This is a genomic window from Embleya sp. NPDC056575 (assembly GCF_042793325.1).
GTDB lineage: Bacteria > Actinomycetota > Actinomycetes > Streptomycetales > Streptomycetaceae > Embleya.
Genome location: NZ_JBHTVA010000001.1, coordinates 57,103 through 273,482, shown reverse-complemented (window position 1 = coordinate 273,482; position 216,380 = coordinate 57,103). Strand labels below are relative to the sequence as shown.

The following is a 216,380-nucleotide window of genomic DNA, read 5'->3' as shown; positions in this document are numbered from 1 at the left end:
GGGCGCGTGGGGGCGGTTTGGGGTTGGGGGGGGGTGTTGGCGGGGTCGGCGGGTTCTCCCGGTTACCCCCCGGGGGTGGGGCGGTCCTCCCCCCCCCCCCGACCCCGGGGCTCAGGAGCCGGGGACGCCGCCGATCGCGGGCGGCGTCGGCGGGTTGCCCTCGACGACCGTGCCGAGCGTCTGCTTCCAGACCGTCTGCCACGAACCGTCCTGGCCGATCTTGCGCAGCCAGTCGTTGACGAACGTCTTGAACGCGGCGTCGTCCTTCTTCAGGCCGATGCCGTACGGGTCGGAGGTGAACGGCTCGCCCACGACGGTGGTGTCGGGGTTCTGCTTCACGTCGGCCACCAGCAACGCCTGGTCCTGCACGTACGCGTCCCCCCGGCCCTGGCGCAGCGCCGTCACGCACTCGGGGTCGCTGCCGAAGGTGACCACCTTCGCGTCCGGCGCGACCTGCTTGATCGCGGCGATCGCGGGCGTGTTGGCGCCGGCGATCACGGTCTTGCCGTTCAGGTCGGCGGGCGTCTTGATCCCGCTCGCGCCCTTCTTGGTCAGGATGGCCTGGCCGGAGGAGTAGTACGGGCCCGCGAAGGCGACCTGCTCGGCCCGCTTCGGGGTGATCGTGTACGTCTGGAAGACCACGTCGACGGTGCCGTTCTGCAGCAGCGCCTCACGGGTCTCGGTGGCCGAACTGACGATCTTCACCTCGGGCTTGCCGATGATGTACTTGGCCAGCAGTCGGCCCATCTCGGCGTCGAACCCGTCGGTCTTGCCGGATATCGGGTTGAGCTGCGACCACAGCGGCGCGTCCTGGGAGCCGCCGACGATCAGGTAGCCGCGCTCCTTGATCTTGGCCATCGTGGAGCCGGGCAGGATCGCGGCGTCGGGCGCGCCCTCGGCCTTCTTGGCGACGTCCTCGCCGGCCGGCTTGCCGCCGGGGACGGCGTCGGACGAGGAGTCGCTGGAACAGGCGGCCAGCACGCTCAGGGACAACGCGGCCAAAACGGCCGGAACGGCGGTACGCAGCCGACGCGATGACGCGCCGGAGCGCGGGCGACGCAGGGGGAAGCCGGACATCGGGGCCTTCCTTTGCAGCTAGGCGGGGGTACAGGGGGGACGGGACGGACGGGCCCGAAGGAGCGCGGGCGTCAGTGGCTGAGCACCTTGGACAGGAAGTCGCGGGCGCGGTCGGTGGCGGGGGCGGTGAAGAAGGTGTCGGGCGTGCCGACTTCGACGATCTGACCGTCCGCCATGAACACGACGCGGTCGGCGGCCCGGCGGGCGAAGCCCATCTCGTGCGTGACCACGACCATGGTCATGCCCTCGCGGGCCAGGTCGACCATGACGTCCAGGACCTCGTTGACCATCTCCGGGTCGAGTGCGCTGGTCGGTTCGTCGAACAACATCACCTTGGGCTGCATGGCCAGCGCCCGGGCGATGGCGGCCCGCTGCTGCTGACCGCCGGAGAGCTGGGCCGGGTAGTGGTCGGCCTTGTCGGCGATGCCGACCCGGTCCAGCAACTCCCGGGCCCGGCGCTCCGCGTCGGCGGCGGACAGACCCTTGACCCGGGTCGGGCCGAGGGTGACGTTCTGTAGCACGGTCTTGTGCGCGAACAGGTTGAACTGCTGGAAGACCATGCCCACCTCGGTGCGCAGCCGGGCCAAGGCCCGACCCTCGGCGGGCAGTTCCTCGCCGTCCAGCAGGACCACGCCCGAGTCGACGTTCTCCAGCCGGTTCAGGCAACGGCACAGCGTCGATTTGCCCGCGCCCGACGGGCCGATCAGTACGACGACTTCGCCGGCCGCGACGGTCAGGTCCACGTCGGTCAGCACGCGGACCGCGCCGAACGACTTGTTGATGGCCCGCGCCTCGACCATGGGCGTCACTACGGCGGAAGAAGGCGACGCGGGCTTCATCAACGCTCCATCTTTGTTCGGAATCGAAGTTTCAGGTGACAGTAGAAGCGAAATTCGAATAAAGTCAATGCCTTGCTGGTTATTACGGGGTGTGCTATTCCTGTCACTGCCGTACCGCAGCAGGTGTGCCTCGAACGGGAGTGGAACGTTGGGTGGAAGCGCGGGTGACCTGGTGCGACTGGTGGCCAAGGGGCACGGTCGATCCCGGGCGGAACTCGCCCGGTTGAGCGGCATGGCACCGTCGAGCGTGTCGCTGCGCGTCGAGGAGCTGATAGAGGCCGGCCTGCTCCGCGAGGACGGCGAGGGCGCCTCCCGAGGCGGGCGCCGACCCCGACAGTTGCGCCTGCACGAGAACGCGGGCGTCGTGGTCGCCGTCGACGTCGGCACCCACCACGTGCGCATGGCGGTGCTCGACCTGGCCGGCCGGGTGCTCCTGGAACACGAACTCCCGGGCGAGATCGCCGAAGGCCCCGAGCGGGTGATCGAACGACTCCTGGACAACCTGCGCATGACGCTGCGTCAGGCCGAGGTCGAGCACCTGCCGCTGCTCGGCGTCGGCATCGGCATGCCCGGACCCGTCGACCCCGGCGAGGCCAAGGTGGTCGCCCCGTCCCGGATGCCCGGCTGGAACGACTTCCCGATCGGCCGCCGGATGAGCGAACTGCTCGGCGTACGCGTGGTGGTGGAGAACGACGCCAATCTGATGGCGGTCGGCGAACACCGCTACGGCTGGCCGGACCGGGACAACCTGATGGCGGTCAAGGCCGGCACCGGCATCGGCTGCGGCATCATCGTCTCCGGCCGACTGCATCGCGGACGCGGCGCCGCCGGCGACATCAGCCACGTCCCCGTACACGTGCCCGAGCCGGTCACCTGCTCGTGCGGCCACTCCGACTGCCTGGAGGCGCACGCCAGCGGCGCGGCGCTGCGCCGCATACTGCGCGCGCAGGGCATCGAGGTCACCTCCTCGCGCCATCTGGTCGAACTGGTCAACGACGGCGTGCCGGAGGCGACCACGCTGGTCCGCAACGCGGGCCGGCTGGCCGGGCAGGTGCTCGTCCCGCTGGTGAACTTCTTCAACCCCGACGTGCTCGTCCTGGGCGGCGGCCTGTCCGCCGCCGAGCCGTTCGTGGCCGCCGTACGCGGGGCGATCTACGAGCGCTGCCTCCCGCTGGCCACCCGCGACCTGGAGATCGCCACGGCGGTCACCGGCCGGGACGCGTGCATGCTCGGCGCCGGCAGTCTGGTCCTGGACGAGGTGCTCGCGAGCGAGTGGGTGGACGACACACTGGCGGCGCGCTGACCCTGACGCCGGCCCTGGCCCCGGCCCCGACTCCGGCCCCGGCCCCGACTCCGGCCCCGGCCCCGACTCCGGCCCTGGCCCCGACTCCGGTCCTGGAACGGATCTTCTCAACCTCTGGATATAGAGCTACTGTGGCGTCCGTCAATTCCACGCCATATATAGACGGTGTCGAGGAGGTCCGCGTCATGGGCTACCAGGTGAGTACCGTCGATCCGGCGCGCACCGCGCTGATCGTCGTCGACGTCCAGCACGACTTCATCTCCCCCGGCGCGCCGCTGGAATCGCCCGCCGGGCGCGCCATGTTGCCCACCCTCGCCGGCCTGCTCGACCTGTGTCGCAAGGCCGGGATCATGGTCGTCTACACCGCCCACGTACACCGCGCCGACGGCTCCGACCGGGGGCGCTACGGCGACCTGTACCCGCCGATCGCGTCGGGCGAGGCGCTGGTCGACGGCACGCCCGGGAGCGAGATCCACCCCGACGTGGCACCCGCCGAGGGCGAGGTGGTGGTCAAGAAGCACCGCTACAGCGGATTCCACGGCACCGACCTGGACATGCTGCTGCGCGGTCGGGGCATCACCACGGTCGCGGTGACCGGCGTGACCACCGAGGACTGCGTGCACGCCACCGCCCGGGACGCGATGTTCCGCGACTACTGGACGCTGGTGATCGCCGACGCCTGCGCCACCTACGACCATCCCGACCTGGGCTGGGGTGCGATGTCGGCCGAGGAGGTGCACCGCGCGGCGCTGGTGGTGCTGGCCCAGTCCACGGCCGACGTGGTCACCTCGGGGCAGTTCGCCGAACGGGTGCGCGAGGCGGGCGCGTAGGCCCTCTCGGGGTGCTGTGATTTAAAAGTTGCGCAAGTATGCAACTATCGGAGCTTCGTGCGCGTTCCCCTCTGCGACCGCACATCTCCGAAAGGAATGCACCAGATGGTGTTCAACCGTGTTCTCGATGCCATCGGCGTGGGTGCCCCCGACGTACGGACGACGTTGTCGACGCCCGTGACCCGGCCCGGCGGAACCCTCCGGGGCCGGGTCACCCTCGTCGGCGGCAGCCGCCCGGCCGAGGTCGACGGGGTGACGTTGTCCCTGGTCCTGTCGACGGCCGCCGGCATCGGGCGTCCCGCCGGCGCGGGCGAAGGCCCCATCCCGTTCGCCGACGCCGTGGTGAGCGGCCCGCTGCGGCTGGCCGCGCGGGAGGAGCGGGAGTTGCCGTTCTCGTTCCCGGTGCCCTGGGCGGCGCCGTTCACCACCATCGCGGGGCAACGTCTGGCGAACCCGGCGGTGGGGCTGCGCACGCTGATGGTCCTGGACGGTCGTCGCCGACGGCACGCCGTCGACGCGGTCGACATCGACCCGCTTCCGGTGCAACAGCGGGTCTTGGAGGCCGCGTCGGCGCTCGGCTTCACCTTCAAGGACGCCGATCCGACGATGGGTCGGTTCGGCGCCGAGCAGGACCTGCCGTTTCGCCAGGAGGTCGCGTTCCACGCCGCCCCGCGCTACGCCGACAGGTGCGGGGAGGTGGCGTTGTCCTTCTGCTCCACCCCGAACGCCACCCACGTCTCGGTGCGCGTGGGCCCACGCGGCGAAACGTTCGGCCCGGGCCCGGGCCTGGGCGTCGACACCGGCACCCGCCTCGACCACACCGACCTGAGCAAGGACCTCGCGGGCACCGTGGACACCTGGATCCGGCGCGCCGTCGAGGAGTACGCGGCGCGTACTCCGCACGGCGGTTCGTCGTACGACGCGATGCGGCCGAGCCCGTGGGTGAACACCGGCGTCGGGGAGGGATCGCGGGCCCGCGCGCACGGCGGCGGCTCCGGCCCGGGTGGGATGGTCGGCGGCATGGTGACCGGCGCGGCGGCGGGCTTCCTCGGCGGCATGCTCGCGGAGGAGGTCTTCGGCGACGACGACGATGACTGAGCCCTGAGTCCTGAGCCCTGAGCCGACGCCGGCCTCGGCGGCCGACTCCCGGACGCGCCGGCCCCGCACGCCCCGGCAAACGATGGCGCGGGCGGCGTGTCCGAAGTCCTTCGAACCCTCGGTTGATAGCGGCCCGACTCGATCATGGTTCGACAGGAGACGAGAACCCGGGATCTGAATGTCGCATTAAAGAATCATCCGATTACAGGTTGTGCTGAGATCCTCGGGATGGGGTACCTATCGACGTGCTTGACGGGCACCTCAGGCGCGTCGGCACAGACTGGGGGCGGACATGATCAGGGTTCTCTTGGTGCACGACACGGAGTTGATGAGATCGGCGCTGACCGCGCTGCTCGATCGGGAGGAGGACATCGAGGTGGTCGCCGAGAGTTGGGAGAGCGCTCCCGACCGGGCCCGCGCCCAACGTCCGCACGTATGCGTGGTGGACGTGGACTGTCCCGGCGCATCCCGTCTACCGAGTCGCCCCGTCGACCGGGACTGCGCGTTACTGGTGCTGGCCACCACCGCGCGGCCGGGCAGCCTGCGCCGGGCGGCGGAGGCCAAGGCGCTGGGCTTCGTGGACAAGGACGCTCAACCGTTGCAACTGCCGCGTGCGATAAGACTCATGGCCACGGGCCGCCGCTACGTGGACGGTACGCTCGCGCTCGACCTGCTGCGCGCCGCGACCGCACCGCTGACCCCCCGCGAACTGGGGGTGCTCTCGCTCGCCGCGAAGGGTGCCTCGGCGCAGGAGATCGCCCGCAGCCTGCGGCTGAGCATCGGGACGGTACGGAACTACATGTGCGCGATCACCCGCAAGACCGGTGCCCGCAACCGGATCGACGCGATTCGCATCTCGCGCGACGCCGGGTGGGTCTAGCGCGTGTCTTCGAACTCCCGCCGGGCTCCGCGACGTCTCCTCCGGCGGAGCTTGACGGGGCCACGCCTCCCGGCCCGCACTCCACCGCCCCGGAGCCCGGACGGCCGATCAGATGCGTTCCGCGTGCCAGTGGCCGACCAGGTCGCGGTACAGCGGTGACCGGTCCAGGAGTTCCCGATGCGTCCCGCACACCGCGTGCACCCCGTCCAGCACCAGGATCCGGTCGGCCCGATGCGCCGAACTGATCCGGTGAGCCACCACGATCAGCGTCCCGGGCCGTTCGGCGAAGGCCCGTTCGGCCCGATCCTCCGCCGCCGGATCGAGATGGCAGGTGGCCTCGTCCAGGAGAACCAGGGGCGCGGGTGACAGGTGCGCCCGGCCGAGCGCGAGCAACTGGCGCTCGCCCTGGGACAGGGAGGCGGGGTCCACCGGTGCGTCGAAGCCGCCCAGTCGGTGGATCAGGGGCAGCAGACCGACTTCGGCCGCGGTCGCGGTCAGCGCGGCGGACGACGCGCCGTCCGGGCACAGGTACAGCAGGTTCTCCCGGACGCTGCCGGTGAACACGTACGCCTGCTGCGGGATGAGCACGCGTCGGCGAGAGGGTTCGGCGGCGATCGGCGCGACCGCTCGCCCCGCCACCCGGATCTCGCCCCGGTCCGGTTCGAGCAGGCCGGCGATCAGCCCGGTCAGCGTCGACTTGCCGATCCCGCTGGGGCCGACCACCACGAGGTGCTCGCCGGGTTCGACGGTCAGGTCCAGGTCGCGCAGGACCGGCTGGGCGTTCGGGCCGTACGCGAAGGTCAGCCCGCGTATCTCGACCCGGGCGGGGGCGCCGCGCTCGGCCGAGGCGCTGTCCCTCGCCTCGACAACCGGGCCGCCGCGTGCGGCACTTGGCGGCCGGGAGGTCAGTCGATCGAGCACCACCAGCAACCGCGTCCCCGCCGCGCCGAGTGCGTTCATCAGGGTGCGCAGGGCCGGCAGCAGGGCCTGGGTCAGGTAGGTCAGCGCGCCCAGCAGGGCTCCGGCGGTCAACCCCTGCCGCAACAACCAGGGTGCGGTGACCAGGAGCAGCAACACCGGCAACTGCCCGGCCACGCCCAGCGCGACGGTACGGGCCGCGGCCCACCGGGCCAGGACCCGCGCCGCCCGGGCCTCGGCCTCGATCAGGGCATGTGTTCGTGCCGCGACCGACTGCCCGGCGCCTGCCGCCACTATGTCGCGCAGCCCCTCGGCGACCGCGCCGAGCTGCGTCGACAACGCCTCGTCGGCATCGAGGAACACCCGCTGCCGGGCCGCCATCGGCGCCAGCGTGGCCAGGAACAACACCAGGCCGAGCACCAGCGGAGGCAGCACCACGATCAGCAACTCCGGCGCCAGCGCGCCGAGTCCCAGCAGCACGCCGAGCACGGTGAAAACGAACGAGCGCGCCACCAGGACCAGTCCGGCGAAGCTGTCCCGGGCGAGTTCGGTCTGATTGGTCAACCGCGACACCACCGCGCCGTCCGCCGCGCGCGACGGGGCCTCGATCGCCTCGGTCAGGGCCCGGTCGGCCACCCGGCGGATCAGCCCGTCGCGCAACGGCTCGACCAGGTCCGCCAGTCCGCGAAACACCCCGCCGGTGGCCGCCCCGCCGCAGATCACCGCCACCGCCGCGACCGCCAGCCAGGCGAGGCCGGTATCGGTGTGACCGGCCAGGAAACCGTGGTCGAGCGCCATCGCCACGCCGTAGCCGCCGAGGAAGGTCTGCGCCGATTCCAGGAGGGACCACGCGCCGAGGCGGACCAGCACCCGCCTGCGTCGGGCCAGGAAACGCCGGGCCAGGGCGGGCACCCCGGAACGCTCCTGGGTCACCTGCCCTCCCGGGTCGAATGCCCGTCCCCGGTCGGGCCATAATCCGATGTCCCGGTCGGGCCATACTTCGATGTCCCGGTCGAGTCCCGGTTCGAACCGGGACTCGGCGACGCGTCGTGCGCCTCGGCGACGACGAACACCGCCCGGTAGTCCGCTTCTTCCCACAACCGCTCGTGTGTTCCGACCGCGCGCACCCGGCCCGCCTCCAGCCAGGCGACCAGATCGGCCCGGGCCGCCGAGGACACCCGGTGGGCGATCAGCAGCCGGGTACCCGCGCGGACGTCGTGGACCAACGCCCGATCCACCCGCAGTTCGGTGACGCTGTCCAGGCTGGAGGTCGCGTCGTCCAGCACCAGCAACCGCCCCGCGTGCGCGAACGCGCGGGCCAGGCCCAGGCGTTGCAGTTCGCCGCCGGACAACGGCGCGCTCGCGCGCGGTGCGGCGTACCCGCCGGGCAGTAGTCGGATGAAGGTGTCCGCGCCGGCCGCCGCGGCGGCGGCCTCGATCCCGGCGGGCCGCGGTCGGTAGGGCCCGAAGGCGATGCCGTCGGCGATCGTCTCGCCGAACAGGGCGGGCCGTTCGAACGCGTAGCCGACCTCGCGGCGCAACCGCGCCGGGTCGATCTCGGTCAGCGGCACCCCGTCGAGCAGCACCACGCCCGCGTCCACGTCGCACAACCGCCCGGCGACCGCGGCGAGCGTCGACTTGCCCGCGCCGGAGCGTCCGACCACGGCCATCGTGGCGCCGCCGGGCACGACCAGATCCACGCCGCGCAACACCGGTTCGCCGCCCCGGATTACGGTGACTCCGCACAGTTCGAGCCGCCCGGGACCGTACGCCGGCAACACTCGGGTGCCATGCCGCATCGGCGGGATCGCGAGCAGTTCGGCGGTGCGCCGCGCGGCCGAACGGCTGCGCACCAGCGCGTCGAGGCTGCCGACCGCCACGCCCAGCCCGGCGGCGAGCGCGGTGTAGCGAGAGGCGGCGAGCAGTTCGCCCACGGTCAGGTGCCCGCCGGCCAGCCGTACCCCGCCGACCGCGAGCACCGCCGTGCTCAGCAGCGGGACCAGGATGCCCGCGCCCGCCATGGCTCGCCCGTACACCTGCCACATCCGTCGCCCCTGCGCGTTCAGCCGGGGCAACGGGGCGAGGATCCGGCCGAGTTCGCGGGCCGTGCCGTCGGCTGCGGCGATGCTGCGGGCGCCGCCCAGGGCCTCGACCAGCCGGGTGGCGATCTCGCCCTGGGCCTTCTGGTAGCCGGACACGCTCTCCGAGGAACCGCGGGCGAAGGCACGCAACAACCAGACCAGCAGCGGGACACCGGCCAGGAACACCGCGAGCAGCCACGGGTCGATCACGCCCAGTGCGACCAGACCGCCGATCGGGACGAACAACGCGGCCAGGCCGGCGGCGGCGGTGGTCGGCGCGGTGCTCGCCTCGGCCACGTTGCCGGTGAGTCGGGTGACCAGGTCGCCCGGTGCGTGTTCGCCGGCCCGGTGCGGGGCGAGCGAGAGCAGGTGGTCCACGCCGAGTCGGCGCAACCAGGCGGCACTTCGGGCGGTGACGACCCCGCCGAGCAGGGCCTCCAGGGCGGTGCAGACGATCTCGGCGACGATCAGCACCGCGCACAGGACGACCGCGCCGCGCAGACCGTCGGTGTCGTCGAGCAGCAGGTCGAGGGTGTGGCCCAGGACGGCCGGGAGCATGATCGCGACGCCGGCGGCCACCACGCTGCACAGGAAGACGGCCGCGGTGCGGCCCGGGCTGTGGCGCACGGCGCCGGCCAGCAGATGGGCGGTCCCGGGGGGCGCGGCCGATGCGCCGTCGGGGGTGCGGTCCGTGGCGGCCATGCCGGCGCGGTTCCTCGCTTTCTTCGCGGGGGTGTGGGAGTGCGGGGGGTTCGGGGGGTACCGCACGAATAGCGGTCCCGGGCGGAATGCCGCCGCCCGGGACCGCTGTCGACTCGTCCTGGCTACCTCGGGGTGCTCAGAGGCATGCTCGAAGGCGTGCTCGGAGCCTCCCGAAGAGAGGCAGAGGTCAGTGGCACTGAAGCAGGCTCAGGCTGCTGTTGCCGCAGAGCAGGAGGCTCACGTTGCTGTCGCCGCCGTGGCCGCCGCCGCCGAGCTCGGTCTCCTCCGCCGCCATCGTCTGCAGGTCGAGAAGCGCCATTGTGATCATTCCTCTCAGTAGTGGAACGGGATGGTGCCGCGGCCCGCCCGACGGGTGGGCCGATTCTGCCTCGGTCCGTGAAGAACGGACCGGCTTCAGGGCCGCCGAGGCGGCGCGAGGAAGGGCAGGTGCACGGGATGGTCGTGCAGGGAGCTGCCCAGTGCGAGCAGGCAACCGGCGGTGCCGGTGCCCAGGTCCATGGAGAGCCGCATCATCTGGTCCCCGGCGAAGGCGAGTTCGCCCCGGTAGGGGATCGCACCCCAGGAGAGCGTGTCGGTCAGCCGGCGCAGGTCGGCGGCACGTGTGTCGGGTGTGCGGGGTTCATCGGGTGTGTGGTGTTCGTCGGCGGCGGTGCGGCTCAGGTGCAGGATCATCCCCGCGGTGCCCCGGAACAGGCCGGGGTGGGCGTAGAACCGGGCCCGGGCGGCGCGGGCGATCTCCAGCCGGGCGGCGGCGAATTGCTCGTCGGGCCGGTGCGCGAGGTAGTCGTCGAGGACCATGGCGATGCCGACGCTGCCGGCACCGAGGTAGGGCATCGTACGGCGGCCCTCGTTCACGTGCAGGGCGCCGCCGATGGCGACCACACAGCGGGCCAGGTCACTGCGCAGCGCGTCCGCGGCGGCGTCCAACAGGCCCGGGTCGCCCAGTCGTTCGTACAGACGCAGGAAGAGGAGGGCGCCGCCGGTGGCGCCGTACAGGAGGCCGGCTCGGGTCGACGGGGGGCCGGTGCGGATCCGATCGGCGACCTGTTCGGCCCAGGCCAACGCCCGGTCGTGCAGGGCGTGTTCGCCGGTGGTGCGGGCGAGGTCGTCCAGCGCGAGGCCGAGTCCGGCCAGTCCGCTGTGCAGGTCCACGCCGAGGCCGTGCCGGTTCTGACCCAGGATCAGATCGACCAGGTCCAGGGCGCGATCGCGGTGACCCAGGCGCTCCATCATCCAGGCCACGCCGGACAGGCCGTCGTAGAAGCCGGGTGGGTTGCCGGCGGGCGGGTTCTTGGTCGCGCGCAGCAGCCATTCCTCGCCCGCCGGGTGGCGTTCGGCGCCGGTCTCGGCCAGCGCGTACAGCACGCCGGCGGCTCCGGAGCCGAGGCACGCCCCGCCGCCCGGGACGGCGAACTGGGCGATGTCGCCCGGGTAGCAGCGGTCCTCGCGGTCGGGGGTGGCGGACAGGGTGATCGCCCGGGCCATCGAGTCGCGGCTGCGCGGCCAGTCGGCGAGGGCTACGGGGAGGTAGCCGTCGGAGGGGGAGGCGGCCGGCGAACTGTCGGGGGTGGTGGTCCCCGCCCGGTTCGGCTCGGGGGTCGGGGCGTTCGCGCGGGCGTGTTCGGGCTTGGGGATGTCGGCGCGGGCGTGCTCGGGGGGCGTACCGGATTCCCGCTCGGGAGGCGTACCGGATTCGTGTTCGGACGCCGGGTCGTACCCGCGCAGGATCTCCTCGACCGCCGGGTCCAGCCAGCCGGCCGGGATCGGGAACTCCGCGAGCGCGACTTGGGCCAGGTGCCGGGCCTTGTTCCGGTCCACCGCGAACAGGCTGGTGAGCGGCAGGAACAGGGCGATCCGCAGGCAGGCGAGCGCGTAGCGGTCGATGTCGAAGCCGCGTCGGTCGGCGGGCGCCACGAATCCGGGGCTGGCGACCACCTGACGGCGCGTGTCGTCGTCGATGGCGGCGGTCTCGAAGTCGAGGAGTGTGACCGACTGTTCGTCCTCGGGGATCATGATGTTGAACAGATGCAGGTCGTTGAAGACCACGCCCCGCGCGTGGATCGCCTCGACGGCGTCGGCCACGAGGCCGTAGATCCGCATGGCCCACGCGGTGTAGTCGGCCAGGCGCTCCGGCGTGGGGTCCGTCTCGATCAGCGGGTGGCGGAGTGCGAAGAGGGTGTTCAAAGGGCGGCCGTCGACGAACTCCAGGACCAGAAACCGGTGATCGCCGAGGGTGAACCAGTCGCGCACCTCGGGCGTGCAGGCCAGTCCGCTCAGCCGGCGCAGCGCGTCGCGCTCGCGTTCGAGGCGGGTGACCGCGTCCGCGCCGTCGGCGCCCAGTCCGGCGTGCGGACGGGCCTCCTTGAGCACGACCTGCTCGTCGGTGCGCGGATCCCGGCCCAGGTAGACCCCGCCGCCGTTGGAGAAGTGCAGCGCGCGCTCGATCCGGTACGGGAGTTCGCCGACCGTGGTCGCGGCGCGCGCGGCCAGGTGGGGCTCCAGGAACGCGGGCAGGTCCAGCCACGGCGGTACCTGGAACGTCGGTTCGCGCCGATCCGGGACGAGCGTGCCGGTGTCGTCCTCGATCGCCGGACACAACTCGCCCCGCGCGTCGCGGCAGTTGCGCTCGGTGAAGCTGCCGTAGCGCAGGAACACCGGCCCCTCGCCCCAGCGCAGATCGCTCAGGATGTACGGCCCCGGCTCGCCGGCCAGACGGGCGGACAGTTCTTCCGCGACCACGCGACACTGCTCGTCGTCGGCGGGGTAGACGGTGACGAACTTGCCGCTGGCCGCGCGGTCGGTGTACTTGCCGTTGCGGTTGTGCAGCAGATACGGGCTCGGCATGCACTTGAACGCGATGCCGCGCGGGATGCAGTAGTCCCAGACGACGGTCAACACCCGCTCGGCGTTGGCGTGTACGGCGGAGATGTGGATCTTCCAGCCCTGCTCCGGCAGTTCGCACGGATCGGGCCGGAACGCGAGCCAGTCACCGGAGGGATTGCGCAGCCAGCCTTCGGGGAGTTCGCGACTCAGCGTGGCGTAGTGCGTGGCCAGGCCGGCGTCGTCCGCGCGGAGCCGATACGGCGCGTCGTAGAACAGCCGATCGGCGTCGCAGAAGACCGCGTATCCCTGATTCATCGCACTCCTATTCCGTCCGGAGGGCCGGGTGCCAACCGGAACACTGCCGGCGCCCCGAGACCGCCGAAAGTCGCATTCGTCATCAATGCGGAGTGAGGAATTCACGGGCGGGGGTGTGATGAATTAATGGACAAATCGGGCGATCTGCTGGATAGGTGGGGGTGATGTGCAAGCGGCTGGGCTGGGCGGCGCACGCGGGTCTCGGGCAGCTACCGGCGAGTAGGCGTCCGGGTGGGAGTGGGGGTGGGGTGGAATGCGGCGACGGTCGGGGTGGGGGCCGCGACGGTGGTGGCGGAACCGCGATGGTGACGGTGGGGATGCGGTGATGGTGCTGCGGTGCGGTGCGGTGCGGTGCGCTGTGGCGCTGTGGTTCGGCGGTTGGGCAGCCGGGGCGTTACCGCGAACCGGGGCATCGTCCGGGGCCGAGTCGAGTCCGCGGGGGCCTTCCCGGGTGGGTCGGGCGTTTGCGGCGGAGGTTGCGTCTTGGTCGGGCGGTGCCGGTGCGGGGCTGGTCGGAGTCGCCGGGTTGGTCGCCGCCGGCGTGCGGGGCTCCGGGACTTGGGGCTCGCGGCGCGACCCGAGCTTTGCTCGGCGGAAAACCGGCCGGCAGCGGCGCGGAGGGAGGGCGCTCGGGTCGGGTCCGCCGGCGAGCCTTCCCGGGCGGGCCGGGTGTTCCCGGCGTGCGTTGCGCTTGGGGTTGCGGCTGGTGTGGGGCGGGTCGGAGTCGCCGAGTGGGCCGCCGCCGGGGTAGGGGGCTCCATGACCCGAAATGACCCGAAGCCCGCGACGAGACGGGCGCGTTGGTCGGCGAAACCGGCCGGCGGCGGGGGCAGGGTGAAGGGTCGGGTCGGGTCCGCCGGGGTGTCTTCCCGGGTGGGTCGGGTGTTTTCGGGGTGCGTTGCGCTTGTGGTTGCGGTGGCTGGTGTGGGGATGGTCGGAGTCGCCCGGTGGGCCGCCGCCGGCGTGTGGGACTCCGGGGCTTGGGGCTGGTGGCGAGGCGGGTGTGTTGCTCGGCGGAATCCGGCCGGCGGTGGCGGGGAGGGTGGGTGGTGCGGTTGCCCCCGCCGGGGGCCCTTCCGGGTGGGTCGGGCGGTTGCGGCGGGGGGTGCGTCTTGGCTGGGTGGGGCCGGGTTTGGGTGGCCCGTGTGTGTGGGGCTTTTTGGGGTTGGAACGGGCCGCGTGGGGTGGCGGGTCAGTGGGTGGTGGGGGTGAATCTGACCGGGGTGCCCGGGGTTGCTTGGGCGGCGGCGGATAGGTGTTCCTCGGGGACGACGCCGATCACCGGGTAGCCGCCGGTGACCGGATGGTCGGCCAGGAACAGGACCGGGCGGCCGTCGGGCGGGACCTGTACCGCGCCCAGCACCATGCCCTCGCTGGGGAGTTCGTCGGTGCGTGCCCAGGTCAGGGCGGGGCCGTCGGTGCGTAGTCCGATTCGGTTGCTTGCCGAGGCCACGGTGTAGCGGGCGGCGCCGAGGGAGTTTCGGGCGGTGTCGGTGAACCAGTCCTGCCGGGGGCCGAGTACCAGGGGGAGTACCAGTTCGGTGGGCGGGCCCGATCGGCGGTGGACGTCCGCGCCCGGTGGGGTGGGCCCGGTGGGCTCGCCGAGTGGGAGCAGGTCGCCGTCGGCGAGTGGGGGCGGCCCGAGTCCCGACAGCAGGTCGGTGGATCGGCTGCCCAGGATCGGCTCGACCGCCACGCCGCCGGCGAGTGCCACGTACGTGCGCAGGCCGGCGGTGGCCGGGCCGACCTCGAGGACGGCGCCGGCCGGCACTCGGATCGCCGCACCCCACGCGACGGGGCGACCGGCGACGCGGACCGGGCAGGGTGCGCCGACCACCGCGGCCACGGTGGTTCGGCGCACCCGCACGGCGGTGCCCGTCAGAGTGGTCTCCAGGGTTGCCGCCTCGGGGGGATTGCCGACCAGGCGATTGGCGAGGCGGTGGGCCGGCTGATCGAGTGCGCCCGAGCGTGGCACTCCCAGGTGCGCGAAGCCGATTCGGCCCAGGTCCTGGACGGTGGTGAGCGCGCCGGCCCGAATCACCTCGACCGTGCGTGATGCGTCACCCACGTGGGTGACCCCAGGCCCCTCCGACCCCCGATCGCGCCGCGTCGCCTCACCCCGGGCCGCCTCCCGCCGGCGAGCCTCGCCCCGACCCGCCTCGCCCCGGCGCGGCTTGTCCCGCTCCGCCCGCCCGGCCTCGGCTCCGCCCACGCCGCCGCGTCCCGTGCTCACGGCCCCACCGCCACGAAGCGGACGCGGACACCGGGCACGAACAGGGCGGCCGGCTCACGGCCGGCGTCCCACAGGACCGCGTCGGTGCTGCCGACCAGTTGCCAGCCGCCGGGCGACGAGCGCGGATATACGCCCGCGTACTCCCCGGCGAAGCCCACCGAGCCGACCGGGACCGCGGTGCGCGGGGTCGCCCGGCGGGGCAGGTGATAGCGCTCGGGCAGGCCCGTCAGATAGCCGAAACCGGGCGCGAAGCCGCAGAACGCCACCCGGAAGGTGATCGCCCCGACGATCTCGGGGATGCGCTCGACCGGCTCGCGCCACAGTTCGGCGATCTCGGCCAGGTCCGGCCCGTCGTAGCGGACCGCGATCTCGATGTGCTCGCCCGCCTCCGGCGACAGCGGCGGGATGCGCCAGCCCGTGACGTCCGCGGCCAGGGCGGCGGGGTCCGCGAGCCCGTCGAGCAGGACGGTGCGGGCCGCCGGGACGATCTCCCGGACGGCCGGCAGCGTACCCGCCGCGCGCCGGCGCAGCAGTTCGGCGTGCAGTGCCTCGGCCCGGTCGGCCGTGTCCACCTCCAGGAGCAGTGCGTGTCGGCCCACCGGCAGGGTCCTCACGCGAACGGCTCCAGGGACACATCGGCGGCCAGCAGCGCGCGGCGGACCCGCAGCGCCGACTCGGCCGCGCCCGGGGTGTCGCCGTGCAGGCACAGCGACCGGGCCGAGACGGCGACCCGCTCTCCAGTGATGGCGACGACGGCGCCCTCACGCGCCATCGTCAACGAGCGGGCCACGACCCGGTCGCCGTCGTGAACGACGGCACCGGGTTCCGCGCGCGGCACCAGGGTGCCCCGCGCGGTGTATGCGCGGTCCGCGAACGCCTCGGGTACACAAGGCAGTTCGGCGGACTCGGCGGCTTCGAGCAGGCGCGAGCCGGGCAGTCCCAGGACCGGCAACGCGCCGCCGGCCAGGAGTACGCCGGCCACCACCGCGCCGGCCTGGTCGGCATCCCACACGGTGCGGTTGTACAGCGCCCCGTGCGGCTTGACATAGGACACGCGCGAACCGGCGGCGCGCGCGAACACCTCCAACGCGCCGATCTGGTACGCGACTTCGGCGGCCAGTTCGGCGGCGGGCACATCCATCGCCCGGCGCCCGAAGCCGGCCAGGTCGCGGTAGGAGACCTGCGCGCCGATCCGCACACCGCGCTCGGCGGCCAGCTCGCAGACCCGGCGCATGGTCACCGGATCCCCGGCATGGAAGCCGCACGCGACGTTGGCGCTGGTGACCACGGAGAGCAACGCCTCGTCGTCGGTGAGCTGCCACCGTCCGAAGCCCTCGCCGAGATCGGCGTTGAGGTCGATCACGACGGAGCCCGAGTCCGAGCCCGCACCCGTCGGGGCCGCGTCGGCGTTCACACTCATGCGCCGTCCATTCGCATAGCGGTGCAGATCATCTCGCACGCGTCGTCGAGATACCGGTCCAGAACCACCGCCGCGCCGTCGAAGTCGCCGCCCGCGAGCAGGTCCACGATCTCCCGGTTGCGCCGCAGAAACGGTTCGTGCAGCGCTCTCGCCGAGGGCATGGCCAAGAAGGCCAGGCGTAGTTCGGCGATCAGGCGGGTCATGTACTCGTCGAGCCGCGGACTGCCCGCGAGCGCCACCAGGGCCCGGTGGAAACGCAGGTCGGCGGTGCCCACCTCGGCCCAGTCGCCCACCTCGGCCGCCGCCTCGCCGCCCGCGACCGCGGCGTGCAGGGCCGCGATCCGCTCCGGCGCCGCCGTACAGACCGCCCGCAGGCCGGTGCCTTCGAGGGCGCGTCGGACCGCGTAGATGTCGGTGACGTCGTCGGGGTCGAGCATCCGGACGAAGACGCCCCGGTTCATCTCGTGCACCACCAGGCGATTGTCGACCAGCGTGCGAAACGCCTCGCGCAGCGTGTTGCGGGAGACGCCGAGGGCGGCGCCCAGGGCCTGTTCGGAGAGTCGGGTGCCGGGTGGCAGGGCGCCCTCGGCGATCCGATCCCGCAACACCTCCGCTACGCGCTGCGCGGTGCCGGCGCGACCGAGGAGGTCGCGGTCGGCGGCCAGACGGCTGAGTGTATCGTCGCCGGAAGTCCGGGCAAGGTCGACATCTTGGGTCATACGGTGGAGTCCCCCAGAGTGCGACGAGCGGTGCGGGAGGAGTACACCAATTTCCCGCGCCGTTCACAAGGTCTTGTGGGATTGTTCAACAATAGCCTAGCCTCCTCGGCACCTCCTCGTCCCCACTGTTCGAGGACCCGAGCGTGGAAGGCTGCGCAATGATTGTGCTCCTCGGCGTCCTACTGGTGATCGTAGGGTTCGCCACCCGACGCAACCCCCTGCTGGTGGTCGGTGTCTCCGGTGTGGCCACCGGCCTGCTGGGCGACCTGTCGCCGCGTGAAGTGCTGGCCGCCTTCGGCAACGGCTTCGCGTCCAGTCGCGGCGTGACGATCTTCGCCATCACCCTGCCCGTCATCGGGCTCCTGGAACGCAACGGCCTCCAGGAACAGGCCCGTACGCTGATCGCGCGCTTCGGCAAGTTGACCACCGGCCGCTTCCTCGTGCTCTACCTGGGACTGCGCCAAATCACCGCCGCCGTGGGTCTGGTCAGCCTGGGCGGCCCGGCCCAGACGGTGCGCCCGCTCGTGGTGCCGATGGCCGAGGGCGCCGCCGAGCGCAGCCACGGCCCGCTGCCCGAGAAGACGCGCGAGAAGATCCGCTCGCACTCGGCGGGCGCGGACAACGTCGGCCTGTTCTTCGGTGAGGACTGCTTCCTGGCGGTCGGTTCCATCCTGTTGATCACGGGCTTCGTGAACACCACCTACCACCAGCACATCGAGCCGCTGCACGTGGCGCTGTGGGCGATCCCCACCGCCGTCTTCGCGTTCCTCATCCACGGTGCCCGTCTGCTGCGCCTGGACCGTACGTTGGCCCGCGACTTCGCCGCGGCGCCGGCCGGTGCGGGTGCCGTCCCCGCCATGGCGTCCGCCGTCGACTCCGCCGCCGAGGGGAAGCTCAAGTGATCAAGGTCGAATGGTTCTTCTGGCTGGTCGGCGCCGTCTTCCTGGTGATGGCCGCGCAGATGCTGGTGGATCGCAGCAATCCCAAGCGCTTCGGCAGCGCCGCGTTCTGGGGCCTGCTCGGCGCGGGTTTCATCTACAGCACGCGGGTCGTGGAGAAGACCTCCCCGGCCGAACCGCTGGGCGTGGCCGTGCTGGTGATGGTCTGTCTGGCCGGCTTCGGCTTCACCGGCAAGGGCACCGTGCCCACCACCAGCGGTGAGCAGCGGGTCGCCATCGCGTCCCGGCTCGGCAGCCGCATCTTCATCCCGGCACTGACCATCCCGGTGGTGGCGATGGTGTGCGCGGTGTTCGTGAAAAAGTGGCACATCGGCACCGAACCGGTGCTGCAGAAGGGCAGCGAGACCATCCTCGGGCTCGGCGTCGGCGCGATCGTCGCGCTCGTCGTGGGCATGCTGGTGGTCCGCGAGAAGCGGATCAGCGTGCCCGTGCACGAGGGCCGGTCGATGCTGGAGGCGATGGGCTGGGCCCTGCTGCTGCCCCAACTGCTGGCCACGCTCGGCTCGATCTTCCAGGTGTCGGGCGTCGGCAAGCAGGTCGGCGTGATCACCTCGAAGGTGCTGCCGGACGGCAAGATCTACGTCGCGGTGATCGTGTACTGCCTGGGCATGTTCCTGTTCACGATGATCATGGGCAACGCCTTCGCCGCCTTCCCGGTGATGACCGCGGCGATCGGCTGGCCGGTGCTGGTGGTCGAGGGCGGCGGCGACCCGGCCGTGGTGCTCGCGCTCGGGATGCTCGCCGGCTTCTGCGGCACGCTGTGCACACCGATGGCGGCCAACTTCAACATCGTGCCCGCGGCGTTGCTCGGGCTCAAGGACCAATACGGGCCGATCAAGGCGCAGTTGCCGACGGCGGGTGCGTTGCTCGTGGTCAACATCGGCATCATGTCGGCCTTCGCGTTCTGACCTCGCGTTTCGAGGCTTCGGGTTCCGGCCTGGTGTTTCGTTCTCGCGTTTTGTTCTCGTGTTCCGATCGGGCGCTTTCGTCACCCGCTTTGCTCCGCCGCTTCAGGAGGCATCACCGATGACCCGCGTACTCCTCACCGGATTCGACACCTTCGCCGGCGAGGCGAGCAATCCCTCGTGGGAGGCGGTGCGACTGGTGGCGGCGGAGCCCGGGACTGCGACGGACCTGGAGGTGACGGCGGTCCGGTTGTCCTGTGTATATGGGACCGCGCTCGACGAACTGCGGTCCGCCGTGGCGCGGGTCGACCCGGATCTGGTGGTGTGCGTGGGCCAGGCCGGCGGCCGGCCGGACGTCACGGTGGAGCGGATCGCGATCAACGTCGACGACGCCCGCATCCCGGACAACGCCGGCCGGCAGCCGATCGACGTACCCATCGTCGAGACCGGGCCCGCCGCCTACTTCGCCGGCCTGCCGATCAAGGCGTGCGTCGCGGCGGCGCGTGCGGTGGGTGTACCGGCGTCGGTGTCCTCGACGGCGGGCACCTTCGTCTGCAACCACGTGTTCTACGGCCTGATGCACCTGATCGCCACCGAACGGCCCACCACCCGGGGCGGCTTCGTACATGTCCCCTTCGCCTCCGAGCAGGTGGCCGACCGCGCCGTCGCCTCGCTCCCGCTGCCCGCCATCGCCGACGCGCTGCGGGCGATCGTGACCACCGCCGCCACCCGTACCACCGACATCACCGCCCAGGGCGGAAGCACCCACTGAGGCTTCCGGCCCCGAGCCGTCGCGGCGTCATCCCGCACACGGGGGTGGGACGCCGTCGCGACGGCTCGGGCGGGCACGCTCGCGGGTCACCCGTTCGGGTAAGCGGGCGCGGAAATGTGTCTCCGGTTCGTCGGGGCCGTGTGGGCGGGGAAACCGGGAATCCCATGCTTACGGAGCGTGGCTGTTCGACTCTGTTTCGGGTGATTTCGGCGTGCGCGAGGGTATCCGCCCGGCTTACCTGGAAGTCGCGAGCACGGCTGTCCCAGCGGTAGGTCGCTATCGCGTCCGCGCTCGCCGGAGGTTCCATCATGCGTTCGATCCACAGGCTGCTCGGTCCGCCGCTGCTCGGCGCGAGTCTCGCCCTGGCCGCCCCGGCACTCGCCTACGCCGCACCCGCCTCGTCCCAGAGCAATCCGGCGGAGTGCGCGAAGGCGGTCGCCGCCGCCGCGAAGGCGCAACTGGCGTACGACGCGGCCGTCGCCGACTACGGCAAGGACACCGCCACGGCCGCCGGCCGGCCCGACAAGTCCCACCAGGACCAACTCGAACGTGCCAAGAACGAGATGACCACCACCGCCTCGAACGCCACCAAGCAGTGCCCGGAAGCCAAGGCCGCAGACGCCCCCAAGGGTGCGGATAGCAAGGCCGCCGACGGCAAGGCCGCCGACACCAAGGCCGCCGACACCAAGGCCGCCGACGGAAAGGGCGCGGACGGCAAGGGCGCGGACGGCAAGCCCGAGTCGGCGCACGGCAACGCCCCCGGCCACGAGGAGGCCCACGCCGCAGCCCCCTCGGGCAGCATGCACACCGGCGCGGGCGGTACGTCCGACGGATCCGGCGACACCGACACCAACGCCGACGTCGCCCTCGGCGCAGGCCTGTTCGCCGCCGGCGCGGGCCTGATCGTGCTGCACCGCCGCCGCAACGCGGGCAACCCCTGACCCCCACGCACCAGGTGCCCGCGCCGCCCGACCCACATCGGCGACGCGGGCACTCGGACGGCCGTACAGCGGCGGGCGGGGGCGCGACCGGGCGACGGCGCGGCACGTATTCGTGCCATCGATGGTGTTTCGCACGCTTGCCGCCGAGGGCCCGCGCCACCGGCGATGTCTTGCCCATTCGACTCGGCGGGCGTGCGCCGCGCCCCGTCGACCGTGTGCCGCTTCCTCGCGTCAGTGAGGTCGGCGCCACCACCGGCCGCGTGTGACGTCGTGTATCACCAGCAGCCCCGGGTCGATGTCGACCCACCTCGATCGCAGTGGCGGGAGGTTCGGTGGAGTCGGAGGCCGTTGCCGAGGAGCCTGTGGCGAAGCGGGGGATCGGGCCGGTCGGGGCGGGGGTGGTGGCGATATGTCTGGGGGTCGCGCTGCTCGTCAACGGCACCGGGACTCCGGGGCCGCCGCCGCAGCCCGGTGTCGCGGACGTGTACCCGGACGAGGCCCGACCCGCGCTGCGAGATCCGCCGCCGCTCGCCCCGCTGCCCGCCGCTCCGCCGACCCGCGTGCGGATCCCGGCCATCGGCGTGGACGCCCCGCTGACCGGCCTGGACCTGGAGACCGGCGGCAGGCTCGCGGCACCGCCGACCGACGAGCCCAACCTCGCGGGCTGGTATCGAAAGGGCACGCCGCCCGGCTCCGGCGGCACCGCGATCGTGGCCGGACACGTGGACACCGACCAGGGTCCGGCCGTCTTCTACCACCTCGGGGCGCTGCATCGCGGCAACACGGTCGAGGTCGATCGCGCCGACGGCGGCACCGCGGTCTTCACGATCGACGCGATCGAGGTCTACCGCGCCGAGCACTTCCCCGACCGACGGGTCTACGGCGCCACCAAGACAGCGGAACTCCGCCTGATCACCTGCGGCGGCGGCTTCGACCAAACCACGCGGCGCTACATGGGCAACGTAGTCGCCTTCGCCCACCTCACCAGCCACCACACATAACCCCCGACGGGAGGAGACCACACCGGCCGACGGAGCGCCGCCCGGTGCTCACTCGCGGCGGTGACCTTCGGCCCGGCCGCGCTTGAGGACGAGTTGGCGGCACGTTGGTGGGCAACGGCTGGGGTCCGCTTTGGGGACGATCACCTTCGGCCCGGCCGCGCTTGAGATCCGGCGGGCCGCAGGTGGGTGGGCGACGGCTGTGGGTTCGTTCGTAGTGTGAGTGCCATCGGTGCGGCCGGCGTTCGAGGCCGATCGGTTGTCGGGTGGCGTATGGGCGTTCGAGTCCAATTGGACCGACCGATTCCACGGCGCCCCGACGGCGGGTGGGCCGTCGGGGCGTTGTGGTGCTGGATCGTGCGGGTGCGGGAGGTCAGTGGGCCGCCGCTGCGCAGGCGGGGGCGGGCCCGGCCGACGCCGGTTGGGCTTCGCCGCCTTCCGGGCTCGCGGCCTCGGCGGCGACTGCCCCGGCGTCCACGGCCCCCATGCCCTTGCCCTGCGCGTCCACGATGCCGCCCGCCCCCGTCGCCTTCGGCCCCTGGGCGCTTGCCCTCGTTGTCGGCCCTCGCGCTCGCGGCCACGGTGCCGACCGCCCCTGCGGTCACGCTCCCCTCGCTCTGGGCGCCTTCGGCCACGGTGCCCATTGCGCTGGCGGTCACAGCCCCCATGCCTTGGGCCGCAGAGCCCATGGCCTTGACGCTTTCGGCCACAGCGCCCATGGCTTTCACACTTTCGCCCACGGCGCCCACGGTCCCCCGTGACCGCTGCTCCCTCGCCCTCGCTTTCGGCCTCCGCCTCCGGAGAGACGAGGGGGCATGGCAGTCGACGAAAAGCCGATCGAATCCGTATGGACGCGGCCGCGTCGCCAATGCGAGCAGCTGAGCCGGGAGTAGATCGTGGTCGAGGCGGTGTGGCTGCTCGTACCGAGGGGCTGGAGGCGCTGAGCATGCGGCGCCTGGGTACCCGCTTGGGCGCGGGGGCCACCTCGCTGTACCGGGCGCGTGGCCAACAAGGACGAGCTGAGCGAGCTGGTCGTCGACGAGGTCTACGGCGAGTTGACCGTGCCGGATCCGGGCGATCCGGCGAACCGGCGTGCCGCGAAAGGGAGTTGCGCGTACAGCGTGCGCGCGATGATCTCGCCCGCAGCGGTCGGACCGAACAGGAATCGATGGAGGGCCTGTAACCCAGCGCCGAGGAGGCGATGCGCGACCACCCCCGGGTCCGGGAGCGCCAGTCGGCGACGCGCGGCAGGGATCCCGGGCAACTGCGTGAGGCGAACTTCGACTACGGCCTCCGGCGCATGCCGGACGGCCTGGCGCTCCGCCTCGAACATCTCGCAACCGGCTGATGCACAAGGGAGTTCGCGGCGGCCGGTGAACCCGCAGCGCCGGATTTCGGGCCCGTCGGGGCGGGTGCCGGAGCCGCCGGTGGGTGGCGGACGGGGGTCGGGTTCCGGCGGCTATCCTGGCCGCTCCGGCCTCCGGTCGAGCGGGCCGGGAATCGTACTCCTGGTCGCTCGGCCGGTCTGGGGAACGCCTTGTCGTCGTTACCGTCGTCGGCGGACATCAAGTCCGAGCAGATCGCCGCGGAGATCCGCGACGCGATCCGGCTCGGCACACTCCAACGCGGGACGTTGTACTCCGCGCGGGAGTTGGGTGAGCGGTTCGGTGCCTCCCGGACGCCGGTACGGGAGGCCCTGCTCAAACTGGCGGACCTGGGACTGGTCCGGATCGAACGCAACCGCGGCGCGCGCGTGCTCGGCCCGGACGGGCGCGGCGTGGTCGAACTGTGCAGCCTGCGCGTGTTGTTGGAGCCGCCGGCGTGCCGCAGCGCCGCGGCGGTGATGACCACCCGCGACGACGAGGAACTGGCCGCCCAACTGGCGATCATGGCCGCGCACCCCGACGCCGGCCCCGAGTATTTCGCCGCCGACGAGAAGCTGCACGACGTGATCCTGCGGGCCGGCGGAAACCGGCGACTGGCCAAGTTCGTCGGCGAGTTGCGCCAGACGCTGGCGCTGGACGGGCGGCTCAGCGTACCCAGGTACCAGTCGGTGGACACCGCCCTCCGGGAGCACGCCGACATTGTCGAGGCGCTGCGCCGGCGCGACGGGGTGGCCGCGGAGCGCGCGATGCGCGAACACGTGGTGCGCTCGGGGGAGTTGCTGGTGGCCAATACCGGCGAGGACAGCTGGGGCCTGGTCGCGGAGTGGCGCCGCTGGGTGGGAATCGCGGGGACGATGGGCGAGCGCCCGCTGTCCTGACCGGGGGTGTGCCCCCGGCTCGGTCTTCGTCGACCGCATCTCCGCATCCGATCCGCGCCTGCCGGTCGGCGGGGTCGACGCCCTGACAAGGGACGTCGACCCCGCCGCCGCCCCCGGGTCAGTCCCCCCAGTGCGAGCTCTTGACGTCGACGAAGATCGGGTTGCTGTAGAACCAGATGTCGCGCCACGGGTCGCCGTCGTTGTTCGGGTGCTGGATCGGGCCCGCCGGGTCGACGCCCGCGCCGAACGGGCCGACGCCGTGCCGGTTGCCGTCGCTGCCCCGGAGCCGGACGTAGTACGGCTTGTTCCGGCGCGGCAGTTGCACCTTCAGGGTGTAGGTGCCGGTACGGCCGGCCACGTCGATGCGCTTGGTCACCCGGGCGTCGGGGGCCTGCCAGGCGTCGGCGTCGCGGGACTTGCCGGTGACCGTGCCGGTGATCACGTCGACGTGGGCCAGGGTCGGCACCACGCCGTGATAGTTGGGCCGGCTGGCGGTGGTGATCCGGATGTAGAGCGTGGCGCCCCGGTTCGCCGCCAGCGGCAACCGGCCGCCCAGGGTGACCGGTTCGCTGCGGCCGTTGTCCGCGACCATCCACACGTCGAGGCCGTCGAGCAGCTGGCCGTGGTCGACCCATACGCGCCCGGCGCGCAGGCCGTTCATCACGTCGCGGTAGCCGAACCGCTCCACGCCCACGTGGGTGCGGCTGAACTGCCCCGGCCAGAAGTCGCTGCCGGGCTGCGGGACACCGGTGTCCTTGGGCAGCGGCTTCGAGCCGAGGTCGTCGAAGCCCTTGCCGGGCGGGTAGTCGCCGTCGGCGTAGGTGTCGAACATGGTGCGGTGGTTGTCCGAGTTCGAGGTGACCGACCACAGCCGGCCCTCGGACAGCAGCGCGTCCCACATGCCGCCGACCGTCGCGGTCATCCAGTCGAAGCCGCCGAACGTGCGGTAGCTCTCGATCGGGTAGCGCGGCCAGCTCTGCGGCGACGGCGCGTTCTGGTATTCGCCGCGCTGGAAGGTGCCCGGACCCGACTGGCCCTCGCGATACTTCACCCACGCCGGGTCGGCGTTGGCCTGTGAGCCGGGCGCGCCCTCGAAGCCGAGGAAGATCGACGGGTCGGCGTCGTGCCAGGCGCGCAGCTCGTGCGGGGAGACGATGCCGAGCCGGCTGGGGTGGTTGGCCAGCACCAGGACGTCTTCGACGAAGCCCTCGCGGCGGCGCTGTCCGAGCCAGCGGATCGCCTCCACCGCCTTGGCCTCGTTGGCGGGGGTCTTGGGGTCGCCCACCGCGCCCACGTCGAACTTGTTCAGCTTGGCGTCGAAGGTCAGCTCGAACTGGCGCAGCAGCTCCACCTCGTTGCGGCCCGGCGCGACCATGATGGTGGCGTGCTCGGCGGCGGGGACGTACCACTCCAGGCCCTGGAAGATCAGCACCCGCGGGTTTTCCTGACGGGCCTTGAGGATCTCCGCGTGCTCGCGCTCCGCGCCGCCGGCGTTGGCGTGGCCGAAGTTGGCGTGCTCGGTGTAGACGATCCAGTCCAGGCCGAACTGCCGCCCCTGCGCCGCCGACTGGGCGAAGCCGTACTTGGCGTCGTGGCTGTAGACGGTGTGCACGTGGTGGTCGCCCACGAGGTAGACGTACTTGCTCGGCGGGCCGTCCTGGCCCGGGCGCGAACTCGCCTGGACCGCGTCGTCGGACTCGGCCGCCGCCGCCACGCCCGCGCCGGTCATACCGAGCGCCGAGGCACCCAGGAATCCGGCCCCGAACAGCCCGGCTCGACCGATCAGTCCTCGGCGCGACACCCCCTGCGCGTCGAGTCGGTCCTCGGCCACCTCCGGGTCGGCCCACTCGGGCAGCTGCGGTAGGGGCCGATCGGCCGGAAGCGAGTGGTCCTCGGTCGCCATGTGGGTTCCTTGCGCTCGGGGGAGGGGCGAATACCGGCCAGACGCTATGAGGCAAAGGTGGCGCGCGGGCGAAGCGCAGACCTTGATCACATGACGGGCGGGATGATCTTTTGGGGCGCGCGGGAGCGGAGGAGCCATTCGACCACGATCAGGTTGGGCACCCAGCACAGAAAGGGAACGAACGTGTACGCACGGTCGAAGTCGCCCGTCAGCGACACCAGCAGGATCAGCCACAGGCGCAGCGTCACCGCCGCGTAGGTGAATGCGAAGGCCCGGTGCATCCAGCGGCGATGCCGGGCCGGATCGCCGCGCCGGATCGCCCACAACCCCAAGCCGGCACAGCCCACCCACAACACCGCGAGCATGCCGAAGCCGGCGGTGCCCACCGCGCCCGCGTGGTTCATCGGCGCGAGCACCAGGCCGGCGACCCCGCCCACGGCGATGCACAGCAGGACCAGCCGGCCGCAGGCCCGGTGCAGGCGGGGCGCGCGCAGCCGTATTCGGCTCGCGAGCTGGGCGGGGGACAGCAGCAGGGCGAGGCCGGCGGCCACGATGTGCGTGTAGAAGAAGGCCTGCTGCCACTTCGGCCGGTACGCGTAGTTGCCCGCTATGTCGGCGTCGTCGCGGGCGAGGGCGACCAGGGACTCGGTCAGGTAGGGCAGCGGGGCGAACACGGCGATCGCCAGGGCGCTCAACGCGAGCCACCACACGCCCACGGTGCGGCGTCGGGTGGGGTGGGGGCGGCGCGCGGGGGTGGTGGTCGTGGTCATGTCGGGGCGTCCTTTCGCGGCATGTCACCACGCTAGGAAGCGGAGGGGTTCGCGCTCGCCCCCCTGGAACGGGGAATCCCCTCCCTCGTGCGAGGGAGATCGTTCTCCGCCGTGCGGGGGTGGACCGGGGTGGGGCGGGCCGGTGCAGGATGGGGCATGCGCACTTCCGACGTTTGGCTCACGTCGGCGTTCGTGGCGGGCGCGGTCGCGGTGACCGTGCTCGCCCCCGCCGACCCGCCCTACCGGGGGCTGGACGCGGTCGGTCTGAGCCTCGCGGTCGGGTCCACGCTGTGTCTGTTCCCGCGCCGGGTCGCGCCGGTGGGGGTGGTGGTCGCCACGTCGTTGCTCGTGGTGGTCAACGCGGCGGCCGGCTATTCCACCACGGTCACCCAGTGGCCGGTGTGGATCTCGCTGTTCACCCTGTTCTCGCTGCGCGGGACCACCGCCCGGGTGACGGGCGTGGCCGTGATGCTCGCCGCGGTGGGCGGTTACTTCGTGGTCGACCGGGCGCCGATCGGGCCCACCGACGTGTTCAACGTGACGGTGTGCTTTTTGGTGGCGATGGTCGCGGGCGACGCCGCGCGCAGCCGGCGGGCCGCGGCGGTCGCCGAGCACGCCCGGGTCCGGGCCGAGGAGCGCACCGAGCTGGCCCGCGAACTGCACGACTCGATCGGGCACGCCGTCAACGTGATGGTGATGCAGGCCGGGGTCGGGCGCCGGGTGTTCGCCGACGACCCGACCTTCGCCCGGGAGGCGCTGGGCAACATCGAGAGCGTCGGGCGCGACGCGCTGGGGGAGCTGGACCGGCTGGTCCGGGTGATGCACGCCGACCGGCCGACCACCGACCTGTCCGCGCTGGTCGACCGGGTCCGGGCCGCGGGCCGCGAACTGCGGCTGACCACGGAGGAGATACAGGTGGGCGCCACGGTCGCGCAGGCGCTGCACCGGATCGTCCAGGAGGCGCTGACCAACGCCCTGCGGCACACCGACAGCGGCCGGATCGACGTCGAACTGGCCCAGGTCGACGACACCGTGGTGCTCGAAGTGGTCAACGAGGGCCGCCAGTTGCGGGTGGGCCGGCCCGGGCGCGGGCTGGTCAACATGCGCGAGCGGGCCCGGTCGGTCGGCGGAGAGGTGGAGGCCGGCCCGGTGCCGGCGGGCTTTCGGGTACGGGCGACGCTGCCGGCGCAGGTGCGTCCGTGATCCGGGTGCTGCTGGCCGACGACGACGCGCTGGTCCGGAGCGGATTGAAGGCGCTGCTGCGGGCCGAGCCCGGGATCACCGTGGTGGGGGAGGCGGCCGACGGCGCCGAGGCGGTGCGGGCCGCGCTGGAACATCGGCCCGACGTGGTGGTGATGGACATCCGGATGCCGGTCCGCGACGGCGTCTCCGCCACCCGGGACCTGATGGCCGTGCCGGATCGGCCGCGCGTCCTGGTGCTCACCACGTTCGACCTGGACGAGGTGGTCGACGACGCGATCGCGGCCGGCGCCGACGGCTTCCTGCTCAAGCGGGCCACGCCGGAGGAACTGATCGCCGGGATCCACGCGGTCGCGGCCGGCGACGCGGTGGTCTCACCGGCGGTCGCCCGCCGCCTCTTCGCCTCGCACGCCGCGCGCATCGGCCCCGACCACATGCGCGCGGGCCGCCTCACCGACCGCGAGGCCGACGTACTGCGCGCGATGGCCCGCGGCCAGTCCAACACCGAAATCGCCCGCACACTGCACCTGTCGGTGGAAACAGTGAAAACCCACGTCAAACACATCCTCGCCAAACTCGACGTCCGCGATCGAACCCAAGCCGTCGTCTGGTCCTACCGCACAGGCTTCGCCTACCGAAGCGACCCACCACCCGGGGCCTGAACGACACGGGCGGCGGGGGGTGGGGGCGGGAGCGGGAGCGGGTGGGTCCGCGAGGCTGGGTGATTTGGGGTCGGTCGGCGTCGCGGGGTGGGCTGCCGCCGCCGGCGTCCGGGGCTTCGAGCCACAGGGCTTTTGGCGATGCGGGTGTGCCCCTTGGCGAAATCCGGCCGGTAGCGGCGGGGGCGGGTGGGTGGTCGGGTCGTGTCCTCCGGCCGGCCTTTCCGGGGTGGGTCGGGCGTTCCCGGCGGGCGCTGCGCTTTGGGCTGCGGGGTGGCTGGTCCGGGGCTGGTCAGAGTCGATGGTGGGCCGCCGCCGGCGTGCGGGGCTCCAAGACCGCAAGCTCCCGACGAGGCGGGTGTATTGCTTACCGAAATCCGGCCAGCAGTGGGAGCAGGGGGCGCGCTCGGGTCGAGCCCTCCGGCCGACCTTCCCGAGAGAGCCGGGCGTTCCCGGCCGGCGTTGCGCTTTGGGCTGCGGGGTGGCTGGTCCGGGGCTGGTCAGAGTCGGTGGTGGGCCGCCGCCAGCGTGCGGGGCTTCAAGACCGCAAGCTCCCGACGAGACGAGCGCGTTGGTCACCGAAAACCGACCGGCAGCGGCGGGGGTGGGGTGGGTGGTCGGGTCGAGTCTCCGGCCGACCTTCCCGAGTGGGCCGGTCGCTCCAGGCCGGCGCTGCGCTTTGGGCTGCGGGATGGCCGGTCCGGGGCTGATCAGAGTCGATGGTGAGCCGCCGCCAGCGTGCGGGGCTCCAAGATCCGAAGCCCCCGACGAGACGAGCGCGTTGGTCACCGAAAACCGACCGGCAGCGGCGGAGCGGGTGAATGGTCAGGTTGAGTCTGCCAGGGGCCTTCGCGGGTGGGTTGGGGTGTCTCGGGGGCGTTTGGGGCGGGGTTGGGGTTCGGAACCGGATCTCGGTGGGTGGTTGTGGGCTTCGAGCTTCGGTGACCTGCGGTTTTGTGGGGTCGGGGTGGAACGTCGGGTAGCGAGTGCCGGTTTCGTGTGCTTCGACCCTCTCGATGCCGGTGTGGAGGCCGAAACCGCACAGTCGTAGCCGACTTCAGGCGCTGCGACCTCACAGAGGCCGTCGAAGAGACCGAAAGTGCCCAGTGGGAGCCGAAGCCGGATCCCGAGGCACTCGAAACGGTCTCCGCCTACGCTGACCTGCGGTTTTCCTTCGAAATGAGCCTTCGGCACCCCACGCAATCCGGGTTCGTGAACCTTCGTCACCCACATGCCACCGCTGGCCGGGAACGCCCGACCCAGTCGGGAAGGCCAGCCGGAGGACTTGACCCGAGCGCACTCCCCGCCCCCGCTGCCGGTCGGTTTTCGGTGAGCAATGCGCTCGTCTCGTCGGGAGCCCTGGGTCTTGGAGCCCCGCACGCTGGCGGCGGCTCACCATCGACTCTGACCGGTCCCGGACCGGCCATCCCGCAGCCCAAAGCGCAGCGCCGGCCTGGAGCGACCGGCCCTCTTGGGAAGGTCGGCCGGAGGACTCGACCCGACCACCCACCCCGCCCCCACTGCCGGTCGGTTTTCGATGAGCAACGCATCCGTCTCGTCGGGAGCCCCGGGTCTTGGAGCCCCGCACGCTGGCGGCGGCCCACCATCGACTCTGACCGGCCCCGGACCGGCCACCCCGTAACCCAAAGCGCAGCGCCGGCCGGGAACGCCCGACCCATTCAAGAAGGCCAGCCGGAGGACTCGACTCGAGCGCCCCCTGCTCCCGCTGCTGGCCGGTTTTCGATGACCAACGCGCTCGTCTCGTCGGGGGCTTCGGGCGTCGGAGCCCCGCACGCTGGCGGCGACCCACCATCGACTCTGATCAGCCCCGGACCGGCCACCCCGTAACCCAAAGCGCAGCGCCGGCCGGGAACGCCCGGCCCAGTCGGGAAGGTCGGCCGGAGGACTTGACCGGAGCACGCTCCCCGCCCTCACTGCCGGCCGGTTTTCGGTGAGCAATGCACCCGCCTCGTCGGGGGCTTCGGGTCTTGGAGTCCCGCACGCCGGCGGCGGCCCACCATCGACTCAGACCGGCCCCGGACCGGCCACCCCGCAGCCCAAAGCGCAGCGCCGGCCGGGAACGCCCGGCCCAGTCGGGAAGGTCGGCCGGAGGAGACGACCCGACCACCCACCCCGCCCCCACTGCCGGCCGGGTTTCGGTGAGCAATGCGCTCGTCTCGTCGGGGCTTCGGGTCTTGGAGCCCCGCACGCTGGCGGCGGCTCACCATCGACTCTGACCGGCCCGGACCGGCCACTCCGCAGCCCAAAGCGCAGCGCGGGCCTGGAGCGCCCGGCCCTCTCGGGAGGGTCGGCCGGAGACTCGACCGGACCACCCACCCCACCCCCGCCGCCGCTGGTCGGTTTTCGCCGAGCAACGCACCCGTCTCGTCGGGAGCCCCGGGTCTTGGAGCCCCGCACGCCGGCGGCGGCCCACCATCGACTCAGACCAGCCCCGGACCGGCCACCCCGCAGCCCAAAGCGCGACGTGTGCCGGGAGCGCCCGGCCCAGTCGGGAAGGTCGGCCGGAGACTCGACCCGACCACCCACCCCACCCCCGCCGCTGCCGGTCGGTTTTCGCCGAGCAACGCACCCGTCTCGTCGGGAGCCCCGGGTCTTGGAGCCCCGCACGCCGGCGGCGGCCCATCACCGCCCTGACCAGCCCCGCACCGGCCGCCCGCAGCGCATGCCGGCCCGCACCGGCCGCCCGCAGCGCATGCCGGAGCGTCCCGATCCCCCGGGAGCGTCCCCTGCGCCGGTGGTGACCCACCCCCGGGCAGCGCCCCGCCCGCCATCCGGGGCGGGGTCCCGGGGCGGGGTCCCGGGTCCCGGGTGGCGGGCGGGGGTGGGGCTTTCTCCTTCGTTACCGGCCTTCGGTCGGTGGCTTTGGGGCGTTGGTCAGGCCGCGGTTGTTCCCGTGGGGATTTCGGGGGTCAGGTGGGGTGGGACCCTTGTGTAGGAGTGGAATTCCATTGTGTAGCTTGCTCGGCCGGACGTGCGGCTGCGTAGGTCGCCTACGTAGCCGAACATTTCGGCGAGTGGGACCAGTGCGGTGATCACCTTTGCGCCGGAGCGGTCGGTCAGGGCCTCGACCTGGCCGCGTCTGGCGTTGAGGTTGCCGATGACATCGCCCAAGTGGTCCTCGGGTGTGGTCACCTCCACCGCCATCACCGGTTCGAGCAGGGTTGGGCGGGCCAGGCGGGCGGCCTCCTTGAAGGCCAGTGAGCCGGCGATGCGGAAGGCCGTTTCGGATGAGTCGATCTCGTGGAACGCGCCGTCGAGCAGGGTTACCCGCAGGCCGGTGAGCGGGTAGCCCGCGAGGACCCCGAGTTCCATCGCCGCCTGGCAGCCCGCGTCCACCGAGGGAATGAACTCCTTCGGGACGCGGCCGCCGACGACCTTGTCGACGAACTCGTAGCCGTCTCCCTCCAATGGTTCGATGGCGATGCGGACCTTGGCGAACTGGCCCTTGCCGCCGTTTTGTTTGCGGTACGTGTAGTCGTGTCCGGGCACCGGCGCGCTCACCGTTTCGCGGTAGGCGACTCGCGGTCGGCCCACCGAGGCGGCCACGTCGAACTCCAGTCGCATACGGTCGACCAGCACCTCCAGGTGCAGTTCGCCCATGCCGGAGACGATGGTCTGCCCGCTCTCCCGGTCGGTCTTGACCCGGAAGGACGGGTCCTCCTCGGCCAGTCGTTGGATCGCGACGCCCAGCCGCTCCTGGTCGGCCCGGGACGCGGGTTCGATGGCCACCTCGATCACCGGGACCGGGAAGTCCATCGATTCCAGCACCACCGGGTTCGCCGGATCGCACAGGGTTTCGCCGGTGGTGGTCCGGCGCAGCCCCATCACCGCGACGATGTCGCCCGCGCCCACGGCGGCGATCTCCTCTCGTTTGTCGGCGTGCATGCGGTAGATCTTGCCCACACGTTCGGTGCGGCCCTTGATCGAGTTCTGTACCTGGTCGCCGGCGGTCAGGCTGCCGGAGTACAGCCGCAGGAACGTCAGCCTGCCCAGATGCGGATCACTCGCGATCTTGAACGCCAGCGCCGCGAGCGGCTGTTCGGTCGACGGCGTGCGTACGACGGCCGTCTCCGGCGCGCCGACCGCGTGGCCCTGGATCGCCCCCACGTCCAGGGGCGACGGCAGGTAGCGCGCCACGGCGTCGAGCAGCGGCTGAACCCCCTTGTTCCGGAAGGCGGTTCCGCACAGGACGGGGGTGACGGTGGGACCGTCGCCGCGACCGGAGGCGATGGTGATCCGCCGGATCGCGGCGTGCAGTTGTGCCTCGGTGGGTTCGGTGCCTGCCAGGTACGCCTCCATCATCGCGTCGTCGTGCTCGGCGACCGTCTCGAGGAGCCGTTCGCGCCATCTGCGGGCGTCCGCGAGGTACGCGGCCGGGATGTCGACGTCGTCGTACGCCTCGCCGAGTCCGGTGTCCGCGGACCAGATCAGGGCGCGCATCCGGACCAGGTCGACCACCCCGCGAAAGTCCGCCTCGGCGCCGATCGGCACCTGCACGACCATGGCCACCGCGCCCAGTCGTTCGCTGATCATCTCGACGCAGCGATGGAACTCGGCGCCGGTGCGGTCGAGTTTGTTGACGAAGCAGATTCGGGGTACGCGGTAGCGGTCGGCCTGGCGCCACACCGTCTCGGACTGCGGCTCGACGCCCGCGACGCCGTCGAACACGGTGACCGCGCCGTCGAGTACGCGCAGGCAACGTTCGACCTCGATGGTGAAGTCGACGTGTCCCGGCGTGTCGATGAGGTTGATCCGGTGTGCGACGCCGTCGAGCGTCCAGTCGCAGGAGATCGCGGCGGAGGTGATGGTGATGCCGCGATCGCGCTCCTGGGGCATCCAGTCGGTGGTCGTCGCGCCGTCGTGTACCTCGCCGATCTTGTACGAGACGCCCGTGTAGAACAGGATCCGCTCGGTGGTGGTGGTCTTGCCCGCGTCGATGTGGGCCATGATCCCGATGTTGCGGACGGTGGCGAGGTCGAGGTGGCGTGCGGTTCTGGTCATGACGGCCTGAAGCCCTCTCTCATATCTCATACGAAGGGGTGGGACGGGTGGTGCCGAATCCGGGCAGCACACGGCGATCCGTCGACTCCGTACGGGTGTTCGCACACCACGCGCGGGGCAGCGGAGAGCACCGGTGGGCACACCGGGGATGGATGGCGAACGGCCGCCGGGGCCGGTCGAGTTGCGACCGGGCACACCCCATCGACCCATGGGCGCAGCGCGCGCGGGGTTCGACGACACCGGGCAGGCCGAAGGAGGGCGGCATGGCGGTACGCCGAACCGGTGCGGCGCGAGGGCGCGGCATCGGCGGATCGGTGGGGATCGGCGTGTGACGGGCGGAGCCGAAACGGATCGGACTCGGCGCGCGGCGGCGGCCTTTGGGTCGGCTCGGGGCGGCGGTGATACGGCCGCGCGTCGGCGGGTGGGCCGACGGTCGCCGGCCAACCTACTACCTACGGCCGGGACCGTTTCCGGTCACGACACAAACGACGCGACGACACGACGACGCAACCACCTACAACCAGCGCAACAGCGCAACAGCGCGAAGGTGCAGCCATACGATGACGCGACAACGCAACGACTCGTCAACGCGCCAACACGACCACGCGCTACGGCGCAGAACGCGGCTCAGCCGCGAGGCGACCCGGAGCGATCGGGCCAACGGCCCTTCCACGGCTCCCGGTTCGACGTCGGATGGGCGCTCCGCGGTCGGGTGCCGAACGCGTGGCGTCGCGCACCGATTCGCTTGAACGTGACATCCATGCGCCCACCGTAGATCACGAACTCGCTCGCGGTCACCCGGATTTTTGGCGCCCGGTTCAGACCAGGTCGCGCATCCGCCGGATCGGGCTCGCGCCCAATACGATCGGGGTCAGCAGCGCGACACCGAACATCGTGCCCAGCGCGCCCCGGTTGCCCAGCCACGTGGCGGCCAGCCCCGCGGTCAGCGCCCCGAACGGGATCGCGCCCCAGGACACGAAGCGGACGGTGGCCATCACCTGAGGCAGCAACTCCGACGGCGTCACGGTCTGCCGGTGGGTGCGGGTGATGATGCTCATCATCACGACGGCGGTGCCGAACGCGGCGTTGGCCGCGGCGAAGACGAGCAGCCCGAGCCCGGCGCCTGCGAACGGTATGCAGCCGACCGCGACGGGCGTCAGCAGCCCGGCCCCGATCAGCGTCCGGGCGCCGCCGAAGCGGGCGACCAGGCGCGTGGCCAGCGCGGCGCCGATCAGGCTGCCGACACCCTCGGTCGCGATCAGAACGCCCACCAGCGCGGTCGGCGCGTGCAACGTGCGCACGAGCAGGGCCGGGACGAGCGCCATCAACGCCCCGCAGACGAAGTTCACGGCCGTCACCGCCGTGACGCACGGCCCGATCGCCGGATGCCGGCGCACGTAGCGCAGGCCCTCGGCCATCCGCGCCCGCAACGAGGGGCCACCGTCCGAGGGCGCCTGCCGGGCCGGGCGGGGCAACGTGCGCAGCAGCACCGCGGAGAGCAGGTAGCTGACCGCGTCCACCAGCAACCCGCTCGCCGCGCCGCACAGTTGCACCAGCACACCGGCCAGCGACGGGCCGCCGAGCTGGGTGGCGGCGACCGAGCCGGAGGTGAGGCTGTTGCGGGACGTCAGCTCCTCCTTGCTCACGATCGACGGCAGCAGCGTCGAGTTGCCCACGTCGAACACCACGCTCGCCAGGCCGACCACGAACGCGACCACCACCAACTGCCACAGGACCAGTACGTCCAGCGCCCAGGCGATCGGGACGGAGGCGATCGCGACCGCGCGCACCACGTCCATCGCTACCTGGGTCCCGCGCAGCGGGAGGCGCTGCACGATCACCCCGGCGGGCAACCCGATCAGGATCCAGGCGGTGTACTGCGCGGCGGTGATCAAACCGACCTGAAGACTCGTCGCGTGCAGGCCGCGAAGCGCGATCAGCGGCAGGGCGACGGCGGTGATCGCGTCCCCCGTGTGACTGATCGTCAGCGCGGCCCAGTAGCGCCGGAACGCACCACCCCCACCGACCGCACCACCCCCACCGACCGGCCCGCTCTCGCGATCCGACCCGCCCGGCGCCACACCGCTCACCGCGCCCGCCCCGCCGCCCGACCCCGCCAACCCCGTCGCATCCACTTCGCCTGACATCCGCACCCCCGTTCCCCGCAGCCACCAAGTGAGTAACCAATGGAAACTCACTATAGTGAGCGCAACGACGCGGGCAAGACGAGGTGACATGCGATATACCGATCTGGCGGACGCCGACTGCGCCATCACCCAGGCGCTCGGCGTCGTCGGCGACTGGTGGACCCTGCTGCTCGTGCGCGATGTGGCGGCGGGCGTACACCAGTTCGGCGCGCTCCACGAACAGGTCGGGATCAGCCGCAAGGTGCTGGCCCAGCGGCTCAAGGCCCTGGTCGAGCACGGCGTGCTGGAGAAGCGGCTCTATCACCCGCACCCGCCGCGCTACGAGTACCACCTCACCGACGCCGGGCGCGGCCTGCTCCCGGTCCTGGTCGCGCTGCAGAACTGGGGTACGCGGTTCGTCCTCGGCGACGGCACGCTGACCGCCACCGGCGAGGCCGACTCGGCCGAGGCCCGTCAGGCGCACGCCCTGGTCGGCACGAAACTGCCCGCGCTCACTCTGCGCCCCGCCACCGCGTCCGAGGCCACCGCCGCCGCCACTGCCACCACCGCCGAGCGCGTCGACCCGATCGCCGACACCCCGTGGACGGTCCTGTACTGCTTCCCCGGCGCCTACGCCCCCGGCGTCCAGGGGCATCCCCCCGGCTGGGACCACATCCCCGGCGCCCCCGGCTGCACGCTGGAATCCGCCACGTACCGCGACCGCATCACCGAATTCACCGCCCGCGGTGCCACCGTGCTCGGCGTCAGCACCCAACGCCCCGACCAATTGGCCGCGTTCGCCGCGCACGCGAACATCCCGTTTCCGCTCCTGTCCGACGCCGACCTCGAACTGGCCGCCGCACTACGCCTGCCCACGTTCCGGGCCGCGGGTGTAGACCGCCTCAAGCGGCTCACCCTGCTCCTCGACGACACGCGCACCGTGCGCGGCGTCCTGTACCCGCTCCCCGACCCGGCCGGCTCGGTCGCCGACGCGCTGGCCCTGATCGACGCCCGAACCCGCCCCGCCTCCGCCGCCGGGTAGCAGACACCGGCGCCATCCCACCCGCAACCACCGCCGACACCCGCGGCCCGGTTGTACTGCCCAAACAGGACGTGTCGGCCCGACCGACCCCCGGCCCACCGCCGAGGACTCCTTCACCGAATTCGTGAAGTGGTGCGCGGGCGGCATCGACCCGCGCACCCGACCGAACGGGCGCGGCACACCGAGGCGATCCGCCCCCGCTACAACCCCATCCGGCTCACCCGCGCGGACAGTTCCGCCGCCGTGGCGCGGACCGCCGTCGCATAGTGCGGCACCTGCTCGTCGGGGATGCGGTGGGACAGCGCGGCGATGCTGACCGCCGCGACGATCGCGCCGTCCTCGCGATGTACGGGGGCGCCGATGCCGAGCAGGTCCGGGTCGAACTCGCCGCGGGCCACCGCGTAGCCCCGGGCCCGGATCCCGGCCAGGCGCACCCGCAGTTCGTCCGGGTGGGTGATGGTCGCGTCGGTGAAGCGCGGCAGCGGGCGGGCCAGTACCCGTTCGATGTCGGCGTCGGGCGCCCACGCCAGCAGGGTCAGTGCGGCGGCGCCGGCGTTGACCGGGAACACCTGGCCGCGCTCATAGGACAGGCGCAACGTGTGGAGCGCCTCCTCGCGCTCCAGACACACCACCGAATCGCCCGTACGCCGGGTCAGCAGCACCGGCTGGCCGACCGCGAGCGCCAGTTCGCGCATCACCGGGCGGGCCAACTCGGACAGCCCGACCCCCTTGCGCGCCAGCCGGGCCAGGTCGAGCACCCGCGGCCCGAGTCGAAAGCCGACACCGCCGTCGTTCTCCTCCAGGAACCCGTTGGCGGTCAGGCTCTGCAGGTAGCGGTAAGCGGTGGACCGGGCCACTCCCAGATGCCCCGCGACCTGCGACGCGGTCAGCGCGAGCCGGTCGTCGCGGAACAGCAGCAGGATGTCCAGGGCGCGGTCGGCCGTGGAGTTGCGCCCACGATGGCCCGACCCGTGGTCGGCGTCCCGGGGGGTGGTTCCTGGCATCCGGGAACGCTATCAGGGGCCGCCGACAAGGGCCGGGGACGGCCGCCGGCACCCGATCCGGGCCACGCGGCGAGGGGTCTGGAACGGCCGCCCGCAGCCGCGCGCTCACGCCGGGCCGGACAGCAGCAGTTCCGCCCAGATCGTCTTGCCGTCGGTGGTGTAGCGGGTGCCCCAGCGCTGGGTGAACTGTGCGACCAGGAACAACCCGCGCCCGCCCTCGTCGGTGGTCCGCGCGTGCCGCAACCGGGGCGTGGTGCTGGTCGCGTCGGACACCTCGCAGATCAGCGTGGCGTCACGGATCAGCCGCAGCCGGATCGGCCCGGAGGCGTAGCGGATGGCGTTGGTGACCAGCTCGCTGACCACCAGTTCGGTGGTGAAGGCGATCTCGTCCAGCCCCCATTCGGCGAGCTGCCGGCCCGCCAGGGTGCGGGCCTCGGCGACGAAGGCGGGGTCGGCCGGGAGGTCCCAGGACACCACCTTCGAGGAGTCCAGCTTGCGGGTACGAGCGATCAGCAGCGCCACGTCGTCCTGCGGCGGGTTCTGCGGCAGGATGTCGAGCACCGACCGGCACAACTCGTCCAGCGGCCGGTCGGGGTCGGCCAGCGAGGCGCGCAGCCGGTCCATCCCGGACTCGACGTCACGATCGCGCCCCTCGACCAGGCCGTCGGTGTAGAGCACGAGCAGGCTGCCCTCGGGCAGTTCCAGTTCGGCCGCCTCGAACGGCAGTCCGCCCAGCCCGAGCGGCGGCCCGGTGGGCAGGTCCGGGAACTCCACCGTGCCGTCGGGGTGGACCAGCGCGGGCGGCGGATGCCCGGCACGGGCCATCGTGCACAGCCGGCTCACCGGGTCGTAGACCGCGTACAGGCAGCTCGCGCCCAGCGCGGTGGTGTCCACACCGCCCTCGCCGGTGCCCTCCTCGTCGACGAAGCGGATCACCAGGTCGTCCAGGTGGGCGAGCAGTTCGTCGGGGGACATGTCCAGGTCGGCCAGGGTGTGTACGGACGCGCGCAGCCGGCCCATGGTCGCCGCCGCGTGCATGCCGTGCCCGGCCACGTCGCCGACCACGAGCGCGACGCGCGCGCCGGACAGCGGGATCACGTCGAACCAGTCGCCGCCGACCCCGGCCCGGTCGTCGGCGGGCAGGTAGCGGCTGGCCACCTCGACCGCGGTCTGCCGGGGCAGTCCGTGCGGGAGCAGGCTGCGCTGCAGGGCCAGTGCGGCGGTGTGTTCGTGGGTGAAGCGGCGAGCGTTGTCGATGGACACCGCGGCGCGGGAGACGAACTCCTCGGCGAGGATCAGGTCGTCGCTCTCGAACGGGTCGGGGGTGTCGCGGCGGAAGAAGTGCGTCACGCCGAGGATCGTGCCGCGGGCCCGGATCGGTACGACCATCATCGAGTGCAGGCCGACCCGGCGGGTGCGGTCCGTGGAGACGCGGTCCTCGGCGAGCCACGGCAGGAGGTCCGGGTCCAGGAGCGGTTCCAGTACGGCCTTGCCGTCGACCAGGCAGCGGGCGCCGGGGGAGTTGCGGGCCACGGGGGCGCGTTCGCCGATCCGGGCGATCGACTCGACGAGGTCGTCGTCCGCGCCGTTGTGCCGGCCCTCGCGCACCGAGCGCTGGCCGACCCGGATCAGGTCGGGGTTGGCCCGGCGGACCGGGCCGGGCTCGGGGTCGACGCCGCGGAGCACCGGTTCGAGCAGGTCCACCGCGACGAAGTCGGCCAGGTCGGGGACGGCGACATCGGCCAGCTCCTGCGCGGTGCGCGCCACGTCCAGGGTGGTGCCGATCCGGGCGCCGATGTCGCTCAGCAGGGCCAACCGTTGCCGGGCACGCCATCGGTCGGTGACGTCGATGACGAGGTAGCAGACCCCGGCCGGGCGCCCTTCGCCGTCCTCGAGGCGGAAGAACGAGGTCGAGTAGGCGTGCACGTGTTCCGGGTCGCCGGCGGTGCGGCCCTGGTACTCGTGGTCGATCAGCGGCACCCCGGTCGCCAGGACCTCGCGCATCCGCGCCTCGATGTGCTCCGCCGGGAGCCCGGGCAACATCTCGCTGAGCCGCCGGCCCAGGCGTTTCTCGCGCGGGATGCCGCCCCGCTCCTCGAGCTGGTCGTTGATCCACACGCAGCGCAGGTCACGATCGACCACCGCCATGCCGATGGGGGCCCGGTTGAGCAGGTGGTCGAGGAGCGCCCGGTCCGCGCCCCAGGGCACGGCGGACGAGGCCTCGCCGGCGTCGTCGGCACCGGCGGTGTGCGGTGTGCCCATCAAGCCCTCCTGTCCTCCTCATTCCATGGTCGCGCGTTTGCCGCTCAGCGCAGATCGGCGACGGGTCCCGTGCTCGGGGCGGGTCGGGCGTTCGGGGCGGGGCCGGTGACCGGGGCGGGCCCGGCGCCTGCGGCGGGTCCCGCGTTCGGGACGGACCCCATGCCCGGGATCGGTCGCAGCCGGCGGGTCAGCAGTACGGCCACGTCGTCGGCCCGCTCGGTCAGCCGGCCCGCGTCGCGCACCATGCGGTCGGCGACGTCGGAGAGGGTGGTGTCGGCGGCGTGTGAGAGGGAGGCGCGCATGCGGTCGATGCCCCGGTCCAGGTCCACGCCCACCTCCTCGACGAGGCCGTCGGTGTACAGCGCCAGGACCGAACCGGGCTCCAGGGCCATTCGGGTCACCGGGTATTCGGCGGCCCGGTCCACCCCGAGCAGCGGGCCGCCGGGCAGTTCGACCACCCGGGTACGGCCGTCGGCACCGCGCAGCAGCGGCGGTGGATGCCCGGCCCGGACCGCGTCGGCCCGCCCGCTCTCCGGGTCCAGTTCGATGTAGCAGCAGCTGGCGAACAGGCCGGGATCCAGATCGGCGAGCAGCCGATTGGTACAGCTCACCACCTCGTCGGGCCGCTGCCCCCCGGTGGCGAACGCCCGTACCGCGCTCCGCAGTTGGCCCATGGTGCCGGCCGCGGCCACGCTGTGCCCCTCGACGTCGCCGATCACCAGGCCCACCGAGCGGCCGGTGTCGATCACGTCGTACCAGTCGCCGCCGATCTCCATGCCCTGGGTGCCGGGCAGGTAGCGGGCCACCACCTCCAGGTTCGCCAGCGTCGGCAGCCGGTGCGGGAGCAGTGCGTGTTGCAGACCCCGGGCAAGGGCGAATTCCGCGTCGTAGAGCCGGGCCCGCTCCAGGGCCTGGGCGATCAGGCCGCTCAGCGCGGTGAGCACCGAGCGCTCCTCGGGGGTGAACGTGTGCCGCCGGTCGAAGCCGAGGATGCAGCTGCCGACCGCCCGGTCGGAGGCGATCAGCGGCAGGAAGGCCCATGCGGACATCTCGTCCAGCGGGATCCCGGGATACGCCGCGGTCAGCTCCTCCGCCGACTCGATGAAGATCGGTACGCCCCGGGTCAGCGCCTCCACGCCGGGCAGCGCCGCGTCCAGCGGGACGCCCTCGAAACGGTCCAGGAAGCCCTCGGGGTAGCCGCTTTCCAGGGCCAAGAAGAAACGTTTGTCGCGGACCACGTAGATGGCCAGCTCCCGGCCGCCGAACGCGGGCAGGATCTGGTCGGCGACCACCTCGCACACCTCGCCGACGGACACCGCCTCGGTGAGCGCGCCGGCCATCTGGAGCACGTGGTAGATCGCGCCGAGCCGGGGCGGGGCGGCCTCGGTCTCCGGCGCTCCGGTCGGGCGGGCGGCCTCGGCGCCGTCCGCCGCCTCGCTCGCGCCGGGTGGCGGGGCGACCGGGACCACCTTGCCGGTCAGGCCGTACGGGTCGGGGTAGAGCGAGAACGCCAGCCAGCGGTCGCGCGGGGTGCGGGCCAGGAACGAGCCGGGTTGCTGGGAGAGCATCGCGGCCCGGTAGCGGTCCTCGTACGCCGGGTCGGCGAGCCACGGCAGCGCGTCCCAGGGGGCGCGGCCGAGTACGTCCTCCAGGCGCACCCCGAGCAGGTCGGCCAGGTTGCGGCTGGCGTAGGTGACCCGGCCCTCGCCGTCGAGCGAGAAGACGCCGTCGCGCAGCCGCTCCACGGCTTCCGCGGCGGCGGCCCCGGTGCCGAGGTCCAGGACGGCGCCGACCAGGTGCCGGGCCCGGCCGCCGCTCTCGTCCTCGGGGATGCGCCCCCACACCTCCAGCGGCCGGTGCGTGCCGTCGGGGCCGGCCACCTGGAGGCGCCAGGCCAGTACCCGGCCGGTCTCCACCGCCCGATGCGCGGCCTCGCGGAACTCGCGCCCGCCGCCGGAGACCACCCGGGCGGCCAGCGTGGCCGCGCGGCGGTCGAAGTCGGCCGGGGCGATGCCGAACAACTCGCACAGTTCCTCGTCGGCGTCGAAGTCGCCGGTGGTCACGTTCCAGTCGAACAGGCCCACCCGGATCAGCGGGAAGGTGTCGGTGGGCAGCAGGGTCACCGTCGGCGGACCGTCGTAGGCGATGTCGGTGCCGGGTCCGCTGCGGGCGCTCAGGGCGTTGCCGAGCCGTTTGGCCGCCGCGCGCAGGCGGCGCCTTCGGGCGGCCGGCAGCCCGCGCCCGGGGGAGGCGGGCCACATCAGCGCGACCACGCCGAACGTCTCGCCGCCGTTGCCGTTGCCGCGACCGCGGCCGCGGATCGGGGCCGAGGCGGACGCGTAGGCGTACGGCATGCCGAGCGCCAGCTGCGGGAAGCGCCGCATGGTGTCGCCGTCGTCGGCCAGGAACACGATGCGGCCGGTGCGGTACGCCTCCGGCGCGGGCAGCGCGCCCGTGACCGGGACCCGGCTCCACGGGCCGAGCAGGGACACGGCCAGGCCCGCGACCTTGGCGAGGACCAGCGAGCGGCGGTCGGGCGAGCGCAGATAGACCACTCCGGCGTAGGCCCCGGTGGCCCGCACCGCCGCGTCCAGGCAATTGGAGCAGTCGGCCAGAATCCCCTCGACGTGGTCGTCACGATCGGCGCCGCTCCGCATCACGGGCGGGGGGAGGGGCCCGGCATCGGCCCCGGGACCGCTTCCGCTCATCGGCGCCTCCCTCGTCCCACGATTCCCGCCGACACCGGACCTCGACCTCGTCCGGTCCGGTGCGGCGACCACGCCGCCGGTTGCGCGCACATAGTCTCGGAGTACGCCTGCCCGGAATCAATGTCAAACGGGCAAATCACACCAAGCGAACAAACCCCAACTCCACCGGCAACCGACCCCGCCCCACCCCAAGCCGGACCACCGCCCCCACCCAGACCACACCCACTCCCACCGGCCACCGGATCCAGCTCGGCCCTGCCCGGCGGCTACCCGGTCCCGTTGGGCTCCGGGTGTTGGGTTGGGGTGGGGCTGGGGGTTGTGGGGGTGTTGGGTTGTTCGGGTGAAAACGGGGCTGGGCTGGGCGTGTCGATGTGGGGGGTGTGGGTGCCGGCGGCACCGTCGGAATGTCCCATCTTCAGGTGATCCGACCAATGTCGTTCGCCCTCATCGTGGAGCGCCCATCGTGATGCCATCCCTACGCAGTTCGACCACCCGTCTCCGGCGGCCGACCGTCGCGGCGATCGCGCTGGGCGCCGCCGTGTTCGCCGGCGCCGGCCCGGCGTACGCGTTGCCTCTGGCACCGGGGGACAACGGTGACGTCAAGGTGCACATGAGCACCACCCCGCCGACCGACCAGCGGGACGAGACCAAGGTCTGCCTGTTCAATCTGGCGGCGTTCAACTTCGACACCGTGCAGCAGGTCACCTACACGATCGCCGCGCAGCCGCCCAAGGCCGACGGCCCCGTCCTCGGGGGTTCGATCACCCTGGTCGACGGCACCGGGCACACCGGGACCCTCACCCTGCCCAACGGCCAGTACAAGCTCGTGTGGACCTTCGCGGGCGAGAACGGGGCGGGCAAGCAGAAGGTCTTCAAGGTCGACTGCCCGCCGGGGACGACCGGCGGCGTCACCACGGCCGGCAGCACCGGCGGACGTCCGGCCGGCAGCGTCAACGCCGGTGGCGGCGGCGGTGCCTCGACGTTCGACGCGGGCGAGGTGACCGTCGGCGCGGTGGTGGCCGGTGCCGCCCTCGCCGGCTTCGGGATCCACCTCGTCCGTCGTCGCCGGGCCACGGGCGATGGCACGTCCTGACACACGGTCGGCGCACCGTACCCGTCGCTCCGGCCCACTGGCGGCCGGAGCGACCGCGCTGGCGCTGATCACCGGATTGTGGCTGGTGTACCACGGTTGGGGGGACGGCGGCGTCGAACGGCCGCCGGCTCCCGTCGCGGACGTGGCCGCCGTCCCGCACGCCCGGGTGCCCGCCGACGGGCCGCGCCGGGTGGACGCCCCACCACTGCCGGAGTCGGTGCCGGTCAGGATGCGGATCCCGGCGATCGGCGTGAACGCGCCGATGGGCACGCTCGGCACCGGTTCGGACCGCCGACTGGCCACCCCGCCGGTGGGCAACAGGAATCTGGTCGGCTGGTATCGCGACGGGGTCGCGCCGGGGGCTCGCGGCAACGCGGTCACGGTCGGTCACGCGGACACCCGCTCCGGCCCGGCCGTGTTCTTCAAGCTCGGCCTGCTGCGCATCGGCGACCGGATCGAGGTCCAGCGCCGGGACCGCAAGACGGCGGTGTTCAGCATCGACGCGGTCCGGTCCTACCCGAAGGACGCCTTCCCGGACGACGTCGTCTACGGCGCCACCGACGCCGCCGAGCTACGCGTGATCACCTGCGGCGGCCACTACGACAAACGCACCGGATACGCCGCGAACGTCGTGGTGTTCGCGCATCTGACCGCCACTCGATAGCCCCTGGTGGCTCCCCGACAACCCCCGACAACCCCCGACAGTCCCGATGGCCCCCGCAGTGACCCGCACTCACGCCCCCGTGAGGCGGGATCGAGACCGGGCCGGGTCGTGGGCTCAGGTGCCGGCCTTGCGGAACCAGGACAGGGTTTCGGCGATCGCCGTTGCGTGAGGGGTCGGGGGGAGGGGGCCGAAGGTGTCGGTGAAGCTTGTGGAGTCGACGATGAAGGGGCGGTCGCGTTGGTACCAGGTTTCGCCCAAGGCGCGCACCGTCGGGTTCACCAGGCCGAGTAGGCGCTGGGCGGTGTGGCTCACCGCCGCCGACTTGCCGGGGCGGCCCGATTCGGTGAACAGCAGGTCGAGGAACTGCTTGCCCGTCAGCGGTTCGGCCGTCGGTACGTGCCAGGCCCGGCCGTCGGCCCGGGCGTCCTCGCCGAGCATCGCCAGGCCCTTGGCGAAGTCGGGCAGGTAGCTGAGCGAGTGCGGCTGGTCCGGCGAGCCCACCCACCGCACCACCTTGCCCCGCACCGCGGCGCCGAACACCGTGTCGCCCACCGTGCTGTTCACCCCGCGCGGCCCGAAGTAGTCGGAGGCCCGCCCGATCGCCACCCGCAGTTCGCCGGCCTCGTGCGCGGACAGCAACGACCGTGCCATCGCGGCCCGCACCCGCCCCTTGGGGTTCTCCGCGGCGTAGGGCAGGTCCTCCGTCATCGCGCCGCTCACCGGCCCGTACATGTAGAGGTTGTCGGCGAACACCAGCTTGGCCCCGGCCGCCGCCGTGCCCCGACGGATCGCGTCGGTCAGCGGCGGGAACTCGCTCACCCAGGCCGTATAGGCCGGCGCCGCGCAGTGGTACACCACCGCGGCCCCGGCGCACGCGGCGGTCGCGCCGTCGGGCGTGGTGACATCGCCGCGCACCACCTCGACGCCCTCGGGCACGGTGAGCCCGCCGTTGCGGTTGACGGCCCGGATCCGCCGGCCGCGAGCGTGCAGTTCGTCGACGAGTGTGGCGCCGACGGCACCGCCGGCGCCGAGGACCACGTGCAGTTCGGACGCGGTGGACATGTGGACTCCCGAGAGTGGCCCCGACTCGGCGGCGGACGACCCGTCCCGGCGAGGGTGACTTTGATTACAGTGTTATGTAACAGCGTTGCGTTACAGTTGTCAACATGGGACGGCCACGTACGCGCGATTGGGACGAGCTGCGTCGCGCATTGATCGACGCCGCCGGTCGACTGCTCGCCACCGAGGGTCCACAGGCGCTCAGCACCCGGCGGGTCGCCCACGAGGTGGGCACCTCGACGACCGCCGTCTACAACCTCTTCGAGGACAAGGCGGGCCTGCTGCGCGCGATGTTCCTGGACGGCTTCGCGGCGCTGGAGGAGCGGTTCGCCCGGGTGCCGGTGGACGGCGACCCCGAGGCCGACCTGCTGGCCCTGGGCCACGCCTACCGCGCCGCGGCCCGGGCAAATCCGCACCGCTACGACCTGATGTTCGGCCGACCGATCGCCGAGTTCCGCCCCGACGAGGCGGACTCGGCCCGGATCGGCGGCACCCACGACACGCTGCTGCGCGCGGTCGCGCGCTGTGTGGACGCCGGCCGGTTCGGGCCCGCCGACCCGGCGGACATCGCCGCCCACATGAGCGCCCTCGTCCACGGGTTGGCCAGTCTGGAACTGCGCGGCGCGCTGGGCGACGAGGAGTGCGCCGACCGCCGCTGGCGCCTGGCCCTGGAGGCCGCGTGTCGCGGCCACCACCCCGAGCCGGCCGGTTAGGAGGGTCGACCGGACCGACGCCGAATAATCCGGTCGCCGTTGTCGGTGGGCTTGCCTACGCTCGTCCCATTACCACGCGACCTCACCTCGGGGGAACCCTCATGAGCATGCCGAATTACACCCAGGACCCGCTGGTGCGCCTCGACCGCCACCAAATCGAGTTCACCACCTACCCCGGCGACCACCACGCACTCGGTTTCGTCGCCACACGCGCCAGGTGCTCGTGCGGTACCTGGGAGTCCAACCGCCCCTGGGCGCGCGCCGATCACCTGCGGGCGTTCGGCCGGCACATGGGCGACGTCCAGGTCATCGCGCACACCGTGCCCAGGGAGTACGAGCGCCTGGCCGTGGTGCCGTTGCGCTGCGTGGACGCCGAGCACGCCGCCGCCGTGGTCCGCGAGTGGCCGGAGCCACAGGACGCCGAACACGGCCTGTTCCGACGCGAGGAAACCATCTACATCGCCTACGGGGACAGCGAGTTCCCCTGCTCCGTCGCGGTCTGGGCGCACCTGCGCGGACACGTGAGCGATGTCTACGCCGGACGCATGTTGCGCGATGTGGCCTGACCCGCCTCCGAGGCCGGCCCCCCACCCGGTTCCGCGACCTGCCGATAGGCTGCACGACATGCGTTGACGCCTGCCCGCGCCCCGGGCACCCCCGTGACTCCTTCGGACCCGCACGACACCGGATCTCACGAAGGAGACAACCGAAATGACCACGTCCACACCCCTCGACGTCCCCGACGCGTTCACCGCGGCACACGGCGGTACCGCCGCCGGTCGAGCCTGGATCGCCGCACTGCCGACCCTGGCCGCCGACGTCGTGGACCGCTGGTCCCTGCGTCCGGACGGCCCCGTCGCCCACGGCATGGCCGCCGTCGTGCTCCCGGTGACCCGTGCCGACGGTACGCCCGCCGTACTGCGGCTCCAGCAGGTCGCCGAGGACAACGCCGGCGTCGTGCCCGGCCTGCGGGCCTGGCGGGGCGGCGGCATCGTGCGCCTGCTCGACCACGACCCGGACACCGACGCCCAACTCCTCGAACGTCTCGACGCGACGCGCACGTTGGCCGCGCTGCCCGACGACGCCGTCGCCACGCAGACCCTCGCCGAGCTGATGGCCCGCCTGGTCGCGGTGCCGGCGCCCGCCGGGATGCGCCGACTGGCCGACATCGCCGCGGCCATGCTCGACGACACCCCCCGCGCGGTGGCGGCGCTGGCCGACCCGACCGAACGCCGGCTCGTGCGCACCTGCGCCTCGGCCGTGGCCGAACTCGTCGACGAACCCGGCGATCGCCTGCTGCACTGGGACCTGCACTACGACAACGTCCTGGCCGGCGAGCGCGAGCCGTGGCTGGCCATCGACCCCGAACCGCTGGCTGGCGACCCGGGCTTCGACCTGTGGCCCGCCCTGGACAGCCGCCTGACCGAGGCCGGCGCGACGGGCGACGTGGCCCGCACGGTGTATCGCCGCTTCGACCGACTCACCGAGGTGGTCGGCCTGGACCGACAACGCGCCGTCGGCTGGACCCTCGGCCGGATCCTGCAGAACGCGCTGTGGGACGTCGAGGACGGCAACACCGCCCTCGACCCCGCCCAGGTCGCACTCGCCGAGGCCCTGCTGCGCCGTTAAGCCGTGTCCTTCGCGCGGAACGGGCCGTCCAGGGCCGCCCACTGCAGCAGCATGATGGTCTTGGCGTCCACGATCCGGCCGTCCCGGATCATCGCCAACGCCTCGGTGAACGGCAGTTCCACGGTGTCGATGTCCTCGCCCTCGGCGGCGATCCCGCCGCCGAGGCCGGCGGCCGTGCCGGGGCCGTACGGGGCGGCGAAGAAGTGCACCCGCTCGGTGACCGAACCCGGGCTCATGTAGACGTCGAAGACGTGTTCGGGCGTACCGACGACGTGTCCGGTCTCCTCGGCCGCCTCGCGGCGGATGGCCTCCTCGGGGGCGTCGCCGTCGAGGAGGCCGGCGGCGGTCTCGATCAGGAAGCCGTCCGGATGCTCGTTGACGTAGGCGGGCAGCCGGAACTGGCGGGTCAGCAGCACCGTGCGCTGCTCCCCGTCGTAGAGCAGGATGGTGGCGCCGTCGCCCCGGTCGTAGTTCTCGCGCTGCTCGCGGCTCCAGTGACCGTCGGCATGTCGGTAGTCGAAGGTGGTCTTGCGCAGCACATACCAGTCGCAGGACAACACCTCCACGTCGTGGATCCGCACCCTCGGGTTGCGGGTGAGGTCGCGGCCGTAGCGGTCGAGGCCGGTGCGACCGCGCCGGTCGGGGGTGTCGATGCCGTCGGTCATCGGGTGACCTTTCGTCTCGTGCGGTGGAGTGAGGCGAGGCGGGGCGTGGCGAGGTGGATCCGGGTGGGTCGGGTCGGGGTGCCAGGATGCCGGCCGGGCTTCGGGAGACGTGCGGTGGCATTCGGTGGCGAGGGGTTGCCGGGGGCCTGTCTATAGTCGTTAGTGAGATGACTGACTCGGTGCAGAAGAAGAGCCGGAGCCGGGCCGACGGCAGGCCCGGAAAGCGGGAGCGGTTGGTCGCGGCGACCGCGTTGGTCGTGTATCGGCAGGGGGTCGAGCGGACCACGCTGGCCGACATCGCCGCCGAGGCCGACGTGCCGGTGGGCAACGTCTACTACTACTTCCGGACCAAGGACCAACTCGTCGAGGCCGCCGTCGGCGACCACGAGCGGCGGCTGCGCGAACTGATCGCGGCTCTGGCCGAACTGCCCACTCCGCGCGAGCGGTTGCGTGCCCTGGTCGAGGGCTGGGTGGGGGAGCGCGACCTCGCGGTGCGGTACGGGTGTCCGTTCGGCACGCTGGTGTCGGAGCTGGACAAGCGCGAGGACGAACCGGCTCGGCTCGCCGCCGACGTCATGCGGCTGCTGCTGGACTGGGCCGGGGAACAGTTCCGGGCGATGGGGCGCGGGGACGACGCGCGCGAGCTGGCGATGTCCCTGGTCGGCGCGTACCAGGGCATGTCGTTGCTGACCAACACGCTCCGGGATCCGGAGATCATGGTCGTGCAGGGCGCGCGGCTGCTGGAGTGGATCGACGGGTTGGACGCGGGGTAGGGGTGGCGACAAAAAGTTTCGCCGGTCGTGTCGATCCGGCCGTCTCTCGTTCGTCGTCTTGGTGTGCGGCAGGCCGGCCCGGGTTGCCGGGCGGGACACCATCGGACAAAACCGGAGTCGGACCATGAAATACATGTTGTTGATCCACAGCGGTGCGGTCGACGCGGAGGGCGGGGCCCCCGAGTGCGGCGTCGAGGAGTGGATGGCCTACGACAAGGAAGTCAAGGACGCGGGCATCTTCGTGTCCGGGGAGTCGTTGGCGGACCTGGTCACCGCGACCACGGTGCGGGTCGGCGAGGCCGGTGAGCGGACCGTGACCGACGGGCCGTTCGCGGAGTCCCGGGAGGTGCTGGGCGGGTTCTACGTGATCGACGTGCCCGATCTGGACGTCGCGCTGGACTGGGCCGCGCGTTGCCCCGGGGCGCGGGGCAGCGGCGCGATGGTGGTCCGGCCGATCGCCGACTTCTCGGTCTGACCGCGATGGACGAGCGAGCCGCCGGCCCCGACGATTCGGGGAGGGCGGGCGTGGACGCCTCGGTGGAATCGGTGTTCCGCGAGGAGCGGGGCCGGTTGCTCGCCTCCCTCGCGCGCCGCTTCGGTGATCTGGACCTGGCCGAGGAGGTCGCCTCGGAGGCGATCGAGGCCGCGCTGGTGCACTGGCCGGTCGACGGCGTACCGACGCGCCCCGGCGCCTGGTTGTTGACCACCGCGCGGCGACGGGCGGTGGACCGGCTGCGTCGGGACCGGACGTACGCCGCGCGGCTGGCCGTGTTGCAGGTGGAGGCGGACCGGGCCGATCCGGCGCCCTCGGCCGACGCCGACGGCGAGTTGCCCGACGAGCGCCTCCAACTGTTCTTCACCTGCGCGCATCCCGCCCTGCCCGCCGAGGACCGCGGGGCGCTGACCCTGCGCTGCCTCGCCGGGCTGACCACACCCGAGGTGGCCCGCGCGTACCTGGTGCCGACCGCGACCATGGCCCAGCGCATCGTCCGGGCGAAGAAGAAGATCCGCGAGGCCCGCATCCCGTTCCGGGTGCCCGGCGTCGACGAGTTGCCGGCCCGGTTGCCGGGTGTGCTCCAAGTGCTCTACTCGATCTTCACCGAGGGGTACGCGGCCAGCTCGGGGCCGACGTTGCAGCGGTCGGACCTCGCGGAGGAGGCGATCCGGCTGGCCCGGATCCTGCGCCTGCTGCTGCCCGCCGAACGGGAGCCGGCCGGGCTGCTCGGGTTGATGTTGCTGATCCACGCGCGCCGCGCGGCGCGGGTCGACGCGGCCGGGGCACTGGTGTTGTTGGCCGATCAGGACCGGGGGCGGTGGGACCGGGCGATGATCGAGGAGGGCCGGGAACTGGTCCGGGTGGCGCTGACGGGTGGGCCGCCCGGGAGGTACGGGGTGCAGGCGGCGATCGCCGCGCTGCACGACGAGGCGGCGGACCTGACCACGACCGACTGGCCGCAGGTGGTGGCGCTGTACGACGTGTTGTTCGCGCTCACGCCGTCGCCGATCGTGGCGCTGAACCGGGCGGTGGCGGTGGCGATGCGGGACGGGCCGGAAGCGGGGCTGGCGCTGCTGGACGCGCTGGCGGACGAGCCGAGGTTGCGGGGGCATCATCCGTATCCGGCGGCGCGGGCGGAGCTGTTGTACCGGTGCGGGCGGTTCGCCGAGGCGGCGGTGGCCTATCGGGAGGCGTTGGAGCAGGTGGGCACGGATCCGGAACGGGCGCATCTGTTGCGGGGGCTGGCGGCGGCGGAGGCCGGTTCGCGGGACGGGTGAGGGTCGTCGGCGCGGCTCGGGCGGGTGGCGGCGGGGCCGGCGGGATCATGGAGGCGCGGTCGGCGTCGGCCGTCCCGGGCGGATATCGCCCCGGGTGGTCGTGGCGAGGGGTGCGGGCGTGGAGGATCGGGCCGAGCGGCTTGCGCGGGTGGCACGGGGCTGGGACGAGGCCGCGGAGGGGTACGAGTCCTACTTCGTGCCCCGATTCGCGCCGTGGGTACGGGCGGCGGTGACCGCGGTCGGGTCGTTGCCGGACGGGCCGATCCTGGTGCCGTGTTGTGGCACGTTTCCCGAACTCGAACTGCTGACCGAGGACTTCGACGACCGGGAGATCGTCGGTATCGACCTCTCCCCGGGCATGGTGCGACTGGCTCGGGAACGGGTGGCCGGCCGGCCCGGCGTCACGGTCGTCGAAGGCGACGCCTCGACCCTGGACGCGCGGTGGTCGGGCCGGTGTGCGGCGATCGTGTCGGTGTTCGGGCTCCAGCAGTTGCCCGAGCCGGATCACGCGCTCGCATCGTGGGTCGGGGCGCTGCGTCCGGGCGGTCGGCTCGCGGTGGTCTTCTGGCCGGACGGGATCGAGGAGACCGGCCCGTTCGCGCTGCTCGGCGAGGTGATCCGGGCCCGGATGCCGGCGTCCGACCGCTCCTGGGAGGGACGCCTCCTCGCCGCGATCACGGGCCGGGGCGCGACCATCGAGCGGGACGTGGACCTGGTGTACCCGATGTCCCACCCGGACGCGGCGGCCTTCTTCGACGCGTTCACCCGCTCCGGTCCGCTGCGCGCGCTGACCCTGGCCCGGGGCGAGGCGTTCATGGCCGCGCTGCGCGAGGAGTTCCTGCGTCGGGCCGTGGCGGGGGAATGGCATCACGAGCCGCGGGCGCGGATGTTGGTGGCGCGTCGCTGAGCGGGCTTCGGGTCGGTGGAAGTGAATGCGGTGTTGCCCGGCCCGCGGTCAGTCCTCGGTGTCGCCGAGGAATTCCATGCCGTCGAGGACCGTCACCACGACGACGACCATGACGCCGCGCAGGACGCCGTACTCGATGAGCAGGCCCGGTGCCACCATCGCCTGGCGGGTGTCGTCGTCGGGGCCGATCGGGGCGGACGCCTTGGTGTACGGGTCGCGGGCGAGCACCTGGAGGGCCTTGGTGAGCTGTGCGCGGCGCTCGGGCGGCAGCGAGTCGCGGACGGCGGCGGCCGTCTCCGTGTACTCCACGCGGTACGGGCCGCTCGGATGAGCCTTCACGGTGCCCCCCTCCGTTGGCGTTCCGTTCCTGAGGGGACCGTAGCCGCCGGCCGACGCGCTGACCAGAGCGGGGCGGGGGCGGGTGGGCGGCTCCGGTCAGCCCTCGGGCGCCTCGGGGCGGTGCGGGCGGCCGCGGCGGCGGTACTGCTGGACGCCCTTGCGGTCGCGGACGGCGAGACCCCCGGCGCGGAGATCGTCCAGGGCCTGCTCCGCCGCACCGGGGTGCTTGTCGGTCAGGGCGCGCTTGCGGGCGCGCAGCAGGGCGTGCGCGGTTTCCTCCAGATCGGGGGTGCCGTCGACCCAGGGGGTGAAGTCCGCCTCGCGCGGGTCGGTCGTACCGCGCCAGGGATAGTCGAAGCGGGCGAAGGCGTCGCGCAGGTGTCCGGCGGACAGGTCGCCGGCGCGGACCCGGATCAGTTCGGTCTCGGCGGCGTCGAGGGCGACCAGGTCCCGGCCGTCGGTGAACACGGCGTCGATCCGGTCCCGGCGCACCTGGAGGCCGGCGCCGTCCACGTGGATCGCGATGTGGTCGGCGGTCACCGTCACCACGGGGCTCTCCCGGTATGCGACGGCCGCCATCCAGGCGCCGATCGCGGCGCCGAGCAGGGTCAGCGCCGGTACCGCCCACACCGTCGGCAGGCGCGCGGCCAGACGCAGCGGGGCGGGGGCCGAGCCGGTCAGGTCCAACAGGGCGCGTGCGAGCGGGCCCACCCCGAACCCCGCGCCGAAGCCGAGCAGGGCGGCGCCGACACCGATCAGCCACAACCACACCTGGGGCATCCGGATCGTGACGGCTTGTTTGTCGACCGCTGTCGCGTCCATGGTCTTACTTCGTCTCGCTTTCTCGTGTGTTGTTCGTCGGGTCGGGATTCGACTCCGGGGCCAGGTAGCGGGCAACGGTGCGGCGCAGGGCCGGTGTCGCGTCGCGGTCGGGATGGGCGCCCAGGTAGACCGCGTCGACCAGGCTCCGGATCCAGCCGGCCGTCTCGGCCGGGTCGAGCGCGCCGTCGATGCTGCCGTCGGCGATGCCGCGGGTGATCAGGCCGACCAGGCCCTCCTGGATCACGGCCTCGGTGCGGGCGATCACCTCGACCAGCTCGGGATCCCGGTCGATCTGGCGCAGCAGTTCGACGAGGATGCCGGCCGCGTGCGGGTCCCGGGCGTCGGCGGCGAGGTCGGTGACCAGGTCGACGATCGCTTCCGCCGGGTGCGCGGCGCCGGCGTGGCGGTCCACCAGCGTGCGCGAGAGGGGCAGGTCGCGTGCGAAGACGGCCCGGAAGACGGCGCGTTTGTCGGGAAAGTAGTAGAAGACGCTCGCCGCGCTCATCCCGGCGGCCCGGGCGATGTCGGCCACGGTGGTCGCCTCGAACCCCTGCTCCGCGAAGCGCGCCGCGGCGGCGACGGCGATCGTTTCGCGTCGCCGGGCGACTCGTTCGGGGTCCGTGGTGCGGGCCACGGGATCGCCGCCTTTCCATGACTGATCGGTCAGTCAAAGAATAGCATCGGTGTTGCTTTCGGCGTCTGCGAGCTCGGATTCGGAGTTGGTTTTGAACTCGGACTCGGACTCGGATTCGGATTCGGATTCGGTTTCGGCGAGGTAGTCCTCGTAGACGCCGATCTTGTAGCCGATCAGGTCCATGCACTGGTGCAGTTGGGCGATCTGGCCGGCGATTCGGGTCTTGTGCTCGCGGAGGATGGCCAGGCGTTCGCGTTCGGTTCCCTCGCCGGCGCGGGCCAGTTCGGTGTAGTGGCGGATGGCCGGGATGGGCATGCCGGAGCCGCGCAGGACGATGCACATGTTCAGCCAGGCGATGTCGTGTTCGGCGTAGCGGCGGCGTCCGCCCGGGCCGCGCCGGACCGGGTTGGCCAGGATGCCCTCGCGTTCGTAGAAGCGCAGGGTGTCGATGGTCAGGCCGGTACGGGCGGCGACCTCGCCGATGCTCAGGTCGCCGGTGGTGTCCGGGGCGTCGTCGTCCGGGTGCTCGGCCGGCCGGTCGTCCGTGGGGCTGTTTTCGGGGGTCTCCGTCACGTGCCTCAGGATGGGGCTTGACCTGGAGTCGGGTCCAGCTCATAGATTGCCGAGCACCGGAGCGGGCCTCGCGCCGGCCCGCCGAGGGGCGGGTCGGGCCGTACGAGTGTGCCCGCCACCGGGTATCACCGGCAGTCGGGGGACCCCGGCCGGGAACCCAGGAACAAGGAGCACGACCATGCGATACCGCCCGCTCGGCCGCACCGGGATGCACGTCAGCGTGCAGGCGCTCGGCACGATGATGTTCGGCGCGGTGGGCAACCCCGATCACGACGACTGCGTCCGGATCGTGCACGCCGCGCTGGACCGGGGCGTCAACTTCGTGGACACGGCCGACATGTACTCGGCCGGCGAGAGCGAGGAGATCGTCGGCAAGGCGCTGCGCGGTCGCCGCGACGACGTGGTGCTGGCCACCAAGGGGCACTTCCCGATGGGCGAGGGCGTCAATCGTGGCGGAAACTCGCGGCGTTGGATCCTGACCGCGGTCGAGGACAGCCTGCGTCGGCTCGGGACGGACCGCATCGACCTGTACCAGATCCACCGCCCCGACGACTCGACCGACATCGAGGAGACCCTGGCCGTCCTGACCGATCTGGTCCGGCAGGGCAAGATCCGGGCGTTCGGCTGCTCGACGTTCCCGGCCGAGGACGTGGTGGAGGCGTATCACGTGGCGGAGCGGCGCGGGCTGTACCGGTTCCGGACCGAGCAGCCGCCGTATTCGATCCTGGCCCGGGGCATCGAGGCGTCGCTGCTCCCGGTGTGCGAGCGGTTGGGCATGGGCGTACTGACCTGGGGCCCGCTGGCCTCCGGGTTCCTCACCGGCCGCTATCGCAAGGACGCGCCGATCGACCTGACCTCGGGTCGGGCCCGGCTCAACCCCGGGCGGTTCGATCCGACCCTGCCGGTGAACGTCACCAAGCTCGACGTCGTCGAGCGACTGGTCGAGCTGGCCGGGGAGATCGGCTGCACGCTGCCGGAGTTGGCGGTGGCGTTCCCGACCGCGCACCCGGCGGTGACCTCGGTCGTCATCGGGCCGCGCACCATGGAGCAGGCGATGGCGGCGATCGAGGGCGCCTCGCTGGTGCTGGACGACGCGACGCTGGACCGGATCGACGAGATCGTGCCGCCGGGGACGAACGTCTACCACCCGGACGGCGCGTGGACCCATCCGGCGGTGGCCCGCAGTGCGCTGCGGCGACGGACGGTGGCGGAGCGGGCGGCGGGGTGAGGCGTGTCGGCGCCGAACTCGCTCTTTTTCGGTGCCGAACCCCCGTTCTCTTCGGTGTCGGACCCGCTCTCCTCGGGAACTTCCCCGGCCTCCCGCCCGACTGACTCCCCGGGTCCGCCTTCGCGGGCCGCCTGACGGTACTTCCGGGGAGCGAATCTGTGCGGGCGAGCAAGGTGTGCGGCGTGGCCGCCGTGGTGGCGTTGTTCGTGGCGGGGTGTGGCGGTGACTCCGACAAGACGGCCGAGGTGGGGTCGGGGGCGTCCGCCTCGGCGGCACGGTCGGGCGACGCCGGGTCGGCCGGCTTCCCGGTGAAGGTGACCGACTGCGCCGGGGCCGTGACGACGTTCACCGCGCCGCCGAAGAAGGTGGTCACCAGCAATGCGTCCAGCCTGGAGATGATGTTCCGGCTCGGCGCGGGCGATCGTGTGGTGGGTACCGGTTTCCCGCCGGGCAAGGGCACCATGCCGGCACCGTTCGCCGCGCAGGCCGAACGGGTCGAGGTGCTCGGCGACATGGTCATCCCCAAGGAACGACTGCTCGCCTCGGGCGCCGACTTGTACATCGACACCTTCGCCGACATGAGCGGCATGGGGGCGATGGGCTCCGGGCCGTCGCCGAAGGAGTTCGCGGCGGCCGGGATCAAGCACATCTACCTCAAGTCCACCGCGTGCGCGAGCAAACGTGCGGGTGCGCAGGAGGATCTGGCCGAGGTCGAGGCCGACATCCGGCAACTCGGCGCGGTCACCGGCACTTCGGCCCGGGCGGAGGAACTGATCGCGGGCATGCGGCAGACCGTCGGCACGGTTCGCGGCGCGCTCGCCGGTGTGCCGCAGGACCGGCGCCCGACGTACTTCTTCTTCGACTTCGACGCCGGGACCAAGCAGCCCATCGCGGTCTGCGGCAGGCAGGTCGCCAACGCGGTGATCACCCAGGCGGGCGCGCGCAACGTGTTCGCCGACTGCGCCGGTGACTTCAAGCCCGTGTCCTGGGAGGACGTGGTCGGGAGGAACCCGGAGTGGATCCAGCTGGGCGTGCGGGACAAGGGCAGCGCGGAGGCCAACGCGAAGGCGTTCGACGAGGCGGAACGTTTCCTGCGCACATTCGATGCGACGAAGGGGCTGTCGGCGGTCAGGGACGGGAAGTTCGTCCGGGTCGGGTCGGAGCGGACGACGATCGCGGGGGTGCGGAACGCGGACACGGTGCGGGAGATCGCGGGCCGGATTCATCCGGATCTGGTCAAGCCGGGGGCGGGGGCCGGGCCCGGGACGGCTGCCCCTTCGGCTTCGGCTCCCGCTTCCGCGCCGGTTGCGGGGTAGGCGCGGGTGCGTTCGGTGTCCGAGCTGCGCAGCCGCCGTCGTGCGGGCGAGGGTGTCGTTTCGGCGGGAGCCGCCGATGTCGCCGGCTCCGGCCGTGCGGGTGATTCGGCCGGTCCGGCGCGTACGGCCCGTACGGCGTGGGTCGTTGCGGTGCTGGCGGTGTTGCTGGTCGTCGCGTTGACGTCGGCGGTGTCGTTCGGGTCGGTGGACATCCCGATCGGCGAGGTGTGGTCGGTGGTCGGGCGGCGGTTGCGGGGTGAGCCGCCGCAGGCCGGTACGCGGGACCTGATCGTGTGGCAACTGCGGCTGCCACGAGCCCTGTTGGCCGCCGTGGTGGGCGCGGGGCTGGGCCTGGTCGGCACCGCCGTGCAGGCCCTGGTGCGCAATCCGTTGGCCGATCCGTACCTGCTCGGCATCTCCTCCGGCGCCTCGCTGGGCGCGATCGCGGTGATTGTGCTCGGGGCGGGCACGGGCGGTGTACTCGGCTGGGGCCTGTCCGCGTCGGCCTTCGCCGGCGCGCTGGCGGCCTTCGCGCTGGTGTGGGTGCTGGCCCGGCGCGGTGGCGGATTCTCCCCGCTGCGCCTGGTGTTGGCCGGGATCGGGGTGGGCCAGTTCCTGTCCGGGTTCACCAGCTTCCTGGTCCTGCAGGCGGGCGACGAACAGCAGACGCGCGGCGTGCTGTTCTGGCTGATGGGCAGTCTGAGCGGCGCCCAGTGGGAGCAGTTGGCGCTGCCGACGGCCGCCGTCGGATTCGGCCTGATCGTGCTCCAGGCCCGCGCCCGCGCGTTGAACGCGCTCCTGATGGGCGACGAGACGGCCGCCGGGCTGGGTGTGGACGTGGCCCGGCTGCGGCGCGAACTGTTCGCGGTGACCAGCGTGTTGACCGGCGTGCTGGTCTCGGTGTCGGGGGCGATCGGCTTCGTCGGGCTGATGGTCCCGCACGTGTGCCGGTTGCTGATCGGCGGTGACCATCGTCGGTTGTTGCCGGTGTCGGCGCTGTTCGGCGCGGTGTTGCTGGTCGCGGTCGACACCCTGGCCCGAACCGCGATCAGCACCCAGGAGTTGCCGATCGGCGTGGTCACGGCCGTGATCGGCGCACCGGTGCTGCTGCTCCTGCTCGATCGACGGTTGGAGACCCGATGAGTGGTGGGGCGACGGCCGCCGCCGACGACGCGACGCGGATCACGGTCGAGGACCTGCGGGTCGTGCTGGCCGGGCGCGACATCCTGGCCGGCGTCGAACTGATCGCCGCCGCCGGGGAGATCACCGGCCTGGTCGGACCCAACGGGAGCGGAAAATCCACCCTGCTGCGCACGGTCTACCGCCACCTGAAGCCGCAGGGCGGCCGGGTTCTCCTGGGCGAGCGCGACCTGCGGTCGATGAGCCCGGCCGCGGCGGCCCGGCACGTGGCGGCGCTGCCGCAGGAGCGGGAGAGCGACTTCGAGTTCACGGTGCGCGAGGTGGTCGCGATGGGCCGCACCCCGTACCAGAAGGCGTTCGCGGGGGACAGCGCCGCCGACCGCGCGGCGGTACTGATCGCGCTGGTGCAAACCGGTGTGGAGGAGCACCAGGGCCGCCGGTTCGCCACCCTGTCCGGCGGTGAACGCCAACGGGTGCTGCTGGCACGGGCGTTGGCCCAGGAGCCGGATGTCCTGGTCCTGGACGAACCGACCAACCACCTGGACGTACGCCATCAGGTCGAACTCCTCACCCTCCTCCGGGCCCAGGACCGCACGACGCTGATCGCCCTGCACGACCTCAACGCGGCGGCCTCGGTCTGCGACCGCCTGCACGTGCTGCACGAGGGCCGGGTCCGCGCGTCGGGCACCCCGAGGGAGGTGTTGACCCCGGCCCTGCTGGCCGAGGTCTTCGGCATCAGGGCGGCCGTTGTGGACCACCCCTTGACGGGTGACCTCCTGATCGCCGTCGACCACCGGACCACGGCCCCGCCGGCGGCGATGGTGGTCGAATCACCCGGCCTGCGCGGGTGACACCGGGGTGGGGGTGATGTGCAGGTGGGCCGGGCCGTTGACCAGGAGGGAGGGGACCGGGGGCGGGGGGAGGTCCGGGTGGGTCAGTGCCAGGTGGGGCAGGCGGTCGAACAGCGTGGTCAGGGCCACTTCGGCTTCCAGACGGGCCAGGTGGGCGCCCAGGCAGTAGTGCGGGCCGTGGCCGAAGGCCAGGTGGGACTTGTCGGCGCGGGTGGGGTCGAAGGTGTCGGGGGCGTTCGGATGCACGGCGGGGTCCCGGCCGGCGGCGGCGAAGCCGATGATGATCGGGTCGCCCCGGGGGATGGTGACTCCCTCGCCCAGGTCGATGTCCTCGATCGCGTAGCGCATGGGGAGGAACATGACCGGGCCGTTGTGGCGCAGGGTTTCCTCGACGATGTCGTCCCAGTCGATGGTCTTCGCCCGGAGCCGGTCCAGGTGTTCGGGGTGGGAGAGCAGCGAGTACAGGGCGCTGGTGATCAGGTTCACCGAGGTTTCGTAGCCGGCGCCGAGCATCAGGAAGAGCGAGTCGAGCAGTTCCTGACGAACGGGTGGGGTCGTGCCGGTGGTGGCGCCGGCGGTCCGGTCCCGTGTTGTGGCCAGGAGGTCGGTGGTCACGTCGAGGCCGGGGTTTTGTTGCTTGTGGTCCAGCAACTCGTTCAATCTGGCCTGGAGTTCGACCTGGTAGGCGATCGCCGTGGCGGCGTCGGCCGCGGTGTCCAGGATCGCGTCGATCGCGGCACCGAGGGTGCGGCGCATGGGGTCGGGCACGCCCAGCAGATCGCAGATGACCGTCATGGTCAGCGGCAAAGACAACGTGCGGCGGATGTCGACGCTTTCCCCGGGCGGGACCGCGGCGATGGCGTCGACCAGGCGATCCGCGGTCGCCTGGACCTGTGGCCGCATACGTTGCACGCGGCGCGGCGCGAACGACGGGGCGACGTGGGCGCGTCGGCGACGATGGTCCTCGCCGTATCTGTTGACGAAGCCCTGCTGCAGCGCGACCGGGGCGAGTGGCCATCCGGCGGGTATGTCGGCGAGTCCCGGCCAGTGTCGACGGAAGTCGCGGGAGACTCGGGGGTCGAGCGTCAGCGCCTGGATGACGCTGTGCCGGGTGACGGCCCAGGCTTTCACGCCGCCCGGGAGTTCGATCAGCACGGCCGGGCCCCGCGCGCGCAGCGCGGCGGCGTCCGCGTGTGCGGCTCGGGCGGTGGGATCGAGAACGGGGCATCGATGAACGGGCTCTGCCGACATGCCTGGGTCCCTTCGCGGTGAACGTCCGGGATCACCGCCGGGCCGAGTGGCGCGTGGCGAGGCGGGGTTCGCGAAGCGGAGTTCGCCAAGCACACCGAATCCCCCCGGCGGTGCGTTCCTCTCTCTTCTACGCCTCACGGCGAGGTATGACAACCGCGCGAAGGCATCGCATCGGTGCGAAACCGGCGGGAGGGCGGCGAGCGGGGGTGGCCGGGAATCAGGTGAGGGTCGGGATCGCGCCGCCGTCGGCGTGGGTGAGGGTGACGCCCGGCAGGGAACGGGACCAGCGGTCGGTGCACTTGGCGAGGTCGGCGGCGGTGGGCGGGCCGGCGCCGAGGCCGATGGCGTAGCGGGTGCCGGCGTCGAAGGGGCGGGGCCAGGCGTGGGCGTCCCGGACGCCGGCCTCCTCCAGGAGCTTGAGCAACGAGCGCACACGGCCCCGGAGTCGCCCGGTCGTCGCGGCGAACTCGTCGGGAGAGCAGGGGAGTACGGTCAGGACCAGCCAGGCCGCGTGGCGGCGGTGCAGCGGGGGTGGTTCGGTCGCCTCGGACCACGGGTCGGTGCCGTCGGACTCCGCGGCGGTCAGGATCTCCCACGCGCGGTACAGCTCGTCGGTCAGGAGGTCGCGGCCGCCGGAGGCCACCTGTTCGGTGCAGGAGCGCACCGGGTGACTCGGTGTCAGGATCGACATCGGTGCTTCGGCGCCGGCGGTGGTGGTCGGTTCCGGGTGGATGCCGCGGTGGGAGAGGCTTACCGGGGTGCGCCAGTCCCATGCGGCCCAGCCGGCGAAGAAGTCTCGGAGCAGGTCGCCCTCGGTGGCGTCGGGTGCGGCGTCGATGGTGGTTCGGGCGGCGAGTATCGACCAGGCCACGCCCGGGAGTCCGCCGAAGGGGGCGCAGTCCAGGCCGCGTGCGCGCGCCCAGGCTTTGACCTGCCGGGACAGTGCGGCGAACCTCGCGTGTGCCGCGCCGACCGCGCTCAGGACGGCGTCGGCGTCGGTGACCGCGCTCAGCGCGACGGCGGCCGGTTCGGCGAGTTCGGCGCGGCGGTCCACCGCGTCGGCGGGCGGGATTCGTCCGGTGCCGACCAGTACGAGGTCGGTGGTCATGTCGTGGACGCTCAGGCGCAGTCCGGGCACGCGGGCGCCGATCACGGGACGGATGCCGACGGCCTCGGGCAGGGCGGTGGCGACCCGGGCCGCCACCTCGCCGAGGTCGACCGTGCCGGGCAGGGCCAGGACGAGGTCCAGGTCCGCGTCGGGGGCGGCGCAGCCCATCCGCCGGGAGCCGACCACGGACACCACGCCCTCGTCCAACGCCCCCGCGATGCGGCGAGCGATCCGCCGTGCGTGCGCGTCCCGTTCCGGGCCGGTGGGCAGGGACGGCCCGTGTGTGTCGGCTTTGTGGCCCGGGTGTTCCGGTAGCCACCTCAGGGTTCCGGTGCCCAGGGTCAGGACGGCCCTGGGTCGCATCGGCTCGTTGCCACGGCGGGAGAGGAGGACCAGGGTGTCGACCCGGGCGGATGTCGGGCTCAGGCGGGCCGCGCACGTGGCCGCCGTCTGCTGGGGGTCGGCGCTGCGGCCCAGGGTCAGGTGCGGTGTGTAGGGCCTGCCGTGCGCGTGGCAGTTGGGGAAGTGGCGGGCGAAGGCCCGGTGGAGACGCGCCCACGCGTCCTCGTCGGCCGCCGCCGGGTCGAGCCAGACGGTGGCGTCCTCGCGGTGGCCGAAGGTGTGTACGCCGGACAACTCCGCGACGAACGGGGCGACGTGCGCCGCCGCGGCGGTGAGCAGCGGGGCGGCGCGGATGAAGGCGTCCTCCGGGACGAAGCCGAAGAGGATGTTGACGTGCGGCGGCCAGCGGTCCACCTGCGGGTCGTGGGTGCGGCGGAGGGCCTGGAGGTCCGGCCACAGGTGCTTCGGGGGCAGCCAGGCCAGTGCGGTGCGTGCCGTCGGGGCCGCGTCGAGGACGGCGGTGCGGGTATCGACGCCGGTCACGAGGTCGGCCTGGACGCCGAAGTGGTCGGAGATGTACAGGCCGTCGGGGTCGGCCTCGTCGCCTTGGAGCACCGCCGCTTCGGTGCGCCAGGTGCCCGTGCGGAGCAGGATTCGGTCCAGGCGTGCGGCGCGGCCGGTGCGGGAGCCGATGGCCGCGAGCGGGTTGACGCCCGGGTCGAAGGTGGGTGTGTGGTCGTCGGGGCCGTGTACGCGCGTCCACGCGTCGGTCAGCCCGAGCGCGGCGGCGGGGCCGGTCGGGCCCGCGGTGCCGTCGTTGAAGTCGCCGACCACGACCAGGTCGTCCGGTACGCCCGCGAACCCGTCGGCGAGCGCGGCGAGTTCGACGCGGCGGCGGCCGGGGCCGTCCTGGGCGTGGTCGCTGGTCAGGTGGGTGACGGCGACGACCAGCGGTGTGGCGCCGGTGTCCACGGTGATCGCCGCCACGGCCTTGAACGGGCCCAGTACGTGCCGTGCGGCCTCGCGCACCGGCAGTCGGCTGAGCAGTACCAGTCCGCTGTCGGCGATGTCCCGGCCGGCGGGATCGGTGTCCATCGTGTACGCCGCGCGCAGCCACGGCTCGGCGGTGAGCAGCGCGATCAGGTCGGGTTCGACCTCCTGGAGCGCGATCACGTCCGCGTCGGCCGCCGCCAGCGCGGTGAGCAGGCGCGGTCGGCGCCGGGCGGTGTCGATGCGGTCGGCGTCGTAGCGGTCCCAGAGGGTGTTCCAGGTCAGCACGCGGATTCGGGCCGCGGCGGATGCGGCCGAGGCCGCGGGTGTGGCCGCGGTTCCGGCCGTGGGCGCGGGCGCGGGCAGCCAGCGGCCCTTGGCCGGGTCGAACGTGTACGGTTCGCGTGCGGTGAAGAAGGGTGCGCGCAGGCGGCGCGGGTCGTGTGCGCGGCCGACGGTGCAGGTGTCGATCCGGTCCACCCGTTCGGCCCGGTCCCACACCACCTCGCCGTCGGCCTCGATGCGCAACACCCGATGCCACGGGATGTCCCCGCCGGGGACGAACGCGGGCAGCGCGACGCGTTTCGGCTCGGCGCCGCGCCGGCTGACCGCCAGGACGAAGCGGGCCGGGTCGAATCGGGGATCCCAGCGCACCCGGTGGTAGATCTCCTCGCTGGTACGCATCACGCCTCCTCCGCGTCCAGGGAGCCGGCGACGTCCTCGACGGTGCCGCCGGCACCGATGTACCGGGTCCGGCTCGCCTGTCCGGGGTAGGGCGGGGCGAACCGGCGTCCCTGCGCGGCGAGTACGGCCGGCGGGACCGGGTGTTCGCGCGTGGCGTTGCGAGCGGTCAGCTCGTCCTCGCCGACCAGCACGATGGTGTGTGTGGTCAGCGCGTTGCGGCGGTGCGCGATGGCGGACACCGCGGTCCGTTGAGGGCCGGTGAGCGAGGTGGCGTCCCAGACCACCGTACCCCCCGCGGCGAGCGCGGCGTCGAGGCGATCCAGGCCCTCGCGCAACACGTCGCCGTTGGCCCGCTGGTCGGCCCGGGCGCCGCGGGCCTCGCGCAGGTCGTCGAGGGCGATGTGGGCGGCGACGTCGGGGAGTCGGCGGGCGTAGGTGCTCTTGCCGCTGCCCGAGCGGCCGATCAGGTGCACCAGCCGGGGGAAGTCCCCGGACCAGTGCCGGCGGGTCGCCTCGGGCGGCATGGTCCAGCCCTTGGCGTGGGCGTCGCGCAGTTCGGCCCAGCAGCGGTCGGCGACGTCCGGCGGCAGGTCGGCGAACGCGGCGCGGGCTCGGGCGCGCAGCGGCGCCAGGGGGGCTTCGTCGGTGAGGCCGGCGTCGGCGGCGAGCAGGGCCGACCACTCGACCCGCTCGTATTGCGCGGCGGCGTCCGCCCGGGCGGTGTCGGGGTCGGCCCCGGCGGCCGCCACGGCGCCGGCGACCGCGTGCAACACGCCCAGGTCGGCGGCGACCGCCAACCTGGCCAGCCCGCGCGGGCGTTCGTCGTCCGGGAACGGGCGGCGCAGCAGGGCCTGGAGACCGACCAGGTCGGCGATCCGGCGGGCCGCGGGCATGCCGAGCGCCGATGCCGATTCGGCGGCGAGCGCGGCGCGGGGTTCGGTGTGCAGGGCGGCGGCGAGTACGCCGGTCAGTCGGGCGTCGCCCGAGCGGCCCAGGACGTCGACGCGGGCGCAGGCGTCGGCTGCCAACTCGACGGTGGCGGGGGTGGGTTCGTCCCGCCCCAGGAGGCGGAGCAGGGCGACGAGGTCGGGTTCGGCGCCGGAACGCACGTCCCAGAGCGCGGCGTTCGGGCCGAGGCCGTTGGGGGTCACGGCGGCGTGCATCCAGTGTGTGTCGGTCTGCACGTGGCCGCGGCGCACCCATTTGGCCACCCGCCGGCCGAACTCCGCGCCGGGGAAACCCTCGACGGAGCGTACGACGAAGCCCTCCTGCCGTGCGGGGTCGAGCCGGATCGCGCGCAACGCGCGTTCGTCGAACACGCCGCGCCACAACACCGGCGGGGTCGGTACGCCCAGGCGGCGCAGGAAACGGGTGCTCTCGTCCCAGCCCAGGCAGTCGTCGCCGGCCCAGACCGAGAACCCGTAGAACCAACTCGCCAGCGTGTCGTAGCCGATCGAGTGGCGCGCGTACATGTTCTCCCCGCACACCCGCCACCCGGCCGGGATCCGTGCGCCGATCCGGCCCTGGAGTCCCTTGACCCAGGTGCGGGAGGGGTGGTGCCGCGAGTCGAGCGAGCGCGCGTGCAGCCCGTCGGAGTAGAGCGTGGTGTTCTCGCCGTCGAGCTTCTCGGTGACCACGACCTCGAGGCCGCGGAGCGCCGACAGATCGCCCGACCGGATGTCGTCGGCGCCGGCGCCCGGGGACCAGGGGACGTGCGGGGTGCGGGGATAGTGCGTACGCATGTCCCCTCCGCTCCCGATCCCCGCGCCCGATCCGGTCCCGAGCCTTGCGGGAGCCTCGGTCACTGTAGGAGGCGGTGCGGGGTGGGGCCATCGAATTTCGGCCGGGTGGAGGCGGACGGTACGGGGCACGGGGCGCCGGGGCGTGGGGCTGACGGCTTACGGCTTTCCGACCGATGTGAGGAGCTTTTCGGATTCGGAGATCGCGGCGGCTGCGGTCTTGCCTCGGTGTTGGGACATGACCGCACCGATGATCAGGTGCTTGCGACCGTTGAGTTGGCGCTCGGCGGCGAAGACCAGGTTGGCGCCGGCGGGGGTGGTGAAGCCGGTCTTTCCGGCTACCACGCCGTCCCGGCCCAGGAGGGAGTTCCCGTTGGGCTTGGTGGCTCGGGCGGAGTCGGTGTAGGAGGGGACGCCGGCGATCGAGGCGAAGCCCGGGTCGCGCATGGCCGCGCCGAACAGCTTGACCTGGTCGGCGGCGGTGCTCACGGTGGCGGGGTCGTAGCCGCTGGGGTCGGTGTACGTCGTGTTCGTCATGCCCAACTCGCGGGCGGTGCGGTTCATTCGGGCCACGAACGCCGCGTCGCCGCCGTCGACCCAGCGGGCGATCTCGTGGGCGATGTTGTTCGCCGACACCACCATCAGCGCCTCCAGGGCCCGGCGTTGGGTGAAGGTCTCGCCCGCCGTGATCGGGGTCAGGCTCTCCGAGCGACGCAGCCGGTCGGCGGAGCGGGCGGCCTCTTCGGCGGAGATGGTGAAGGACGGTCCCGAGCTGCCGGCCGCGAGCGGCTTGGCCTTGAGGAAGACGTACGCCGTCATCACCTTGGCCACGCTCGCGGTCGGCGTCGGCTTGGCGGTGCCGGAGGTGAGCGGCGTGCGGGCGCCGTCCACGGACAGCGCCGCCTGGCCGTCCTTGGGCCAATCGGGTTGGAGCGTGAGGTTGCCGTCGGTGGCGGAGACGGTCGCGGTCACCGGCGCGGTACGCGTGGCCGGCCCGGAATCGTCCGCACAACCGGCGACCAGCGCGAGCAACGCCCCGACGACCAGCGCGGCCGGACCTCGCAACGACCGACGCCGACCGGAGAGAGCGGCGCGGCGCTCGGCGGAGGCGCGACGGTGGGCTCCGGCGCCGTCGGCGGCCGGATCGGCGAGGGGGGCCGAGACGAGGGTGGCGGTGCCCGGGACCGACGTGGGAGCCGAACGCGCGACGTGGTCGGTGACACGGGTGGCGGTGCCCGGGACCGGGACGGGCCCGAAGCCCCCGGCTCGATGGGCCCTGCTGTCGTCGGGCGCGTCGGCGGCGGCTTTCGTTGTCTGCGGGGTGGTCGCCTGCGTGGTGGCGACGTCGTGAGGCTTCATGGGATCGACCATGGCGACCTCGGATGACCGCATTCGGCCGGGAACAAGACCGTTGTGTCACAACCCGTGCGATCGGCCGGTGGAGCGGGATTCGGGGCACGGGGCTGTTCGATACTGACCCAATGGTTCGTGTGCTCTTGATCGAAGACGACCCCGCCGTGGCCGAGGGGCTGGCCCTCGGGCTGCGCCGGCAGGGCTACACCGCCCAGGTGCGGCACAGCGGCGAGGAGGGACTGGCCGGGGTGGCCGAATTCGATCCCGACCTCGTCGTGCTGGACGTGATGTTGCCCGGCATGGACGGCTTCGAGGTGTGCCGGCGGATCCGGCGGGCCGGCACGCTGCCGGTGATCATGTTGACCGCGCGCGACGAGGACATGGACATCGTGGTGGGTCTGGAAGCCGGCGCCGACGACTACGTGGTCAAGCCCGTGCAGTCCCGGGTCCTGGAGGCGCGGATCCGCGCGGTACTGCGGCGCGCCGACTCGGCCACGCCCGCCGGTCGCCGGGAGGTGCACGGCGACCTGACCCTGGACCGCACCGCGCTGACCGTGTCCAAGGCCGGCCGGCCGATCCCCCTCGCTCCCTCCGAACTGCGACTGCTGCTGGCGCTGTCCGCCGCCCCCGGCCGGGTGTTCAGCCGGGGCCAACTGCTCGAAGCGGTATGGGAACACCCGTTCCTGGGCGACAGCCGCCTGGTGGACGCGTGTGTCAAACGGCTGCGGATCAAGATCGAGGACGCGGAGCGACCCGCCCGATACATCCAGACCGTGCGCGGCTTCGGCTATCGGTTCGGCCCGCTGTGATTGGGTCGGATGCCGTGCTGCGCGGGCTGCGCGCCACGCCGCGCGCGGTACTGCGCCGGCTGCGCGGCCTGCGGGTGCGGCTGGCGGCGGCCTGTCTGCTGGTGGCCATGTTCGCCGCCCTGACGACGGCCGCGCTGACCTACCGTGAGGCCCGCGGCGCGATGTTGCAACGGGCCCAGGACTCGACCGTGCACTCGGTACGCGACCGGGTCCAGACCGTCGCGCGGTTGACGCCGTACCCGCCCGACCAGGCCGCGCTGGAGCGGATCGCCGCGCTCGTGGACCCCCGCACCCGCACCGACCACTGGGCGGTGGCGGTCGGATACCGGGACCTGTGGGCGACGACCACCCGCGACTTCGGTCCGAGCCAGATCCCCACCGAACTGCGGGACACCGTCTCCGGGCGCACCGCGACCGCCTTCCAACGGGTGCACCGCAACGGACGGGTGCTGCTCGCGGTCGGTGTGCCGATCGCCTTCAGCGGCACGGGCCGGACCACCGCCTCCGGGGTGGAGGTCTACGTGATGACCCCGATGCAGACCCAGGTACAGGAGGAGGCCGCCCTGGTCCGCGCCGCGCGCAACGGCGCCATCCCCGCGGTGCTGGCCGCGCTGGTCCTGGCGCTGATCGTCGCGGGCGGCGTGCTGCGCCCGGTCCGAGCCCTGCAGCGGGCCACCCGGCGACTGGCCCGGGGCCGCCTGGACACCCGCCTCCAGGTCAAGGGTGGTGACGAACTCGCCGAACTGGCACAGGACTTCAACCACACCGCAGCGGCGCTGGAGGAACACGACGCGCGGCTGCGCAGACTGGAGGCGCGGGCCCGAGCGTTTGCCGCGGACGTCTCGCACGAACTGCGCACCCCGCTGGCCGCGATGACCGCGGTGACCGACGTACTGGACGAGGACGCCGCGGCCGAGCACCTGGACCCCGACACGGCCGCGGCGCTGCGGCTGATCTCCTCCGAGACCGGCAAGCTCACCCGGCTGGTCGACGACCTGATGGAGATCTCCCGCTTCGACGCGCGCGCCGCCGCGCTGCACGTCGACGAGTTGGACATGGCGGAGGCGGTCCGCCGCTGCCTGGCCGCGCGGGGATGGCGGGACGCGGTGACGACCCGGCTGCCGGAGGGGATCCGGGCCGAGGTCGACCCGCGGCGGCTGGACGTGGTGGTGGCCAACCTGGTCGGCAACGCGCTGCGCCACGGCGCGCCGCCGGTGGAGGTGGCGCTGGCGGCCGAGCGGCGCGACGACGGCGACTGGGTCGTACTCACCGTCGCCGACCGGGGTCCCGGACTCGCCGCGGAAACCCTGGATCGGGTCTTCGAGCGTTTCTTCAAGGCCGATGCGGCGCGCACCCGTTCGTCCGGCAGCGGCCTGGGCATGGCGATCACGCTGGAGAACGTCCGGCTGCACGACGGACTCATCCGGGCGACGAACCGCCCCGACGGAGGTGCGGAGTTCACGGTGGAACTGCCTCGCCATGCCCGCGTCGGCACCGAAGGCCGGGAGGACGGATGAGGGTGCGGCCGCTGCGGGTGCGGATGGGGACGCGGATGGGGACGAAGCGCGGGAACGGGGTCGCCCGACTGCGACTGCCGTTCCTGGCGGCGGTGTTGCTCGCGGTCGGGGCCGGCTGCGGGATTCCGGCCACCGGCGCGATCGAGGCGGGTCAGCCGGCCGACGGCATCATTCCGCCCGCCGACGCGAACCATCCGAGTGGGGTGTACGTGTACATGGTCGACGCCCACCGGGTCGTCCCCGAGCTGCGCACCTCGTCCGGCGGCGACAGTCCGCAGGCCGCGATCGACCTGCTGCTCGCGGGGCCGACACGCGAGGAGACGCTGACGGGTGTGAGTACGGCGATCCCGGCGGGGGTCGGCCCCGCGCGGGTGACGGTGGTCGAGAGCGGCACGCTCCGGGTGGAGCTGGCCGGTGCCAGTCCGCTCGGCGAGACCGCGCTGGAGCAGGTGATCTGTACCGCCGCGACGGCCGGCAGCCGCAACCTCCCCGGCGGCGGCTCGGGCACGGTCTCGGTGATCACCCCCGTCCAGCGCGCCGAGAACCGGGCCTGCCCGACGTCGCTCGTCGGTAGCTCCGGCGGCTCCGAGAGCGTGCTCCCGCCTCGTCGGCCCGGTTCGGGGCCGGAGACGGCCGAGCAGGTGGCCCCCGGGCGCCTTCCGCCTGTGCCGCCGGCCGGCTGATCGAAGGGGGCGTGGTGGGGCTGCGGGGGTAGGCAGTGCTGACTCGAGGTGAGAATCAATGCGCGTAGATCTATGGGGGTCGAAGAAAATAGGAGTAGGCTCCGAAATCGGAGCCGACTCTGAAAAGAGTGTCCGCTCTCAAGGTGAGTCGAGCCTCGACGAGGGAGCGGCGCATGGGCGCGACGGGAACGGTGGGCGAGGCGGGGGCGGCGACGGCAGGCGCGGTCGGTGTCGGGCGGCGCAGGTGGTGGGCGTTGGCCGCGTTGAGCCTGGCCATGTCGGCGGTGGGGCTGGATGGCACCGTGCTGAGTGTGGCCCTGCCGAGGTTGGCGGGGGATCTGGAGGCGACGGCGTCGGATTTGCAGTGGTTCTCGTCCTCGTACCTGCTGTTCCTGGCGGCGGCGATGTTGCCGATGGGCCTGCTCGGCGATCGGCTGGGGCACAAGCGGGTGTTGGTCGCCTCGCTGTCGTTGTTCGCGCTGTCGTCGGCGGGGTGTGCGTACGCCACGACGCCCGGGTGGTTCATCGCGGCGCGTGCGGTGCTCGGGGTGGCCGGCGCGGGGATCGTGGTGATGGCGTTGTCTGCGTTGACCGTGTTGTTCCCGGTGGACGAGCGGCCGCGGGCCGTGGGGGTGTGGTCGGCGGCGAACTTCCTCGAGCTGCCGCTGGGTCCGCTGCTCGGCGGGTGGATGCTGACGCATCTGTGGTGGGGGTGGGTGTTCCTGATCAACGTGCCGGTCGCGTTGGTGGGTGTGGTGGTGGTGTCGATATTGGTTCCGGGGGCCGGGTCGCGGGCCGCGCCGGAGTCGGAGGCCACTGTGGGGCGTCGGTCGCGGTCGGATCCGGTCGGGGTGTTGTCGTCCACCGGGGGATTGGTGTGTGTGACGCTCGGGTTGATTCGGGCGGGGGAGTACGGCTGGGACGACGTGTGGGCCTGGGGGTCGATCGGCGGCGGCCTGGTGCTGCTCGCCGCGTTCGGGCGATACGAGCATCGGCTCGGGCGCCGGCCCGGTGGGAAACCCCTGCTGGATCCGCGGGTGTTCGCATCGAGGTCGTACACGTGGGGTGTGGTGCTGATCGGTATCGCGGTGTTCGCGAACATCGGGGTGTTGTTCACGATGCCGCAGTACTTCCAGGCGGTGCGGGGCACGGACGCGATGGGTTCGGGAACGCGGTTGTTGCCGATCATCGGCGGGTTGGTGATCGGGGCGGTGCCGGCGGATCGGGTGGCCCGGGTATTGGGGGTCAAGGTCGCGGTGGCGATCGGGTTCGTGCTGATGGCGGCGGGGCTGCTGATGGGCGGGGCGACGGGTGTGGGGTCGAGCACGTGGTTCGTCGCGTTGTGGATGGGGCTGAGCGGGGCGGGGATGGGGCTGGCGATGGCGACGTCGACATCCGCGGCCCTGTCGGAGGTGTCGGAGGGGCGCAGCGGGGTGGAGGCCGCGGTGTTGCAGGCGGTGAACAAGGTGGGTGCGCCGTTCGGTTCGGCGATTTTGGGCAGTGTGGCGCTGACCGGGTATCGGGATCGGCTGCGGGCGCCGGATCTGTCCGCCGCCGACCTGCACACCGCCCGTTCCGGGGTGTTCGGCGGCGCGGAGGTCGCGGGCAGGGTCGGCTCGGCGCCGATGTCGGCCTCGGTGCGAGGGGCGTTCGTGCACGGGATGGATCTGGCCCTGCTCGTGTCGGGCGGCGTCGCGGTGCTCGGGTTGATCGTCGCGCTCGTGTTCATGCCGGGGGCGGGGCGGCGGGGTGGCGGGGCCTGGTGGAGGCGACGCGGCGTGGCCGATCCGGTGTCGGGATCCCAACCGGTCGGCGTGGACGGATGATTGGCCGCCCCGGGTCGAGTAGGGGGCGCTCGGACCCGGGGTAAGGGCCGGGTCAGGGGTTCCCCCGGTCGTGGTCGGGTTCATACGCTGGCCGAGCCAACCGGTTGACCGCCGGGTCGTCGTGCCCAGCGACGGCCCGGCAAGCCACGACCGGAGCGCGGGGGGTCGCGTCGGCCGCCGGAGGGGGTCCGGAAGCGCCGTACGCGCCGGGTCACCGTACGCACCGGATCATCGTCCGCGCACACCCGTCGACTCGGCGGGGGTTCGCGGACGCGCGGTCCGGGGCCATCGCCGAAGGGAGCCGCGCCATGCGTGTGTCGCGCCGGGACGAGGTCGAGGGGTCTGCCGGGGCCGAAGGGTTTGCGGGGGGTGGGGTGCCCGCCGAGGCCGAAGTCCTCGCCGGGGACGAGGGGTTCGCCGAGGTCGCGGCGGGGCTGATCGCCCGGCACTGGGGAGGGGCCGCCGCCGCGCCGACGGGGGATCTGGATCGGCTGTGGGAAATGGGTGCCGGGCACGGCTGGTTCGACCTCGGGCGTGAGGACGATCTCGCCGCCTCGATCACCCTGGCCCGGGTGCTCGGTCGGGCCGCGTGTCCGTTGCCGGTGTCCGCGGGATTCGTCGCGGCACGGTTGTTCGCCGAACATGTCGGGCTGGCCACGGCGATCGGCGACGGCGGCGTCCGGGTGGCGACGGCGTTGCCGGGTGATCCGGGGATGCCGGGGGCCGGTTGCCTGGTCGAGGCGGGCGATGTCGCCAGCCACGTGCTGCGACTGCCGCCCGGTGGCGGGCAGATGGGGCTGCATCGGATCGAGGCGGTCGACCCGGTCGAGGACTTGGCGGTGCCGGGGTGGACCCGGGCCCGCCTCGGTTCGGCGCTGGCCTACCTCGACCTTTCCGCCGCCGAGGCCGATCGTGCGGTGACGGTGCTGCGGCTCGGCTGGGCCGCGCGGGCGCTCGGCGCCGCGGAACGTGTGGCGGGGGCGGCGCTCGCGCACGCCAGGGTGCGAACTCGGGCCGGCGAACCGGTGGGTGCGTTCGCCGCGGTGCGGCAGCGGGCCGATCGTATGGAACTGGGTGCGGGCGATCTGTTGATCGCCGACGCGGTGCGGCGCTATGCGGAGGGCGCGGGGGATTGGGCGATCGCCGCCGAGCTGGCCGTCGCGCAGATCCGGCGGATCGCGCCGCGGGTACGGTTCGGCGCGCACCATGAGCCGGCCGTGGCCGGCTGCTCCGACGAACACGAGACGCCGTGGTTGTTCCATCGGGTACGGGCGGACCTGGCCTGCCTGCGCGCATTCGCGGCGCCCGGCGGGGACGCGGCGGATCGGCTGCTGGAGGAGACCCCGGGCGGCGACCCCGCGGCGGGCGCCGCCGTGCACGGGGCAGGTGTTCGTACGTCCGCCCTGCCGGACCCGTGGCTGGGTCCGGACGGCGAGGCCGTGCGGGAGGCGTGCCGAAAGGTGGCCTCGGGGCGGTGGGGGGCGACGGCGTCGGCGGCGGGGCCGGGATCCGAGGGGGTGCCGGACACGGGATCGGGATCGGAGCGGGAACCGGAGGCGGAGTCGGAATCGGAATCGGAATCGGAATCGGAGCCGCAATCGACTTCGAGGCGGGAGACGGGGTCGGGGCCGAGGTCGCAGCCGAGGCCGGAGGCCGCGAACGCGGTGGCGTACTCGTCGGGTTCGGCAGCGCCGTCGCCGTTGCCCGCCTCCGCGTCCGCCTCGGACGCACCCGCCGTGCCCGCGTCCGCTTCGGGTGTGTCCGACTCGGCTGCGGCCGTTTCCGGGCGGGGCGCTGCCGTGCGGTCTGATTTCGGGCGGGTCGCCGCGGCCTGCTTCCCTGCCTCGCCGGAGGGTGACGGGGTTGATGATCCCCACGTCGTGGCCGAGGCCGCCGGCCATGGGTGGTTGGCGCTCGGATGGTCGGGGGCGCACGGCGGCGGCGGGGGGACTGCCGCCGAGCGGTTCGCGCTTCGGCAGGAGGTCTGCCGGCTTCGGCTGCCGATCCTGAACGCGCTGACCACCGCGACGGTGTTCGGCCCGGCGATCGCGCGGTACGGCTCGGCGGAGCAGCGGGCGCGGCTGTTGCCGGCGTTGCGCGAGGGCACGATCCGGATCGCGTTGGGATACCGGTGGTCCCAGGCCGACTTCGATCCGGCCGCGGTGCGGGCGAGTGCGGTCCGTACCGGTGCCGGCGAGCGGGACGACTGGATCCTCACCGGCGCGCGGATATGGACGGCCGACGCACATCGCGCCGACCGGATGTGGCTGGTGGCCCGTACCGACGCCGACGTCGAGTCGCCGCGTGCCGGGCTCACCGTCTTTCTGGTGCCCACCGACGCGCCGGGTGTACTGCTGCGACCGCATCGTTCGCCGGCGGGCGAGAGCGGGTGCATCGTATTGCTCGACGAGGTCCGGGTGTCGGACTCGGCCAGGATCGGTGCCGTGGGCGGTGGTTGGGCGCCGGTCGCCGAGACGTTCGCCGCCGAGCCGATCCTGCTCGGCGACGTCGCGGCCACGTTGCATCGTCGCCTGACGGACCTGATCGGACTGCTGCGTGCGGGTGCCGGGACGCGGCCCGTGGCGGGTGCCCGGGGGTCCGCGGCCCGAGCCGCGGTGGCCGAACTGGCCGTGCGGACCCAGGCGGTGCGGCTCCTGGCCACCGCGGCGGCGGTACCCGCGCCGGGCGACCGGGCGGAGCATCCGCGTCTGCACGCCTCGGCGGCTCGGGTACTCGGCGCCGAGCTGGCCGCCGACTTCGGCCCGATCGGCCTCGAACTCCTCGGCCCCGCAGCGGTCCTGGGCGCGGGTGCCCCGGGCGCACCGGGAGCCGGAGGCTTCGAGCCGGAGCTGTGGCCCGCCCCGCCCTACACCCCCGCCGGCGACACCGACGACCCGCACCACGACCTACCGGCCCACTCCCTCGGCCCACCGGCCCGCGTTTGACGCGCTCGGCGACCTCGACGACTTGGAAGGATCAGACTCTGTGGAGGCCCGTGCGCAGGTGGGACGGGAGTTCGCGGCGGTTCTTGATGTCGAGCTTTCGGTAGACCCTGGTGAGGTGTTGCTCGACGGTGCTGACCGTGATGAACAGTTCCTCCGAGATGCCCCGGTTGCTGTACCCGCAGGCGGCGAGCGCCGCCACGCGCTTCTCCGATTCGCTGAGGTTGGTGTCGCCGGTGGCGGGGGTCCCGGTGGAGGCGCCGAGCAGGTCGGCGTACGCGTGCGCGACGGCGCGGTAGCGCGGGCGGGCGCCGCAGTCGCGGGTGAGGTGCCATACGCGACTTTGGAGCGTCGCGGCCCGGGCCGGTTCGGCCCGGGCGCGGTACGACTCGGCCAGGGCTTCGAGGGTGTGGGCCAGTTCCAGGGGGTCCTCGGAGCGGCGCAGTGCCTCGACCGCCTGGGTGAGCAGTTCCGGGCGCTCGGCGACGTCCACCGTCATCGCCCGCAGGCGCAACGCCGTGCCGCGGACCCGGCCGCCCCCCGGACCGCACAGCCGCAACTGCTCGACCACCAACCGCCGGGCCCGCTCGGTCTCGTCCAGGCGCAGCAGCGCCTCGGCGACGTCGGTCCGCCACGGGATCAGGAACGGCTGGTCCACCCGCCAGGCGTGGACCAGCCAGGCCACGTGCAGGAAGTCGGCGAGCGCCGCGCGGGCCCGGTCGGTGGCCAGGTGGAAGCGGCCCCGCGCGCGGAGGTAGGTGAGGCCGTGCAGGCTGGAGTACAGCGCCTTGGTGACCGGCCGGTTCACCTGACGGGCCGCGGCCTCGTAGTCGCCCATCGCGGTGTACACCGAGATCAGGCCGGCCAGCGGGCCGCCGAGGTACAGGCTGCCGGTGTGCTCGGGCATCGCCGCCATCGCCTGACGTGCGTAGCCTTCCGCGTCCGGCAACCGCCCCTGGCGCAGCGCGGCTTCGGCGCACGCCGAGGCGAACACCGCCACCCACCCGGGGGCTTCGCGCCGGATGGATTCGGCAAGGAAGTCCCGGCAGTGCGTCTCCGCGACGCCCGCCCGGTCGCGGGCGATCAGCAACCGCGCGGCGTTGACGATCGGGAACAGCGTCACGTCCGTCAGCCCCGACACGCGCAGGAGCTGTTCGGCCGCCTCCAGCCGCTCGGCCGGATCGGTCGCCGACGCGCTCGGACCGGGATCGTCCGACCATGGGAACGGCACGTCCGACTCGACGTGTTCGACCCACTCGGCTCGGGGGTCGGTGCGCTTGCGGAGCCGGTCGAACACCTCGCGCGCCGCGTCGAGTCGGCCGTGGGCGCGCAGCTGCCGGGCCACCGAGACCATGCTCGACTCCGGCAGGTCGCCGACCGCGAGCGCGGTCAACGGTTCGGCCAGGCAACGCTGTTCGGCGGCACTCGGGTTGAGCCGCCAGGAGATCTCGGCCAGTCGCACATGGATCTCGGCCCGGACCGCGGGGTCGCGGCACTGCTCGGCGGCCAACTCCAGGTAGGCGAGGGCCTGTCGGGCCCGGTCCCGGGACAGCGCCTCCTCGGCGGCCTCGCGCAACACGCCCACCGCCCACGGGTCGGGAACATCGCGCGCGGCGAGCAGGTGCCGGGCCGTCCGCGCCGCCGGGGCGCCCTCGTGCCGCAGGATCGTGGCCGCCCGGCGGTGCAGCGCGCCCTGCTCGGCCGGATCCAGGCTGTCCAGCAGCGCGGTCCGGGCCGCCCGGCGCAGGCGGTCGTCCTCGATCAGGCCGGCGGCGGCCAGGGCGCCCAGGCCCTGTGCGGTGGCCACCGGGGTGGTGCCGGCGAGCGCGCCCGATACCTCGGCGGACGCGGGTGCGCCCAGAATCGCCAGCGCCTTGGCCACCCGCCACATGCCGCCGCCGCCGCGCCGCAGGCAGGCGCGTACCGCCTGGCTGTACGGGCCGCCGGGCGCGGGCCGCAGCGGGGTCGTGGCGGGGCGCTCGGTCGCCGACCGCAACTCCTCGACCAGCGCACGGAGCAACAGCGGGTTGCCGCCGGTGATTTCGTGGAACTCGTGGCCATGCTCCCGCCCCGGCAGGTCGAATCCCACGGCCGGCAGCTCGGCCACGCCGGCCGGGCTCAGCGGGGCGAGCCGGATCCGGCGCAGTGCCGGTTGGCGCAGGAACTCCGTGTCCAGCTGCGGGTCTTGCAGCGCCGGACCGGGGGAGCGGGCGAACAGCACCAGGACCCGGGCCCGGGTGGAGTGGCGGCCCAGGTGCAGCAGGCACTGGACGGACGCGGAGTCGGCGTGCTGGAGGTCGTCCACGCACACCACCACCGGATGCCGGTGCGCGACGTCGTGCAGAGCGGTGGTGAGCCGGCGGGCCGCGCGCGGCGCGTCGCCGCCGTCGAGCATCTCGGCCAGCGGTGCGACGAGTTCGGCGGGCAGGGCCGGGCCGTCCAGGAACTGGCGGAGCAGGCCCAGTGGTTGCCCGCTCGTGGTGCGCGATCCGGTCGCGGTCAGCAGCAGTGCGCCGATGTCGCCGGCCCGTTCGCCGACCCAGGACAACGTCTCGGTCTTGCCGCAGCCGACCCCGGCCTCGATCAGGACGATGCCGCCCCGTGCCTCGGCGCACTCCTTGAGCGCGGTGCGTAACCCGTCGAATTCCGGACCTCGTTCGATGAACTCCATGGCCTCCGCGCGCCCCCAAATGTCGGCCTGCACACGTTCTCCCACCGGTGCATGAAACCCCGGTCACATGGAACAAGTCAACCATCGGTGATCGGTCATTGACCCGTAGTGACTGCGCGGGGGGGGCTAGAGCGGGAGGCCCGCCTCCAGGCGGGCGAGGGCGTCGTCGAGGGTGGCGATCAGATCCAGGTCCGGCTCGTCCGCCCAACGCACCATCGTGTCCAGCATGATGCCGAACGCGGCGCCCGTCAGCGCCCGGATCGCCGGATCGTCGGCGCCGTACCCGGTCCGCTCCGCGAGCAGCGCGGTGACCGTGCGCATGACCTCGACGAAGTTGGCGAAGCTCAGTCCGCGCAGTGTCGGCACCGACAACATCAGTACGGTTCGCCGCCGTGCCTCGGCCAGTTCGTCGAGGGTCAGCGTGGCCAACGTCTCGCGCAGCGCCGCCCGCAACGTCGGGATCGGCGGCAGTTCCGCCGGCCGGCTGCGCAACGACTCCAGGAACACCGGGTCGTAGGCGTCGGAGAGGACCAGGTCCTCCTTGGTGGCGAAGTAGCGGAAGACCGTACTCGGCGCCACCTCGGCCGCCTCGGCGATCTGCTCGACCGTGGTCGCGTCGTAGCCCCGCTCGTCGAACAACCGCAACGCCGCGCCCTGGATGGCCGCGCGCGTCCGGGCCTTCTTGCGCTCCCGGATCCCGACCGTCGGCGCTGCGGGGGAGGACGACGTCATCGGACACCTCATGCTCGGATACTCGGCGTCCGACCAGCGTACTGTCCACGCCCCGGCCGGGCGTCGGGCCGGGCGGCGTGTCCGGTCAGTCGTGGGCGGAGGCGGCCGGGGCCGGGGCGGGGCCCACCGCGACGCAGAACTCGTTGCCCTCGGGGTCGGCCATCACCACGTGATGACCGGTGTCTTCGACCAGCACCCGGCCGCCCGCCTCGACCAACCGCGCGGACTCGGCCCGGACGCGCGCCCACCGCTCCGCCGCGTCGGCGTGCCACGGGACCCGGATGTCCAGGTGCAGTCGGTTCTTCACGGTCTTCGGCTCCGGAACGGTCAGGATGCTCAGCCGGGGCCCGACCCCGTCGGGGTCGCACAACCAGGCCGCGTCCGTGATCACGCCGCCGACGATCTCCTCGTCGGGGGCGACGTGGGCCATCCACTCCAGGCGGGTCTCGAACGGGGCCGGCGGCGGCTCGTCGATGTAGCCGAGCGCGGTCTTCCAGAAGGCGGCCAGGAGCAGGGCATCGGCACAGTCGAGCGTGAAATCGATACGGACAGCCATACCCGCACGCTACCCGGCGCCTCCGACAACCGACGCCCGCCACGATCACCCGCTCGGATGGGTCGGCCCGGTGCCGTTCGTGCGCACGCGGCCGTGCGGCGAGCCGTGCGGGTGCGGCGGCCCGCGTGCGCCGGTTGGGCCGGCTGGGGGTGTCGGGGCTTGGGTGGGTGGGTTGGTTCGGGGGCGTTTCGGGTGGCGTGGTCTTCTAGGGTGAGCGCTGTGTGGCGGGTGGCGTCGCGCGGGTGGGTCGGGTGGAGGAGCGGCGCGATGGATGTGGGCCGACGGGTGGTGTTGGCGGCTGCGCTTGGCGGGCTGCTGGCGGGGTGCTCGGAGTCGGGGAAGACCGCCGCGCCCACGACGGCTCCGCCCCCGCCCGCCGCCGGTCGGCCCGCGCCGCCCGGCGGCGATACGCCCCGGCCCACCGCGACCGTGCCGACGGCCGCCGGTCCGACCCGCGCGGAGATCGTCGCCCGGTACGGGAAGCAGACGCCGACCGGCTGGGGCCTCGAGGTCCCCGGGTCGTTGTCCCGCCTGCCGGGCAACGCCAAGGTGGCCGCGCTGACTTTCGACGCCTGCGGGGGCAAGGGCGGCAGCGAATACGACCGGGCCCTGATCGACTTCCTGCACGAACGCTCCGTGCCTGCGACGCTGTTCGTCAACTCCCGGTGGATCGACGAGAATCCGGCCGTACTGCGGCAACTGGCCGCCGATCCGCTGTTCGAGATCGCCAATCACGGCACCCGGCACCTGCCGCTGTCGGTGTCCGGGCGCTCGGCGTACGGGATCCCCGGGACCAAGGACGCGGGCGAGGTCTACGACGAGGTCTCCGGAAACCGGGCCAGGCTCACCGAACTGCTCGGCCGCCCACCGAAGTTCTTCCGCTCCGGGACCGCGTATTGCGACGACGTGGCGGCGAAAATCGTCACCGACCTCGGCGAGCGGTTCGCGAGCTTCCACGTGAACGCCGACGGCGGGGCCACCTTCACCCCCGAACAGGTCCGCAAGGCCATGCGCGACGTACGCCCGGGTTCGGTCGTGATCGGCCACTTCAATCACCCACGCGGCGGCACGGCGGCCGGGATTCGCCTGGCCGTGCCCGAACTCCTCCAGCAGGGATACAGGTTCGTCCGCCTTTCGGACGCCCCACAGCCGTGACCCGTGGCCTCCCCCGCGAGCCGCCGCCGGACGATGCCGGGAGCCGTGGCCGACCGGCAGACCGGGCCTGAACGGATTTCGGATGGCCGGCGTCGAGCGGCGAGGGGTCCGTGTGGGGCCGGGGGGCGGAGGGATGTGGGCGTCGCGCTCCCCGGACAGGTCCTAGCCGTTCGTGCCGGGTCGGTGCCAGCGGTAGATGTACTCCGGTCGGCCGGCGCCGCCGTAGCGGGGCTCGCGGGTCACCAGGCGGCGGGCGGACAGGTGGTCCAGGTAGCGGCGGGCGGTGGGGCGGGAGATGCCCAGTGCGGCGGCCACGTCGGCGGCCGAGGTGGCTGTGCCGGTGCCGAGTTGGGCCACGATGGCTTCGAATGTGGCCGCGGCCAGGCCCTTGGGGAGCGGGGGTGACTCGGAGGTGCCGCGTAGGGCGGCGAAGGCGCCGTCGACCGCGTGTTGGCCGCCCGCCGCCGCCGGAGCGTCGACCTCGGCGATGCGGCGGCGGTATTCCGCGTAGCCGTCCAGGCGTTCGCGGAACGCGGCGAACGAGAACGGTTTGAGCAGATACTGCACCACGCCCAGCGACACCGCCGAGCGCACCAGGCGCAGATCGCGCGCCGAGGTGACCGCGACCACGTCGGCCTCGTGGCCCTGGGCGCGCATGCTCCGGCACAGGTCGAGGCCGTGCAGGTCCGGGAGGTACAGGTCGAGCAGGACCAGGTCGACCCGGCGCGTGGACAACAGTCGCAGCGCCTCGGTGCCGCTGCCGGTGACGCCCGCGATCTCGAAGCCCGGGACACGGCCGGTGAACACCGCGTGCGCGTCGGCGAGTACGGGGTCGTCCTCGACCACCAGGGTGTGGATCACGCGTCCTCCTCCGATCGCGGTCGGGGCACGGCGGCGGGCAGTCGGACGGTGAACACCGCGCCGCCGTCGGGGCCGCGCGCCACCTCCACGCTGCCCGCGTGCCGGGCCACCGTGGCACGGACCAGGGCCAGGCCGAGCCCGCGTCCCTGCGATCCGTACGCCTCCTTGGTGCTCCAGCCGCGCTCGAACACCCGGGTGGTGAGCGGCTCGTCGATCCCGGGCCCGCTGTCCGCCACCCGAAGCAGCAACGCGCCGTCGGCGTCCGGATCGACGCCCATCGTCACCCGCACCGTGCGCGGCGGCGGCGCGGACACCGCTGCGTCGATCGCGTTGTCGACCAGATTCCCCAGCACGGTGACCAGATCGCGCGGATCGAAGCGGGCGGCCAGCGCGTCCAACGGGTCGGCGTCGGTGTCGTCGGCGGCCGGCCCACCCGTCACGGTCAACTGCACGCCGCGCTCGGCGGCCTGCGCGTGCTTTCCGAACAGCAGTGCGGCCAGGGCCGGTTCGGACACCGCGTTGGTGAGTTCGTCGGCCAGGTCCTGGGCGGCGGCCAGTTCCCCGGTGGCGAACCGGATCGCCTCCTCGCCGCGCCCCAGTTCGACCAGCGCGACGACCGTGTGCAGCCGGTTGCCCGCCTCGTGGGCGGACGCGCGCAGGGCGTCGGCGAAGCCGCGTACCTGATCCAATTCGCCCACCAGAGCCCGCAGTTCGGTGTGATCCCGGAAGGTGGCCACCATCCGCCCGTCGCGCCCGGTCGGACTGACGTTGACCGCGAGCGCGCGGGTGCCGCACAGGTGGATCTGGTCCGCCACGGTGCGGCCCGCGGCGAGGGTGTCCGCCAGCGACTCGTCCAGGTCGAGCGTGCCCACGTGCCGGCCCTCGAAGTCGGCCGGCAGCGCGAGCAGACGGACCGCCTCGTCGTTGGCCAACACCAGCCGACCGTCGGCGTCCACCACCGCCAGCCCCTCGCGCACCGCGTGCAACACCGCGTCGTGGTGCTCGTACACCCGCCGCAGCTCGACCGGCCCCAGCCCCAGCGTCTGCCGGCGCAGCCGATGGTGCACCGCCATGCTCGCCGCACAGGCCAGGGCCAGCGCGCCGACCGCGACGGTGAGCACGAGCGGGATCTCCGCGCCGACCAGCGCGTCGACGCGGCGATTGGTCACGCCGACCGAGACCAGCGCCACCGGCCGCCCGTCGGGGCCGAGGACCGGGACCACGGCCCGTACCGACGGGCCCAGGGTGCCGGTGTACGTCTCCGTGGTGGTTCGCCCGTGCGCGGCGCCGTCGATGTGGCCCAGGAAGGTCTTGCCGATCCGGGTCGGGTCCGGATGGGTGTACCGGATGCCCTCGACGCTCATCACCACCACGAAGTCGACCTTGTTCTCCCTGCGGATGGTCTCGGCCATCGGCTGGAGGCGGGCGGTCGGGTCCGCCGAGCCGGCCGCCTCGGCCAGACCCGGGGATCGGGCCAGGGTGCGCGCCACGTCGAGCGCGCGCTCCCGGGCGGTCTGCGCGCCCGACCGATGCACGGCGTGCAGCGCCACGCCGGAGCCGGTCGCGACGAGGAGCAGGACGAGGGTGAGCTGCCACAGCAGGACTTGCCGCGCGATGCTCTGGTTGGCCATGCCGGAGATTATCGACGGACGTCCCGGGTCCGAGGCAAGACGTCCATTACCGAGGTTTCATCCACTTTGGCGGCATTCGGCGGAATTCTCGCCATGCGCGTAATGCGCGTAAGTCCCGACCGGCGCCACGACCACGCCACGCTACGACGCGTATCGCGCCGACACGCCGATGTGTCCGATGTATCCGAGCCCCGACGGGGCGCGCCGGACCGCGGGCGGCGCCGCACCCGTCCCCGACCGGGAGGCCCCCGATGCCCCAGGCCACCACACCCGACCACGACGCCGGCACGCCCGGCACGCCGCCCACCCCACCGCCGCCCGCACGCCGCCCCTGGCACACCCTGCTCTACGTCTGGGTACTCGTCGGGATCCTCGCCGGTGTCGTGGTCGGCGCCGCCTGGCCCGACACCGGCGAGTCGCTGCGCCCACTCGGCGACACGTTCGTCAACGCGATCAGGATGGTGATCACGCCGATCATCTTCGTCACCGTGGTCACCGGCATCGCGGGCGTGGACAGCCTGCGCGGCGCCGGCCGGATCGGCTGGAAGTCGCTGGTGTACTTCGAGGCGCTGACCACGATCGCGCTGCTCCTGGGGCTCGTGGTGATGAACGTGTTGCGCCCCGGCGACGGCGTACACGCCGACGTGGGCTCGATGAAGGTCTCCGAGACCGCGCAGGGGTACATCGACAAGGGTCGGGCGCAGTCCTGGTGGCACTTCCTCACCGACCTGGTACCGAGCAGCGTGGTGGGTGCCTTCGCCGAGGGCGACGTGCTCCAGGTGCTCTTCTTCGCGGTCCTGTTCGGTGTCGCGATCAAGCTGGTCGGGCCGGCGGCGACGGGCGTGGCGGTCGGGGTGGAGAAGACCGGCCGGGTGTTGTTCGCGGTGTTGCGCGTGGTGATGTACGCGGCGCCGGTGGGCGCCTTCGGCGCGATGGCGTTCACCGTCGGCAGGTACGGGCTCGACACGCTGACCAGCCTGGGCGAGCTGGTGGCGATCTTCTACGGCACCAGCCTGTTCTTCGTGGTGGTGGTGCTCGGCGCGGTGCTGGCCGCGATCCGGCTGAACATCCTGCGTCTGCTGCGCTACATGAAGGACGAGTTGTTGGTCGTGCTCGGCACCTCCTCCAGCGAGTCGGTGCTGCCGAGGGTGATCACGAAGATGGAAAACCTCGGCGTGCCGCGCCAGGTGGCCGGGTTGACCGTCCCCGGCGGCTACTCCTTCAACCTGGACGGGACCTGCATCTATCTGACTCTGGCCGCGCTCTACGTCGCCCAGGCGACCGACACACCGCTGTCCCTGGGCCAACAACTGAGCCTGATCGCCGTGCTGTTGCTGACCTCCAAGGGCGCGGCGGGGGTGACCGGTTCGGGGTTCGTCGTGCTGGCCGCGACCTTGTCCACGGTCGGGCACGTGCCGGTGGCGGGGATCATGCTGGTGTTCGGCATCGACCGGTTCATGAGCGAGTGCCGGGCGCTGACGAACGTCTGTGGGAACAGCGTGGCATCGCTGGTGGTGGCCTCGTGGGAGGGCGTATTGGATCGGGAACGGGCCCGGAAGGTGCTGGCGGGGGTCACCCCGATCGAGCCGATCGCACCACCGGAGCCGGAGTCGACACCGGAGCAGGAGCCGACCGCGTCGCCCCCGGCCCTGGTGTCGACGACGAAGCCGACTCCGGCGTGAGCGCCGGCGCCGCCGCACCGCGCGTCGTGGCGTCGCTGAGCTTGACCAGGAGCGCCACGAGCAGCCAGTTGGCCAGGGTCGACGAGCCGCCCTGGGCCAGGAACGGCAGCGCCTTGCCGGTCAGCGGGATCAGCGCGGTGACCCCGCCGGCCACCACGAAGACCTGGAGGATCAGCGCCGTGGCCAGGCCGGCCGCGAGGAGTTTGCCGAACGGGTCGGTCAGGGCGAGCGCAGTGCGCAGGCCGCGCGCGGCGAGCAGGGTGTAGAGCACCAGGATGGCGGTGACGCCGGCCAGACCCAGTTCCTCGCCGACCGTGGTGAGGATGAAGTCGCTGCGGCCGGCGAAGCCGATCAGCTCCGGGTGGCCTTGACCGAGCCCGGTGCCGAGCAACCCGCCGCTGCCGAAGCCGAACAGGGCCTGGGCGCCCTGTTCGGTGATCAGTCCGGGCGGCGGATCGGGCAGGTAGATGTCCATCGGGTGCAGCCAGGCGACCACCCGGCCGTGCACGTGCGGCTCCCACGAGCCGACGGCGGCGGCACCGGCGGCGGCGAGCAGCAGGCCGAGCAGGAGCCAGCTCGTGCGTTCGGTGGCGATGTAGAGCATCGCCACGAAGATGCCGAAGAAGATCAGCGATGTGCCGAGGTCGCGTTCGAAGATCAGCACGAGCAGGGCGGCGATCCAGACCGCGAGCACCGGGCCGAGGTTGCGTCCGCGCGGGAGTTCGACGCCGTACAGCCGGCGGCCGGACAGCGCGAGTGCGTCCCGGTGTACGACGAGGTAGCCGGCGAAGAAGACGGTGAGCGCGAGCTTGGTCAACTCGTCGGGTTCGAAGGACAGGCCGCCGAGCCGGATCCAACGTTTGGCGCCGTAGGTGTCGCCCGGGAAGAAGGCGGGCGCGGCGAGCAGGACCAGGCTGCCCGCCATCAGCAGGTAGGTGTATCGCTGGAGCACCCGGTGATGGCGCACGGCGATGGTGAACCCGATGAACACCGCGATGCCGATGCCCAGCCACAACACCTGGCCCGGGGCGGCGGGCGTCGAGCGGTACGTCTCGGCGTAGGAGATGTCGAGGCGGTGCACGAGGACCAGGCCCAGGCCGCTGAGCAGCACCGCGAGCGGCAGGATCAGCGGATCGGCGAACCGGGCGAACCGCCGTACGGCCAAGTGGGCGAGCAGGGGCGGTACGGCCGGGCCGATCAGGCGCGGCCAGAATCCGGGCGGGAGCCCGCCGCGCAGCGCCAGTTCGGCCTCCACCTCGGCGTATGCGCAGACCACGAGCGCGCCGAGAACCATCGCCAGTTCGATGGTGCGCAGCCGTCGGGCCCGGGCGATGTGCGTCTCGTCCGCCATGCGCTCCTGCTTTTTCGAGGGGAGCCGGGCTCCGGCCGGCTCGGTCGGGTGTCCCGGCCGTGCTGCAATGGACGCCGCCGTGCCGACTTTTGGTTGCCTGATTGCGCAATAAAGCAACTGTTGATCTCGGCCCGGCCCCCGGGTTCCCCTCCGTCACGCGGTGCGACCCTAGACTGAGTGTTCTTTCGCGGGACCCGGGCGCCGCGCGGCGGTGATGACCCGACGGCCGCGCACGTGGACGGGAGTACGACTGTGGCCTCAGCGGTCCACGACTTCGAGGACCCGCCGGCCGAGGTGTTGGCCGAGGCCGCCGCGGCCTTCGGACTGCTGGCCTCGCCCGCGCGCCTGCACATCGTGTGGGCGCTGGCCGCCGGCGAGAGCGACGTCACCGCGCTGGCCGAGCGGGTCGGCGGCGCGCTGCCCGCCGTCAGCCAGCACCTGGCCAAGCTCAAACTGGCCGGCCTGGTCCGCTCCCGGCGCGAGGGTCGGCGCGTGGTCTACCTCGTCGACCACCCGGACGTGGTGACCATGGTGCGCTGGTTGATCGAACGACTGGCCGAACGCGCCGAGTCCGGGGCGGTGCCGGGACGGTCCCGTGGCCTGGGCGCCTGAGGTCGTACCCGGATCCGGCACGGCGGGCCCGTGCGCCGACCTCGACGACCCGGTCGCCGGGGTACCCGGCCCGCGGCGGCGTGAGGTCACCGGACCGGACCTGGCCCGGGCCGCCGCCGACGCGCCCACGTTGGAAGTGCTGCGCCTGCTCGGCAGTGGTCCGCGCGGGTTGACGGAGGAGCAGGCCGACGCCCGACTGGTCCGGTACGGCGAGAACATCGTCGCCGGCCGACGCCCACCCGGTCCGCTCCGCCGCTTCGCCCACAGCGCCCGCGACCCGTTCACCGCCGTCCTGCTCGGCCTCGGCCTGGTGTCCGCGGCGGTCACCGCCTGGACCACCGCGTGCGTGATCGTGGTCCTGGTGGTGGTCAGTTGCGCCCTGCGCGCGACCGGCGAGCACCGGGCCGCGCGGGCCACCGCCGCACTGCGCGAACTCGTCGCCGGCACCGCGACCGTCCGCCGCCGGGAACATCCGGGCGGGCCGCCGCGCGCGGACCCGGCACCGCGCGAGGTGCCGGTGGAGCAGCTGGTACCGGGCGACGTGGTTCGGCTCGGCCCCGGCGACCTGGTCCCGGCCGATCTGCGGCTGCTGCGCGCGAGCGGCCTGACGGTGTACCAGTCGGCGCTCACCGGGGCCTTCGCGCCGGTGGCCAAACACCCGGTGGACGTGCCGCCGGACGAGCCCGGCGCCGACGACCCGTTCGCGCGCCCCCACCTGTGCTTCCAGGGCAGCAGCGTGGCGGCCGGCAGCGGTACCGCGGTGGTCTACGCGACGGGCGCCGACACCCGATTCGCCGGCACCCGCGTCCGCTTCCCCGGCACCCCGCGCACGCGTCTCGCCCCACCCCGGCGCGAGACCGCGTTCGACCGCTCCGTGCATGGGATCTCCTGGACGCTGATCCGCTTCATGCTGGTCACCCCGGCCCTCGTACTGCTCGCCGACTCGGTGGTGCGCGGGCGGGGCCTGGCGACGCTGCCGTTCGCGGTGGCGGTGGCGGTCGGGCTGACCCCCGAGATGTTGCCCGTGATCGTGACCACCACGCTCGCCCGCGGATCACGCCTGCTCGCCCGCGAGCACGAGGTGATCGTCAAGCGGCTGCCCGCGTTGCACGACCTCGGTGCGATGGACGTGCTGTGTACCGACAAGACCGGCACCCTCACCCGGGATCAGCCGATTCTGGACTGTCATGTGGACCCGGCCGGCCGGGCCGACCCCGACGTGTTGCACTGGGCCGCGCTGAACAGCTGGTGGACGCTGCACCTGGCCGATCCGCCGGTGCCGGACGCGCTGGACGAGGCGGTCCTGACCGGCTACGAGGAGGCCGCCGAGCGTGAGCCGGACGCGCCGTGGACCGGACTCGTCGCGCTGCCGGACCACCCGGACCACCCCGCCGACCACGACGGCCTCGCCGCGTCGCCGTTCGACCCCGTGCGCCGCACCTCGTGCGCGGTGGTCCGGCGCCCGGGACGTCCGGGCCCGCTGACCGTGGTGGTCAAGGGCGCGGTGGACGACGTACTCCGCCGCTGCGCGCGGGTCCGGCTCGACGGCCGGGAGCAGCCCCTGGACGCCGCCGCCCGGGCCGACGCGGAGCGCTTGGCCGCAGAGCTGGCCGCCGACGGCCTGCGGCTGCTCGCGGTCGCGCTGACCGAGCGCCCCGCCGACACCGATCCCGAGGCCGCCCTCGACGCGGGCGCACTGACCCTGATCGGCTTCGTCGGCCTACGCGACGCGCTCGCCGACACCGCCGCCGACGCGCTCGCGGTCCTCGCCGAGCGCGGCGTCGCGGTCAAGGTGCTCACCGGCGACCTGCCCGGCACCGCCGCCCGGGTCTGCCGCGACCTGGGCCTGGACCCCGGCGAGGTGGTCACCGCCGAGCGGATCGACGCGCTCGACGACGCCGATCTGGGCCGGCTCGCCGCCGCGCACACCGTGTTCGCCCGCTGTACGCCCGCGCACAAGGCCCGCATCGTCGGCGCGCTGCGGGCCGCCGGCCACACCACCGGATTCCTCGGCGACGGGGTCAACGACCTGCCCGCGCTGCACGCCTGCGACGTGGGGATCTGCCCCCGGGACGCGGTCGACGTGGCGCGCGAGGCGGCCGACGTGGTGCTGGTGTCCAAGGACCTCGGCGCCATCGACGAGGCGATCGTGGCGGGTCGGCGCGGCACCGGCACGATCGCCGGCTATCTGCGGATCACCCTGTCCTGCAACCTCGGCAACGTGATCGCGATGCTGATGGCCGGACTGCTGCTGCCGTTCCTGCCGATGCTCCCCGCGCAGGTCCTGGTGCAGAACCTGTGCTTCGACGCGGCCCAGGCCGCCTTCGTGTTCGACCGCCCGGCCGCCGGCACGCTGCGCCGCCCCGGCGCGCTGCACCCGCGCGACCTGCTGCGCTTCATCACCGGCTTCGGCCTGCTCAACGCGGTCGCCGACCTCGCCACCTTCACCGTCCTGGTGCTGATGGTGCGGCACGGCGGGGAGGTGGACCAGGAGGCGTTCCACGCGGGCTGGTTCACCGAGAACCTGCTCACCCAGGCACTGGTGATCCTGCTCCTGCGCACCGGGCGCGGCGTCGCCGTGCGCCGGGCGTCGAGGCCGATCCTGATCGCCTCCGCCGGACTGGCCGCGATCGGCGTGCTGTTGCCGCTGACCCCGGTGGCCCCCGCGCTGGGCATGGCGTCGCTGCCGATCGGCTACTACCCCGTGCTCGCGGGGGTGCTCGCGCTGTACGCGGGGGCGTTGACGCTGGTGCGGCGGCGCTACGACCGGCGGCGGGCGGCGCGCGACTGACCCTCGACACCATTGAAGTTGTACAGTTGCGCAATGCGGCAAGTATGGTGTCCTCATCGGGCCGCCCGGCGTCGGGCGCGGCGTCGGGCCCGCGACGTGGAAGTAGGCGAGTGGCGATGTTGCGCAACGGGTTGGAGCCCGGACACCTGCTGGTCCTGGCGATCGTGGTGATCGTCCTGTTCGGATCCCGGAAACTCCCCGATACCGCACGAGCGTTGGGCCGCTCCATGCGCATCCTCAAGAGCGAGACCAAGGCCATGCGCGAGGACGACACGACGCGGCCGGCGCAGACCTCGGCCCGCGCGGTACGAAGCGCGCCCGGCGCCGCCGACACCGTCCGCACGACCGCCGAGCGCGAGCCGGCCAACCCGAACGTGCGCTGAGGCGCCGGACCCGGCTCCGGCCCCGGTGTGCTCACCGGCCTGCTGTGACGGGGGCGGGCGTCAACCGTCGCCGGGCCGGCGCGACTTCGGCAGGAACAGCACCGAGTTGACGTAGCGGCGACTGAACGGGGCCAACGTCCGGCGCAACAAACCGCGTTCCGCCACATGCGCGGTCCGGGACTGATGCCCGGCCAGGTCGAACCCGGCCAGCGGCAACCAGTTCCGCCCCGGCAATACCCAGCCCGCGTAGTCGAGTTCGGCGAGCAGGTCGAGCACGGGCGCCGGCGACCCGATGCGCGTCTCCAACTCGATGAACAGCGCCGGATGATCGCGGCGCAACATCTCCTCCGCCCCGCGCAGTACCGCCGATTCGCTGCCGTCCACGTCGATCTTGACGAAGACCACCCCGGTCAGCTCCAGATCGTCGAGCCGCACGCAGGGCACCTCCAGTGCCCGGTCGTGGATCTCCCGGCGGACCAGCGACGACACGCCCCGATCGCCCCGGTCGCCCGGTGGCAACCACAACGACACGGTGTCCCCGGCCCGATCGCCCGCGGCGGCGGCCACCACCCGCATGTTGGCCGGGGCGCCCTCGGCGAGCAGCCGGGCCAGGTGCGGCACCGGTTCGACGGTCACCACCCGGTCCGCGCGCCGCGCCAACCGCCGCGACCACGGCCCGTACCACCCGCCCACGTCCACCGCCGTGCCGCCGGCCGGGACGAAGTCGGCGAGCCTGCGCAACTCGGGTTCGAAGCGCGGATACAGCACGTCGACGGCGGCGGTGACCAGCTTCGGCGGCACCCGGGGACCGAGCCGGGCGGCGAGCGTCACGGCGCGCTCCGGCGGGTGATCCGCGCGTGCTCGTCGTCGGAGACCGGCACGCCGGAGGACGGCAACAACTGCGGGATGCCCGCCACGATCGGATAGCGCCGGCGCAACCTCGGGTTGTACAACGCCTCCTCCGCGGCCAGCAGGGTCAACGGCCCCTTGTCCAGGGGGCAGGCCAGGATCCGAAGCAGCGGATTGTCGGGTTCCATCGGGCGACTCCTCTTCCGGGACGGGGACTCGGTCGTGCCGGGGCAGGACCAGCAGGACGGCGCCGACGAGCACCGTGCCGGCCACGCGCAGCGCCAGCCGCGGCGGATCGTGCGGCGGCGCCTCGTCGAAGGCGACACTGCCGAGCACGGCGGTGAACAGCGCGGACACCGCGGTGCACACCGGCACGATCAACGACGCCCGGCACCGTTGCAGCGCGGTCTGGGACAACACCAAACCGGCCGCGCCGGTGCCGACGAGCAGGTACGGGTAGGGCGAGCGAAGCAGTTCCAGCACCCGGCCGCCGGGGTCGTGCGTGCCCACCCGGCCCGAGACGCCCTTGATCGCCAGCGAACTCACCCCGTACAGCAGGCCCAACGCCACGCCGTACTCGACGCCGGTGACGGGCGGGCGACCCGGATCCCGGGCCCGGCGGCCCGCCGCCGCGTACAGCCACGCCGACCCGACCAGGGCCGGCAGGCACACGGCCAGGAGCCGGCCGACCGGGGCGTGGTCGCCGACGGTGTCCGAGGACCGGAGCGAGCCGACCACCATCGCCAGTGCGACGAGGACGGCAAGCACGCCCGCACGCTCCCGGGCGGAGGGTCGCTCGCCCAGTACCACCGAGGACAACACGAGCAGCAGTACCAGGCCGGCGACCAGGATGCCCTGTGCGGCGGCGAGCGGCAGGGCGCGGTAGACGGCGAGTTGGGCGGCGAATCCGGCGGCGAGGGCGAGTGAGCCGACCAGCCACGGCGCACTGCGCAGGAGCAGCCCGACCGTGCGCAGCGGGCGGCCGACGGTGAGCGCGGGCAGCCCGGTCAACGCCCGCTTCTCCAGTACGAATCCGCCGCTGTAGAGCAGGTTGGCGAGCAGCGCCGCGGCCACGCCCCACCACACGGCTACCGCCGCCGCGCGTGCACGAGCAGGATCGAGGCGAGCGAGGGGGCGGCGCAGGCGATCCGGTCCAGCGGGCGCAGCGGGCGGGGCACGCCGTGGAAGGGCGCGCCGGCGACCCGGACCACCTCGAAGCCGGCCGCGACCAGGAACTCCCGGAGCGCCCGGGCGGTGTACAGCCGCAGGTGGCCCACCACCTCGGTGCCCGGGCGGCCGTGGATGCCGCGCAGGCTGACCTCGGAGAAGATGGGCTGGACACCCGCGAGCAGCAGCGCCCGGTTGTACCAGGCGGCCAGATTCGGGGTGGACACCATCAGGTGGCCGCGCGGTTTGAGCACCCGGCGCAGCTCGTCCAGCGCGGCGTCGGGGTCGACCAGGTGCTCCAACACCTCGGCGAACATCACCGCGTCCACCGCGCCGTCGGCCAACGGCAGTCCGCCGTCGGTGAGTTCGCCGCGCACCACGTGGCCGAGCCGGGGCGCGGCGCGGCGCAGCGCGTCCTGGGACCAGTCGAGGCCGACCAGCGTATGGCGGGCGAGCAGCGGCCCGGCGATCGCCGCCGCCGAGCCGTCGCCGCAGCCGATGTCCACGATCAGCGCCGGTTCGGGGCCGAGCGCGCGGGCCAGCATGGCGGCCTGCCGGCGGCTGCGTTCCGGGCCGGAGGCGACCGGGACGGCGGGGTCCTCGTAGAACGCGCGCAGGCCGGCGGGGCGGGTGGCGGTCATCACGAACCACTTCCGGTCGGCGCCGGGTTCGGTGCGGCGGCGACGGCGGCCAGGTATGCGTCCAGGAGGCGGTACAGCTGCCGGGCCGCCGCGTCGTCGAGCAGCGCTCGGGACCAGCGCAGGCCCACGTGCAGGCGGTCGGCGGTGCCGGTCGTGGTCAGGGTCAGGCCCCTGGGCATCCGGGTGGGCGCGGATACCCACACGGCGCTTGCCCGGCCCGCGTCGCCGAAGTCCAGTGGGTAGGGGATGCGGCCGAGGTTGCTGAGCAGGGTGGTCGAGGTCCACGGTCCGACCGCACGGCCCAGGGCCCGGGTGAACGCGGCACGCACGCCGACGGGCAGTATCGGCGCGGTCAGCAGGGCGGCGCCGCGACCGAGCGGGGGTCGGCGCGCGGCGCGCAGTTCACGGGTGCGGCGGGCGGTGCGGCGCAGCAGGTCGGCGATGTGGTCGGGGCTCGGATACTCGGGGCTGGGGGGTGAGACCTGCCTGCCGTCGTGTTCCGGGGCGTATTCGCGCGGCCCGAAGCAAACGTCGACCAGGCGGGTGCCGTTGCCGATCGGCATGTCGGGGCCGCGAGGGCGGTCGTCCACGGGCATGGTGATCCGGATCGGTCGAAGCGGTGCGTCGTGCAGCCGATTCCAGTGCGCGATGGTCAGGCACGTGGCGACCAGGAGGCGGTCGTTGACGGTGTGGTCGGCGCCGGACGGGCGGGCGTGCAGGGGGAGTTCGCCGAGCAGGACGCCGTTGCCCGTGTGCCGGTTCGGGTCGGGCGAGGGCGCCGGCGCGACCCGGGCGGAGCGGGCCGACGCACTCCCGGGGTCGAGGCCGGGCCCGTCGGCCGGCGCGCCGGCGGCGGCCCGATCCGTCGTGGGCGGCGCGGCCGGCGGGTCGTTGTCGGCGCCGCCGTAGAGTTCCGCCGCCGTCGCCAGCACGCGCAGGAAGGCGGGGCCGTCCAGGGCGGTGTGGTGGATCGTGCACAGCAGGACACACCCGGCGGCGCTCGGCGACGAGCGGATCACCTCGATCCGGATCGGCGGTGCCAGGTCCAGCGGCGGTGCCTCGGCCAGCGCCGCCGCCCGGGCCCGGGCCAGTGCGTCGGGCCCGGGCGGCGGGAAGCGGATCGGCTCCACGTCCGGGGCGTCGGTGAGTTCCCACGCGTAGCGGCGTGCGTACCAGGGCGCGGGTGCCTCGCGAACCAGCGCGCGGGCGTGCGTGCGCAGCGCGGCCCGGAACGCGGTGCGCAGTCGGGCCGGATCCGGTTGTCCGGGCAGCCGGATCTCCATGTGCACCGAGATCGCCTCGCCCGGCCGTACACACTGCCGGGACACCTCGTCGACGACCGGGAACGGGATCCGGGCCGGGGCCGGTTCGGCCGGGTGCTCGCGCCGAGCCGGGCGCACCGCGCTCATGGTTGGTCGGTCTCCTCGGCGTGGGACTGGTCGGGGTCGGTCGCCCCGGGGTCGGTCTTCTTGTGCCCGGGCTTCGCGTCATCGCCCTCCCCGGGTTCGGCCCGCCGCGAGCCCTGTGCCACGGTGGGCAGTTCCGCCGTATCGGCCTCCCGATCGGGAGGCCCCCCGGTAGCTCCGCCGGTCGGCGTCGGCGCGGTGCTCCGGTGCGTGGGATCGACGGCGGGGTCCCACCGGGTCGGGTCGCCGCCGCTGTCCCGATCCGCCTCGCCCACCGTCACCAGCGCCGCGATCAGTGCGATCAGGGCCAGGATCTGCGCGGCCGGCCCGAACGCGCCCTCGCCGGCACCGACGGGCTCGCCCGCCCCGATCGCCGCCGCGATCCCCGCTCCGGCCATCGCCACCAACGCGACCGGCACCAACAGGTGTTGCCATCGACGTGCCACCACCGCGAGCGCGAGCACCATCAGCGCCAACGGCCCCGCGACCAGCACGATCACCGCCGTCACCGCGACCACGCCCAGGATCGAGCCGGGCGCGGGCGGTTCGAGCGGCGACCGACCGTCCCCGGCCGTGGGTTCGCCGCGCCGCCGGACGAACGCCAGGGCGAGCAGGGCGGCCACGGCCACCGCGCCGCCGATCAGTCCGCCCCGGTAGATCCCGCCCGGCTCGTAGTCGAGCCGCACGGTGCCGGCCGCGCCCGCCGGGACCAGCCAGCCCTGCTGCCAGCCGTCGATCCGGACCGGGCGCAGCTTCTTGCCGCCGAGTGTGGCCTTCCAGCCGGAGTTGCGGTTCTCGTACATCTGGAGGTAGGTGGCCTCGCCCGCCCCCACGCGTACCGTCCGGTGATCGCCGCTCCAGTCGACGGCGGTGGCCACACGCGCCGACTGCCGGTTCGTGGACGGCAGTTGCCCGCCGGTCAGGGTCACGTCGGTGATCTCGACGGGCCCCCGGTTGTCCGCCTCGACCGTATGCGTGCCCCGGGGCAGGGACAGTGTGGCTCCCGGAGCGTCGCCGTCGCACAGCCGCACCCGGACGCTCCGACGCTCCGTCAGATCGCGCACCGTGCCCGACACGCTCGTCTGGCGTGGCACGTTGTCCACCTTCAGCGTCGGGCCCCGGCCGCACGGCAGTTGGAAGGTCTGTCCCGGATCGGCGGGCCGCTGCCGCAGGTCGGCCACCGCCGGAATGTAGACCTCGCTCAATCCCACGGGCAGTTGCAGCCGCTGGTCGGCGAGCGGGTTGTGCAGGGTCAGCGGCGCGACCTTGCTGATCGTGATGGTCAACCGGTCGGTGAAGATCGAGGGGAACCGGGCCGTGCCGTTCTCGTCCACCGAGGCGGTGGCCGCGCCGAAGGGAGAGGAGATCTCGACGCGTTCGGGGCGCGCGGACAACCCGCCGGCCGCGCCGAGCACGATCTGGTCGACGGGCCTGGGCTCCCCCCAGTTCAGGTGCAGCACGGGTCGATCGCCCGCGATCCACGCGGTGGTCAGGTCCCCGTCCACCAGATTGCGCGCGTCGAGCCGACTGCCGGTGTATCCCGTCGACTCGGCGGTCACCGTGATCCCGGGCGGCCGGCCGGGAACCGCGTTCTGCACGAGCCGGTCCAACTCGGCGCCGGTGACCCCGACGGCGCGCACGTCGACGGTGAACGTGCCGTCGGCGGCGGTGTCGAACCGTCGGCGCAGCCCGTTCTCGGCGTTCACCGGGGACAACCCGCCGGGATCCTCGTCGCGGTGCAGCGAGTAGACCCGGGTCGAGGCAGCGGCGCCGGCCGCGTCGGTGGGCAGGCGCAATACCCGCGAGACCTGCACCCCCGGGACGGACACCTCGGCGAACCCGGCGCCGGACAGGCCCGAACGTGGGGACTGCGCGCCCAGGATGGTGATCTTCAACCAGGTCGCCCGGCCCGCCGGTGCCCGTACACTCTGCGCGGTGCCGTCGGGTTGCAGCGAACTCTCCTTGGCACCCCGCTCGGTCTCCACCCGCACCCGGGTCGGCGCGGCGCGCATGGCGGAGCCCGCCAGCGGCGTCAGGCGCAGCGTGTCGGGCAGGTCGATCGGCCCGGTGAAGGCCACCCGCAACCACTGGCCGACCGGCCCGTCCGCGCTGCCCTCGGTCCAGGCGGTGTTCGGATCGCCGTCGAAGGCGTTCACCGGGTCGAACTGCGGCAGATGGAAGAGCCAGTTGCCGCTGCTGGACGCGGTCACCGCCTTCGCGCCGGCGAACACCGCCGTGGTCTGGTGCTCGGCGCCGGTCGTCGGCAGGATCTGCTTCGGTGTGTCGCCGGCGGCCTGCGCGCTGTCGGACGGATTCCGCTCGGTCGCGGTGTAGGTGTACGACGTGTTGTTGTTCACCAGCCCGAACCGGGTGTCCGCGCGCCGCAGTCCGTCCGCGACCACCTGTACCCCCGGCCGGTCGATGCCGGGATGGTCGTCGCCGCTGAGCACGGTGGGTCGGTCACGCATGCCGGGATCGGCGGACAGTTGCAGCAGCGCCTCGGAACCGCCGCTGAGCACCGCGGTGTCCGCGACGGCGCGCGTGCCGACCCGGCCGGGTCGCGGCGTGTCGGCGGGTGGCGCGTAGATCTCCACCGCCTGCCGGCGGCTGAACAGGCCCTGTACCTGGACCGGGGTGTTCTCCGGGATGCGCCCGCCGGTGATCTCCGGACCGAACGCGGTGACCCGGTGGTATCCGGAGGCGACCAGGGTGCGCTCGACCACGTTCGGCGGCACGTAGCCGATCTGGTCCGGATCGAGGTCGTTGCGCACCACCACGTTGTAGAGCCCGGCGCGGACCAAGAAGTCGCGCAGGCCCGGCACTTCACCGCCGGTGAGCAGCGCCTGCTCGATCGCGTCCGTCGCCCGGCGCTGCCCGGGCGTGCCGAACGGGACGAAGTCCCGCTGTGCCCACGGGGAATCGGCGAGCGGATCGAGCGGATCGTCGATCGGCGACCCCCACGTGTACAGCCCGTGCGCGGTGGCGGGCACGACCAGGGCCCGGCTGTCGGCGGAGTTGTGCTTGAGCCAGTCGGCCGTCTGGTGCCAATGGTGTGGCAACTCCTTGAAGGCGCCGGGCTGGAGGATCGTGCCGTTGAGGTACGGCCAGGCCAGCCCGGGCAGGACGAGCACGGCGGCGATCAGCGGCGCGTAGGGGCGACCCGAGCGCAGCCCGTGTCGGGCCGGTGGGACGGTGCCTCGGGCGGCGGCGCCGGTCGTGCCGACCAGGTGGGCCAGGCCGAGCACCAGGGCCAGGGCAAGTCCGGGTTGGAACTTGTAGATGTTGCGGAACGGCCGGATCGGGCCGTCGAGCAAGTCGCGGATCGTGCCGTGGAACGGCGCACCGAACGAACCGGCGTACCCGGCGAGGGCGATCGCCGCCACGACCAGCACGGTCAGCGTCAACCAGCGCCGCTCGGGCAGGTCGCGGCGGGCCAGCCCGGCCAGGCCGAGCGCGGCGGCGAACGCGGAGCACACGACGGTGACCACGGCGGCGACCACCGTCCGGCCGGCGGGCAGCCACGGTTCGCCGAAGTCGAGATAGGCGACCCAGTTGCCCGCGCCGCGCAGCAGTTCGGTCGCCGACATGGTCGTCGTGGTGGTGTCGGCCTGTTCGACGTACGGCAGGAAGTTCTCGCCGTACACACCCAGCAGGATGAGCGGGATCACCCACCAGGCGGTGGCGAGCAGCACCCCGAGAGCCCACCAGGCGATCAGCCGCCACTTGCGCGGCCCGGCCGGCCGACTGAGCAGGTACAACCCCACCGGGAGCAGCGCGGCCAGCGTGGAGGCCGCGTTGACCCCGCCCATGAACGGGATCACCACCGCGGACCGGGCCGCCGTACGCCGAGGGCTCAGCCGGTCGGACACCAGCGGCAGCAGCACCCACGGCAGCGCCGCACCGGGCAGCACGCCGGCCGAGGTGGAGCCGATCACGATGGTGAACGTCGGCCACAACGCGTAGGTCGCCGCGCCGAGCAACCGGCTGCGCGCGGTGCCGATTCGCAGCGCCTCCGCCAGCCGCAGCGCGCCCCAGAAGGCGGCGGTGACGATCAGCGACAACCACAACCGCTCGGCCAACCACACGGGCAGCCGGACCAGGTCGGCGAGCGCGTAGTAGGGCAGGATCGGGAAGGCGTAGCCGATGTACTGGTCGGCGAGGCCGCCGAAGCCGGCCCGGTCGTGCCACAGGCTGCCCAGGTCGCCGATGAAGTCCCAGGGATCGGTGGCCACGCCGAGTTTGGTCTCGAACGTGGTCTTGCCGGGGGACTTGGCCAGGAACGCGACCAGGACGACCACCCAGAACGCCGGCACCCACAACCGATGCCGCGCCCGCTCGGCCGGTGGTTCGACGGCCTGCGGCGCGGCGGGCGGTCGACCCGGCCGGGCCGGAGGGAGGGACAGGGTCGTCTCAGCCACGGGTGCCTCCTGCGGGGCGCGCGCGATACCCGGCGTCGGGGGAGCCGGCGGCGGGACCGACGGATGCGTCGGGCGATGGCCGCGCCGTCACGGGCACCGCCGAAGAATGAGGAGCAGGTTCCACGTGATCACCTCGCGCAGCCCGGGGATCCGGGTGACCGTGCCGGCGAGGAAGGGCCAGTAGCGGGAGCGGGCGCTGACGAGCACCACGTCGGGCCGGGCCCGTACATACCGCAGGGTGGGGCCGACGTGTACGGCGAACAGGTTCTCGCCCAGGATGTGCTTGGGCACGCGGCCGGTGCGGCGCGCGTAGCGGGTGCGGGCGCGCTCGGCGCCCATGTAGTGCCACGGCGCCCACTCGTGACCGCCCCACGGGGAGTACCAGTTGGTGAAGGACACGTAGATCAACCCGCCCGGGCGGGTGACCCGCACCAACTCGCTCAGGAACGTGCGCGGATCCGCGACGTGTTCGAGCACGTTGGACGAGAAGCACACGTCGGCCACCCCGTCCGCGAGCGGCAGCAGGTAGCCGTCGGCCAGCACCGCGCCCTCGGGCGGGGTGCCGCGTGCGGCCAACTCCCGGGGATCGGGCTCGAAGAGGTACCCGTGCGCGCCGCGCCGACGAAACTCGCGGGTGAAATGCCCGCTGCCGCCGCCGACATCGACCACCACCCGCCCGCGCAGTCGCACGTGCCGCTCGACCTGGTCGGCGGCGTCCCGGGCGAGCAGCCCGTAGCAGCCGTCCGGGTCGCTCTGTTCGTGCCGGAAGGCGCGAAAGAGCGCGAGCGACCGGCGCAGTGACGGGTCCTTCACACGATCACCACCGGCTGCTCCGTCCGCTCCCCGACGCGGCGGCCTCGGCGGTCACCGCCCGGAACTGCCGGACGGTGGCGCTCCATCGGTAGCGGGCGGCGCGCAGCCTCGCCGCGCGGGCCATCGCCTCGCGGCGTCTCGGGGCCAGCGCCAGCGCACACCACGCGGCGGCGAACGAGCTTTCGCCGCGCGCCAGTACGCCGGTGACGCCGTCGTCGATCGAGTCGCGCAGCCCGGGGATGTCGAAGCCGACGGCCGGCGTGCCGCGCGCCGCGGCCTCGGTGACCACCAGACCCCAGCCCTCGACCTGCGAGGGATGCAGCAACAGCCAGGCCGCGCACAGGAGTCGGTGCTTCTCCGTCTCGGACACCCAGCCCGTGAAGCGCACTCCGGGCCCGGCGACGGCACGCAGCCGATCCCGTTCGGGACCGTCGCCGACGATCACCAGCCGACCGCCCGTCACCGGCCGAACCTGTTCCCACAGCCGCAGCAGCAGATCGATGCGTTTGTAGTCGACCAGCCGGCCCACGGCCACGAACAGCGGCTCGGTCGAGGTGGGCGCCGGCGGGGCGGGCTCCTCCACGCCGTTGTGCACCACCCGGATGTGCTCCGGCGGTACGCCGATCTCCCGCAGCGCGGCGGCGGTCGAGCCGGACACCGCGACGATCAGGTTGCCCCGATGGGTGCCGGCCAGTCCCCAGCGCTCCAGGCGCCGGCCGATCCGGGCGGCGGGGCCCGGGAAGCGCATGGCCCACTGGTCGGTGTGCACGTGGTTGACCAGGCACACGGTGGGGCCGCGATGCCACAGCGGGGTCAGGTACGGCATGCCGTTGCACACCTCGACCAGCAGGTCGCAGCCGCCGATCCGGCGATCGAGGGTCCGGCGGGCGCGCAGGTAGTGGTCGGTGTCGCCGCCCGCCGAGACCACCCGGTAGTCCCGGTCGGCGGCGGGGCCGCCGCACAGCAGGGTCACCCGGTGGCCGTGCGCGGTGAGTCCGTCGGCCAGCCGGTCGACCAGCAGCTCGGAGCCGCCGGCGGCGGGGTTGGCCAGGTCGCGGCGGGCCAGGAAGACGATGCGGTGGGGGTGCGGGGAACGGTCGCACGAGCGGGTGGGCGGGACGGGTCGGCGCGGCGATACGGGCGTCACCGCACGCAACGCGGGCACGTGCTGGGGCATCTGGGCTCCAACTCGTTCTCGATCTCGGTCTCGTTCTCGGTCCTGGAGCGAGCGAGCGTTCGGTGCGCGGGGTCGGGCCGGATCCGGGGGAGGGATGGGCTGCGTGGTTGCCGCGATGGGCACGGCGGTGCCGGTTCTGCGGGACGGGCGGGGTGTGCGGGGTGAGTTCGTAGTTTTCGCCACCGCGTCACCGGTCGGCTACTCACCGAGGTGACAATTTTGCTCCCCGGTGAGGCCGCGAACCGTCAATGTGGTGCCGGTTCCGCATTCCGTTCGGGCAGCGGGCGGGTGTCGCCCTCGGGGTCGCGGTCGTCGGCCGTACCGCCGGCCGCGGCGCCGCCGGACGCGCGGCGCGGGCCTCGGACCAGGAATACCACCCCGAGCGTCACCAGTACGACCCCGAGGCCGGCCGCCGAGAGCGGTGCGATCCACCCGATGGCGATCAGCTTGCGGTCGTCCCGCTTCGCCAAGTCGACCTGGTGGCGCCGGGTTTGCGGGGTGAAGGCGATCCGGTCGCTTTTCAGCAGGACCACCGAGGCGGTCGCCGCGCCGGGCGCGCGCAGGGTCTTGCTCGGGGCGATCTTCGCGTCGATCACCCGGCCGGTGCGCTGATCCACGACCAGTTCGACGCCCGCGTTGGCGTACCACTCCTCGGCGAGCACCTGCGGCTGCGCGGGCAGGCCGACCAGTGCGCCCGGGACCTGGCGTACGCCGATCCGGGTGTCCGGCACCGTGCCGGTGAAGCGGTAGCCGCGATGCCCCAGGACCTTGGTGGTGCCGCCGTACTCCAGCGGGATCGCCGCCCCCAACGTCTCGTCCCACCAGCGGTATTGCCGCTTCTCCAGGCCGAACGGGAACTTCAGGAACGCTTCGCCCTCGATCCGCGGCGTCTCGCCGCAGCAGTGCACGGGCGCGTTGGTGCGGCGGTCGGTCACCCAGCGCGCCAGCGTCCACTGGTAGGACCGGCGCGGGTCCCCCCAGGCCAGCGTCTCGGGGGTGTCGATGGTCGTCGACACGTCCCACACCGCGCGGCCGCTGCGTTCGGCCTCCGCCACGTCGCCGAGCACGCGGCGGGTCACGGTGATCGTCTTTCCGTCCACCGGCTTCAGCGTGGCGGTGTCGAAATAGCTGCCGCTACCGGCGAAGACCACGGTGTCGTCGATGTCGACGGGGGTGCGCTTGGCGTGTGGTTCCACGTACCAGGCCAGCATCGCGGCCAGCACGAGCAGGAACACCCCCACACCGAGCAGGAGCAGGGACGGGATCGAGGGGCGGGACGAGGTGGGGCGGGGCGAAGTGGGGCGGCGCATCCGGCACTCCTGACGGCGTTCGGCCTCGGGCACGTGCACGTCGGTCTCGGGTCTGGGCGGCTCCGGCGCGGGTTCCGACGCAGGTCGGGCTCGGGTCCGTCCCAGGCCGGGAACCGTAGGCGCACCCTTGACGGAGTGTCAATACACCTCGCACACTGTGCTGATATAGAGCCGGTGCACGGGAATGGGCGGGGTGCCCTCCGATCGAGAGGCTCGTCGAAGCATGCACAGACTGCTCGCCGCCGGGTCGACCGTGGTCCTCGCCGCCGCACTCGCCGTGGGTGCCGGGCTCGGGATCGTCGCCGCGTTGAACTCCACCCCCGACCAACCCAATTCGCCGCTCGTCTCCTTCCGTACCGACCCGACGCCGGCGCCGACCGCGCAGCCCTGATGCCGAGCCCGTACGCCGGGAGACGGGTCCGGCCGGGCATCGGCCGGCGGTCCCCGAAGACGGCGCCGGACGCCCGGCGCGAGGGAGGGGCGAGGTGACGGTGCGCACTGCCTGGCGGGACGTACCCCGGCCGCAATTGCGGCGGTTCGCCGATCTGGCCATGGCCGAGGTACCCGAGCTGGCGCAGGGAATCCTGCGCGACATCCGGATCGAATACCCCGGCGTGCCGCTGGTGCCGGACGAGTCGGGCGAGCCGATGGCGCTGGTCGCCATCCGGCGCGCTCTCGTCGACTTCGTCGAGCACCTGGCCGCGCCCGCTGATCGGCGGCACGAACGCCTGGAGATCTTCGAGTTGTTCGGCCGCGCCGAAGTTCTCCAGGGGCGCAGCCTCGACTCGTTGCAGGCGATGTACCGGCTCGGCGTGCGGCTGGCCTGGCGGCGGCTGGCCGAGATCGGCCAGCGGGTGGAGATCCCGCCGCCCGCGATGTACGAACTCGCCGAGGCCGGCTTCGAGTTCCTCGACGGACTGGTCGCCCAGTCCGTACACGGCTACGCCGAGGCCGCGGCCCGCCAGGTCGGCGAACGGCTGTGGGCGCAGAAGCGGTTGATCAAACTGCTGCTCACCGAATACGGCACCGAGCCCGCGAGCGCGCTGGCCGAACACGCCGCCCGGATCGGCTGGACGGTGCCCGAGCAGGTGGCCGTGGGCGTGCTGTTGCGCCCCGCGCCCGACGCGGTGGCGCCCGCGGTGGGTCGGGACGTGCTCCTGGACATGGAGTGCGAGCGGCCCCGGATGATCCTGCCCGATCCGGACACGGCCGGACGCCCCGAGTTGGTGCGGCGGGCGATGGCGGGCTGGTCGGGCGCGATCGGCCCGTCGGTGCCGATCGCCGACGCCGCGAAGTCGCTGCACTGGGCGTGTACGGCGCTGCGACTGGTGGAGCGCGGACACCTGCCCGAGGGGCGGCTGATCCGATGTACGGAGCACACGGAGGCGTTGGTGCTGCTTCCGCCCGAGGAACTGATCGAGGACCTGGCCCGCCGCTGCCTGGCCCCCCTGGACAGCTGTTCGCCCGCGCACGCCCGCCGGCTGGAGGAAACCCTGCTGGCGTGGCTGGAAACCCGGGGCGGCGCACCGGAGATCGCGGCCCGATTGGGCGTGCATGCCCAGACGGTCCGCTACCGGCTGCGGCAGATCCGGGACCTGCTCGGCGACGAGATGAACGAGCCGGATCGCCGCTTCGAACTGGAACTGGTCCTGCGGGCGCGGCGGTTGCGGGAGGAGGGGGACTGAGGGGACCGGAGGCGACCGCGTCGGAAAACCGGCTCGTACCCGTCGTTGTTCGGCATGCCCGACAGTCTGGGTCCTGCCTTCGACGCCCGCCCGGGAACTACCGTGCGGGGATGCGGATCGTGGGTGGTGGGGTGGAGGCGGTGACCGAGGTCGGGTATCGCCGGGCGCGGGTCGGGGGCGGTAGCGAGGCGGCGCGGTTGCCGGTGGGGCGATTGCGGGTGGATCGGCTGCCGGCGGGGTGCGACGCGGTGTTGGTCGCCGGTGACCTCCAAGGGGTCGCGCCCTCGCCCTGGGGTGGGTCGCCGGTGCTGTTGGGTGTCGCGCTCGCCGACTTCCTGACGGTGTGGGCGCAGGAGGGGTCGGCGCCGGCGCCGGAGCGGGTGGGCGTGGTGTTGGCCGGCGACCTGTACGCGGCGCCGGCGGCGGATCGGCGCGGCGCGAGCGGTGCGGTCCGGGACGTGTGGTGGGCGTTCGCGGCGGCCGGCTGCCCGTTCGTGGTCGGCGTGGCCGGCAACCACGACGAGGTGTCGACGGCGGACCTGGTCGAGGCGGGCCCGCACGTCGTGTTGCTCGACGGCGCGCACGTCGACGTGGGCGGGATCCGCTTCGCCGGCGTGGGCCGGATCATCGGCGACCCGAACCGGCCGGGTCGCCGGGCCGGGGAGGCGCAGACCGCGCTCGTCGACCGTGTCCTCGGCGCCACCCCCGACGTGCTGATCCTGCACGAGGGCCCGCCCGGCGCCACGCCCACCCAGCCGGGCCGCGTCGAGCCGACCGCCCGCATCCGGGCCGCCCCGCCGCCCCTCACCATCTGCGGCCACGTGCACTGGCCGGTCCCGGTCGCTACCGCCCCCGGTGGCCACACCCTCAACACCGACGCCCGCGCGATCCTCCTGACCGTCTGACCTCGACACGCTCATACGACCGCGTGCCGGCGCGGCGACCGGGCCGACCACCGCCCGACGCATCGACCCCGGCCGTCCCGGCGGATCCGGCCGATCCGGCCACCGCCGGGCAGACCCCGCCACGGGGCCATCCCACCCGGTGCTTGCCCGCGACCCCGCCGCGGTGCGACGCTGCGAGCGACGAGAGGACGGCATCGATGGTGGATCTCGCGGCCATGCTGGACGATCTCCGCGCGGAGGGCGCCGAGTCGGACCGGCTCGTCGCCTCGTTGTCGGCGGCCGAGTGGGCGCTGCCGACACCCGCGCCCGGGTGGACCATCGCGCACCAGATCGCGCATCTGGCCTGGACCGACGATCAGGTCCGGCTCGCCGCGAGCGATCCCACCGCCTTCGCGGGCGCGGTCGCGGTGGCCGCCGCCGACCCCGACGGCTTCGTCGACCGAGGCGCGGAAGCCGGCGCGACGGCACCGCCGAAGGACATCCTGGCCCGCTGGCGGGACGGTCGGCACGCGGTCCCGGAACTGCTGGCGGCGCTGCCGGCCGGGGCCCGACTGCCGTGGTACGGACCGCCGATGAGCGCGGCGTCGATGGCCGGCGCCCGGATCATGGAGACCTGGGCACACACCCAGGACATCGCCGACACGCTGGGCGTGCTCCGTACCCCCACCACCCGCCTCCGCCACATCGCCCGACTCGGCGTCCGGGCCCGGGACTACGCCTACAGCGTGCACGGACTGCGGCCACCCGAGCGGGAGTTCCGGGTGGAACTGATCGACCCGGACGAGCCGGGCGGCATCTGGAGCCACGGCCCGAAGGACGCCGCGGAGCGGGTGACCGGCCCACTGCTCGACTTCTGCCTCCTGGTCACCCGCCGCCGGCACCCCGCCGACCTCGCGGTGCGCGCCGAGGGCGCCGAGGCGATCCGCTGGCTGACCATCACCCAGTCCTACGCCGGCCCGCCCGGAGTGGGCCGTGCGCCCGGCCAATTCGACTGATTCGGTCCGGTCCGCGACCCGCCTCCGGTGATCGACGCCGCGTACGCACGCGCTTTCGGCCCCCGTCTCCAGGCACCCATCCGCCTCCCGCCCGGCCCGAATTGGTCCAGACCTATTGACAGTTCCGCCGTCGCGGCGGTCAACTCGTCCTGCACACAGGCACCCCGGCACCTCCGGGTGCGCCCGGACGGCCTGCGCACGTCCCGCACCGAGGGAGCCTGACGTCCCATCAGGCGACGCGGCGCCGATCCGGGTTCACCCTCCACGCACACCCACGCCCGCGGGAAACCGCCCGGGCCGGTACGGGAGGCACACCACCATGGCACCCCCACGTTCCCCCAACACCCTTGCCGATAACCCGACTTCGCGTCGAGCCCGACCCGGCCCGCGTCGCTGGGCCGCGCTCCTCGCCGCAGCCGCCACGACGGCCGCGGCGAGCCTGCTCGTCCTCGCCCCGTCCGCGCCCGCCGCCGGCACCGCCGAACTCGTGGTGAACGGCGGCTTCGAGGCCGGCCTCTCCGGCTGGACCTGTTCCGGCGGCACCGGTCGCGCGACCACCACCCCCGTACACACCGGAACCGGCGCCCTCCAGGCCACCCCGGCCGGCGGCGACAACGCCCGCTGCAGCCAGACCGTGGCCGTGCAACCCGACTCCGACTACACCCAATCCGCCTGGGTCCAGGGCGCCTACATCCACCTCGGCGCGAGCGGCACCGGCACCACCGACGTGTCCACCTGGACCTCCTCCGCCACCACCTGGCAAAAGCTCACCACCACGTTCCACACCGGCGCGCGCACCACCAGCGTCACGATCTACCTGAACGGCTGGTACGGGCAGCCCGCCTACTACGCCGACGACATCTCGCTCGTCGGCCCGGGCGGATCCACCACGATCCCGGGCGTACCCACCGGCCTGACCGTCGCCGGCACCACCGCGCGCAGCGCCTCGCTGTCCTGGACCGCGGTGCCCGGCGCGACCTCGTACGACGTCTTCCGCGCCGACACCAAGGTGGCCACGGTCGCCGAAACCTCCGCCGAGATCCCGGGACTCACCCCACAGACCAGCTACACCTTCTCCGTCGCCGCGACCAACAGCGCCGGGTCGTCCGCGCGTTCCGCCCCCGTCACCGCCACCACCGCGCCGGACGGCCCCACCGGCCAGGACCCGACCGGACTGCCCAAACGGGTGATGACCGGCTACTGGCACAACTTCGTCAACGGCTCCACGAACCTGCGTCTGCGGGACGTGCCCACGTCCTACAACCTGGTCGCGGTGGCGTTCGCCGAGGCCGACCGCAGCCGCTGGGGCGCGATCACGTTCGGCGTGGACCCGGGCCTGTCCACCGCGCTCGGCGGCTACACCAACGCCGACCTCAAGGCGGACATCGTCGCGATGCACGCCCGGGGACAGAAGGTCATCCTGTCCGTCGGCGGCGAGTTGGGCGCGGTCTGGGTCGGCGACAACGCCTCCGCCGACATGTTCGCGAGCACCGCCACGGCGCTGCTGCGCGAATACGGCTTCGACGGCGTGGACATCGACCTGGAGAACGGGGTCAGCCCCACCTACATGGCCACCGCGCTGCGCGCCATCCGGGCCCAGGTCGGCACCTCGCTGATCATCACGATGGCCCCGCAGACCCTGGACATGCAGACCACCCAGACCGCCTACTTCCAACTCGCCCTGAGCATCAAGGACATCCTGACCATCGTCCACATGCAGTACTACAACTCCGGCACCATGTTCGGCTGCGACCAGAAGTTGTACGCCCAGGGCGGCGTCGACTTCCTCACCGCGCAGGCGTGCATCCAACTCCAGGGCGGCCTGCGCCCGGACCAGGTCGCCTTCGGCGTACCGGCCACCGGACGCGCGGCGGGCAGCGGATACGTCTCGCCCGGCGTGGTGAACAACGCGCTGGACTGCCTGGAGTCGGGCACCGGTTGCGGCGGCTACCGACCCGCGACCACCTGGCGCGGCATCCGCGGCGCGATGACCTGGTCCGTCAACTGGGACGCGACCGCCGGGTACGCGCTGGCCAACACCATCTCGGCACACCTGCGCACGATGCCCTGACGGGCACGGGTGACGGTCGAGGGCGCTACACCGGGCGGATGTCCGCCCACAGCGCCACCGAGCCGGGTTCGAGCGGCGCCGCCTCCTCGGCGGCGCCGCTCGTCCACCACAGGCCCCGCCCCGGTCGCAGCGCCGGGCCGGGGCCGTCGTGCGTTCCCCGCCCGGACAGCAGGTACAGCACACCGGCGTGCCCGGCGGGCAGCGGCACGGGCGTGTCGATGCGCCGCACGTCGGCGGTCCATCGGCCGCGCCGGGTCATGATGTTGAGCACCCGGACCGCGCCGCCGTCGCCGAGCAGGCGGGCGCGGAGCGTGCGGTCGCCGGAGAAGGCGAACGGCACGCCCGGGCGGTCGAGCCGATGATCGAGTGGTGGGGTCCCGGGCGCGTCGCCGCCGTTTGCGATCAGGCGCACGCCGTCGCCCGCCAGGAGGGTGATGGTGCGGTCGACGCCCGGGAACGGCGAGAACGGCCCGTCGGCGGCGATCGTCGCGATGCTCGCCCGCCAGCCGAAGTCCGCCGAGTCGCCGCCCGCACCCGCCGGCCCCTCGCACGCGATCTCCCGCGTGTCGCCGCCCCCGTTGCGCCACGGGCCGACGGGCAGCGTCTCGACGTCGAAGAGATGTGTCGGCGTCACGTACGGGCCTGCTTTCCTGGGATCGGGACGGCCGCGGATCGGCCGGGATCGCCATGATGCCGGCCACCGTGTCGGCATGGGCGCGCCGTGATCCCGACGCCGTCGCTCACCCGTGCTTGGCGACGGTGAGCAGTACCGCCGAGTCCTCCAGGGCGTCCAGACTGTGCCGGGACTTCGGTACGACCAGGAAGTCGCCCGTCCGTCCCTCCCACGACGTCTCGCCGTCGATCAGGAGCACCCGCCCCCGCAACACCAGCAGGGTCGCCTCGCCGGGATTCTCGTGCTCGGACAGTGAGGTCCCCGCGTTCAGCGCGATCAGCGTCTGCCGCAGCACATGTTCGTGGCCCCCGTACACGGTGTGCGCGCTGCGCCCCGTAGAGGCGGTGGCGGCCAGCTTGAGCAGTTCGCGGACCTGGGCTTCCAAGGAGAGCTTTTCCATAGCCACAGTGTGCACACGAGCGCTCACAAAACCCCGAACGACCGCACCCGCGTCACACCGGAAGTTGCGCCACCACTCCGGGCCGCACCCGGTCCAGGCTCAGCCGCAACACCATGCAGGCCAGCGCGGCGAGCGCGAAACCGGCGCCGAGCCAGGCGAGTTGCCGGGGGCCGGTGACGGACAGGAGCCGGCCGCCGATCGTGGTGCCCGCGGTGATCCCGAGATTGGAGAAGGAGATGAACAGGCTGTTCCCGAACTCGGGGGCGTCGCGCGCGTCGCGCCCGAGCCAGTACTGGCTGACGATCAGCCCGCCGGAGTGCACCAGGCCCCAGATCGGTATCGCCACCAGCATCGGCGCGACGTGCGGACCAACCGCGTAGAGCAGGACGTACACGGCCAGGCACAGGGCGGGAAAGGCGAGCGCGGTGCGGGTCGCGTCGCGCCGCAGCAGCGCGCCGAAGGCGAAGTTGCCGAGGATCATCACGAGGCCGAACACCATCAGCAGCGCGCCGACCCACGAGCCGTCCATCCCGGTGACCTCGTCCAGATAGGCGGCGAAATAACTGTAGACCGAGAACATCGCCGCGAAGACGAAGACCACCGACAGGATGCTCAGCCACATCCGGCCACTGCGCAGCACGCCGACCTGGGCGCCGTACGACAGCCGACGCTGCACCGGCATGGTGGGCAGGAAGCGCAGGATGCCCAGGAAGGCGAGCAGGTTGATCGCGGCGCCGAACCAGAACGCCGCTTCCAGGGACAGGTGTTCGGCCAGGTAGGAGGTCAGCGGCACGCCGAGGGCGAAGCCGACGGTGACGCCGGCGAACACACGGGTCGTGGCGCGCGTGGCGTCCGCCGCCGGAACCAGGCGGGCCGCGGTGGTCAGGGCGACGGAGAAGAACACGGGATGGACGACGGCGGGCAGGATCCGGAAGGCGAGCATCACGTCGAACCGGGTGGTGAGCGCGTACACGGCGTTGGAGATCGCGAACACCAGGATCGCCGAGGCCAGCACGGTCCTGCGGTCGATCCGCGACGCGAACAGCGTCATGAACGGCCCGGAGACCGCGATCATCAGGGCGAACGCGCCGACGAGGAGGCCGGCGGTCGAGGTGCCGACGTGCAGCCGGTCGGCCACCTGGGGCAGCACGCCGACGATGCCCATCTCGGTGGTGATGATCCCGAATACGCCGAGGGCGAGGGTTGCGATCGTGATGCCGGTGGTTCTCATCGTGGCCTTGTCGTCGAGTGCCGGTGATACATATCGAGATATGTAGATGAGTTTGGTCGTGCGAACGCACGCGTGTACGTACGGGGGTGCGTGTACGTATGACGGTCGGAGTGTCCGGGTCAGAGTTCGGTGCGGACGTGTTCCGCGAACTCGGCGATCGTGCGTTCGTCGCGCCGGTAGTACGTCCACTTGCCGATTCGCTCGGATTCGAGCAGTCCCGCGTCCTTGAGGGTCTGGAGGTAGCCGGACACCACGGACTGGGCGAGGCCGGCGCGGGACTGGATGTCGCCGACGCAGACACCGATGTGGAAGCCCAGGCCCTGCTGTCGGTAGGAGTCCTCGTCGAAGTACTTCGCGGGCTCCTTCAGCCACTGCATGAAGCGGAGCCGGGCCGGGTTGGCGAGCGCCTTGTGTACGGCCAGGGGGTCCACTGCGGGCTGCCTTCCGGGGGTGGTGGGCGCCGAGGGGCGCGGGATCGAATCCAGTTTTCTCGATATGTAGTGGCTGTGTCAATCCGGTCGAACGAAATGTCGGTAAATATTGAGGTTTGAGCGGATTAGTCGCAGGTGGGAGGGCTATCAACCAAGGGACTGCGATTCTCGGAAAGAGGGTGGTGGACGTGTCCACGTCGACATCGACATCGACATCGACAGCGCCATCGATTGAACAGCACCCGGACATAATCAACATGCGGCTTCGTTCCGAACGCGCCACCACCGGCGCGGTGGCGCAGGCCGCGGAAGCGTTGGGCGTGCTGTGCGGTGTATACCTGGCGGCCTCCCCCTGGATCGTCGGGTTCAACGGCTTCACGACTTTGACCACGAACAACCTGATCACCGGCGTGGCGCTGGCGCTGCTGATGATGGGCGCCTTCGGGTCCGCCTACGAACGCACGCACGCGATGAGCTGGGCCGCGTTCGGCATCGGTGTGTGGACGATCGTCGCGCCCTGGGCCGTGAGCGGTTCCTTCGACACCACGCGGACCATCACCAGCAACGTGATCGTCGGTGCGGTGGCGTGCCTGATGGCGCTGATTCTCGCGCTCAGGGGTGTCATCGGGATTCACCGTTTGTGAGTGATCCCGTCTGTGAGTGATCCGAGTCCGAGACCGGGCCGCCGGTGGGTCCGGCCGACGCACGGTTCACCCCGGCGACGATCGCCGGGCGCGCCTCGTCGGCGGGTCTCGCCCCGCAGCTCCGGCTGGGAGGTGGATGTGGTGAGCGGACCTTCGCTTTCGGGCCGGGAACGGCGCACTCTCGCGCGCATGGAGGAATCCCTGGCGCACGACGAGCAGTTGGTGGAACTGCTGCGCGTGTTCGACGACCCGCCCCCCGTACCGGCTCCGAGGCACCGTCGATTCGGCATCGGCGTGCGTATCGGCACGCCGCATTGGCCGACGATCCTGAAGTGGACGGCGCTGCTGCTGTCCGGCACCTCGATCGGGCTGCTGATCGCCGCGATCCTCACGGGTGCGCCCGTGGTGGTCGTGGTGGCGGTGGCCGTGTGGGTGCCGGCATTGCTCCTGATCGCCGTCTTCGCCTACCTGAGGTGGCACGCGGACGGCCCGGCGGGCGCCCACGCCGCACGTCGTGGCAGGCGCGCCCGTACGCACGGGTGGCTGCGGGCGCACGGCGCCGATCGGGTGGACGACACCGGCGGTATGGGCGGCACGGAGCGTCGCGACAGCGACGGCCGGCGTCGCGAACCGTGACGGATACGGCGTCGACGCACCCGGCGGCGGTGTGACCCGGGCGGCTCGGGCCGATTCGGTCACGCTCGGGCCGGCGCGGTGTGGCCGGCGCGCTATCCGCGTGCGCTTTTGAGTGGTGCGGCCGGCGGCGCCGACGCGGCTCCTGCCCGCGGTACGCCGGAAGCTCCGCGTCGGGGACGGCGTCCACGAGCCGCGGACGGCGGTCCCGCCGGCCCCGTCGACCGCCCGGGGCGTTCCGTTACCGCATGACCCGGATCGGGTCGCCGGTGAGGTACGCGGCGATGTCCTCGACCGCGTCGCGGTAGAAGGTCTCGTACAGCTCGCGCGTGACGTAGCCGATGTGCGGGGTGAGCACGACGTTGTCCAGTGTGCGCAACGGGTGGTCGGCGGGCAGCGGTTCGACGTCGTACACATCCAGCGCCGCGGCGGCGATGGCCCGGCGGCGCAGGACGTCCAGGAGGGCGGACTCCTCGACGATGGGGCCGCGCGAGGTGTTGACCAGGATCGCGGTCGGCTTCATCCGGGCCAGTTGGGCGGCGCCGACCAGGCCCCGGGTGCGGGAGCCGAGGACGAGGTGGATGGACAGCACGTCGGACCGGGCGAACAACGTCTCCTCGGTCACCGCGGTCACGCCGTGCGCCGCGGCCCGCTCCGGGGTCAGGTGCGGACTCCAGGCCACACACTCCATGCCGAACGCGTGGCCGATCCGGGCCACTTCGCTGCCGAGCCGGCCCAGGCCCAGCACGCCGAGCACCTTGCCGCGCAGGCCGACGCCGAGCCCCACCTGCCAGCCGCCGGCCCGCATCGAGCGCTCCTCGACCGGCAGGTTGCGGGCGGCGGCCAGGATCAGCGCCCAGGTCAGCTCGGCGGTCGGATGGGCGACATAGCCCGTCCCGCAGACCACCACACCACGCCCGCGCGCCGCCGCCACGTCGATCGCCGCGTTCACCGGCCCGGTACTCACCAGCAGTCGCAGTCCGGTCAACCGGTCCAACACCTCCGCCGGAAACCGGGTGCGCTCGCGCATCGCGACGATCACCTCGAACCCGGCGAGCGCGGCGACCACCGCGTCACCATCGGCGAACGGCTCGGTGAACACGTGCAACTCGGCGTCGAGCGAACCCCAGTCGGCCAGCCCCCGAGCCACGTCCTGATAGTCGTCGATAATGGCGATCCTCATGATCCCCGAGGCTAATGCCACCCCCACCCCCCCAACCCCCGACGCGCCCCAACCGGACACCCCCGTGGGTTCGAGGGTCAGCCCGGGAGGCGGCCGATTCCGCCTACGGACAGGTGGCCTTCGGGGGTGAGTGGGCGGGTGACCGGCTCGTCCGGGTGCCAGAGGGGGAGGAGGACCACGCCGGGGTCCACGAGTTCGAGGCCGTCGAAGTAGCTCTCGATTTCCTCCAGGGGCCGGAAACGACCGCTGCCCAGCTGGGTCAGGAAGATCTTTTCCAGCGCGCGCCCCTCCGGCGTGGAGTCGCAGAAGTGGGTGATGAAGATGTAGCTGCCCGGCGGCAGTGCGTCGCGGTAGGCGCGGACCACGCCGGCGGGGTCCTCGTCGTCGGCGAGATGGTGCAGGACGGCCACCAGGAGCAGACCGACCGGGCGGGTGAAGTCGATGAGTTCGCGCAATTCCGGGCGGGCCAGCACGTCGGCCGGATCGCGCAGGTCGGCGGTCACCACGCGGGTGCGGTGGTTGTCCGCGAGCAGCGCCCGCCCGTGCGCGAGCACGATCGGATCGTTGTCCACGTAGACGACGGCCGCGTCGGGGTTCACCTCCTGGGCGACCTCGTGCGTGTTCTGCACGGTCGGCAGGCCCGAACCCAGGTCGACGAACTGGTCGATGCCCCGGGCCGCCAGATAGCGCACGCCCCGGGCCAGGATGTGCCGGTTGTGCCAGGCGCCCTCGTTGGAGAGGTTCGCAAGCGCCTCGTCGGCGATCCTGCGGTCCACCGCGAAGTTGTTCTTGCCACCCAGAATGGCGTCGTAGACCCGCGCGACGCTGGGCACGGTGACGTCGATCCCGGTCGGCGCCCAGTCCTCGGGCGACTCCCCCTCCGGCAGGGCGTCGAAGCCCCACTCGTCCTGCTCCCGCTCGACCACGGCTGCTCCTCGTCGATGTCTCGCGCGCTCACCCATGGCGTCTTACGGGCGTACGGAGCTTATCCGAGTCCCTGCGTCACCGACCGGCAACTTCCGTAACACGTGCGGGGATTGGTGCCGGTGGGGTGGGACCGCGCAGCGCGGGGGCGGACACGCCGACGGCCACCGCCCGGAACGGGAAGCGGTGGCCGTCGGCGTGGGGTACCGGGAGCGCGGGTGCGTCAGTCCATCCGGACGATGGCCGCGACCGGCCCGCCGCCCGAGGGGCCCTGGTGCACGGCGGCGACCGAGACGAACACGGCCGGGTCGCCGGTGACGGCCGCGGTCACGCCGCCGACGGTGGCCTTGATCTGCCGGTGCCAGTGCACGTCCGAGTCGTCCAGCATGATGTTGCGCCGGCCGCGCACGCTGCCGCTGGGGTCGGCCTCGCACTTGAGGAACACGTTGACCAGGCGGTCGCCGAGGTCGGAGGTGTGCGGACGCTCCGGCAGGTCGATCCCGGCCGAGCGGATCGCCGACCAGATGCCGTCCGCGTCGAGCGCGTCCTTCATCACGCCGTGACCGACCCGGAACGGGCCGCCGACGCCGCGCACGTTGCCGACCACCACGATCTGCGCGCAGTCGAGTTCCACGCCGGAGGAGCAGGACGCCACCGACGAGTACAGCGACAGGTCGCGGTGGATCTGCTCGGCCGTCGGCAGGTCGATCTCGCCCAGCGCGACGGCGATGCCCAGCGCGGTGGTCGAGTTGGAGACGTCCATGGACTTGAGGGTGTCCTCGGTCCACACGTCGAACCCGCGCGACTTGGCGTCATTGATCGTGTCCAGGACCAGGAGCGGAGTCTTGGTCTGTACGTAGTGCACGTCGGCCGGGTCGGTGATGCCCGCGACCGCCATCGCCGCACGCACGCCGGCGGCGACCTTCTCCACCATCGGCACCCGGCCGATGTCCTCGGGCAGGATCGTCTCGCTCATCGCCACGCCGACCGACACACGCGGCTCGTCGGTGGGCTCGTACCGGTTCTCCGGCGCGTAGGCGAAGACGGTCGCGTGGGGGGAGATCACGCCGTCGGTGCCGCCGGACCAGACCAGCGGTACCTTGCCGGCCTCCTCCACCGAACGCTTGCCCTTTTCGACCAGCACCTCGCGGAAGGCGCGGTCGGCCAGGATGCGGGTGTAGTCGTTGACCCCGCCGTTGCCCTCGGTCTTGCCGATGACGGCGAGCACGTCGTCCGCGGCGAACACGCCGTCGTCGATCAGCTTGGCCAATCCGGACGCGTCGGTGACGCTCTCGATGGCGACCTTGTGAACCTCGATCGGCCTGGGCACTCGTTCCACCTCGTTCATTGGAGTTCGCTGAATTACCGATACTGACCGATTTTGCGACCTTTGCGGCTGGTTGCACCGCTTCGGCCGCGTCGGATGTTGTGGCCGATCCGGATGTTGTGGCCGCTCCGGACGCGTTGCCCGCGTCGTATGTGCCCGCGCGTCGGGGCGCGCGGGCCGACGGGACGCTACCCGGCGTCCGCCGTCGCCACGGCCGGTGCCGCCGCCGCGACCGCCGCCGCGTTCGCCTCCACCACCGTGCCCGCCTCGCCGGCGACCGCGGCGGTGATCCGGTCCAGGGACGTGATCACCGAGCGCCGGCCGCCCGCCTCGACGAAGCGCACCGCCGCCTCGACCTTGGGCCCCATGCTGCCCCCCGCGAACTGCCCCGCCGCGGCGTGCTCGCGCAGCTCTTCCGGGGTGACCCGGCCCAGCTCGCGCTGGTTCGCGGTGCCGTAGTCGAGCATCGCGTTGGGTACGTCGGTGGCGATCACCAGCACGTCCGCGTCGACCGACGCGGCGAGCAGGGCAGCGGTGAGGTCCTTGTCCAGGACCGCCTCCACGCCGCGCTCGGCGCCGTCCGCGTCGCGCACCACCGGGATGCCGCCACCACCGGCGGCGACCGTGGTGAAGCCCGCCGCGACCAGGGTGCGGATGGCCGGCGCGTCGACCACCTCCAGCGGATCCGGTGACGGAACCACCCGACGCCAGCCCTTGGCGCCCCGATCCTCCCAGTGCTGGCCGAGCGCGACGAAGCGCTCCGCCTCGGCCTGCGGCAGATGCCGGCCGACCGGCTTGGTCGGGTGCTCGAACGCCGGGTCGGCGGCGTCCACCAGGGTCCGGGTGACCACGGCCGCCACCCGGGCCGGCTGCCCGCGGCGGCGCAGCGCGGCCTCCAGGGCGGAGACGACGGTGAAGCCGAGGGTGCCCTGCGTCTGCGCGCCGCACCAGTCCAGGGTCACCGGAGGCACGACATGCGCGGTCAACTCGTTCTTGACCAGCAGGTTGCCCACCTGGGGGCCGTTGCCGTGGGTGAGCACGACGTCGACGCCGGAGACGATCAGGTCGGCCACCGCCTCCATCGCCACCGCGACGGCCGCCCGCTGGGCGTCGGGGGTGGCGCTCCCGTCCGGCCCCGTCATGGCGTTGCCGCCGAGGGCGATGAGCACTCTCCCGGTGCCGTTCGTGCTCCGGGTGCCGTTCGCGGTGCGGGGAGTTGTCATGTGTCGAACTCTCCTGTCCTGTCGTACGCGGGAGTCCCGATGCACCCGTCGCGGTTCGGCCCGTTGGGCCGTCGTCCGTCCGGGAATTGGGACTCTAGGTGGGGAACCGGGTCGATGGCTTGAGAGTCATTTGACTACAAACACCGATCGATCTGGCAGAAATTGCCGAGTGGCGCGCGCCCGGGTTCGGGGGTCCACGCGGGGCGCGCGCTCGTTTCAGCAGCCGAGGTGGGCGTACCGCTCCAGCCGCGCCGCGCGGCGTTCCTCGGTCGGTCGGCGCAGCAGGCCGACCAGTTCGTACTCCAGGACCTGCGCGAGCCGGGCCAGGAACGCCATCGGCTCGTCGGCCGCGTCGGGCCGTTCCGCGACGATCCGGTCCACCACGCCGTCGCGCAGCAGGTCGAGCGAGCGGATGCCCTGCGCCGCGGCGATCTCGGCGCCGCGGGTGGGCGTGCGGTAGCGCAGCGCCGAGGCGCCCTCGGGCGGCAGCGGGGACAACCAGCCGTGCTGGGCGCAGAGCACCCGGTCGGCGGGCAGCAGGGCGAGCGCGCCGCCGCCCGCGCCCTGGCCCAGCAGCAGGCACAGGGTCGGCGTGGGCAGGGTGACCAGTTCGGCCAGGCAGCGGGCGATTTCCCCGGCCAGTCCGCCCTCCTCGGCCTCCGGGCTGAGCGCCGCGCCGCCGGTGTCCACGACGCTGACCAGCGGCAGGTCGAGTTCGGCGGCCAGGCGCATGCCGCGGCGGGCCACCCGCAGGCCGGCCGGGCCGAACGGGCCGTGGCTGGACTGGCGGGCGCGGTCCTGGGCGAGCACGACGCAGGGCGCGCCGCCGAACCTGGCCAGCGCGAGCAGCAGGCCGGGGTCGCTCTCCCCCTGGCCGGTGCCGTGCAGGGGCACCACGGCGCTCGCCGCGTGCCGGAGCAGGGCGCGCGCGCCGGGGCGTTCGGGGCGACGGGAGAGCTCGACCGAGGTCCACGCGGGTACGTCGGCCAGGTCCTCGACGGGCAGCGGGGCCACGTCGGGCAGGCTCTCGCGCGGCGCGGTGACGATGTCCAGGACCCGGGCGGCCACGTCGCCGAGCCGGTCGGGCTCGACGACGGCGTCGACCAGGCCGTGCGCGTACAGGTTCTCCGCGACCTGGACACCCTCGGGGAACGGCCGCCCGTACAGCGCCTCGTAGACGCGCGGGCCGAGGAAGCCGATCAGCGCGCCGGGTTCGGCGGCGGTGACGTGGCCGAGCGAGCCCCAGGAGGCGAGTACGCCGCCGGTGGTCGGGCCGCGCAGGTAGACGAGGTAGGGCAGGCCGGCGCTCTTGTGCGCGGCGACGGCGGCGCTGATCCGGACCATCTGGAGGAAGGCGACCGTGCCCTCCTGCATCCGGGTGCCGCCGGAGGTCGGCGAGGCGACCAGGGGCAGGCCCTCGGCGGTGGCCCGTTCGATCGCGGCGACCAGGCGCGAGGACGAGGCGACCCCGATCGACCCGGCCAGGAAGCCGAATTCGCAGGCCACCACGGCCACCCGGCGGCCCCGGATCCGGCCCTCGCCGGTGACCACGGACTCGTCGACGCCGCTCTTGGCCTCGGCGGCGCGCAACTCGTCGCGGTAGCCGGGGTCCAGGCGCTCGGGGCGGTGCGGCGGGGCGTCCCAGCTCGTCCAGGTGTCGGGGTCCAGGACGAGGCGGATGAGGTCGTGCGCGCCGACGCGGGGGCGGCGGGACGGCGGGGCGGGAGCGGGCTCGGCCGTCACCGCCTGCGCCCCCACCTGCTCGGCCCTCACGCGCGCCGCGCGGCGTGCAGGGCGCGGGCGTCCTCGGCGTCGAGCCAGGCCCGCACGCTGTCCGTGTGCTGGCCGAGCGTCGGCGGGGCGTCGTGCCGCCGGCGTCCGTCGTCGCTCGTACCGTCGACACCGTCGAGGCGGATCGGCGGGCCGGGCAGCGTGATCGGCCCGAGGGTGCTGTGCATGACGTCGAGGAGCAGGCCCTGCGACTTCGTCTGGTCCCAGTCGTAGACCCGGTCGATGGTGCGCACTTCGCCGGCCGGGATGCCGGCGGCGGCCAGCTCGGGCAGCAGGTCGTCCACATCGCGCGCGGCGAACGCGGCGTTGATCGCCTCCGCGAGTTCGGCCCGGTTGACCACACGGTCGGCGTTGACCGCGAACCGGGCGTCGTCCACCGCGAGGCCGACCATCGGGGCGAACCTGGCCCACAACTTCTCGCTGCCCACCGCGACCTGGATGATCGCGTCCTTGCAGCGGTAGGAGCCGTACGGCTGGAGCGAGGGGTGCAGGTTGCCCTGCGCGCGCCCGACCTGGCCGGCGACGGTGTAGTTGGTGCCCTGGAAGGCGTGTACGCCGACGATCGCGGACAGCAGCGAGGTGCGCACGACCCGGCCCAGGCCGGTGCGCTCGCGCTCGTGCAGCGCGGCGACCACGCCGTAGGCGCCGTACATCCCGGCCAGCAGGTCGCCGATCGGCACGCCGATCCTGGTGGGGTCGTCGGGGCCGGGGCCGGTCAGGCTCATCAGGCCCGCCTCGCCCTGGGCGATCTGGTCGTAGCCGGGCCGGCCGCCCTGCGGACCGTCGTGGCCGAAGCCGGTGATGGACAACACCACCAGGCGCGGGTTGAGCCGGGTCAGCTCCTCCATCGGGAAGCCCAGCCGGTCGAGCACGCCGGTGCGGAAGTTCTCCACGAGCACGTCGCTGTGCCGGATCAGCCGGGCGAGGGTGGCCCGGCCCTCCTCGGACTTCAGGTCGAGGACCATCGACTCCTTGTTGCGGTTGCAGGAGAGGAAGTAGGTCGACTCGCGGGCGTCCTCGGCGCCGACGAACGGCGGGCCCCAGCCTCGGGTGTCGTCGCCGCCGTCGGGGTTCTCCACCTTGATCACCCGGGCGCCCATGTCGCCGAGCATCATCGCGGCGTGCGGGCCGGCGAGGGCGCGGGAGAGGTCGAGCACGACGAGATCGCAGAGCGGTCCGCTCACGTCGAACACCCCTTTCTGCATGTGTGCGGCGGTGCGCAGTCCGGCGTCGAATGCGTCCAAGTTAGGCGGCGACGCGGCGTTGCTCGCCGTCAGTTACTGCCCAAGGAATCGCGCTCACTTGGCAATACTTGGTGTTGGAAGCCCGGAGCGTAGTGGGCGTCGTCGGGGGCGAACACCCGTCGGGCGAAGTCCTCGAAGCGGGTCGGCGCCCGGCCGAGCAGCATCGCCAGGGTGCGCGGATTGCCGGTCAGGCCGTGCCGGTCGTAGAACGCGAACATCGCGGTCAGCGTGTCCAGGGCGTAGCCGGACAGGCCGCCGGCGCGGGCGTTCTCGCACCACTCGCGCGGATCGATCCGGCGCGCGGTGACGGGGCGGTCGAGTACGGCGGCCAGGTGCGTGGCCATCAGCCGCGGCGTCAGCGCCTCCGGGCCGGCCAGCTCGTACACCGCGTTCTCGTGTCCGTCCTCGCACAACACGACCGCCGCGGCCTGGGCCACGTCGCGCAGGTCGACGGCGGCGAACGGGGCGTCCACCCGGTACGGCACCACGTAGTCGCCGATCCGCACGATCGCGTCGCGGGCGTCCAGGATGTTCTGCTGGTACGGCCCGGGCTGCAGCACGGTCAGCGCGAGGCCCGACTCGAACAGGGCCTCCTCGACCCGCGCCTTGGCCTCGTGATGCGGCATCGCCCGCAGCTGGGGCCGCAACACGGAATGGAACACGAACCGGTCCACCCCGGCCCGCTCGGCGGCGGCGATCACGGCGCGCCCGATGGCCGGTTCGTCCGGGTGCACGTTCGGCGCGATGTGATAGATCGCCTCGCACCCGGCAAGCGCCTCGGCGAGGTCGGCCGGCGCGGTGACGTCGCCCACCACCGCCTCGCTCGCCCCGGCCGCGACCGCCACCGCGACCTGCTCGGGCCGCCGGACCAACGCCCGCACCCGCACCCCACGCTCGGCCAACGCCCAGGTCAACGCCCGCCCGGTCTTCCCCGCGGCCCCGGTAATCACGATCATGCACCCACGCTAGGCAGCACCGGCCCGACGTTTCACGGTGCGCCCTCGCCAACACGGCCTCGGTGAATCGGGCACATAGTGCCGAAGCCGGGGCGTGAGAGGAGGTGTGGCCGGTGCGGGGCGTGTGGTGTGGCTGTCCCGAAGCCGGGTCCCACACCCGCACGGTCTCGTCGGGTCCGGCCGACCTCTCGCACCCGGGCCCGGAACGCGAAGTGTCCCGCCGGGCGTCGGCTCGGCGGGACACCGCACGTACGGCGGGTCGGTTCACCCGATGGTGCGGACCCGTGTCGCGCTCCGGGTCAGGAGGCGCGGTTGCCGCGGCGCTTGCGGAGGATCATGCCGCCGCCGACCAGGGCCGCTGCGGTGGCCAGGAGGCCGCCCACCGCCACGCCGCCGGTGCTGGCGAGCGAGCCGCCGCCACCGCCGCCGGTGGTCGCGGGCTGGGTGGCGGTCGCCGAGGTGGAGGGCGACGCCGATACGGACGTCGACGGGGTCCCGGTCGGCGGGGCCGTGGTCGGCGTCCCACTGGTGGGCGGCGCCGTCGTCGGGGGCCGGGTGGTGGGCGGCGCCGTGGTCGGCGGGGCCGTCGTGGGCGGCTGCGTGGTGGGCGGAGTGGTGCTCGGCGGGGTCGTCGGCGGCTTGGTGGGCGTCGACTTCGCCGGGCAGGTGTGGGACAGGTTGAAGAACGTGACGCTGCCGCCCTTGACCTCGGCGACCGCCGAGGTCAGCTTGGCGCCGGCCGGCGAGGCCACGTACGCGTGCTTGTCGGTCGGCGGACCGAACGTGGTGACGACCTGTTGGCCACCCGGCTGGAACGTCACGGTCAGCTTGACGAACGTCGCGGCGTTGGTGGGCAGCACGAAGTGCCAGCCGTCCTGGTCGGCCGGAGCCGGGCATCCGCCCTCGTGTGAGACACCGGGGTCGGTGGCCGACACCGGCGTCTGCTGGTGCAGCTTCACGGTGTACGTGTTGCCGGAGGCGAGCGCGGGCGCCGCGCCGACCGCCACGGCCAGTGACGGTATGGCCAATACGGCCGCCCAGCGGGCGATCGTGGAGGACGAAGACATGGAGATACCTCTTGGGCAGGAGTGAATCGCATCCCGGAGGATCACTCGCGTCACCCGAAACGAGAATCGCCACCGAGACGGTTCGCTGCACTCGCCCGAAGACCGCTTCGTCCCCCCCAGGACCGAAAAAGACCCTCGATGAGGGCAGCCGAGATTCCCATTCCGGCGAGTCTCCCGTCAAGATCGAACTGTCCACAATGGCGGCTGATTTCCGCTTTTGCCACCAGGCCCGGATATAACAATTTCCGCCATCGCGACACAGTCGGGACGGTTGGCCCAAGTCGGGATGAACTCAAGGTGATCATGGGGTCGCGGGTCGTCGACGGGGCGGCGGTCGTGGCCGGAAATGGACGGGGCTCGAGTCGCGTGCGGTACTACGTCGGGTTGGGGCCTCGGGTGGTGAGGAGGTCGCGGGCGGTGAGGGCGGCGCGTAGGGGGCCCTGGCGGTCGGGGGCGTCGGGGCTTACGTGAAGCAGGGATTCGATCAGGGCGAGGCGCTGGTGGACCGATTGGCGGCGGAGGAACAGGACGCCGGCGGTCTCGGTCTTGGAGCAGCCGCAGCGCAGGTACGCCTCGAGGGTGTCCACCAGGCCGGTGCCGCGGGTGGCGTCGGCGGCCAGGAGCGGGCCGAGTTGGTCCTCGACGAGGTCGGCCAGTTCCTCCGGGGGCAGCCCGTCCAGGAGGCGTTCCAGGGCCCAGTCGTCGGCGAGTACGGTTTCGGCGACGCCGGCGGGCCGGATCGGGTGCACTCGGCGGGCCAGGCGCAGGGTGTCCCGCGCGGCGCGCAGGCTGTGTCCGACCCGGGCCACGTCCCGCACGAGCGGGCCGAGGGCGGCGGTCGGCTCGTGGCCGGTGGCCGCGGGCAGGCCGAGGCGGTCGGCGAGTTCGGCGACGTGGGTGGGGCGGTCCAGGGCGATCAGGGCGTACGCGCCGCCGGGGGCGTCGCTGACCAGGCCGCGGCCGCCGCACGCCCGCAGGCCCTCGTACAGGGTGGTCACCGCCTGCACCGGGTCGGGCCGGCTCAGGGTGATGGTCGCCCACACGGCGGTGCCGGCCGGGACGAGGCCGCACACCGTCAACCGCGCGGCCACCTCGCGCGGGGGCAACGTGTCGTCGAGCAGCCCCTCGACGAGCTCCCGCCGCTCGCGACCCACCCAGCCACCACGGTCGGCGAGCCGCAACAGGGCGGGCGCGAACACCTGCGCCGCGTGCTCGGCCACCTCCCGCGCGATCGCCGCTCCCGCGGTCGACCAGGGACCGTCGGCGGTGGCGACGCTTGGGGCGGCCACACTTGCCGTCGCCGATCCGCCCGGTGTCCTGGTTGCGCCGGTCGTGGGGTTGGCCGTGTGGGGGCCGGCCGCGCCTGCCGCGCCCGGCATGTCAGTGGCGTCCGTCGCGCCGGCCGTGCCCGGTGTCCCGGCCGCGCCGGTCGTGGGGCCGGTCGCGTTGCGGTTGGCCGCGCCTGCCGCGCCCGGCGATGGGTAGGCGTTCGTCATGGCGGCCGTGTTGGTATTGGCCGCGCCCGCCGCGCCCGCCGCGCCCGCCGCGCCCGCCGCGCCCGCCGCGCCCGCCGCGCCCGCCGCGTTCGGCGATTGGTTGGCGTTCGCCGTCTCCGGCCTGCCCGCTGTCCTGGTTGCGCCCGTTGTGGTCTCGGCCGCGTCATCCGTGCCCGGGGATGGGGTGGTGTTCGCCGTTCCCGCCGTTGCCGCGCCCAGGAGTAGGCGGCCCCACAGTGCGCCCCTGAGTTCGACGCCGGATTCGGCTGTCGGGGTCCTGACGACCGCGGTCGGGTCGTCCGTGCCCGCGTAGGCGGTGAGCGTTCCGTCGAGGGCCGTCAGGACGACCGGGCGGTTGGTGAGCGTGGACAGCGTGGTGGTGAGTTCTTCGACGCCCGCGCCCCGCGCCAGGACTCCGGACAGGGTTCGCACGACGCGGTTGACGTGGCGCAGTCGCGTCACCGCCGAGTCGAGGATGGCCGCGTTGACCGCCTCGGCGATCTCGACGAACGGCACGACACCGCGCAGGACGACCAGCGGCAGACCCGCGTCCGCCGCCGCGCGAACCACGTCGTCCGGGACCTCGCGGAATGTACGGCCGACCTCCAGGGCAACCCCCGCCACGCCCGCCGCCGCCAGCTCCGTGACATAGCGTCGCCGCTCGCCCGCGTCCCGTCCGGCCAGGCCCAGACCCGTCGTGAGCAGCAGTTCGTCGCCGCGCAGCAGCGGGGCGATCTCGTAGATCTCGCTGGAGTGCACCCAGCGCACCGGGCGATCCAGGTCCGCGTGCGGATCCGGTACCGCCGGGTCGGCTCCGCGCATCAGCGGATGGTCGAGGACCGCGCGCAGGGACAGCGTCATGGACACTCCGTCCGGAAGATCCGTCAGTATGGCGGTCACGGTGTCCGTTGTCACGACCCGCCCGGCCGAGGACCCTTCGGTGATCACCCCACCGTAGCTCTCACCGCAGACCGCATCGCATCGCACCGCATCGCCCATCGCAGTGCTCCGCTCCGTCCCACCGGAGGTCTCCGTGACAACCCTCGACCACCCCGCGCACCCCGCGCAGCCCGCCCGCCCCGAGCGCGCGGTCGACCACACCCAGTCCCTCGAACCGGTACCCGACGAGGCCCGCGACTCGACGCCCGCGCACCAGTTCTGGATCTGGGCCGGCGCCAACATCGCGCCGATCAACTGGGTCCTGGGCGCCCTCGGCATCGTGCTCGGCCTGGGACTGGTCGACACCGTACTGGTCCTGATCGTCGGCAACCTGATCGGCATGGGCGTCTTCGGCCTGTTCGTACTGATGGGCCAGCGCACCGGCGTGACCCAGATGGTGCTGGCCCGGGCCGCGTTCGGTCGGCGCGGCGCCTACCTGCCCGCCGCCGTCCAAGGCGTGATCTCCGCCGGGTGGTGCGCGATCAACACCTGGATCGTGCTCGACCTCGTGATGGCCCTCCTCGACAGCGTCGGCTACGAGGGCGGCAACGGCACCAAGGTCGTGGTCGTCCTGGTGGTGATGGCCGTCCAGATCGCGATCGCCGCGTCCGGCTTCGCCGCCATCGCCGGTTTCGAGCGCTGGACCGTACCCGCCACCCTGGTCGTGCTGGCCGCGATGACCGCGGTGGCCTGGACCCGGCTCGACATCGACTGGGGCCACGCGAGCACGCTCAGCGGCGGCGACCGCTGGTCGGCGATGAGCACGGTGATGACCGCGATCGGCGTCGGCTGGGGCATCACGTGGTTCGCCTACGCCTCCGACTACTCCCGCTTCGTCCCGCGCACCACCTCCCGCCGCAAGTTGTACGCGGCCAGCGTGCTGGGCCAGTTCGTCCCCGTGGTCTGGCTCGGCGTGCTCGGCGCGTCACTGGCCACGGTGAACACCAAGGCCGACCCGGGGCAACTGATCGTCGACTCGTTCGGCCCGCTCGCCATCCCCGTGCTGCTGCTCGTGCTGCACGGGCCGATCGCCACCAACATCCTCAATCTGTACAGCTGTTCGCTCTGTGCGCAGACCCTGGACATCAAGGTCTCGCGGCGCGTGTTGTCCTGTCTGGTGGGCGCGTTCGCCACCGTGTTCACGCTGTTCCTGATCTTCCGGGCGAGCCTGGCGCACACCTTGGACACCTGGCTCGCGGGCATGGTCACCTGGGTCGCGCCGTGGGCCGCGGTGATGCTGGTGCACTTCTACGTGTTCGCCCGACAGCGCGTGGACATCGCCGCGCTGTACGCCGCGCCGCGTCGCGGCCTGCTCGCCGACGTGCGCTGGTCGGCGATCGTCGCGCTGCTGTGCGGCATGGTCGCCACCTGGTGCTTCGAGTACGGCGTCCCCGAGGCGCTGCGCGGGCCGGGCGCCCGGGCGATCGGCAACGTGGACCTGTCGTGGTTGGCGGGCGCGATCGTCGCGGGTGGGCTGTACCTGGTGCTGGGTCGCCACGAGCGCAAGCAGGAGCGGGTGCCCGAACCCGCCCGATCGTGAACCCGATTCCGATCCCCGAACGATCCCTGGAGCGACCGAACATGCAGAGCAGCCTCACCGTGACCGACTGCCGGCTCCTCGACCGGGCCGACCGGGTCGACATCGTGGTGACGGACGGCATCGTCACCGACATCACCCCCACAGGGACGCGAGCCGTCGCGCCGACCGGTCCGGTCGTGAACGCCGCCGGCGCGCTGGCCACGCCGCCGTACGTCGAGCCGCACATCCACCTCGACACGGCCCTGACCGCCGGCCAACCCCGCTGGAACACCTCCGGCACGCTGTGGGAAGGCATCGAACGCTGGTCCGAGCGCAAGGCGATGCTCACCCGCGAGGACGTACTGGCCCGCGCCGAACAGGTGTTGCGCTGGCAGGTGGCCCACGGCGTACTGCACGTACGCAGCCACTGCGACGTCACCGACCCCGAACTCACGGCGCTGCACGCGCTGATCGAACTGCGCGAGCGGGTGCGGGATGTGCTCGACCTCCAGGTGGTGGCGTTTCCCCAGGAGGGCATCGTCTCCTTCGACGGCGGAGAGGCGCTGATGGAGCGGGCGGTGGCCGCCGGGGTGGACGTGATCGGGGCCATCCCGCACTTCGAGGACACCCGCGAGGACGGTGTGCGGTCGTTGGAGATCGCCTTCGAACTCGCCGAGCGGCACGGGCTGATGGTGGACGTGCACTGCGACGAGATCGACGACGAGCAGTCCCGATTCGTCGAGGTGGTCGCCACACTGGCCCGCCGCGGCGGCCTCGGCTCCCGGGTGACGGCCAGTCACACCACCGCGATGGGCTCGTACAACGGCGCGTACAGCCGCAAGTTGCGTAGGATCGTGGCCCGTTCGGGCATCAACCTGGTCAGCAACCCGATGGTGAACCTGACCCTCCAGGGCCGCTTCGACGACTACCCCAAGCGCCGCGGCCTGACTCAGGTCAAGGAGATGCTGGCGGCCGGGGTCAATGTGGCGTTCGGCCACGACGACGTCATGGACCCGTGGTTCCCCCTGGGCACGGCCAACCCGATCCAGGTGGCCCACGCCGGCATCCTGGCCGCGCAGTTGTCCGGGCAGGCGGAAATCGACGAGGCGTTCGCGATGGTGACGACGCGGGCCGCCGGGGTCTTGGACCTGGGCGAACGATATGGCGTCGCGATCGGCCGCCCGGCCGACTTCCTGCTCCTGCCCGCCGATTCCCCCTTCGACGTACTGCGCCGCCAGGTGCGCCCGAGCCACGTGATCTCGCGGGGCCGGGTGGTGGCCGAGACCCCGGCGGCGCCGACGCGACTGACGTGGCCGGGGCGGGAGGCGGAGGAGGTGGACTTCGGGGGACGCCGACACCTCTGATCCGGTCGGCGCGGCGACGGCTGTCGGCGCTCACCGTCAGCCGTCGATGTCCTCCAGCTTCCGGGCGATGCGTTCGAGGGCGCCGAGGTCCTCGGGCGGGAGCCGGTCGATGAAGTGGCTTCGCACCGAGGCGACATGCGCCGGGGCGACGTTCTCGAGCGTGTCCAGGCCGTGATCGGTGAGCACGAGGAGGCAACCTCTGCCGTCCGCCGGGTCGGGTGCACGTCGCAGGAGGCCGCGCGCTTCCATCCTGGTGGCGTGCCGGGAGAGCCGGCTGCGGGACCATCGCATCTTGGCGGCCTGTTCCCGCAGGGTGCCGGTGTGGTCGGGCCGCTCCGACAACGTGCTGAGCACCTCGTAGTCGGGCTCGGAGAGCCCGACCTCGGCCAGGTCACGCGCCGTGGCGGCCTGCACGGCGACCACCATGCGCCGGTAGGCCCGCCACGCCCGCTCTTCGTCCGGGTTCAGCCAGTGCACATTCTCAGCCGAGGACTTCTTTGACATGTAATCAACCTAGCGGTTACTTTCATTTACATGTCAACGAAAAAGACGCGCGTCCTCGTCCTGGTGTGCAGCACTCGGCCCGGCGCCCTCGGCCCGGCGGTCGGCTCATGGTTGATCGAGACGATCACGCCGCGCGCCGGGGAACTCGACGTCGAACTCGTGCCCGTGGCCATCGGCGACCTCGACCTGCCCTTCCTGGACGAAGAGGAGCATCCGTCGTCGGGCCTCTACGCGCACGAGCACACCAGACGATGGAGCGCGCTCGTGAACGCCGCGGACGGCTTCATAGTGGTGACCCCGGAGTACAACCACGGAATGCCGGCGACGCTCAAGAACGCGCTCGACTACCTCGGCCGCGAGTGGGCGTGGAAACCGATCGGCTTCGTCGGCTACGGGAACACCTCCGCGGGCACGCGCGCGGTCCAGCACGCCAAGCAGGTGGTGACCACACTGCGCCTGGTGCCGTTGGGACGCACGGTCGCGATGCGCGTCGGTGACGCGGTCGAAGACGGACGGATCCGCCCGAACGCCGCCCTTGCCTCGACGGCCGTCGGCGTCCTGGACGAACTGGTCCGGGTTGCCCACGCCCTGCGCCCGATGCGCGAAGGGGCACACCCCGGCGTGCTGCCCGGCCCGCTGCCGGGTTCCTACCTGAGGCGGCTGACCCCTGATGACGCTCCCGAGGTCACGGTGGTGCAGCGGTGCTGCTGGGTGGACGAGGCCCTTGCCAACGACACCCTGGCCATCCCGGCCCTGCACGAGTCACCGGAGCGGATACGCGAGTGGCTGGCGACCTGGCACGCCATGGGATTGTGGCGGGATGGCCGGCTGCTGGGCATGGTGCGGGCCCGACGCGTCGACACCGACTGGCACCTGGGCCGGCTCTGCGTCGTACCCGACCTGCGGGGCCGGGGACTGGGCCGCCGGCTGTTGCGCACCGCCGAAGCCGCGGCCGAGCCGAGCTGCCGCCGCCTCGTGCTGCACACCGGCGTCCACAGCCGGCAGAACATCGCCCTCTACGAGAGCGAGGGATACCGGTCGGCGCCACACACCGGCGACGACGGAACCACTCGCCTCACCAAGGACATAACCCCGCCGGCCACGGCGTGCACCCCGCCCGCCCGGACGGCCTGAGCCGCGCAACGAGTCCGGACGCCGCGCGTCAGCTGTACAGTGCGCCGCCGAAGCGTGCACGCAGTGCCCGGACGGCACGGTCGCCGAAGCGGTTGTGCCGGAGTTCGAGTCCTTCGAGTCCGGTCAGATGGGGTGAGCGAGCCAGGGCGAGTGCACCCGCGTCGCCGATGTCGTTGTTGTCGAGCACCAGCCACCGCAGGGTGGCCGGCATCGGGGTGCGGGCCAGTACGGTCGCTCCGCGGTCGCCGATGCCGCAGTTGCCGAGGTCGAGGCGGCGCAGCCGCCGAAACGACGTCACCGCCAGGCCGGCCGTGCCGTCGGGGCCGAGGCGGCCCCGGTCCAGCCGCAGTATTTCCAGCGATTCGGTGAACACCGACTCCGCGAGGGCGGGGCCGATCTCGGGTGGCAGCCGGTCGAGATACCCCCCGGACAGCCGGAGCGTCCGCAGGGCGCCCAGCCGCCGCCCGCGCACCAGTGTGAGCATGGCTGCGCCGGTACTGTCGCCGTGGATCGCCATGGCGAGACTCCGGAGGCCGGCTGCCGCGGGGGAGTCGACCAGCGCGTCGACGCCTGCCCGGGTGAAGGCGCCGCTCGCGAGGTCGAGCGCGGTGAAGCGGTTGGGAAGCTCGCTCAGTCGGGTCGGCAATCCGTCGCCGAGCAGGTGGCTGTCGACGGTGAGGTCGGTGAGGCGCGGCAGTGCCGGTAGCACCGTTGCCAAGGCGCTGTCGAGATCGTCGAAGGTGCTGTGCCTGAGGTCGAGGCGCTCCAGATGCGGCGCGAAGACGGCGTCGGGCAGCCGCAGGAGCCCGGCCGAGGTGAAGTTTTGCTCGTCGTAACGTGAGGCGGACACGTTCAGTTCACGCAGGTGCGGGTAGCCGTGGCCGGCGAGCAGGGCGGTCAGGGCGTCGTCGTCCGGATGGGAATCCGGCAGCGCGAGGCTTTCCAGTTGCCGCAGATACGGCGACCGGGCCGGCCGGGCCGCGGCGTCGCCGTCCAGGTGGGTGTCGTAGGTGCGTAGGCCGCGGTAGCGGCCGAGCGCGGGAAGCAGCGAGATCTCGGCGAAATGGTCGCTCGCGAACTGTAGTTCGAGGTGATCGTCTTCGGGTGCGGCGCGGAAGAGGGCGTCGTGGTGGCGCAGGAAGGTCTCCGCTTCCATGTCGGTGACCGAGCGCACGAATCCGCGTTCCGGGTCGCCGATGAGGACGTCACGCACCTCCTCGGGCAGCGCGGCCGCGTACGCGGCCGCGGCGGCGTCCTCGTCGTCCGCGTTGCCGCCGCACTGGGCGTTGATCAGCCGGGCGTGCTCGGGGTGGGAGACGGCCACCGCCTCCGCGTAGGCCGATCGGGGGCCGTTGTCGGCGGGGCGTGCGCGGATGGCGAGCAGCAGATGGGTGGCGGCCGGGTCGACGTGGTCCGGTCCCGGGACGACGGCGTCGGCATCGGCGTCGCGGCCGAGGGTCCTGAGCAGGACCGCACGTGTCCGGTGCCGGTCGGCGTCGTCGCCGAGGAGGAGGGCCGCTTCGATGGCGTCCAGGGCGGTGTGCGGGTGCCCGTACCGGAAGAGGTCGTGGGCGAGCCGGGCCAGGGTCGGGCCCGCGGGCTCTCCCCACCGCAGGGCGTGGATCACCTCGGTGAGTGACGACCGCGGGGTCAGCGGCGAGACGGGTACGCCCTCGTGCCAGTAGGGACCGTCGACCATGACGGCGGGCCAGGGCCGCTCGTCGCCGACGACCGGCGCTAGCGCCGCGGCGCCCTCGCGGGCGGCGAGCCGGATCCGGGCCGGCTGCGCGGGGCCGCCGTCCGGGTCGTCGGCGTCGGCTTCGGCGATTACGGCGTGCAACTCCGTCGCGCTGTACGGCAGTTCGGCGGCGGCCGGGGTGGCCGGCAGATCGGCGTCGCCCCACAGGCGCCCGAGCCGGACCTCCCGTACGGGTGTGCCGTCGGTGTCGCGGACCTGCCACAGGCCCACCTCGACGGCGTCCTCGACCGGGCCGGAGCGGGTGACGCCGCGGCCGTCCGCCTCCTCGGCCGTGCGGTGCCAGGTCCGGTGCCGCTCGACTTCGCGTCCGGACCCGGAGTCGTGGTCGGACTCACGGCGCAGCAGTCCGCGCACGTCGTGGTAGCACGAAGTGCCGTGCAGGGGGCGGATGTCCTCGCCGGGCACCCGACGGGCCGCCCGACGGGCATCCCGCCAGAGCACGCCACTGCGGTAGTAGCGCCGGTCGGTGCCGTCGATCGTCCACTCGCTCTGGAGGGTGCCGTCGGCCCACCAGTGCCGGGTTTCGAGCGTCTCCTCACCCTGCTCCCCACGCCGCCGCATGAACAGCCACGCGATGTCCCCCGAACCCGGCAACCGGCTCGCCGTGGGTGCCACGCCTTCGGGGCGCGGCGGCACGGGCTCGCCCGAGCCGTGTTGCACCTCGACCCCGGCTCCGTCGAGATGACGGGTGCCGATCAGGTCGCCGTCGGCGTACACGCACTCGTAGACACGTACCGACTCCACCGCGTCCCGCCACGGGCCGCCCGAGCCGTATCCCGCCCCCGGCGACCGCGGCTCCGGGGTGCCGGGCCGGTGGAAGCGCCGTACGCCGTCGACGCGGCCGTCCGTGTACCGGCCCTCCTGCGACAACTCGCCGCCGGGGTGGTCGTAGCGCCGAAAGACGCCGTGCGGCCGGCCGGCCACAAGCTCGGACTCGCAGATGAACCGGCCGTCCGCGTCCCAGTAGCGGATCAGGCCGGTGAGACGTCCGTGCTCGTCCTTGGTGAAGACCTCGCCACCGAAAGGGCTCCGACCCGCGCCGCACCGGCGCCACCCGGCCGGTGACGGCGACGTGGTTGCCGACGGTGTGGGCTTGGGTGGGGGTCGGGCCCAGGAAGGGGTGGACTCGACCCGAGACCCCTCCTGCCCGCCGTTGCCGGCCGGTGGTCGGCGACGAACGGCGGGGGAACCTCCCTGGAGATCAGGGTGGTTCCCCCGCGTCCGGTCCATGGGTTCGGCCGGGTGTCGGTCGTTACGCCCCGGGTGCCGGGCGGTAGGTGGCGACGTGTACGCCGGTGGTGCTGAGCTTGGTCGAGACCAGTTCGAGGGTGCGCAGGGCGCCGTCGGTTGGGAAGAGGGTCTTTCCGCCGCCCAGGAGCACCGGCATGATCATCAGGCGCAGTTCGTCGACCAGTCCTTCGGTCAGAAGGGTTCGGGCGAGTGTGAGGCTGCCCATCAGCACCAGGTCTCGGCCCTCGGTCGCGCGCAGTTCCCGGATCCGGTCGAGGGTCTGGTCGCCGGGGATGCGGGTGGTGTTGTTCCAGGTCAGGTCGTCGTCGCCGAGTGTGTCGGTGACGACGTACTTTCGGACCGAGTTCATGTGGTCGGCGAAGGGGTCGCCGGCTCGGCCGGGCCAGGCCGCGGCCATGACCTGCCAGGTGCGCCGGCCGAAGAGCAGCGCGTCGGTGGTGGCCGCCCATTCGGCGAGGGCGCCACCCATCACCTGCGGGTCGAAGAAGGGGTGGGTCCAGCCGCCGTGGGCGAATCCGCCGTCGGTGTCCTCGTCGGGGCCGCCGGGGGCCTGACCGACGCCGTCCAGGCTGACGAATTCACCAATGATGATGCGCATCGAACCGTCTCGCTCTCTTGCTGGTTGAAGGGGGTTGAAGGGTTACAGGTGCAGGGTTGTCGCCCGAAAGGCGTGCCGCTCAGGCGGAGCGTCGGTAGTGCACGGCCACGTACGCGAGCAGTGCGAACATGGCGCTCGTGCCGATGGCGATGGTCAGCGCGCCGGCCTCGCCGCCGCTCATCGCCCACGCGTCGCCGGCGAGCTTCACCGTGGCGGCGACGCGGCAGACGACGGCGAGGCGCCGGTTGCCCAGGCGGGAGAAGTGTCGGCCGAGCAGGTAGCCGGCGGCGATCAACGCGATGAAGGTGACCGACCCGGCGGCCATGTGTCCGTACGCGTGCCAACTCATCGATTCCGGCACGCCCTTCGGCGTGCCCACCGGGAAGCCGTCCGCCGGATCCATCGTCAGCAGCCCGGCGGCGACCATGCCGACGCCGATCACCCGAACCAGCCGCGGCACCGCGACACCGCCGGGCGTCCCGCGCATGACCCGCCGCAGCCCGGCCGCGCCGGCGGTCGCCAGGACGCCGGCGATCACGAAGTTCGCGATCTGCAGCCAACCGAGGGAGCCGGTGGCCAACTGGCTGAGCGCGTGCCGGGTCGGCTCGAAACCGTCCCGGGTGGCCGCCTGGGCGACCGAGACGGCTACCCACAGCGGACCGGCGACGGCCGCGCAGGCGAGCAGCGCACGGGTGTCGACCCGCACCCCTGTGGCGTTGGCGGCGGTGGTGCGCGGGAGAGGCGCGGTGGTCGTCACGGTGGAACTCCTTCGGGGCGGGCCGGCCACCTCGGACGTCTTCCGTGGGGCTCGCACCTTCGTCGATCCATCAATGTGACAGGGAATAATGCGATTCCCTGTCGCATCTTCTCTGCGACGTGTCAGCGTCCGGCAATACGGCCGGAGCGAACGAGATCGAACAAGACCGAGTGAGACCGGAGACCACCATGCGCTACCTGATGACCACCAAGGCCGGCCCGAACGACACCGCCCCCGACGAGAAGTTGTTCGCCGAGATGGGCGCCTTCATCGACGAGCTGAGCGCTGCCGGCGTGTTGCTGGCCACCGGCGGACTGGAGGCCGGCGGCGTGCGCCTGGTCTCGGCGGGCGGTGAGGTCACCGTGACCGACGGCCCGTTCGCCGAGGCCAAGGAGGCCGTCGTCGGCTTCGCGCTCATCGAGGTCGGCTCCAAGGAGGAGGCCGTCGCACTCGGTCGCCGGTTCCGCGCGATCGTCGGTGACGGCGAGAGCGTCATCCAGCAGGTCTTCGGCCCGTGACGGATGTCCACCGCACGGTCGATTCCATCTGGAAGACGGAATCGGCCCGCATCGTCGCCGCGCTGACCCGCATGGTGCACGACATCGGGGTGGCGGAGGAACTGGCGCAGGACGCACTGGTCGCGGCGTTGGAGCAGTGGCCCCGGTCGGGCGTCCCGGACAACCCGGGCGCCTGGCTCACCACCGTCGCCAAACGCCGCGCCGTCGACCACATCCGCCGCGACCGGCGGGCGGCGGAACACGGCGAACTGCTCGCGCACGAGCTGGCCGAACAACATCGTCTCGACGCGGACATCCGCAGCCTCGAGCCGGGACCCGAGGCGGGTGCCGGGCATGGCGTCCACGAGCAGGACGACGAGCAGGACGACGTGCTGCGGCTCATGTTCGTCTCCTGCCACTCCATGCTGCCCACCGAGGCGCGTGTCGCGCTGACCCTGCGCCTCCTCGGTGGGCTGACCGCGTCCGAGATCGCCCGGGCCTTCCTCACGGCCGAGCCGCTGATCGCCCGCCGCATCGCGACCGCGAAGCGCACGCTCGCCGAAGCGCGCGTGCCGTTCGAACTCCCGACGGGTCCCGAGACGGCCGAACGCCTCGCGTCCGTCATCGAGGTCCTCTACCTGATCTTCAATGAGGGCTACTCGGCGACCTCGGGCGACGACCTGATCCGGCCCGGCCTGTGCCTGGAGGCGCTGCGGCTCGGGCGACTGCTCGCCGACTCGATGCCCGCCGAGGCCGAAGTCCACGGCCTGGTCGCGCTCATGGAGATCCAGGCGTCCCGTGCCGCCGCGCGCACCGGTCCCGCCGGCGAACCCGTCCCCCTGCATCTGCAGGACCGCGGACGGTGGGACCGATCGCTCATCCGCCGTGGCTTCGCCGCCATGCTGCGGGCCCGCGAGGCGGGCATACCCGGCCAACCAGGCCCGTACGTCCTCCAGGCCGCCATCGCCGTCTGCCACGCACAGGCGCGCACCGCCGAGGACACCGATTGGCCGCGGATCGCCGGACTGTACGCGGCGCTCGCGCGAATCCTGCCCACCGCGGTCGTACGCCTCAACGAGGCCGTCGCGGTGGGCATGGCGGACGGCCCGGCCGCCGGTCTCGCACTCGCCGACACGCTCACCCGCGACCCGGCGCTGCGCGACTACCACCTGCTCCCCGGCGTACGCGGCGACCTGCTGCTGCGCCTGGGTCGCGGCGAAGAGGCACGCCGTGAGTTCGAGCGGGCGGCACTCCTGACCCGCAACGCCGCCGAACGCGCCTACCTGACCCGTCGCGCCGAGGGCATCGCGACCGGGGACGACGCGCCCGTCCGCACGTTCGGCGAGGCCGTCGACGCGTTCCTCGCCCAGGATCGGCTCGCACCCGCGACCGCCCGCTCCTACAGACAGACGTTGTGGCGCCTGCGGCTCGCCCTGGGGGTGGGCCTGCCGCTCGCCTCGCTGAGCCCCGACCGGGTCGCCGACGCGTTCCGCATGTCGTGGAACGGCACGGCCGCGGCGACCTGGAACCGGCACCGCGCCGCAGTCAGGGCGTTCGGAGCGTGGACGCACACCCCGGGCCTCGACACGGGCATCCCACCACGACCGGCCGAACCCCGCATCGCGACCGAGCCCGACCCGGCCATCTCCGCCCCGGCCTTCTCCGCCCCCGCGCAACCCTGGGAAACGGAAGCCCCGTTGCGGGATCGCACGCTGTGGACGCTGCTGCGCGAATCCGGCGCCACCGTCACGGCCGTACTGGCGCTCAATGTCCAGGACCTCGACCCGGCGGAGCGGCGAGCCCGCCGCCCGAGCCGGGGGACCCGGCCCGGTGCGTGGATCACCTGGCGCGCGCTGACCGCCGCGCTCCTGGCCGAACTCCTGGACGGCCGGACCCACGGCCCGGTCTTCCTCGCCGACCGTCGCCCGGGACCCGCGCGGGCCCGCGCGCTGGGCCCGGACGACATCTGCCCGCAGACCGGCCGAGGCCGACTGTCCTACGAACGCGCCGAGTTCCTGTGCAAATCGACGACCGGACTGACCCTGCGCCGACTACGCGACCGGGACGCGGATCGCACCTGACGCCGTGCGGCGGATCGTGGTTCGGGCCGAGCCTCGCTGCTCGGGAGCCCGGCGACCGTGGTGAACTGCCGGCTTCGCGGGAAAGCCGCCACAACGTGGCCGGCCCCGACCGTCGAAACGGTCGGGGCGGGCTCGTCGTTGCCTGGCGAGGTCCTACAGCATGTCCACCGCCGCGTATGCCTGCCCGCCCGACAGTTGGGCGTAGCCCGGGCCGCGGTCGAAGAAGGGCTCCACCTCCGGCCGCGCCGTGCGGATCGACTCGCGCAGGGCTTCCGTCGCCGCCTCGTCGACCGCCAAGTCGTCGCCCTCGCCCGTCAGGACGACGCCGTAGTCGTCCGCCGCCGCCGCTCGGGAGACCTTGCCCCACCGGACGTCGCGCAGGACCGACTCGGTCTTGCGGTCGAGCGGGTCGCCCCAGCCGCCGCCGCCCGTGGTGCGGATCCGGATCACCTCGCCGGCCTTGACCGGCTCGTCGTCGACCAGACCCTCCATCTCGCGCTCGTTCGGGCCGCCCGGGTCGATCACGACCTGGAAGGGGCGGCCGGCCTTGCCGCCCTTGACGCCCCAGCAGGACAGGATCGAACGGTCGGCGATCGACATGAACGACGCGTCGAGCAACATCCGGATGTGCTTCTCGTAGCCGAGGCCGCCGCGGAACTCGCCCGGGCCGCCCGAGTCGGCCGCCAGGCCCAGGCGTTCGACCAGGAACGGGAAGCGCGACTCGGTGAACTCGGTCGGCAGGTTGCGCGAGTCCGGCACCACGTGGATCGTGTCCTCGCCGTCCGCGTAGTAGCGCCCGCCCGAGCCGCCGCCGAGCACCTCGCGCATCAGGTACGAGCGGCCCTCCGCGTCGTGGCCGTACACACCGGTGTAGCGGATCGTCTCCTGGTCGGCCGGCATCCGGCCGTCGACCGCCTTGGCCAGCACGCCGGAGAGCACGCCGAGCAGGCGCAGGATGACGAAGGTGCGCGCGTTCGTCGGCGCCGGGAAGATCGGCGTGAGCAGCGTGCCCTTCTCCGGGAACTTCATCTCGATCAGCGGCACCACGCCCTCGTTGACGTCGAGTTCGGCCATCCGCTCGGGGGTGTCCGCGAGGTTGCGCAGGATCGGGGCGAGCCACTTCTTGAGGAAGTTGCCGTCCGCGTAGTCGCCGCAGTGGTTGATCGGACCCTTGGCCTGCTTGGACGTACCCGTGAAGTCGATGAGGATCTTGTCGGGCGTCTTGGTCAGGGTGATCCGCTGCGTGTGCAGCATCGGCTCGTCCACGCCGTCGTGTTCGGCGTAGTCCTCCCAGACGTACTCGCCGTCGGGGATCTTGGACAGGATCTCGCGACGGTAGGTCTCGGTGGTCTTGTCCAGGATCGCGTCGAAGCACGCCTCGACGGTCTCGCGGCCGTAGCGCTCGAAGAGTTCGCCGAGCCGGCGCGAACCCATCAGGCACGCCGAGCACTCGGCGTCCAGGTCGGCGGCGAGCGAGTCGGGCATCCGCGAGTTGCGGGTCATGATGCGCAGCGCGGCCTGGTTCGGCACGCCCTGGTCCCACAGCTTGATCGGCGGGACCATCAGGCCCTCTTCGTACACCGTGGTCGCGCCCGAGGGCATCGACCCGGGGCAGCAGCCGCCGATGTCGTCGTGGTGCCCGAACGCCTGGACGAAAGCGACCACTTGGCCGTCCGCGAAGACCGGGACGGTGACGCACAGGTCGGGCAGGTGGCCGATGCCGCCCTCCGACTCGTACACGTCGTTGTGGAAGAACACGTCGCCCGGACGCATCGTCTCCAGCGGGAAGTCGCGGGCGATGGGGTGTACCAGCGCGGAGTACGAACGACCCGTGAGCTTGCGCAACTTGCGGTCGTGGATGCCCGCCCGGAAGTCGTGCGCGTCGCGGATCATCGGCGAGCGCGAGGTGCGCCCGATCGCGGTCTCGACCTCCATCTCGACCGAGGCGAGGGTGCCTTCGACGATCTCCAGGAGCACGGGGTCGACGCCGTGCAGCGCGTCCTGCGGGGTGGTGGCGGTGGTGCCGGCGCTCATGTTCAGGCTCCCTTCGAAGCGGTCGAGGTGGTGTCGGTGTCGCGGGTGACCACGACGTTGCCGTAGGCGTCCACGCGGGCGGCGAAGCCCGGGTGGATCGGGATGGTGGAGCCGAACTCCTCGATGATCGCCGGGCCGACGACCAGGTCGCCCGGGGCGAGTTCGGGCCGCGCGTACACGGCGGTGTCCACATAGCCGTCGCGGTCGACGAAGCAGACCGCGCGCGTGCCGGTGCGGGCGCGCTCGACATCCTCCTCGCGGCCCGGGAGTTCGCGCAGTTCGGGGCGGCGGATCGGGCCGACGCCGGTGACGCGCAGGTTGACCCACTCCACGGGCTGGCTCGCGTCGCCGCGGAAGTTGTACCCGTAGAGCTGCTCGTGCGCGGCGTGGAAGGACTCGGCGACGGTGTCGGCGAGTTCGGCGGTGAACGGGCCGTCCGGCACCGGCACCCGGACCTCGAACGCCTGGCCGAAGTAGCGCAGGTCCGCGGTACGCACGTAGCGGTGGTCCTCGGCCGCGAAGCCCTCCTTGTCGAGGGCGTCGCCCGCCTTGCCCGCCAACTCGTCGAAGATGCCCGCCACCTTGGGGTGATCGAGCTCGGGGTGGCTGCCGACCGCGGTCTGCACATAGTCGCAGCGCACGTCGACGGTGAGCAGGCCGAACGCGGAGACGTTGCCCGGGTCGCGCGGCACGATGACGCCGGCGAGGCCGAGGATGTCGATGAGGCGGCACAGCAGCAGCGAGCCGGACCCGCCGAAGGTGGCCATGGTGAAGTCGCGGACGTCCAGGCCGCGCTTGACGGTGATCTGACGCAGCGCGTTGGCCTGGTTCCAGGCCGAGATCTCCAGGATGCCGTTGGCCAACTGCTCGACGCCCATGCCGAGTTCGGCGGCCATCTTGGTCAGGCCCTCACGGGCGGCGTCCACGTCCAGCGGGATCTCGCCGCCGAGCAGGTGCGGGGGGATGCGGCCGAGCAGGACGTGCGCGTCGGTGATGGTCGGCTCGGTGCCGCCCTTGCCGTAGCACAGCGGGCCCGGGTCGGCGCCGGCCGAGCGGGGGCCGACCTTGAGCGTGCCCTCGGGGGAGATCCAGGCGATCGAGCCGCCGCCGGCGCCGACGGTGACCACGTCGATCATCGGGATCTTGGACGGGAAACGCCCGACCGTGCCCTCGGTGGTCAGCGTCGGCTCGCCGCCGAGAACCACCGACACGTCGGTGGAGGTGCCGCCGCCGTCGCAGGTCAGGACCTTGTCGAAGCCGGCCTTCTCGGCGATCAGCGCGGCGCCCAGGGCGCCGGCGGCCGGGCCGGAGAGCACGGTGGTGATCGGCTGGTGCACGACCTCCTCGGCGGAGAGCACGCCGCCGTTGGACTTCATGATCGCGAACGGCACGCGGCGGGGGGCCTCGCCGGCGGTGGTGAACGCGTCCAGGCGCTGCCGGATGCCGCCGACGTAGCGGGCCACGCGCGGCTTGACCGCGGCGTCGACGAGGGTGGTCATCGAGCGCTCGTACTCGCGGTACTCGCGCAGCACCTCGGAGCTGATCGACACGATCGCCTCGGGGTGCTCCTCGCGCAGGATCTCGCGCATGCGCTCCTCGTGCGCCGAGTTGGCGTAGGAGTGCAGGAAGCAGACGCCGATGGTGAGGATGCCCTGCTCGCGCAGCCGACGGGCGGCGGCGCGGGCGCCCTCCTCGTCGAACGGGCGGACCTCGTTGCCCTTGTGGTCGAACCGGCCGCCCACGGTGTGCACCAGGTCGACCGGGACGATCCGGTCCGGCTTGACCCAGAAGTAGGAGTTGCCGTAGCCGTCCGGGACCGCCTGGCGGGCGATCTCCAGGATGTACTCGTAGCCCTCGGTGGTGATGAACCCGAGGCGGTCGATCTTGTCTTCCAGGAGCTGGTTGGTGGCCACCGTGGTGCCGTGCGCGACGGCGGTGACGTCGGCCCCGGTGCATCCGAGCAGGCCCAGCACCTTGTCGATGCCGTTCATGAAGCCGTCGGCGGGGTCGCTCGGCGTGGACGGCGTCTTGGTGGTGACCAGCTCGCCGGACTCCTCGTCCAGCGCGACCACGTCGGTGAAGGTACCGCCGGTGTCGATGCCGATTCGGATCCGTCGGCGGGGTCCCGCCGCTGCGGCAGGCGTCATCAGCGCACTCCAATCGGAGGGGAGGTGATTCGATCACATTCGTGGAGGGCTGTTCGCCCGGCTGCTGACAGCGATTCAACTCGCCGGGCGATCCTGCGGAATCGGCAACATCTGCCAAGCAGATCGGCAACAGTTGGTGAATCGCTCTCGGTTGATCCCGTCTGCCGACGCGTGGGTTCCCGTCTCCCGAAGCGTGTGTCCCCGGTTTGCCGAAGCGTGCGCATCCCCGCCGAATCACTTTCGGTAGCCGCGCGACCCCGCGAGACTGGCCGGATCGTGCTCGGCGGTGCCCCAGGGCGGGGCCGGGACGCCCGGCGCGGAGGAGGCGCGATGAGCGACTGGACGAGCCGGCCGACCGTACGGGGGACCTTCGGCGTCGTGTCGACCACCCACTGGCTCGCGTCGCAGTCGGCGATGGCGGTCCTGGAGGACGGCGGCAACGCGTTCGACGCGGCGGTGGCGGCCGGCTTCGTGCTCCAGGTCGTGCAGCCGCACCTGAACGGGCCGGCCGGGGAGGTGCCGATCATCCTCGCCCCGACGGGCGGCGCGGTCCGGGTGTTGTGCGGCCAGGGGCCCGCGCCGCAGGGGGCCACCATCGGGCACTACCGCTCCCTCGGCCTCGACCTCGTGCCCGGGACCGGGCCGCTGGCCGCCGCCGTGCCGGGCTCCTTCGACGCGTGGCTTACGCTGCTGCGCGACCACGGGACGAAGCCGCTCGCCGAGGTGCTGACGTACGCGATCGGCTACGCCGAGTCGGGACACCCCGTCTCGCCGCTGCTCGCCGCGACCGTGGCGCGGATGCGCGAGCAGTTCGAGACCGAGTGGACCAGTTCGGCCGAGGTGTACCTGCCCGCACCGCCAACCGGGACGCTCTTCCGCAACCCCGCCCTGGCCCGCACCTGGCGCACGCTGCTGCGCGCATGCGCGGGCGGCACGCGCGAGGCGGAGATCGAGGCGGCCCGGCGGATCTGGCGCGAGGGCTTCATCGGCGAGGCCGTCGCCGACTTCGCCGCGAAGCCCGCGATGGACACCTCGGGACGGCGCCACGCCTCCACCCTCGTGGGTGACGACCTCGTGCGATATGCGGCCCACTACGAGGAGCCGGCCGGCCACGACTGGCGGGGCTGGACCGTGTACAAGCCCGGCGCGTGGAGCCAGGGCCCGGTCTTCCTCCAGCAACTCGCGCTGCTGCCCGACGGGTTCGACTACGACGACCCCGAGTACGTACACACCCTGGTCGAGGGCACCAAGCTCGCCATGGCCGACCGGGAGGCCTGGTACGGCGACGCCGCGCCGGTGCCGCTGGACGAGCTGCTGGCGGGCGGGTACAACGCCGCCCGGCGCATGCTGATCGACGCACGGGCATCCCACGAACTGCGCCCCGGCGGCCCCGGCGGCCGCGTCCCGCGCCTGCCCGGCCTGCCGGTGGCGCGGGGCGAGGCGCCGGCCGCGTCGACCCGGCCGCCCGGCACCGGCGAGCCGACCGTTCGCGCCGACGGGGCGACCCGGGGCGACACCTGCCACCTCGACGTCGCCGACCGCTGGGGCAACCTGGTCTCCGCGACGCCCAGCGGCGGCTGGCTCCAGTCCAGCCCGGCGATACCCGGACTCGGCTTCCCGCTCGGCACCCGGCTCCAGATGGCCTGGCTGGAGCCCGGCCTGCCCAACTCGCTCACCCCGGGCCGCCGGCCCCGGACCACGCTGTCCCCGTCGATCGCCGTGCGCGACGGCGTGCCCGTGCTGGCCTTCGGCACGCCGGGCGGCGACCAGCAGGACCAGTGGTCCCTGCACTTCTTCCTCGCCGTGGCCCTCGGCGGCCTCGACCTCCAGGCCGCGATCGACGCCCCCAACTGGCACACCGCGAGCTTCCCCGGCTCGTTCCACCCCCGCACGATGAGCCCCGGCAGCCTCACGGTCGAATCCCGCCTCGGCGAAAAGGCCGTCGCCGCACTGCGCGAGCGGGGCCACCTGGTCACGGTCGACGAGCCGTGGTCCCAGGGCCGTCTGTGCGCGGTCGCGCGCGATCCCCACACGGGCGTGCTGTCGGCGGCGGCGGACTCACGCGGCTTACAGGGCTACGCGGTCGGGCGCTGACCCCGGCCCGACCGGGAGCCGCCGTCAGCGTGCGGCCGCGCGTTCCAACCGGATCAGCAGGAGGGCGGGCACCAGGGCCACCCAGAACAGGATCTGCGGGATCAGCCGGTCGGACCACGGGGTCAGCGCGATCACCACGGCGGTGGTGGTGATCCACGCGGATTGCCCCACCACCAGGCGGGCCCAGCCGACCCGGCGCACCAGCGACCACATGCTGAGCCGCACCCCCGTGCGCAACCGGCGGTAGCGGCGCCAGGCGCCGAAGGCCCAGGCCAGGGCCATCAGGGTCAGCGCCCAGACGCGGGTGCCGAGCGGGGCGGGCAACGACGTGGCGTCGTCGCCGGTGGGGAAGACCCGGGCCGCGAGCGCGGCCAGGACCAGGCAGACCAGGGCGATCCAGCGGGTCCCGCGCAACATGCGGAACACGGCCGCGTCGATCTGCTTGCGCAAGCGCTCCGAGTTCGGGTCGGCGACCAGCGCCGTGGCGGCGGCGTCGGCGGAGGCGGTGAGCTTGGCGCCGGCGCCGATCAGGGGTGCGCGGGCGGCGTCGTACTCGGCCTGGTCGGCGAGTTCGGCCAACGCCCAGGCGTTCTGCGGGTCCAGGCGCAACACTTCGCGCACGGCCCGGGCACGTACGTCGTTGCGGCCCACCAGCAGGGACGCCTTCCACAACGCGCGGTGGGCGTTGACCGCCTCCGGGCCGAACCGCACCGCCGTCGAGGCCGCGTCGAACGCCTCCGGCCAGCGCTCCTGCCACGCGGTCAACGCCTCGGACAGCGCCGCGTATCCGTTCCACAACTCGGGCGCGAGCCCGATCGCGGTGCGCGCGGCGGCCTCCGCCTCCTCGCGCCGCGTCGACCGGCGCAGCGCGTACGCCCGCACGATCAGCGCCTCGTAGTCGTCCGGCACGAGGGCCAACGCCGCAGCGGTGGCGGTCAGTACCTCCTCGTCCCGACCCAACGCCTGGTGCACATAGGCCAGTTGCACCCACGCGCGGACATCGTCCGGGTCCTCGGCCAGCCGCCGGGCGAGCAGTTCGCCCGCCTCCTCGTCCCGGTCGAGCGTCAGCAGCGCCCTGGCCTGTTCGACGAGCGGGTGCTCGGTCACAGCTTGCCGTTCTTTCGCAGGTAGCCGAGCAGGTCGTCGTAGGTTCCGCCGTCGTTGGCGAACATCGCGACGTTGCGCGCCGTGGCGAACCATGCCTCCGTGGAGGGCCGGATCGCCTTCGCCGCCGCAAGCAGGTCGGCCATGCCGATCATCCGGACCGAGCCGGTTCGCGCGGAGTCGAGCAGCGCGGACTCGGCGGCGCTCTCGCACACGTGCGCGAGGTCGGCGCCGGAGAAGCCGTCGGTGATCTTGACCAGCTTGCCCAGGTCGACCGAGGCGATCGGGCGTTGGCTCAGGTGGTAGCGCAGGATCGCCTCGCGCGCCGGGCGGTCGGGCGGCAGGACGAGCAGCGTGCGGTCGAGTCTGCCGGGGCGGCGCAGCGCGAGGTCGACGTCCCAGGGCACGTTGGTCGCGGCAAGCACGAACACGCCCTCGTTGACGTCGCCGACGCCGTCCAGTTCGGTGAGCAGTTGGTTGACGGTGTTGCGCAGGCCGCCGTGTTGGGTACGGCTGCGCTTGGCGCCGAGCGCGTCCAACTCGTCGAGGAAGACCACGCACGGCGCCTTGCGGCGGGCGGTGGCGAACACCTCGTGCATGTTGCGCTCGGAGTTGCCGATCCACATGTCCAGCACGTCGCTGATCGACACCGAGATGAAGTTCGCGCCCAGTTCGCCGGCGACGGCGCGGGCGATGAACGTCTTCCCGCAGCCGGGCGGCCCGTACAGGAGCAGGCCGCCGCGCAGGCTCTTGCCGTAGAGCCGGCGCAGTTCGGGGTTGCGCATCGGGGCCAGGAACGCGGCCTCCAGGCGGTCCTTGACCTCCTGCATGCCGCCGACGTCGGCGAGCCGCAACCCCTCGGGGGCCTCGACGTCCCACGCGCTCGCGTCGCCGGGGTCGCCGGAGCCGTCGGCGGCGAGGGGAGCCTCGGGGGTGGCCGGGGCCTGCGGCGCGACGAAGCGCGGCGGGACGACGCCCTCGACCTCCTCCTCGGCGGCGGCCCAGTCGAAACCGGCCGCGCGGGGCGGCTGCGGGGGAGCGGCGGGGGATGCGGCCGGTGCCTCCGCGGCGGCCGGCGCCGCGCCGCCCATCGCGCGCGCCATCAGCGCCCGCGCCTCCGGGTCCGCCGGCGCCTGGCTGAGCGCGACCGCCGTCTCGCCGACGGCGGCGTCCAAATGCCCGGTGTCGAGCAGCAGTTGGGCCAAATGCAGGCGCAGCGGCAGATCTCGGGGCGCCGCGTCGACGGCCGAACGCAGGCTCCGAATCAGCGGGGAATCCCGCACCGCCTCGGATTCGGGCGACGGGGAAAGCTCGTCGGACATACGCCCAGATTACGATCTTGGACGCTGCCCGACCCGACCGGGTTCAGGTCGAGGCCTTCTCGGCGGGGCACGGGATCGGGGCGATTTCGTCCACCCGGCGCAGCCGACGCAGCGCCATGACCAGGCGTACGCCGAACAACACGAGGAAGCCGGCCAGGATCGCGGTCAGGAAGCTCAGCGAGCCGGCCATACCGTCGTTGACCTGCGGATCCGTTGCCGTTTCGGCCAGTGTGCCGACCAGCGCCGCGCACACGATCAGGGCGACGTGGTTGGAAGCCCAGAACACCACGGGCGTCATCCGGCGCGGGTCGTGGTCGGCGAGCGCACCGGACCGCAGCCGGCCCACCAGCCACACCGACAGCGGCGCCGTGCCCGCCATCGCCGCGCAAACCGGCCAGGGGACCCATCCCGCAAGCGCGAACACGACGAGCGCCGCGTAGGCCGTGATCTGACACAGCGTGAAGATCACGATGACCCGGCGCGGTCCGAGCAGGACCGGCAGGGTGCGTTTGCCGACCCGGGCGTCGGACTCGATGTCGGCGAGGTTCATCACCATCATCCGCGCCGCCTGCAACAGCGCGGTCGGGGCCAGGATCAGCAGGATCAGCCCGGGGACGCCGCCCGCGAGCAGCGATACCGCCACGATCGGCCAGATCCCGTTGAGGCCGACGGCCACGGTCAGTTCGCCCAGTCCGCGATAGTTCAGCCGCAGCGGCGGCGCGGTGTAGAACCACGCGAGCGTGATGCCGGCGGCGGCCGTCAGGCGGGTGGGCAGCGTGGGCATCGCGACGGCGACGAACACGGCGCCGGCGAGCAGTACGAAGGCGGTGGACAGCGAGACGATCGGCCGGACCAGGCCGTCGACCAAGGCGCGGCTGCCGCCGGTCCAGGGTGTGTGGTAGCGGTTGGCGCGGTCCGCGTCGAGGTCGAAGTATTCGTTGCAGTAGTGCGTCATCAGGTGGGTGACCCACGCGAAGCCCTGGGCCAGCGCGTACCAACCGAGGTCGATGCGATGCCCCTCGTGCACCGCCACCGCCCCGCCGAGCGCGACGGGCAGCATGTTGTAGAGCAGGAACCGTAACCGGGCCAGCCGAACGAAGCCGATCCACTCGGTGCGGTTCACGGTTCCCCCTCGACCCGGCGCGCATGCCCGGGCCGAAGTCCGGCTGTGGCACCGGGACATGCGCGTACGACGTTCCCTGCCCCGGCGCGACCCGTCCAACGTACGAGAGGAACCCGCCCGCACGGAAGTCACGTTCGAGCCGGCCGGTGAGAGCCGCCGCCGTTTCCGGTTGTGGTGCCGTCCGAGCCGTGGCGCATCGCACCCGGGGAATCCGTGCGTTCGCCGGAATGGCTCTCTGTTGCCCCGCGCCTGCTCCCGGGTATGCGGGCGGACCCGAAAAGGCAGACCTGCGACGGCGACTCGGTGTGTTCGGTCGACGGGACAGATCGGCCTCCATCTCCACCCTTCGGCGCTCAACTCGCCGTCTGCGTGGCCGAGTTCACCCGTCTACCGGGCAGGCAGCGCCTGCCGTTCCGCTTCGGTCGTCGGGGTATCGCCATCGGTGTCGGACGGGGTCCGCTCGCCGGTGCGGCGGGTGGCGAGGGTGAGGGCCAGCGCGGCCGTGGTCAGGGCCACGCCGAAGCCGACGGCGCCGGCGACGCCCACGTGGTCGGTGAGCAGGCCGCCGAACAGCGCGCCGAGGGCGATGGAGGTGTTGTAGCCGAGGGTGTTGATGGACATGGCCGCCTCGAAGGTGTCCGGTGCGGCGGCCAGCGTCAGGTTGATCTGGCACAGGTTCACCGCGCCGAAGCAGACGCCCCACAGGGCCAGGGCGATGATCGCGCCGGTGCGCGAGCGGCCGATGGTCAGCAGGAGTACGAGGGCCGCCACGATTCCGGCGAGGGCGACGACGAAGGTGGCGTGCAGGCGTTTGCCGACGGTGTACCCGGCGGCGAAGTTGCCTGCCGCGCCGCCGATTCCGTACACGATCAGCAGCGCGGTGACGAAGCCCGGAGTGGCCGACGACTTCTCCTCCAGGAACGGCCGGACGAAGGTGTACGCCCCGAAGTGCCCGAGGACGTACAGCACGACGGTGATCATCACCAGCCGCAGCGGAACGTTCTTGACCGCCAGGCCGAAGACCTCCCGGGCCGGCACCGCGTTCTGCGACGGCAGCGAGGGGACGGTGACCGCGACGGCGAGGAAGACCACCGCGCTCAGGCCGCTCCAGATCAGGAACGTGGTTCGCCAACTCGTCAGATCCTCCAGGAAGGTGCCCAGCGGGATGCCGACCACCGTGGCGATCGAGATGCCGGAAAGCGCCACCGCCGCCGCGCGGTTCGCCTGGTGTTCGGGGACCAGACGCATCGCCATGCTCACGCCGATGGCCCAGAAGACGCCGTTGGCGAAGCCCATGACCAGCCGTGCGGCCAGGACGAGCGGGTAGTTGGGCGCGATCGCGGTGATCAGGTTGCCCAGCGCCAATACCGCGAGCAGCACGGTGAGCAGCGTGCGCCGGTTGACCCGGCGGGTCCAGGCGACGATGAACGGGACGCCGAGGCCGGCCGAGACGCCGTACAGCGTGACCATCAGCCCGGCGACGCCCACCGAGATGTCCAGGCTGGAGCCGACCGGGGTGAGCAGGCCGACGGGCATGAGTTCGGTGGTGACGAAGGTGAACAGGCTCGCGGTGATGACCGCGACGCCCAGCCACGACCGCAGGGCCGAGTGGGGATGTGCGTTCGGTGTCATTTCTGCTTTCCGGTGGGGGTTTCGGGGGTTTCGGGATTTCGGGCATGCCGAAAAAGGGCGCCGCACGGGCGGGAGGGAGGCTGGGGGGTGGGGAAGCGGGGTCGCCGATTTGTGTCCAGGCGTGACGGCCTAGATACTTTCCATGGAAAACAGATTACTTTCCGTGGAAAGGATCGTCAAGCATGGCCCAGGACCCCGCCGAGCCCCCCGCCGCCCCCGTTTCGCCCCAGGACGCCGATGCCCTCGATCGCATCGTCGGCCAGTGGCGTCGTGAGCGGCCCGACCTCGATCCGAGCCCGATGCATGTGGTCGGCCGGATCTCGCGCCTGCACTGGGCGTTGGAGGAGCGGCTGCTCCGGGTCTTCGGCCGATACGACATGGGCCGGGGCGAGTTCGACGTCCTGGCCACGCTGCGCCGCTCCGGTGCGCCGTTCGAGCTGAACGCCGGTGAGCTGAGCGGTTCGACGATGGTCACCTCGGGCGCGGTGACCAAACGTGTCGACCGCCTCGAACGCGCCGGCCTGGTCACCCGCCGCGCCGCCGAGGGCGACGCCCGAGGCCGGCTGATCCGACTCACCGACCGGGGCCGGGAGTTGATCGACGCCCTTGTCGGCGAACACCTCCACAACGAGTCGAACCTCCTCGCCGGCCTGACCCCCGACGAACAGGCCACACTCACCCACCTATTGCGCAAGCTGGGCCGCACGCTGCCGGACTACTGAGGTCCCGCGCCGGCGCCGCCGGCCGGCAAGGAGGTGAGCGTCGCCGCCTATGCCTCGTCGGCCGACGCCGAGGAGCAACGCCTCGTGTGGAGAACACGCCCTCCCCACCCGTCGGTTCGACCCGGCGGCCGAACGAAGGCGGGACCAGGGCTGTCCGCACTCGCAGAAGGCCGGACGAACGTTCTCCGCCACACACGCGACCTCTGGGAGTTTCGACGGCACCACCAGGAGGGGGCCGCTGCGCGACCACCGACGCGCGAGGAGGACCGCCTGCCCCGAACGCTGTGCCGACTGCCCCGGTTCACGGCTCACGCCGTCCCGACGGGCGAGCACAGCCGGCCCCGGGCCCGTCAGTCCGTGGCCCATCGTGTGGCGACGTCGAACCACCCGCTCCCCGGTGCACCGCGCGAGCACCCGACCGGCCGAGTACTCGAAATCGGACAACACGTAGTCCTCCCGCGCCCGATCCCGCTGATGTTCCGAACGCATGTCGATCGGGTACCCGGGCACCCACGTCTCCTCCACCCGGAACATTCTCCCCCTGAAACGCCCCCTGACGTACGGCTCTCCGGCCCTCCGGCCCTCCGGTCTCCCGGTGTGCCCGTGCTGGAGTTACCCCCCGATCGTTCGTGGGCCTCGGTGGAGTGATCGAGGGAAGTGGAATTCCTACCGTGGAGGCATGGAATCCTTACGGCGCGGATCGCGCGGAATCAGAATCGGTATCGGAATCGGTTTGCGGTACAAGCGGGTTGCCCGGGGTGCGGGCGCCGTGTGTGTCGGTGTCCTCCTGGCGTGTTCGGGAGCGGTTCCCGCGGCGTCGGCGGCCGGCGGCAACGGGACCGGGGGCGACGGGACCGGCCGCGGGACCCTCCTGTCCCACCACGTCGAGCGGTTGACGCGCGCGGAGGTGCGGGACGTGCTCAAGGCCGAGCAATTGCCCGAAACCGACGCCCGCCACCCGATCGACGTCCACCGGGTCCGCTATCGCACCATCGATCCCCAGGGACGGCCGACCGTGGCGAGCGGTGTCGTTGCGATCCCCAGGGGCGCCCCCCGCGCGCAGCGGGTGGTCGTGTACGAGCACGGCACCACCGTCGAGCGTGCGGGCGCGCCGAGCGGGTCGAACGCGCACGACAACCTGACCTATCCGCTGTACTTCGCGAGCGCGGGCCACTTCACCGTCGCACCCGACTATCTCGGCCTGGGCAGCGGCCCCGGCTTCCATCCCTACGAGCACGCCGCCTCGGAGGCGACGGCCTCCCTGGACCTGATCCGCGCCGCCCGCCGGTTGGCGGATCGGGCCCACCTCCGGCTCGACGAACGGGTGCTGGTCACCGGGTTCTCCCAGGGCGGCCACGCGGCGATGGCACTGGCGCGGTCGTTGGACGGCGGCGCGGATCCGCACCTGCGGCTCGGCGCGCTTGCCCCGGTGGCCGGCCCCTACGACTTCGACGGGGTCATGCGGCCCGCCGCGCTCGCGTACCAGGGCAAGGAAACCAACCTCTCGCTGGCCTACCTCATGCTCGCCTGGGGCCCCATCTACGGTCTGTACCGGAATCCGGCGGAGGTCTTCCGCGCGGATCAGGTCGAGAACGTGACGAACCTGTTCGCCGGCAAACTGCCCGACAAGGACGTGCTCGACCGGCTCCCCGACACCCTGGAAGGGCTGTTCCGGGCCGAGTTCGTGGCCCGGCTGCAACAGCCCGACGATGCGCTCGCAGCCGCGCTGCGGGCCAACGACGCGACCTGCTCGTGGACGCCTTCGGTACCCGTCGTGCTGTTCGGTGGCGCCGCCGACCATACGGTCCCGTTCGCGAACACCGAGAACTGCGCCCGCCGCCTGACCGAACGCGCCGCGTCCGTACGGGTCGTGAACGTCGGCCCGGTGGACCACTTCGCATCGCGGCGGCTTGCCATCCCGCAGGTACTCGCCGGGTTCGCCCGACAGGCCTGAACCGGTCCGGCGGACAGGGGAGCCCGATGGCCGCCGCAGACGAGGAGTCGGCCCCATCCCGGTGCCGCGCGCCGCCGTCGAGGAGTGCTCCGCGTCGTCTACCGGGCTCGGCAGTTGGACGACCGTCGGCCAGTCGTGGTCGGCGGCGTCCAACCGCAACCGCTCCCGAGCCGCGCGTTCCTTGGGAGTCAACCCGCCACCCTGCGTATACCGCATATCCACGGCATAGCGCAGGGATCTTCAACCGCCCACGACATCACGACGAAAACCTCAGTAGCGCGCGCATCAGGGCGCGTCGCGCCGTCACCGAGGCGTCGCTGTACGTCGAGCGCGGATTTCGCCGCGCCGACCGGCCGGATAGCGCGGGAGCGTCGTGCCGGGCCGCTCCGTGCGGATAGCTTCCTGCGGAGTCCACGGAGGAGGTCGCATGTCGGTCGCAGGTTCTGCCGAGAGTCCCCTGGTGGAGGCATTGCGGCAAGCGGTCGCGGCGGCGCCCGATCGGCCCGAATACCGCCTGCATCTCGCGGAAGCCCTGATCGCCGGGGGAGCCGCGGTGGACGCCGTCATGGAGATCGCCGAGGCGCTGAAGCTGGATCCGGATTCGGTCGCGGCGCGTGATCTGATGGCCGTGGCCGTTGATCGGGCTGCGGGCTCCGCGCCGGCCGAGGCCGCGCGCCCCGCCGCCGCCGAGCCGTCCCCGCCCCCGACCGACGCGTCGACGGCTTCCTTCGACTGGTCGGCCGCCGAGAACGATCTGGGCGACACCCCGCAGCCCGAGCGCTTTCGGGTCGCCAACCACGACGAGCACGGCCCCGCCGACACGTTCGAGACCGAGCGCCCCACCGTCACACTCGCCGACGTGGGCGGCCTCCAACACGTCAAGGACCGCCTCGACAGCGCGTTCCTCGCCCCCATGCGCAACCCCGAACTACGCCGCATGTACGGCAAGTCGCTGCGCGGCGGCCTCCTGCTGTACGGTCCGCCGGGTTGCGGCAAGACGTTCATCGCGCGAGCGGTGGCCGGCGAACTGGGCGCGTCGTTCGTCTCGGTCGGCATCTCGGACGTGCTGGACATGTGGATCGGCAACTCCGAACGGAACATGCACGAGATCTTCGTGGCCGCGCGCCGCCACGCCCCCTGCGTGCTGTTCTTCGACGAGATCGACGCCCTGGGCAGGCGCCGGAGCCAACTGCACAGCAGCGCCATGCGCACCACCGTCAACCAGTTCCTCCAGGAGCTGGATTCCGTCGACGCCGGAAACGAGGGCGTGTTCGTACTCGGCGCCACCAACAGCCCGTGGGATGTCGATCCCGCGCTGCGCCGCCCCGGCCGCTTCGACCGCACCCTGCTGGTCCTGCCCCCGGACTCGCCCGCCCGTGAGGAGATCCTGCGCTTCCACCTCCAAGACCGTCCGATCCGCGAGATCGATGTGCCGTCGCTCGCCGGGCGCACCGAGGGCTATTCCGGAGCGGACCTGGCGCACCTGTGCGAGTCGGCCGCCGAGAAGGCGCTCGTCGACTCGATCCGCACCGGCGAGGTACGGCTCATCGGCATGCCCGATTTCGACGCCGCTCTGGGCGAGTTGAAATCCTCGGTCACCTCCTGGTTCGAGGCGGCCAAGTCCGTCGCGCTGTTCGCGAACGAAGGGGGCGCGTACGACGATTTGGCCGCCTATCTCCGCGAGAAAAGGCTGCTCTGATGCCGGTCGGCGGGGCCGGCGACGTACTGGGCAAGGACGTCGAGCGGGCGCGAAACCTGATCGACATCCACAGGTACGGTGACGCGGAGGCCGTACTGCGCCGCGTCCTCGCGGCCGATCCCGACCACTTCGGCGGTCTGTCACAGCTGGCGTGGTTGTTGGATCTCGACAACCGTCCGAACGAGGCCGCCGAGGTCGCCGCCCTGCTCGTCGCCCGCTACCCCAACCACCGGGAGGGCCATCGGCGCTTCGGGTGGATCCGCTTCCATCAGCGACGCAGGGCCGAGGCCGAGTCGCACGCCCGCCGCGCCGTCGAACTCGCCCCCGATGCCGCCGACATGTGGACGTTGCTGGGCAGGATTCTGGCCCTGTTCCCGGGCCGCACGGACGAAGCGCTCGCGGCGGCCGACGAGGCCATTCGGCTGGATCCGCACGGCGGCGCGGGGTACCAGGTCCGCGCTCGCATATACAGCGCGAACAAGCGCTGGTCGGACGCGGAGGCCGCGCTGGCGGAGGCCCTTGCCCGCGCCCCGCACAGTACCGACAACCTGGCGGACATGGCACTGGTCAAGCTGCGGCTCGGGAAGATCGAGGAGGCGCGCGGCCTGCTGACGAGCTGTCTGCGTCTGGATCCGTCACCGAGGGCCGTCCGCGATGTGATCCGAGACATCGAGACCAACGGCTTCTGCGAGCAGTTGGCCGATGTCCACGCACTGGCCTGCTTCGCCGTCGGGCGCCCCCGCCTCAACGTGCCGGGAGCCGCCGGGAACGACGGCGAACTCCTCACCGAGCAGGCGCGATTGGCGCAGACCCTGTGGCGGGAGGCGAAACGGTGGGGACACACGTGGCCCAGGGCGGCGGGCGAGCAGGCCCGCGCACTGGTCACCGCGATCCTGGCGGCCGACCCGACGCACCGCGTGGGCCGCGAAGCGGCGATGGCCATCGCCGACGAGGACGGGGACCACGTCGGTGCGGACGCCCTGGCGACCGGCCTGCTCGCCGACGGGTACGACGACGTACCGCACACCTACCTCGTCGCCATCGACGCCGCCGTGAAGCTTGCCCGGGCCGCCGATGCCCTGGATCTCGCGCAGACCGCCGCGGCCCGGCATCCGGACCACCTCGAACTCTCGTGTTGGCATTGGCGCATGCTGCTCACCGCGGGGCACCGCACGGAGGCGGTGGCCGCGGCCGGACACGCGACAGGGCTCGCGGCCGCGAGCCCGCGCCGTCCGCTCATCGAACTCGCCCGCGCGGCGACCGAGTCCGGCTCGAGTCACGACGCGGTGCAACTCCTGGACGCGGTCCTGACACCGACCACGGGCGCCCACCTCGGCCGGCTGCACCGCGCCGCACTGCTCGTACGGGCCCACAACTTCGTCGATGCCGAAACGTTGTTGGCCTCGGGCCCGCCGTCGGCCGACGGGCTGACACACGTGATGCTCGCCTCGGCCCGTCTGACGCAGGGCAAGTGGACGCGGGCACTCGCCGACCTGGAGCGGGCGTTCGCCGCGCCCGCGCGGGAGTCGACGGTGCCTCGGCTGATTCGGGACCAGGTGCGGAACTGGGGGGTGCCGTACGCGCTTCGCGAGGTCTACCTCGAAGCGCTGACCCTGCTGGGCGAGGCGGACTCGTCGGACGCCATGGTCCCATCGGACAGGGCGAACCTCTGGTACGGACTCGTGGGTCTGTTGATGATCGCGGCGACAGAGGACAACCCTGAGGCGCTGCGGTGGGCACGAGCCGTCGCGGCGGACGCGCGCGCGCTCGACCCGAAGCACGCGTCCGGCTCCGTGATCGAGGCGATCCTCGCCGACCCGGAATCCGCCGACGCGCGCACGTTCGTGGAGACGGTGCGCACACGCTTGGCCGCCGCCGTGACCTAGCCGTATCGTCCACGGAGGTTGCCGACGGCTTGTATTCGAGAGCGGTCAGGAAGCGGGTATCCGGGCTGTCGTGGTTGGGCTGTGTGGGGTCGTCAGGAGGTCGGCGACGGCTTGCGGGGCCTCGCGCATGGCGTTGTGGGCGGTCGGGAGGTCGTGGACCTGCCAGGCCGGGTCGGCTTGCAGGCGGGTGCGGAGGTGCGTGAAGGGGGTGCCGTCCTCCCAGCCGGAGCAGTGGACGAACTCGCGGCGGGGGACCCGGTCGACCGCGCCGGTGAGGTGGATCGCCTGGGTGAACGAGGCGAGGGGGTGGGGCCGGCGGCGGGGGTCGCCGCCGGCGGGTGGGAGTACGGCGTAGCCGTTGGTCGCGGCGCCGGCCAGGAACTTCTGTCGGTAGTCGTCGCTTGTCGACGACCAGCACGATTCGCCGTCGCGCGGGACGTAGGCGTCGAGGTGTACGAGGCGCGCGACCCGACCGTCGGCTCGGTCGGCGGCGGCGGCGATCACCATGCCGCCGTAGCTGTGGCCGACCAGTGTCGCGTCGGTGAGGTGGGCACGATCGAGGAGGCGCAATACGTCGTCGGCGTGCGTGTCGAGGTTGGCGGTCGCCACCGTCGCGGCGTCGTCGTCGGGCCGCAGGCCGGTCAGGGTGAGGGCGTGGACGGTGTGCCCGGCACGCTCCAGGAGTGGTTTCACCGGGTCGTACGACCACGCACCGTGCCAACCGCCGGGTACGAGGACGAATGTCGCCATGGGTTTTCCTTTCTTCGACCGCGGCGGCATCGCCGGGTGCGCCGTCTGTGGCTCGGGACCACTCCAGATCACCACGTCGGGCCCTGGCCGACCACCGATAAACTGCCGCATCATGCCCGAACGCCGCCAACCGCGTGGAAGCGCCGAAGTGACGTCGGAGGTGTGGCCGTCCGGTGGGCGCCACCTCTGGCCGTCCGGCGGAGCGAGCGCGCCGCAGTCGCATTCGCGCGGGCACTTGGTCTACGCGGCCACCGGCGTCCTGACGGTGCACACCGACCGGGGCACTTCGATCGTCCCGGCCGACCGGATCGCCTGGACGCCCGCCGGATGCCCGCACCGGCACCGCGCCCACGGCGACACCGACATGCGTATCGTCTTCCTCGCCCCGTCCCTGGCCCGGCGCATCCCGGACCGGCCCGCCGTGTTCCTGGCCTCCGGCCTCGCGCGCGAGGTCCTGCTCGCGCTGACCGCGCCCCGCGACGACGACGGCTCCGCGGCGCAGGCCTACGGCCGCGGCGCCCGTTCCCGCCTGCTTCGTGTGCTCGTCGACGAACTCCGGGAGACGCGCGAGCAGCCACTGCACCTGCCGGAGCCCCGGGACGACCGCTTGCGATCCCTCGCGCGGATCCTGTCCGAGACCCCGGCGGACAACTCCACACTGGCCGAACTCGGACACGCGGTCGGCGCCGGCTCGCGCACCCTCAGCCGCCTGCTGCGCGACGAACTCGGCATGACCTTCCACGAGTTGCGCACCCAACTCCGCATCCACCACGCACTCGTACTCCTCGCCGCCGGCCACGACACCACCCGAACCGCCCACGCGTGCGGATGGGCCAACCCCAGCGGCTTCATCACCGCCTTCACCCACGTCATCGGCACCACCCCGGGCCGCTACCGCACGGGCGGCACGAGCCGGCGGGATCGGTGAAGGGGTGCGGTTCGATCCGGCGGGTGCCTTTCCGTGTGGGTCGGGTCGCTCCTCTGGGATGGTCGGGCCGGTAGCACCGGCCGTTCTCGTCGACGGTCACGCCCCGCCCGAGTCACGGCGGGCGTGTTGCTCGGCGGCGTCCAACGCGGGTGCGAGCGGGGCCAGCGCCGTGCGGAGCCGGTCGGGCAGCGAGCCGGAGGGCACGACCAGTCCTGCGGCGGCGAAGCTCTCGGCGGACTCCGCGTTCCCGGCCGGCTGGAGCCAGCCTTCCAGCGCGATGCGAACTGCTGCGGCCACGCTTGCCGCGAGGACGCGGGCCGTGTGCGCTTCCGCGTCGTGAAGGCGTTCGGCGATGACCGCCGTGAGAGGGAGCTCGATGCCGGCGGTGGTATCGAGGAACGCGTCGCGCAGCGCGGTCCGGGTGGTGATCAACAGCAGTGCCTTGTGTTCGCGCTCGCCGGTGTTCGTGTACTGCTCGACCACCGCTTCGGTGACGGCGTCGGCCAGGCGCACTCCCGTGGGCCGGGCCGCGACCGCCGCCGCGATGCGCGCCTCCCGGTCCGCGGTGACAGCGGAGACGATCGCCTGCTCGCGGCCGGCGAAGTAGTTGTTGTAGGTGCGCGGCGAGACCCCGGCCGCTTCGGCGATGTCCTCGACCCGCACCCGGTCGGGCCCGCGCTCGACGGCCAGGCGCAGGGCCGCCTCGCGTAGGGCCTCGCGCGTGGCCTGTTTCTTCCGCTCCCGCAGCCCCGGTGGTGGTGTCGTCACGGCGTCAGCGTTCCACACAGGGCTGCGAGCACGCAAAGTTGCGCGTACGAAAACTTGCGTGCGCGCATTTTTCCTGTCAGCCTCGACCGGACCGAGACCGGCGGAGAGGACGGCATCATGCGAGCAAGGGGAATGACCTACGACACCGGATTCGTCGTGCGCGGCCGGATATCCCGCGAGCACTTCGACCCCGCGGTGGTCCGGCGCGAGCTCGCCATCATCCGCGACGACCTGCACTGCAACGCGGTCCAGATCATGGGTGGCGACCCGGACCGACTGGAGTCGGCCGCCGGTGCCGCCGCCGAGCTCGGCCTGGAGGTCTGGTTCGCGCCCTACCCGCTGGAGCTGGATCCGGACCGGATCCTCACGCTCTTTCGCGACTGCGCCGAGCGAGCGGAGCGGCTCCGGCGGCAGGGGGCCACAGTCGTGTTCGTCGCAGGGGTCGAGCTGAGTGTGATGAACCGCGGGTTCCTGCCCGGAGACAGCCCCGAGGAGCGGGTCGAGCAGCTGATGGGCCGGCCCGAGCGGCGGGCCGAAGCGATGCGCGAGCTCGGCGGGCGCATGAACCCGTTCCTGCGCGACGCCGCGGCCACGGTCCGCGAGCACTTTCAGGGCAAACTCACCTACGCGGCCATCCAGTTCGAGCAGGTCGACTGGACTCCCTTCGACGTGGTGACGTTCGAGCTGATCCGCTCCGCCGAGGTCGCCGACCGGTTCCGGGACGCGGTGCGCACCCTGGCCCAAGGCCCGAAGCCGCTCGCCATCACCGGGTTCGGCACCGCGGCCTACCGCGGCGCGGGAGACCGCGGTGGGCGGGTGCTGGAAGTGGTCGAGTACGACTCGGAGACCAAGGCCCCCGTACGGCTGAACGGCATATACGAGCGTGACGAGGCCGGCCAGGCCGCATATCTGAGCGAACTGCTGGAGATCTTCGAGACCGAGGGCGTGGACAGCGCGTTCGTATTCCTGTTCGCCTTGCCCGGCTACCCGCATCGCCCGGACGGCGATCCCAGGGATGACTTGGACCGGGCCGGCCTGGGCATCGTCAAACTCCTCGAAGGGCGCCGGGGGCAGACCTACCCCGACATGGAATGGGAACCCAAGGCCGCCTTCACGGCAGTGGCGCAGCGGTATCGGAGGTGACAGGACCGGCGCACGGTGACCACGGCTCGGGATCCGCATTGCGCCGCAGGGCGGATCCCGAGCAGATGGAAGCCCGGCGATCATGCTTCGTCCTGGTGATTCCCGCCGTAATGCCGGTTCCCGAAAACTCACCGATCGCCGCCGAATCGGCACACCAGGGTGATCGGGGATTCGTGAGCGTGGACCCCGGAACTACCAGGGCACCACCTCGCCGTTCAGGTCCAGGAACTGGAGCCCGGGGGAGCCCGCCTGCGCCTCCAGGACGTCGACCACCGCCGGGATGCTCTCCTCGGGGGCCAACGGTGCGTCGAAGCCGCCCAGCCTGGTCCGGTTGTGGCCCGGGTCGATGAGGAGCTTCGTGTGGTCGTCGTCGGCGTGGCGGGTCGTGTAGCTGCGCATCAGCTGGTTGAGCGCGGCCTTGCTGGCCTTGTACAGCTCGTAACCGCCCTCGGTGTTGCGCGAGATGCTGCCCTGGTCGGAGGACATCACCGCGACCGTCCCGCCCGGCGCGACGAGTTCGCGCAGTGCTTCGAGGGTGCGCAGCGGGCTGAACGCGTTGGTGATCATCACCTCGGTGAACATCTCCGTCGGGACCTGGTCGATCGGCAGATCGCCCCGGTCGATCGCGGCGTTGACGAAGAGCAGGTCGAGTCGCGTACCCGCCAGGTGCTTGCGCAGCGACGCCAGATCCTCGGCGCTGGTCATCTCCAACGACTCGACCGTCAGCCTGCCTCCCGATCGCCGGGCCATCGCGCGCAGTTCGTCGCCGTCCGCGCGCACGGTCGCGGTGACCTGCCAGTCGCGGCGAACCAGTTCGTCGGCGAGGACGAGGCCCAGACCGCGGGAGGCGCCGATGACGAGGGCCCGGCGCGGGGTCGTGGTGGTGCTGGACACATTCGCTCCTTCATGAGGTCGATGGCTCCAATCTAGACGCGACGTCGTGTCTAGACAAGACGTTGCGTCAAGACTGGATCGCGGCGGTGCCGCCCGGTACGGTGTCCCCATGTCCGCCGCCAGCTCTTCGCCCCCCAGGGCGCACTCCGGGAATCGGCGCGACGAGGCCGCGCGTCTGGCCGTGCTCCACGCCGCAGACGACCTGCTCGTCGAGCACGGTTTCGGTGCGCTGACCATCGAGTCCATCGCCCGCCGGGCCGGTGTCGCCAAGCAGACGATCTACCGCTGGTGGCCGTCGAAGGTCGAGATCCTGCTCGACGTACTCGTCGAGGACAGCGAAAAGCGCTTCCCGGTGCCGACGGAGGAGCAGCCGACGGCCGACGACATCCGGCGTTATCTGCGGGCCTTCGCGCGCTTCGTCACCCGCGATCCGGCGGGCCGGGTCCTGCTCGCGCTCCTGGCCGAGGCCCAGCACCACTCCGCCACGGCCGCCTCGCTGCACGAGCGCTATCTCGACCCCCGCCGCGCCGCCGAGCGCGACCTGCTCGCCCGTGCCACCGCCGCCGGCGAGATCGCCCCCGACCTGGCCCCCGACGCCACGATGGACGCCCTCGTCGGCCCGATCGTCTACCGCGCGATGACCGGCTCGACCATCCCGCGCGCCCTGGTCGACACCCTCGTCACGGACCTGCTCAAGCCCCGGCGTCCCGCGGCCTGAGCAGCGTCACCGGGCCACGCGCAGCCATGTCCCCGTGCCGGCGAAGACGTCGACGAGCCCCGGTGCCTCGATCCCGCGGCCTGTCGCGCGCCGGCCGATGTGACCGCCGGCGGCCGTCCGGGCGGATGGTTGACTGCGTCGCATGGACCCCACGCGTACCTTCCGAGCCGCGCCGCCGTTCGACCCCGAACTGGGCGGCGGGGCGTCGGCGCAGCCGCTGACGCCGGAAAACCTCGCGGAGCGGCAGGCCCGGTATCAGGTCGGCGTAGTAGGCCACGGACACCTCGGGTGGCGGACCGCCGTCTCCGGCGCGCCGCGGCCGGCGAGCGTGCGGTCCGACCGGTGGAAATGACGCCGAATAGCGTGTGGCCGATATACGGTAATAGTCCCATATATGACATATGAACTACAGTGGCCCCGGCGTGTCCGCGGGTGTGGCACCCGGCCAAGTAGCCTGTGTGGTAACGGTTTTGGAGAGGCTTGGCGAAGCGGGTGAGGTAACCCCCTGGTAGGGTCCGCCGAGGCTGCCACGACGTGATGCGACGGAGAAGGTCATGAAGCTGCTCCCGCTGTTCATTCGACGGCCGATCGAGGCGGTGTACGAGCGCCGGCTGGCCTCGACCCTGGTCGGGCTGCCGCGTCCGCAGAATGTCGGGATCATGCTCGACGGCAATCGGCGCTGGGCGCGCAAGGCGGGACACTCCGATGTGCGGGAGGGCTACCGCGCCGGCGGCGCGAAGGTGACCGAGTTCCTGGGCTGGTGCAGCGCCGCCGGGATCGAGCACGTGACCCTGTTCATGCTCTCCGACGACAACCTCGGCCGGCCCGCCGAGGAGCTGGGCCCGCTGATCGAGATCATCGAGGAGACCGTCCGGGACATCACCGCCGAGGGCCGCTCCTGGGAGGTCCAGGTGATCGGCTCGCTGGACATGCTGCCCGGTGCCGGTGCCCGGGTGCTCAAGGAGGCCACCGCCGCGACGGCCGGGCGCGGCGGGCTCAGAGTGGACGTCGCGGTCGGCTACGGCGGCCGGCGCGAGATCGTCGACGCGGTCAAGAGCGCGTTCGAGCAGCACATGGCGGCCGGCGGCGACCCGGCCGAGCTGGTCGAACGGTTCGAGATCGAGGACATCTCGCGGCACCTGTACTCGCCGACCGCCGCCCACACCGACTTCATCATCCGCACATCCGGCGAGCAGCGGCTGTCCGGCTTCCTGCTCTGGCAGTCCGCCTACGCCGAGATGCACTGGGTGGACTGCTACTGGCCGGCCTTCCGGCACGTGGACTTCCTGCGCGCACTGCGCTCGTACGCCACCCGCGAACGCCGCTTCGGCAAATAGCCGCCGAGCCGATCAGTCGTCGTCCTGATCCCGGCCGCCGAAGCACCACGCGTGCGCCTCGATGCTCGCGTACAGGTCGGCCCGGGCATACGGGCTCCGCCCGAGCAGCGCCCGCGCCGTCGCGTGGTCCGGGAGTTCGGCCAGGATCGCGGTGCCCAGCCACCGCGCACCGTCCTCGGACAGCAGCGGCCCGCACACGATCAGCGACCCGGCGTGCTCGCCGTCGAGCAGATGGCGGCGCTGTTCGGCATGCAGCGCGTCCCGGGCCGCGGTGCTGCCGGGCCGAGCGTGGGCGAGGAGCAAAAAGCGCGGCCCCGCCGGCGAACTTCCCTCGAAGTCCCACATCTTCCGGCCCAGCGTGTTGCCCCACCGGCGGATCAGCACCTCCGGCTCGTACACGCCAGCCCGGTGGTTCGGCTCGTCGTAGGCGAACTCCCGGACAGCGTCGGCATCCGGCAGATCGACGATGTGCACACTGCCGGTCACCGTCTGCCCGTCGGCGGCGAACGTCGGTCCCCGGGCGATCATGCCCTCGGCGTAGCGGTCCATGAACGCCCAGTGCGCTTCCAGGAGTTCGTCGCGCAGTGCGCGAGTCCCCGGCCGGTCGCGACAGTAGAACAGGTACTCCATGTCGGATCCCCCCGTGCGGTGTCGCCACGCATGCTACGCGCGACGGGCCGGCAGGGGGCAACCCCCGCCGGCCCGTCGGTCGTTCGTGGCAACCGCCTGTCCCGCCTACCCGTGCGGGAACGTCGTCTTCGCCGGACGCACCAGGTCGTCCGCGTAGTTGGCGATCAGATCCAGGTTGCGGTCGGCCAGGTGGTCGAACACCTGCGGCACGCTCGAACCCGGGGTCAGCGACGCCAACGCGCGCTCCGGGTCGAGCCGAGCCGAGACCCAGCCCTCGTGGGAGGACCCGCGTGCGATCACCTCGGCGCCCGGCGTGACGATCATCGAGTTGCCGAAGTACAACACGCCGGCCGGGTCGCTGCCGGTGGCGTTGGCGCCGACGACGTAGACGTGGTTGTCGTACGCCCGCGCGCGGTTGGTGAGTTCCCACAGGTCGGCGGAGCGCAGCAGCGCCGACGGACGGCAGATCACCTCGGCGCCCCGCACGGCCTGGATCCGGCTCAGCTCCGGGTAGTCGCCGTCGAAGCAGATGATCATGCCGATCCGACCGAGGTCGGTCTCCACCACACTGACGTGCTCACCGGGCGTCACCCACCCACCGCGCGAGCGCAGTTCGGGGCCGAAGGGGTGAGTCTTGCGGTACACGCCGAGCACCTGCCCGTCGGGACCGGCCAGCACCGACGAGTTGTACACCTCGCCGCGCTCGGCGCCGCGCTCGTACGTGCCCCACACCAGGTGCACGCCCAACTCCCGGGCCCGCTCCTGGAACGGCTCGGTGAGCCCGCCCGGGACGGCGTCCACCAGGTCCCACAACTCCTCGGCGGGCAGCGCCGGGGTGAAGCCCGTGGTCACGCTCTCCGGCAGTACCACCAACTCCGCGCCGGTCGACTCGACGCAGCGGGTCACCCACTGCAACGCGTGGGCGATGTTCGCCTCGACCACCGCCGCCGTGAGCGGCCCCGGGCGAGGCACGACCTGAACGGCCGCGGCCGTGAACGCACGCATGTTGACGCTCCCTTCCCGAAATCGAACCGGATCAGCGCCGACGCGCGATCACGCCGCCGACGATCGCGCCCAGCAGCGCCACCGCCGCGCCGAACAGCGCGCCCTTGGCGAAGTCGTCGCCGGAGAAGGCGGACGCCGGGGCCGCGTACGTACCCGCCGGAGCCGCGACCGCGCCGCCATCCGCCGTCGCCACCACGGGAGTCCCGTTGACCGCCGCCGGCACGCCGCCCTTCGGCGCGGCCGTGAGCGGCGTCTGCCCGGTCAGGATCTTGTCCACCGATTTGAAGAACTCGCCGGCCGTCTTCTTGGCCACCCCGGTCAGCATGCGCTGCCCGACACCGCCGATCACCCCGCCGACCACGGCCTCCGCGTCGTACTCCAACCGCGTCCGGCCGCCGTCGATGTCCTCCAGCGTCACCTTCACCTCGGCGCTGACCGTGCCCGGACCGCCCGAGCCGGACGCCTTGAGCATGAACGAGCCCGGCGGTACCTGGTCGGTGAGCTGCACGTTGCCCAGGTAGGTGCCCTTGATCGAGGCCACGCCCATCGTCACGGTCATCCGGTACGCGTCGGGGCCGGTCTCCTCCAGCCTCTCGCAGCCGGGGATCGTGCGGGTGAGCACGGCCGGGTCGTTCAGCGCCGCCCAGACCTTGTCGGCAGGGGCGTTCAGGATGGCGTTTCCTTGGACCTTCATGCTGGGTCGTGCTCCTTAACGGTGGGTGCCGGCGGCATGGTCGGCGCCCCGGCGCAGCGCCGGGATCTCGCCGGCGGCGAACCGCTTGCGCAGGTGGAAGAGTTCGGACGGCTGGATCGGCATCCGCGTGATCGGGAAACCCTCGGCGTCCTCGATCGCGGACGCGAACACCGCCGCCGCGGGGATGACGCCGGCCTCGCCCGCGCCCTTGATGCCGAGCGGGTTGAGCGGGGAGGGCGTCTCCAGGTGGTCGATCTCGATCTTGGGGACCTCGCTGGCGTACGGCATCAGGAAGTCCATGAACGACGCGTTCACCAACTGCCCGTGCTCGTCGTACTCCATACGCTCGTACAGCGCGCCGCCGACGCCCTGGGCGACGCCGCCGTGCACCTGGCCCTCGACGATCATCGGGTTGATCAGGTGCCCGCAGTCGTGCACGACGCAGTAGCGCAGGACGCGGATCTCGGCGGTGTCGGGATCGGTCTCCACGATCACCGCGTGCATCCCGTTGGCGAACGTCGCGGTCGGCGGCGAGTAGTAGTCGCGCCCCTCCAGGCCCGGTTCGTCGTCCTCGGCGACCGGCGGCTTGGAGAAGTCGGCCTTGCCGGTCAGCTGGGTGGCCGCCTTGGACGCCTCGTCGAACGCGTAGCGCAGCGGGTTGGACAACACCGCCACGGTGCCCAGCGCGACCGAAGCGCCGGGGCTGCCCTTGACCCGCACGTGCCCGTCCACGATCTCCAGGTCGCGCGGGTCGGCCTCCAGCGCCTCGCCGGCGATCCGCAGCGCCTTGGCCTTGACGTTGCGCGCGGCCAGCGCGATGGCGTTGCCGCTCATCACCGCCGCGCGCGAGGCGAACGTACCCACCGCGTACGGGAATCGGCGGGTGTCGCCGGTGGTGACCGTGACGTCCTCGATCGGCACGCCCAGCTCGTCGGCGACGATCTGCGCGAACACCGTCTGGTGGCCCTGCCCCTGGCTGGTCAGGCCGGTGGCGACGACGACCTTGCCGGTGGTCTCGACCTGGACGTGGCCGCCCTCGTACGGGCCGACGCCGGTGCCCTCGACGTAGCACGCCACGCCGATGCCCACCCGGCGGCCCTCGGCGCGCGCCTGCGCCCGGTACGCCTCGAACTCGTCCCAGCCGACCAGCTTCTTCAGCGCCTCCAGCGAGCCGGGGAAGTCGCCCGAGTCGTAGATCAGCGGCCGGCCGTCCTGGAACAACAGCCCGTGGTCGTACGGCATTTCGTCGGGCTGGATGAAGTTGACCGCGCGCACCTCGGTGCGGTCCTTGCCCAGGTGGTCGGCGATCGCGTCCATCGCCCGCTCCATCGCGAACACGCCCTGCGGGCGGCCCGCGCCGCGATACGGGGTGACTATCACCGTGTTGGTGTACAGGCTGCGGAAGTCGACCCGGTACGCGCCGGGCTTGTACGGGCCGAGCAGCTGCGTCGAGGTGATGATCGGCACGATGATCCCGTACGGGGTGTACGCGCCGTTGTCGTGCAGGATCTCCACGTCCAGGCCGAGCAGTCGGCCGTCGTCGTCGAACCCGACCCGCACGGTCTGGAGTTGGCCGCGCTCGTGGGCGGCGGAGATGAAGTGTTCGCGGCGGTCCTCGGTCCACTTGACCTCGTGGTCGAGCAGCCGGGCCGCCCACGGGATCAGGATCTCCTCGGGCCACGGGTGCACGATCTTGACGCCGAAGCCGCCGCCCACGTCGGGGGTGACGCATTCGACCCGGTCCAGCGGGAGGTCCAACTTGGCCGCCACGGCGGCGCGGACGCCCGTGGAGGTCTGGGTCGAGGTGTACACGCGCAGGCTCTCGTCGGCCGCGTCCCAGCGGGCGTAGACGCCGCGGCCCTCCATCGGCATACACGCGCTGCGCTCGATGTCCAGCTTCAGTTCGAGCCGGTTGGGCGCGGCGGCGATCGCGGCGGGCGCGTCGCCGACCTCCTGGACCAGGTGCGCGGCGCAGTTGCCCGGCACGTCGTCGTGCACGAGGCGGTCCGCGCGGAACGCGTTCTCGATGCCGACCACCGGCGGCAGCGCCTCGTACTCGACGGTGATCCGCTCGCACGCGTCCTCGGCGAGGTAGCGGTCGGTGGCCACCACCATCACGACGGCCTCGCCGACGTGGTTGACGAACTCCTTGGCCAGCGGGTACGCGGTGCGCCCGTGGGTGAGCGAGGGGTGCGGGATGAGCAGCGGCAGCGGCTCGGCGACCCGGCCGGCCAGGTCCTCGTAGGTGTAGATCGCGATCAGGCCGTCGACGTCGAGCGCGCCGGTGACGTCGATTCCGGTGATTCGGGCCCGCGCGTGCGGGCTGCGCACGAACGCGGCCTCGTAGGCGCCCTCGCCCAGGTCGTCGAGGTAGCGGCCGTTGCCGACCAACAGGCGCAGGTCCTCGGTGCGTTGCACCGGCGCGCCGAACATCTTGGTGGTCATCGGGCGTCCCCCTCGGCGTGCGCGCAGCCCTTGCGTTCTTCCGTGATCTCGGCAGCGCGCAGCACGGACTTGACGATGTTCTGGTAGCCCGTACAGCGGCACAGGTTGCCGGAGACCGCCTCGCGGGCCTCCTCCTCGGTGGGCGTCGGGTTCTCCTCCAGGAAGGCGGAGACGACGGTGAGGAACCCGGGGGTGCAGAAGCCGCACTGGAGGCCGTGGCACTCGCGGAACGCCTGCTGTACGGGGTGCATGGTGCCGTCGGGCTCGGCGAGGCCCTCGACGGTGGTGATCTCGTGGCCCTGGGCGCTGACCGCGAACATCAGGCAGGCGCGCATCGGCTTGCCGTCGACGCGCACGGTACACGCGCCGCAGACGCCGTGTTCGCAGCCGACGTGGGTGCCGGTAAGGCCCAGGTCGTGGCGCAGGCAGTCGGAGAGCAGCCGGCGCGGGGTGACGGTGGTGGTGTGCAGTACGCCGTTCACGCTCAGCCGGATGTCGAGCCGCTGCTCGGTGGGGATCTGCGTCTCGGTCATCGGGCGCTCCGCTCGGTGCTGGTGGTGCCTGTGGTGCCGTTGGGGTCGACCAGGGCCGCGCGCTCGGTGGCGGTGCGCAGTGCCCGGACGGTGAGTACGCCCGCCAGTTGGGCGCGGTATTCGGCGGTGGCGTGGATGTCGCCCTCGGGTTCCAGGCTCCCGGCGGCCAGCGTCGCGGCGTCCTGCCACACGGCGGTGTCGGCGGTGCGGCCGATCAGCGCGTCGGTGAGGTCGAGCACGAGCGGGACGGGGGAGAGCGAGAGGTAGGCGGCGCGGGCCGAGACGATGCGCAGGTCGTCGTCGACGGTGACCGCCGCCGCGACCCCGCACATCGCGTAGTCGCCGTGCCGGCGGGCGATCTCGACGAACTCGGTGCCGGTGCGGCCCGGCAGGCGGGGGAAGTAGGCGGCGACGGCGAGTTCGCCCTCCTCGATGGCGGCCTCCAGCGGGCCGACGAAGAAGTCCTCGGCGGCGACCGTGCGGGTCGAGCCCTTGCGGGCGAGCGTCATCGAGCCGCCGAGCAGGGCGAGTACGGCGGTCATCTCGCCGGAGGGGTCGGCGTGCGCGAGGCTGCCCACGGTGGTGCCGCGGTTGCGGATCACCGGGTGGGCGACCAGGCGCAGGCCCTGGCGCAGCAGCGGGACCGCCGCGTGCGCGGCCTCGTCCGCCTCGACCTCGGCGTGCCGGGCGAGCGCGCCCACCGCGACGCCGCCGGGGTCGGTGCGGACGTAGGCCAACTCGCTGAGCCCGTTGATGTCCACCAGGTGGGCCGGGGCGGCGAGTCTCATGTTGAGCATCGGGATCAGGCTTTGGCCGCCGGCGAGGACCTTTCCGTCGTGGCCGACCTCGGCGAGGGCGTCGAGGGCCTCGGCCAGGTCGGTCGGTGCGTGATATCGGAATGCCGGCGGCTTCACGAGTCGTCCCCTCCAGGTGGTGCGTGCGGTGGTGCGGGTGGGTGGGTCAGCTCTGCGGCGGCGGGGGCGCGGCACTGCTGCCGGCCAACGGCTTGCCGCCGGGCGGGTGTTCCTCCACGGTGCCCAGGGACAGCGCGGTACCGCCCTCGAGTTCGACGTCGGCGGGGGCCTTGGGGTCGCGCATGTGCGCGGGGGCCAGGGCGTGCAGGGCGTGGTAGACCACCAGGGTCACGATGGTGCCGAGCGCGATGCCCTCGATGACGAAGTCGTCGTTGAACTTGATCGCGACGCCGCCGATGCCGATGACCACGCCGGCCGCGACCGGGACGAGGTTGATCGGGTTGGCGAAGTCGACCCTGTTCTCGATCCAGATCTTGGCGCCGAGCAGGCCGATCATGCCGTAGAGCACGACGGTGATGCCGCCGAGCACCCCGCCCGGGGTGGCCGCGATCAGCGCGCCGAACTTCGGACACAGGCCGAACAGCACGGCGACGACCGCGGCCACGTAGTAGGCGGCCGTGGAGTAGACCCGGGTGGCGGCCATCACGCCGATGTTCTCGGCGTAGGTGGTGGTCGGCGAGCCGCCCACGGCGCTGGCCATCATGGTGCCGACACCGTCGGCGGTGATCGCCTTGCCCAGGCTGCCGTCCAGGTCGGCGCCGGTCATCTCGGAGACCGCCTTGACGTGGCCGGCGTTCTCCGCGATCAGCGCGATCACCGCGGGCAGCGCGACCAGGATGGCCGAGGTCTTGAAGTCCGGGGCGTGCGTGGAGGGCATGCCGAACCAGTCGGCCGAGGTGACGCCGGAGAAGTCGACCCGGTCGTGGGCGAACTCCTTGCCGTCGTGCTGTCCGGGCTGCACCGAGGTGATCTGGCCGAACCCCTTGTCGAACAGCCACGACAGCACGTAGCCGAAGACGAGCCCGAGGAAGATCGCGATGCGCGACCAGAAGCCGCGCAGCAGCACGGTCATCGCGATCACCGCGGTCATCGTCAGTATCGCGATCCACTGGTCCTGCGGCCAGTAGGTCTTGGCCACCACGGGGGCCAGGTTGAAGCCGATCAGCAACACCACGGCGCCGGTGACCACCGGCGGCAGGGCCTTGTTGACCACTTCGGCGCCGAGCAGGTGGATCAGCACGCCCGCGAGCGCGAGTACGGCGCCGGCGACCAGGATCGCGCCGGTGACCGTCGCGCTGGAGCCGCCGGAGGCGCGGATCGTGGTGACCGCGCCGACGAACGCGGCGCTGGTGCCGAGGTAGCTGGGGATCTTTCCCTGCACGACGAGCAGGAAGACCACGGTGGCCAGACCCGACATCATGATCGCCAGGTTCGGGTCCAGGCCCATGATCACGGGGAAAACGAATGTCGCGCCGAACATCGCGACGATGTGCTGTGCTCCCAGACCGATGGTCCGACCCCACGAGAGCCGTTCGTCGGGGCGTACGACCTCACCCGGAGGTGGGGTGCTGCCGTCCCCGTAGAGCTTCCATCCCAAGCCGAGTGCCATGTTCAGCCGCCTTCCAGGCGTAGGGGGGTGCGAGGGCGATTCGTTGTCGCACGACCCGGCACGGTGAGCGCGATCCGGTGGAGTCCGCCGGTCTCGCCACGAGGTTGGGGGAAGGTTATGGACGGGTCCGTCACCGGGGCTTGGGTGATAGGTGACAGAGCTCGTCCGGTGGTGTTGTGGAATTCACCCAAGGTTTGTTGCCGTCGTGTGTCGGCGTATGGATGAACGACCAAGGCTTTCTCCGTACGTGCGCGCCGCGCTACAGCCCGCGCATGCGGCGCACCTGGAGCGCCAGCATGATGTTGAGCCGTAGATGCGAGTCGGTGGTGAACGCGCCGAGCAGTCGTTCCAGCTTGCCGATCCGATAGCGCAGCGTGTTGTAGTGGAAATGCAGGATCCGGGCCGTCTCGGCCACGTTCAGGTTGGTGTCCAGGAGCACCTCCAGGGTGGTGCGCAGATCGGTGGTCTCCTCGTCCTCGCGGCTCGCGAGTTCGCCGAGGGTCTCCCGCATGAAGCTGGTCAGTTCGGCGGAGTCGGGGACCAGGCTGAGCAGCCGGTACACGCCCAGGCTGTCGAAGTCGGCGATGCCGCCCGGGCCGTGCATCTGGCGGCCGACCTTGGCCGCCCGGCGGGCCTGTTCGTACGCCTCGGGAAGCAGCGCCGGATCGGTGACCACGCGGCTGACCCCGGTGGAGAAGGACCGGCGTCCGCCGCCCCCGTCGCCGGAGACCTGGGTGACCATCTGGCGGACCGTCTCGCCGGGCGCGGTGCGCTGGGAGGCGCCCATCACGACCACCACCTCCTGGCTGTAGCCGACCACGGCCGCGCGCGAGTCGCGCTCGCGCACGACCATGCCCCAGGCGGTGGCGAACCGCTCGTGGGCGGGCCGTAGATCGTCGGAGTCGGGGTCGGGACCCTCGCCCGGCTCCAGTTGGGCGACCACCACGATCAGCGGGCGGTCGATGGCCCAGCCGAGCGAGGCGCAGTGCCGCACGGTGTGCGCGGGATCGCCCGCCCGCCCGGCCAGCAGGTCGCGCATGAAGTCGCCCTGGTACTTGCTCTCCACGGCGGCGACCGCGAGGTCTTTGGTGATCACGAGGGCGGCGGTGGCCGCGGCCCGTTCGAGCACCTGGATGTCGCTCTCGTCCAGGGTACGACCGGCGGAGATCAGGACCACCCGACCATGGTCGAGGGCGCCGGCCAGGATCGGTACGAGCGCCACGCCGGTACCGGGATCCTCCAGGGCGCCGGCGCCGTGCTTGAAGCGCTCGACACGGAAGCGTCCCGAGGCGTCGAACAGCGCGCGGCGCGCGGTGGCGGTCTGCCGCGCCGTCTCGCCCTCGTTGTGGGATTCGGAGGACGCCAGGAGCCGGCCGTCGGGGGTGGTGACCATGACGGTGCCGCCGAGCAGGCGGCTGAGCTCGTCGGTGATCGCTTCGAGGGCGCCGCCCGCGAGCACGACGCTGACCAGTGCGCGATGCGCCTCCTCGGAGCGGGCCAGCACCGCGGCCTGCCGGTTGAGGATGTCGGTGAGCACCTGGTTGAGGATGTCGTCGAAGGCGACGTCGTCGGGCAGGCGGATGATGGGCAGGCCGACCCGGTCGGCGGCGGCCAGCATGTCGGCGGGCAGCTCGTCGAGGTAGCGGCCGAGCTTGATGCCGACCGCGGCCAACCGGCGCGATTCGAGCGCGGTGACCAGGTCGCACAGGGACTGCGGGGTCTCGCGCAGCGGGTATCCGGTGGTCAGGAGGAGTTCGTGCGGCTTGGTCCACGGCAGGATGTCCGGGACCTCCATCACGTTGAGTCGCTGCACGACGCGGTCCAGGCCGCGCTCGCCGGCCATCAGTTCGGCGCCCGACAGGCTGGAGAGGCTGAGCACGTCGCGGACCGGGACGCCGCGAACGAGCGTGCCGGTACTCGCGGTTCGCACCCCGCCGGGGCCTCCGCCAGGGCTTGGCAGATTACGCGAATTAAGTGCGCCAAGGTTGGCAACTTGCTCCATTCGAGGACCATAGCCATTGGATTACGTTCACAACAGACATAGAGCCGGTCCGATTCAAATCGGTTCGGACGAGACGCCCCACCGGTGCACTCGTGCCTCCGGCGTCACGGGCACACCGTGTCCACGGGCGACTTCGTACCGTTTCCGACGTATACGGCAGCCGCTTCGGCACGCTTCGCATCGCACCGCACCGCATCGCTCGCACCGGGAGGCACGACCGTGGCAGACCCGGGAGAGGTGAACCGCGCGCCGGCATCGGTGGCCGCGCCGGGCGCCGTGCCGCCGGTGGGCCCGGTGTCCGTGCCCGGGTCGGCGTCGACGGTGTTGCGTGCGGTGTTGGCGGGGCCCGAGCGGGCCGCTCGGGTGCTCGGGGTGTTTCCGGCCGCGGTGTACCTGGCCGATGTCGACTCCGGAGAGGTCGTGACGGTGTGTACGCACGACGCCGTGCGGCTGCCGAATGCCGTCGTGCTCGCCGCGCGCACCGAGCGGTCGCCGTTTCCGGTGTCGGCCGGTTCCACCGACGCGCGGATCGGCGATGGAGCGGTCGGCCTCGGGGCGCTGCGGGTGGACGTGGTTCGGTGGTGGACGCCGCCGCGCCCGCCCGCGCCCGGTGACGTGCGCACCCGCGCCCACGGTGCGACGACCCTGTGCGCCGCGCTGGACACCGCCGCCACCGGGTTGCCCGCCGGCGCCCGGGCCGATCTGGCCGCGCTGAGCCGGTACGCCTACACCGACCCCGAACGGGCCGCCGGCGCCGCGCTGCGCCTGATCGGGCTCGGCCCCGGCCTGACCCCCAGCGGCGACGACGCGCTCTGCGGCTTCCTGCTCGCGCTGCGCCACCTCGACCCCGTAGCGGCCGGCGCCCGGCACGCGCGCACCCTCGGCGCCCGCGTCGCCGCACACGCCCGGGGCCGCACCACCGACCTGTCCGCCGCACTGCTCGGCCACGCCGCCCGCGGCGACGGCTGTACACAACTGATCGACCTGATCGGCGCGATGGGCCGCGACACCGACGTACTCCCGTGCCTGCGCCGCCTGCTGACGGTGGGTCACACCTCCGGCGCGGACCTCGCCCTCGGCGTGCTCGCCGGTGCCGAGGCGATGCGCACGGGCGCCGCGCCGGCCGAAATCCCGCACCCGAAACTCCCGCACCCGAAACTCCCGTACCCCGAAGGAAGGAGCGCCCGTGAGCAGCGCGCTTGAGCTGCGCCGCGGAACATACCGAGACTCGGTCAGCCTGATGCAGGTGAGCCGATCGGTATCCGCGGTGGACGGGGTGACCAAGGCGCTCGTCGCCATGGCGACGGAACTCAACGTCGGCCTCTTGGCGGGCATGGGCTTCGAAACCCCCGACGGCGCCGGACCCAACGACCTGATCGTGGCGATCCGGGCCGAGGACGAGGACGCGCTGAGCCGCGCCAAGGCGGTCCTGGAGACGTCCCTGGAACTGTCCACGGGCGGTGGCGGCGGGATCGGCTCGGCCTCCGGCGTGCCCCCGCGCACGATCCGCACCGCCGCCGCCTCCGGCACCGACGCCACCCTGGCGCTGATCTCGGTCCCCGGACCGCACGCCTTCGCCGAGGCCGTCGACGCCCTGGAAGCGGGCCTGGACGTGCTGATCTTCAGCGACAACGTGCCGGTCGAGCAGGAGATCCGGCTCAAGGACATGGGCCGCGAGCGCGGCCTGCTCGTGATGGGCCCGGACTGCGGCACGGCGCTGGTCGGCGGCGTCGGCCTGGGCTTCGCCAACACCGTGCGCGGCGGCCCGATCGGCATCGTGGCCGCCTCCGGCACCGGCTCGCAGGAACTCATGTGCCTGCTGCACGCGGCCGGCAGCGGGGTCAGCCACTGCCTCGGCGTGGGCGGGCGCGACCTGAGCGAGGCCGTCGGCGCCCGCTCCACGCTCCAGGCGCTGGCCATGCTGGACGCCGACCCGAACACCGAGTTGATCGTGGTGGTGTCCAAGCCGCCGGCCGACGCGGTGGCCGCCGAGGTCGAGCGTTATGCCGCGACCCTGAGCACACCGGTGCAGCTCGCCTTCCTCGGGCAGGGCCGGGACGACCTGACGGCCGCCGCCACCAAGGCGCTCGCCGCGATCGGCCACGCCGGCGTCGAGGACCGGGTGTGGCCGGCCGAGTCGCCGCGCACGCCGCGCACCGGCGCGCTGCGCGGGCTGTTCTGCGGCGGCACGTTGTGCGACGAGGCGATGATCATCGCCGCCGACCGGCTCGGACCGGTCGCGTCCAACATCCCGCTGCGGCCCGAGTGGGCGCTGCCGGCCGATCTGCGTGCGGCCGGCCACCTGATGATCGACTTCGGCGACGACGGCCTGACCGCGGGTCGCCCCCACCCGATGATCGACCCGAGCCTGCGCCTGGAACGCCTCGCCGAGGAACTGGCCGACCCGGCCGCCGCGGTGCTGCTCCTGGACGTCGTACTCGGCCACGGCGCGCACGCCGACCCGGCCGCCGACCTGGCCGCGGTGTTGCGCACGGCCGGCCCCGACGCGCCCGTCGTACTGATCTCGCTGTGCGGGACCGACCTGGACCCGCAGGACCTGGAGGCCCAGGCCCGCACGCTGGCCGACGCCGGCGCCGAGGTCCACCTGTCCAATGCCGAGGCCGCCCGGCGCGCCGTGGCGATCGTAGAAGGGCTCGACGCGTGAGCGCTCCCAACCGTCTTCTCACCCAGGACCCGTCGGTGGTCGCGGTCGGCGCCGAACTGCTCGCCGACGCTCTCGCCGCGCAGGCCGTGCCCGTGACCGCCGTCGACTGGCGCCCGCCGCTGCCCGGCACCTCCGACGCACTGGCCCGCGTACTCGCCGACGAGCGGCGCGACGCGGCCGACAAGGTCGCGATCGAGCGGGTGTTGGCCTCGACCCCGCACCTGGTCGACGTCAAGCCGGCGAGCGAGGCACTGGGCCTGACGGCGGGTCAGTTCCGGCACGCGGGGCCGCCGATCGACTGGGCGCGGGCGTCCGGACCGATGCGCGGCGCGCTGATCGGCGCGGTGCTCTTCGAGGGCCTGGCCGACACCCCCGAGGCGGCGGAGAAGTTCCTCGCCGAAGGGCACGCCGAGCTGGACTCCTGCCACCACCACCACGCGGTGGGGCCGATGGCCGGCGTGGTCAGCCCGTCGATGTGGATGTTCGAGCTGGAGGACACCACGCACGGCACCCGCGCCTGGTGCTCGCTGAACGAGGGCCTGGGCAAGGTGCTGCGTTACGGCGCGTACGGGCCCGAGGTGATCGAGCGGCTGCAGTGGATGTCGGCGGTGCTCGGCCCGCTGTTGCGCACCGCGGTGCGCGCGGGTGAGCCGATCGACATCCGCGCGATCATCGCGCAGATGCTCCAGATGGGCGACGAGGGCCACAACCGCAACCGCGCGGGCACGCTCATGCTCCTGCGCGAACTGCTGCCCAGCATGGTCGACAGCGGCGCGCCGACCAAGGACATCGCCGAGGCGGCCCGCTTCGTCGGCGGCAACGACCACTTCTTCCTGAACCTGGACATGCCGGCGTGCAAGCTGGCCATGGACGCGGGCCGGGACGTCCCCGGCTCCTCGCTGGTGGTGGCGATGGCCCGCAACGGCACCGATTTCGGCATCCAGGTCTCCGGCACCGGCGACCGCTGGTACACCGGCCCGGCCGAGGTGCCGGACGGCCTGTACCTGGGCGCCTACGGCCCCGACGACGCCAACCCGGACATCGGCGACTCGGCGATCACCGAGACGGCCGGCATCGGCGGCTTCGCGATGGCGGCGGCGCCGGCGATCGTGCGCTTCATCGGCGGCGAGGTCGACGACGCACTCGCCGCGACGCGGCGGATGTACGAGATCACGCTGGCGGAGAACCCGGCCTATCAGATCCCGGTCCTCGACTTCCGCGGCACACCCACGGGCATCGACGTCACCAAGGTCGTCCGCACCGGCATCCTGCCGCAAATCAACACCGGCATCGCCGGCAAGGTGGCCGGCACCGGCCAGGTCGGCGCCGGCCTGGTAACCCCTCCGGCATCCTGCTTCACCGCGGCCATCGAGGCCCTGGCGGACGCGGCCCCACCGCTCGCCTGACCCGTAACCGGAGAGGGCCCGCCGCGCAAGCTCCCGCGCGGCGGGCCCTTTTGGGTCCCGACAGGCCCCGCGCCGGTCTCCGCGTACGCTGGGAATCCCGAAACGCGAGGATTCGACGCCGTGCCGCACAGCCCCGAAGAGCAGATCATCCGCATCGCCGTGACCGCCGGCGAGCCCTTCGGGGTCGCCCTGGGCGGCAGTCGGGGGCTGGCGCGGCACGGGCTCGTGGAGCGGGAGGGTGACACCGTCGACCTCGCCCTGCCCGCGCGTGACGGCAAGCGGCTCGGGGCCGCGCGGGCCGCGATCGTGGCCGCGTTGACCGAGGCGGGGTTCGGCGTGGGCGTCGACGGCAAGGCGGCCGGCAAGACCAGGGTCGGGCTGAACGTCCGGGCGCCGGGCGCCAAGCGGGCGATCCCCGTGAGCCTGTACGTCGGGCCGCGTCGGCACGAGCCGGTCGTGGTGGACGACGTCCCCGTGCCGCATCCCGACGACCTCGCCGCCGCGAAGGTGGTCACCCTGGGGTCGCGGGCCGAACTCCGGGACGCGTTCGACGTGTTCGCGCTCTCCGCCGGCTACGACACCGGGCGGCTGCTCGAACTGGCGCTGGCCTACGACCCCGAACTGCGCGCCGAGGACTTCCTGACCGGGTTCAAGCACGTCACCGAGCGCGAGGACGCGGACTTCCGCCGACTCGGGTACACCACCGCGCGGGCCGACGCGGTGCGTGCGTACTTCCAGGGCTGGTTCGCCGAACTGTCCGCCCGTGGCAGCCGCCCGATCGCCGCCGCGCTCGACCCGGAGGTCCTGGCGAAACTCGCGCGACTCGCCGAACCGGCGGCGTCCGAGGGCGAGGAGGACGCGTGAGCCGGCTCAGGACCGCCGGCCCCCGGGTGTGACCAACCCCGTCTCGTACGCCAACACCACCGCCTGCGCCCGGCTGGACAGATTCAGCTTGGCCAGCGCCCGGTTGAAGTGGGTCTTGACGGTGGACTCCGTGACCACGAGCGTGCCGGCGATCTCGGTGTTGGCCAGGCCCTTGCCGACCAGGCGCAGCACCTCCAACTCCCGTCCGGTCAGCGCGTCCAGGGCCGGCGGCACGTCGGCTTCCGGCGAGGCGGGGGCGGCGGCGACGTACGTCTCGATCAGTCGCCGGGTGACGCTGGGCGCGAAGAGCATGTCGCCGGCCATCACCGCGTCGATCGCGGCGAGCAGTCGTTGCGGGCCGATCTCCTTGAGCAGGAATCCGGAGGCGCCGGCGCGCAGTGCCGCGTAGACGTACTCGTCGAGGTCGAAGGTGGTCAGCATGACGATCCGGGGCGGGTTGCCCTCGGCGGCGGCGAGGATGCGTTCCGTGGCGACCACGCCGCTCACCCCGGGCATCCGGATGTCCATCAGGATCAGTTCGGGCCGCAGCTTCGCCGCCATGTCCACGGCCTCGGCCCCGTCGGACGCCTCGCCCACCACGTCGATGCCCGGGGCCGCGCGTAACAGGGCGGCCAGTCCCGCCCGGATCAGGACCTGGTCGTCCACCACGAGTACCTTGGTCACCCCGTCGTTCCTTCCGTCACGTCGGTCCGAGGCGACCTACGTGTCGCCCGTGCCCCCGACCCTGCCGCCCGACGTGCCGGGCTCGGCCGGGATGGGCAGGACGAGGCCGACCTCGAACCCTCCTTCCGGGCGCGGTTCGGCGGAGAACGTACCGCCGTAGAGCCTGGCGCGCTCGGACATGCCGATCAGGCCGTGTCCGGACGCGCCCCCGATTCTGCCCGAATTCCGGGTCTGTGGGGTGGCGTCGGGGTCGGGTTCCCCACCGTCGTCGCACACCGCTATGCGCAGTCGGGTGGGTTCGTACTCCACCGTCAGCTCCACCCGTGCGGTGCGGGCGTGTTTGAGCACATTGGTCAGTGCCTCCTGGACGATCCGGTACGCGCACAACTCGACGCCGGGCGAGAGCGGCCGGGCGGTGCCGACCCGTCGGATGGCCACCGACACCCCCGCCGCCCGGATCCGGCGCACCACGTCGTCGAGGCGGGCCAGGCCGGGCGCCGGGTCCATGGTGTCGTCGGCGGCGGGCCGGTCCGGGCCGGGCTCGGGCACGGCGTCCATGTCCTCGGGGTCGGCCCGCAGCAGCAGCAACATCCGGCGCATCTCGTCCAGCGCCTCGCGGGTGGTCTCCCCGATGGTGTGCAACGCGGCCTGGGCGGTGGGCGGATCGGAGGTGATCACGTACTCGGCCAGCCCGGCCTGTACCGAGATCACCGAGACGTGGTGGGCGACCACGTCGTGCAGTTCGCGCGCGATGCGCACCCGCTCGTCGGTGACCGCGCGCCGCGCCCGCGCCTCCTGTTCGCGGGCCAGTTTGGCGGTCAACAGCGCCAACTGCGCGTTGCGTTCGCCCAGTCGGCGGGCGGCCGTGCCGAACCAGCAGACGACCGGCGGAACGGTCAGGATCTGCGCGACGACGGTGGCCATCGAGCCGCCGTCGGCGGCGAGGCCGGCGTAGATCCAGACGGCGCCCACGGCGGCGATCGCCACCGCCGCGATCCGCACCGGCCGCTGCGAGGCGACGGTGTACAGCGCGAGCAGCGAACCCAGGGAGTTCACCACCGGCCAATAACCCAGGGCGATGAACCAGATCTGGAGCGCGAGCATCACGAACAGCACGGCGACGGGCGCGCGCCTGCGGATCAGGAGGGGGAGGTTGATCAGGACGATCAGGACGAAACCGAACGTGTCGGTATGCCGCCAGTTGCCGGTCGGGTCCTCGCGCGCCAGCAGCAGGCTGACCACCATGTCGGCTCCCGCCAGCGCCACGTCCACGGCTCGCGGAGGCACGCCGGCGGGCAGTCTCTTCCACACCGTTCGGGCCCGCATCGGCGCAGCGTAGCCCGCGGTTGACGCCGTGTCGTCAAACCGGCGGTCCAGGTGTGCATACCGCGCTGGTTGTAGGTCGGGGGCCGGGGTCCGGGAGCCCCCGGGAGGCCCCGGGGAGAGCAGCGGCGGGATCCGCGTCGACACGGTCCGATTCGGGCAGGTAAGGATGACAGGGATCGGGCCGCTCTTTGGCACATGTTGCCGTCGAGAGTGCGGCCGGTACAGCGTGTACTGAACACCGATCGTTCGGGCGGGGCGACGCCGAGTGCCCCCCGCCCGGGCGTTACGGGTGTGGCGAAAGGTGTGGGCGTGGCGCAGGCGTGGTGGGGTGGCGAGGACGTCGACGGGCCGGAGGCGGTGGCCGCGCGCCTGGACGGCGTGGACTACCTGGTCGGGGACGGTGTCGGTACCGCCGCGTATCTCGCGCTGCGGATGGGCCGCCCGCTGCTGGTCGAGGGCGAGCCCGGCGTGGGCAAGACCGCACTCGCCCAGGCCCTCGCGCAGGCGTTCGCCGTACCGCTGTTCCGGCTCCAGTGCTACGAGGGCCTGGACGCCTCGCAGGCGCTCTACGACTGGGACTTCCCGCGCCAGATGTTGCACCTGCGGGCGGCCGGCGCGGCGGGGGAGAGCGACGCCGCGACGCTGGAGGCCGGGCTGTACGACCGGCGCTATCTGATCTCGCGGCCGGTGCTGGCGGCGATCGAGGCGTCGCCGGCGGTGCTGCTCGTGGACGAGGTGGATCGGGCCGACGACGAGTTCGACGCGTTCCTCCTCGAAGTGTTGTCCGATTTCGCGGTGACGGTGCCCGAGTTGGGGCGGATCGCCGCGTCGGTGCCGCCGCTGGTGGTGCTCACCTCCAACCGCACCCGCGAACTGCACGACGCGCTCAAGCGGCGCTGCCTCTACCACTGGCTGGACCACCCCGACCACGCCCGCGAGGTGGCCATCGTGCGCCGCCGGCTGCCCGAGGTGAGCACGCGGCTCGCCGAGGACGTGGTGCGCGCGGTGGGCCGGCTGCGCGCGGCCGACCTGGTCAAGCCGCCCGGCGTCGCGGAGACCCTGGACTGGGCGGGCGCGCTGCTCGTGCTGGGCGTGCGCGAGCTGGACCCGGAGGCCGCAGCCCGCACCCTGGGCGCGGTGCTCAAGCACCGCGAGGACCTGGAGAGCGTACGGGCGGCCGGGTTCGACCGGCTGCTCGCGGTGGGCGGCTGAGATGAGCGCGCGCAGCCCCCTGGACGCCGCCACGCTGCGCGCCGCGGCGAACGCGCCGACCCGCCGGGACGGGGTGGAGGTCCTGGTCGGATTCGCCCGCACGGTGCGGGCCGCCGGGGTCGCGGCCGACCCCGAGCGGGTACGGATGTTCCTGGCCGCCGCCGCCGAATTGGGCGCCGATCGGCGCGAGGACACCTACTGGGCCGGGCGGCTCGCGCTGTGCTCGGCGCCGCAGGAACTGGCCCGCTACGACGCCGCGTTCGCCGCGTACTTCGGCGCCGAACAGCCGGTGCCGGGCCGCCGCCGGCCGCGCGTGGACGTCGAGCGCGCGGTGGGTGTGCCGGACACCGCGTCCGCCCCGCCGCGGGGCGACGAGCGGGACGGGGAGGCGCGGGTGGCCGCCGCGGACCGGACCGAGATCCTGCGCCGGCGCGACATCGCCTCGCTCGACCCGGCCGCGCGCGCCGAACTGCGCCGGCTGCTCGCGCTGCTGCGCCCGGCCGCGCCGACCCGCCGCACCCGGCGCCGGCGTCCGGCCCGACACGGCCGGATCGACCGCACCCGCACCGTGCGGGCCGCGCTGCGCACCGGCGAGTTGGACCGGTTGCACCGGGCCGCGCGCACGGTGCGACCACGTCGCCTGGTGCTGCTCCTGGACGTCAGCGGCTCGATGGCGCCGTACGCGGACGCGCTGCTGCGGCTCGGCCATGCCGCGGTGCGCCGGCGTCGGGGCACCGAGGTGTTCACCGTCGGCACTCGGCTGACCCGGATCAGTCGCGAGCTGGGCCACACCGACCCGGACCGGGCGCTGGCCGCCGCGTCCGCCGTGGTGCCCGACTTCAGCGGCGGCACGAGGCTCGGCGACCAGCTGCACGCGTTCCTGACCCACTGGGGACGGCGCGGTGTGGCCCGGGGCGCCGTCGTGGTGATCGCCTCCGACGGCTGGGAACGCGGCGATCCGGAGCCGCTGGCGGTGTCCATGGCCCGGCTGCACCGGCTCGCGCATCGGGTGATCTGGGTCAATCCGCACCGGGCCCGGGATGGGTATCAACCCCTTGCGGCGGGTATGGCCGCGGCCCTCCCGTACGTTGACGACTTTGTCGCCGGGCACAGCCTGGCCGCCCTGGAGGAACTGTGTGCACTGCTGGTCGACGAGCGAGGGGCCCGGTGATGGGCCGTGCGTGAACTGCTCGACCACCTCGAGGCGTGGTACCGGACCGGACGCACCTTCGCCCTGGCCACGGTGGTGTCCACGCTGCGCAGCGCGCCGCGTGACGCCGGTGCGGTGATGGCGGTCTCCGCCGACGGCGTGGCGCTCGGCAGCGTGTCGGGCGGGTGCGTCGAGGGGGCGGTGTACGAGCTGGCCCTGGAGGTCGTCGAGGACGGCCGACCGCGCACCGCGGCCTACGGGATCAGCGACGACGACGCGCTGATGGTGGGCCTGACCTGCGGTGGCACCCTGGAGGTGTACGTCGAGCCGGTCGACCCGAGCCGCTTCCCGGAATTCCCCGAGCTGATCGCCGCGCTGCGCGAGGGCCGCCCGATCGCGGTGGCCACGGTGGTCTCCACCCCCGCGCCGGAACGACTCGGCACGCGGGTGCTGGTCGGCCCGGACGAGGGCGACGGGGACGACCCGCGGACGGCTTCCATACGCGCGATGCTGGACGCCGATCGCACCACGCTGGCCGGCTCGGACGGCGAGGGTCTGGTCCCGGTCCAGGCGCTGGGGGTGCGGCAGGACGAGGTGGTCTTCGTCCGCTCGCACGTGCCGCGCCCGCGCCTGCTGGTGTTCGGCTCCAACGACTACGCGGTGGCGGTGGCCCGGGCGGGCGCGTTCGCCGGGTTCCGGGTGACCGTGTGCGACGCCCGGCCGGTATTCGCCACCGCGGACCGCTTCCCCGGCGTGGACGAGCTGGTGGTGGACTGGCCGGACCGCTACCTGGCGGACACCCGGGTCGACGCGCGCACGGCGATCTGCGTACTCACCCACGACCCGAAGTTCGATGTGCCGGTCCTGGTCCGGGCGTTGCGGATGCCGGTCGGCTACGTGGGCGCGATGGGCAGCCGCCGCGCCCACGAGGACCGACTGCTGCGGCTGCGCGAGGCGGGGATGACCGAGGCGGAACTGGAGCGCCTGCACTCCCCCATCGGCCTCGACCTGGGCGCCCGCACCCCCCAGGAAACCGCCATCGCGGTACTGGCCGAGATCATCCGATCCCACCACGGCGGCACCACCCGCCCCTTGTCCCTCACCACAGGCCGCATCCACCGCTGACCCAGGCCCCCACCCCACCGACCCCCACCCGACACTCCACGGCGTCGGTCACCGACCGCGGCAGCCACGGCGGAGGGGCCGGGGAAGTCCTCGGAAAGTGCATCCATGATCGGTTCATCCACCGGTCGACCGAGCCGAGCGGGGGACGGCGGGGCGCGGCTACGACCTGAGGACGATGCGAAGGGTGGCCCGGAGACAGAAGTCACGTCCTGCTCGCGCGCGTAGCGTCGATGCGTGAACTCGACGACGCCGCAGGCGTACACCCCGAAGCAGGGACCGCGTCGCCGAATGCTCGTGGCCGTGGACGTGGCGGTCGCCGGCGCGCTGGGCGTGGTCCTGTCGTTGGGTGTCTCCACGCTGACCTGGCACGGATGCCTGCCCGTACCGGTGGTGTTCGTGACGATCTGGCTCTTCGCGGGGGCATTCGTGCTGCGCCGGTTCGCGCCGCTCGCCGCGATGGTCGCCACGTCCGTGCTGCTGCCGCCGCTGATGGCGACACCGTGGTTCCTGGCGGTGTGGATGCTCGCGGTCCTGGTCGCCTACGGGGCACAGGCTCGCTCGCGGCGGGTGGCGGCACTCGTGCTGGGGGGTTCCCTGCTGGGCGAGTTGTCGTCCTGCCTGGTGATGCAGGAGCTTTCGGGTCGACCGATGATCGGCTTTCAGATCGCCATCGTGCAGTTCGCCGCGTGGGTTTCCGGGTGGGCGGCGGCCCGAGGCCGCGCGCACAACGAGGGCCTGCGCCGCCAGGCGGAGGAGCGGGCGGCGGCTCAGGTGGCTCGGGCACGCCGCGCGGTCACCGAGGAACGCCTGGACATCGCCCGCGAGTTGCACGACGTGGTGGCGCACAGCCTGAGCGTCATCGCGGTGCAGTCCGGCGTCGGGAACCATGTCGTTCATACCCGGCCGGCCCAGGCCGCCGCCGCGTTGGCGGCGATCGAGGAGGTCAGCCGGTCGGCGCTGGTCGAACTGCGGTCACTGGTGGGGCTGCTCCGGGACGGCGACGCGGCGGAGTACTCGCCCGGCGCGCTGGCCGACCTGGATGGGCTGCTCGCGCGCAGCGCCCAGGCCGGGGTACGGGTCGACGCCACGGTGAGCGGTGGCCTCGACGAACTGCCGCACGGGCTGGACCGGGCGGCGTACCGGATCGTGCAGGAGGCGCTGACCAACGTGGCCAAACACGCGGGGACCGACCGGGCCCGGTTGACGGTGTCGGTCGACGAGAGCGGGATCGGGATCGAGGTCGTCGACGACGGGGTGGGTCGGGTGGATTCGGGGTGGGCCGCGCCGGGTTCGGTGGCGTCGGCCGCTTCCCATGGATCGGCGACCGCGAACGGATCGGCGGACGCGAAGGGGACGGGTGCCACGACAGCGGCGACCGCACCGAGCGGCGCGGCGATCCCCGCGAGTTCGGCCGGGGAGTGGGATCGGCCTGCCGGTCATGGGCTGATCGGGATGCGCGAACGGGCCGCCCTATACGGTGGTCGGGTGAGCGTGGGGCCACGCGCCGAGGGCGGCTTCCGGGTCGCGGCGTGGTTGCCGGTGCCGGGCGAACAGCCCGTGTACGCGGGCACGTTCGGCGCGGCTGAGACGGGGGCGGCGTGACGATTCGGGTGTTCGTCGCCGACGACGAGAGCCTGGTGCGCGCGGGATTCGGCGTACTGATCGACTCCGACCCGGAGTTGACCGTGGTCGGCGAGGCCGGCAACGGGCGCGAGGCGGTGCGGCTGATTCGGGAGAGCCGTCCCGACGTGGTGTTGATGGATGTGCGGATGCCGCTGCTCGACGGCATCGAGGCGACCCGCGAGGTGATGGCCGACAGCGGTCCCCACGGGCCCCGGGTGCTGATCCTGACCACGTTCGGACTGGACGAGTACGCGTTCGGCGCGTTGCGCGCGGGCGCGAGCGGATTCCTCCTCAAGGACACCCGCCCGGCCGAACTGCTGGCCGCGATCCGGGTGATCGCCGCCGGCGAGGCGCTGTTGGCGCCGCCGGTGACGCGGCGGCTGATCGAGGAGTTCGTCAGCCGCCCCGCCGTACGGCGCCAATCGCTCGCGAGCCTGGAGAGTGTGACCGACCGCGAGCGCGAGGTGTTGTACCTGATCGCCACCGGCCTCTCCAACGCCGAGATCGCCGCGCGGTTGTTCCTCGCCGTCGGCACGGTCAAGACGCACGTCAGTCGACTGCTGACCAAACTCGGCGCGCGGGATCGGGCACAACTGGTCATCGCCGCCTACGAGAACGGGCTGACGGGTGGATCGGCGACGGCTCCGGGGTGAGCACACGGCGGTGGGGGTGCGTCGGGCCCGGTGCGGCCGACGTGCGGTGCGCGGTCTCCCGATTTGCGTTGACGCCGACGTCAACGTCCAGCATCGGGATCCCATGCGGGACGAAGGCGACGAGGGAGTGGACGCGATGGCCGAGACGAGTGGTGTGGACGCGCACGACGGGCGCGAGGTGGTCCGGGCGGACCTGGCCTTCTTCGACGCGCTGGTCCGGGCGGACGGGAAGGCGCTGGACGGGTTGCTCGCCGACGACTTCGTGCTGGTGGACGTCATGGCCGGGTCGGTGATTCCGAAGGCCGACCTGGTTCCGCTGATCGCGTCGCGGCGGCTGGAGTTCGAGGCGATCGGGGCGGACGGCGAGAAGCCGAGCGTGCGGTTCTTCCACGCGACCGCGATCGTGATCGGGCGTACCCGGATGTCCGGCCGCTTCGAGGGGGAGGCGTTCACGTCGCGCAGCCGCTACACCCACGTCTTCGTCACCGATCCGGCCGGGCGAGGCGGCGGGTGGACGCTGGTCGGCGCGCAGGGCACCCGGGTGGAGTGACCGCGACGCGGTGCCGCCGCGGGCGCCGGGTGCCGATACGGCGCGGGCAAGGGATCGGGGAATCCGCCTGCGGCCGGTGGGGCCGCCGGTCACAATGTGATCCATGAGTGAGTGGGGAATCGCGCTGCTCGCGGCCGGGTCGGCGCTCGCCGGTGGCCTGATCACCGGCTGGTTCGCCCGCAGTGCCGGGATGCGTCAGGCCGACGCGGCCCGGCACGCGGGCGACCGGCAGGCCGATGCCCTCCTGGAGACCGTCCGCACCACGCTGGACGAACAGCGCGCGGAGCGACTGACGGACGTCCGCCGCCAGACCTACCTGCGCTTCCTCGAAGCGGCCGAGACGGTGATCCTTACTCGCCGCACCAACAGTGGCGGCCACGACGACCTGCCCGCGTTGCAACGGGCGTTCGGCGCTCTCCAGTTGGAGGGACCGGCCGAGGTGACGGGCGCGGCCCGGGCGTTCGTCGCCGAGCTGCGCCGAAACGGCCCTCTCGACGATCTGGAGCGGCTACGCGTGGTCCTGCTGTCGGCCGCGCAGGCCGCCCTGGTCCGGCGCTGAACCCGCCGTCGCCGGGGCGGCCGAGTCGGGTGCGGCCGAGCTACGTGTGGTCGGCGAACCACGCCAGGATGTGCGGCGCCGAGCCGATTCCGGACGGAAAGTGCCCGATGTCGCCGAGATCGCTCACCCGGACGTCGGCGCCGTGTGCGCTCAGCGTACGGGCGCAGCTCTCGGTGTTGGCGAACGGCACCTCCCGGTCACCCCGGGCGCCGAAGAGCACGACGGGCACACGCGGGCGCCACGCACAGGTCGTGTCGTTCTCGCGCATCGCGGCGAGGAAGCGGCCGGCGGCCTCGTTGCGGCCGGCCAGGAACTCCGCCTGGAACAGCGCCTCGCGACGGTCGGGAAGCCCGGCCAGGATCTGCTCCTCGGTATGCCGCCCGTCGAACAGCCGCAGCACGTTGGCCACTTGGTCCGGCAGGAAGACCTCCTCGGGGTGCCGGTACAGGGGGCGCGCCGCATTCCAGCCCAGGACCAGATAGCCGAGCGCCAGATTGACCGCGCGCGCGTCGCCGGTGGTGCCCATCGCGGCCGGCAACATCACGCCCTCCAGGTCGTAGGGCCCGCTCGCCGGGGCCAGCCCGCCCAGGCTCAGCCGTGGATCGACGCCCGCGTCCAGGGCCTTGGCCAGCGCCATCGCGGCGTGCCCGCCCTGGGAGAACCCGGTGACCAGGACCCGCTCGTCGAGCCGGACACCCTCGCGCCGGGCCGGTTCGCGCGCCGCGCGCAGCAGGTCGACGGACGCCGACGCCTCGGACGCGGCGTGGTCGTACGGGTGCCGGCCCGGACCCAGACCGAGGCCGAGGTAGTCCGGCGCCACGGTGAAGTAGCCCGCGCCCGCGTAGAAGAGCGGGAACGCCCGGTTGTCGTCGGCCCGTTCACCGGACGGCGCGCCGACCTTCTCGACCGTGGTCCCGTGCTCGAAGGCGAGCACCCGCTGCGTCCGAGACCCACCCCGGGGCACCGCGACCAGGCCGCTGGCCACGGTCGGCCGCCCGGCGGCGTCGATCGTGCGGTAGAGCACGACATAGGTGACCACGCCGTATTCGGCCGCCGGCGCGCCCAGGTCGTACGGCGCCAACTGCTCGCGGACCCGGTCCCGATCGAGGACGTCCACGCGGCGTACCGAGACGACGCTGCCCCGCCCGTACGCGGGAGCCCGCTCGGTGTCGGCCCGGCTCACGGCGGCCGTCCGGCTCCCGGCGAGCGCCCCGTCGCTCCCGTCGACCCGGCCGGCCGCGTGCGCCGGCACGGCGCCGTTCGTGAGCAACAGCAGCAGCGCCGCGCCGGCCGGCACGGCGACGGCCCGACCCCATCGGCGCCGGCGAGTCGTCGAAGTCCCCGCGCCGGTCCGGGTGCCTACACGAACTCGCTTTTCAGTAAAGGTATTTGGTAGTGCGCTCTGAGCAAATCGCATACCCGGACGCTAGCCGGCCGAGCGGCCCCCGAGCACTGCGGTCACGCCCACCTTCGGAGTGGGTCCGGACCCACCCCGAACCGGAGGCCACCACCAAACGCGCCGCTCAGAAGCCTGTCGCCGGAGCCAACAACCGCCGCCCGCCGCGTTGTCGCACCCGCCGGAGGAAGGAGAGCACACCCGCGCCGCCCGTGCCCCACGCCGGGCTCGACGCGGCGCGGGTGTTGTCCGGGAGCAGGGGGCGGCGCGTGGTGCCGCCGCTGCGGGCCAGGATCAGGCCGATCACGTCCTCCGCGGCGCGCCACAGTTCGTCGTCGCCGGTCGCCACGGCGGCGTCCACGAGCAGTTCGCCGATTCCGGACAGACCGCAACACTGGGACACCAGGCTCATCCGCGGGGCGAGGGAATGGCACAACCGGGCGCAGCGCAGACCGAGTTCGAGCAGCTTCGGGTCCCGATCCGCCGCCCCGGCGGCGATCAGCGTCGTTCCGATCCCGGCCATGCCGCGGCACCAGGACCCGAAGTTGCGGGCGGCGCCGGGGAGGGCGGCCGAGGCGAGCAGGTCGGGGGTACGCGCGGCGAGGTCGGCCAGACCCTCCCGGGCGGCGGCGTGCACGGCCGGCGTCGCGTCGGGGTCGGTGCGTCGGTAGGTGTCGAGGAAGTACACGATGCCGGCCCGGCCGTGCGCGAACCCGTGGGTGTATGCCGCGCGGGAGGAGGCCGGGGGCAACCCGAGTTCGTCGGGTTCGGGCTCGCCGTGCCGGGCCGGGAGCATGGCGGCGCACGCCGCGGCGGCGGCCAGGTGCAGGCCCGCCCGCTCCGGGTCGCCCGCCGCCCGCGCCGCCGCGGCCAGCAGCAGGTGCCCGGTCCCGCCGCCGGCCGCGCCGCCGATCTGGTCGCCGGTGTCGTCGTAGGGCCTCGCCGCGATCGGCGTGTGCGGGGCCGGCGCACCGCCCGGCAGGTCGGCGGCGGCCCGGAGGAAGAGGTCGACGCCGGTGCGGCCGGTGTACAACGTGTCGGAGAGTTCGCCCAGTTCGGGGTGGGCCGCGGTGCGGTGGGCGAGGCGCGCGACGGCGCCGGCGACGTCCGGGCGGTCGGTGTGGTGCAGCAGTTCGAGTCCGACGCCGGCGGCGCCCACGTACAGCGTCAGCGTCGAGCCGGGACGCGGGCCCGAGGCGGCGGGCCAGTCGGCGACACCCCGGACACAGGTGGCGACGGTGTGCCCGATCACGTCGTCCAGGAGCGCGGGGGTGACCCGGGGCGGCGCCGGCAGTCGGCGGCCGGGCACCGGTTCGGGCCGCCCGGCACGCAACCGCCGTGCACAGGCCGAGCGTTCGGCCGGATCCGGGCTGAGCAGCGCGGCCACCATGGCCCGGACCGGCCGATGGGTGACCCCGGGCAGCGCGGCGGCCAGGCAGGCGAGCGTCCGGTGCCGGTTCACCGCCGGATCGGGGTCGACGATCACCGGGTCCAGCCCGGTCAGCGCGTAGTGCAGCGTGGCGCCCAGCGCGTACAGGTCGTCGACCGGGACGGGCGAACCGCCGTCCGGGTCGGGCGCCAGGGTGTAGCCGGGGGTGCCGCCGGCCGGGCGGCGGGTGTCCAGCGCGCTGATCCCGAAGTCGACGATCCGGGCGTTCCCGTCGGTGTCCAGCACCACGTTGCCCGGCTTGAGGTCGCACACCACCACGCCGCGTTCGTGGATGCCGTCGAGCACCGCGAGCAGTCGGCGGGCCAACTCGGAGATCCGCCGCCCGGAACGGGCGTCGCCCGGGTACGGGCCGTAGGCGAGCACGTCGCGGCGCAGGTCGCCGGGGCCGCAGTCGGTGGTGACCAGATACTCGTCCTCGCCGTGCCGCAGGTGGTCGATCACCCGGGGGACGCCGTCGAGCCCGGACAGCGCGCCCAGTACCGCGCGTTCGTGCCGCAGGCGGTCCCTGGCGTCCAGTCCGCCGCCGTCCTCCCCGGCGTACGCCCGGGCCTGCTTGACCACCACGCGGTCGCCGGTCGCGGTGTCGAGGGCGCGGTAGACGTCGCCGTGCGGGGAGCGGGCGATGCCGCCGGTGAGCCGGTACCGGCCGCCGATCAGCCGGGCGGTGCGTCCCGGCGCGGGCGCGGCGGCGCCGAACGGGTCCGCGGCCCACGGGGGTTGTCGGTAGCGCACGGTGGCCCGACCCGGGAAGCGCTGCCCGTCGGGGCCGGTCATCACCAGCGCCGCGTCGTCGCCGCCGCTCGCCCGGAAGGGCCCGTACCGGTAGTAGACGGGGGCGTCGGGGCGGACCCGGCGGTCGCCGAGCACCCGGGGCCCGCCGCGACCGGCCAGCACCTCGGCGAGTTCCCGGCCGAGCGCGGCCACGTCCCGCTCGCGCGGATAGACGGTGATCGCCTTGCCGACGAGGGCGGGATCGCGGACGCCCGCGTTGATCTCCTCCAGCACGGCGGTGCCGGCCGCGAACTTGGCCAGGCAGCTGTACCGCAGCAGTACCGGGACCAGCAGATCCAGCGTCTCGGCGAAGTCCTCGGGGCGGGTCGAGACGTGCAGCTTCCACCCGTGGTCCATCGGAGGCATCCGCGGATCGAACAGGTGGAGCCAGACCGAGTCCGCCCGGTGGCGTCGATCGTGGCCGGCGATCAGCGTGTCCAGACGCCGACTCAGGTCCTGTACGGATCCGTCGAGGACCGCCCGCGCCTTGCCCACGTCCGCTCCTTGCCGTTCCGGGTGGGGTGGTTCCGGGTCGGGTGGTTCCGAACACACCGTCCGCCGAACGATCGCCCGCCCGCTTCGGGAGCGTCGTCCGCTGCCGGCGTGGCCGGTACGGGACCGCGCGCCCCGCGCGGATGCGTGCTCCGTGCGGGGCGGCCGGATCGATGGGCTCCGGGCCGGATCCGGTGTGCGGCGAACGACGGGCCGGTCAGGCCCAGTCGCACCCCACGCGGGTGGTGGCGGTCACCCACGGGTCGGCCAGACACGACTCGATCCGGCGTTCCGGGTTGGTCTCGTCCTCGAACTCGACCAGTTCCTCCTCGACCTCGACGTCGAGCGGTCCGGCATCGCGGATCTCTACCTTCACGGGGCTCATTTCGATCCTTCCTGCAGCAGAGGCGGGCAGATCAGTACACGAACCTTCGCGGGGGTCGGCCGTCCCCGGTCGCCGCCTCGCACCTGTGTCCTCCGGTGCTGGTGGGGCCGGTGGGCCGCCGTTCCGCGCCAATAGTCTCCACGCTGCGCAACAAAAGGAGAACGTCACGAATCGGTCGACTTATGGCGCGATTTCGCGTGCGTGAACGGGATTCGACGACCCCGATCCGGGACACGGTCGCGGGCCGCCGGCAGACCCGACGCCGACCCCGACGCGATCACCGCGCCGGCGGGCCCGTACCCGCCCCGCCGGCTCCCGGAGTGGGGGCGCCGGCCACCGGGTGGTTGTCGTGTGCGCACAATGGCGGCATGACGACGTCGAACATCCCACCGTCGCCCGACGAGTTGCTCCGGCACCTGGTCGCGACCCGCATCGCGGGCCCGATCGCCACCCCACGAGAGGTCAACCTGCGGCACTACGCCGAACTGGTCCGCGGAAACCCGCGCTTTTGGCTCGGCCTGGACCTGGGCGACCGCTGGAAGACCGAGGAGGACGTGCTCGCCGTGATGGCAGAGCGCGCGGGCGTGGACCCGAACCCCGCACACCGCACCGGCCAGGACACCATCGACCCCGAGCTGACCCTGGCCGCCCTCGACCGGATGGCCGCCGTACTGCGCGACGCCGCCGCCCGCCGACTGCACGTCCTCGTCGCCACCGGCCACCCCGGCGGCCTGCTCGACGTACACCGCGCCATCGCCGAGTCGCTGACCGCGGCCGGCGCCACCGTCATCGACATCCCGCGCGACCTGCGCACCACCGAGGGGGACGACGAAACCTGGGGCGACGTACGTCAGTTCGGCGGCGTCGCGGTCCTGGAGCGCGGGGCCACCCTGTGGCACACGCACGCTCCGCAACCGATGAGCGCGATCCTGGACGCGCTCGCGGAGAGCGGCCGACCCCGCCCCGACCTCGTGGTCGCCGACCACGGCTGGGCGGGGCGCGCCGGGCAACAGGGCATCCCCACCGTCGCGTTCGCCGACAGCAACGACCCGGCGCTGTTCCTCGGCGAGGCCGAGGGCACCGTCACGGTGACCGTCCCGCTGGACGACCACGTCGTCGACGCCCGCGACTACGCCCCGATGACCGCCTACCTCCTGGCCGCCGCCGGCCTGTCCGCCGAGGCCCGCTGACCACACCGATCCGCCGACCGACCGGCCCGGGACACCATCGTGTCCCGGGCCGTCTTGTCGCGTGCCGTCATACTCCGTGCCGCCTTGCTCCGCACCCGCGTTCCGCGCCTGTGTTTCCGCGCCGTCAGCGTTGCCCGCGCCGTCGCCGCGTGTCCGGTCCGACCGGGTGCGTCGCACGGTGATCGACGCTGGATCGACGTTCGATCGACGGGTTGGCGACCGGCGGCCGGTGGTTCGTTCGCCCGAACTTCACGTTCGGGATCCTCCCGGGCGAACCCGACGATTCCATAGCGTCTGGGATGCACCATCGAGCACGCGGTATTCCACTCACTCCGATGTCACAGGAGACAACCGTGTCCGACTGGTCCATATCCCGACGCAGACACCCCGTCCGCGGCCACACCCACCCCCGCATCCGCAACCGCGCCGCACTGGCCCTCGCCGCGGCGCTGGTCGCCGCCTGGTCCTTGGTCGCCGGCGCGCCCACCGCGCGGGCGGCGGGCAGCGTACCCACTCCCGACCACACCATCGTCGTGGTCTTCGAGAACCACGGCTACAGCCAGGTCATCGGCAGTTCCAACGCGCCCTACATCAACTCGCTGAAGACCGGCGGGGCCAACCTCAGCCAGTTCTACGCCGAGACCCACCCCAGCCAGCCCAACTACCTGGCGATGTTCTCCGGTTCCACCCAGGGCATCACGAACGACAGCTGTTACACCCCCGGCTTCAGCTCCGCTCCCAACCTCGGCTCGGAACTGATCGCGGTCGGCGCGACCTGGGCGAGCTACAACGAGTCGTTGCCCAGCCAGGGTTCGACCGTGTGCTCCAGCGGCCAGTACGCGCGCAAGCACAACCCCTGGTTCGCCTTCTCCAATGTGCCGACCTCCACCGCGAAGACCTTCGCGCAGTTCCCGACGAACTACACCACCCTGCCCAAGGTTTCCTTCGTGGTCCCGAACCTGTGCAACGACATGCACGACTGCTCGGTGAGCACGGGCGACACCTGGTTGCGGAACAACCTCGGCGCGTACGCCACCTGGGCCAAGACGCACAACAGCCTCCTGGTGGTCACCTTCGACGAGGACAACGGGCTGAGCGGCAACCGCATCGCGACCGTCCTGTACGGACAGCAGGTGGTCGCGGGCGGTTCGAGCGCCACCACCTACAACCACTACGACCTGCTCCGCACGATCGAGGACATGTACGGCACCTCGCACGCCGGACAGGCCGGATCCGCCACCGACATCACCGGGATCTGGGTCCCCTGACGTGTATGTCGCGGACAGTCGCGGTACCGCCGCGCCGGTCGCCGCCCGGAGCCCCCGCTCCGGGCGGTGTTCCGTCCTCACCCCCGGTGTGGTCGGACCCGCACGCGATGGTCCACGCGCTGCCGGGCGACCACGGGGCGGATCCGTACGGGCCGGGTCAGGAGCGGGGGCGGCGGCTCGGGGCGGGGCGCGTGGCGGGCCGCTCCTGCTCCTTGGCCTCCCTGGCCTGGTTCTTCTCCTTGATCCGGACCGCTTCCTTGCGGACGTCGGCCTGGACGGCGCGCTCGTGGAGCAGCCACTCCGGGCCCTCCTCCTTCAGCGCGTCGATCTGCTCGGTGGTCAGCGCCTCGGTGATCCCGCCGCGCGCGAGCCCGGCGATGGACACGCCCAGCTTCGCCGCGACCACGGGCCGGGGGTGCGGGCCGGCGGCGCGCAGCTCGCGCAGCCACTGCGGCGGGTCGGCCTGGAGTGCGTTCAGTTCGTCGCGGGAGACGACACCTTCCCGGAACTCGGCGGGGGTGGCCTCGAGGTATACGCCCAGCTTCTTCGCCGCGGTCGCGGGCTTCATCGTCTGGGTGGTCTTGTGCGACGTCATGGGGTCAAGAGTAGCGACCGTGTGCCGTGCCGCCGATCATGGCCGGTAACCTGACGTGGTGACAGGCGCGGAAACACCCTCTTCGTTCCGGCTCGCCTACGTTCCGGGGGTGACCCCCGCCAAATGGGTGCGGATCTGGAACGAGCGGCTGCCCGACGTGTCCCTGGCGTTGCTCGCGGTGACCGCCGCCGAGGCGGCCGAGGCGCTGCGGAGCGGGGGCGCCGACGCGGGTCTGGTGCGGTTGCCGATGGATCGGACCGGGCTGAACACGATTCCCATGTACACCGAGACCACCGTGGTCGTGGTCCCCAAGGACCACGACGTGACGGCGGTCGACGAGGTCTCCGTCGAGGACCTGGCCGACTTCGTGCTGCTGCACCCGCTGGACGACCCGCTCGATTGGACCGCCGGCCCGCCCGGCGTGCCGGCCAAGGAGCGGCCGGCGACCACGGCGGACGCGATCGAGCTGGTGGCGGCCGGGGTGGGGCTGCTGATCGTCCCGCAGTCGTTGGCCCGACTGCACCACCGCAAGGACCTGACGTATCGACCGCTGGCCGGGGTCGGCGAGACGACCGGCGAGGCCGTCGAAACCGCCGAGGCGCCGCAGTCGCGGGTCGCGCTGGCCTGGCCGGAGGGGGAGCCCTCCGAGCTGATGGAGGAGTTCATCGGGATCATCCGGGGACGGACGGTGAACAGCTCGCGCGGACGTACGCCCACACCGCCACAGCCCAAGTCGGCGAAGGCGGCGGCCAAACGCCCCGACGCACGCCGCAAGCCGAGCGGCACCGGCGGCGCGACCGGCCGGGGCTCACGCGGCGGCCCCGGCTCCGGCAAGAGCACCAAACGCGGAAAACCCCGCGGTCGCTGACCGGACCGGCACTCCACGCTCGAACGCCCCAACACACTCACCTCACCCACCTCGCCCATCCCACCCACGCACACACGCTCCGCCCGGCTCGCCCGCGTCCGTTTCGCCTCACCAGCACACGTGCCTCGGGCGCAGCAGGCGGTGGGTCAGGCACACGGCGGGTGGGAAGTGGTGGACCGGCGAGGTGCGCGGGGGCGGCCTTGGCGATCGGCTCGGCGAAGTACCAGCGCGACATCCGCACCCGCAACTTCAGCGAGCGGGTGACCCGGCGGGCCACGCCGTTCTCGTCCACGACCGGGACCGGCGCGACCCGGCGGGCGGGATTCGGTGGTTGCGCGGGTGGGAAACGGGGTTTGGGGCCCAGGGCTCGGGGCTCGGGGCTCAGCCGAAGGAGAGGTTGGAGCACGGGTCGTCGTCGGCGGAGCGGACCTTGTCGACGATCGATGCCGGCGGGGGTGCGGGCGTCGAGGCGGTGGTGGGCTTGGTGGGCTTGGTGGTCGGGGGTGGCTCGGTGGCGAAGACGCGGTCGGGTGTGAGGGTGAGGGTGGGGTCCGGGGAGTTGCCGCCCGCGTCCTCGCCGTCGACGGTGCGGTCGGCGCGCAGCGCGCTCCACAGGATGTCGGCCCGGGGGCGGACGATCGCGACCCGTTCGCCCTGGTAACGCCACGGCACCGTGACGAACTTGGTGTTGTGCAGGTCGATGTCGCGCAGGGACATCGCGAACGAGGTCAGCTTCTGCACCGACCCGAGGCCGGGGTCGACGGTCAGCGCCTTGGTGGCCGCGTCGGCGAGCGGGAACAGGGTGGTGGGATCGAGGCCCTTGCCCTTGACCCGGGTGATCAGCGCGGCGACGAACGCCTGTTGGCGGCGGATGCGGCCGATGTCGGAGCCGTCGCCGAGGCCGTGCCGGATGCGTACGTAGTCGAGCGCCTTTCGGCCGGAAACGGTCTGGCGGCCCTTGGCGAACAGCAGCTCGCCGCGAGTGTGGAGGTTGGGGTTCAGGTCGCCCGCGTAGACGTCGGTGGGTACGCAGACGTCCACGCCGCCGACCGCCGAGGTCATCCGGGCGAAGCCGGCGAAGTCGATCACGACGGTGTGGTCCACGCGCAGGCCGGTCAGCTTCTCGACGGTGTTCTGCGTACAGGCGGGATTGCCCCGGGTGGTGTCGCCCATGGAGAAGGCCGCGTTGAACATGGTGTTGGTCTTGGGCCCGGTCCAGGAGCCGTCGGGCAGTCGGCACGGCGGTATCTCCACGAGCGCGTCGCGCGGGATCGAGACGGCCACCGCGTGTCTGCGGTCGGCGTACACGTGCAGGAGGAACGCGGTGTCCGAGCGGCCGACGTCGCCCTGTCCGCCGCCGTACGCGTCGTTGCCGTCGGCGCGTGAGTCGGAGCCGATCACCAGCACGTTCCGGCCGCCGGTCTCCTCGGGGCGGTCGGGGGAGACGCCGTCGGCGGAGAAGGTCCGGATGTTGCCGTTGAGCCGGAGATAGATCCAGCCGGCGCCGGCCACCAGGAGGATGACGAGGGAGAGGGCGATGCCGCCGAGTCGGCGGCGCCTTCGGGGGCTTCGGGTGCGGGGTGACGCGGTGGATATCCCGGACCGCGGCCCCGACTCGGGCCTGGCGCCCGACCTGTGACTTCCCGACATCGCGTGGCCTCGTCCCGGTGGTTTGTTCGAGGCGAAGTGATCGGCCTCGATTCTCGTTTCTATAGTTGCGCAATATAGCAACTGTTGTGCGTGGGTGACCGGCGCACTCCGGTTCGCGGGTGGCGGATCGGAGTGCACCGGGTGGGTGGGGGCGGGGTCGGTCGAGCGGTCAGCCTCGATCGAGGGCGGCGTCCAAGAGGCCGAGCGGGGGTGCGCCCAGGTTCAGCATCGCGGCGTGGAAGCGGGGCAGGGTGAACGCCGATCCCCAACGGGCGCGGGCCCGTTCGCGCAGGTCCAGGACGGCGAACTTGCCCCACGTGTACCGGCCGTAGGTGGGGTCGAACAGGCCGCGCCGGGCCTCGTGCAGGGCGGCGGGGCCGGTCAGCGCGACGTCCTCGGTGAACCGGCGGGCCGCGTCCTCGACGGTCATCGCGCCGGTGTGCAGGCCGATCGCGCAGGCGAAGCGGGTGACCCGGCGCAGCGCGTCCTGCGCGACGGCGATCGCGAACGCCGGATCGGTGCGGAAGCCCTCCTCCAGGGCCATCTCCTCGCAGTAGTGCGCCCATCCCTCGATGAAGACCTCGGAGAGCACGGTGCGCCGAACCGCGCTGCCCGCGCGGCGCATGGCGCGTCCGTGGCTGAGGTGTCCCGGGGCCACCTCGTGCACCACCATGTTGGCCATCAGGTTGCGGCTGAAGCCGGTGCGCAGCCACTGGTCGCGCTCGGTCGCGGACCAATCGGGGAGCGGGAGGCTGACGTGGAAGCGGCCGGGCGCGTCCGCCTCGTTCGCGGCGGCCCAGGTCGCGCCGGCCAGGGAGCGGCGTTGGGCGTCGGGCATGGGCAACACCTCGACGCGGACGTCGTGGTCGGGGACGAGGTCGTGCGCGGCGGCCCACGCCACGGCGTCCTCGACCAGGGCCCGGAACTCCGGGATGACCCGGTCGGTGTCGGGGTGGTCTGCCTGGAGCGCGGCGATGGTGGCGGAGGGCTCGGCGCGCGGGTCGAGCCGACGGCAGGCCTCGTCGCGCATCGTGCGCAGCCGGTCGCGTTCGGCGTCGACACGGGTGGTCATGGTGTCCGGGTCCAGCTCGACGGCCTCGGCGGAACCGAGCAGGCGGGCCAGTGCCGCGCCGCCGAGCGCGGCCGACGGCGGGCCGTGCCGGCGGGCGTGGTCGAGGTGGTCGACGAAGCGGTCGAGGGCGGCCCGCGCGGCGTCGTGTACCGCGTCCGTGCCCGGCGTGACGAAATCCGCCAGGCCGCGGGCGAGCGGGAGGGAGGCCGCGGCCAGCGGGGCGGGCACCCGGTCCAGTGCCTCGATCGCCGCGTCCACGCCGTCCGGCCAGCCTGCCAGGTGCGCTCGGCGCGCGGTCGCGCGCTCGTCGGCGGGGGCGTAGTCGCGGTCGTAGCCGGACAGGTCGAGGTTGTCGATGTGCCAGATCGGATTGGTCCGGTACAGCGCCAATTCGTCCAGCCGCACCCGCAACGCCTCCTCGGCCGCGCGGGCGAGGGCCTCGTCGTAGGGGTCGGGGTAGGCGTTCGTTCCGGCGGGTCCGCCGAGCGCGGCCACGGCGCGGCGTACGCCGGCGGGGGAGAGGTCCTGGAGGGTTCCGTCGTACTCGTGTCGACCGGCGCTCTCCCGCGCGGCGAACACGGACGCGTCGCAAATCGCGGCGAGACGGGCGTCCAGGGGGCGGGCCGAACTCATGTGCTGCTCCAGTACTGTGCGCTGCTGTGACCGGACCAGCCTGGCCACTCGACCCGCGTTCGTACCGGGCCAATGGGGGCGGAGGTGGACCGGCCGTCGTATGCGGGCGGGTCGACGGGGGCGGTGGACGTGGCGGGGCGGGGCGCGATGGTTGGAGGGGTTGACGGGATCGAGGGGGTCGACGGGCATGACGACGCCGAACGGGTCGCCGGAGTCGGGACGGGCGCCGGGGTCGGGACGGGTGGCGGAGCCCGCGCGGCTGGTGCGGCCGCCACGCGGTTCGGCGAGGCTGCTCGGCCCGTGGTTTCGAGCCGCCCCGTGACCGGGCCTTCGGTGCGGTCCGTGGTCGAGCCGGCGGAGTTGGTCGAGTTGCTCGGGGACTGGACGGTGGGGGAAGGGTTGCTCTACCGGGGGCTGGCCCGGGCGACGGCGCGGCTGATCGCGGACGGGGCGTTGGCCGCCGGGGCGCGGTTGCCGGCCGAGCGGCGGTTGGCGAAGGCGCTGGCGGTGAGTCGGGCGACGGTGGTCGCCGCGTACGACTCGCTGCGGGCGGACCGGCTGGTGGAGAGTCGGCGGGGGAGCGGAACCAGCGTGGCGCTCCGACCCGAGGTGCCGGCCGCAGCCGGGGACGGACGGGTGCCGGGTGGGCAGGCGACGGCGCTGGTGCAGCGGATGGTCTCCGGGCCGGCCGAGGTGATCTCGCTGGGGCACGCGGCCGACGCCGACGGGCCCGATCTGGCGGCGGCGTTGCTGGACCTGGTTCGGGAGGACCTGCCCGGGCTGCTCCGGGACACCGGCTACCACCCGGCCGGCCTGCCCGCGCTCCGGGCCGCGATCGCCGCGCACCACACGGCGCACGGTTTGCCGACCGGGCCGGACCAGGTCCTGGTCACCACCGGCGCGACCCAGGCGATCGTGCTCGCCACCCGGCTGTTCGTACGCCCGGGGGCGTGCGTGGTGATCGAGTCGCCGAGTTGGCCGGGCTGCATCGACACGTTCCGGGCGGCGGGCGCCCGGCTGGTCGCGGTCGGCCTCGACGAGGAGGGCGTGCGGATCGACCTGCTCGCCCGCGCGCTCGCCGAGCATCGGCCCGCGCTGCTGTTCGTGATGCCGACCTACCACAACCCGACCGGCGTGCTGATGTCCGCTTCGCGCCGCCGCCGGATCGCCGAACTGGCCGCCGAGCACCGGGTCACCGTCCTGGAGGACAGCGCGCACGCGGCCACCGCCGCTCCCGGCGAGGTGCCGGCGCCGATCGCGGCCCATGCCGGGGCCGGGTCGATCCTCACCGTGGGGTCGTTGTCCAAGGCGGTTTGGAGCGGGTTGCGGATCGGCTGGGTACGCGCGCCGCGCACGGTGATCGAACCGCTGGCCAGGCTCAAGGCCGGGGCCGACCTGAGTACGCCGCTGCTCGACCAGGCGCTGGCGGCCCGGCTGCTCCCCGAACTGCCCGCCCTGAGCGCCTCGCGCGCGGCGCTGCGCCGGGCCCGACTCGACACCGCGCGGCGACTGTTCGCCGAGGCGCTGCCGACGTGGCGCGTACACCCGCCGACCGGCGGCTCCGTGTTGTGGATCGAACTCCCACCCGGCACCGACGCCCGAATCTTCGCCCAGATCGCCCTGCGCCACGGCATCGAGGTCGTCCCGGGCGCCGCCATGGACGCCACCGGTACCCACGACACCTTCCTACGCGTCCCCTTCGCCTTCGACCCGGAAGTCCTACACGAGGTCACCACCCGCCTGACCACGGCCTGGACCGAGTCGAACCCCCTCTGACCCCCACAACCAAACCCCACCCGCCAACAACTCCGAAGCCCGAACGACAACTCCCGCGCCGGGCCCGCAGCGGTGTCGGGGCGGCGACTCGCTGTGCAGGAGTGCCAGTTCCGGCGTCCGAACGGCAACTCCCGAGCCGGGGCAGTCCCCGTGCCGGGGCGGCAACTCCCGTCCCAGGCCCGCAACTCCGGCGACCGACACCCAACGGGCGCGGTCGCCGCCCCCGCTCCGCGCCGCCCCCGCTCCGCGGCCGGCTTCAACTGCTGTTCCGGGGCGTTGGGTTGCTTTCGCTGTTCGGGCAACTTTCCCGCAGGGAGGGATGATTGTGTCGTGTCGGACCTACCGTTCCCGCAACTCGCGTTCTACGCTGCCGGAATGAGGCATGTGGCGCCTGGGGCGCGTGAGACGAGAACGGCGGAGCGGATATCACCCTCGACCGCCGACGAACCCATCCGGATGATCGTGGCGCGCAACGTGCGCATGCTCGCCCGGCGCGACGGCTACACCGACGGGGCCATCGGCGAGGCGCTGGGCCACGGCCGCTCCTGGGCGTGGCGCCGGTTCACCGGCGAACTGCCCTTCGACCTCAATGACGTGGAGCGCCTGGCCGAGCTGTTCCAGGTCGACCCGGCACACCTGCTCGCCCCCGCGCACACATGGGCGCCCGACCCGTCCCGGAGGGCGGTCTCATGAGTACCGAACGTCGCCCGAGCAGCCGCCGCAACCGCGTCGACAACAAGCACCGCATCGAGCGGGCCACCGCCCGCCGCGCCACGCGCCACAACGACGGGGCGTCCGTGCCCGCGATGTCCTCGGAGGTGATCGAGGCCGCGCTCTACCGGGCCGCCGAAGGCGACTACGCGGCGCAGGCGACCACGTACATCCTCACCGAGGAGGGCTCCTTCGTCCGTCGCCCCGACCTGTACGCGGTGTGTCTGGACTGGTCCGACGACGGCCGCTACGCCTCGGTGCGGTGGGAGACGCTGCGCGAGGTGGTCACCGCGCCCGACGGGCCGTATCCCGACGGGGCGTTGCGCACCATCCTGCTCCTGTGTTGCTCGTTGCACGACGACGGCCCGGCCCCGCTGTCGCGCCTGGCCTCGCTCGACACCACCAACGCCCGCATCGTCTCCCGAGGCGTACACATCGCCACCGGCGCCCTCCCGTTGCGCCAGGCCCTGGGCAACACCCCCTGACCGGTCGCGGCGACCGCCCGAGCGCGGGCCGCCGCCACCCGTAGCGGTTCGACCCCCGCCCTTCCGGCGGGGGCGACCGAACAACAGTGGTTGCATATTAAAACCGGGCCTCCTATGGTCATGGTGGTTGCAAGTTGCCACCACCCGGATGCGGCCGGACCGGCCGACCGTACGACCGAGGAGACCACCCGAGATGATCGCCGCCGACGAGACCTTCCTGGGCAGCTATCCCTACGCGCCGCACCACAGTTCGGCGCCCGGATTCCGGATGCACTACGCGGACGAAGGGGCCGGCCCGGTCGTACTGTGCCTGCACGGCGAACCCACATGGGGCTACCTGTTCCGCGACCTGATCCGCCGCCTCTCGACCGACCACCGCGTCGTCGTACCGGACCACATGGGCTTCGGCAAGAGCGAGACCCCGACCACCCGCTCGTACCGGCTCCAGGACCACGTCGACAACCTGGAGGCGCTGGTCCTCGATCTCGACCTGACCGACATCACCCTGGTCATGCACGACTTCGGCGGCCCGGTCGGCATGGGTCTGGCGGCCCGGCACCCGGACCGGATCGCGCGGGTCGTCGCCGTGAACGCACCGACGCCGTTCGGGCAGGAGGACCTGGGCGCGGTACTGGCCGCCAACGCCGCCCAGTCGCCCTGGTTTCGCTGGATCGCCCGCGCGCACGCCGACGGCACGCTCGAACAGGTGCTGGGCGCCCTGGACTTCACCATCCTCAGCACGCTCGCGCTGAACGGGTTCGAGGACACCCGGATCATCTCCCCGACCTGGATCGAAGCGTACGGCGCGGCCTTTCGCACCCCCGAGGAATGCCTCGGCGCGATCGGCTGGGCCCGGGGCTTCGCCACCGGCGCGCATACGTTCGAGACGCCGACCGCCCAGGTCCGGGCCCGGCTGGCGGACACCCCCGCGCTCGCCGTCTGGGGCACCGCCGACCGGACCCTGGCCGCCGCCCACTTCCTCCCGCTGTTCCGCGCCGCCTTCCCCCGGGGCCTGATCACCGAGCTGCCGGGGGTGGGCCACTACAGCTACGAGGACGCCCCCGAGACGATCGCCGCGCTGATCCGGCAATTCCTCGCCGGCACCGCCACCGACGTGCTCCGGGGATGGTCGGGAGCCGCCTGACGCGACGCGTGCGGCATGCGTGAACGGGCGACGGTCCCGGCCCGACCGACGACCGACGCGGGCCGAGCCGATGTCCGTCGCGGCATCGGCTCCCGGCCCGCGGGCGAGCCCGTTCGGCATCCGCGTCGGTGTCACCGCGACGCGGACTCGCGTTCGGGGGCCGGTGCCCCGGTCCCGCCGGCGGCAGGGGCGTGGGCCGCCTTCGGGACGGTGAGCAGAGCCAGTACGCCCGCCGCCAGCCCGAGCGCCCCGCAGAGCAGGAACGCCCGATCCAGGCCCGCCGCGAAGGCGTCCCTAATCGTGTCCACCACCGCGTCCCGGCCACCGGCCGGAGCCGTCGCCACGAACTGTTGCGCCCGGCCGCCGCCCAGGGCCTCGGCGGTCGCGTGCGGGTCGGCGGCGAGGGTGGTCCCGCCGCCGCTCAGCGCGTGTTCCGCGCCGTCCCGGAAGACCACGCCCACCACCGCGATGCCCAGCGCGAAGCCCAACTGCCGGAAGGTGTTGAGCGCCCCACCGGCCATCCCGGCCCGGCTCGGCGGCACCGCCGTGAGCGCCGCACCGGCCATCTGCGGCATCGCCAGGCCGACCCCGACCCCGGCCACGAGCAGCCCCGGGAGCAGCGCGGTCCAGTCCGAATCGGCGTCGACCAGGGTCAGCGCGAACGCGCCGAGCCCGATGCAGAGCGCGCCGATCCCCAGTGGCCACCGGGGACCCGTACCGTGCGGGAGCCGGCTCGCCACGGCCGAGGCCACGAACGAGACGGCCGCCAGCGGCAGCAGCGCCAGCCCGGCCCGGACCGGTCCGTACCCGAGCACCGACTGGAGCCACACGGACAGCGCCGGGAACGCGGCGAAAGCGGAGAACTGCACGAGCAGACCGGACAGCATGATCCCGCTGAACGACGCGCGCCGGAACAGCGCCAGGTCGATCATCGGCTCGGCGACCCGGGCCTCGACCACCACGAACAGCCCGAACGCCACGACGGCGGCGGCGAATACGCCCAGCGTCGGACCATCGGTCCACCCGTCGGCGCCGGCTCGTACGAAGCCGTAGGTGAGCAGCGCCGCGCCGAGCGTGAAGGTGACCATGCCGGCCGGGTCCGGCCGCGCCGCTCGGTTGCCGTGCGATTCGGTGAGCAGACTCAGGCACATCGCCACGGTCAGCACGCCGATGGGCACATTGACCAGGAAGATCGCCTCCCAGCCCAGGTGTTGGGTGAGCAGCCCGCCCATGATCGGCCCCACCGCCGCGGCGGCCCCCGAGATCGACCCCCATACACCGAAGGCGACGCCGCGGTCGCGGCCCTGGTAGGCGTGTCCGAGCAGGGCGATCGTGGTGGCGAACATGGCCGCGCCGCCCACACCCTGCAGGGCCCGGGCCGCGATCAGCGTCCCGGTGTCGGGCGCCGCCGCGCACAGCAGCGACGCGGCGGTGAACACCACGGTGCCCGCGACGAACACCCGCCTGCGGCCGATCCGGTCGGCGAGCGATCCGGCGCCGAGCATCAACGCGGCCAGTGCGAGGGAGTAGGCGTCCAGCACCCACTGGAGGTCGGTGTAGGAGGAACCCAGATCGGCGCCCATGTCGGGCAGCGCGACGATGACGATCGTGACGTCGACAAGCAACATGAACGATCCGAGACAGACCGCGAGCAGCGGCCCCCACTTGCGCACGAGGACTCCCAGGACGAGATACGGGACGAAGGCGTGACGGCATGACGGCGTGACCGAATGACGGAAGCGCAACGACGCAACGACGGAACGACGCAACGACGGAACGACGGAACGACGGAAGGGCGGATCCACAGGACGGCGGAATCACGGCAACGGCGGTACGGAGGCGCACCACCGCCCGAGCGCACAGTCGGCCGCGACCGACGGCGACCCGATCCGCCCCGTCGACGCGCCCCGCCCCGCCACCCCGCGTCCGCGTTCCGCCCGCTGACGGAAACCCTCGCCCATCCGCGGGATCGCGTCGAGTCCACGCGGCGAATGCGGCGGATTCCCGATACGGCTACGCTCCCGCCGGTGGGATCCATCGAATTCGACGCCGTCGACCTGGCGATCGTGCACGCGCTGGACATCGACGGCCGGGTGCCCTTCGCGCGCATCGCCGAGGTGCTGGGCGTGTCCGACGCGACCGTGGTGCGCCGCTACCGGCGGATGCGGGCGAGCGGAGCCATGCGCGTGGTGGCCATCGGCGACACCCGGCGCACCGGACAGGCATCCTGGGTGTTGCGGGTGCGCTGCGTTCCGGACGCCGTGGAGGCGGTGGCGGAGGGCTTGGGCCGCCGGTCGGACGTGTCCTGGGTACAACTGTTGTCGGCCGGCGCCGAGGTGATGTGCGTGACCCGGCCGCGCGGCCCGGAGGCCCGCGGCGACCAACTCCTGCGCAACCTCGGCCGCGCGGCCGGCGTCGGCGAGTTGGAGGCGCACTGCATCCTGCGTGTGGTGGTCGGCGGCCCGCCCGGGTGGCGGGCGCAGAAGATCGGCCTCGACGCCGACCAGGTGGCCGCGCTGACCCGTTCCGCGCCGGTGGTCGACCCGGACGCGCCGCTGCCGCCCTGGAACGACGACGACCGGGCGCTGTTCGCGGCGTTGTCCCGGGACGGTCGCATGTCGTTCGCGGACCTGGCCCGAGCCTGCGGAACCTCGGAGTCGGCGGTCCGCCGCCGGCTGGAAGTGCTGCGCGCCACGGGCGTGTTGTACTTCGAGGTGGAGACCGACCCGGAGTATCTGGGCTACGCCATGCCCGCCTTCCTGTGGATGTCGGTACGCCCCTCGGCACTGGAGGCGGTCGCGGAGGTGGTGGCGGCCGACCCCCGTGTGGTCTTCGGCGCGGTGTCCACCGGGCGGGCGAACTTCCTGGTGAGCCTGCTGTGTCGGGACACCGCCGACCTGTACGACTTCATCGCCCACACGCTCGGCTCGGTCGAGGGCATCACGAACGTCGAGACCACCCCGATCGTCGAAACCTTCAAACGCGAAGGCCCGATGCCACAACCGCGTCGCCGACGCTGAGCCGGGCGCACATCGCGGCCTGCCCCGCGGCCCCGGCCCCCGCCGGACCGGTGTGATTCAGCGGGCCGACCCCGTCGCCGACGTGGATGTCATCGGGGAGCCGAAGGTGTCGGTGGGGTCCGGTGTACCGCTGCCGGGGTTTCGGGTGGACGTGGCGGCGCCGTCCAGGTTGCCCGCCGTGCCAATCGTCGAGGTCGGCGATCCCGATGCCGAGGTGGGCGGGGACGTGGTCGGGGCGATCGCGGTGGACGCGCCGTCGGAGGGGATCAGGGTCGGCTGGATCGAGGCGGTGTCGACCAGTCGGATCGCCGCCAGCAACACGCGCAGGCGGTTCGGCTCGATCGCGGGCTCGGACTCGGCGAACGCGCCGTCGGCCCGGGAGATGCGGTCGGGGCGCACGTCGTGCGCGCCCGGTGTGGCGCCGACGCCCACCACGAACGAGGCCGGGTCGCCGCCCTCCGCGTTCGGCGGATCGCTCGTGCCGAAGCGCAGCGCGTACAACGAGGACCTCTCCGGCGCCATCGGCGCGATCACCGCGACCACGTGTTCCCCGCTCGCCAGCGCCCCCGGGGCCAGGGTCAGCGGGACGCGCACCGGTACCCGGGCGTCGGGAAGCACACTCTCCGCGATGTGTCGGACCCGTTCGGCGTCGGCGGCCGGGCCGGTGAGCGAGACCACGGCCCACGCGTCCCGGGCCCACTGCCACGCCAGTTCGAGCCGGCCGTCGACCGGGGTCGGCCCGATCAGCCACACCGCCGGACGCTCCCGGACCGACGGCGCGGTGGAACCCGCCGCGCTCGCCATCGCCGGGAACCGCCCCGCCGCGTACATCGTCACCGTCGCCCGCGTGGCCGCCAACTCCGGCGCGGCCCCCGGCTTCTCCGGCCCCAGGGTCACCCGCTGGCGAAAGCGGCCCGTCTCGTAGGACACCGGCGTGTACCCGCCCGCCGAGCCGACCCGGAAGGCCCGCTCGCGCACGTCGAAGCCGCCCCCGGCGGCCGGCCCGAAGCGCCCGTCGTGCGACGGTGTCGCGAGCACCACCGTCACCAGCGCGATCATCGCCACCGCGACCGCGCCGCCGACCACCGCCAGCACCCGGCGGGCCCGCACCGTGCGGCGACCGTCGCGGATCGCGCGCGCCACGTACACGCCCGGTTCGTCGGATCCGACCGGAGGCGTCTCGCGCAACGCGGCCAGCAGTCGGGCGCCCTCGTACTCCTCGGTGTCCATCGCCCTCCTACGCCCCTTCCCATCGGGCCACGACGGGCCCGTCCAGCAGTGTGCGCAGGCGCGCGAGGCCCAACGCGGTCTGGCTCTTCACCGTGCCCTGCGAGCAGTTCAGGACCTCGGCCACCTCGGCGACCGGCAGATCGCACAGGAACCGCAACACCAGCACGACCCGCTGCCTGGGCGGCACCCGGGACAGCGCGATCCGCACCGCGTCGCGCGTCTCCACGTCGGGTCCGGGCGGCGCGGCGGGCAGCGGGATGTCCTGCGGCGCGCCGACCAGCCGTACCCGGGCCCAGGCCAGCCGGCGCTCGTTGAGGAACGCGCGCACCAGCATGCGGTGCACGTAGCGGTCCAGGTCGTCCGCGGCACTGGCGCGCCGCCAGTGCACGTACAGGCGCGTGATGGTGTTCTGCACGATGTCGTCCGCCCGGTCCGGGTCCCCGCACAGCAGGCGGGCGACCCGGCGCAGCGCGGGCAGCCGGGCGGACACGTACTCCGTGTACGCGTGCTCGTCGCTCGCCCGCACCAGATTGCCCTCCCTCGCCCAACCGCCGATGCCGGCGCCTCCCGGGGACCGTATCGGCTCGGGGTCGGCCGCGAATCCCCCGGTCCGATGCGCCGCCACCCGCTCAGCCGGCACCGGCCGCACCCCCGTCCCGGGCGTCCACAGCCCGGCCGTTCCCACCGCGGACGTCCCACACCCACACGCCGCCGACCTGCCGGCTCGGCCCGAGCAGCAGTTCGAGCGTCGACCACAGCGCGTTCTCCTGGTAGTGCGGGCCGAGCACCACCACGTCCGCGTGCCAGAAGGCGAGGTCGGCGCGGGCCTGCGCGCGGTCCTGCTCGGTCACGTCCGGAACCTTGCCGTTGTCGCGCACCTCGCGCAGCAGGTTCGAGGTCGGCCGGGTGACGGCGCCGTAGCCGCCGAGCCGGTCCGGTCCGAACGGGCCGACGAAGTAGCCCTCGGCGAGCGGGAAGCCGAGGTCGGCGTCGACCTGCCAGCTCAGCGCCCGCGCGTCGGACGGGTCGGGCAGCGGGACCGTCACGATGGCCCGACCCGACCCCACGTACCGGCGCCAGGTGCCGTCGGCGAAGAACGCGGGCGTCGCCTCGCGGGGCTGGGTGGTCAGCGGTTGCGGCAGCAGCGGCACCAGCGCCTGGAGCGCGGCCACGCACCACAGCAGCCGGATCCGGCGATCGCGGGTACGGGTGGCGGCCTGCGCGCCGAGCGCGAGCAGCATGCCGAACACGGGCACGCAGACCATGGTGAATCGGCTCTCCAACACCGATTCGTACAGCGGGAGTTGCCCAAGCCAGCGCCACGGCCCGTCGATTCCGGTGGGTTCGCCGTTCAGGATGATCTCCGGGCCCAGGGAGAACAGCGCGGCGCCGACGAGCACGACCGCGAGCGCCTTGGCAAGCGCGGTGCGCCACAGTGTGACGACGAGGGCGAGGGCGAGCAGGACCAGCGGCCAGCCGAAGAACGCGTTCTCCTCGGTCCGGTTCATCGACAGGCGCGAGGAGACGTCGATGTCGCCGGCGAGGGAGCGGTCGGCGTACGCGGTCAGCGCGGCGAGGTCGTTGCCCGCCGGGCCGTGCAGCAGATTGGTGTAGCTCTGCGGGCCGTTGAACTGCCACCACAGCGGATAGGCGACCAGCACCAGGCACAGCGCCGCGCCGATCGGGACCCCCCGGGCCAGCGGACGCAGCGCCGCGCGCGCCGCGGCGGGCGCGGCGCAGGCGTAGCCGACGGCGAACAGCGCGATCCCGGTGGAGGCGAGCAGCAGCGCCTCCTCGCCGAGAAAGATCTGATAAGTCGTCAGCAGACCGAGCAGGACGCCGTCGCGGATCGGCCGCAGGCCGCCGGCCACCCGCAGCAGGCGGTCGATGATCAGCGGGATCACGAACAACACGGCCAGGTTGGGATGCGCGTTGGCGTGCGAGATCATCGGCGGGGCGAACGCGCAGAACGCGCCGCCCAGGGCCGCGGCCGGGCGCGAGACGTCCAGGTGACGCGAGATCAGGTAGTACCAGGCGGCGGCGGTCGCGGCGAGCCCGAAGGTCAGCACGATCGCCCAGGTCGCCGACGGCCCGAACAGCCAGGTGATCGGCGCGAGCGGGATGGACAGCCCCGGCATCGAGGTGTTCGCCATCAGGTTGACGCCGTCGGGATGGTTCTGCAGCGTCGTGGTCAGCGGGTTCTCCCCGTGCGCGACGGCGCGCGCGGTGACCGCGAAGAACCACTCCCACTGGCGCTGGTCCTGACCGCTGTCCACCAGATAGCGCCCGCCGGGCCCGCCCCACCACAGGCCGTGGTACAGCAGCAGCGAGGCGGCCAGGTAGACGCCGCACACCAGGGCGTCCAGGGTGCGAACGGAGCGGGGCAGCGCGATCGCGCGGATCGGCGCGACGGACTCGCGCACCGCGGTCACGCGGCCCGTCCCGGGGGGAGCGGCATCCGCAGCGGCTCCGCGCCGGGGGTGCGGCCGGCGGCCGGCGCCGGGCCGTGCCGCAGCCGTACCCGGGCCAGGTCGGTGAGCACTTCCAGGCAGTGTCCGGGGCGCAGCTTGGAGCCGTCCTGGTGGGTCCAGGCCACCGGAACCTCGACGAAGCTCCAGCCGAACGCGAGGAAGAGCCGGAGCACTTCGATGTCGAACGCCCACCCGTCCACGCTCGCGCGCGCGAACGCGGCCCGGGCCCGATCGCCCCGGAACAGCTTGAACCCGCATTGGGTGTCCACCGTCCCGGGCAGCGCGACGGCCCGGATCAGCCGGCTCCCGACATCCGACAACATCCGGCGCACCGGCGGCCGGGCCACCGCGAACGCCGGCCCGCGCGAGCCGATCGCCGCGTCGAACCCGGCGTCGAGCGCGGCCTGGAGCCGGGCCAACTCGCCGATCGGGGTGGCCAGATCCGCGTCGCACAGCAGCACCCGGTCACCGCGCGTGGCCGCGACCCCGACCCGTACGGCATGCCCTTTGCCCCGATTGACCGGATGTCGCACCAGTCGCACCCGCGGCTCGTCGCGGGCCACCGCCGCGGCGACGGCGTACGTGTCGTCGGTGGATCCGTCGTCGGAGACGACCAGTTCCCAATCGCCTCCGACCTCCCGGAGATGATCGACCACCGCCGCCAGAGTCCCCGGCAACCGCCGTGACTCGTTGAACACGGGTATCACGACCGAGAGCCCGATCCCACAACCAGTTCGCTTCACACCACGATGACCACCCGACTCCGGCATCGCGTTGTGTGACGTGGACCACATCTTTCGGCGCATGTCGACGGGACGCCCGCGCCGCGACATCAGCCGGTGGTCGAGCGTCGGCGATACCGCGCACAGCCGCACGACTTGCCGTTGGGCACGAGTTCACCGACGTCGAACTCGTCCCCGCCACACGTGTTTCCGTGGTCCGCGGGCAGATGTCCGCAGTTCGCGCAGGTGTCCGGATCGGGCTCGACCCGCGCGATGAAGACGCCGAACAGCACGAGCGGCGTGACGCCGATGACCAGGACGATCCAACCGTTGTGCATCGTGGCCCCTTCCGACGGTGGGCATCGCACGTGCGGCGGAGCCGGTGCGGCCTCGGTACACGTCCACCGGGTCGCACCGGCCCGAGGCCCGCTACCAGGTACCGGTCGCGCCGCCACCGCCGCTGGATCCGCCACCGAACCCGCCGAACCCGCCGTCGGCATCGGCCGCGGCCGGGCCGGCGGCGAGGGCCAACATCGCGGTGATCCCGGCCACCGTCAGGGCCGTGACCTTGCAGACTCGGCCCAGACGCTTGCGAAGGGTCTTTGCAGTCACGAGAGAACTCCGCTCACTAGGGTCGGATCACGGTCCGAGGCCGGATCCGAGGGAGGGTTCCTTTCCGTCGTGCAGCCGTGCAGCCGTGCAGCCGTGCTCGTGCGGTCGTGCAGGAAGAGCATCGCAGCGCGCACGGGTGAAAAGCAGCAGGGAATCCTCGCCTATACGCACCCGTGACCCATGCCCCGGACGCCCGGACGCGGGTGACGCGCGTCACCCTCCGGGAGCGCGCGGGCGGCTGCCGGACAGTCGAAGGGTGTGGAAACAAGCATGAGATCCCGGATCAGAGCCGGAGACCCCTACGCCTTCGAGGAGTTGTTCGCCGAACACTCGAAGTCCGTCTACAACCACGGCTTTCGCATGACAGGCGACTGGGCCGCGGCCGAGGACGTGATGGCGCTGACCTTCCTGGAGGCCTGGCGGCTGCGCGCCGACGTGGCCGCCGAAGGCGGCTCGCTGCGGCCGTGGTTGCTCGGCGTGGCGACGAATGTGGTCCGTAACCAACGACGAACGGCGCGGCGACATCAGGCGGTCCTGGACCGTGTGCCGCGCGAGCAGGCGGTGCCCGACTTCGCCGACACACTGGTCGGCCGGATCGACGACACCAGAACGATCGCCCGGATCCGGACGATGCTCGGCACGCTGCGCCGGCAGGAGCGCGAAGTCGTCGCGCTGTGCGTGTTCTCCGGACTCGACTCCGCCGCGGCGGCCGAGGCCCTGGGGATTCCGGTCGGCACCGTGCGCTCCCGGCTGTCCCGGGCCCGCGCCAAGCTCAAGCGGCTCGCGGACCGGGAGGAGGGCGCGCCGGAGGGCGCGGATCGGGCCTTGCCGACGCCAGTGCCTGCGCCCGCGCCTGCGCCTGCGCAACGTGTCGACGCCGCCCGCCGGCCGGGGCGCCTGCCCGTCGGCCGACCCATTCGGAAGGAAGCCCGATGAAGCGCCCGACCGCCCACGCCGACTCGCACTTCGACGAGTCGGTGACCCACGACCTGGCCGCGCTGTTGCCGACGCCGGCCGAGCGCGACCTCCCCGCCGCCCGGGCCGAGGGGATGACGGCCACCCTGTTCCAGGCATTTCACGACGCGGCGGCGGAGGAGGGCGCCCGCACCCCCGCTTCCCGCCGTCGGCGGATGGTCTGGCGGATCGGGGTACCGCTCGCGGTCCTCGCGGCGGCCGGTGGCACGATGGCGGCGATGCTCATCGACGACGCGCCGGCGCGGCTGTCCTATCCCCAGCAGACGAGCTGTTCGTACACGTACACCGTCGAACCCGCGTTCCTCTACGCCATGCACGTCGACGCCGCGCAGACCCCGGAGGAGGCGTGCGCCGCGGTCTGGGACGCGATGACCGACACCGCCCGGACCTACCTGCCGGCCGACAGCCCCGAGCGCACCGCTCCGAGGCCCGCCGTGCCGCCGCTGGTGGCCTGTACGCGCAAGGGCGAGCACAACGGCCTGTGGACGATGCCGAAACCGGCCGGCGTCGGCGTGCGGGATGCCTGCGCCGCGCTGGGCATGACCCGCCCCGACGACGGCGCCCGCTACGGCGGCGCGACCATCGACCAGGTCCGCCGCCTGAACCGGCTGTTGCAGGGCCCGGCGGCCGGCGGCCGGTGTCCGAACCTCGCGGACGTACGGGCGCGGGTGGAACGTGCCCTGGCCGAGGTCGGCATCACCACGTGGCCGATCAGGACGGAGATCGAGCCGGGCGCGGACCCGAACGGGGTCTTCCCCATCGTCGACCCGGAGCGCGCCGCCGTCGTGCTGCGCAACAGCCCACCCGGTACCTGCAAGGAGCCGGCCGGCCGCTGATCACGTCGTCGCGGCCACCGCGAAACCGGCCTGGGAAACCGCCCTCGGCGCCGACGGCCGATACGGCTGTCCCGTCGGGCTCCGAGGGCGGTGCCCGAAGCGGGTGTCGGTGGCCGGAGGTCCCGACGGCGGCTTCGCCCACGGCGGTTGGTCGCACCCGTTCTTCGACCCGTTCGCCGACCGGTTGAACGCGATGCCGAAGTGGCCGCCGTGGGCCGGCCCGGAGATCGGCGCCCTCGGGGCTACCGCGTCGTGTAGTAGACGTATCCGCCGAGCCCGCCGATGAGGATCAGGTTGTACATGAAGATCTTGATCCGCCCGGCGGCCGAGACCGGCCCGCGCTGGGGGGTGTAGGCGGGGCCGCCGCCTCCGCCGCCGTGTCCCCCGGTGCCGTTGCAGTTCGGGCACGGCTGCATCTGCATGTTGCGACCGCTACCGCCACAACCCCCGCAGCCCATCCCGTCCTGCACCAGCGTGTTCCGGCCGGATCCGCCACACCCGGAGCACATGGTCTCCATCGGCATCCAGCCGTTGCCGCCGCAACTCCCGCAGTACCCCACCCTGCCTCCTCGCGAAGATCCCCCGCGCCGAGCTTGCATGAGGAGGGCTCGGGGGTCAACGCAATCCGGATGAACTTCCGCACCGGGCCCGGGGCCGGCCGGAGGAGAGACGACCCCTACATGTGCGACCTCCGGACTAGGGGAGCGCTCGCCGCGCCGGATGACGCCGGTGCGGGCGCAGCGACCGTAACGTCCGGGTGTGCAAAAAATCTACGCCTGGCTGCGCGTGCGTCCGCTCGTGGTGGATGTGCTGTACATGCTGCCCCTGCCGCTGCTGAGTGCCAGTCAGCAGAACGCCGACGACGCGCCGACCGGCCACGCCTGGACCTGGACATGGGTCGTCGTCGCGGTGTTCTGCCTGGGCGCGGTGCTGCGCCGGGCCTACCCTCGAGCCGCTTTCCTGGTGGTCGCGCTGGGCGGTGTGGGGCAACTGTTCTTCACCGGGGCGATCTCCGCGGCGAGCTTCGCGGTGCCGATGGTGTTGTACACGACGGCGAAGTGGGGCAGCCGTCGGCGGGCGCGGATCGCGCTCGTCGCCGTGTTCGTCGGGCCGGGACTCTACTTCGCCCGATGGGGCACCAACCTCGAACTCAGCCTGCGCGACGGCCTGTTCGGCTACTGCTTCCTGGTGACCAGCCTCGGTATCGCCTGGGTCCTCGGCGACTCGATGCGCACCCGACGGGCCTACTACGCCGAACTCGAGGAGCGCGCGACGCGCCTGGAGTTCGAACGGGACCAGCAGGCACAGATCGCGGCGGCGGCCGAACGTTCCCGGATCGCCCGCGAGTTGCACGACGTGGTGGCACACAACGTGTCGGTGATCGTGGTCCAGGCCGACGGTGCCGGACGGGCCATCGCCACCGCCCCGGACAAGGCCCGCGAGGCACTGGACACCATCGCCAAGACCGGCCGCGAGGCGCTCGTGGAGATGCGCCGGCTGCTCGGCGTCCTGCGCGCGGAGAACGAGACCGAGGGCATGACCCCACAACCGAACCTGGGCCACCTGGACGATCTCGTCGCCCAGGTCGGCCGCGCGGGGATGTCGGTGGGTCTGACCGTCGAGGGGGTACCGATCGACCCCTCCCGGACCGTCGCCCTGACCGCCTACCGCATCATCCAGGAGGCGCTGACCAACACCCGCAAACACGCCGGTCCGCAGGCCACCGCGAAGGTGCTGGTCAGATACCTGGAGCAGGCACTGGAGTTGCGCATCGGCGACGACGGGCGCGGCGCGCGGGCACCGGGCGACGGAATGGGCCACGGGCTGATCGGCATGCGCGAACGGGTCGCGATGCTCGACGGACGGTTGGACATCGGCCCGGACCCGGACGGTGGGTGGGTGGTGTACGCCCTGCTGCCCTATGGCACGGGCGGGGACGGGGAGCAGACCGTGGCGGCGCCGTCGACGCCCGCGCGGCGGGCCGGGGCTCGGACGGGGTCGCACTGAGGGGGCGGGTCGTGGGGGGGTGTCGGGCTCGTTCGGTTCGGCGCGATGCCCGGGATCGGCTGGGGTATCGTCGCGACAGGGTGTCGGGGCGACGGGTTGGGGGACTGCGGGTGCCGGTCCGGGTGTTGGTGGCCGAGGATCAGGCCCTGTTGCGCGGCAGCTTTCGGATGCTGGTGGACTCCGCGCCGGGACTGCTCGCCGTCGGTGAGGCGGCCACCGGGGTCGAGGCCGTCGAACTGGCCCGCCGGGAACGCCCGGACGTGGTGTTGATGGACGTCCGGATGCCCGAGATGGACGGCGTCGAGGCGACTCGGTCGATCTGCGGGCCGACGGGCGTGCCGGGCACTCGGGTGCTCATTCTGACCATGTTCGACCTGGACGCGTATGTGTATCCGGCGTTGCGAGCGGGCGCCAGTGGGTTTTTGCTCAAGGACACCCGGCCGGCGGAACTGCTCGCTGCCATCGAGGTGATCGCGGCGGGGGAGGCGTTGTTGGCCCCGACCGTGACGCGGCGTCTGATCGCCGGGTACGGTCCGGCCCCGGGGGCCGGGGCGCCTTCGCCGTCGCCGTCCTCGGGCGAGGTGGCGGGGTTGACGGACCGGGAGCGGGAAGTGCTGCTCCTGGTGGCCGGAGGGTTGTCCAACGCCGAGATCGGCGAGCGGTTGCGGGTGGGGCTGCCCACGGTGAAGTCGCACGTGAGCCGACTCCTGGACAAGCTCGGTGCGCGCGATCGGGTGCAACTGGTGATCACGTGCTACGAGATCGGGTTGGTCACGCCCGCGCGCTCGGGGACGGGGGCGGGGCCGAACATGGGTCCGGTGCCGGGTGCGGGCCTCGATCGAGGGGCAACTCGACGGTGAGGCGGAAGCCGCCTTCCGGACGCGGGCCGGCCGTGACCGTGCCGCCGTGGATCGCGGCCCGTTCGCGAATGCCGACCAGGCCGTAGCCACCGGGCTCGCGTCGGTGATTCGAGGTCGCCGGACCGTCGTCGACCACCTCGATCCGAACGCGCCGGTCGTCCGCCTCGATCGACACGGCACACCGGGCCCCCGGAGCGTGCCCGGCCACGTTCGTCAGCCCCTCCTGGACGACGCGGTACACCGAACGGCCCACGCTCTCCGGCAACTCGTCCGCCCCGAAGACGTGCAGGCTCGCCCGGATGCCCGACTCCCGCGCGCGCTCGACCAGGGCCGGTACCTGCGCGACGCCCCGGCCCGGGTGCAGTTCCGCCTCCTCCTGCGCCCGCAACACCCCGAGCATGCGCCGCAGATCGGTGAGCGCGTCGCGGCTGGTGGCCTCGATCACCCGCAACGCCTCGATCGCCTCGTCCGGGCGATCCCGCGCCACGTGGCCCGAGATCGCCGCCTTGACCGCGATCACGCCCATCGTGTGGCCGACCACGTCATGCAACTCACGGGCGATCCGCAGTCGTTCGTCGGCCGCCGCCGCGTCGGCGAGTCGGCGCGCCTGATCCGCCGCGAACGCCCGACGTGCCCGTACCGTCCGGCCGATCGTCCAGGCGCCGCCCAGCGCACCGCCGGCGGCCAGCACCGGCGCCGGATCGATGTGCGACGCGTAGGCGGGGCCGGCCACGGGCAGGCCGAACACGCAGATCGCGCTCAGCCCGGCGATCGCCGCGGTGGGCAAGCGGCGGCGACGCCAGGCGAGGGCGACCGGATACAGCGTGAAGCCGGCCGCGAGGAACAACGTGGGCCCGGCGTCGGCGACTTCGGCGGCGATCGAGGCGGCGAGCACGACGGCGAAGGCGAGGACCGGCCGACGCCGCCGCACGGCCGGCGGCACCGCGATACCGAGCACGATCGACATCGAGGCCCACCAGGGCAGTTGGCCGCGGTGGACGCCGACCGCCTCGACCGCCGCGACCAGCCCGAACACCACACCGGCGGCAGCGTCGAGCCCAAGGAGCCATCCGGGGGTCAACCGCCGGGTGATCGCGAGGCGCAACCTGGACTCGCGCGGCGGGGCCTCCCGTGCCCCGTCCTGGGCCGCCGCAGCCGCGGGCGTCGCGGATTCCCGCATTCCACGACCGTCCCGTCCCGACTCGTTCACCCCCCGACTCTAGGCAGCGCCGCGTCGGCCCGCCTCATCCGGTGGTATGTCGGCCGGGCGCCCGATGTGCCCCCGAACCGGGCCGGCGAGGGTGGTGCGCATGATCGAAGTGCGAGACCTGACCAAACGTTACGGCCGCGTCGTCGCCGTCGACGGACTGTCGTTTCGAGTGCGTCCCGGTGTGGTGACCGGATTCCTCGGCCCGAACGGGGCCGGCAAATCCGCGACGTTGCGGATGCTGCTGGGCCTGGATCGTCCCACCGCCGGAACGGCCCGCGTCGACGGCCGGGCCTACGGCGAACTACCCAGGCCGCTGCGGGAGGTGGGCGCGCTGCTCGACGCGAACACCGCGCACCCCGGGCGTTCCGCGATCGCCCATCTGCGCTGGCTGGCCCGGAGCAACGCGATACCCCGCCGGCGGGTCGACGCCGTCCTCGACCAGGTCGGCCTGGCCGGCGTCGGGCGGGCCCGGGTGCGGACCTTCTCGCTGGGCATGCGACAGCGGCTCGGGCTCGCCGCGGCGCTGCTCGGCGACCCCGGCGTACTGATCCTGGACGAACCGGTCAACGGCCTCGACCCGGAGGGCATTCGGTGGTTCCGCCTGTGGGTTCGGGCACTGGCGGGCGAGGGCCGCACGGTGTTCGTGGCCGGCCATGTGATGAGCGAGATGGAACCGACCGCCGACCGGGTGATCGTGATCGGCGGTGGTCGACTGATCGCGGACACCTCGGTAAGGGAGTTGACCGAACGCTTCGCACGCGGCGTCCTGGTCCGCACCCCGCGACCGGCCGAACTGACCGCCGCACTGGCCGCGCTGGGAGCCACGGCCGCCGCCGAGACGGACGGCCGCCTCGTCGTACACGGGATCGAAGCGCCCGGCGTCGGCGACCTGGCCGCTGCGCGTGGCATCCCGATCTGGGAAATCCGCCCGCGTACGGCATCGTTGGAGGAGGCGTACACGGAACTCACCACCGCCGACGTCGAATACCGACCGTCGGGGGATGCGCGAGCGACGGGGACGGCGCGATGATCGACGTTCTGGCCGCGGAATGGCTCAAGTTGCGCACCGCACGCTCCACCCTCGTCACGCTCGCCGTGATCGTCCTCGCCATGGCCGGCATCTGTGCCCTGGCCTGGTACGGCGCGCATACCTGGGACGGGCTCGCGGAGAGCGATCGGGCGCACTTCTCGATGGCGCCGCTGGAGTCGCTGCTCCTGCTGGTCGTCGAGATCAGCGTGGCGGTGTCGGCCGCATCGACGATCACCGGCGAGTACGCCGGCGGAATGATCCGGGACACGCTGATCGCGGTGCCGCGGCGCGGTCGGGTGCTGGCCGCAAAGGCACTGGTGGTGGGCGGAGTTGCCCTGGTCGTGGGACCGACCTGCGTGTTCGCCGGCTCCTACGCGAGTCGGGCGGTCGTGGCGGACCGCCCCATCCGCGCTTTCGCCGACGCCGGTACGCACACCACCGCCCTGCTGCTCGCGCAGAGCCTGGCGGTGGTCGTGGCCGCGCTGGTCGGGTTCGGCCTGGGCGCGGCACTGCGCTCGACGACGGGCACGGTCACCTGCCTGGCCGGCCTGCTGTACGTGATTCCGATGGTCCTGCAGAGCCTGCCCGCGCCGTGGGACCGACGGGTCAACTCGCTGACCCTGGACAGCCTTCCGGGCCAACTGGCGGGTACCGGAAACCCGAACTCGGTCTACGGCTCGGCGCTGCCCCCGGCCGGCGCGGCCGTGGTGAGTTGCCTGTACGTGGCCGTCCCGCTGACCGTGGCAACGATCCGCATGCGACGCGAGGACGCGTGACCCGGGCCCGGTCGTGCCGGACGCCTCGCGGTGTGCGGGCGGTCGTTCGGCCTTACGCGGTCCATATGTGAGGAGACGAGCAAAGGGCTCTCGATGCAAACCGTTCGCGTTCGCCGAACCGGTGGGCCGTGTGCACGCGTTGTCCCGGCGCGGTGCGCCCACGCGGCCGCCGGTGCTGCGTGCCGCGGATGTGACGCCCGATCCCTCCTGGTCGAGACCGCGCCGTCGGCCGTCTCGTCGGCGGGACAGAGGCGGACGCGCGTAGCGTAGCCGTGGACCCGGCCCGCATCGCGCCCACGACGGTGAGACGATCCGGCGCTGCGCGTGGCGGCGGCACCTCGCGGTGGCCAACGTGTGGTGTGCGCAAGGGCGTCGGGCGAATCGGGTGTGCCCGGAGGATGAATTGTCATCCGAAGTCCGCCGAAGTCTGGACGGCAACCGCGTTCCTCCGGTGGGATGGCGTCCGTTCCCGCGTCCACGGATCGCGTCTCGCGTCGCCGACCGGTCGAGGGGAGTTCGGAGTTCGGCCGTACCACCTGCGTCCCCTGCCCACGGCGCTCCACACCCGGAGCGTCGGCATCCTGGAGGTATTCGATGCGTCGACTGTCCATGGCACTTGCCGCCACCGCGATGACGATCGGCGTCGGAGTCGGCGTGGCCACGCCGGTCCAGGCCGCTCCGGCGGACAAGCCGCAGGTGCTGTCCAGTTGGACCCAGACCAGCGCCGCCAGCTACAACGCCTGGTGGTCCGCCCGGCAGAACCAGGGCAACTGGGCCGCCTACAACTTCGACTGGTCCACCGACTACTGCAGCAGCTCGCCCGACAACCCGCTCGGCTTCCCGTTCCAGAACTCCTGTGCCCGGCACGACTTCGGCTACCGCAACTACAAGGCGGCGGGCACCTTCGCCGCGAACAAGCCCCGCCTGGACAGCGCGCTGTACGAGGACCTCAAGCGGGTCTGCGCCCCGTACGGCGCGGTGGCTCGGGCGACCTGCAACAGCACGGCCTGGACCTACTACCAGGCGGTCAAGCTCCTCGGCTGAGGCCGAGGTCGAGCCGAGCCCCCGGGCCGGTGACGGCAATGTCGTCGGCCCGGGGGCTCGGTCAGCGCTCGCCGATGTCCCCCAATACCGGCTTGACGTCCAAGATCGGGGTGCCGTCGAGCGCTTCGAGGTCGCGGACGCCCATCCGCAGGCCGTCGATCGTGGTGATGTGTACGCGGTGCAGACCGATCGGGTTGGGCCGATCCGGCGAGCGGGTGTCGAACACGCCCCGCACCCGCGTGCGGGCGTCGCCACGCGGGTGCACGGACAGCACGTCCCGGTCCGCCCGGTCGAGCCAGGTCAGCACCAGGACGTCCGTGCCGACCGCCAGGTCCCGGAGCCCGTCGGCCACGTCCGGCTCGAACACGAGCCAGGCCTCCGGTGAACCCTCGTCCCCCTGCTTGGGCGCGGACGCCCGATCCAGCAGCGGGGACTCGACCCGGCCGATCGGCCGCAGCACATACTCGTCCCGACCGATCCCCGGCCCCTGACGCGCGTCGTCGCTCATCGTTGCGCCCCCTTCGTCGTCGATCCCACCCGGCTTTGCCCCCTTGACCGTTGCGGGACGGCGGATGTGACGAAGACCGTCGCCGGGACGCCGGGACGCCGGGACGCGGGGTCGGGTCAGTCGGTGACGTCGAACAGCACCGAGCGCACCTTCAGGTCGTCACGGGCGGGATTGCCGTGCGGCTTCAGGCGCCACTCGGCGCCCGCGCAGTGGGCCCCCTGGTAGACGGTGACCCAGGAGTCGGTGTCGTTGTGGGGGCCGTAGCCGGGCGGGACGTCGTCCGAACCGACGCCGTACAGGTCGATGCACACGCCGCTGCGCGGGTCGTGCAGGGTGACCTGATGTTCCTGGCCGGACTCGTCGACGTACTTGTAGTGGAACCCGCCCTCGGCGGCAACGGAGGTTCCGGGCAGTGACAGGACCAGTGCCAGGGCGGCCACGGCGGCGCCGGCGGCATTGCGGAGCTTCAAGGCGAATCCCTTCCAAAAGGTTGCTTGGTCGACCTTAGAGGGAGTTCGCAGAAAATAAGCGGACATTTCGCAGGAACGCGTCGTGGTGTCCGACGGTCCGTGCCGTGCGCGCCTTCGCGGCGTGTGGGGGTGTGCCGACTGGGGGACTAGCCGGCGTCCGGGCGGGTCTGCGGGCGGTATCGGGCCAGGAACATGTCCACGCCGCCGGTGATCAGACGGGCCGTCAGGTCCGCGTCCGGCGCGGCGCCCGTGGAGCCGTACGCGATGTGCGGCATCAGCACCAGGCCGGACAGCTGGATCGCGGCCAAGGGCACGTCGTCGATGGCCAGTTCGCCGCGTTCGACCAGCCGGGTCAGCGCCGTGCGAACCACCACGTGGAAGCGGTCCGGGCCCAACTCCTGCCAGGTCCGGCCCAGTTCGGGCAGGCGGGGCATCGAGCCCAGCACCACGTTGTGCAGCGCGAGCACCTCCGGGGTGGCGTGGCCGGCCACCCACGCCTCACAGATGGCGATCAGGTCGGCCCGTACATCGGTGGAGGAGCCCAGGCGCTCCTCGATCAGACGCATGGAGTCGACCAGCGCCCGATCGAGCATGTCGCCGACGATCGCGATGAACAGGGCCTCCTTGCTGCCGAAGTGGTTGTAGACGGTCACCTTCGCGACGCCGGCCTCGGCGGCGATGGTGTCCATGCCCACGCCGTAGCCGTCGCGCAGGAAGGCGTCGGTCGCCGCCTTCAGGATCGCCGCGCGCTTGCGTGCCGCGCGGTCACCCGAGGGGATGCGCTTGGGGGTCTGCTCGGCTGCCCACACGGTCGGCTCCTGTGTTCGTCGTCGCGTTGGTTCGTGGCGTTCACACGTTCACGCGTTGCCGCGTGCGTTCGGCGCGGTGTGTGAACGCCGGATCGTTACTCAGTCTAATCAATTCTGAACCGTACGGGTCGGTTCAACTGAACTGCACTGTTGAGTTCATATGAACTGCACTGTATGGTTTGGTTCATCGGACGGCGGACACCTGAAAGGGGTCGGCAGATGAACCACGACACGGCCACGAGGCCGAAGGCGGCATCGGCGGCAAGGGGCGAGCCCGCCGGCACCCCCGGTACCACCGCGGCCACCCGAACCGGCGCCGCCTTCGCGCTGCTGGCCGCCGTACAGGCCGTCCTCAACACCTCGGTCACCATCACCTCGGCCGCCGGCCCCGACATCGCCGCCGAC

182 protein-coding genes (1 of these 182 running past the window's edge) are annotated in these 216,380 nt (G+C 72.7%); 87 read left to right on the top strand and 95 right to left on the bottom strand.

What is annotated here, in order from left to right:
* Nucleotides 1-111 precede the first annotated feature (111 nt).
* Both ACFRCG_RS01150 and ACFRCG_RS01145 read right to left on the bottom strand, forming a co-directional pair.
* Nucleotides 112-1,077 (bottom strand): glutamate ABC transporter substrate-binding protein, encoded by a 966-nt coding sequence (locus ACFRCG_RS01150; RefSeq protein ID WP_078980331.1) that lies wholly within the window; start codon nucleotides 1,075-1,077, stop codon nucleotides 112-114.
* Between the two features lie 71 nt (nucleotides 1,078-1,148).
* Nucleotides 1,149-1,916, bottom strand: coding sequence for an amino acid ABC transporter ATP-binding protein (locus ACFRCG_RS01145; protein WP_380027365.1), 768 nt, complete (start codon nucleotides 1,914-1,916; stop codon nucleotides 1,149-1,151).
* Nucleotides 1,917-2,064: 148 nt separating this feature from the next.
* Here ACFRCG_RS01145 and ACFRCG_RS01140 point away from each other — a divergent pair, with 148 nt between their 5' ends.
* The 4 genes from ACFRCG_RS01140 (at nucleotide 2,065) to ACFRCG_RS01125 (ending at nucleotide 6,027) form a co-directional block, all read left to right on the top strand.
* Nucleotides 2,065-3,219 carry an ROK family protein gene (locus tag ACFRCG_RS01140; RefSeq protein WP_380003704.1) on the top strand — a complete coding sequence of 385 codons (1,155 nt, stop codon included), beginning with the start codon at nucleotides 2,065-2,067 and terminating at the stop codon, nucleotides 3,217-3,219.
* Between the two features lie 131 nt (nucleotides 3,220-3,350).
* Complete coding sequence (locus tag ACFRCG_RS01135; RefSeq protein WP_380027362.1) at nucleotides 3,351-4,049, top strand: isochorismatase family protein; 699 nt, start codon at nucleotides 3,351-3,353, stop codon at nucleotides 4,047-4,049.
* 105 nt (nucleotides 4,050-4,154) lie between these two features.
* Nucleotides 4,155-5,147: a sporulation protein gene (locus tag ACFRCG_RS01130; protein WP_380027360.1), complete on the top strand. Its 993-nt coding sequence runs from the start codon at nucleotides 4,155-4,157 to the stop codon at nucleotides 5,145-5,147.
* A gap of 292 nt (nucleotides 5,148-5,439) precedes the next feature.
* Nucleotides 5,440-6,027, top strand: a complete 588-nt coding sequence (locus ACFRCG_RS01125; RefSeq protein ID WP_380027358.1) for a LuxR C-terminal-related transcriptional regulator — start codon at nucleotides 5,440-5,442, stop codon at nucleotides 6,025-6,027.
* Nucleotides 6,028-6,135: 108 nt separating this feature from the next.
* Here ACFRCG_RS01125 and ACFRCG_RS01120 read toward each other — a convergent pair whose 3' ends face one another.
* The 8 genes from ACFRCG_RS01120 to ACFRCG_RS01085 form a co-directional block, all read right to left on the bottom strand.
* The gene (locus ACFRCG_RS01120) at nucleotides 6,136-7,878 is read right to left on the bottom strand and encodes an ATP-binding cassette domain-containing protein (protein WP_380027356.1); all 1,743 of its coding nucleotides are present in this window, start codon (nucleotides 7,876-7,878) and stop codon (nucleotides 6,136-6,138) included.
* Nucleotides 7,875-9,728 carry an ABC transporter ATP-binding protein gene (locus tag ACFRCG_RS01115; protein WP_380027354.1) on the bottom strand — a complete coding sequence of 618 codons (1,854 nt, stop codon included), beginning with the start codon at nucleotides 9,726-9,728 and terminating at the stop codon, nucleotides 7,875-7,877. The genes ACFRCG_RS01120 and ACFRCG_RS01115 overlap by 4 nt, the downstream gene beginning before the upstream one ends.
* A gap of 187 nt (nucleotides 9,729-9,915) precedes the next feature.
* A complete protein-coding gene (locus tag ACFRCG_RS01110) occupies nucleotides 9,916-10,047 on the bottom strand; it encodes a SapB/AmfS family lanthipeptide (RefSeq protein WP_380027352.1) in 132 nt (43 codons plus the stop codon).
* A gap of 95 nt (nucleotides 10,048-10,142) precedes the next feature.
* Nucleotides 10,143-12,887: a class III lanthionine synthetase LanKC gene (gene lanKC, locus ACFRCG_RS01105; RefSeq protein WP_380027350.1), complete on the bottom strand. Its 2,745-nt coding sequence runs from the start codon at nucleotides 12,885-12,887 to the stop codon at nucleotides 10,143-10,145.
* Between the two features lie 1,192 nt (nucleotides 12,888-14,079).
* Nucleotides 14,080-14,955, bottom strand: coding sequence for a biotin-dependent carboxyltransferase family protein (locus ACFRCG_RS01100; RefSeq protein WP_380027348.1), 876 nt, complete (start codon nucleotides 14,953-14,955; stop codon nucleotides 14,080-14,082).
* A gap of 161 nt (nucleotides 14,956-15,116) precedes the next feature.
* Nucleotides 15,117-15,734: an allophanate hydrolase subunit 1 gene (locus ACFRCG_RS01095; protein WP_380027346.1), complete on the bottom strand. Its 618-nt coding sequence runs from the start codon at nucleotides 15,732-15,734 to the stop codon at nucleotides 15,117-15,119.
* Nucleotides 15,731-16,540: a LamB/YcsF family protein gene (locus ACFRCG_RS01090; RefSeq protein ID WP_380027344.1), complete on the bottom strand. Its 810-nt coding sequence runs from the start codon at nucleotides 16,538-16,540 to the stop codon at nucleotides 15,731-15,733. The genes ACFRCG_RS01095 and ACFRCG_RS01090 overlap by 4 nt, the downstream gene beginning before the upstream one ends.
* On the bottom strand, nucleotides 16,537-17,259 hold the full coding sequence (locus tag ACFRCG_RS01085) for a GntR family transcriptional regulator (protein WP_380027342.1): 723 nt from the start codon (nucleotides 17,257-17,259) through the stop codon (nucleotides 16,537-16,539). The genes ACFRCG_RS01090 and ACFRCG_RS01085 overlap by 4 nt, the downstream gene beginning before the upstream one ends.
* A 158-nt stretch (nucleotides 17,260-17,417) precedes the next feature.
* Between ACFRCG_RS01085 and ACFRCG_RS01080 the strand changes: the two genes are divergently transcribed.
* From ACFRCG_RS01080 to ACFRCG_RS01050, 7 genes are all read left to right on the top strand, one after another.
* On the top strand, nucleotides 17,418-18,161 hold the full coding sequence (locus tag ACFRCG_RS01080; RefSeq protein WP_380003715.1) for a DUF969 domain-containing protein: 744 nt from the start codon (nucleotides 17,418-17,420) through the stop codon (nucleotides 18,159-18,161).
* On the top strand, nucleotides 18,158-19,126 hold the full coding sequence (locus ACFRCG_RS01075; RefSeq protein ID WP_380027340.1) for a DUF979 domain-containing protein: 969 nt from the start codon (nucleotides 18,158-18,160) through the stop codon (nucleotides 19,124-19,126). Before ACFRCG_RS01080 ends, ACFRCG_RS01075 begins: the two co-directional genes overlap by 4 nt.
* A 118-nt stretch (nucleotides 19,127-19,244) precedes the next feature.
* On the top strand, nucleotides 19,245-19,895 hold the full coding sequence (gene pcp, locus ACFRCG_RS01070; protein WP_380027338.1) for a pyroglutamyl-peptidase I: 651 nt from the start codon (nucleotides 19,245-19,247) through the stop codon (nucleotides 19,893-19,895).
* A 308-nt stretch (nucleotides 19,896-20,203) separates the two neighbouring features.
* Nucleotides 20,204-20,836, top strand: coding sequence for a hypothetical protein (locus tag ACFRCG_RS01065; RefSeq protein ID WP_380027336.1), 633 nt, complete (start codon nucleotides 20,204-20,206; stop codon nucleotides 20,834-20,836).
* Nucleotides 20,837-21,198: 362 nt separating this feature from the next.
* Nucleotides 21,199-21,837: a class F sortase gene (locus ACFRCG_RS01060; protein ID WP_380027333.1), complete on the top strand. Its 639-nt coding sequence runs from the start codon at nucleotides 21,199-21,201 to the stop codon at nucleotides 21,835-21,837.
* A gap of 1,198 nt (nucleotides 21,838-23,035) precedes the next feature.
* A complete protein-coding gene (locus ACFRCG_RS01055) occupies nucleotides 23,036-23,182 on the top strand; it encodes a hypothetical protein (RefSeq protein WP_380027331.1) in 147 nt (48 codons plus the stop codon).
* A 189-nt stretch (nucleotides 23,183-23,371) separates the two neighbouring features.
* Nucleotides 23,372-24,097 carry a GntR family transcriptional regulator gene (locus ACFRCG_RS01050; RefSeq protein ID WP_380027329.1) on the top strand — a complete coding sequence of 242 codons (726 nt, stop codon included), beginning with the start codon at nucleotides 23,372-23,374 and terminating at the stop codon, nucleotides 24,095-24,097.
* A gap of 118 nt (nucleotides 24,098-24,215) precedes the next feature.
* On the opposite strand, the gene ACFRCG_RS01045 is transcribed toward ACFRCG_RS01050, so the two are convergent.
* Both ACFRCG_RS01045 and ACFRCG_RS01040 read right to left on the bottom strand, forming a co-directional pair.
* Entirely contained in the window at nucleotides 24,216-26,000 is a 1,785-nt protein-coding gene (locus ACFRCG_RS01045; RefSeq protein WP_380027327.1) for a histidinol-phosphatase, read from the bottom strand.
* Nucleotides 26,001-26,086: 86 nt separating this feature from the next.
* The gene (locus ACFRCG_RS01040) at nucleotides 26,087-26,770 is read right to left on the bottom strand and encodes a DUF2306 domain-containing protein (protein WP_380027325.1); all 684 of its coding nucleotides are present in this window, start codon (nucleotides 26,768-26,770) and stop codon (nucleotides 26,087-26,089) included.
* 156 nt (nucleotides 26,771-26,926) lie between these two features.
* Here ACFRCG_RS01040 and ACFRCG_RS01035 point away from each other — a divergent pair, with 156 nt between their 5' ends.
* Together ACFRCG_RS01035 and ACFRCG_RS01030 are read left to right on the top strand one after the other, a co-directional pair.
* The gene (locus ACFRCG_RS01035; protein WP_380027323.1) at nucleotides 26,927-27,973 is read left to right on the top strand and encodes a sensor histidine kinase; all 1,047 of its coding nucleotides are present in this window, start codon (nucleotides 26,927-26,929) and stop codon (nucleotides 27,971-27,973) included.
* Complete coding sequence (locus ACFRCG_RS01030) at nucleotides 27,970-28,632, top strand: response regulator (RefSeq protein WP_380027320.1); 663 nt, start codon at nucleotides 27,970-27,972, stop codon at nucleotides 28,630-28,632. Before ACFRCG_RS01035 ends, ACFRCG_RS01030 begins: the two co-directional genes overlap by 4 nt.
* A gap of 2,892 nt (nucleotides 28,633-31,524) precedes the next feature.
* Here ACFRCG_RS01030 and fusA read toward each other — a convergent pair.
* Together fusA and ACFRCG_RS01020 are read right to left on the bottom strand one after the other, a co-directional pair.
* Nucleotides 31,525-33,651: an elongation factor G gene (gene fusA / locus ACFRCG_RS01025; protein WP_380027318.1), complete on the bottom strand. Its 2,127-nt coding sequence runs from the start codon at nucleotides 33,649-33,651 to the stop codon at nucleotides 31,525-31,527.
* A gap of 818 nt (nucleotides 33,652-34,469) precedes the next feature.
* Nucleotides 34,470-35,798: an MFS transporter gene (locus ACFRCG_RS01020; protein ID WP_380027316.1), complete on the bottom strand. Its 1,329-nt coding sequence runs from the start codon at nucleotides 35,796-35,798 to the stop codon at nucleotides 34,470-34,472.
* Nucleotides 35,799-35,886: 88 nt separating this feature from the next.
* On the opposite strand from ACFRCG_RS01020, the gene ACFRCG_RS01015 reads away from it, so the two are divergent.
* The gene (locus ACFRCG_RS01015) at nucleotides 35,887-36,819 is read left to right on the top strand and encodes a winged helix-turn-helix transcriptional regulator (protein ID WP_380027314.1); all 933 of its coding nucleotides are present in this window, start codon (nucleotides 35,887-35,889) and stop codon (nucleotides 36,817-36,819) included.
* A 200-nt stretch (nucleotides 36,820-37,019) separates the two neighbouring features.
* Here the strand turns inward: ACFRCG_RS01015 and ACFRCG_RS01010 are convergent, their stop codons facing one another.
* The 3 genes from ACFRCG_RS01010 to ACFRCG_RS01000 all read right to left on the bottom strand — a co-directional run bounded on the left by ACFRCG_RS01010 (nucleotide 37,020) and on the right by ACFRCG_RS01000 (nucleotide 42,793).
* Nucleotides 37,020-37,823, bottom strand: a complete 804-nt coding sequence (locus tag ACFRCG_RS01010; RefSeq protein WP_380027312.1) for an IclR family transcriptional regulator — start codon at nucleotides 37,821-37,823, stop codon at nucleotides 37,020-37,022.
* A 105-nt stretch (nucleotides 37,824-37,928) separates the two neighbouring features.
* Complete coding sequence (locus ACFRCG_RS01005) at nucleotides 37,929-40,085, bottom strand: SpoIIE family protein phosphatase (protein WP_380027310.1); 2,157 nt, start codon at nucleotides 40,083-40,085, stop codon at nucleotides 37,929-37,931.
* A 44-nt stretch (nucleotides 40,086-40,129) separates the two neighbouring features.
* The gene (locus ACFRCG_RS01000) at nucleotides 40,130-42,793 is read right to left on the bottom strand and encodes a SpoIIE family protein phosphatase (RefSeq protein ID WP_380027308.1); all 2,664 of its coding nucleotides are present in this window, start codon (nucleotides 42,791-42,793) and stop codon (nucleotides 40,130-40,132) included.
* 466 nt (nucleotides 42,794-43,259) lie between these two features.
* On the opposite strand from ACFRCG_RS01000, the gene ACFRCG_RS00995 reads away from it, so the two are divergent.
* Both ACFRCG_RS00995 and ACFRCG_RS00990 read left to right on the top strand, forming a co-directional pair.
* On the top strand, nucleotides 43,260-43,886 hold the full coding sequence (locus ACFRCG_RS00995; RefSeq protein WP_380027439.1) for a hypothetical protein: 627 nt from the start codon (nucleotides 43,260-43,262) through the stop codon (nucleotides 43,884-43,886).
* Nucleotides 43,873-44,550 (top strand): class F sortase, encoded by a 678-nt coding sequence (locus tag ACFRCG_RS00990; RefSeq protein ID WP_380027305.1) that lies wholly within the window; start codon nucleotides 43,873-43,875, stop codon nucleotides 44,548-44,550. Before ACFRCG_RS00995 ends, ACFRCG_RS00990 begins: the two co-directional genes overlap by 14 nt.
* 114 nt (nucleotides 44,551-44,664) lie before the next feature.
* Here the strand turns inward: ACFRCG_RS00990 and ACFRCG_RS00985 are convergent, their stop codons facing one another.
* Entirely contained in the window at nucleotides 44,665-45,612 is a 948-nt protein-coding gene (locus ACFRCG_RS00985; protein ID WP_380027303.1) for an NAD-dependent epimerase/dehydratase family protein, read from the bottom strand.
* A 104-nt stretch (nucleotides 45,613-45,716) separates the two neighbouring features.
* Here ACFRCG_RS00985 and ACFRCG_RS00980 point away from each other — a divergent pair, with 104 nt between their 5' ends.
* The 3 genes from ACFRCG_RS00980 (at nucleotide 45,717) to ACFRCG_RS00970 (ending at nucleotide 47,951) form a co-directional block, all read left to right on the top strand.
* On the top strand, nucleotides 45,717-46,322 hold the full coding sequence (locus tag ACFRCG_RS00980; RefSeq protein ID WP_380027301.1) for a TetR/AcrR family transcriptional regulator: 606 nt from the start codon (nucleotides 45,717-45,719) through the stop codon (nucleotides 46,320-46,322).
* A 101-nt stretch (nucleotides 46,323-46,423) separates the two neighbouring features.
* Nucleotides 46,424-46,888, top strand: a complete 465-nt coding sequence (locus tag ACFRCG_RS00975; protein WP_380027299.1) for a hypothetical protein — start codon at nucleotides 46,424-46,426, stop codon at nucleotides 46,886-46,888.
* Between the two features lie 145 nt (nucleotides 46,889-47,033).
* A complete protein-coding gene (locus ACFRCG_RS00970) occupies nucleotides 47,034-47,951 on the top strand; it encodes an aminoglycoside phosphotransferase family protein (protein ID WP_380027297.1) in 918 nt (305 codons plus the stop codon).
* On the opposite strand, the gene ACFRCG_RS00965 is transcribed toward ACFRCG_RS00970, so the two are convergent.
* Nucleotides 47,948-48,616, bottom strand: a complete 669-nt coding sequence (locus tag ACFRCG_RS00965) for an NUDIX domain-containing protein (protein ID WP_380027294.1) — start codon at nucleotides 48,614-48,616, stop codon at nucleotides 47,948-47,950. The genes ACFRCG_RS00970 and ACFRCG_RS00965 overlap by 4 nt on opposite strands.
* A gap of 167 nt (nucleotides 48,617-48,783) precedes the next feature.
* Between ACFRCG_RS00965 and ACFRCG_RS00960 the strand changes: the two genes are divergently transcribed.
* The 4 genes from ACFRCG_RS00960 (at nucleotide 48,784) to ACFRCG_RS00945 (ending at nucleotide 52,069) form a co-directional block, all read left to right on the top strand.
* Nucleotides 48,784-49,389, top strand: a complete 606-nt coding sequence (locus ACFRCG_RS00960) for a TetR/AcrR family transcriptional regulator (RefSeq protein ID WP_380027292.1) — start codon at nucleotides 48,784-48,786, stop codon at nucleotides 49,387-49,389.
* A gap of 124 nt (nucleotides 49,390-49,513) precedes the next feature.
* On the top strand, nucleotides 49,514-49,864 hold the full coding sequence (locus ACFRCG_RS00955; protein ID WP_126637106.1) for a YciI family protein: 351 nt from the start codon (nucleotides 49,514-49,516) through the stop codon (nucleotides 49,862-49,864).
* A gap of 5 nt (nucleotides 49,865-49,869) precedes the next feature.
* Complete coding sequence (locus ACFRCG_RS00950; protein ID WP_380027290.1) at nucleotides 49,870-51,162, top strand: RNA polymerase sigma factor; 1,293 nt, start codon at nucleotides 49,870-49,872, stop codon at nucleotides 51,160-51,162.
* 118 nt (nucleotides 51,163-51,280) lie between these two features.
* A complete protein-coding gene (locus ACFRCG_RS00945; RefSeq protein ID WP_380027287.1) occupies nucleotides 51,281-52,069 on the top strand; it encodes a class I SAM-dependent methyltransferase in 789 nt (262 codons plus the stop codon).
* Between the two features lie 48 nt (nucleotides 52,070-52,117).
* Here ACFRCG_RS00945 and ACFRCG_RS00940 read toward each other — a convergent pair whose 3' ends face one another.
* From ACFRCG_RS00940 to ACFRCG_RS00925, 4 genes are all read right to left on the bottom strand, one after another.
* The gene (locus tag ACFRCG_RS00940) at nucleotides 52,118-52,408 is read right to left on the bottom strand and encodes a type II toxin-antitoxin system RelE/ParE family toxin (protein WP_380027284.1); all 291 of its coding nucleotides are present in this window, start codon (nucleotides 52,406-52,408) and stop codon (nucleotides 52,118-52,120) included.
* A gap of 96 nt (nucleotides 52,409-52,504) precedes the next feature.
* A complete protein-coding gene (locus ACFRCG_RS00935) occupies nucleotides 52,505-53,230 on the bottom strand; it encodes a hypothetical protein (RefSeq protein ID WP_380027282.1) in 726 nt (241 codons plus the stop codon).
* 4 nt (nucleotides 53,231-53,234) lie between these two features.
* Nucleotides 53,235-53,864: a TetR/AcrR family transcriptional regulator gene (locus tag ACFRCG_RS00930; protein ID WP_380027280.1), complete on the bottom strand. Its 630-nt coding sequence runs from the start codon at nucleotides 53,862-53,864 to the stop codon at nucleotides 53,235-53,237.
* A 33-nt stretch (nucleotides 53,865-53,897) separates the two neighbouring features.
* Nucleotides 53,898-54,437 carry a MerR family transcriptional regulator gene (locus ACFRCG_RS00925; RefSeq protein WP_380027278.1) on the bottom strand — a complete coding sequence of 180 codons (540 nt, stop codon included), beginning with the start codon at nucleotides 54,435-54,437 and terminating at the stop codon, nucleotides 53,898-53,900.
* 178 nt (nucleotides 54,438-54,615) lie between these two features.
* Here ACFRCG_RS00925 and ACFRCG_RS00920 point away from each other — a divergent pair, with 178 nt between their 5' ends.
* The 4 genes from ACFRCG_RS00920 to ACFRCG_RS00905 all read left to right on the top strand — a co-directional run bounded on the left by ACFRCG_RS00920 (nucleotide 54,616) and on the right by ACFRCG_RS00905 (nucleotide 58,972).
* A complete protein-coding gene (locus tag ACFRCG_RS00920; RefSeq protein WP_380027275.1) occupies nucleotides 54,616-55,665 on the top strand; it encodes an aldo/keto reductase in 1,050 nt (349 codons plus the stop codon).
* A 173-nt stretch (nucleotides 55,666-55,838) separates the two neighbouring features.
* Nucleotides 55,839-56,981 carry an ABC transporter substrate-binding protein gene (locus ACFRCG_RS00915; RefSeq protein ID WP_380027437.1) on the top strand — a complete coding sequence of 381 codons (1,143 nt, stop codon included), beginning with the start codon at nucleotides 55,839-55,841 and terminating at the stop codon, nucleotides 56,979-56,981.
* A 150-nt stretch (nucleotides 56,982-57,131) separates the two neighbouring features.
* On the top strand, nucleotides 57,132-58,124 hold the full coding sequence (locus tag ACFRCG_RS00910) for a FecCD family ABC transporter permease (RefSeq protein ID WP_380027435.1): 993 nt from the start codon (nucleotides 57,132-57,134) through the stop codon (nucleotides 58,122-58,124).
* Nucleotides 58,121-58,972 (top strand): ABC transporter ATP-binding protein, encoded by an 852-nt coding sequence (locus ACFRCG_RS00905; protein WP_380027273.1) that lies wholly within the window; start codon nucleotides 58,121-58,123, stop codon nucleotides 58,970-58,972. Before ACFRCG_RS00910 ends, ACFRCG_RS00905 begins: the two co-directional genes overlap by 4 nt.
* Here the strand turns inward: ACFRCG_RS00905 and ACFRCG_RS00900 are convergent.
* The 4 genes from ACFRCG_RS00900 to ACFRCG_RS00885 form a co-directional block, all read right to left on the bottom strand.
* Nucleotides 58,952-60,223, bottom strand: a complete 1,272-nt coding sequence (locus ACFRCG_RS00900; protein ID WP_380027271.1) for a cytochrome P450 — start codon at nucleotides 60,221-60,223, stop codon at nucleotides 58,952-58,954. The genes ACFRCG_RS00905 and ACFRCG_RS00900 overlap by 21 nt on opposite strands.
* A 217-nt stretch (nucleotides 60,224-60,440) precedes the next feature.
* Nucleotides 60,441-63,347 carry a poly(A) polymerase gene (locus ACFRCG_RS00895; protein WP_380027269.1) on the bottom strand — a complete coding sequence of 969 codons (2,907 nt, stop codon included), beginning with the start codon at nucleotides 63,345-63,347 and terminating at the stop codon, nucleotides 60,441-60,443.
* Entirely contained in the window at nucleotides 63,347-65,089 is a 1,743-nt protein-coding gene (locus ACFRCG_RS00890; protein ID WP_380027267.1) for an RNA ligase family protein, read from the bottom strand. The genes ACFRCG_RS00895 and ACFRCG_RS00890 overlap by 1 nt, the downstream gene beginning before the upstream one ends.
* Nucleotides 65,090-65,245: 156 nt before the next feature.
* Complete coding sequence (locus ACFRCG_RS00885) at nucleotides 65,246-66,445, bottom strand: D-alanyl-D-alanine carboxypeptidase family protein (RefSeq protein ID WP_380027265.1); 1,200 nt, start codon at nucleotides 66,443-66,445, stop codon at nucleotides 65,246-65,248.
* A gap of 122 nt (nucleotides 66,446-66,567) precedes the next feature.
* Between ACFRCG_RS00885 and ACFRCG_RS00880 the strand changes: the two genes are divergently transcribed.
* The 5 genes from ACFRCG_RS00880 to ACFRCG_RS00860 all read left to right on the top strand — a co-directional run bounded on the left by ACFRCG_RS00880 (nucleotide 66,568) and on the right by ACFRCG_RS00860 (nucleotide 74,219).
* Nucleotides 66,568-67,248: a response regulator gene (locus tag ACFRCG_RS00880; RefSeq protein ID WP_380027263.1), complete on the top strand. Its 681-nt coding sequence runs from the start codon at nucleotides 66,568-66,570 to the stop codon at nucleotides 67,246-67,248.
* Nucleotides 67,245-68,765 (top strand): ATP-binding protein, encoded by a 1,521-nt coding sequence (locus ACFRCG_RS00875; protein WP_380027261.1) that lies wholly within the window; start codon nucleotides 67,245-67,247, stop codon nucleotides 68,763-68,765. Before ACFRCG_RS00880 ends, ACFRCG_RS00875 begins: the two co-directional genes overlap by 4 nt.
* Complete coding sequence (locus ACFRCG_RS00870) at nucleotides 68,762-69,448, top strand: GerMN domain-containing protein (RefSeq protein ID WP_380027259.1); 687 nt, start codon at nucleotides 68,762-68,764, stop codon at nucleotides 69,446-69,448. Before ACFRCG_RS00875 ends, ACFRCG_RS00870 begins: the two co-directional genes overlap by 4 nt.
* A gap of 173 nt (nucleotides 69,449-69,621) precedes the next feature.
* Nucleotides 69,622-71,274, top strand: coding sequence for an MFS transporter (locus ACFRCG_RS00865; RefSeq protein WP_380027257.1), 1,653 nt, complete (start codon nucleotides 69,622-69,624; stop codon nucleotides 71,272-71,274).
* 308 nt (nucleotides 71,275-71,582) lie between these two features.
* Entirely contained in the window at nucleotides 71,583-74,219 is a 2,637-nt protein-coding gene (locus ACFRCG_RS00860) for an acyl-CoA dehydrogenase family protein (RefSeq protein ID WP_380027255.1), read from the top strand.
* A 31-nt stretch (nucleotides 74,220-74,250) separates the two neighbouring features.
* On the opposite strand, the gene ACFRCG_RS00855 is transcribed toward ACFRCG_RS00860, so the two are convergent.
* The 3 genes from ACFRCG_RS00855 to ACFRCG_RS00845 all read right to left on the bottom strand — a co-directional run bounded on the left by ACFRCG_RS00855 (nucleotide 74,251) and on the right by ACFRCG_RS00845 (nucleotide 78,175).
* Entirely contained in the window at nucleotides 74,251-76,920 is a 2,670-nt protein-coding gene (locus ACFRCG_RS00855) for an AAA family ATPase (RefSeq protein WP_380027253.1), read from the bottom strand.
* A 93-nt stretch (nucleotides 76,921-77,013) separates the two neighbouring features.
* The gene (locus tag ACFRCG_RS00850) at nucleotides 77,014-77,619 is read right to left on the bottom strand and encodes a TetR family transcriptional regulator (protein WP_380027251.1); all 606 of its coding nucleotides are present in this window, start codon (nucleotides 77,617-77,619) and stop codon (nucleotides 77,014-77,016) included.
* An 85-nt stretch (nucleotides 77,620-77,704) separates the two neighbouring features.
* Complete coding sequence (locus ACFRCG_RS00845) at nucleotides 77,705-78,175, bottom strand: VOC family protein (protein ID WP_380027249.1); 471 nt, start codon at nucleotides 78,173-78,175, stop codon at nucleotides 77,705-77,707.
* A 267-nt stretch (nucleotides 78,176-78,442) separates the two neighbouring features.
* Here ACFRCG_RS00845 and ACFRCG_RS00840 point away from each other — a divergent pair, with 267 nt between their 5' ends.
* The gene (locus ACFRCG_RS00840; protein ID WP_380027247.1) at nucleotides 78,443-79,330 is read left to right on the top strand and encodes a polysaccharide deacetylase family protein; all 888 of its coding nucleotides are present in this window, start codon (nucleotides 78,443-78,445) and stop codon (nucleotides 79,328-79,330) included.
* Nucleotides 79,331-79,492: 162 nt separating this feature from the next.
* Here ACFRCG_RS00840 and ACFRCG_RS00835 read toward each other — a convergent pair whose 3' ends face one another.
* Both ACFRCG_RS00835 and ACFRCG_RS00830 read right to left on the bottom strand, forming a co-directional pair.
* Nucleotides 79,493-80,191: a response regulator gene (locus tag ACFRCG_RS00835; protein WP_380027245.1), complete on the bottom strand. Its 699-nt coding sequence runs from the start codon at nucleotides 80,189-80,191 to the stop codon at nucleotides 79,493-79,495.
* Nucleotides 80,188-81,822 (bottom strand): ATP-binding protein, encoded by a 1,635-nt coding sequence (locus tag ACFRCG_RS00830; RefSeq protein WP_380027243.1) that lies wholly within the window; start codon nucleotides 81,820-81,822, stop codon nucleotides 80,188-80,190. The genes ACFRCG_RS00835 and ACFRCG_RS00830 overlap by 4 nt, the downstream gene beginning before the upstream one ends.
* A gap of 251 nt (nucleotides 81,823-82,073) precedes the next feature.
* On the opposite strand from ACFRCG_RS00830, the gene dctA reads away from it, so the two are divergent.
* Nucleotides 82,074-83,504, top strand: coding sequence for a C4-dicarboxylate transporter DctA (gene dctA, locus ACFRCG_RS00825; protein ID WP_380027241.1), 1,431 nt, complete (start codon nucleotides 82,074-82,076; stop codon nucleotides 83,502-83,504).
* Here dctA and ACFRCG_RS00820 read toward each other — a convergent pair.
* The gene (locus tag ACFRCG_RS00820; protein WP_380027239.1) at nucleotides 83,395-84,855 is read right to left on the bottom strand and encodes an FtsW/RodA/SpoVE family cell cycle protein; all 1,461 of its coding nucleotides are present in this window, start codon (nucleotides 84,853-84,855) and stop codon (nucleotides 83,395-83,397) included. The two genes, dctA and ACFRCG_RS00820, sit on opposite strands and share 110 nt — an antisense overlap.
* 252 nt (nucleotides 84,856-85,107) lie before the next feature.
* Between ACFRCG_RS00820 and ACFRCG_RS00815 the strand changes: the two genes are divergently transcribed.
* The 3 genes from ACFRCG_RS00815 (at nucleotide 85,108) to tatA (ending at nucleotide 88,641) form a co-directional block, all read left to right on the top strand.
* Nucleotides 85,108-85,467: an ArsR/SmtB family transcription factor gene (locus tag ACFRCG_RS00815; protein WP_380027237.1), complete on the top strand. Its 360-nt coding sequence runs from the start codon at nucleotides 85,108-85,110 to the stop codon at nucleotides 85,465-85,467.
* Nucleotides 85,451-88,258: a magnesium-translocating P-type ATPase gene (gene mgtA, locus ACFRCG_RS00810; protein WP_380027235.1), complete on the top strand. Its 2,808-nt coding sequence runs from the start codon at nucleotides 85,451-85,453 to the stop codon at nucleotides 88,256-88,258. Before ACFRCG_RS00815 ends, mgtA begins: the two co-directional genes overlap by 17 nt.
* Nucleotides 88,259-88,374: 116 nt before the next feature.
* Nucleotides 88,375-88,641, top strand: coding sequence for a Sec-independent protein translocase subunit TatA (gene tatA / locus ACFRCG_RS00805; protein ID WP_380027232.1), 267 nt, complete (start codon nucleotides 88,375-88,377; stop codon nucleotides 88,639-88,641).
* A gap of 60 nt (nucleotides 88,642-88,701) precedes the next feature.
* Here tatA and ACFRCG_RS00800 read toward each other — a convergent pair whose 3' ends face one another.
* Both ACFRCG_RS00800 and ACFRCG_RS00795 read right to left on the bottom strand, forming a co-directional pair.
* A complete protein-coding gene (locus ACFRCG_RS00800; protein WP_380027230.1) occupies nucleotides 88,702-89,472 on the bottom strand; it encodes an FkbM family methyltransferase in 771 nt (256 codons plus the stop codon).
* Nucleotides 89,469-89,678, bottom strand: coding sequence for a Trm112 family protein (locus ACFRCG_RS00795; RefSeq protein WP_380027228.1), 210 nt, complete (start codon nucleotides 89,676-89,678; stop codon nucleotides 89,469-89,471). Before ACFRCG_RS00795 ends, ACFRCG_RS00800 begins: the two co-directional genes overlap by 4 nt.
* Before the next feature lie 34 nt (nucleotides 89,679-89,712).
* Between ACFRCG_RS00795 and ACFRCG_RS00790 the strand changes: the two genes are divergently transcribed.
* Nucleotides 89,713-90,417, top strand: a complete 705-nt coding sequence (locus ACFRCG_RS00790; protein ID WP_380027226.1) for a hypothetical protein — start codon at nucleotides 89,713-89,715, stop codon at nucleotides 90,415-90,417.
* A gap of 161 nt (nucleotides 90,418-90,578) precedes the next feature.
* On the opposite strand, the gene ACFRCG_RS00785 is transcribed toward ACFRCG_RS00790, so the two are convergent.
* From ACFRCG_RS00785 to ACFRCG_RS00760, 6 genes are all read right to left on the bottom strand, one after another.
* Nucleotides 90,579-91,298, bottom strand: coding sequence for a class I SAM-dependent methyltransferase (locus ACFRCG_RS00785; protein WP_380027223.1), 720 nt, complete (start codon nucleotides 91,296-91,298; stop codon nucleotides 90,579-90,581).
* On the bottom strand, nucleotides 91,298-92,707 hold the full coding sequence (locus tag ACFRCG_RS00780; RefSeq protein WP_380027220.1) for a condensation protein: 1,410 nt from the start codon (nucleotides 92,705-92,707) through the stop codon (nucleotides 91,298-91,300). Before ACFRCG_RS00780 ends, ACFRCG_RS00785 begins: the two co-directional genes overlap by 1 nt.
* Complete coding sequence (locus ACFRCG_RS00775) at nucleotides 92,704-97,122, bottom strand: alpha-(1->3)-arabinofuranosyltransferase family protein (protein WP_380027218.1); 4,419 nt, start codon at nucleotides 97,120-97,122, stop codon at nucleotides 92,704-92,706. Before ACFRCG_RS00775 ends, ACFRCG_RS00780 begins: the two co-directional genes overlap by 4 nt.
* An 87-nt stretch (nucleotides 97,123-97,209) precedes the next feature.
* The gene (locus ACFRCG_RS00770; RefSeq protein WP_380027216.1) at nucleotides 97,210-97,935 is read right to left on the bottom strand and encodes a class I SAM-dependent methyltransferase; all 726 of its coding nucleotides are present in this window, start codon (nucleotides 97,933-97,935) and stop codon (nucleotides 97,210-97,212) included.
* Between the two features lie 4 nt (nucleotides 97,936-97,939).
* On the bottom strand, nucleotides 97,940-99,112 hold the full coding sequence (locus ACFRCG_RS00765; protein WP_380027214.1) for a glycosyltransferase family 4 protein: 1,173 nt from the start codon (nucleotides 99,110-99,112) through the stop codon (nucleotides 97,940-97,942).
* Between the two features lie 245 nt (nucleotides 99,113-99,357).
* Complete coding sequence (locus tag ACFRCG_RS00760) at nucleotides 99,358-100,422, bottom strand: DUF3068 domain-containing protein (RefSeq protein WP_380027212.1); 1,065 nt, start codon at nucleotides 100,420-100,422, stop codon at nucleotides 99,358-99,360.
* A 223-nt stretch (nucleotides 100,423-100,645) separates the two neighbouring features.
* Between ACFRCG_RS00760 and ACFRCG_RS00755 the strand changes: the two genes are divergently transcribed.
* From ACFRCG_RS00755 to ACFRCG_RS00735, 5 genes are all read left to right on the top strand, one after another.
* Entirely contained in the window at nucleotides 100,646-100,813 is a 168-nt protein-coding gene (locus ACFRCG_RS00755; RefSeq protein ID WP_380027211.1) for a hypothetical protein, read from the top strand.
* Between the two features lie 94 nt (nucleotides 100,814-100,907).
* Nucleotides 100,908-102,107 (top strand): helix-turn-helix domain-containing protein, encoded by a 1,200-nt coding sequence (locus ACFRCG_RS00750; protein ID WP_380027209.1) that lies wholly within the window; start codon nucleotides 100,908-100,910, stop codon nucleotides 102,105-102,107.
* Nucleotides 102,108-102,217: 110 nt separating this feature from the next.
* Nucleotides 102,218-103,012 carry a hypothetical protein gene (locus ACFRCG_RS00745; protein ID WP_380027207.1) on the top strand — a complete coding sequence of 265 codons (795 nt, stop codon included), beginning with the start codon at nucleotides 102,218-102,220 and terminating at the stop codon, nucleotides 103,010-103,012.
* Nucleotides 103,013-103,209: 197 nt separating this feature from the next.
* Nucleotides 103,210-104,007, top strand: a complete 798-nt coding sequence (locus ACFRCG_RS00740) for a TIGR03084 family metal-binding protein (RefSeq protein ID WP_380027205.1) — start codon at nucleotides 103,210-103,212, stop codon at nucleotides 104,005-104,007.
* Between the two features lie 319 nt (nucleotides 104,008-104,326).
* Complete coding sequence (locus ACFRCG_RS00735) at nucleotides 104,327-106,078, top strand: chitinase (protein ID WP_380027203.1); 1,752 nt, start codon at nucleotides 104,327-104,329, stop codon at nucleotides 106,076-106,078.
* Between the two features lie 25 nt (nucleotides 106,079-106,103).
* Here the strand turns inward: ACFRCG_RS00735 and ACFRCG_RS00730 are convergent, their stop codons facing one another.
* From ACFRCG_RS00730 to ACFRCG_RS00715, 4 genes are all read right to left on the bottom strand, one after another.
* Entirely contained in the window at nucleotides 106,104-106,712 is a 609-nt protein-coding gene (locus tag ACFRCG_RS00730; protein ID WP_380027200.1) for a HutD family protein, read from the bottom strand.
* Between the two features lie 106 nt (nucleotides 106,713-106,818).
* Nucleotides 106,819-107,151 carry a LuxR family transcriptional regulator gene (locus tag ACFRCG_RS00725; RefSeq protein WP_380003784.1) on the bottom strand — a complete coding sequence of 111 codons (333 nt, stop codon included), beginning with the start codon at nucleotides 107,149-107,151 and terminating at the stop codon, nucleotides 106,819-106,821.
* Nucleotides 107,152-107,203: 52 nt separating this feature from the next.
* Nucleotides 107,204-108,382: an MFS transporter gene (locus tag ACFRCG_RS00720; RefSeq protein ID WP_380027198.1), complete on the bottom strand. Its 1,179-nt coding sequence runs from the start codon at nucleotides 108,380-108,382 to the stop codon at nucleotides 107,204-107,206.
* Between the two features lie 119 nt (nucleotides 108,383-108,501).
* Nucleotides 108,502-108,813 carry an ArsR/SmtB family transcription factor gene (locus ACFRCG_RS00715; RefSeq protein ID WP_380027195.1) on the bottom strand — a complete coding sequence of 104 codons (312 nt, stop codon included), beginning with the start codon at nucleotides 108,811-108,813 and terminating at the stop codon, nucleotides 108,502-108,504.
* A 188-nt stretch (nucleotides 108,814-109,001) separates the two neighbouring features.
* On the opposite strand from ACFRCG_RS00715, the gene ACFRCG_RS00710 reads away from it, so the two are divergent.
* Both ACFRCG_RS00710 and ACFRCG_RS00705 read left to right on the top strand, forming a co-directional pair.
* Entirely contained in the window at nucleotides 109,002-109,457 is a 456-nt protein-coding gene (locus tag ACFRCG_RS00710) for an SPW repeat protein (RefSeq protein WP_380027193.1), read from the top strand.
* 189 nt (nucleotides 109,458-109,646) lie between these two features.
* On the top strand, nucleotides 109,647-110,093 hold the full coding sequence (locus ACFRCG_RS00705; protein ID WP_380027191.1) for a hypothetical protein: 447 nt from the start codon (nucleotides 109,647-109,649) through the stop codon (nucleotides 110,091-110,093).
* Between the two features lie 238 nt (nucleotides 110,094-110,331).
* On the opposite strand, the gene ACFRCG_RS00700 is transcribed toward ACFRCG_RS00705, so the two are convergent.
* From ACFRCG_RS00700 to ACFRCG_RS00660, 9 genes are all read right to left on the bottom strand, one after another.
* Nucleotides 110,332-111,273 (bottom strand): D-2-hydroxyacid dehydrogenase family protein, encoded by a 942-nt coding sequence (locus ACFRCG_RS00700; RefSeq protein ID WP_380027189.1) that lies wholly within the window; start codon nucleotides 111,271-111,273, stop codon nucleotides 110,332-110,334.
* Between the two features lie 77 nt (nucleotides 111,274-111,350).
* Nucleotides 111,351-112,199 carry an SAM-dependent methyltransferase gene (locus tag ACFRCG_RS00695; RefSeq protein ID WP_380027187.1) on the bottom strand — a complete coding sequence of 283 codons (849 nt, stop codon included), beginning with the start codon at nucleotides 112,197-112,199 and terminating at the stop codon, nucleotides 111,351-111,353.
* A 221-nt stretch (nucleotides 112,200-112,420) separates the two neighbouring features.
* A complete protein-coding gene (locus tag ACFRCG_RS00690; RefSeq protein WP_380027185.1) occupies nucleotides 112,421-113,527 on the bottom strand; it encodes a ring-opening amidohydrolase in 1,107 nt (368 codons plus the stop codon).
* 185 nt (nucleotides 113,528-113,712) lie between these two features.
* Nucleotides 113,713-114,747, bottom strand: a complete 1,035-nt coding sequence (locus ACFRCG_RS00685; RefSeq protein ID WP_380027183.1) for a carbamate kinase — start codon at nucleotides 114,745-114,747, stop codon at nucleotides 113,713-113,715.
* A gap of 216 nt (nucleotides 114,748-114,963) precedes the next feature.
* Nucleotides 114,964-116,490, bottom strand: a complete 1,527-nt coding sequence (locus tag ACFRCG_RS00680) for a carboxyl transferase domain-containing protein (RefSeq protein ID WP_380027433.1) — start codon at nucleotides 116,488-116,490, stop codon at nucleotides 114,964-114,966.
* 26 nt (nucleotides 116,491-116,516) lie between these two features.
* Complete coding sequence (locus ACFRCG_RS00675) at nucleotides 116,517-117,782, bottom strand: CaiB/BaiF CoA transferase family protein (RefSeq protein ID WP_380027181.1); 1,266 nt, start codon at nucleotides 117,780-117,782, stop codon at nucleotides 116,517-116,519.
* A 29-nt stretch (nucleotides 117,783-117,811) separates the two neighbouring features.
* Nucleotides 117,812-118,738 (bottom strand): SDR family oxidoreductase, encoded by a 927-nt coding sequence (locus tag ACFRCG_RS00670; RefSeq protein ID WP_380027179.1) that lies wholly within the window; start codon nucleotides 118,736-118,738, stop codon nucleotides 117,812-117,814.
* 299 nt (nucleotides 118,739-119,037) lie between these two features.
* Entirely contained in the window at nucleotides 119,038-119,805 is a 768-nt protein-coding gene (locus tag ACFRCG_RS00665; RefSeq protein ID WP_380027177.1) for an LPXTG cell wall anchor domain-containing protein, read from the bottom strand.
* A gap of 374 nt (nucleotides 119,806-120,179) precedes the next feature.
* Complete coding sequence (locus ACFRCG_RS00660; RefSeq protein WP_380027175.1) at nucleotides 120,180-122,162, bottom strand: PucR family transcriptional regulator ligand-binding domain-containing protein; 1,983 nt, start codon at nucleotides 122,160-122,162, stop codon at nucleotides 120,180-120,182.
* A gap of 172 nt (nucleotides 122,163-122,334) precedes the next feature.
* Here ACFRCG_RS00660 and ACFRCG_RS00655 point away from each other — a divergent pair, with 172 nt between their 5' ends.
* Nucleotides 122,335-123,780, top strand: coding sequence for a purine-cytosine permease family protein (locus ACFRCG_RS00655; protein WP_380027173.1), 1,446 nt, complete (start codon nucleotides 122,335-122,337; stop codon nucleotides 123,778-123,780).
* 41 nt (nucleotides 123,781-123,821) lie between these two features.
* Entirely contained in the window at nucleotides 123,822-125,123 is a 1,302-nt protein-coding gene (gene codA / locus ACFRCG_RS00650; protein ID WP_380027171.1) for a cytosine deaminase, read from the top strand.
* A 36-nt stretch (nucleotides 125,124-125,159) separates the two neighbouring features.
* Here the strand turns inward: codA and ACFRCG_RS00645 are convergent, their stop codons facing one another.
* Entirely contained in the window at nucleotides 125,160-125,627 is a 468-nt protein-coding gene (locus ACFRCG_RS00645; RefSeq protein WP_380027169.1) for a MarR family winged helix-turn-helix transcriptional regulator, read from the bottom strand.
* Between the two features lie 30 nt (nucleotides 125,628-125,657).
* Between ACFRCG_RS00645 and ACFRCG_RS00640 the strand changes: the two genes are divergently transcribed.
* Nucleotides 125,658-126,761 (top strand): GNAT family N-acetyltransferase, encoded by a 1,104-nt coding sequence (locus tag ACFRCG_RS00640; protein ID WP_380027167.1) that lies wholly within the window; start codon nucleotides 125,658-125,660, stop codon nucleotides 126,759-126,761.
* 28 nt (nucleotides 126,762-126,789) lie between these two features.
* Here the strand turns inward: ACFRCG_RS00640 and ACFRCG_RS00635 are convergent, their stop codons facing one another.
* The 3 genes from ACFRCG_RS00635 to ACFRCG_RS00625 form a co-directional block, all read right to left on the bottom strand.
* Nucleotides 126,790-129,750, bottom strand: a complete 2,961-nt coding sequence (locus tag ACFRCG_RS00635; RefSeq protein WP_380027165.1) for a hypothetical protein — start codon at nucleotides 129,748-129,750, stop codon at nucleotides 126,790-126,792.
* Nucleotides 129,751-129,772: 22 nt separating this feature from the next.
* A complete protein-coding gene (locus tag ACFRCG_RS00630) occupies nucleotides 129,773-130,369 on the bottom strand; it encodes a dihydrofolate reductase family protein (protein WP_380027162.1) in 597 nt (198 codons plus the stop codon).
* Between the two features lie 79 nt (nucleotides 130,370-130,448).
* On the bottom strand, nucleotides 130,449-131,126 hold the full coding sequence (locus tag ACFRCG_RS00625) for a DUF998 domain-containing protein (protein WP_380027160.1): 678 nt from the start codon (nucleotides 131,124-131,126) through the stop codon (nucleotides 130,449-130,451).
* Nucleotides 131,127-131,296: 170 nt separating this feature from the next.
* Between ACFRCG_RS00625 and ACFRCG_RS00620 the strand changes: the two genes are divergently transcribed.
* Nucleotides 131,297-131,644 carry a YciI family protein gene (locus ACFRCG_RS00620; RefSeq protein ID WP_380027158.1) on the top strand — a complete coding sequence of 116 codons (348 nt, stop codon included), beginning with the start codon at nucleotides 131,297-131,299 and terminating at the stop codon, nucleotides 131,642-131,644.
* Nucleotides 131,641-133,704, top strand: a complete 2,064-nt coding sequence (locus ACFRCG_RS00615; protein WP_380027156.1) for a sigma-70 family RNA polymerase sigma factor — start codon at nucleotides 131,641-131,643, stop codon at nucleotides 133,702-133,704. Before ACFRCG_RS00620 ends, ACFRCG_RS00615 begins: the two co-directional genes overlap by 4 nt.
* Nucleotides 133,705-133,857: 153 nt before the next feature.
* On the opposite strand, the gene ACFRCG_RS00610 is transcribed toward ACFRCG_RS00615, so the two are convergent.
* Together ACFRCG_RS00610 and ACFRCG_RS00605 are read right to left on the bottom strand one after the other, a co-directional pair.
* Nucleotides 133,858-135,738: a hydantoinase B/oxoprolinase family protein gene (locus ACFRCG_RS00610; RefSeq protein ID WP_380027154.1), complete on the bottom strand. Its 1,881-nt coding sequence runs from the start codon at nucleotides 135,736-135,738 to the stop codon at nucleotides 133,858-133,860.
* Nucleotides 135,739-135,740: 2 nt separating this feature from the next.
* A complete protein-coding gene (locus tag ACFRCG_RS00605) occupies nucleotides 135,741-137,885 on the bottom strand; it encodes a hydantoinase/oxoprolinase family protein (protein ID WP_380027152.1) in 2,145 nt (714 codons plus the stop codon).
* 330 nt (nucleotides 137,886-138,215) lie between these two features.
* Between ACFRCG_RS00605 and ACFRCG_RS00600 the strand changes: the two genes are divergently transcribed.
* Nucleotides 138,216-139,979 (top strand): gamma-glutamyltransferase family protein, encoded by a 1,764-nt coding sequence (locus ACFRCG_RS00600; protein WP_380027150.1) that lies wholly within the window; start codon nucleotides 138,216-138,218, stop codon nucleotides 139,977-139,979.
* 24 nt (nucleotides 139,980-140,003) lie between these two features.
* On the opposite strand, the gene ACFRCG_RS00595 is transcribed toward ACFRCG_RS00600, so the two are convergent.
* From ACFRCG_RS00595 to ACFRCG_RS00580, 4 genes are all read right to left on the bottom strand, one after another.
* A complete protein-coding gene (locus tag ACFRCG_RS00595) occupies nucleotides 140,004-141,086 on the bottom strand; it encodes a translation initiation factor IF-2 (protein ID WP_380027148.1) in 1,083 nt (360 codons plus the stop codon).
* Nucleotides 141,083-142,405: an ATP-binding protein gene (locus ACFRCG_RS00590; protein ID WP_380027147.1), complete on the bottom strand. Its 1,323-nt coding sequence runs from the start codon at nucleotides 142,403-142,405 to the stop codon at nucleotides 141,083-141,085. Before ACFRCG_RS00590 ends, ACFRCG_RS00595 begins: the two co-directional genes overlap by 4 nt.
* 43 nt (nucleotides 142,406-142,448) lie before the next feature.
* Nucleotides 142,449-143,528, bottom strand: coding sequence for a prenyltransferase (locus ACFRCG_RS00585; protein ID WP_380027145.1), 1,080 nt, complete (start codon nucleotides 143,526-143,528; stop codon nucleotides 142,449-142,451).
* A gap of 387 nt (nucleotides 143,529-143,915) precedes the next feature.
* Complete coding sequence (locus tag ACFRCG_RS00580) at nucleotides 143,916-145,160, bottom strand: MFS transporter (RefSeq protein WP_380027142.1); 1,245 nt, start codon at nucleotides 145,158-145,160, stop codon at nucleotides 143,916-143,918.
* A 182-nt stretch (nucleotides 145,161-145,342) separates the two neighbouring features.
* Between ACFRCG_RS00580 and ACFRCG_RS00575 the strand changes: the two genes are divergently transcribed.
* The 4 genes from ACFRCG_RS00575 to ACFRCG_RS00560 all read left to right on the top strand — a co-directional run bounded on the left by ACFRCG_RS00575 (nucleotide 145,343) and on the right by ACFRCG_RS00560 (nucleotide 151,421).
* A complete protein-coding gene (locus ACFRCG_RS00575) occupies nucleotides 145,343-145,882 on the top strand; it encodes a MarR family winged helix-turn-helix transcriptional regulator (protein ID WP_380027140.1) in 540 nt (179 codons plus the stop codon).
* A 769-nt stretch (nucleotides 145,883-146,651) separates the two neighbouring features.
* Nucleotides 146,652-147,836 (top strand): lipase family protein, encoded by a 1,185-nt coding sequence (locus ACFRCG_RS00570; protein ID WP_380027138.1) that lies wholly within the window; start codon nucleotides 146,652-146,654, stop codon nucleotides 147,834-147,836.
* A gap of 427 nt (nucleotides 147,837-148,263) precedes the next feature.
* The gene (locus ACFRCG_RS00565) at nucleotides 148,264-149,535 is read left to right on the top strand and encodes an AAA family ATPase (RefSeq protein WP_380027135.1); all 1,272 of its coding nucleotides are present in this window, start codon (nucleotides 148,264-148,266) and stop codon (nucleotides 149,533-149,535) included.
* Entirely contained in the window at nucleotides 149,535-151,421 is a 1,887-nt protein-coding gene (locus ACFRCG_RS00560) for a tetratricopeptide repeat protein (protein ID WP_380027133.1), read from the top strand. Before ACFRCG_RS00565 ends, ACFRCG_RS00560 begins: the two co-directional genes overlap by 1 nt.
* 45 nt (nucleotides 151,422-151,466) lie before the next feature.
* On the opposite strand, the gene ACFRCG_RS00555 is transcribed toward ACFRCG_RS00560, so the two are convergent.
* Complete coding sequence (locus tag ACFRCG_RS00555) at nucleotides 151,467-152,171, bottom strand: alpha/beta fold hydrolase (RefSeq protein ID WP_380027131.1); 705 nt, start codon at nucleotides 152,169-152,171, stop codon at nucleotides 151,467-151,469.
* 112 nt (nucleotides 152,172-152,283) lie between these two features.
* On the opposite strand from ACFRCG_RS00555, the gene ACFRCG_RS00550 reads away from it, so the two are divergent.
* Complete coding sequence (locus ACFRCG_RS00550; protein WP_380027129.1) at nucleotides 152,284-153,099, top strand: AraC family transcriptional regulator; 816 nt, start codon at nucleotides 152,284-152,286, stop codon at nucleotides 153,097-153,099.
* Between the two features lie 96 nt (nucleotides 153,100-153,195).
* On the opposite strand, the gene ACFRCG_RS00545 is transcribed toward ACFRCG_RS00550, so the two are convergent.
* Nucleotides 153,196-153,867 (bottom strand): TetR/AcrR family transcriptional regulator, encoded by a 672-nt coding sequence (locus ACFRCG_RS00545; RefSeq protein ID WP_380027127.1) that lies wholly within the window; start codon nucleotides 153,865-153,867, stop codon nucleotides 153,196-153,198.
* 132 nt (nucleotides 153,868-153,999) lie between these two features.
* On the opposite strand from ACFRCG_RS00545, the gene ACFRCG_RS00540 reads away from it, so the two are divergent.
* Complete coding sequence (locus ACFRCG_RS00540; RefSeq protein ID WP_380027431.1) at nucleotides 154,000-155,010, top strand: hypothetical protein; 1,011 nt, start codon at nucleotides 154,000-154,002, stop codon at nucleotides 155,008-155,010.
* Between the two features lie 192 nt (nucleotides 155,011-155,202).
* On the opposite strand, the gene ACFRCG_RS00535 is transcribed toward ACFRCG_RS00540, so the two are convergent.
* Nucleotides 155,203-155,904 (bottom strand): SDR family NAD(P)-dependent oxidoreductase, encoded by a 702-nt coding sequence (locus tag ACFRCG_RS00535; RefSeq protein ID WP_380027125.1) that lies wholly within the window; start codon nucleotides 155,902-155,904, stop codon nucleotides 155,203-155,205.
* Nucleotides 155,905-156,013: 109 nt separating this feature from the next.
* On the opposite strand from ACFRCG_RS00535, the gene ACFRCG_RS00530 reads away from it, so the two are divergent.
* The 3 genes from ACFRCG_RS00530 to ACFRCG_RS00520 all read left to right on the top strand — a co-directional run bounded on the left by ACFRCG_RS00530 (nucleotide 156,014) and on the right by ACFRCG_RS00520 (nucleotide 157,959).
* Nucleotides 156,014-156,622: a TetR/AcrR family transcriptional regulator gene (locus ACFRCG_RS00530; protein ID WP_380027123.1), complete on the top strand. Its 609-nt coding sequence runs from the start codon at nucleotides 156,014-156,016 to the stop codon at nucleotides 156,620-156,622.
* A gap of 142 nt (nucleotides 156,623-156,764) precedes the next feature.
* The gene (locus tag ACFRCG_RS00525; RefSeq protein ID WP_380027120.1) at nucleotides 156,765-156,974 is read left to right on the top strand and encodes a hypothetical protein; all 210 of its coding nucleotides are present in this window, start codon (nucleotides 156,765-156,767) and stop codon (nucleotides 156,972-156,974) included.
* Nucleotides 156,975-157,176: 202 nt separating this feature from the next.
* Nucleotides 157,177-157,959 carry an isoprenyl transferase gene (locus tag ACFRCG_RS00520; RefSeq protein WP_126641854.1) on the top strand — a complete coding sequence of 261 codons (783 nt, stop codon included), beginning with the start codon at nucleotides 157,177-157,179 and terminating at the stop codon, nucleotides 157,957-157,959.
* 12 nt (nucleotides 157,960-157,971) lie between these two features.
* Here the strand turns inward: ACFRCG_RS00520 and ACFRCG_RS00515 are convergent, their stop codons facing one another.
* From ACFRCG_RS00515 to ACFRCG_RS00480, 8 genes are all read right to left on the bottom strand, one after another.
* Nucleotides 157,972-158,589 (bottom strand): YciI family protein, encoded by a 618-nt coding sequence (locus tag ACFRCG_RS00515; protein WP_380027118.1) that lies wholly within the window; start codon nucleotides 158,587-158,589, stop codon nucleotides 157,972-157,974.
* Between the two features lie 105 nt (nucleotides 158,590-158,694).
* On the bottom strand, nucleotides 158,695-159,594 hold the full coding sequence (locus ACFRCG_RS00510) for a carbon-nitrogen hydrolase family protein (protein WP_380027115.1): 900 nt from the start codon (nucleotides 159,592-159,594) through the stop codon (nucleotides 158,695-158,697).
* A 31-nt stretch (nucleotides 159,595-159,625) separates the two neighbouring features.
* Complete coding sequence (locus ACFRCG_RS00505; protein ID WP_380027112.1) at nucleotides 159,626-160,288, bottom strand: carbon monoxide dehydrogenase subunit G; 663 nt, start codon at nucleotides 160,286-160,288, stop codon at nucleotides 159,626-159,628.
* Between the two features lie 15 nt (nucleotides 160,289-160,303).
* Nucleotides 160,304-162,733, bottom strand: coding sequence for an aerobic carbon-monoxide dehydrogenase large subunit (gene cutA / locus ACFRCG_RS00500; RefSeq protein ID WP_380027110.1), 2,430 nt, complete (start codon nucleotides 162,731-162,733; stop codon nucleotides 160,304-160,306).
* Nucleotides 162,730-163,266 (bottom strand): (2Fe-2S)-binding protein, encoded by a 537-nt coding sequence (locus ACFRCG_RS00495; RefSeq protein WP_380027108.1) that lies wholly within the window; start codon nucleotides 163,264-163,266, stop codon nucleotides 162,730-162,732. Before ACFRCG_RS00495 ends, cutA begins: the two co-directional genes overlap by 4 nt.
* Entirely contained in the window at nucleotides 163,263-164,180 is a 918-nt protein-coding gene (locus ACFRCG_RS00490; protein WP_380003853.1) for an FAD binding domain-containing protein, read from the bottom strand. Before ACFRCG_RS00490 ends, ACFRCG_RS00495 begins: the two co-directional genes overlap by 4 nt.
* Nucleotides 164,181-164,226: 46 nt before the next feature.
* Nucleotides 164,227-165,690, bottom strand: coding sequence for a uracil-xanthine permease family protein (locus ACFRCG_RS00485; RefSeq protein ID WP_380027106.1), 1,464 nt, complete (start codon nucleotides 165,688-165,690; stop codon nucleotides 164,227-164,229).
* Between the two features lie 259 nt (nucleotides 165,691-165,949).
* Nucleotides 165,950-167,620, bottom strand: a complete 1,671-nt coding sequence (locus ACFRCG_RS00480) for a PucR family transcriptional regulator (RefSeq protein ID WP_380027104.1) — start codon at nucleotides 167,618-167,620, stop codon at nucleotides 165,950-165,952.
* Between the two features lie 291 nt (nucleotides 167,621-167,911).
* Here ACFRCG_RS00480 and ACFRCG_RS00475 point away from each other — a divergent pair, with 291 nt between their 5' ends.
* From ACFRCG_RS00475 to ACFRCG_RS00460, 4 genes are all read left to right on the top strand, one after another.
* Nucleotides 167,912-168,895 carry a DUF2877 domain-containing protein gene (locus tag ACFRCG_RS00475; RefSeq protein WP_380027102.1) on the top strand — a complete coding sequence of 328 codons (984 nt, stop codon included), beginning with the start codon at nucleotides 167,912-167,914 and terminating at the stop codon, nucleotides 168,893-168,895.
* Nucleotides 168,879-170,357, top strand: coding sequence for an FdrA family protein (locus tag ACFRCG_RS00470; protein WP_380027100.1), 1,479 nt, complete (start codon nucleotides 168,879-168,881; stop codon nucleotides 170,355-170,357). The genes ACFRCG_RS00475 and ACFRCG_RS00470 overlap by 17 nt, the downstream gene beginning before the upstream one ends.
* Complete coding sequence (locus ACFRCG_RS00465) at nucleotides 170,354-171,763, top strand: DUF1116 domain-containing protein (RefSeq protein WP_380027098.1); 1,410 nt, start codon at nucleotides 170,354-170,356, stop codon at nucleotides 171,761-171,763. The genes ACFRCG_RS00470 and ACFRCG_RS00465 overlap by 4 nt, the downstream gene beginning before the upstream one ends.
* A 120-nt stretch (nucleotides 171,764-171,883) precedes the next feature.
* Nucleotides 171,884-172,627 (top strand): nucleotidyl transferase AbiEii/AbiGii toxin family protein, encoded by a 744-nt coding sequence (locus ACFRCG_RS00460; RefSeq protein ID WP_380027096.1) that lies wholly within the window; start codon nucleotides 171,884-171,886, stop codon nucleotides 172,625-172,627.
* A 6-nt stretch (nucleotides 172,628-172,633) separates the two neighbouring features.
* Here ACFRCG_RS00460 and ACFRCG_RS00455 read toward each other — a convergent pair whose 3' ends face one another.
* Nucleotides 172,634-173,311, bottom strand: a complete 678-nt coding sequence (locus ACFRCG_RS00455; RefSeq protein ID WP_380027094.1) for a response regulator — start codon at nucleotides 173,309-173,311, stop codon at nucleotides 172,634-172,636.
* Nucleotides 173,312-173,347: 36 nt separating this feature from the next.
* Nucleotides 173,348-174,637, bottom strand: a complete 1,290-nt coding sequence (locus ACFRCG_RS00450; protein ID WP_380027092.1) for a sensor histidine kinase — start codon at nucleotides 174,635-174,637, stop codon at nucleotides 173,348-173,350.
* Between the two features lie 309 nt (nucleotides 174,638-174,946).
* On the opposite strand from ACFRCG_RS00450, the gene ACFRCG_RS00445 reads away from it, so the two are divergent.
* The 7 genes from ACFRCG_RS00445 (at nucleotide 174,947) to ACFRCG_RS00415 (ending at nucleotide 181,509) form a co-directional block, all read left to right on the top strand.
* Nucleotides 174,947-175,849: an AAA family ATPase gene (locus ACFRCG_RS00445; RefSeq protein WP_380027090.1), complete on the top strand. Its 903-nt coding sequence runs from the start codon at nucleotides 174,947-174,949 to the stop codon at nucleotides 175,847-175,849.
* Nucleotide 175,850: 1 nt separating this feature from the next.
* Nucleotides 175,851-177,020, top strand: a complete 1,170-nt coding sequence (locus ACFRCG_RS00440; protein WP_380027088.1) for a VWA domain-containing protein — start codon at nucleotides 175,851-175,853, stop codon at nucleotides 177,018-177,020.
* Between the two features lie 6 nt (nucleotides 177,021-177,026).
* Nucleotides 177,027-178,124, top strand: coding sequence for an XdhC family protein (locus tag ACFRCG_RS00435; protein WP_380027086.1), 1,098 nt, complete (start codon nucleotides 177,027-177,029; stop codon nucleotides 178,122-178,124).
* 234 nt (nucleotides 178,125-178,358) lie between these two features.
* On the top strand, nucleotides 178,359-179,726 hold the full coding sequence (locus ACFRCG_RS00430) for a sensor histidine kinase (RefSeq protein ID WP_380027084.1): 1,368 nt from the start codon (nucleotides 178,359-178,361) through the stop codon (nucleotides 179,724-179,726).
* Entirely contained in the window at nucleotides 179,723-180,400 is a 678-nt protein-coding gene (locus tag ACFRCG_RS00425; protein WP_380027082.1) for a response regulator, read from the top strand. The genes ACFRCG_RS00430 and ACFRCG_RS00425 overlap by 4 nt, the downstream gene beginning before the upstream one ends.
* Nucleotides 180,401-180,503: 103 nt before the next feature.
* Nucleotides 180,504-180,950 (top strand): nuclear transport factor 2 family protein, encoded by a 447-nt coding sequence (locus tag ACFRCG_RS00420; protein ID WP_380027080.1) that lies wholly within the window; start codon nucleotides 180,504-180,506, stop codon nucleotides 180,948-180,950.
* Nucleotides 180,951-181,053: 103 nt separating this feature from the next.
* Nucleotides 181,054-181,509, top strand: a complete 456-nt coding sequence (locus ACFRCG_RS00415; protein ID WP_380027078.1) for a hypothetical protein — start codon at nucleotides 181,054-181,056, stop codon at nucleotides 181,507-181,509.
* A gap of 40 nt (nucleotides 181,510-181,549) precedes the next feature.
* On the opposite strand, the gene ACFRCG_RS00410 is transcribed toward ACFRCG_RS00415, so the two are convergent.
* The 3 genes from ACFRCG_RS00410 to ACFRCG_RS00400 form a co-directional block, all read right to left on the bottom strand.
* Nucleotides 181,550-182,806, bottom strand: a complete 1,257-nt coding sequence (locus tag ACFRCG_RS00410) for a lipase family protein (protein WP_380027076.1) — start codon at nucleotides 182,804-182,806, stop codon at nucleotides 181,550-181,552.
* A gap of 226 nt (nucleotides 182,807-183,032) precedes the next feature.
* Complete coding sequence (lanL, locus tag ACFRCG_RS00405) at nucleotides 183,033-185,621, bottom strand: class IV lanthionine synthetase LanL (protein ID WP_380027074.1); 2,589 nt, start codon at nucleotides 185,619-185,621, stop codon at nucleotides 183,033-183,035.
* Nucleotides 185,622-185,835: 214 nt separating this feature from the next.
* A complete protein-coding gene (locus ACFRCG_RS00400; RefSeq protein WP_201261064.1) occupies nucleotides 185,836-186,003 on the bottom strand; it encodes an SflA family class IV lanthipeptide in 168 nt (55 codons plus the stop codon).
* Nucleotides 186,004-186,371: 368 nt separating this feature from the next.
* Between ACFRCG_RS00400 and ACFRCG_RS00395 the strand changes: the two genes are divergently transcribed.
* Nucleotides 186,372-187,193: a phosphatase gene (locus ACFRCG_RS00395; RefSeq protein ID WP_380027071.1), complete on the top strand. Its 822-nt coding sequence runs from the start codon at nucleotides 186,372-186,374 to the stop codon at nucleotides 187,191-187,193.
* 335 nt (nucleotides 187,194-187,528) lie between these two features.
* Nucleotides 187,529-188,461: an alkaline phosphatase family protein gene (locus ACFRCG_RS00390; RefSeq protein ID WP_380027069.1), complete on the top strand. Its 933-nt coding sequence runs from the start codon at nucleotides 187,529-187,531 to the stop codon at nucleotides 188,459-188,461.
* 157 nt (nucleotides 188,462-188,618) lie between these two features.
* On the opposite strand, the gene ACFRCG_RS00385 is transcribed toward ACFRCG_RS00390, so the two are convergent.
* Nucleotides 188,619-189,056 carry a DUF5997 family protein gene (locus ACFRCG_RS00385; RefSeq protein WP_380027067.1) on the bottom strand — a complete coding sequence of 146 codons (438 nt, stop codon included), beginning with the start codon at nucleotides 189,054-189,056 and terminating at the stop codon, nucleotides 188,619-188,621.
* A gap of 58 nt (nucleotides 189,057-189,114) precedes the next feature.
* Between ACFRCG_RS00385 and ACFRCG_RS00380 the strand changes: the two genes are divergently transcribed.
* Entirely contained in the window at nucleotides 189,115-189,924 is an 810-nt protein-coding gene (locus ACFRCG_RS00380) for a LysR family substrate-binding domain-containing protein (RefSeq protein WP_380027065.1), read from the top strand.
* Nucleotides 189,925-190,305: 381 nt separating this feature from the next.
* On the opposite strand, the gene ACFRCG_RS00375 is transcribed toward ACFRCG_RS00380, so the two are convergent.
* On the bottom strand, nucleotides 190,306-191,574 hold the full coding sequence (locus ACFRCG_RS00375) for an LCP family protein (RefSeq protein ID WP_380027063.1): 1,269 nt from the start codon (nucleotides 191,572-191,574) through the stop codon (nucleotides 190,306-190,308).
* Between the two features lie 169 nt (nucleotides 191,575-191,743).
* Complete coding sequence (locus tag ACFRCG_RS00370; RefSeq protein WP_380027061.1) at nucleotides 191,744-193,279, bottom strand: DUF885 family protein; 1,536 nt, start codon at nucleotides 193,277-193,279, stop codon at nucleotides 191,744-191,746.
* A 342-nt stretch (nucleotides 193,280-193,621) separates the two neighbouring features.
* Here ACFRCG_RS00370 and ACFRCG_RS00365 point away from each other — a divergent pair, with 342 nt between their 5' ends.
* The 4 genes from ACFRCG_RS00365 (at nucleotide 193,622) to ACFRCG_RS00350 (ending at nucleotide 197,395) form a co-directional block, all read left to right on the top strand.
* On the top strand, nucleotides 193,622-195,055 hold the full coding sequence (locus ACFRCG_RS00365; RefSeq protein WP_380027059.1) for a PLP-dependent aminotransferase family protein: 1,434 nt from the start codon (nucleotides 193,622-193,624) through the stop codon (nucleotides 195,053-195,055).
* A gap of 375 nt (nucleotides 195,056-195,430) precedes the next feature.
* A complete protein-coding gene (locus ACFRCG_RS00360) occupies nucleotides 195,431-195,748 on the top strand; it encodes a helix-turn-helix domain-containing protein (RefSeq protein WP_380027057.1) in 318 nt (105 codons plus the stop codon).
* Nucleotides 195,745-196,251 (top strand): hypothetical protein, encoded by a 507-nt coding sequence (locus tag ACFRCG_RS00355; protein ID WP_380027055.1) that lies wholly within the window; start codon nucleotides 195,745-195,747, stop codon nucleotides 196,249-196,251. Before ACFRCG_RS00360 ends, ACFRCG_RS00355 begins: the two co-directional genes overlap by 4 nt.
* Nucleotides 196,252-196,444: 193 nt before the next feature.
* Entirely contained in the window at nucleotides 196,445-197,395 is a 951-nt protein-coding gene (locus tag ACFRCG_RS00350) for an alpha/beta fold hydrolase (RefSeq protein ID WP_380027053.1), read from the top strand.
* A gap of 131 nt (nucleotides 197,396-197,526) precedes the next feature.
* Here the strand turns inward: ACFRCG_RS00350 and ACFRCG_RS00345 are convergent, their stop codons facing one another.
* Nucleotides 197,527-199,068 carry an MFS transporter gene (locus tag ACFRCG_RS00345; RefSeq protein WP_380027051.1) on the bottom strand — a complete coding sequence of 514 codons (1,542 nt, stop codon included), beginning with the start codon at nucleotides 199,066-199,068 and terminating at the stop codon, nucleotides 197,527-197,529.
* A gap of 354 nt (nucleotides 199,069-199,422) precedes the next feature.
* On the opposite strand from ACFRCG_RS00345, the gene ACFRCG_RS00340 reads away from it, so the two are divergent.
* Complete coding sequence (locus tag ACFRCG_RS00340) at nucleotides 199,423-200,415, top strand: Lrp/AsnC family transcriptional regulator (protein ID WP_380027049.1); 993 nt, start codon at nucleotides 199,423-199,425, stop codon at nucleotides 200,413-200,415.
* A gap of 57 nt (nucleotides 200,416-200,472) precedes the next feature.
* Here ACFRCG_RS00340 and ACFRCG_RS00335 read toward each other — a convergent pair whose 3' ends face one another.
* The 6 genes from ACFRCG_RS00335 to ACFRCG_RS00310 all read right to left on the bottom strand — a co-directional run bounded on the left by ACFRCG_RS00335 (nucleotide 200,473) and on the right by ACFRCG_RS00310 (nucleotide 205,450).
* Nucleotides 200,473-201,645 (bottom strand): hypothetical protein, encoded by a 1,173-nt coding sequence (locus tag ACFRCG_RS00335; RefSeq protein WP_380027046.1) that lies wholly within the window; start codon nucleotides 201,643-201,645, stop codon nucleotides 200,473-200,475.
* 7 nt (nucleotides 201,646-201,652) lie between these two features.
* A complete protein-coding gene (locus ACFRCG_RS00330) occupies nucleotides 201,653-202,171 on the bottom strand; it encodes a SigE family RNA polymerase sigma factor (RefSeq protein WP_380027045.1) in 519 nt (172 codons plus the stop codon).
* Nucleotides 202,172-202,274: 103 nt separating this feature from the next.
* Nucleotides 202,275-204,077 (bottom strand): glycosyl transferase, encoded by a 1,803-nt coding sequence (locus tag ACFRCG_RS00325; protein ID WP_380027044.1) that lies wholly within the window; start codon nucleotides 204,075-204,077, stop codon nucleotides 202,275-202,277.
* Nucleotides 204,074-204,772, bottom strand: coding sequence for a glycosyltransferase (locus ACFRCG_RS00320; RefSeq protein WP_380027043.1), 699 nt, complete (start codon nucleotides 204,770-204,772; stop codon nucleotides 204,074-204,076). The genes ACFRCG_RS00325 and ACFRCG_RS00320 overlap by 4 nt, the downstream gene beginning before the upstream one ends.
* Before the next feature lie 176 nt (nucleotides 204,773-204,948).
* Nucleotides 204,949-205,176, bottom strand: a complete 228-nt coding sequence (locus tag ACFRCG_RS00315) for a hypothetical protein (RefSeq protein WP_380027041.1) — start codon at nucleotides 205,174-205,176, stop codon at nucleotides 204,949-204,951.
* Nucleotides 205,177-205,267: 91 nt separating this feature from the next.
* Nucleotides 205,268-205,450: a hypothetical protein gene (locus ACFRCG_RS00310; RefSeq protein ID WP_380027039.1), complete on the bottom strand. Its 183-nt coding sequence runs from the start codon at nucleotides 205,448-205,450 to the stop codon at nucleotides 205,268-205,270.
* 270 nt (nucleotides 205,451-205,720) lie between these two features.
* Here ACFRCG_RS00310 and ACFRCG_RS00305 point away from each other — a divergent pair, with 270 nt between their 5' ends.
* Both ACFRCG_RS00305 and ACFRCG_RS00300 read left to right on the top strand, forming a co-directional pair.
* Nucleotides 205,721-206,386 carry an RNA polymerase sigma factor gene (locus tag ACFRCG_RS00305; RefSeq protein WP_380027037.1) on the top strand — a complete coding sequence of 222 codons (666 nt, stop codon included), beginning with the start codon at nucleotides 205,721-205,723 and terminating at the stop codon, nucleotides 206,384-206,386.
* Nucleotides 206,383-207,261 (top strand): hypothetical protein, encoded by an 879-nt coding sequence (locus tag ACFRCG_RS00300; RefSeq protein WP_380027035.1) that lies wholly within the window; start codon nucleotides 206,383-206,385, stop codon nucleotides 207,259-207,261. The genes ACFRCG_RS00305 and ACFRCG_RS00300 overlap by 4 nt, the downstream gene beginning before the upstream one ends.
* A gap of 242 nt (nucleotides 207,262-207,503) precedes the next feature.
* Here the strand turns inward: ACFRCG_RS00300 and ACFRCG_RS00295 are convergent, their stop codons facing one another.
* Nucleotides 207,504-207,821, bottom strand: a complete 318-nt coding sequence (locus ACFRCG_RS00295) for a hypothetical protein (RefSeq protein ID WP_380027033.1) — start codon at nucleotides 207,819-207,821, stop codon at nucleotides 207,504-207,506.
* Between the two features lie 199 nt (nucleotides 207,822-208,020).
* Here ACFRCG_RS00295 and ACFRCG_RS00290 point away from each other — a divergent pair, with 199 nt between their 5' ends.
* Together ACFRCG_RS00290 and ACFRCG_RS00285 are read left to right on the top strand one after the other, a co-directional pair.
* Nucleotides 208,021-209,268 carry a histidine kinase gene (locus ACFRCG_RS00290; RefSeq protein ID WP_380027031.1) on the top strand — a complete coding sequence of 416 codons (1,248 nt, stop codon included), beginning with the start codon at nucleotides 208,021-208,023 and terminating at the stop codon, nucleotides 209,266-209,268.
* A gap of 110 nt (nucleotides 209,269-209,378) precedes the next feature.
* A complete protein-coding gene (locus ACFRCG_RS00285; protein ID WP_380027029.1) occupies nucleotides 209,379-210,128 on the top strand; it encodes a response regulator in 750 nt (249 codons plus the stop codon).
* Here ACFRCG_RS00285 and ACFRCG_RS00280 read toward each other — a convergent pair.
* Complete coding sequence (locus ACFRCG_RS00280; RefSeq protein ID WP_380027027.1) at nucleotides 210,040-211,308, bottom strand: histidine kinase; 1,269 nt, start codon at nucleotides 211,306-211,308, stop codon at nucleotides 210,040-210,042. The two genes, ACFRCG_RS00285 and ACFRCG_RS00280, sit on opposite strands and share 89 nt — an antisense overlap.
* A 130-nt stretch (nucleotides 211,309-211,438) precedes the next feature.
* On the opposite strand from ACFRCG_RS00280, the gene ACFRCG_RS00275 reads away from it, so the two are divergent.
* From ACFRCG_RS00275 to ACFRCG_RS00265, 3 genes are all read left to right on the top strand, one after another.
* Nucleotides 211,439-212,368, top strand: a complete 930-nt coding sequence (locus tag ACFRCG_RS00275) for an ABC transporter ATP-binding protein (RefSeq protein ID WP_380027025.1) — start codon at nucleotides 211,439-211,441, stop codon at nucleotides 212,366-212,368.
* Nucleotides 212,365-213,144 carry an ABC transporter permease gene (locus tag ACFRCG_RS00270; RefSeq protein ID WP_380027023.1) on the top strand — a complete coding sequence of 260 codons (780 nt, stop codon included), beginning with the start codon at nucleotides 212,365-212,367 and terminating at the stop codon, nucleotides 213,142-213,144. The genes ACFRCG_RS00275 and ACFRCG_RS00270 overlap by 4 nt, the downstream gene beginning before the upstream one ends.
* A 594-nt stretch (nucleotides 213,145-213,738) precedes the next feature.
* The gene (locus ACFRCG_RS00265; RefSeq protein ID WP_380009801.1) at nucleotides 213,739-214,188 is read left to right on the top strand and encodes a phospholipase; all 450 of its coding nucleotides are present in this window, start codon (nucleotides 213,739-213,741) and stop codon (nucleotides 214,186-214,188) included.
* Nucleotides 214,189-214,249: 61 nt separating this feature from the next.
* Here the strand turns inward: ACFRCG_RS00265 and tsaA are convergent, their stop codons facing one another.
* The 3 genes from tsaA to ACFRCG_RS00250 form a co-directional block, all read right to left on the bottom strand.
* Nucleotides 214,250-214,696: a tRNA (N6-threonylcarbamoyladenosine(37)-N6)-methyltransferase TrmO gene (tsaA, locus tag ACFRCG_RS00260; protein ID WP_380027021.1), complete on the bottom strand. Its 447-nt coding sequence runs from the start codon at nucleotides 214,694-214,696 to the stop codon at nucleotides 214,250-214,252.
* Nucleotides 214,697-214,812: 116 nt separating this feature from the next.
* Entirely contained in the window at nucleotides 214,813-215,166 is a 354-nt protein-coding gene (locus ACFRCG_RS00255; RefSeq protein WP_380009795.1) for a hypothetical protein, read from the bottom strand.
* A gap of 146 nt (nucleotides 215,167-215,312) precedes the next feature.
* Nucleotides 215,313-215,975 (bottom strand): TetR/AcrR family transcriptional regulator, encoded by a 663-nt coding sequence (locus ACFRCG_RS00250; RefSeq protein WP_380027019.1) that lies wholly within the window; start codon nucleotides 215,973-215,975, stop codon nucleotides 215,313-215,315.
* A gap of 219 nt (nucleotides 215,976-216,194) precedes the next feature.
* Here ACFRCG_RS00250 and ACFRCG_RS00245 point away from each other — a divergent pair, with 219 nt between their 5' ends.
* Nucleotides 216,195-216,380, top strand: the start of a protein-coding gene (locus tag ACFRCG_RS00245; protein ID WP_380027017.1) for an MFS transporter. 1,275 nt of this gene lie beyond the right edge of the window; 186 of the gene's 1,461 nt are visible here — the first part of the coding sequence; the start codon lies at nucleotides 216,195-216,197; the stop codon falls past the right edge of the window.

What these genes read in the sequence shown, in the direction of transcription:
- ACFRCG_RS00970 (WP_380027297.1), top strand. Translation starts at nt 47,034, where the DNA reads ATGACCACGTCCACACCCCTCGACGTCCCCGACGCGTTCACCGCGGCA.
- ACFRCG_RS00510 (WP_380027115.1), bottom strand. Translation starts at nt 159,594, where the DNA reads ATGCGTGCGTTCACGGCCGCGGCCGTTCAGGTCGTGCCTCGCCCGGGG.
- cutA (WP_380027110.1), bottom strand. Translation starts at nt 162,733, where the DNA reads ATGACCACCAAGATGTTCGGCGCGCCGGTGCAACGCACCGAGGACCTG.
- ACFRCG_RS00605 (WP_380027152.1), bottom strand. Translation starts at nt 137,885, where the DNA reads ATGACGCCTGCCGCAGCGGCGGGACCCCGCCGACGGATCCGAATCGGC.
- ACFRCG_RS00540 (WP_380027431.1), top strand. Translation starts at nt 154,000, where the DNA reads ATGACCTACGACACCGGATTCGTCGTGCGCGGCCGGATATCCCGCGAG.
- ACFRCG_RS00485 (WP_380027106.1), bottom strand. Translation starts at nt 165,690, where the DNA reads ATGGCACTCGGCTTGGGATGGAAGCTCTACGGGGACGGCAGCACCCCA.
- lanKC (WP_380027350.1), bottom strand. Translation starts at nt 12,887, where the DNA reads ATGAATCAGGGATACGCGGTCTTCTGCGACGCCGATCGGCTGTTCTAC.
- ACFRCG_RS00820 (WP_380027239.1), bottom strand. Translation starts at nt 84,855, where the DNA reads ATGGCGGACGAGACGCACATCGCCCGGGCCCGACGGCTGCGCACCATC.
- ACFRCG_RS00530 (WP_380027123.1), top strand. Translation starts at nt 156,014, where the DNA reads ATGTCCGCCGCCAGCTCTTCGCCCCCCAGGGCGCACTCCGGGAATCGG.
- ACFRCG_RS00895 (WP_380027269.1), bottom strand. Translation starts at nt 63,347, where the DNA reads ATGCGTACCAGCGAGGAGATCTACCACCGGGTGCGCTGGGATCCCCGA.
- pcp (WP_380027338.1), top strand. Translation starts at nt 19,245, where the DNA reads ATGACCCGCGTACTCCTCACCGGATTCGACACCTTCGCCGGCGAGGCG.
- ACFRCG_RS00785 (WP_380027223.1), bottom strand. Translation starts at nt 91,298, where the DNA reads ATGACCGCCACCCGCCCCGCCGGCCTGCGCGCGTTCTACGAGGACCCC.
- ACFRCG_RS00395 (WP_380027071.1), top strand. Translation starts at nt 186,372, where the DNA reads ATGACGACGTCGAACATCCCACCGTCGCCCGACGAGTTGCTCCGGCAC.
- ACFRCG_RS00745 (WP_380027207.1), top strand. Translation starts at nt 102,218, where the DNA reads ATGCGGATCGTGGGTGGTGGGGTGGAGGCGGTGACCGAGGTCGGGTAT.
- ACFRCG_RS00400 (WP_201261064.1), bottom strand. Translation starts at nt 186,003, where the DNA reads ATGAGCCCCGTGAAGGTAGAGATCCGCGATGCCGGACCGCTCGACGTC.
- ACFRCG_RS00985 (WP_380027303.1), bottom strand. Translation starts at nt 45,612, where the DNA reads ATGTCCACCGCGTCCGAACTGCACGTGGTCCTCGGCGCCGGCGGTGCC.
- ACFRCG_RS00865 (WP_380027257.1), top strand. Translation starts at nt 69,622, where the DNA reads ATGGGCGCGACGGGAACGGTGGGCGAGGCGGGGGCGGCGACGGCAGGC.
- ACFRCG_RS00300 (WP_380027035.1), top strand. Translation starts at nt 206,383, where the DNA reads ATGAAGCGCCCGACCGCCCACGCCGACTCGCACTTCGACGAGTCGGTG.
- ACFRCG_RS00990 (WP_380027305.1), top strand. Translation starts at nt 43,873, where the DNA reads ATGGCACGTCCTGACACACGGTCGGCGCACCGTACCCGTCGCTCCGGC.
- ACFRCG_RS00965 (WP_380027294.1), bottom strand. Translation starts at nt 48,616, where the DNA reads ATGACCGACGGCATCGACACCCCCGACCGGCGCGGTCGCACCGGCCTC.
- ACFRCG_RS01125 (WP_380027358.1), top strand. Translation starts at nt 5,440, where the DNA reads ATGATCAGGGTTCTCTTGGTGCACGACACGGAGTTGATGAGATCGGCG.
- ACFRCG_RS00575 (WP_380027140.1), top strand. Translation starts at nt 145,343, where the DNA reads ATGGCCCAGGACCCCGCCGAGCCCCCCGCCGCCCCCGTTTCGCCCCAG.
- ACFRCG_RS00960 (WP_380027292.1), top strand. Translation starts at nt 48,784, where the DNA reads ATGACTGACTCGGTGCAGAAGAAGAGCCGGAGCCGGGCCGACGGCAGG.
- ACFRCG_RS01090 (WP_380027344.1), bottom strand. Translation starts at nt 16,540, where the DNA reads ATGAGTGTGAACGCCGACGCGGCCCCGACGGGTGCGGGCTCGGACTCG.
- ACFRCG_RS00660 (WP_380027175.1), bottom strand. Translation starts at nt 122,162, where the DNA reads ATGACGCTGTCCCTGCGCGCGGTCCTCGACCATCCGCTGATGCGCGGA.
- ACFRCG_RS00705 (WP_380027191.1), top strand. Translation starts at nt 109,647, where the DNA reads ATGGAGGAATCCCTGGCGCACGACGAGCAGTTGGTGGAACTGCTGCGC.
- ACFRCG_RS00955 (WP_126637106.1), top strand. Translation starts at nt 49,514, where the DNA reads ATGAAATACATGTTGTTGATCCACAGCGGTGCGGTCGACGCGGAGGGC.
- ACFRCG_RS01080 (WP_380003715.1), top strand. Translation starts at nt 17,418, where the DNA reads ATGATTGTGCTCCTCGGCGTCCTACTGGTGATCGTAGGGTTCGCCACC.
- ACFRCG_RS01115 (WP_380027354.1), bottom strand. Translation starts at nt 9,728, where the DNA reads ATGGCCGCCACGGACCGCACCCCCGACGGCGCATCGGCCGCGCCCCCC.
- ACFRCG_RS00645 (WP_380027169.1), bottom strand. Translation starts at nt 125,627, where the DNA reads ATGTCAAAGAAGTCCTCGGCTGAGAATGTGCACTGGCTGAACCCGGAC.
- ACFRCG_RS00275 (WP_380027025.1), top strand. Translation starts at nt 211,439, where the DNA reads ATGATCGAAGTGCGAGACCTGACCAAACGTTACGGCCGCGTCGTCGCC.
- ACFRCG_RS00755 (WP_380027211.1), top strand. Translation starts at nt 100,646, where the DNA reads ATGCACAGACTGCTCGCCGCCGGGTCGACCGTGGTCCTCGCCGCCGCA.
- ACFRCG_RS00700 (WP_380027189.1), bottom strand. Translation starts at nt 111,273, where the DNA reads ATGAGGATCGCCATTATCGACGACTATCAGGACGTGGCTCGGGGGCTG.
- ACFRCG_RS01145 (WP_380027365.1), bottom strand. Translation starts at nt 1,916, where the DNA reads ATGAAGCCCGCGTCGCCTTCTTCCGCCGTAGTGACGCCCATGGTCGAG.
- ACFRCG_RS00550 (WP_380027129.1), top strand. Translation starts at nt 152,284, where the DNA reads ATGCCCGAACGCCGCCAACCGCGTGGAAGCGCCGAAGTGACGTCGGAG.
- ACFRCG_RS00870 (WP_380027259.1), top strand. Translation starts at nt 68,762, where the DNA reads ATGAGGGTGCGGCCGCTGCGGGTGCGGATGGGGACGCGGATGGGGACG.
- ACFRCG_RS01130 (WP_380027360.1), top strand. Translation starts at nt 4,155, where the DNA reads ATGGTGTTCAACCGTGTTCTCGATGCCATCGGCGTGGGTGCCCCCGAC.
- ACFRCG_RS01055 (WP_380027331.1), top strand. Translation starts at nt 23,036, where the DNA reads ATGCGCGACCACCCCCGGGTCCGGGAGCGCCAGTCGGCGACGCGCGGC.
- codA (WP_380027171.1), top strand. Translation starts at nt 123,822, where the DNA reads ATGCAGAGCAGCCTCACCGTGACCGACTGCCGGCTCCTCGACCGGGCC.
- ACFRCG_RS00375 (WP_380027063.1), bottom strand. Translation starts at nt 191,574, where the DNA reads ATGTCGGGAAGTCACAGGTCGGGCGCCAGGCCCGAGTCGGGGCCGCGG.
- ACFRCG_RS00845 (WP_380027249.1), bottom strand. Translation starts at nt 78,175, where the DNA reads ATGGCTGTCCGTATCGATTTCACGCTCGACTGTGCCGATGCCCTGCTC.
- ACFRCG_RS01020 (WP_380027316.1), bottom strand. Translation starts at nt 35,798, where the DNA reads ATGTCAGGCGAAGTGGATGCGACGGGGTTGGCGGGGTCGGGCGGCGGG.
- ACFRCG_RS00880 (WP_380027263.1), top strand. Translation starts at nt 66,568, where the DNA reads ATGGTTCGTGTGCTCTTGATCGAAGACGACCCCGCCGTGGCCGAGGGG.
- ACFRCG_RS00725 (WP_380003784.1), bottom strand. Translation starts at nt 107,151, where the DNA reads ATGGAAAAGCTCTCCTTGGAAGCCCAGGTCCGCGAACTGCTCAAGCTG.
- ACFRCG_RS00440 (WP_380027088.1), top strand. Translation starts at nt 175,851, where the DNA reads ATGAGCGCGCGCAGCCCCCTGGACGCCGCCACGCTGCGCGCCGCGGCG.
- ACFRCG_RS00665 (WP_380027177.1), bottom strand. Translation starts at nt 119,805, where the DNA reads ATGTCTTCGTCCTCCACGATCGCCCGCTGGGCGGCCGTATTGGCCATA.
- ACFRCG_RS00335 (WP_380027046.1), bottom strand. Translation starts at nt 201,645, where the DNA reads ATGGACACCGAGGAGTACGAGGGCGCCCGACTGCTGGCCGCGTTGCGC.
- ACFRCG_RS00590 (WP_380027147.1), bottom strand. Translation starts at nt 142,405, where the DNA reads ATGTCCGACGAGCTTTCCCCGTCGCCCGAATCCGAGGCGGTGCGGGAT.
- ACFRCG_RS00765 (WP_380027214.1), bottom strand. Translation starts at nt 99,112, where the DNA reads ATGCCCCAGCACGTGCCCGCGTTGCGTGCGGTGACGCCCGTATCGCCG.
- ACFRCG_RS00610 (WP_380027154.1), bottom strand. Translation starts at nt 135,738, where the DNA reads ATGAGCGCCGGCACCACCGCCACCACCCCGCAGGACGCGCTGCACGGC.
- ACFRCG_RS00850 (WP_380027251.1), bottom strand. Translation starts at nt 77,619, where the DNA reads ATGACGTCGTCCTCCCCCGCAGCGCCGACGGTCGGGATCCGGGAGCGC.
- ACFRCG_RS00640 (WP_380027167.1), top strand. Translation starts at nt 125,658, where the DNA reads ATGTCAACGAAAAAGACGCGCGTCCTCGTCCTGGTGTGCAGCACTCGG.
- ACFRCG_RS01040 (WP_380027325.1), bottom strand. Translation starts at nt 26,770, where the DNA reads ATGACCACGACCACCACCCCCGCGCGCCGCCCCCACCCCACCCGACGC.
- ACFRCG_RS00515 (WP_380027118.1), bottom strand. Translation starts at nt 158,589, where the DNA reads ATGGAGTACCTGTTCTACTGTCGCGACCGGCCGGGGACTCGCGCACTG.
- ACFRCG_RS01015 (WP_380027314.1), top strand. Translation starts at nt 35,887, where the DNA reads ATGCGATATACCGATCTGGCGGACGCCGACTGCGCCATCACCCAGGCG.
- ACFRCG_RS01110 (WP_380027352.1), bottom strand. Translation starts at nt 10,047, where the DNA reads ATGGCGCTTCTCGACCTGCAGACGATGGCGGCGGAGGAGACCGAGCTC.
- tatA (WP_380027232.1), top strand. Translation starts at nt 88,375, where the DNA reads ATGTTGCGCAACGGGTTGGAGCCCGGACACCTGCTGGTCCTGGCGATC.
- ACFRCG_RS00900 (WP_380027271.1), bottom strand. Translation starts at nt 60,223, where the DNA reads ATGTCGGCAGAGCCCGTTCATCGATGCCCCGTTCTCGATCCCACCGCC.
- ACFRCG_RS00580 (WP_380027142.1), bottom strand. Translation starts at nt 145,160, where the DNA reads ATGACACCGAACGCACATCCCCACTCGGCCCTGCGGTCGTGGCTGGGC.
- ACFRCG_RS00505 (WP_380027112.1), bottom strand. Translation starts at nt 160,288, where the DNA reads ATGAAGGTCCAAGGAAACGCCATCCTGAACGCCCCTGCCGACAAGGTC.
- ACFRCG_RS00420 (WP_380027080.1), top strand. Translation starts at nt 180,504, where the DNA reads ATGCGGGACGAAGGCGACGAGGGAGTGGACGCGATGGCCGAGACGAGT.
- ACFRCG_RS00495 (WP_380027108.1), bottom strand. Translation starts at nt 163,266, where the DNA reads ATGACCGAGACGCAGATCCCCACCGAGCAGCGGCTCGACATCCGGCTG.
- ACFRCG_RS00995 (WP_380027439.1), top strand. Translation starts at nt 43,260, where the DNA reads ATGCCATCCCTACGCAGTTCGACCACCCGTCTCCGGCGGCCGACCGTC.
- ACFRCG_RS01035 (WP_380027323.1), top strand. Translation starts at nt 26,927, where the DNA reads ATGCGCACTTCCGACGTTTGGCTCACGTCGGCGTTCGTGGCGGGCGCG.
- ACFRCG_RS00565 (WP_380027135.1), top strand. Translation starts at nt 148,264, where the DNA reads ATGTCGGTCGCAGGTTCTGCCGAGAGTCCCCTGGTGGAGGCATTGCGG.
- ACFRCG_RS00670 (WP_380027179.1), bottom strand. Translation starts at nt 118,738, where the DNA reads ATGATCGTGATTACCGGGGCCGCGGGGAAGACCGGGCGGGCGTTGACC.
- ACFRCG_RS00735 (WP_380027203.1), top strand. Translation starts at nt 104,327, where the DNA reads ATGGCACCCCCACGTTCCCCCAACACCCTTGCCGATAACCCGACTTCG.
- tsaA (WP_380027021.1), bottom strand. Translation starts at nt 214,696, where the DNA reads ATGAGCGACGACGCGCGTCAGGGGCCGGGGATCGGTCGGGACGAGTAT.
- ACFRCG_RS01000 (WP_380027308.1), bottom strand. Translation starts at nt 42,793, where the DNA reads ATGAGCGGAAGCGGTCCCGGGGCCGATGCCGGGCCCCTCCCCCCGCCC.
- ACFRCG_RS00560 (WP_380027133.1), top strand. Translation starts at nt 149,535, where the DNA reads ATGCCGGTCGGCGGGGCCGGCGACGTACTGGGCAAGGACGTCGAGCGG.
- ACFRCG_RS00840 (WP_380027247.1), top strand. Translation starts at nt 78,443, where the DNA reads ATGGATGTGGGCCGACGGGTGGTGTTGGCGGCTGCGCTTGGCGGGCTG.
- ACFRCG_RS00720 (WP_380027198.1), bottom strand. Translation starts at nt 108,382, where the DNA reads ATGAGAACCACCGGCATCACGATCGCAACCCTCGCCCTCGGCGTATTC.
- ACFRCG_RS00525 (WP_380027120.1), top strand. Translation starts at nt 156,765, where the DNA reads ATGGACCCCACGCGTACCTTCCGAGCCGCGCCGCCGTTCGACCCCGAA.
- ACFRCG_RS00390 (WP_380027069.1), top strand. Translation starts at nt 187,529, where the DNA reads ATGTCACAGGAGACAACCGTGTCCGACTGGTCCATATCCCGACGCAGA.
- ACFRCG_RS00795 (WP_380027228.1), bottom strand. Translation starts at nt 89,678, where the DNA reads ATGGAACCCGACAATCCGCTGCTTCGGATCCTGGCCTGCCCCCTGGAC.
- ACFRCG_RS00975 (WP_380027299.1), top strand. Translation starts at nt 46,424, where the DNA reads ATGAGCATGCCGAATTACACCCAGGACCCGCTGGTGCGCCTCGACCGC.
- ACFRCG_RS00385 (WP_380027067.1), bottom strand. Translation starts at nt 189,056, where the DNA reads ATGACGTCGCACAAGACCACCCAGACGATGAAGCCCGCGACCGCGGCG.
- ACFRCG_RS00950 (WP_380027290.1), top strand. Translation starts at nt 49,870, where the DNA reads ATGGACGAGCGAGCCGCCGGCCCCGACGATTCGGGGAGGGCGGGCGTG.
- ACFRCG_RS00760 (WP_380027212.1), bottom strand. Translation starts at nt 100,422, where the DNA reads ATGCGCCGCCCCACTTCGCCCCGCCCCACCTCGTCCCGCCCCTCGATC.
- ACFRCG_RS01085 (WP_380027342.1), bottom strand. Translation starts at nt 17,259, where the DNA reads ATGACCCAAGATGTCGACCTTGCCCGGACTTCCGGCGACGATACACTC.
- ACFRCG_RS00685 (WP_380027183.1), bottom strand. Translation starts at nt 114,747, where the DNA reads ATGACAACTCCCCGCACCGCGAACGGCACCCGGAGCACGAACGGCACC.
- ACFRCG_RS00360 (WP_380027057.1), top strand. Translation starts at nt 195,431, where the DNA reads ATGAGGCATGTGGCGCCTGGGGCGCGTGAGACGAGAACGGCGGAGCGG.
- ACFRCG_RS00315 (WP_380027041.1), bottom strand. Translation starts at nt 205,176, where the DNA reads ATGCACAACGGTTGGATCGTCCTGGTCATCGGCGTCACGCCGCTCGTG.
- ACFRCG_RS01045 (WP_380027327.1), bottom strand. Translation starts at nt 26,000, where the DNA reads ATGGCGACCGAGGACCACTCGCTTCCGGCCGATCGGCCCCTACCGCAG.
- ACFRCG_RS01065 (WP_380027336.1), top strand. Translation starts at nt 20,204, where the DNA reads ATGCGTTCGATCCACAGGCTGCTCGGTCCGCCGCTGCTCGGCGCGAGT.
- ACFRCG_RS00830 (WP_380027243.1), bottom strand. Translation starts at nt 81,822, where the DNA reads ATGGCCAACCAGAGCATCGCGCGGCAAGTCCTGCTGTGGCAGCTCACC.
- ACFRCG_RS00520 (WP_126641854.1), top strand. Translation starts at nt 157,177, where the DNA reads ATGAAGCTGCTCCCGCTGTTCATTCGACGGCCGATCGAGGCGGTGTAC.
- ACFRCG_RS00635 (WP_380027165.1), bottom strand. Translation starts at nt 129,750, where the DNA reads ATGGACCGGACGCGGGGGAACCACCCTGATCTCCAGGGAGGTTCCCCC.
- ACFRCG_RS01150 (WP_078980331.1), bottom strand. Translation starts at nt 1,077, where the DNA reads ATGTCCGGCTTCCCCCTGCGTCGCCCGCGCTCCGGCGCGTCATCGCGT.
- ACFRCG_RS00305 (WP_380027037.1), top strand. Translation starts at nt 205,721, where the DNA reads ATGAGATCCCGGATCAGAGCCGGAGACCCCTACGCCTTCGAGGAGTTG.
- ACFRCG_RS00350 (WP_380027053.1), top strand. Translation starts at nt 196,445, where the DNA reads ATGATCGCCGCCGACGAGACCTTCCTGGGCAGCTATCCCTACGCGCCG.
- ACFRCG_RS00905 (WP_380027273.1), top strand. Translation starts at nt 58,121, where the DNA reads ATGAGTGGTGGGGCGACGGCCGCCGCCGACGACGCGACGCGGATCACG.
- dctA (WP_380027241.1), top strand. Translation starts at nt 82,074, where the DNA reads ATGCCCCAGGCCACCACACCCGACCACGACGCCGGCACGCCCGGCACG.
- ACFRCG_RS00860 (WP_380027255.1), top strand. Translation starts at nt 71,583, where the DNA reads ATGCGTGTGTCGCGCCGGGACGAGGTCGAGGGGTCTGCCGGGGCCGAA.
- ACFRCG_RS00935 (WP_380027282.1), bottom strand. Translation starts at nt 53,230, where the DNA reads ATGGACGCGACAGCGGTCGACAAACAAGCCGTCACGATCCGGATGCCC.
- ACFRCG_RS00280 (WP_380027027.1), bottom strand. Translation starts at nt 211,308, where the DNA reads ATGCGGGAATCCGCGACGCCCGCGGCTGCGGCGGCCCAGGACGGGGCA.
- ACFRCG_RS00600 (WP_380027150.1), top strand. Translation starts at nt 138,216, where the DNA reads ATGAGCGACTGGACGAGCCGGCCGACCGTACGGGGGACCTTCGGCGTC.
- ACFRCG_RS00920 (WP_380027275.1), top strand. Translation starts at nt 54,616, where the DNA reads ATGCGATACCGCCCGCTCGGCCGCACCGGGATGCACGTCAGCGTGCAG.
- ACFRCG_RS00370 (WP_380027061.1), bottom strand. Translation starts at nt 193,279, where the DNA reads ATGAGTTCGGCCCGCCCCCTGGACGCCCGTCTCGCCGCGATTTGCGAC.
- ACFRCG_RS01010 (WP_380027312.1), bottom strand. Translation starts at nt 37,823, where the DNA reads ATGCCAGGAACCACCCCCCGGGACGCCGACCACGGGTCGGGCCATCGT.
- ACFRCG_RS00265 (WP_380009801.1), top strand. Translation starts at nt 213,739, where the DNA reads ATGCGTCGACTGTCCATGGCACTTGCCGCCACCGCGATGACGATCGGC.
- ACFRCG_RS00780 (WP_380027220.1), bottom strand. Translation starts at nt 92,707, where the DNA reads ATGAGCGCGGTGCGCCCGGCTCGGCGCGAGCACCCGGCCGAACCGGCC.
- ACFRCG_RS00415 (WP_380027078.1), top strand. Translation starts at nt 181,054, where the DNA reads ATGAGTGAGTGGGGAATCGCGCTGCTCGCGGCCGGGTCGGCGCTCGCC.
- ACFRCG_RS00630 (WP_380027162.1), bottom strand. Translation starts at nt 130,369, where the DNA reads ATGCGCATCATCATTGGTGAATTCGTCAGCCTGGACGGCGTCGGTCAG.
- ACFRCG_RS00355 (WP_380027055.1), top strand. Translation starts at nt 195,745, where the DNA reads ATGAGTACCGAACGTCGCCCGAGCAGCCGCCGCAACCGCGTCGACAAC.
- ACFRCG_RS00890 (WP_380027267.1), bottom strand. Translation starts at nt 65,089, where the DNA reads ATGCGTACGCACTATCCCCGCACCCCGCACGTCCCCTGGTCCCCGGGC.
- ACFRCG_RS00885 (WP_380027265.1), bottom strand. Translation starts at nt 66,445, where the DNA reads ATGAAGCCTCACGACGTCGCCACCACGCAGGCGACCACCCCGCAGACA.
- ACFRCG_RS00270 (WP_380027023.1), top strand. Translation starts at nt 212,365, where the DNA reads ATGATCGACGTTCTGGCCGCGGAATGGCTCAAGTTGCGCACCGCACGC.
- ACFRCG_RS01005 (WP_380027310.1), bottom strand. Translation starts at nt 40,085, where the DNA reads ATGGGCACACCGCACACCGCCGGTGCCGACGACGCCGGCGAGGCCTCG.
- ACFRCG_RS00740 (WP_380027205.1), top strand. Translation starts at nt 103,210, where the DNA reads ATGGTGGATCTCGCGGCCATGCTGGACGATCTCCGCGCGGAGGGCGCC.
- fusA (WP_380027318.1), bottom strand. Translation starts at nt 33,651, where the DNA reads ATGACCAGAACCGCACGCCACCTCGACCTCGCCACCGTCCGCAACATC.
- ACFRCG_RS00450 (WP_380027092.1), bottom strand. Translation starts at nt 174,637, where the DNA reads ATGCGGGCCCGAACGGTGTGGAAGAGACTGCCCGCCGGCGTGCCTCCG.
- ACFRCG_RS00980 (WP_380027301.1), top strand. Translation starts at nt 45,717, where the DNA reads ATGGGACGGCCACGTACGCGCGATTGGGACGAGCTGCGTCGCGCATTG.
- ACFRCG_RS00555 (WP_380027131.1), bottom strand. Translation starts at nt 152,171, where the DNA reads ATGGCGACATTCGTCCTCGTACCCGGCGGTTGGCACGGTGCGTGGTCG.